Origin of the sequence: Streptomyces sp. NBC_01465, from assembly GCF_036227325.1 — a bacterium.
In the GTDB taxonomy this organism is placed as follows: domain Bacteria; phylum Actinomycetota; class Actinomycetes; order Streptomycetales; family Streptomycetaceae; genus Streptomyces.
In genome coordinates this window covers 6,796,220-7,026,905 of record NZ_CP109467.1, presented here as the reverse complement: position 1 = coordinate 7,026,905, position 230,686 = coordinate 6,796,220, and the positions used below count along the sequence as shown (strand labels likewise).

Here is a 230,686-nt window from a genome sequence, read left to right as displayed (position 1 = left end):
CGCGAAGTCGATCACATGGCTCTGGTCCTGGACGACGAACTGCCACGGTCCGCGGTAGACGTTGTCGTGCCAGCGGTTGTCCTGGTCGTGGGTGATCGCTTCGGCCACCTTCTCGCCGTGGTACGGCGACCAGTTGGGATAGGTGCCGTAGTTGGCGAGGAGCCCCATCCGGTCGCACTTCTCCGTGCACTTGAGGACGGCCTTGTCCAGCAGGAAACGGTTGTCGTGGATGTCGACCCGCTGGGTCTTCCAGCGGCAGTCGGCGTAGAGCGGTGGCTTGGCGATCGCCGGTTTCGCGCAGGTTCCGGTCTTCTTCACCAGCTTCGTGCAGTCGCCGGACGAGGTGTTGGCCGGGCTGTTGCAGAAGCGGTCTGCGTTCTCCCACAGGGTGATCCCCGACCAGTTGTCGGTCAGCGTGTTCCCATAGATCTCGATCTTGTCGGTGCGGGCCTTGACCCGTGGTTCGCCGCCGGACTCGGAGATGTAGACGGTCGCGTACGGGAAGTTGTCGCCGGCCTTGGCCTCCTTGCGGCCCTCGACCCAGTTGTTGCGCCGGATCGTGTTGTTCCTGATGACCGCGTTGTAGCTGGTCTCGTAGATCAGCGCGGCACCGTCGTTGGTCTCGATGATGTTGTTCTCGATGCGGAAGTCGTTGTTGTTGGTGTCCGCCCACAGCCCGGTGCCGCGGTTGTCGTGCACCCAGTTGCCGCGGATGTCGGCGCCGTCGACGTCCCAGAACTTGATGCCGCCCGTGCAGCCGCAGCCTTCGCGCCGCCGCTCCCAGTCGCCGGTGTTGTTGCCGGTGATCTCGTTGCGCTCGACCACCAGACCGGTGATACGGCCGTTGCCCTTGTAGGCGTTCATGCCGTACTGGCCGTTGTCGCGCAGGCAGTTGGCGCGGACCTGCTGGCGGGCGCCGGCCATCAGAGCGGCGCCGGAGTTGTTCTGGATCGTCATGTGCTCGATCACCCACCCGTCGGCCGAGTCGTGGTTGACCACGCCCTCGTCCTGCGGCGCCACGAAACCCTCCACCGTCAGGAAGCCGATGGTGACGTCGCGGGCGCTGCCGGCGAACGCGTACTGGTTCTTCTTCCGGCCGTCGAGCACCGCACCCGGCGCACCGAGGTAGCGGTCCCCGTCCTTGGGGACGACCTGTGCGAAGCGGTCCGGGTCGAGCCTGTGCGTGCCGGGCCGCAGCCAGAACGTGGTGTGCGGCGGGCTGTTCTTCGTCTTCGCCGCCAGGTCGCCGACGACCCCGGGGTCGACGGTGACCGCGCCGGCCGGGGCCTTCTCGGGACCGGCCGCCGGCTTGGCGCACATCCGGGCCTCGGGCGCGGCCGACGGCGTGGCGGTCGCCTTGGCGGCAGGCTTCTGCCCGGCGTCCGACGTACTGCCCGATGCGCCGCCCGCCGTGCTGTCACAGCCGGACGCTCCCAGCAGGACCAGCGCCAGCGGTGCCACCGCCGACGCCCAGTGCCGTCTCCTGAACCTCACGTCCGTGCCCCTAGCCTTGGAACCTGAGTACGGTGGTGAACTCCCCCGCCGCCGCGACGCCGTTGGTGTCACCGGTGCCGACCAGCGTGGTGGTGGGCTCCTTGCGCCCGAATCCGGCGGAGTACCAGCCGAGCATGGGGTATCCCCTGCTCGAAGAGCTTGGGGAAGGTTCGCTCTCGCCGCGGTGTGCCCGCCAGGCCAGTTGCTCCGGCAGGTCGAGGACCGCGGAGCGCCCCTCTCCGTCCTTGATCCAGGTGAGCTGTGCCCGGCCCCCCACCAGGTCCGCGGCGATCTCCGGGCCGAGGTGGAACGCCAGCGTCACTTCCCCGCCCGTGCCGCGCACCTCGTCGAAGATCGTCAACTCCCTGCTGGTGGCGGCCAGTTCGACCCTACGTCGGTGCACGGCGGGCCGGTAGCCGTCGTGCTCGGCGCACCAGCGGGCCACGGGTACGCCGGTCGGGTCGGCGGTCAGGACGCGGGTCCTGGCCTGCCGGGTCCACAGGAAGGGGCCGCCGGAGACGGACTGGTCGGCGCCCCCGAGGCGCAGGGTGTTGTGGCCGAGGGTCGAGCGGAAGTACTGCCGCCATGCGGGCTGCCCGTGATAGCAGTACGTCCCCGGGTCGGCCAGCACGTCGACCCCGTCGTGCCGTACCTCCACGGACAGCGCGTCGGCGTGTGCGTGCGCGGCGATGGACAGGAAGCCGTGCGGCCCGCCGTCGCAGCGGCACCAGATCTCGCCGGGGCCGCGCAGGATGGTGAGCCCCGCGTCGGCGAAGTGCGCCGGCCGGGTCGCCGGGCGGCTCGCTGCAGCCTGGGCGGGCTTGATCAGCGCGGCGAGCAGCGGAGTGCGTACGTCGGCGCCGGTCACCTCCGGCCACCAGTCGAGCCGCCCGAACACGGCGTCCCCGGTGGCGAGGAGCGAGGCCCAGCGGTCGCATCCCGCCCCGTCCAGGACCAGACCGTGACCGTCGTCCGCGTCACCCTGACGCGGCGGCCGCAGCCGGTTGTCCACGACGGCCGCGAGCGCGTCGGTCATCCGCAGCAGTACGCGGCGGACGGTCGCCGGGACCGGTACGCCCGCGGCGTCCGCCTCGGCCAGCGCCGCCAGACCGAGCTCGAGGACGAGTCCGTGGTACTCGGTGGCCAGTTCGCGGTTGAGTCCCGAGGGGAAGGTGTTGGAGCGCAGGTGCCGCTCCAGGGAGCGCAGCGCGTCGTCCCGCCAGCGTGCCGAGGAGTCGAACCAGTCGAACGCGCAGGCCGCCGCGAACTGCCCCGCCGCCTCGGCGATCACATGGTTGTTCGCCGACGAACCCCGGCTGGGGAAGGCGGCCAGCCAGCGCTGGTGGTACCAGATCTGCTGCACGGCCGTCGGGTTGTCCTCGAACAGGGTGGCCGCGCCCTGCCAGCCGTCGAGCAGCCTGCGGACCCACACCCAGGACAGCAGCCGGATGCCCAGCTCGATGCCGCTGACCCAGTGCACCCCGCGCAGCGGCGGGTTGGTCTCCCACCACGAGGACAGGTGCTCGGCGACGCGCTCGGCGTACCGCTCGTTCCCGGTGAGCGCGTAGGCGGCGGCGAGCTGGGTGAGGTGCTGGTGGCGGGAGAGCTCCCAGATCTGCTTGATGTCCCCGACCGTGTTCTCGTCCCGGTACGGCACATCGAAGGCATAGCCGTCCGCGGCCCGGCGCCCAGTCTTCGGGTCGTACCACCAGTCCGGTTCGGACAGGTCGTCGCGGAGCACGCCGAAGTACTCGGCGCGCCCGTACATCAGGCGGTCCGCCGCGGCGAGAAGGAGTTTCGCCGCGTCGGGGGACACGGCGTCGACCGCCCCTTCGGGCAGTACGGCGGTGAACCGGGCGCCGGTCACGGCCGGGCACTCGGGCGGCGCCGACCGCCACCGCCGCCGGCGCACCGTGTCGCCGACGCGGCCCGCGATCTCCTGCGGCCCCATCCGGGTCAGGCGCCGCAGGTACCAGCCCGCGCTGCCCGAGCTCGCGGTCATCGCGGCCCCGCCAGCGTCACCGGCGTACCGGCGCCCAGTGCGGTCTGTACGGCGAGCGTGGCCGCCGTGGTGGCGACCAGCGACTCCAGCGGCACCGGCATCGGGCCGCCGGTCCGAACTGCCTTGATGAAAGCGGCCAGTTCGGCGTTCTGGCCCTTGTCCCTGGCCTTGGGCAGCCGGGAGCTGACCCACTTCTTCTGGCTGTGGACGGAGGCGCGGACGAAGTCGTCGAGCCGCAGCACCTTGCCGTCCGCGACGAGGTCGAGGGTCTCCTTCGGGAAGCCGGGGGCGCCCGTGGTGACGTAACTGATGGTGGCAGTGGACCCGTCCGGGTAGCGGAGCACGACCTGGAGGTCCTCGTTGCCGGCGGTGGCGACCGCGTACACGGAGACCGGGTCGGCGCCGAGCAGCCAGCTCGCCGTGTCGATGAAGTGTCCGCCTTCTCCGGCGAACCGCGAGCCCTCGGCGGCCTGTTGGAGGTACCAGCTGCCGTGCTGCAGCCGGCCCGCGTTGATCAGGTAGCGCAGGCTCGCCGGTCCCGTACGGGCGCCGAACCGTTTGCTCGCCTCCTGCAGCAGCGGCGAGAACCGGCGGTTGAAGCCCACCTGCAGCCGGTCGTTGCCGGACTCCTCCACCGCCGCGAGCACTCCGGCCAGGTCGTCCTCGGTGAGGGCCAGGGGCTTCTCGACGAACACCGCCTTGCCGGCGAGGAGTGCCCGGCGGGTCAGTTCGGCGTGCGAGCTGTGCCGGGTGACCACGAACACCGCGTCGATGGAGTTGTCGCCGAGCACGGCGTCGAGGTCGGTGGTCGCCTCGGCGAAGCCGAACTTGCGCTGCGCGTTCGCCGCGGAGAGCGCCGTCGTGGTGACGACCGTCGACAGTTCGACGCCCTCGCGCTTGGTGAGGTGCGGCAGCAGCATCGACGTCGCATAGTTCCCGGCGCCGACGAAAGCGAGCCGCACCGGCCCCTTGGCGGCCCGGGCCGGGCCCGGCTTCACGGTCGCCCTGGGCACGGCCACGGAAGGGGACTCGGCCTCGACTGCCGTCTGTTCGGGGTACTTGAACAGCACGGCGACGGCCTTCAACTCGCCGTCCTTCAGGCGCTGGTAGGTCTCCACGGCGTCGTCGAAGTCGGCGACGTGCGAGATCAGCGGCTCCACGTCGACGCGGCCGCGGGCCACGAGGTCGAGGAAGCACGCCAGGTTGCGGCGCTCGGTCCAGCGCACATAGCCGATCGGGTAGTCCCGGCCCTCCAGCTCGTACTCCGGGTCGTAGCGCCCGGGACCGTACGAACGCGAGAAGCGGACGTCGAGCTCCTTCTCGTAGTACGCGTTCCACGGCAGATCGAGGCGGCACTTGCCGATGTCGACGACCCGGCCGCGGTCCCGGCAGAGCCGGGCGGCCAGCTCGACGGGCTGGTTGCTGCCGCCGCCCGCGGCCAGGTACACGGTGTCCACGCCGTGGCCGTCGGTGAGTTCGGCGACGACGGCCTCCACGGCGGCGGACGCGGGGTCGCCGCAGGCCGCGGCGCCCGTGCGCTCGGCGAGCTCGCAGCGCGCCGGGTCGGGGTCGACGCCGACGACGCGTACGCCCGAGGCGACGAGGAGCTGCACCACGAGCTGCCCGATGAGGCCGAGGCCGATGACGAGCGCCACGTCGCCGAGCTGCGGCTCGCCCTGGCGGATGCCCTGCAGTGCGATCGACCCGACGGTGCCGAAGGCCGCGTGGCGCGGCGCGAGGCCGTCGGGCACCGGCGCGTAGAGGTTCTTCGGCACCCAGTTCAGCTCGGCGTGCAGCGCGTGCTCGTTGCCGGCGCAGGCCACGAGGTCGCCGGCCTTCACATCGTCGATCCCGGCGCCGACCTGCTCGACGACCCCGCACAGCGAGTAGCCGAGCGGCGTGTACGAGTCCAGCTTGCCCATCACCTTGCGGTAGGTGGCGGGCACCCCGTTGGTGGCCACGCTCTGCATGACCTTGGCCACCTGGTCGGGCCTGGAACGGGCCTTCCCGAGCATGGACATGCCGGCCTCGGACACCTTCATGAGCTCGGTCCCGGTGGATATCAGCGAGTACACGGTGCGGACCAGCACCCCGCCCGGCTTGCATCCCGGAACCGGAACGTCGAGCACCGCCAGCTCTCCGCTCTTGTAGTTCTGCACTACCTGCTTCACCCGAGCTCCTCTTGTTCTTTCTATGCCGTCAGGCCGCTTCGCTCCGGCGGGAGCCGGAGGTCGCGTCGCGGTACCAGTACTCGAGCGTCAGCACGTGCCACAGGTGCTTGGAGAAGTCCCGCTGCCCCGCGGCGTCCTCGGCGACCATCCGCGCGAGCGCGTCACGGCGCAGGAACCCGGAGTTGACGAGCTCGCCGTCGTTGATCACCTCGCGCACCAGCGGCGCAAGATCCCGGCTCATCCAGGCCCGCAGCGGGGCGCTGAACAGACCCTTGGGCCGGTAGACGATCTCCCGGGGCAGGATCGAGGTGGCCGCCTCCTTGAGGACGGCCTTGCCCTGCCGGCCGACGATCTTGCGACTCCCCGGCACGGCGAACGCCGCCTTGACCACCTCGACGTCCACGTACGGCACCCGTACCTCGGTCGACGCGGCCATGCTGGAGCGGTCCGTGTAGGCGAGGTTGAGGCCCGGCAGGAACATCCGGGCGTCGGTCAGGCACATGCGGTTGACGAAGTCGTCGAGCTCGTTGTCCGCGTAGGTGTCCGCGTGTTCGGTCAGTACGTCGTCGACCGTGCCCGCCAGGTCGGGGTTGATCAGGGCGAGCAGCTCTTCCTGGTCGTACATGGTGTAGCTGCGCCGGAACGCGGTCTCCTCCGGCAGTCCGGCGAAGGAGAGGAACCGTTTCGCGAAGCGCACCGACCGGTATCCGCGGCGGGCCGACGCGACCGGCAGCCGGTCCACGGCCGCGGAGACTCCGCGCCGCAGGGGCCTGGGCACCCGCTGGTAGCGGACCGCGATCAGGTTGGCCAGGTGCTTGCGGTATCCGGCGAACAGTTCGTCGGCGCCCATCCCCGAGAGCATCACCTTGACCCCGGCCTCCCGGGCGGCCTGGCAGATCAGATACGTGTTGATCGCGGCGGGGTCGCCGATCGGCTCGTCCAGGTGGTACGTCATCTTCGGCAGCAGGTCGAGGACGTTCGGGGCGATCTCGATCTCGTGCAGATCGACCCCGAACTGTGCCGCCACCTGCCGGGCGTAGCGCAGATCGTCCGGCATCGCCTCGAACTTGGCGTCCTCGGCGCGGAATCCGATCGTGTACGCGGAGATCCCCGGCTGGTGGCGGGCCGCGAGCGCGGTCAGATAGCTGGAGTCGAGACCGCCGGAGAGGAACGTCGCGACGGGGACGTCGGAGAGCAGATGGCGCCGCGTCGAGTCCTCGACGATCGCGGCGAGGTCGATCTGCTCGCCGGCCCTGGCCCGCTCCTGGCCCTCGGCGGCGACGTCCTTCAGGTTCCAGAACTGCCCGCGCTCCACCCCGCCGTCGGGCCTGCACCGCAGCCAGCTCCCCGGCGGCAGTTTCTCCGCCCCCTGCAGCGCGCACCGGGAGTCCGGCACCCAGTAGTAGAGGAGCGAGGCGACCATCGCGGCCCGGTCCACCTCCAGCGCGCCGCCCGTCGCGGTGGCGAGCGCCTTGAGTTCGGAGGCGAACGCCAGGCCCCCGGCGCGCCGGAGCAGGAAGAGCGGCTTGATGCCCAACTGGTCGCGGGCCAGCACCAGTTCACCCGTGCGCTCGTCGAAGATCCCGAACGCGAACATGCCGCGCAGCCGGGGCAGACAGTCCGTGCCCCAGCGCCGCCAGGCCTCCAGGAGCACCTCGGTGTCGGAGGTGCCGCGGAAGCGGACACCTGCGGATTCCAGCTCGGCCCGCAGTTCGGGCGCGTTGTACAGCTCGCCGTTGTACGTCAGGGCGAGGCCGTCCGAGACCATCGGCTGCGCGCCGGTCTCGGACAGGTCGATGATGGACAGCCGGCGGTGTCCGAGCTGGACTTCGCCGTCACCGGCCCGGTGACCGTAACGGCCCGACGCGTCCGGACCGCGGTGGGCGAGGATGCCCGTGAGCCGGTCGGTCACGGCCTTCCCGTCCGGCCATCGGTACGTGCCTGCGATGCCACACATGTGTTAGCGCGCCTCCTGGTCGTTGTCCGCGCCGCGTGCGGCCCACATCGGCTGCCGCTCCGGGCGCCGCGGGCCCGCCCCGTTCTGGCGGGCGACCCCTCGCTCGATCCGGCCGCGCAACGCGGTCTGCAGTCCGTCCCACAGCGTGCCGTCGGTCCGGTCCCGCGGGTCCGGGTCGATCAGCACCACGCCGATCACCGCGATGTTCTGGTCCGCCAACTGCCGTGCCACGGTGTGCAGCCAGGCGGCGCTGCCGTGCCCGGCGCGTACGACGAGCACGGTCTGGGTGCCGAGGTACTGAAGGTCGGTCCACGCCGTGCCCGGCGCCACCGAGCCGACGCCGAGGTGACGGCCCTGGTGCGGGGCGGCCGCGGCACGCTCGCCGCTGACGACGGTGGGGTCTCCCGGCTTCGGCCGGCGGCCCGCGAGCTGCAGCCGGGGCAGCCCGTCGACGAGGACCGCGGGCCCCTCCGCCGCCAGTGCTCTGCCGACGGCCAGGGCGATCGCGCTCGTGGCGTGCGCACTGCCCAGTTCGAGCAGCGACACCGTTTCGGTGGATCCGCGTACGGTGCGCGACAGGCTCGTGGTGAGCCGTTCACGGGCCACCCGGGTCCGCCGCCGCTGCCACAACCTGCCCCGGCGGCGGGGAAGTTCCGAGATGACCGAGGCGCCCAGGTGCGCGGCGATGTCCCGGCGCAGCACGGGCCGGTCGCGCACCACCACGCCGACCGCGGCCAGCGCCACCCCGAGGACGAGCCCGAGGAGGAACCCGATCACGGCGTCGGTGACCATCGTCCTGGGCAGGGAGTGCTGCACGACACGCGGGGCGTCCACGATCTGCGTACCGGCGATGACCTTGGGCGTACCCGTCCGCGCATCCGCGGCGCGCTCGTCGAAGTCGGCGATCCGCGAGTTGAGTTCGGCCCGGCGGGCGTAGAGCGTCTCGAGGCTCGCCGACGCCTTCGGGTCGGCCTCCGGCGACTGGGTCCCGATCTCCTCGTTGACCTGGGTGAGTTCCTCGCGCATCCGGTCACGCTGCTGGAGCAGGGCGTCGGCTTCGGCCTTCGCGGTGTCCTGCATCCGCTGCACATGGTCCTTGACGAACGCATCGGCCAGCGCCTTGGCGCGGGCCACTGCCTGCGCGTCGGTGTCCCCCGTCACATCGATCTGCAGCAGGTTGTTGGTCAGGCCGGTGCCCCGGTAGTCCTTCATGAAGTCCTCTGGTTTTTCCTGGGACTTGAGGGACGTGAGGGCCAGCTCGGCGATCCGGGTGGTCGCGAGGACCTGCACATCGGTGCGCATCAGCGTCCCGGTGTCGTTCGGCTGGTCCTCGGCATGCGCGACCAGCACCTTGGTCACCGCGCTCGGCGGTGGCGGCAGCAGGACCGCGACCGCCGCGCCGGCGAGCAGGCCGAGCAGCGCCAGGACGCACCAGAGACGGCGGCGTCTGCGGACCGCCACCACCAGTGCCTGCAGGTCGAAGAGGGGTGCGGCTGCCGGCGAATCCGTAGTCGTACGTGTTGTCACGCCGGGCCTCCTGTCGCGTGGCTGCGGACCGACGACGCCGGATTCACCTGGTCCAGGGGATGTCCGGCGGACGGCGACGGGCGGGAGAGGACCGGGTCGGAGACGACGACGCCGACGACCTCGTGCCCGGCGTCCGCGCACGCCTGCGCGATGCCGTTGAGCTCCGTGGTGGTCCAGGTGCCCGCGCTGAGGACGACCAGGGCCCCGGACTCGGAGGTACGGTCCGGCACCATCGGCCGGTCCGCCGAAACCTCCACCGTCCGCAGGACCAGATCGCCCGGGGCCTCGGCGGTGAGCTGCCCGGCCGCCCGGCGGGCGATCGCGTCGCCTTCCGGTACGACGGCCAACAGCTCCTGGTGGGCGGGCAGTTGGTCCCGGAGGCGGGCACACACCCGCCGGTAGCCGATCCGCCCGGCGGCCGTGTCGACGGCCCTCTGCGGAATCGGCGCGTCCCACCGGGTGTCGACGCGGAGGAGACGGCGGAGCCGGGCCTGCGCGCTGCCGGCTTCCGGCAGGTGCGCGTGCCGGTCGTCCGGTACGTCGACGATGCCGAGCAGCGCCGATCCCAGAGCGGCGGCGATCTCCCGTTCGCTGCGCGGCCGCCTGTTCACCCGCGCGGCGGCGAGATGGCAGACCACCGCGACCAGGAAGAACACCAGCGCCCCTGCGACGACGAGCTGGATCCGCGTCGGCGGTGCCTCACCGGTCGGCCGGGCCGCGGGCCCCATGACGACCATGCCGGCCTTGACGTTCGCCGGGTCAGCCTCGGCCAGTTTCGTCATGGCCTCTTCCAGCGAGGTGGTCAGCTTCTCCAGTGACGTACGGGCCTGTACGCCCTCCACGGTCTTCCCCGGATCGGCGGACTTGGACAGTTCGCTGATCCGGCGGTTGGTGTCCTCGACCTGCTTGCGCAGCGCCGCGAGCCCCGTGGTCGCGTCGGAGCCGTTGCTGCCGCCCGCGATCCGTACGGCGAACGTGACGAATTCCTTGGCGGCCTGGTCGGCGAGCCGCTGCGCGTGCTCCGGGGTGTCGGACGTACCCGAGATCTTGATGATGTTCCCGTCGGAGGCCTTGGCGGTCACCTTGCCCCGCAGTTCGTCACCGCTGACCCGGGTCCAGCCGAGCTCGACGGCCGTACGGTCGAGCACCGTGCCACTGGTCGCGATGTCCACCTGCGTCAGCAGTTCGCGCTCCTCCCACTGCCCTGGCAGCAGGACCGATGCCGACGTGGTGTAGCTCGGCGGGAACACCGCCGCGGCTCCGAGGCCGACGAGCGCGCCCACCACGGTGAGGACGGCGAGCAGGCGCCACCTCCGGTGGAGCATCCGCCCGATCGTGGCCAGGCGGATCGTGTCTTCGTTCAACGCTCCGGCCTCTTCCTTGTTCCGGCCGTCGTACCGTCCCCGCAGGCAGCGGCGTAGGCGGCGAGCAGCGACGCTTGCGAATTGCTCCAGGCGAGCGGCCCGCTGATCCGCTCCTGGCCGATGCGGCCCATCCGGGCCCGCTCCTGCGGATCGTCGAGGAGCGTCGTGATGAGTTTGGCGAACTCGGCCTCGTCGTTGGCCGGCGCGTAGACGGCCGCCTCACCGGCGGAGACGCGTGCCTCGCGCAGGTCGAACGAGACGATCGGCCGGCCCATCGCCATGTACTCCAGGACCTTGTTCATGGTCGACACGTCGTTGAGCGGATTGCGCGGGTCCGGAGAGAGGCAGACGTCCGCGGTGGACAGATAGCGCACCAGGTCCGCGTCCGGAATGCGCCCGGTGAACTGCACCTGCTCCTCGAGCCCGAGCTGCCGGGACAGCTCCACCATCGCGTCGAACGCGTCGCCGGAGCCGACGAACACCGCATGCCAGTCGGTCCGCCCGAAGTCGTCGCGCAGCTTCGCGAGGGCCCGCAGGGCGTAGTCCACGCCGTCCTGCGGCCCCATGACACCGAGGTAGCACAGGAGATGAGCCTTGCCGCGCTTCAACTCCGGTTCGGGGTCCACCGGTTGGAACCGGTCGACCGCGGGCGCGCTGCGCACCACGAAGACGTCCTCGGGGCGGCGGCCGCCACGGCTCACCGCGACGTCCCGGTAGCTCTCGTTCGTGGCGAGCACGACGTCCGCGGCCCGGTAGGTCCGCCTCTCCAGCGCGCACACGGCGCGGTAGAGCAGGTCCTTGCCGCGGTCGAACCGCGAGAGGTACAGCTCGGGTACGAGGTCGTGCTGGTCGAAGACGAACCGTGCGCCGCGCCGCTTCAGCCACCGTGCCGCCAGGAACAGCAGGTCGGGCGGGTTGCAGGCGTGGACCACATGGACCGGGCCGACCTTGCGGGCGAGGCGGGCCGTGTGCCAGAGCGCCGAGCCGTACTCCCGCAGGTAGCCTGCCGGTCCCCCGGTCGCCGCGCGCAACGGGTAGCGGTGGATCCGCACCCCGTCGATCACCGCCTCCGGTTCCGTGTCCCGCTTCTCCCCCCGGGGGCAGATGACGTGCACCTCCCAGCCCGCGCCCTGCAGCGTCGTGCACTCCTGCCACACCCGCCGGTCGAACGGCACCGACAGGTTCTCCACCAGGACCAGCGCGCGCCGGCCCGTACTGCTCGTGTCACCAGACAAGACCCGTGTACCCCTGTTCGGTCCGGCGCGCTTCGGCGTCGGGAAGGCGGACGAGGTCGACGATCAGCGGCCCTTCGCCATGGGGCAGCGCCGCGACCACCTCCGGATCCCTGGTCCCGACCAGGCACACCTCGGCGTGCTCGAGCACTTCCTCGACGGAGTCGGCGAGCAGCTGCGCGAGGTGCGGGAGCCGGTTCTCGATGTACTCCCGGTTGGCGCCGAGCAGCCGCGAGAGGCTCACGTTGGCGTCGTAGATCCGCAGGTCGTAGCCCTTCCCGAAGAGCCGCTCCGCCAGCTCGACGAGCGGGCTCTCGCGGAGGTCGTCGGTGCCGGGCTTGAAGGAGAGGCCGAAGAGGCCGACCCGGCGCTTGCCGGTGCGCTCGACCAGGTCCACCGCACGCTGCAGATGGTCGGAGTTGGAGGCGAGGACATGGGACAGGATCGGCACCGAGACGTCGGCCCGCTGCGCCGCGAACACCAGGCTGCGCAGGTCCTTGGGCAGGCAGGATCCGCCGAAGGCGAAGCCGGGCCGCAGATAGGCGGGGCTGACGTTCAGTTTGCGGTCGGCCAGGAAGACGTCCATCACCTGGTGCGAGTCCACCCCGAGCGCGTGGCAGACCGCGCCCAGCTCATTGGCGAAGCCGATCTTGAGGCCGTGGAACGCGTTGTCCGCGTACTTGATCGCCTCGGCCGTCGGGACCGGCACCCGGAACACCTCGCCGGGCAGGCCGTCGTAGAGCGCCGTCACCGCGTCGCCGCTGGCCGGGTCGAGCTCGCCGATCACGGTCTTGGGCGGGTCGAAGAAGTCCTTCACGCTCGTGCCCTCGCGCAGGAACTCGGGGTTGACCGCGACCCCCACGTCGCCCCAGCCCGCCCCGGCCGAGCCGCCGAGGCTCTTCTCCAGGATCGGCACGAGCAGGTCCAGGCAGGTGCCGGGGAGCATGGTGCTGCGGAAGACGACGGTGTGCCGCCCGCCCCGCTCCGCGAGCGCTGCACCGATCTCCTCGGTGACCCGTTCCAAGTAGGTGGTGCACAGGCTGCCGTTGGCCTCCGACGGCGTGCCCACGCAGATCAGCGATATCTCGCTGCCGGCTATCGCCTCGCGGACGTCACGGGTGGCGCGTAAGGCTCCGCTCCCCACGACGTCGGCGATGAGCTCGCCGATCCGTTCCTCGACCACGGGCGCCTTGGCGTCGTTGACCAGGTCGACCTTCACCTGGTTCACGTCCACCCCGATGACCTCGTGCCCCATGCTCGCCAGGCACGCGGCCGACACGCAGCCCACGTAACCGAGCCCGAAAACGCTGACCCTCATGACTTGTTCCTCCCCCCAGGCAGGCCCTGACGGCCTGCTGTCCGGGCGCCGTCGGGACGGCGCCCCCCTCGCATCAGTACGCGCCCTGTCCGTGGATCACCGCACGGAAGGTCTTCCACAAGATCACCGCGTCCAGGGCGAGCGACCAGTCCTCCACATACCGCAGGTCGAGCCGGACCGCCTCGTCCCACGGCAGATCGCTGCGTCCGCTGATCTGCCACAGGCCGGTGAGCCCGGGCTTGACCAGGAGGCGTCGCCGGATGTCGGGACCGTACGCGGCGGACTCCTCCGGCAGCGGAGGCCGCGGACCGACGAGTGACATCGATCCGGTCAACACGTTGAACAGCTGCGGGACTTCGTCGATCGAGTACCGCCGCAGTACGGCTCCCACCCGGGTCACCCGGGGGTCCCCGCGGACCTTGAACAGCAGCCCCGCACCCTCGTCGCGATCGGCGAGCTGGGCCCGTGCGGCGTGGGCCCCGGCCGACATGGTGCGGAACTTGAGAATGATGAACTCGCGGCCGTTCTTGCCGACCCTGCGCTGGCGGTAGACCATCCCACCCCTGCTGTCCACCACCACGAGCAGCCCGACGAGCACCAGCAGCGGCATGAGCATCACCAGCAGGATCGCCGCGCCCACCCGGTCCATGACCCCCTTGATCACCCGGCGGGCTCCGGTGAAGGCGGGCATGCTGACCCGCAGCAGCGGGATGCCGAGCACCGCGTCGACGTGCAGCCGCGGGCCCGCCACCTCCATCAGCACGGGGGCCACGACCATCTCGGCATCGCTGCCTTCGAGGTTCCAGGCCAGTTTCTGGAGCCGGTCCGGTGACCAGTAGGGGTCCGGTGTGACCGCGACGACCCGGTAGCCGTCACGGCGCACATGGCCCGCGGCGTCGGCGAGTTGACCGACGACCGGCACTCCGTCCAGCTGGTCGCCGTCGAGTCCCCGCCCGTCCACCGTGCACACGGCCTCGACGCGCCAGCCGAGGTGCGGGAATTTGCGGGTCCGGTTGATCAGGTCGCGCACCGTGTCGGGGCTCCCGGCGGCGAGCACCGGTCGCAGACACTGTCCGACCTTGCGCTGCCGGTGCAGCCAGAGACGGAGCAGATACCGCTCGGTCATGGTCACGATCCCGATCATGGGGATCGCGACAAAGATCCAGAGTTTGATGTTGCGCGAGGTGAGAGCGATCCCACCGAGCGCCAGTACGACGACCACCGTGAAGAGCGAGCGTCCGAGCCTGCGGAATTCCTCCGCGCCCTGACCGAGCACGGCCGGCGCCCACGAGCGGCTCAGGGTGAGCGCTCCGAGCACGAGCAGCTCGGTGCCGAAGGCCAGAATCCCCCACTTCTCATGCCAGTTGGCGGCATCTCTGGCCCCGAAGAACTGGCCGATCGATGCCACCACCACGAAGGTGGCCAAGGTGTCGCTGATGATCACATTGCGCCTGTAGCGCTGTTCCCAGTCGCTCGCCGGCTGACCCATCGCCCCGTCCGTCAGACGCCCTCGCGCCGACGGAAAAGGGTCGACTAATCCCCCCTGCCGCATAGAACCCCCCGGTCCCAAGTAGTTCGGCGTGGTCACCCACAGCCGTTGCTCCCGGAAGGCGTCGCCCCCCGGTACACGACATCCCCACTACTTCAGCCCTACTTGGACAACCCACTTCGACGGCAACAGCCCCGCACACCCGGTCAGTTCATCCGGGTGTGCGCATCGCCGCCGAAGCCCCCGTGTGCCCCCTGCCCCCAACACCCCATACGGCTCCGGGAGTTGATCATCTCTGGAACCTGAACCCAAAGATCATCATTTATCGCCCGGAGTCCCACCGTGTGGGGCAAAGTCAACTTAGACCATAGGGGGCCCGCGCAGAAGTGAGTTGTGTGTAATTCGTGCTCAAAACATGAAGCAGGTACTCCAGTTGCACCTAGTTGACGCCCCGGTCCAGCCCCGACCAGTACGGCTCACGCAGCTTGAACTTCTGGATCTTGCCCGTTGCGGTACGCGGGATGGCCTCACGGAACTCGACCGAGGTCGGCGCCTTGTAGCCGGCCATCCGCTCCTTGCAATGGGCGATGATGTCGGCCTCCTGCGCGCTCGCCCCTTCGGCGAGCACGACGAGGGCCAGAATCGTCTCGCCCCACTTCTCGTGCGGTACGCCGATGACCGCGACCTCGGCGACCGCCGGATGGCTGAAAATTGTGTCCTCCACCTCGATCGACGACACGTTCTCACCGCCGGTGATGATCACGTCCTTCTTCCGGTCCGAGATCGTCAGATGACCGTCGGCCTCGTCGATCGTTCCGCCGTCACCGGTATGGAACCAGCCGTCCTCCAGCGCCGCCGCGCTCTCCTCCGGCTTCTCCCAGTACCCCTCGAGCACGGTGTTCGAGCGGGCCAGCACTTCACCGGACTCCGCGACTTTCAGCCTGACCCCGAGCGCCGGAACTCCCGCGCGCGCCAGGCGCCTTGCCCGCTCCGCGGCCGGCAGCTCGTCGTCGGCGGGCTGCGTGCGGTTGAACGTGAGGAGCGGGGAGGTCTCGGTCAGACCGTAGATCTGGGTGAACTCCCAGCCAAGTTCCTCGCCCATTCGCTGGATCGTCCGGCTCGGCGGCGGCGCTCCCGCGCACACGACCCGCACCCGGTCGCGGCCGGGGATCTCGCCGTCCCAGGTCGCCGCGGCGTCCAGGACCGCGTTCCACACCGCGGGGGCTCCGCACATCAGTGTGACCCCGTGCTCCTCGACCCGGCGCAGGATCTCCGCCCCGTCGACCTTGCGCAGCACCACCTGCTTCACCCCGAGCCCCGCCATGACGAACGGCATGCCCCAGCCGTTGCAGTGGAACATGGGGAGGGTGTGCATATAGACGTCGCGCTCCCAGGCCCGGGTGTGGAGGCCCAGGGTCAGCCCGTTGACCCAGATGTTGCGGTGCGTCAGCTGTACGCCTTTCGGACGCGCGGTGGTCCCCGACGTGTAGTTGATGGTCGCGGTGGCGTCCTCGTCCGGGTCCGCCCACGGGCGCGGCTCCACGCCGAACCGCATGAACTCCCGTTCGGTCCGGTCGCCCAGGACGAACCGGTGGCGCGCCTTGACCCCGGAGAGCGGACCGTCCAGCTCCGGGTCGACGAAGAGCACCGAGGCGCCGCTCTGGCGCACCATGTAGTCGATCTCGTCGGGCTTCAGCCGGAAGTTGATGGGCACGCAGATCCGGCCGCTCATCGGCACCGCGAACAGCAGCTCCAGCATCCGGGCGGAGTTGTGGCTGACCACCGCCACCCGCTCCCCCGGTCCGACACCCCATGCGTCGAGGCCCGCCTGCCAGGCGCGGACCCGGTCGCCGAGCTCTCCGTACGTCGAGGTGGGCACCGGCGGGGCGGGCTGGTTCGGCTCGTCGATCACACCGGGGGCCGAGGCGAAGCCCCACTCGGCGCGGTCGAGGAAATCGGTGACGGTCATCGGCGTCCGCATGGTGCGCTCGCTTCCCGGAAGTGGAGGAACTACCGCTTCTTCTGCGGTGATTAGGCACTCAACCGCATCCGGAAATCAAGAACCAGGTGGCCGCGCGGTCCCTTCACTACGATCGTGATGTGGTGGATGCAGTGGAGATGCGGGCGGCGCTGCTGAGGCTGCGCCGTACCACCGGGCTGCCGGTGGCCTTCGGCGGGCTGCTCGGCGGCGCGCACCATTTCCGTATCGCCGAGCTGAGCGGCACGTCGACCGACGCCCTGCGCGGTCTCGCCGTCTCGACGGGCAACGGCCTGGGCGGGAAGTCGATCGCGCTCTCCCGGCCCTGCGCGGTGCTCGACTACCGGTCGTCGCTGCACATCAGCCACGAGTACGACACCCCGGTCACGGCGGAGGGGCTGCGTGCGGTCCTCGCGGTGCCGGTCGTCGTACGCCGCAAGGTGCGCGGCGTGCTGTACGGGGCGCTCCGTACGCCCACGGCCTTCGGCGACCGGACCTTCGGCGCCGCGGTGGAGGCGGCGCGCGACGTGGAGCAGTCCCTGCTCGTACGGGACGAGGCGGAGCGCCTGCTGGCGGCGGCGCGCGAGCCGGTGTGCGGCGCGGACGCCCCGGAGCTGATCCGGGAGACGCGGAGCGCGTTGCGTGCGCTGGCTCCGCACATCGTGGACCCGCTGCTGCGCGACGAACTCCTCGCAGTCTGCGGCTGGTTGGCGCCCGCGCCGCCGACGCTGGCGCCGGTGCGCGAGGTGGTGCTGGCGCCGCGCGAGGTCGACGTACTGACGTGGGTGGCGGCCGGGGCGACCAACGCGGTGACCGGGGAAGCGCTGGGGCTGAAGGCGGAGACGGTGAAGGGGTATCTGCGCTCCGCGATGAGGAAGCTGGGGGCGCACAGCCGGACGGAGGCGGTGGCGGCTGCCCGCCGGGCGGGGTTGCTGCCCTGACGCACCATGGCCCGCGCCCGGCCCGGCTGCTTGGATGGGGCGTCTGAGGGGGTGTGGGACATGGTGTCCACCGACCGATTTCTCGCCTTCGCGGCGATGTCTCTGCTGATCATCTCGATCCCCGGCCCGAGCGTGCTGTTCATCATCGGCCGCGCGCTCGCCCATGGCCGCAGGACCGCGGTCGCCACCGCGCTGGGCAATGTACTCGGCTCGTATCTGCTGGTGGTGATCGTCGCGCTGGGTGTGGGGGCGGTGGTCGAGCGTTCGCTGGTGGTGTTCATGGCGCTGAAGCTGGCGGGGGCGGCGTATCTGGTGTTCCTGGGGGTGCAGGCCTTCCGCCACCGCAAGGAGATGAGGCTCTCCTCGCTCGCCCCGCGGACGGCACCGGCGGCGCGCGGCGATGTGCGGACGGTGGCGGACGGCGCGCTGGTGGGGCTGACGAACCCGAAGGGGATCGTCTTCTTCGCCGCCGTACTGCCGCAGTTCGTGGACCACGCGGCGGGTCATGTCCCGGTGCAGATGCTGCTGTTGGGGCTGGTGCCGATCTCGATCGGCCTGGTCACGGACACCCTCTGGGGTCTGACGGCCTCCGCGGCCCGCTCCTGGTTCGGCCGCTCGGAGCGCCGTCTGTCGCTGATCGGCGGGGCGGGCGGCTTCGCGATGATCGGGCTCGGGGTGACGGTGGCCGCGACGGGGCGGGCGGACTGAGGCACCGGGCGTCAGAGCCACGTCAAAGTACGGCGCCTGAGGGTCAGCGGCGCGTCAGGGACCGGCTGCACGCACTCCCGCCGGGCATAGCTTCGAGTGGACGGACCCGGAGAACGGGTCCCGCTCGCACTACGCCCGGAGGACATCATGCAGACCCTCGCCCCCGAGGACCCGGAACCCCATTCACCGCGCCCGGCAGGGCCCCTCTACGTGCCGGTCAGGCACGGCTCTGCCGGAGGGTGTCAACTGCGGTTCCTGCGGACGCCGTTGGGCGCGCGGACCGCGGTCGGATTCACCAGCCCCCAGCGGCTCGCCGCCGTACTGGGCGAGCGCCAGGCGTGGATCCGGCTGGCCGAGCCGGCCCTGCGGGTGCTGGCCGAGCCGCTCGGAGTGGTGACCGTGACGGTCGATCCGCAGCTCACGGCCTTCGCCGCGCCGGCCGTGAAGCCGTGGCCCGAACGGCATCTCTGTACACGGGTGCGGGAAGTCGCCGCTCTGCCCCACAGCAAGGAAGAGGTGTACGGATGACCACCGTCTCGCTGGTGTCGCTCCCCGAGTTGAGCGCCCCCTCGGTGTGGCCGGCCTCGGCGGTCGCAGGCCCCGGCGGCGACCTGCTGGTCGGCGGGGTGTCCCTGGCGGCGCTCGCCGGGAGTCACGGCACTCCTCTGTATGTGCTCGACGAGGCGGAGGTACGGTCCCGGGCGCGCGCCTGGCTTCGCGCCGTCCCGGGCGCCGAGGTGGTCTATGCGGCAAAGGCCTTTCTCTCCAGGGCAGTTGTGGACTGGGTACGGGAGGAGGGCCTGGGCCTGGACGTGTGCTCGGCCGGGGAACTGGAGCTGGCCGTCTCGCGCGGCTTCCCGCCCGGCCGCATCGTGATGCACGGCAACGCCAAGTCCCCCGAGGACCTGCGCGCGGCCCTGCGCCACGGCGTCGGGCGGATCGTCATCGACTCGGACTGCGAGATCGCCCGCCTCGCGGCCCAGGTCACGGGGCCCGACCCGCAGCAGGTGATGGTCCGTGTCCTGCCCGGGATCGAAGCGGGCGCACACCACAAGATCCGGACCGGGACGGAGGGCCAGAAGTTCGGGCTCTCGCTCACCGGCGGGGACGCCGAGGACGCGGTCGCCCGGGTGCTGGGCCAGCCGCGCCTCGAACTGGTCGGCCTGCACTGCCACTTGGGCTCACAGATCGCCTCCACCGAGCCGTACGCCCGCGCCGCCCACCGCATGGTCGGCTTCCTGGCACGGATCAGGGAGCGGCACGGGGTCACGCTCCCCGAACTGGACCTCGGCGGCGGTTTCGCCGTGCCGTACCTGCCGGGCGATCCGGCTCCCGCCCCGGCCGCATTCGGCCGCCGTATCCGCGACGAACTGGGCCGCGCCTGCGCCGAGTTCGACTATCCGGAGCCCCGCCTCACCCTGGAGCCGGGCCGCTCGATGATCGCGACGGCGGGCATAGCGCTCTACCGCGTCCTGTCGGTGAAGCGCTCGGGCCGCCAGGTGTTCGTGGCGGTGGACGGCGGAATGAGCGACAACCCGCGCCCGTCCCTCTACGGGGCGCGCTACACCGCCCGCACGGTGGGCCGCGCCTCGTCGGCCCCGATGCGTACGGCCACCGTCGTGGGACGCCACTGCGAGGCGGGCGACGTACTGGCGGAGTCGGTGGAGCTCCCCGAGGACATCCGTCCGGGCGACCTCCTGGCCGTACCGGCGTCCGGGGCGTACCACCTCTCGATGGCCTCGGGCTACAACATGGTCGGCAGGCCGCCGCTGGTGGCGGTGGCGGAGGGGCAGGAGCGCCTGCTCCTGCGGCGCGAGACGTTCGACGACTGCCTGCGCCGCGACGTCACTGCGTGAAGGCGCCGAAGCGCACGTCGCGTTCGGCGGCGCCGGTCATGGAGGCGAGCAGCCGCTCCCCCTCCTCGGCCAGCGCCGCCCGCTCGGCGCGCGTCGGCTTCCCGAAGGGCTCGATCTCCAGCCGAGCGGCGCCCTTCTCCTCCTTGAGCCGCCACACACCGGCAAGAAACCCATCGAGCAGGAAGACGCAGTACGCCTGATTGCCCTTCCAGGTACGGCCCTTGTACTCGGCCGGCCCCATCCGGGATCGGTCGGCGTGCGAGAGCAGCAGATTGTCGAACTCGGGGAGGAAACGGGGCGGGGCGGGGGTGTCCTCGTCGGGCCGGGGAGCATCGGGCAGATCAAAGAGCTCCACACCACTCACGTCCCGGAAGGTGACCAGCTGCGGCCGCAGCCGCTCGAAGACCTCACTCAGCCGGGTGAGCCCGGCCCAGATCTGCATGTCCTTCACGGACGCGGGCCCGAAGGCCCCGAGATACCGCAGCACGGTCGCGTCCGGCGCCGGTACGGGCTGGGTCTTGCGCCCCAGCCAGTGCTCGACGGTGGTGAGCGCGACCTGGCCGCTCCTCCCCCAGAGCCCGCGCGGGGTGACCTGGACCAGCGGCAGGGTGCACCGCGCGGCAACGGACAGGGACATCGGATCGGCGTCGGGCCACTCCTGGAGCAACGCCTCCCTGATCTCCTTCATGGTGCGGGGCCGCTCCTCGACCAGCTCCCGGGAGAGCGCGGCGAGCCGGTCGAGCCCGACCCCCACGAGCCCCTTGCGGAAGTTCTTCAGCTCGCGCTCACGGGCGCCCTGGACCAGCGGCCGCAGGGTGAGGGCGTCGTCGGCGGTGTGCAGGTGGATGGTGGAGCGCATGGTCACCATCCGGACGGCCGCCCGCTCCTCCATGAGCGTGGAGAGCTCCTCGGGCCGGAAGTCCGCGAGCCGGGACCAGAGGGCGAAGTACGGCGGCTTGACGTTCTGCGCCTGCAGCCCCAGCAGATGCGCGACGGCGTCCTCGGCGGACATCGCGGCACGGTCCAGCAGAAGCTGACGCTGCAGGGTGGCGCGGTTGAGGGCGCGGGTGCTCATCGTGTCCATGCGCGCACGGTACCGACCAACGAGGACAGCTCCTGTCCTCATCGACAAAATCCGTCCACCCTGCCCGCGCAATATGGGACGTATATCCTGACCTGAGCAAGATCAGACAGATGTACGAAGTGACGGCCCGAGCCGGGAGGAGCGACCGCCATGCGCAGACCCCCCTGGCGCCACCGCCCCCCGCCTCCCACGACGACCCCGCCCCCGCCGGCTCCCGCACCGCCGCCCGCGATGCCGCCCCCCGTACAGAACGACAACGGCAGCGTCGTCCAGGCCGCGCTCTACCGCGACGGCCGCCGCGTCTCGACCCCCGCCTCGCTCGCCGACACCTTCCGCCAGCTGCGCGAACACCCGGACGGCATGGCCTGGATCGGCCTGCACCGCCCGACCGAACCCGAACTCCTCTCCCTAGCGGCCGAGTTCGACCTCCACCCTCTGGCGGTCGAGGACGCCCTGGAAGCACACCAGCGCCCCAAACTGGAGCGCTACGGCGACACGCTCTTCGTCGTGCTGCGCGCCGCCCGCTACCTGGACGCCCCGGAGGAGGTCGACTTCGGCGAACTGCACGTCTTCGTCGGCAGGGACTTCCTCATCACGGTCCGCCACGGCGCGGCCCCCGACCTCTCCGCCGTACGCAAGAGAATGGAAGAATCCCCCGAACTCCTGGCCCTGGGCCCGGAAGCCGCGCTGTACGCGATCCTCGACGCGGTGGTCGACGGGTACGCACCGGTGGTGTCGGGCGTACAGATCGACGTCGACGAGATCGAGACCGAGGTCTTCAGCGGCGACCCCGAGGTCTCCCGCCGCATCTACGAACTCTCCCGCGAAATGGTGGAGTTCCAGCGCGCGACCCGCCCCCTGGTGGGCATGCTGCACGCCCTGATGGCGGGCTTCGCCAAGTACGGTACGGACGAGGAACTCCAGCGCTACCTGCGCGACGTGGCCGACCACGTCACACACATCAGCGAACGCGTGGACGGCTTCCGCCAGGCCCTCACCGAAATCCTCACGGTCAACGCGACGCTGGTCACGCAGCAGCAGAACGCGGAGATGCGGGCGCTGGCGGAGGCGGGCTTCCAGCAGAACGAGGAGATCAAGAAGATCTCGTCCTGGGCGGCCATTCTGTTTGCACCCACACTGGTGGGAACGATCTACGGCATGAACTTCGAGAACATGCCCGAGCTGGGATGGAGCCTCGGATACCCCTTCGCGGTCGGCTTGATGGGGGTTGTCTGTGTCAGTTTGTACGTCATTTTCAAGCGGCGGGACTGGCTCTAGGACCCGGAGATCACTCTTCGGGTCGCTTGCACAATTCGCTCTCGCACTCTTCAAAAATCGAGCCACGACAGCCTTTGGGGAGTCCCTGGGGAGAAGTGATGCGGGTGATCTCCTCTACCTGCCTCCATCACGCCTCTGACCAGCACTTTTACCCTTCTGGAGCTGCTGGGGAGAATCCGGGGAGAATCAGCCGACGGCACGGGCCCTGCGTCGGCGACTCCATCCCTATCCCGTTCCCCGCGAAGCCTGCCGCCGAGCGCCGTTGCCGCTATCTGCAACGGACACAGACAGTGACATTGACTCCTTGGTTGAAGCCGCCAGCCCCGACCCTGTGCGGCCGCCATAATGGACGCATGGCCTCCCACCCGCAGCACACCGGACCCGGGCCGAGGAACCTCTCGGGCGCAGACGCCGAGGACCTCGCGCTGTACCGGGAAAAGTTCCGGCGCCGCCTGCCGGAGTCACTGGACGAGTTGCACGGACCGGCCCACGGCATCGTGGAGCTGCCGCTGCACCTGGCATGGTCCGGGATGACCTCGTACGACCTGGACAAACCTCGCCAGCGCATGGGCCTGTACCGCACCGTCCTGCACGAAGGCCTGCACGACGACCTGCCCCGCTACCTCAACCGGGATCTGCTCCTCGGCCTATGGCCCGTATTGCGCTCCCTCGTCGGCCGCACCGTGCGCACCGTGTGGGAGGACGCTTTCCCCGAACTCGCCTCCCGCACCCGGGCAGCCGCGTGACGGACATGCCGGAGCTGCACACGCGGCTCCTGGCGGATGTGATCGCCCTCGGCTCGCCGTATCCCCTGGTCCTCACCGGCGGGTATGCGGTGAGGGCGCACCGCCTCGTGAACCGCCCCAGCCAGGATCTCGATGTCGCCACCGATAACCCGGCGCCGATGACCGACATCGCAGCGGCGCTCTGTAGCGGCCTGACAGCCCGGGGCTGGAAGGTACAGGCACTGGAGACTGCCCCGCTGTCCGCTCGCTTCACCGTGACGGACCCCGCCACCGGGCAGGAGTGCGAGGTCGACATCCTCAAGGAGATTTTCTGGCGGCCCGTCGCCCAGAGCTCGTACGGGCCTGTCCTCGCCGAGGAGGACGTGATCGGGACCAAGGTTCGTGCCCTGGCTGACCGCGGAGCGCCACGCGACCTGATCGACGTGTTCGCCGCGTCCCGCCGCTGGACGAACGCAGAGCTCGAGGAGTTCGGCCGCCGCCACGCCCGCGGCCGTTTCGACCGCGAAGACCTCCAGGCCAACCTCACCGGCGCCGAGTGGACCGACGACGAAGCCTTCTCCGCCTATGGCCTCGATGACGCCACCATCGCCAGGCTCCGCAAGTGGGCGGTGGAGTGGGCCGACGACCTCGCGCACCGTCTCCTTGATGAGTCCGACGACCCGGACATCGACTGATCACGTCGGGGCGAGACAAATGTGGAACCTGCCGACGGGGCCGACGGTGAGCGTCGGGATCCATCGGAGAACGGAAACAGGGGGCGACGGCGGGTGGGATGGCGCGAGGAGATCGCTACGGCGCTGGGCGAACTGATCGCCATCATGGGCGGTACGGGCAAGCGACCACGCTGGCAGCGCATCGGACGCGCGATCCGCACCGGGGAGGCGGGTTGGTACGCCGTCGACATCCGCAGCTCAGACATCGATCCGGACCAGCTGGACACGCTGAAGCTTGCCGGCCCGGAACCGGACAACATCGAGACGAAGGGCTTCTCTGTTGCGGAGTCCGTGCAGAACGGCTCCTTGCTCTCGCTGAAGGTCGCCGCATTCGCCGACCTGACGGATCCCCATCTGTGGATGCTCAAGCAGCCGCCGACCTTCCTGGCCGAGGCCCTGCGCGACGGTATCGCAGGCATGGGAGAAGCCCCGCTGGCGAGCGCGTTGGCCGCCGGTTGCATCGGCGGTACGTCGTCCCTCGACCCTGACCCACCGGGTTTTCATCCCGCCCAGGGTGAGGCCTACCGCGCGTGCCTCGGCCAGGGCATTCATCTGGTGTGGGGCCCGCCCGGCACCGGCAAGACCACCGTGCTCAAACGTGCGATCGGTGACCTGATCACCCGGGGCGAGCGTGTGTTGCTGGTCTCGGCCACCAACATCGCTGTCGACAACGCCCTGTTGGGAGTGGCTAAGGAGAGCCGGCACAGCCCCGGCGACATCGTCCGCGTGGGTCCTCCACAGTTGCGGGAGGTGGCCGACAACCCCGAGGTGTCACTTCCCCTCATGGTCCGCGAGCGCCTCGCCGAAACGGCCGAGCGCCAGAGCCGGATCGAGGCGGCACTGGTGAGCAGTCGGGCCCGCGCGGCGGAACTGGCTGCTCTGGATACAGCGCTCGTGCGCTTCGACCCGGCCGGATACGCTGCCGCATTGAAACTGCTGCGTACGCCTGACCAGGACCCTGTCTCCCTGCAGGGCCGAGCAGCCAAGGCCGCGGCACTCATCGAGGAAGCCGTGGCGACACGGGATGCGGCGCAGGAATCGGCGCAGGAAGCCGAGCAGCGCAGCAACGCAGCAGAGGTTTCGCGACAGGGGTGGAGCGAGGTCGACCGCCTACGCAAGGAACAGTCACGCGTCCTCAAGGCGGCAGATCGCAAGGAAGCCGATGCCCTGATGGCCGAGGACTACCTCCGCGATCTGCAAGAGGAGCTGGGCCAACTCGACGCCAGGCGATCCATGGCCCGGTGGCGCACCCGCGAGAAACGGCAGGAGCTCAGCGAACAGATAGCCGCCGCCGAGGCAGACGCAGCGCGAGAACAGGGTGTGGCACGGGTCGCGCGCACCACAGCAAACGCCCACATCACCGCACTGGAAGTACAGCTGACAGAACTGATCGCCTGCATCGCTCTCACACCTCAGCAGATCGAACCCCTGGAGCAGGCGCTCGCCTCCGCTCGGACCACCTACAAGTCGGCCCTCGACCTTGTGACCCTCCGCCGACGGCAAGCCGCCGACGTGGAGCAGGCCGTAATGCATGCGAAAGAGGCGGCGGCCCTCATCACCCTCGCCGAACAACAGGGCTGGCCAGCGAGGCACACCAACGCCGAGCGCCTACGCCCCCAAGTGAAAGCCGACGCCACTGAGCGCGCCTCACTTGAAGACCAGTTCCGGCAAGTCCAGGAGGAGTACGAACGTCTCGCCCGTAACGCTCAAGGCGAGATCATCAAGGCAGCCAAGCTGGTGGCCACCACACTCGCCCGATTCCGCACCAACAAGTCCGTGTTCGAAGGTCCGTACGACGTCGTGCTGGTCGACGAGGCAGGCGCGGCAACGCTGCCGGAAGTGATCCTCGCGACAGCGAGAGCGACCCGCACCGCCGGCGATCCTCTTCGCCCCCACCCTGGTCGGCACGATCTACGGCATGAACTTCGAGCACATGCCGGAACTGGGCTGGGAGTTCGGATACCCGTTCGCGATCGGCCTGATGGCAATGGTGTGCGTCAGCTTGTACTTCATTTTCAAGCGGCGGGATTGGCTGTAGGTACGTTCACGCGGGCTTGGATCAACCAGCCGGCGAGCAGCAGTCATCGCTCCATCGACTCCAGAATGCGGTCGAGTGTCCGGCGCCCCATGCTGCTCATCGTCGGATTACTCGCGACGTAGTACCAGACAACACCCATCGCCTGTTGGAACGCCCATGCCTTGCCCCGCTCCCACTCCAGATCGTCACAGCCCAGTGTCCGCCGGAGCACTGCCCGCGGGCCTTGCTGCAGCAGGTGCCAGGCACTGACCAGATCCAGCGCGGGGTCGGCCGGACCGAAGCCGCCGGTGTCGAGTACGCCGCTGAGCCGGTCTCCCGTGACCAGTACATTGCCGGGAATCAAGTCGCCGTGGCTCATCACGTCGGTACCTGTGCGTGGCAACTCCCGAAAGTGGCTCCACACCTGGCGCAGCCGGGGCACGTCGAGCAGCCCCTCACTCTCCTTGAAGCACTTCGCCATCCAGTCGTCGTGGTGAGCGAGAACGCCGCCACGACCCTCGCCGCGGAAAAGCCGCCCCCGCGTCCCGGCTTCCCGAAGGGCTGCGATGAAGACCGCAAGGTCCTCGGCAAAGGCGTCCGACCCGCTCGAGTCGGCGTCAAAGGCGACCGTTCCCGGCAGCCATGTCTGGACCGACCAGGGCATGGGGTAACCCGCTCCGGGCTTTCCCAGGGCGACGGGTTCCGGGGCGGGGAACCGAGACACCTGCGCCAGCTCCGCACTCGCCCGGGCTTCCTGTTCCAGAACCGCCAACGCCTCCGCAGCATCGGCCAGACGCAGTGGGAAACGCGCCGACAGGTCGTGCCCGATGCGGAAGATGGCGTTGACCGTCCCGGTCGACGGCACGCGCTGGATCGCCTTGCCGCTCCACTGAGGGAACTGTTCCCCGATCAGAGTCGCAATGATTTCGGTGGTCACGTCCACCTGGTCATCGTGCATGGTCATCTCTCGAAGGCTCTTTCACTGGTCCGGCTCGCTACTGCCAGTCTTCATACGCCAGGGTCCAGATCAACTGAGATTCTCGGCCGCCCAGGACGGCCTCCTTCGGCGAAGCCGGTGTCAGTCGTCGATGGCCTGGTAGAGCGTGGTCCAGAAGTCGTGGATGAGCCGCGCCGAATCCGGGGTGGACATCCCGGTCTGGGTGAGCAGGATTCCGGTGATCCGGTTGGCAGGGTCCGCGTAGGCCGAGGTACCGGTACCTCCGTTCCAGCCGAACTGGCCGATGGGGGCGTAGTCGCTCCGGTGAGTGCGCACCGCCATCCCGAAGCCCCAACCGCCGTGCTGGTCCTGACCGGGTGCTACATGGACCACGTCGCTGAACATGGCGCTCCGGGCGGCTTGTTGCTCGGGCAGCAGGCGGTTGGTGGTCATCAGCTCGACGGCGGTACGGGACAGGATCCGCTCTCTGTCGTGCACACCGTGGTTCAGCAGCATGCGGAAGTACGTGTGGTAGTCGTCGACCGTGGAGACAAGACCGCCGCCGGCGCCCTGGAACGCCGGTGGCCGGCTCTTCTCTCCGCCGGCCGCCTCGTCCCAGATGTGGAACTCGCCGGTCTGCGGATCGGGCCCGTACAGGGGCGGAAGGCGGTCGATCTTGTCGGCGGGCACGTGGAAGGCGGTGTCCTTCATGCCCAGCGGATCGAGAATCCGTTCACGCAGGAACGTCTCCAACGGCCTGCCCGTGACCCTGGCGACCAGGACGCCGACCACTTCGTTGCTGAGGTCGTACTGCCACCGCTCTCCGGGCTGGAACTGCAGCGGCAGCTCGCCGAGGCGGCGCATCCACTCGTCCGGCTCGGGCGCGGGGCCGGACACCACGCTGTAGTCGAGCCGCTCGAAGGTCGCAGCCCTGATCGGGGAGGCCATCAGCGTGAAGTCCACTCCGTTGCCGAAGGTGGAGGTCAGCAGATCGCGTACGGTGATCGGCCGCCGCGCCGGCACGGTGTCGTCCAGCGGGCCGTCGGGCCTCTTCAGCACCTGCCGGTCGGCGAGTTCGGGCAGCCAGGGATCGACCGGCTCGTCCAGGCGCAGCCGGCACTCGTCGAGAAGGACCATCGCCGCCGCCATCGTGACCGGCTTGGACACCGATGCCATCCGGAAGATCGTGTCCCGGCCCATCGGTGCACCGCCGTCATGACGCATCGTCCCCATCGCCTCGACCTGTGTCCGGTCGCCCCGGCCGACCAGGGCGACAAGGCCGGGGATCTTCTTGGACTCGACATGCCGTGCCAGCACCTCGCGCACCTTGCGCATGCCCGCTTCGGAAATGCCGTTGCTGGTCCCGTCCATCATCAATCTCCTTGTCCGCATCAATCGATCCCCTGAATCCCTCCGGCCGGAGGACGGGACCGAGCCCTCGTCGAGAGGGCCGATGCGAGGAGCGTGCACCATGACCTAAGGTCAACCTCAACCCCGATCAACCAGCCAAGGGAAGAGGCGAGTTGAGCGCATGAGAAGCGGACTGACGATTGGCCAGGCGGCGTCCTTCGTCGGTGTCACGATCAAGACCGTGCGGCACTACCACCGACTCGGTCTGATCGCCGAACCGGAGCGTGACACTTCCGGTTACCGCCGCTACGGGTCGGCCGACCTGCTCCGCCTGGTCCAGGTCCGGACCCTGGCCGGAGCCGGCGTACCACTGGCCGAGATCGGCGATCTGCTCGACGCCGGCCCCGAGCAGTTCGCCGCCACCCTGGACGACGTACATCATCGGCTCGACGAACAGATCGAGGACCTGACCGCACGCCGCGACACACTCCACCGGCTCACCCACGGCGACCGGGCCCTGCTGCCCGACCGGGCCTGCGCGGTCCTGGAACGGCTCGTCGGCCTCGGCTTCGACCCCACCTACGTGGCCACACAACGGGAAGCCCTTGTCCTGGCACGGGCACTGGTTCCGGAGGTCTTCGACAGCTTCCTGAACCGGCTCGAACTCGGCCTCGACGACCCCGAGTTCGTCGCATTGACCAAGAACTCCCTGGAGGCCGAATCCTGGGACCCCGACGACCCCCGCATCGAGGAGCTGGCCGCCGCGGTGGCCGACAACCTGCTGGTCGACCGCGCACGCCTGGAGATGCCGACCGCGCCCCGGAAACGGTCCGACACAGCCGCCCGATACGGACTGGTCAACCACCATCGGGAAGACCGGCCGTCCATCGCCCGCCTCAACGCACTGGTCGAGGCGAAACTGCGCGCGGCCGGCATCGACGTCCCGCACCAGTGACCACGCCCTCGCCTTCAACAAGCGCGACCGACTGCAGCGGCATGGACTCCAAAGGTGAACTCGGCTAGCTTTTCGCGGCATGGACCCCGAGCGTGCTGCACGGCTCGACAACATCCGTACGCCGCGCGGCCGTTACGCGAAGGGTGTCCGCCGCCGCAACGAGATCCTGGCCGTGGCGCTGGAGGTCTTCGCGATGCTCGGCGAGAAGGGCGCGCTGATCAAGGAGATCGCCGACCGCATGGGCATGTCCCAGGCCGGCGTCCTGCGCTACTTCGGCTCGCGCGAGGGCCTGTTGATCTGGGCGCTGGCAGAGCGCGACCGGCTCGCCAAGGAACGCATCGCCCAGGAGTCCTACGGGGACCCCATCTCGCCGATGGCCGCGACCCTTCGCCGCAGCGGTGACGTGGCCGGACTGGTGCGCCTGTACGTGAGCATGGCGGCCGCCTCCGGCTTCCCCGACCACCCGGCGCGCGACTTCTTCGAGGTCCGCAACGGCGACATCCTCATCGCCCTGCGCGAGGGCCTCGCCGCACTGCAGCGCGAGGGCCGTATGCGCGCCGACCTCTCCCCCGACGCCGTCGCCCGGCTGGCCCTTGCCGCCGCGGACGGCATCCAGCACCAGTGGCTGCTCGACCCCACCGTGGACATGGGAGGCGTCATCGACACCGTTGTCGCCCTGGTCGTGGACAAAGGAGCAGCATGCGATTAGTCCGGGCGCCCCGCTGGGGCGTCACCTGCGCGATCGTCGCCGGTCTGGCGCTGTCAGGGTGCAGCTCGGGCAACGACCACCGGGTCCCGAAGGCGCGGGCCACGGCCGCGCCGGTGCCCAAGGGTGACGCGTTCTACGATCCGCCGGAGCCGCTGCCCCCGGGCAGGCCCGGCACCGTGATCCGCCAACGCCCCTTCGCCTCACCCGAGTTGAAGCTGACGCAGCCGTCGCACACCTCACTCGTGATGTATCTGAGCACCGGGACCGACGGCAGGCCGGTGGCCGCGACCGGTCTGGTGACCGTTCCCGACGGGCCCGCGCCCGCCGGGGGACGGCCCGTTGCCGCCGTGGACCACGGGACCATGGGCATCGGCTCGAAGTGCAGCCCGTCCCGTATGCCGGCCTTCGCCGGTCTCGAGGACACCAGTGCGGTCGCCAAGCTCCTCGCGCGCGGATTCGTCGTCGTACAGCCCGACTACATCGGCCTCGGCGTGACCGGCATCAGACACCCGTATCTCAACGGCAAGTCCGCCGCGTACGCCACTCTCGACATGCTGCGCGCCGCTCACCGGATCGACCCGGCGACGAGTACCACCACCCTCGTCTACGGCGGATCGCAGGGCGGGCACGCCGCACTGTGGAGTGCCCACTACGCCCCCGCGTACGCCCCCGAGTTCAGCCTCAAGGGCGTGGTCGCCAACGCGCCCGCGGTCGGATTCGAGTGGATGCCCGCCCTGTTCTCCCAGCAGAGCGCGACGGCCACCCCGTACGCCGGAATACTGCTGACGCTCATCGACGGGGCCTCCGCGGCCGACCCGGCGGTCAAGCCCGCCGAACTCCTCACCCCCAAGGCCCTGGCCGCCGCGCACCGCATGTGGACGGAGCCCTGCATGTCCGGCGAGACCGTGATCCCTCCCGCCAAGGACATCCTCCGGCCCGGCGCCGATCTGGAACCGCTCAACGCCGCTCTCAAAGCCAGCGCCACCGACCTGGCCACCTCCAAGGTCCCGGTGCTGTTGCCGCAGGGCGGCGACGACGTGCTGAGCAACCTCAACCAGACGCTCGCCCAGGAGCTGTGCGACAAGGGCGTGAACCTGGAGTTCAAGTTCTACGCCGACCAGGGACACACCATCAGCGACGGCCCGCTGGACGAGGCGATCGCCTGGATGGAAGCACGGCGCGCCGGCACACCGGTCACCGCAAACTGCAAGTTCTGAAAGGGAGTTGAGACGATGGCACCGACCGCTGTGGTCGTACAGAACACCAGGAGCGGCGGCCCCGGCCGGGTCGGGGACTGGCTGCGCGAGGCAGGGGTCGGGCTCGATGTACTGCGTCCCTACGACGGCGAGGACCTGCCCCGGTCGCTCGGCGGCCGACCCCTCGTCGTGCTCGGCGGCGGCTTCCTCCCCGACGACGACGAGCGCGCACCCTGGCTTCCCGCGACCCGCCGCCTCGTCGCGCAGGCGCTGGACGACGGCACGCCCGTCCTCGGGATCTGCCTCGGCGGCCAGTTGCTCGCGCACGTCGCGGGCGGCAGCGTACGGGCGCGTCACGGGGAGCCCGAGTTCGGCAGCACCCGGATCCGGCTGCGCGCCGAAGCCGCCGACGATCCGCTGCTGCACGGGCTCGGCGCCACGGTTCCCGCGATCGAGCGGCATGTCGACGCGATCACCGAACTCCCGCCGGGCGCAACCTGGTTGGCGTCCAGTGCGGCCTGCCCCCACCAGGCGTTCCGGGTCGGGGCGCGGGCCTGGGGGCTGCAGTTCCACCCGGAGGCGGAGGCCGGGCGGATCGCCGGCTGGGACCGGGAGCGGCTGGCCGAGCAGGGGTTCGACAGGGACCGGCTGCACGCCGAGGCCGTGGCCGAGGAGGGTGCGGCGGTCTCGGCGTGGTCGGTGTTCACACGGAGGTTCGCCCGGGTGTGTTCGAAGCTGCCGTGACCGGCCGAGGGGCGGGGGCGGCCGCCTTGCGCCGCCGGCCCACCGATGCGACCAGGCTGGTGAGTACGCCCGCGAGCAGCCCCCAGAACGCCGACCCGATCCCGAGCAGCGTCACCCCCGAGGCCGTGGCGAGGAAGGTGACGAGGGCCGCCTCCCTCGAGGCGGGGTCCGACAGCGCACTGGCCAGCGACGCCTCGATCGTGGCGAGCAGCCCGACCCCGGCGACGGCCAGGACGAGCGCGTGGGGCATCGCGGTGAGCAGCGAGGCGACGGTCGCGCCGAGCAGGCCCATGCACAGATAGAAGACGCTCGCCCAGACCGCAGCGAGGTAGCGCCGCTGCCGGTCGGGGTGGGCCCCCTCGCCGGTGCAGATCGCGGCGGTGATCGCCGCCAGGTTGATGCCGAACGCCCCGAACGGCGCGAGCACCGCCTGCACGGCTCCCGTCCACGTCAGTACGGGCGAGACGGGCACGTCGTAACCCGACCCGCGCAGGACGGCGACCCCCGGCAGATTCTGCGAGGCCATGGTGACGACGAACAGCGGTACGCCGACGCTGATCAGCACCTTCCAGTCGAACTCCGGGGCCGTGAACACGGGCTGCGCGAGCGAGAGTTGGACCCGTTCCAGGTGCCAGCCGCCGGTGACGGCGGAGGCGACGACCCCGCCGGCGAGCGCGACGAGGACCGCGTAGCGGGGCAGCAGCCGACGGGCGAGGAGGTAGAGCACGAACACCGGGAACACGATCGCGAAACTGCCGCTCATCTGGGAGAAGAGCCCCGTCCCGAACTCGAGCAGCACCCCGCCGAGCAGCGCCGAAGCCAGCGGCACCGGGATCCGGTCCATGACCCTGGCGAACCATCCGGTCAGACCGCTCGCCATGATCAGTACGGCGCTGAACACGAACGCGCCCACGGCCTTGCCCATCGACACCCCGCTCAGGCTCGTGGCGAGGAGGGCTGCTCCCGGCGTCGACCAGGCGGTGACGACCGGTGCTTTGTACCGCAGCGACAGGCCGGCGCAGGTCACGGCTATCCCGATGCCGAGGGCCAGCATCCAGGAGGAGATCTCCCGCGCGTCCGCGCCCGCGGCCCGCGCCGCGGTGAACACGATGGCGGCCGAGCTGGTCACACCGACGGTGACCGCGACGAGCCCCGCCGCGACGGCCGAGGGCGGCGCGGCGGCACGGATGCGGGCGACGAGCAGGGGCATGGGAAGATCCCTTCCGTTCCATAAACAGAACGTTCTGTTCGTGGAACACTAAGGAAGCGGACGGCGGCACGTCAAAGGAACAGGTCGGATGAGTCTGAACGACCAGGTGGGACGCAGGCTGAAGCAGCTGCGGCAGGACAGCGGCCTGTCCCTGTCGGAGCTCGCGCGCCGCTCCGGCGTCGGCAAGGGCACGCTCTCGGAGCTCGAGACGGGCCGGCGCAATCCCACCCTGGAGACGCTCTACGCACTGACCACCGCCCTCGGCCGCCCGCTCAGCGCCGTCCTCGACGACCCCTCCCCGAGCTCTCGGGTCTCCGGCACCGCCGTCACAGCGGTCCTCCTGGAGCGGTACGAGGACGAGACCGCGGCCACCGACGTCTTCCGCGTCACCATCACCGGGGGCGCGACCCAGGAGTCGGCCGCCCATGTCCCGCACACCACGGAGAGCCTGATGGTGCTCTCCGGCACGGCGGTCGTCGGCCTGCCGGACGCGCCGCAGTCGGCCGGGCCCGGCGGCCACGCCCACTGGCCGGCCGACGCGCCGCACTTCTACAGCGCACCGGACGGCGAAGTCCAGGGCATCCTCTTCGTCCGGTACCCGAAGAGCACCCCACCACCCGGACGGCCTACGCGCCGGGCAGCCCCGCCCCGCTGACGACGGGGCACGCGTTGCGGCCGGTGCCGCTGCGGCGAACGCTGGAACCATGTCTCGTCTGCCGATGGATGCCGGATCCGCCCTGCGGGCCCGCGCGCAGGCGCGTCTGCGGCGGTTCGCCTGCAGTGCGGTGAACCGCGGATGGGCCTGGGCCCAGAGCCACGGCCACATCTCGGCCGAAAGCCCCTGCGGGCTCCGCTTCGCCCGGCTGGGCGAGGGGGCGTGCATCGCGTTCCCGGCCGGCGCGATCTTCGGCGAGCAGTGGATCTCCATCGGCGACCACACCCTGGTCGGCGCCCAGGTGAGCATCTCGGCCGGGTACGCGACCGGTCAGGATCTGGGTCCCGAGGTGGTCGTCGACATCGGTCAGCGCTGCTCGGTCGGCCGCGGCAGCCACATCGTCGGACACCGTTCCCTCCACATCGGGAACGACGTCTTCATCGCCCCGTACGTCTACATCACCGACCAGAACCACACCTATCTGGACCCCGGGCAGCCGATCGGGGGCCAGTGGCCGCAGAACGTCCCGGTGTTCATCGGGGACGGCTGCTGGATCGGCACCGGGGCCATCATCCTGCCCGGCGTACGGCTGGGCAGGAACACCGTCGTGGCCGGCGGCGCGGTCGTCCGCGGCCAGTTCCCCGACCACTGCGTACTCGCCGGTGTGCCGGCCAGGGTCGTACGGCGCTACGACCCCGAACACGGCTGGCAGTCCGTCGGCGCGACCGAGCGCCAGTGAGCGACAGAGAGAGAAGGCAGCCCATGGCCCCCGTCGACTACGACAGTCCCGAAGTCGTCCAGGTGTCCCTGATGATCGTCGGCGACTCCATCAGCCATGGCAGCAGCGGCGACTGGACCTGGCGGTACCGCTTCTGGAAACACCTCCAGCAGTGCGGGGTCGCGGTCGACTTCGTCGGTCCGTACAAGACGCTCGACAACATCCGCACCGAAGAGACCGGCGACGGCGACAACACCTACGCCGACACGGAGTTCGACCGCGATCACGCCGCCAAGTGGGGACAGCCCTACCTGGTGGCGAAGACGACGGTCCAGGAGTACGTGGAGACGTACCGGCCCGACTTCGTGCTGGTGCTGCTGGGGATCAACGACCTCGTCTGGTACGACACCGACCCCGACCAGTTCGAGGCCAACCTGCGCGAGTTCATCGCCAACGCCCGCGCCGGGCACCACGCGGTGCGCCTGGTCCTCGGCACCATCCTCGAAACGGCCCGGGCCACCGAGGACTTCGTCTTCGCCAAGCGCGTCAGCAAGTGCAACGACCGGATCCGCGCCGTCGCCGCCGAACTGCGCCTGCCTCTCTCGCCGATCGAAGTCGCCGACACCGCGGTCGAGTTCGTGGCGGCCGAGCACACCTGGGACGACACCCACCCCAACCCCAACGGCGAGGTCCGCATCGCCGCCGCGTTCGCCGACGTACTGGCCCAGCGCTTCCAGATCGGCGCGACCTACCCGCGCCCCTATCCGGTGCTGGAGAACATCCGCCCCGAGGCGAAGGCCCCCCGCCACGTCGACACCGCCGAGGACGCGGCGGCCTAGCCCACGTCTCCCCGGGGGCCGAACTCGCAGAGGAGCAGCGCTGAGTCGTCGTCGGGGCCCGTACGGGTGTGCCGTTCGACATCGGCGCGCAGCCGGGCCCCACCGGCCGCACCCACCCCTTGCTCGTACCGAACTGTTCGGACTGAAGTGTCGCAGGGGGCACTGACAGCCGGTCAGGCGTGTGCCAGGACCACGGCCGCGTTGTGGCCGCCGAAGCCGAACGAGGTGCTGACGGCAAGGGCCGAAGGCTGTCGCCGGGCGGACCCGGCGACGGCGTCGATGTCGCACGCGGGGTCCCGGTCGCGCAGCCCCGCCACCGGTGGGACGGCGTCGTCGCGCAGCGCGAGTACGGTCAGGGCGGCCTCGATCGCGCCGGCCGCTCCCAGGGTGTGTCCCAGCGCCCCCTTGGCGGAGGTGACGGGCGGCCGGTGCGGGAAGACGCGGGCCAGGAGCGTCGCCTCCATCGCGTCGCCGCGCGGGGTGGAGGTGCCGTGCGCGTTGACGTGGTCCACGTCGTCCGGCGCGGCCCCGGCCTCGGCGAGAGCGGCCCGGACGGCCCGCTCGGCCTGGTGGCCCTCGGGGTGCGGGGCGACGAGGTGGTGGGCGTCGGTGGTGGCGCCGTAGCCGACGAACCGGGCGAGGACGGGGGCCGAGCGGGCCGCCGCGTGCTCCGGCCGCTCCAGGACGAGCGCGCCCGCGCCCTCGGCGATGACGAACCCGTCGCGGGCCACGTCGAAGGGGCACGAGAGGCGGTCTGAGAGCGCGCCGAGCTGGCTGAAGCCGGCCGTGACGAGCGGGGTGACCGCCGCGTCGGCGCCGCACACGACGGCGATGTCGCACTGCCCGGTCAGGAGCAGCTGCCGGGCCGTGCCGAGGGCGGTGGCACCGGCGGCACACGCTGTGGCGACCCCGAAGACCGGTCCGGTGACGCCCAGGTGGAGGGCGAGGGTGGCGCTCACCATGTTCGGCAGGTAGCCGGTGAGGAAGTACGGGGAGACGCTGGTCGCGCCTCCGTCCGCGAACCGTGCCGCGGCGGCCTCCTGGGGCTGTACGCCGCCGACGCCGGAGCCGGTGACCACGGCGACCCGGGAGCCGTCCCAGTCGGCGGGGTCCAGCTTCGCCCGGTCGAGAGCCTCGGTCACGGCGGCCAGGCCCATCCTGGCGGCGGGGTCGAGATGGGTGACACCTCGTTGCCGCAGGGGCAGTTCGTGGGCGCCGTCGACACGGCAGCTCAGGGTCACCGGCAGCTCCGACAGCGCCGGGTCGCGGCGGGCGCTCGCCCGGCCCGCCAGGACGGCGGCCCAGGTGGTGTCCGCGTCCCGGCCGGCCGGGGTGACCATGCCGAGTCCGGTGACGGTGACCGCCGTGTCCGGGGTCACCGGGTGCGCTGGGCGTCGACGCGGTCGGCGAACTCGGCGAAGGCGAGCTCCCGGAGTTCGGTTTCGGTGACGGAGACGCCCAGCTCCTCCTTGAGCGTGACGGCCATCTCGACGACCATCAGCGAGTCGACGAGCAGTTCGGTCATCGGTGCGTCCGCCCGGACGGCGTCCGGGTCGACCTCGAACTTGTCGACGAGAAGTCCGGTGAGCAGATCTTTGGTCGCAGGTGTCGCGGAAGTACTCATGGTGTCCTCACGCAGAACGGCACCCCGCTCATATCGGGGCATAGTTAAGAAAACCATCTAAATGGCATCTATAGCCTGGAGAGCTCCCTCATTGGGCTGAAGGTGGGATGCATGAAGGAACTGACCGACGCGATGGACGGCGTGCTGGAGTGGCTGGCCTCCGACTACTTCCGCGTCGAGGTGTCCGGCCTGGAGAACATCCCGGCGACCGGTCCGGCACTCCTCGCGGCGAACCACTCGGGGGCCTGGGCGCTCGACGGTCTGGTCCTGCACAACGTTCTGCACCGGCGGCTGGCACGCCCCATTCACCTCTACGTCGCCGAACTCTTCTTCCGGGTACCGGCACTGGCGGCGTACGCCCAACGGCACGGCGCCTTCACCGACGACCCGACACTGGGCCGCGACCGGCTGGCGGAAGGGCACCTCGTCGCCGTCTTCCCGGAGGGGATCGACGGCGTCGGGAAGCCCTTCTCGGAGCGATACCGGCTGCGGCCCTTCGGCCCCGGCTTCGCGGCGACCGCCGTACTGACCGGGGTACCGGTCGTCCCGGTGTCCGTCGTGGGGGCCGAGGAGACCTATCCCAAGCTCGGTGAGATCGGGGCGCTGGCCCGGCGGTTCGGCCTGCCGTACTTCCCCGTCACCACCCTGCTGCCGCTTCCCGCGAAGTGGATCGTCTCCGTGGGCGAGCCGATCCCCGCGCCCTCCGACGCCGGGACGTTCGCCCAACGCTCCGCCGCCGCCCGGCGGTTGAGCGACGAGGTGTGGTTCACCGTGCAGGGCATGGTCGACCGCGACCGGCGCCGCCGGGCGACACCGTTCTGGTAATTCCCTTGCCCTGAGCGTCAGTTCAGCAGCCACTCGGCGGCTCGGCGGGCGTCGGTGGCCGCACGGGCGCAGCGCTCCGCGTGGGCGAGCAGACGCATACGGCACTGCTCGCCGAAGGCGTCGCGGTTCCAGCCGGGCTGCCGCGCGCACTCGGCGAGCCGGCGTGCGTGTTCCTCCAGCCGCCGGGCGCTGGCCGAGGCGAGCGCCGCGTAGTGGGCGGGACTCTGCCCTGCGGCAGGACCGGCACTCGCGTCGAACGTCTCGCGTTCGGCCGTGTCCGTGTCCGCGACCGGGACGGGTCCGGTCTGCACGAGAGCAAGGCCGAGCGACGCGGCGGGGAGCGTGGCCGGGAGGGCGGCGGGGTCGAGGCGCGGGGTGCGGACGACCGGCTCGGCGTGCCGGGTCAGCGCGCGGACGAGTTCCGTGGCGGCGAGCACGGCCAGTTCGGCCGCGGCGCAGGGCGCGGGCGCCGCGCACAGGGACACCGACGGGTCCTCGGGGCCCGGTGTCCCCTCCTCCCCCTCGTCCAGGTCGCGCAGCCAGGCGGTCGCGCACAGGATCTCGGTGCCGGCCTCGACGGCCGTACCGCGCCATGCGAAGGGAGCGGTGATCTCGTGGACGGTGGCGGCCAGCGGCGGATAGCGGCGCAGCGCCTCTGCCACGCCGAGCTCCGCACGGTCGGTCGCGGGCATCAGCGGCTGCACCGTCACCAGCGCCAGGGCCTGCGGCACTGTCTCGTCGAGGGCGCGGGTGACGACTTCGAGGGCGTGCTCGAGCGCGGCCGCCTCCACGTCTTCGGCCTCCGCGGAGGTGCCGGCCGGGACGTACGGGTCGATGCGGCGCCGCAGCGCGGCGGCCCTCTCGGAGTGTTCGGCGGAGTTCGCGGACCCGAGCGTGGCCTCCAGGATGTCGCTGACGAGGGTGTCGTCGGCGCCGCCGTCCCCGAGGACGATGCGCCGGGCGAGCCGGCGGGTGACGGCACACCACTCCGCGCGCGGAAGGGTGTCGTCCGCCTGCCGTACGGCGAGGAGTTCGGCGGCCTCCTCCGCGGCGGCGGAACGCACCCGGGTGCGCAGGGCGCTCAGTGGACGGGCCGACGCGGCATGGGCCGTCAGTGTCGTACGGCGGCCCTCGGGAGTGAGGGAGGCGACGGTGCCACGGGCGCCGGCCTCCTCCGCCTGCGCGATCAGCGCGCAGGCGTCGTCGACGGAGAGCGGCATCAGGAACGAGCCGAATGCGGTGCGCACCCGCGCGGGACGCCCGGACGTACTGCGCCGTACCTGTGCGAGGGCCTGCCGGGTCAACTGCTGCCGGGTGAAAGGCTTCAGCCCCAGCGCGCGGGCCGGCGCATCGATCCAGGAGATGCGCTGGGCGGCCAGAGCCGCGCTGACCAGGGTGTTCTCCAGAGGCCAGGCGAGAGCTGGCCGGCCGGGAGCGGTCGTGGTGTCGGTGGCGTTCATCGCCGGTCTCCAGGGTCCGTGGTCATTTGTCGAACAGCCGGTACGGCTGGTTGGCGACGATCTCGCCGTCGTAGGCGGTGATCAGCGCGTTGACGCGGGCGCGGTGCGGGAGTTCACCGCTGCCGAGGGTCCCGGCGTACGCCTGCGGGGCGTGCGAGAGCGGGTAGTCGTACGTCTCGTCCTCCCAGGCCAGTTCGATCCAGCTGTCGGGGACGTCGGAGGCGGACGCGGGCCCGCGTCCGTCGAGCCCGGGGATCACGTCGTGATTGTTGACCAGGCTGATCACCTGGACCGCGGGGTCGACGGGGCGCTTGTTGTCGATGGGCGAGCCCACGGTGATCACATGGGTGAGCCGGTACGTCGACACGATGTCGAGGTCGCAGGCGAGGTTCATGGCCGTGATGCCGCCGAGGCTGTGCCCGACGATCATGAGCTCGGAGCCCTCGGGGACCCCGGCGCGCAGCAGCAGGTTCTTCACGGCCCGGGTGTACGTCGTGTCGGTGCGCAGCACCCCGTCGAACGCACCGACGAGGTCCTGCGGGGTGCTGTTGGTCACCCGCCCGAAGCTGGTGCCCGGGAGCAGCAGTACGTGCCGCTGGACGCCGTCCGTGCAGTCGATGCGGCGCAGCAGGGCGAGTCCGTGGTTGCCGAGCGCGGAGATGACGTCGATGTAGCGGACGATGTCGTTGCCGGAGCGGTCCAGGACCCGGGTGAGCATCGCGTCGGCCTCGGCCCGCTCGGCCCGGCCGGGGCCCGGGTTCAGATACTTGATGAGGCCGGCGGGCAGGCCGAACACCGGGTCGGTGTCGGGGACGCCGCCGGTCAGGGTGACCCAGGCGAAGCTGTCGTTGGTGGGGTTCTCGTCGAGGAGCCCGTTCAGCGCGAGCAGTTCCATGAGCACGGGGGACACCGTGGTCAGGGTGCGGGTGACGCCGAAGAGGTCGACCAACTCCCGTGCGGCGCGCAGCGCTTCGAGCCTGCGTCCGGTGATCACCGCGTCGGTGAGCCGTTTGGCCAGGGGCTCCGCCAGGTTCGGGTGGTCGCGGGCCGCCGCCTCGATCCGCAGCGCGAACGCGTCGACCGCCATCACCACGGATGCGGGTCTGCGGCGGGCCACGGCCCCCAGGGAGCGGACCGCCTCGCCGACGATTCCTCCGCTCGCTGCGAGCCCGAGCCCGGCGGGGTTCGTCACCGCGTGCGCCGCGGACAGAGCGGCGCCGAACGCCCACCCCGGGTGCCTGACCGCCTGCAGACCGACCCGCCAGCTGGAGGCGGCGGCGGTCAGTTCCGCGCCTGCCTGCCGTGCCGCGAGCGCCGCGTCGGCGAGCAGGACGGACGCCGCCATGAGCAGGTCGGCGTCGGTCCCGTCCGCCGGTGCGGACTCCGGTATGACGCCCGCGTCGACTGTCTGGACTGCCATGTCGGCCACCTCGTCCTTGAAGTACTAAGACCCCTCAGCAGTAGACAGGGGGCACCGCCGCCCGGCAGGACCGTGGCGGCCGTTCGGGTGAATCACCGAGGGTGTGCGCACTCCGGCGGACCGCTCCGGCGAGGCTCATTCCGGTGAAACTCGGGACGTACGCGCGCGCCGGGGCCGCGGCCGACGCACATGAAGATCAGCATGTCGGTGTGATCATCGGACGGCGGGGCGAAGCGCGGACGCGGACGTGTTCGCCGCGACGCCTGCTGGCGGGGCTCGTGCTGATCGCCTGCTGCTGGTCGCCGTCCGGGCCCTCGGTCGCCGACGGGGCCGGTCCGCCGGGGCTCGCGCTCGACGTCACGGTGAACACGCGGCCCGGTCTCGGCGCGCTGCACCCCGGGATCCGGACGGGTGCCGGTGTCGTCAAGTCGTACCGCCTGACCAACCGCACCGGCTCCGACCTGTACGGGGTGATCGTGCGGGACCCCGGAATGCCGGGCGCCGAGATCCGCTGCCCCGGCGGGCAGGACCGGGTGGCGATGCTGAGCGGGCTGCGCTCGGTGCGCTGTACGGCGACGGGTCCCGCACGGCCCGGCGCCTGGGTCGGCGAGGTCCGGGCCACCGGGCGACGGCCGTATCTGCACGACGCGGCGCATGCGACGGCACGCTCCGGGTACGCCGGGGTGGGCGCGGCGCTCGCCCTCGTGGAGTCGGCCCGGGTGACCGGCCCGGAGCGCGCACTGGTCCGTTACACCGTGACCAACACCGGCAACCGGGCCGTCCACGGCATCCGTGTCACCGACCCGGGCATCGCTCCCGACCGGATCGACTGCGGAGGCGGGCGGCCCGGCCTGCGCCGGCTCGCTGCCGGGGCGACGGCCACGTGCACCGCCACGGTGCGGCGCTCCCCCGGTACGTACGTCGGACGGGGCCTGGCGGAGGGCAGCGATCTGCTGCGCACCCTCGGCACCCGGGGCGGTGCGGTGGCGCCGCCCCGGCTGACGGCCCGTGACACGGTGCGTTTCACGCTGCTCGCCGCGGCGCCCCCGCCCGCGAGGCCCTCGCGGACCCCGGCGGCCGTCGCTCCCGTACGGCGGCCTCCGGCCGGGCACCGGACGCGGCCCGGGGCCGAGCCGCCCGGGGCCGCACCGGTGCCGCCCGCCGGTGTGCCGCTGGGCGCCGCTCTGCTGGCGCAGGTGCCACTCGCACCCGGTGTCGTGGCCCCCCGCGTCGCTCCCGCCGTCCCGCCCACCGCGCCCCTGGCGCGCAAGCGGGTCCCGGCTGCCGTACCCGTCGTACCCGTACCCCCACCCCCGCACCAGAAGCCCCGGCCGCAGCCTCAGCAGCACTCGCTGCTCCACCGCTTCATGAAAGCGGACCGCACCCCCACGGACCTGGGGCTGATGGCGGCGCTGTTCCTCGTCCTGCTGCCCGCCGCCGTCGCAGCAGCCGTACTCGGCACCCGCCGACGATGACCACCACGCCGCCACGAGACCGGACGCCCCGATGACCCAGACCTTCGCCATCGTTCTCGGTGTCGCCCTGCTCGCCGCCGCGATCGTCCTGATCAAACACCGCTTCTGGCCGCTGGGCCCCGACGACGAACCCCGCGAGGACGTCGCCGAGTACATCTCCATGATGGTCGGCGTTCTCTACGCGCTCGTCCTGGGCCTCGCCCTCGTCTCGGTCTGGGACATGCACTCCAGCGCCGAGGACCACACCGCCGCCGAGGCCAGTGCCGCGCACCAGATCCATCTGCTCGCCGCGGGCCTGCCCGCCGGTGAGGCCGACCGGATGCGCGGTGCCATCGGCGAGTACGTCCACCACGTCACCGCCACGGAGTGGCCCGCGATGACACGCGGCGCCGCACTGGACACGACGGGCTGGCAGATCCTGGACCGGGTGCGCGCGACCGGCGCGGTCCCCGCGGACGCCACCCCCGCCCAACAGGCCACGGGGCAGGAGACGCTGGCCCAGCTGAGCGTGCTGGACGACGCGCGCCGGGGCCGGGAGTCGGACGCGGAGGACCGGCTCGCACCGGTGATCTGGTTCGGTCTGATCGTGGGCGGTGTCCTCACGATCGCCTTCATGTTCATGTTCGGAGTGCAGCGCAGCTTCACTCATGTCGTCATGGTGATGGGCCTGTCCGCGCTCATCACCTTCACGGTGCTGCTGATCCACCAGCTCGAAAGCCCTTTCAACGGCCTGCTCGCCGTCGAACCGGAGGCTTTCACCCGCTACTTCTGATCATCGGCGGAACCGGGGGTAAAGTCGGGGGTTCCTCCCGCACACACCGGTGACCCCGGCGTGCCCGATCACAGCAGGTACCTCCTCCTTGTCTGCATCCACAGCCCTGTCCCCCGCCGAGCGCCTGCGCGGCCTGAAGCCCGACTGGCTCTCCGACCCGAAGGTGTGGCGCACCGAGGTCCTGGCCGGGCTCGTCGTCGGGCTCGCCCTGATCCCCGAGGCGATCTCGTTCTCGATCATCGCCGGAGTCGACCCGGCGATCGGGCTGTTCGCCTCCTTCACCATGGCCGTGACGATCTCGGTCGTCGGCGGCCGTCGCGCGATGATCTCCGCCGCGACCGGTGCCGTCGCCCTGGTGATCGCCCCGCTGAACCGCGAGCACGGCTTCGGGTACCTCGTCGCCGCAGTCATCCTGGCCGGTGTCTTCCAGATCGTCCTGGGGGCGCTCGGCGTCGCGAAGCTGATGCGGTTCGTGCCCCGTTCGGTGATGGTCGGCTTCGTCAACGCGCTCGCGATTCTGATCTTCATGGCGCAGGTTCCCGAAATGCACGACGTGCCCTGGGCCGTCTACCCGCTGCTCGCCGGCGGGCTGCTGCTGATGGTGTTCTTCCCGAGGGTCACCAAGGTGGTTCCGGCGCCGCTGGTCTCCATCGTCGTCCTCACCGTGATCACCGTCGCGGCCGGGATCGCGGTGCCGACCGTCGGTGACAAGGGCGAGCTGCCGTCCTCGCTTCCGGTACCGGGCCTGCCCGACGTGCCGTTCACGCTCGACACACTGACCACGGTCGCCCCGTACGCGCTCGCCATGGCCCTCGTCGGGCTCATGGAGTCGCTGATGACCGCGCAGCTGGTCGACGAGATCACCGACACCCGCTCCAACAAGACCCGCGAGTCCATCGGCCAGGGCATCGCCAACATCGTCACCGGGTTCTTCGGCGGCATGGGCGGCTGCGCCATGATCGGCCAGACGATGATCAACGTACGGGTCTCCGGCGCCCGTACCCGGCTGTCGACCTTCCTGGCGGGGACCTTCCTGCTGGTGCTGTGCGTGGTCTTCGGCCCGGTCGTCTCCGACATCCCGATGGCCGCCCTCGTCGCGGTGATGGTGATGGTCTGCTTCGCGACGTTCGACTGGCACTCGATCGCGCCCGCGACCCTCAAGCGGATGCCCGCGGGCGAGATCGCCGTCATGGTCGTCACCGTCGCGATCGTGGTCGCCACCTCCAACCTCGCCATCGGAGTCGTGGTCGGGTCGGTCACCGCCATGGTGATCTTCGCCCGCCGCGTCGCCCACCTGGCGGACGTCACCTCGGTCACCGACCCCGACGGCCGTACGGTCGTCTACTCGGTCACCGGCGAACTGTTCTTCGCGTCCTCGAACGACCTGGTCACCCGGTTCGACTACGCGGCCGACCCGGACAGGGTCGTCATCGACCTGTCTGCCACCCACGTCTGGGACGCCTCGTCGGTGGCCGCCCTGGACGCCATCGAGACCAAGTACAAACAGCGCGGCAAGACGGTGGAGATCATCGGCCTCAACGATCCCAGCGCCGATCTGCACAAGAGACTCAGCGGCGAACTCACCAGCCACTGACGAGCACGGGGGGAATCCGAAGCATGCACACGTCACCATCGACCCACGAGGCGCCGGTCCGGATCGGCGCTCTCGTTCCACTGACCAGGCCGGGCTGGGCGCAGGCGGGTCAACACCTGCTGGCCGGGCTGGAGTTGGCGGTCGGCGAGGTCAATGCCGCCGGCGGGATCGCCGGGCGGCCGCTCGAGCTGGTGGTACGGGACACCGCGGCCGATCCGCAGCGAGCGGTGGCGGCCGTCGACGAACTGGCCGGTCTGGGCGTGGCCGCGCTGGCGGGCGAGTACCACAGCGTCGTCGCCCGCGCCGCTGCCACCAGGGCAGACGCCCTCGGCCTTCCGTACCTCTGCTCGTCGGCGGTGTTCGACGCCCTCACCGAGCAGCCGACGGACCATGTCGCGCGCCTCTCCCCGCCGCAGTCCCGCGGCTGGCAGCTCTACGCGGACTTCCTCCTCGCCGCGGGCCACAGCCGGATCGCCGTGGCGACCCAGCCGAGCGTCTACTGGGCGGCCGGGACCGGCATTCTGCGCGACCGTCTCGCTCCGCACGGCGGTTCCCTCGTCGAACTCGACATGCGCGAGCTCACCCCCGAGTCCCTGTGCGACGAGCTCGTCGGCCACGGTGCGACGGCCCTCCTCCTGCTGGTCGGTCACCCGGAGCCGGCCGTCCCGGTCGTCAGGGCCGTCCGCCGCGACCCGCGCCTCTCCGGACTCCTGATGGGCGCCCCGGCCGGACAGCCGGAGTTCGCCGAATGGGCGGACCTGCTGGGCGACGACGGCGCCGGGATCCCGTTCCTGCGCTACCTGCCCGAGCAGCTCGGCCCTCTCGGCACACGCGTCGAGGCGGCCCTCCGCGAGCGGCTCGGCGAAGTGCCGTCCTTCGTGGCCTTCGAGGGCTACGACACGATCACCGTCCTCGCCGACCGGGTGCGAACTGCCGCCGCCTGGAAGGACGTTGACGTCGAAGGCACCCGAGGCCGTATCCGGTTCTCCCGCGAGCCGGGCATCAGCGTCTGGCAGTGGGCTCAGCCGCCGGTCCAGATCGCCGACCGTGACCCGTCGCATCCCGGCCGCTTCCGGGTCCTTCACGCCGACCGTCTCCCGCGACGACACTGAGGGGGACGCGTACCCCCGAACGCGGCAGCCCCGGAAGGGCGGCAGCATGGAGCAGATCCAGCAGGTCCTCACCGAGGTCATGAAGATACGAGGCGCGCTGGGCGCCGTCGTTGTGGACTACGTCAGCCGGGTCACCCTGGGCGTCCAGGGCAACGGCACGGAGCTCGACCTGCACAAGGTCGGAGAAGTCGACACCGATGTGATCCGGGCCAAGCTCCACGCGCTGTCCGTCCTCGGCTATCCGCCCGGCGACCTGCAGGACATCCTCGTGACGCTCACCGGCGAGTACCACCTCATCCACCCGCTGGCGCAGCGCAAACTGCAGGGCGTCTTCATCTACCTCGTACTCGACCGCAACAGCGCCGCCCTTGCCGTGGCCCGTGCGCGCCTGGTGGAGATCGAGGAGGCCTTCGACCTCTGAGCTCCGTCAGCGCCCCTTCCGCCCCAGCAGCCACAGCAGATACGGACCACCGACCAGCGCGGTGAGCGCACCGACCGGGATCTCCAGCGGCGGCAGCAGGGTGCGGGCCGCGAGGTCGGCAGTGACCACGACGAGTGATCCGGTCAACGCCGAGCAGATCAGGGGCAGTTGTGGGGTACGGGTGAGACGCCGGGCCAGCTGCGGAGCGGTGAGGGCCACGAAGCCGATGGGGCCGGCGGCACCGGTGGCGGTCGCGGCCAGGATCACGCCGAGCACGGTCAGACCGAGCCGGGTGCGCTGCACCGGTACGCCGAGTGCCGCCGCCGTGTCGTCGTCCAGGCCGAGCGGGCGCATCGCACGGGCGGCCCAGAGCAGGCCGGGCAGGGCGAGCAGCAGGACGCAGCCGAGCGGCCGGGCCTGCTCCAGGCCGCGCCCGCTGAGACTGCCCGCGAGCCAGAGCTTCACCTGCTCGGCCGCTGCCAGGTCGGCGTCGGTGAGATAGAGCTGTACGACGGCGGAGAGCGCGACCCCGATGCCCACCCCGGTCAGTACGAAGCGGCTCGCCTGCATGCCCCGCCGCCAGGCGACCGCGTACACGAGTGCTGCAGCCGCCAGACCTCCGGCGGCGGAGACGACGGGCAGAGCGCCGGGCGAGGTGACCGTCCCGGTGGCCAGGAGCAGCACCGTCGCGGCAGCGGCTCCGTGGCCGACGCCGATGACATCGGGGCTGGCCAGGGGGTTGCGGGTGACCGTCTGCACGAGGGCGCCGGAGAGGCCGAGCGCGGCGCCCACCAGTACGCCGAGCGCGATGCGCGGGACGCGCAGTTCGGAGACGACCAGGGTGTACGGACTCGGCTCGCCCCGCAGGACGTCCCAGACCGCGCCGGGCGCGACGAAGGTCTGCCCCACGCAGGCCGAGACGGCCACCGCACCCGCCAGCACTACGAGCAGCAGACACGCGACGACGGCCGAACGCCGGTGCAGGAGAAGGGAGATGCGCCCCGGGCGGAGTACGGAGAGCCCGGCGGCCCGCGGATAGGCGGCAGCGCTCATACCGTCGCCCCCTTCTTCCGTACGAGCACGATCAGCACCGGTACCCCGACCAGCGCGGTCATCACCCCGGCCGGCACCTCCGCCGGCGCCCGCACGACCCGCCCTGCCACGTCGGCGGCGAGCAGCAGAGCGGCGCCGAGGAGGGCGGAGAGCGGCAGCAGGCTGCGGTGGTTGCCGGAGACGAGCCGGCGGGCGAGGTGCGGTACGGCCAGGCCGACGAAGGCGATGGGGCCCGAGGCGGCGACGGCGGCCGCCGTCAGCACGGTGGCGCCGAGTGCCGCGCAGCCCCGTACGAGCGCCACCCTGTGGCCCAGCGCGCGGGCGCTCTCGTCGCCCAGGGCGAGTGCGTCGAGGCCGCGCGCACAGCCGAGTACGAGGAGCGCGCCGACCAGCAGGAACGGCAGCATGCGCCCGACGGTGCCGGGGTCGCGGCCGCTCAGCGCGCCCACCTGCCAGAACCTGAACTGGTCCAGGGTGGCCGAACTCGACGTCAGCGCAACGGTGGTGGCGCCTGCGACCATCGCGGAGAGCGCCGTCCCGGCCAGCGCCAGTTTGACGGGTGAGGCGCCGCCGCGGCCGCGCGAGGCGACGGCGTACACGACGCAGGCAGCGACGACGGCACCCCCGAAGGCGTACCAGACGTAACCCCCGAAGCCGCTCGCCAGACCGGTGGCGATGGCAAGGACCACCCCTGCCGCAGCGCCCTGGCTCAGCCCGAGGATGCCCGGATCGGCGAGCGGATTGCGGGTGACGGCCTGCAGCGCGGCCCCGGCGAGGCCGAGGGCCGCGCCCGCGGTGAGCCCGACGGCGGTACGCGGCATCCGCAGCGATCGCACCACGAGCGCGTCCGGTGAACTCCCGCCGTGCAGCAGGGCGTCGAGGACGGCGGAGGGCGGGACCGCCCGGGTGCCGACGGCCAGGCTCAGCACCACGGCCGCGGCGGTGAGCACCAGAGCGACCGCCGTCCAGCCGGTCGTACGGAACCTCATGATCCGAGCGAGGCGGTGAGCTGCTCGACGACCAACCGGGCTGCGGTGGGGCCCGCGTTGAGGTACCAGGGGTCGTCGTCGACCTTGACGGCGTGCTCGCCCTTGACCGCCTTCATGGACTTCCAGAGCGGTCCGGCGAGCACACTGCCCGCATCGGTCTTCGCGGGGTCGCCCTGCACCGAGTAGAAGATCCAGTCGCCGTCGGCGAGGTCGATGCGCTCGGAGCTGATGTCCTGCGAAATCGCCTTGAAGGACTGGGACTTGGGACGCCCGACTCCCATGTCGACGGCGATGGAGCCGGTGAAGGACGAGACGCCGAACATCCTGGTCCGGTCGGGCGTGAAGCGGACCATGGACACGGCGGTGCCGCCCGCGCCGAGCGCCTTGCCCTTGGCTGCCGCGTCCTCGGCGAAGCCGTTGAGCAGCGTCTGCGCCTGGTCGCCCTTCCCTACCGCGTCGCCGACCAGCAGCAGATCGCGCTTCCAGTTGATGCCCTGCCCCTTGGTCACCACGGTCGGCGCGATCTTCGACAGCTTGGGATAGAGGTCCGCGAGCGAGGAGTTGATGAGGATCAGATCGGGCTGCGCGGCGGAGAGCGCCTCCAGATTGGGCGCGGCCCGGGTGCCGACGTCGGCCATCTTCGCCAGCTGCGCCTTCTGCTGCGGGAAGGCGTCGGCCAGATAGTCCGGTACGAGTCCGGCGTTGTCGCCGCGGGTGGCGGCCACCGGGACGGCGCCCAGCGTGAGGAGGTCGTCGAGCTGCCCGGTGCTGAGCGCGGCGACCCTCGCGGGCTTCCCGGTGATCTCGGTGCTGCCCTTGAAGTGGGTGACGGTACGCGGGAAGACCCCGTCCGCGGCCTTCGTCCCCATACCGGCGGCCAGTGCGCTGGGCGCCGCCGCGGGCCCCTGCTCGGCCCCGGCGACCTTGTTGCGCGAGCCGTCGGCCGCGCCCTCGCTCCCCGTACCGCTGCCACCACCCGACGAACATCCGGCCAGCAGACCACCGATGACGGACAGGCCGAGGACGGCCTTCACACCCCACGCACGCACAAGAAGCCCTTCGAAGCCATTAGGTAAGGCTTACCTTAATCACACTTCCTGTGGGTGGGCGCACCACCCCCGGCAACCTTCCCCGCCCCGGCGGCGACAGCAGCACGGACATGCCTTCCACCGCGCAGGAGGATTCACCGTGCAGCACCCGCAGCCGCGCCCGCACTCCCCCGGATTCCGCCGACGCCATCTGCTGACCGCCGTCCTCGCCGGCGTCCTCGCCGCCGCCGGACTGGTCGCCCTGCCCGACACCTCGTCCGCCGCGACCGCCCGCCAGGTCGAGGCGCTCGACCGGGGTGTGGTGAGTGTGCACACCGATGCAGGGAACCTGGTCAGCTGGCGCTGGCTGGGCACCGATTCCGACACCGTGGCCTTCAACGTCTACCGGGCCGGCACGAAGCTCAACTCCGCCCCGGTCACGGGCTCCACGAACTACTTCCACTCCGGGGCGCCCGCCCAGGCCGACTACACGGTGCGCGCCGTCGTGAACGGCGTGGAGCAGGGCGACTCGGTGCACGCCGTGCAGTTCCGTACGGGCTACAAGGACGTCCCGATCTCCGCCCCGGCCGGCGGCACCACCCCCGACGGGGTGGCGTACACCTACGAGGCCAATGACGCGAGCGTCGGCGATCTCGACGGGGACGGCGCACTCGACTTCGTACTGAAGTGGACGCCGACCAACGCCAAGGACAACTCCCAGTCCGGCTACACCGGGAACACCGTCCTCGACGGCATCAAGCTGGACGGCACCCGGCTCTGGCGCATCGACCTGGGCAAGAACATCCGCTCGGGGGCGCACTACACCCAGTTCCAGGTGTACGACTACGACGGCGACGGCAGGGCCGAGGTGGCCACGAAGACCGCCGACGGGTCGGTGGACGGCGCGGGCAAGGTCATCGGCTCCGCCTCCGCCGACTACCGCAATTCCAGCGGGTACGTCCTCTCGGGCCCGGAGTATCTGACCATGTTCAACGGGCAGTCGGGCGCCGCGATGGGCACCGTCGACTACGTGCCCGCGCGCGGCACCGTCTCCTCCTGGGGGGACAGTTACGGCAACCGCGTGGACCGCTTCCTGGCCGGTACGGCCTATCTCGACGGCGCCCGCCCCTCGCTCATCATGGCGCGCGGCTACTACACGCGTACGGTGATCGCCGCCTGGGACTGGCGCGGCGGCGCCTTCACCCGCCGCTGGACCTTCGACACCAGCTCCTCGACCAACAGCGGCAAGGGGTACGACAGCCAGGGCAATCACAGCCTGTCGGTCGCCGATGTGGACCAGGACGGCAAGGACGAGATCGTCTACGGCTCGATGGCCGTCGACGACAACGGATCGGCCCGGTGGACCACGAAGAACGGCCACGGCGACGCGATGCACGTCGGCGATCTGGACCCCTCGCGCCCCGGCCTGGAGGAGTTCAAGGTCGACGAGGACTCCTCGAAGCCGTCCTCGTGGTTCGCGGACGCGAAAACGGGCCAGGTGCTCTGGTCGACGCCTGCGAACGGCGACAACGGGCGCGGTGTCTCCGACGACATCTGGTCCGGCAGCCCGGGCGCCGAGTCCTGGTCGTCGGCGCAGCCCGACATCCGCAACACGGCCGGCACGGTCGTCGGCCGCAAGCCCTCCAGCACCAACTTCCTCTCCTGGTGGGACGGGGACACCACCCGCGAGCTCCTGGACTCCACCCACATCGACAAGTACGGGACCGCCTCCGACACCCGGCTGCTGACGGGCGCGGGCGTGCACTCCAACAACTCCACCAAGGCCACACCGTCGCTGTCGGGCGACATCCTCGGCGACTGGCGCGAGGAAGTGGTCTGGCCGACCACGAACAACACCGCGCTGCGGATCTACTCCACGCCGTACGAGACGAGCACCAGGATCACCACGCTCCTCCACGACACCATGTACCGCACGGCCCTGGCCTGGCAGAACACGGCGTACAACCAGCCGCCCCACCCGAGCTTCTTCATCGGCGACGGCATGGCGACCGCACCGAGGCCGGTGGTCACCGCACCCTGACGCGACAGGAGCCCGAGCGCCCTGCCCGGTGTCCCCCGGCATCAGGCAGGGCCCTTCCCGCGCAACGCGGTGTTCCCCTTCCCGTATCCGGCAATATCACGCAGCGCCACCCCAGCACCCCCTTCCGGTGACATCGTGAAGCGGTGGCCGCCCCCTCTGACCAGCGGATACGGCCGCCAAAGACCGGGGGGTCCGAGGCACCCGCCGCCTTTGCGCCGCGCCGCCCGGTCGCACGAATTGCCTGGATCCAGGAAAGTTTGGATAACGCAGGCAACCCAGATCGCCTCACAACCCTTCTTCATGTATGCGAGTCACACGTCTGGAATCGGAATCGGCACTCGCATGACTGACACGGAGTGAGAAGAGACATGGTCTACCTATCGGTCGTCGTACCGTGCTTCAACGAGGGCGAGGTCATAGACGCATTCCACGCGGCCCTGATCTCCGCACTCGAACCGACCAGGGAGACCTTCGAGATCTGCTACGTCGACGACGGAAGCAGCGACAACACCCTCGATCAGCTGCGTGCGCTCGCCGAGACCGACCCCCGGGTGCGCTACACCTCCTTCAGCCGCAACTTCGGCAAGGAGCCCGGTATGCTCGCCGGCCTGCGGATGTCCCAGGGCGACGCCGTGGTCATCATGGACGCCGACCTCCAGCACCCCCCGGAGCTCATCCCCCGCATGCTGGAGCTCCACGGGCACGGATACGACCAGGTCATCGCCCAGCGCGACCGGGCCGGCGAGGGCGCGGTGCGTTCCGCTTTCAGCAAGACGTACTACCGCCTGGTGCGCCGCGCCATGGAAGTCGAGGTCATCGACGGCGCGGGCGACTTCCGTCTCCTTTCGCGCCGCGCGGTGGACTCGGTCCTCTCGCTCCCGGAGTCCAACCGCTTTTCCAAGGGGCTCTTCTCCTGGATCGGTTTCGACACCGTCAGCTTCACGTACCAGAACGTCGAGCGGGCGGCGGGCGAATCGAAGTGGGGCGGAAAGCGCCTGCTCAATTACGGCATCGACGGGCTGATCTCCTTCAACAGCCGTCCGCTGCGCCTGGCGATCCACACCGGCCTCTGCCTCTTCGTGTCCGCCCTGCTCTACGCCCTGTGGATCGTCGTCAACAGCGTGATGAACGGCGTCGACACCCCGGGTTACGCGACCCTGCTGAGCGCGATCGTGGCCCTCGCAGGTGTCCAGCTGGCGACGCTCGGTGTCGTCGGCGAGTACGTCGGCCGGATCTACCACGAGTCCAAGCGCCGCCCTCACTACGTCGTACGCGAGACGGACGAGACCGCCGGCGGCTTCACCACGGCCTCCCGGCTCACCTCTGCCGCCGTCCAGAGCGTGCAGGGCGTCAAGGGACTCCAGGGACGGCCGCAGTCTTGAAGGAACGCACCCGCACCCTGGGTCAGTTCGTCACGTTCGCCGCGATCGGACTGGCCAACACCGCTGTCTACTACGCGGTCTACGCCCCGCTGAACCGCTGGATCCCTTATCTCGCCGCCCATGTGATCGGCTGGATCGTCAGCATCATCGGCTCGTTCCTGCTCAACTCGTACATCACCATCCGCACCAGGCCGACGTGGCGGGGCTTCCTCCGCTACCCCCTGTCGGGGATCGTCAATGTCGTCGGCAGCGGCATCCTGCTCTACCTGGCTGTGAGCCGGCTGGGAATGAACAAGGACATCGCCGCGCTCCTCGCCGGTGTCCTCATCACGCCCGCCTCGTTCCTTCTTGCCCGCTGGGCCATCACCTCAGGGGTGACGGCCCAGCCGCAGACGGGGATCGAGGGTCACGGGGACCCCGAGGTCAGGGAATCCGCTTCCCGTGTGTGAGCTTGTCGACCTTGTACCACTTGGCGGTGCCGGTGATCGGCCAGCCGCTCTTCATGGTGAACGGCTCCAGCATGTGGGAGATCCTGGTCGGCGTGTACGGCAGGACCTTCTTGCCCTCCGCCGCCTGCTCCCGTAGCCACGCGTCCTGACGGTCGAACTTCTCCGCCCGTACGTGCATCTGGTGGCCGAGGTGCGTCAGCGGGGCGACCAGGGAGACACAGACCACTCCGTACACCGCGGCGGCGGCGAGCAGCGCCACCCCCGACGTGGCCCGGTTGTCCGTACGCAGCCGCAGCGCGCGGCCGAGCAGGGCGCCGAAGGCGACGAACAGCACGATGTACAGCAGCAGCCAGTCGTTCCAGACGCGGTCCGTGGCCGTCACCCTCGCGCCGAAGATGGGCAGCGTGATCAGGGTGCAGCCGTAGCCGGAGACCAGGCAGACCAGGGCGCCGAGCCCGATCAGGACCGGGGGCCTGACCGGCTTCAGGGCGGTGGAGCGCTCCGCGCGGCCGCGCGCGAGCAGGCCGAGGATCACCCCTGCGGCGACCGCTCCCAGGTACTGCCAGGTGGGCAGCGTCTTCTCCAGGATGTGCACATAGGCGGAGAACGCCGTCTTCAGGCTGTGCGGCGAGAGCATCTCGGCGGTGGACTGGGCGCCGTACCGCTGGCGCCGGTGGATCGAGCCCGGCGAGGTCATCAGGACGACCATGCCGATGGCGATGCCGAGCATGTAGCAGCCGGCCCAGACGCGGATGTGGCCGCGTACGCGCTCGGTGAAGAAGAGGTGCGCGAAGAGCAGGAGCGTCGCCCCGACCACCAGGACGATCACCGAGGTCTCCTCGGAGAGCGTCCCGATGAACACCCCGCCGACCACCGTCAGCACCAGGGCCGCGATCCTGCCCGCCCGGCCGTGGGCCAGCAGCAGCGGGATGGCCACGGCGGCCGCCAGGACCGGCGCCATGGTGTGCGAGACGGAGGCGGCGGGCCAGTAGAACGTCTTGTAGATGTTCACGCCGGCGAAGAAGAACACCGTCGTGATCATCAGGGAGACCAGCAGCGGGGTGCCGAGCGGCACGCGCTGCCCGGCCCTGCGCAGCACCAGGACGGTGAGGAGCCACAGCGCGCCGAGCATGATCACGGCGCTGACCAGGCCGAACCACTGGTGGCCCGCGATACCGAACTTGGCGTACGCACCGACCATCAGGGCGTTGGCGACGCGGCCGTTGTCGACGTTGTAGAACTTGTCGACCAGACCGGAGATGCCGTGGTCGCGCACGAGCGGCAGGAAGACCCATTCGTCGGCGCTCGGGCGGACGTACTGCCCGTACCAGAACGCGACGGCGAGGAGCCCGAGAGGCAGCAGGGAGAGCAGGGACGTCCAGGACGTCGTACGACGTCCGAGGCCGTCTCCGCGGTCGAGCCATCCTCGCTTTCCGGGCTCCTCGCCCGGATCTCGCGGGGTGGTGACGCTTGCTGCGTCAACGGCCATTCTCACCACTGCCTCTCGGAATTTACCTCTGATCCACCGGGGTAGACGGTAATCTCCGCGAGGTCGTTCCACCCTTTGTCAGGGCGTTATGGGCGGGTTGGCCTCCCTCGTCAGCTCCAGCGCCTGGGCGGCGAACCAGTCCCCCGCCGCCGGGTCGACCACTCCGCGTTCCGGATCCTCGGGCCCCTGGGTGCCGCGCAGGCACAGGCCGTCGGATTCGCCGGGGGTCTTGATCCACAGTTTGGCGTCCTGCAGCGGGTCGCCGGTGCGCAGCGTGGGGCGGGCGCCGAGGCCGCGTCCCGGCGGGTTGCACCAGTCCTGGGCGTCCGTGTACTTGCCGGGAGGCGGGGTCCAGGGGCCCTTGCCGTTGCGGCTCGTGTCGGTGACGAAGTGCTTCATCCGGGCCGGGTCGGCGTGCACATGGGTGTCGAGCCAGCTCTGGGCGTCGGCGCGCGGCCAGTACTGGTTGGGGCACTCCGCGCTGCTTCCGCCGGTGTCGACGTAGGCGAGGCAGGAGGAGATCAGCTTGCCGTACCAGGCGTTGGCGTCGTCGGTGTTGTAGTTGGAGGCGTTGGTGTAGAAGCCGGCGGCTCGGGCGACGCCTCCTTCGACCAGACGGGGGACGATGTCGTTGACGCTGTGCCAGCCGGGGTGTCCGGTGTCGAGATAGACCTTGGTGGCGGACGAGGCGCCGAGCCGGTCGACTGCGTAGTTGACCTCGGTGTAGCGGGCGGCGGTCTTCGTCCCCTGCGCGTCGTCCTGGCCGCAGTCGGAGGGCAGCAGGGCGAGGGAGTCGGGCTCCAGGACGACCATGGAGTCATGGCTGCCGATGCCGCGGGCGACCGCGTCGATCCAGGCCTTGTACGCGGGGGTGTCGGCGGCGCCGCCGGCCGAGTAGTTGGAGCAGTCGCGGCCGGGGATGTTGTAGAGGGCGAAGACGGGGATCTCGCGCCCGGCGTCCCGCACCACGGCGCGGGCCTGCCGCTCGACCTCGGCGGGGGTCTGGTCGCCGTACCAGACGGCCTGCGGGGTGCTGACCATGGCGAGGATCCCGGCGGCATCGCGGAACTGCCCGTGCCGGACGAGGTCGAGGGTCTGGCGGTACGCGTCCGGATTGGCGGCCGGGGTGTAGAGGCGGGGTCCGCGGGCGGCGGACGTGTCGGCCGTGGCGGAGTGCGCGGGCAGCAGCGCGGCGGCCACTGCGGCGCAGGCGAGCAGGGCGGGTCTCAGGCGGTTCAAGGGTTCACTCCAGGGGTGACGGGGCACGTGCGGGAGCGCTCCCACAGAGACTCAATCAGCGCCATGCTCGCGTCAAGAGTCGTGTACGTACGGAGTCAGGCGCCCGCCGCGTACTCCGGCCGGCGATCCGGGCGGCGGGCCGCCGGGACCGTCACCGTTCCCACCGCCAGGAAGCCGATCCCCAGCAGCAGCCAGCCGGTCGTCCCGCCGTTCGTGACCAGCGCCGTCACCAGCAGCGGGCCGGCCGCCCGGGACAGGTCCGCGCTGAGGGTCCAGGCGCCCTGGTACTCGCCCTGGCGGTCCGGGTGGGCCAGGCCGTACGACAGGCCCCAGCCGCTCGCCGAGGAGAGCAGTTCGCCGGCGGTGAGCAGCGCCACCCCCACCGCGAGCACCGCCACCGCGGCGACCGGTCCGAGCTCGCGGGCCACCGCGAAGACCGCGCACGCGCCGAGCAGCGCCCACCCGGCGCGCCGCCCCGCGACCGCCGCCCCCGGCACAGTGTCCGAGCCGCGGGCCGCGCGCACCTGGAGCAGGATCGCCAGCGCGGTGTTGAGGAGCATCAGCGCCGCGATCGACCAGCGGGGCGCCTCGGTGTGTCCGGCGATCCACAGCGGCAGCCCGAGGTTGAGGACGTCCGCCTGGATGTAGAGCAGCCCGGAGAGCGCGGCGAGCAGGAGGTAGCGGCCGTCGCGCAGGGCGCCGAAGCGCGGGCGGGCAGCGGGAGTTGCGCCCTCCTCGCGTACGGTCCGCCGTCCGTCCGGCATCCGCAGCAGGATGACGGCGACGATCGCGTACGAGAGGCAGTTGCCCACCACCAGGGACGCATAGCCGGCATAGGTGTCCACCGCGAGCGCGACGCCCGCGCCCAGACTCCCCAGCGAGAAACCGATGTTGAGCATCACCCTGGTGTACGCGCTCGCCGAGACCAGCGCCTTCGCGTCGGCGATCTGCGCAAGATAGGCGCTCGCGACCGGCCTCACCGCGCTCTTGGCCAGCGAGAGTGCGCAGACCACGGCGAGGAACGCGGGGAAGCTGTCGACCACGAGGTATCCGGCGAAGCAGGCGGCCTGGACGACGACCGCCAGGAGAAATATCCGCCGGTGCCCGTAGCGGTCGCCGAGGCGCCCGGCGGGCACGGAGACGACCGGGCCGACCAGTGCCGCCACGGTCATGCCGAGCCCCACCCGGGTCCCGCTGAGCCCGACGATCCGGGTGAAGAAGAGCGCGGCGCCGGTGAGGAAGAGACCATTGCCGATCCAGTCGACGAGGGTGATGAGGGCGTATCCGCGCAGCGGACCGCGGGGCGGCAGCACGGCTGCCGCCCCTGACGTGATCGAGGGCATGCCGACAGCCAACCCGCTGTCGCCCTCGCCCGACAGAGATTTAGGCTATGGCTCAATGCTCAGTTACCAGTTCGACGTCGACGACCTGGCCGACATGCGTTTCGGCTGCTCCCCGCTCCTGGAGACGGCAACGAGCCTGTGGGCGCTGGCCGCCCCGGAGAAGTACACGCTCCATCTCCCCTGGGTGCGCCGGACGCGGGCCGCCCTCGCGGATGCCGACGGTCTCGACCTCGTACTGCTGCATCAGCTGAAGGTGCGGGGCAGCGGGTGGATTCCGGACTTCCTCACACCGCGCCCCGATTCACCGCTGCCCGATGTGCGGGACGAGCTGAGGCGGGTGCGGGCGACGCGTCCGGAGAAGGTTCTGGCGGATGTCCGGGCGGCGTACGCGTCCCGGCGGCTTCCCGCACACCTGGCTGAACTGGCCGCGGATCCAAGGGTGTTGAGGGACGCGGTGGCCGACGCCCTGGAGAGGTACTGGGAGCTGGCGATCGCCCCGCACTGGCCCCGGATGCGTGCGGTCCTGGAGGCGGACATGATCCATCGCTCCCAGCTGCTTGCCCGCGACGGCGCGGCGGCCCTGCTCACCTCGCTGGATCCGACCGCGGTGTGGGAGGCGGGAAGGCTGACGCTCTTCGTCCATCCCGAGCTGGATCTGTCCGTGGCGGTCGGCGGCCGGGGCTTCTGGCTCGCGCCCACGCTCTTCGCCCGTCAGGCGATCAGCCCGGTCGGCGCGGACGAGCCGCCGACGATCAACTACCCGGCGCGCGGGGTCGCCACGCTCTGGGAGACCCGGCCACAGCAGCCGGCGGGGGCCCTGGCCGAACTGGTGGGTGCGCCGAAGGCGGCGCTGCTCGAAACGCTCGACGGGCCCGCCTCGACCACCGAACTCGCCCGCCGTATGGGCGTTTCGGCGAGTGCGGTCTCGCACCATCTCGCCGTACTGCACCGGACGGGACTCGTCAGCAGGGCGCGGGCCGGGCGCCTCGTGCTGTACGCCCGCACCGAGCTGGGCGCCGAGCTCGCGTCAGGCGACGGACGCCATCCGGCCGGCCGGCCCGCGTGAGCCTTCGTGGTGGATGGCGGTGTGGGCGCCCGTGAGGGAGGCCCCGGTGCCGCCGCGCCGGTTGGCGACGATCTCCGCGCCGATGGACAGGGCGGTCTCCTCGGGCGTACGCGCGCCGAGGTCGAGGCCGATAGGGGAGCGCAGCCGCGCCAGCTCCAGCTCGGTGACGCCGACGTCGCGCAGGCGCGCGTTGCGGTCGAGGTGGGTGCGGCGCGAGCCCATCGCGCCGACGTAGGCGACGGGGAGTTTCAGGGCGAGTTCGAGGAGGGGCACGTCGAACTTGGCGTCGTGGGTGAGGACGGCGAGGACCGTACGGCTGTCGGTCTCGGTGGACGCCAGGTAGCGGTGCGGCCAGTCGACGACGACCTCGTCGGCGTCGGGAAAGCGGGCGGCGGTGGCGAAGACCGGGCGGGCGTCGCAGACCGTGACGCGGTAGCCGAGGAACGTACCGACGCGCGCGAGGGCGGCGGCGAAGTCGATGGCGCCGAAGACGATCATGCGGGGCGGCGGCACGCTCGACTCGACGAGGAGGGTGAGCGGCTGTCCGCAGCGCGAGCCGCCCTCCCCGAGGGTGACCGTGCCGGTGCGTCCCGCGTCCAGCAGGGCGCGGGCCTCGGCCGCTGCCGTGCGGTCGAGTTCCGGGTGGCCGCCGAGGGTGCCCGTGTGGGGGCCCTCGTCGGTACGTACGAGAAGCGCGCTGCCCATCAGCTCGGCCGGCCCCTGTGTGATGCGGGCGACGGCCGCCGCCTCCCCCCGTGCGGCGGCGGCCAGCGCCTCGACGTACACCTGCCGCGCGGGTGAGTTCGCGCGGACCGGCGTGACCAGGATGTCGATGGTTCCCCCGCAGGTCAGGCCCACCGCGAAGGCGTCGTCGTCGGAGTAGCCGAAGCGCTCCACCACCGTTTCGCCGTCGTCCAGGGCCTGCTTGCAGAGTTCGTACACCGCCCCCTCCACGCATCCTCCGGAGACCGAACCGACCGCCGTGCCCTCGGAGTCCACGGCGAGCGCGGCTCCTGGCTGGCGGGGGGCGCTGCCGCCGACGGCCACGACCGTGGCCACGGCGAAGTCACGTCCCTGCTCGACCCACCGGTTGAGCTCTTCGGCGATGTCCAGCATGCGGGTCTCCTTCAGGATGCGGGGAGGGGTGCGGGCTGCACTAGATGCCCAGCCAGCTCTCGATGGGGTGGAGTGCGAAGTAGGCGAGGAACACCGCGGCGAGCACCCACATCAGCCAGCCGATCTCACGGACCTTGCCCTGAGCGGCCTTGATGAGGACGTGGGCGATGACGCCGGCCGCGATGCCCACCGTGATGGAGTACGTGAACGGCATCAGAACGGTGGTCAGGAACACCGGGATGGAGGTGGCCTGGTCGTTCCAGTCGATGTGCTTGGCGTTGGTCAGCATCATCGATCCGATGACGACGAGCGCGGCCGCGGCGACCTGGGTCGGGATGAGCTGGGCGAGCGGGGTGAAGACCAGGCACAGGGCGAAACCGAGACCGGTGACGACGCTGGCGAGACCGGTGCGGGCACCGTCGCCGACGCCCGCGGTGGACTCGACGAAGACCGTCTGGCCCGAGGCACCCGCGAGACCGCCCACGATGCCGCCGGCACCGTCGATGGTCAGGGCCTTGTTGAGGCCCGGCATCTTCCCGTCCTTGTCGACGAGGTTGGCCTGCTGGCCGACGCCGATGATCGTGCCGATGGCGTCGAAGAAGCCGGCGAGGACCAGGGTGAAGACGATCACTCCGACGGTGAGACCGCCGACGTCGCCGATGCCGCTGAAGGACACCTTGCCGAAGAGCCCGAAGTCGGGGGCGCTGACGATGGAGCCCTTGAGCGCGGGGGCGTTGAGACCCCAGTCCTTCTGGGTGAGTCCGGCGGCCTGGTGGACGATCGCCGCGAAGACCGTACCGCCGACGATGCCGATGAGGATCGCGCCGGGGACCTTGCGGACCTGCAGCACGAAGATCAGCAGCACGGTGACGCCGAAGCAGAGCACCGGCCAGCCGGTGAGCATGTCGCTGGTGCCGAGCTGGAGCGGCTTGGCTCCGGTGACCCCGCCGGGGCCCTTCATACCGGTGACGAAGCCGGCCTGGACCAGGCCGATGAGGCAGACGAAGAGGCCGATTCCCATGGTGATGGCGTGCTTCAGTGCCAGCGGGATGGCGTTCATGATGAGTTCGCGCAGGCCGGTGATGACCAGCAGACAGATGATGGCGCCGTAGATGATGCACATGGCCATCGCGTTGCCCCAGGTCATCTCCGGGGCGACCTGGTAGGCCATGACGGCGGAGACGCCGAGTCCCGCGGCGAGGGCGAGCGGCACATTGCCGACGAAGCCCATGACGAGGGTGGTGACGGCTGCGGCGAGGGCGGTGGCCGTGGTGATCTGGCCGCCGTCGAGGTGGTGTCCCGTCGCGTCCGCGCCCGAGAGGATCACCGGGTTCAGGAGGACGATGTACGCCATCGCCATGAAGGTGGTGATGCCGCCGCGGACCTCCTGGCCGACGGTGGACCCTCTCTTGGTTATGTGGAAGTACCGGTCGAGCCAGGACCTTCCGGCGGGCTGGCGCGTTCCCGCGCCGGCGTCCTCCGCCGTGGCCTTCGGCTCAGTGGACTGCTGGGTCATGATGCCTAACTCCCAAGGTTCACAGGGGCATCCGTATGCGTGCTACGGAATTTGGGATGTGCTGTTGGCTGCACGACCCGGGGGACGGCCCGAGAGATGTGCGGTGAAGCGGTGGTGCTGTGGTGCCGTGGTGCAAGGACCGCGAGCGGTGCGGTACTTGGGACTCCGGGCGGTGCGGGGAGGCGAAGTGTGACGTTCCCGTCCCCGCGCCGCCCGGAGAGCTTGTGGTGACTCAGGTGCCGGTGAGGTGCTCCGGTCGTACCGGGGTCTTGTTGAGCTCCAGGCCCGTCGCGTCCCGGATCGCCGCGAGGACGGCCGGGGTGGACGAGAGGGTCGGGGCCTCGCCGATGCCGCGCACGCCGTACGGCGCGTTCGGGTCGGCCAGTTCGAGGTAGTCGACCGGGATGGTCGGCGTGTCGAGGATGGTGGGGAGCAGGTAGTCCGTGAAGGAGGGGTTGCGCACCTTCGCGGTCTTCGGGTCGACGATGATCTCTTCCATCACCGCGACGCCCAGTCCCTGGACGGTGCCGCCCTGGATCTGGCCGATGACGGAGAGCGGGTTGACCGCCTTGCCGACGTCCTGGGCGACCGCGAGCTCGACGACCTTGACGAGGCCGAGCTCGGTGTCCACCTCGACGACCGCGCGGTGCGCCGCGAAGGCGTACTGCACATGGCCGTTGCCCTGCCCGGTGACGAGGTCGAAGGCCTGGGTGGGGCGGTGCCGCCACTCCTCCTCGATCTCCACGACCTCGTCCTCCAGGACGTCGGTGAGGGTCGCGAGGACCTCGCCGCCGTCGGTGACGACCTTGCCGCCCTCCAGGAGGAGTTCGGCGGTCGCCCACGCCGGGTGGTACGAGCCGAACTTGCGCCGGCCGATCTCCAGGACCTGCTCGCGGACGAGTTCGCAGGAGTTCTTGATGGCGCCGCCGGTCATGTACGTCTGACGGCCGGCCGAGGTCGATCCTGCCGAGCCCACCTGGGTGTCGGCGGGGTGGATGGTGACCTGCTGGACGCCGAGCTCGGTGCGGGCGATCTGCGCGTGGATGGTGACGCCGCCCTGGCCGACCTCCGCCATGGCGGTGTGGACGGTCGCGACGGCCTCGCCGTTGATGACCTCCATGCGGATCCTGGCGGTCGAGTAGTCGTCGAAGCCCTCGGAGAAGCCGACGTTCTTGATGCCGACCGCGTAGCCGATGCCGCGTACGACGCCTTCGCCGTGCGTGGTGTTGGAGAGACCGCCGGGCAGCGCACGGACGTCGGAGCCCTCGGTGGTGGCCCACTGCTGCTCGGGCGGCAGCGGACGGGCCTTGACGCGGCGCAGCAGTTCGGCGACCGGCGCGGGCGAGTCGACGACCTGCCCGGTCGGCATGACCGCGCCCTGCGACATCGCGTTGATCTGCCGGAACTCCACCGGGTCCATGTCGAGCTTCGCGGCGAGCTTGTCCATCTGGGCCTCGTACGCGAAGCACGCCTGGACCGCGCCGAAGCCGCGCATGGCGCCGCAGGGCGGGTTGTTGGAGTAGAGGCCGACGGCCTCGATCTCGACGTCCTCGACGACGTACGGACCGACCGAGAGGGAGGCCGCGTTGCCGACGACCGAGGCCGTCGAGGAGGCGTAGGCGCCGCCGTCGAGCACGATCCTGCACTTGAGGTGCGTGAGCTTGCCGTCCTTGGTGGCGCCGTGCTCGTAGGTGAGCTTCGCCGGGTGGCGGTGGACGTGCCCGAAGAAGGACTCGTAGCGGTTGTAGACCATCTTCACCGGCTTGCCCGTACGGAGCGCGAGCAGGGAGGCGAGGATCTGCATCGAGATGTCCTCGCGGCCGCCGAAGGCACCGCCGACGCCGGACATCGTCATCCGGATCTTCTCCTCGGGCAGGCCGAGGCAGGGGGCGATCTGCTTGAGGTCCGAGTGCAGCCACTGGGTGGCCACGTACAGGTCGACGCCGCCGTCCTCGGCCGGTACCGCGAGTCCGGACTCGGGGCCGAGGAACGCCTGGTCCTGCATGCCGAAGGTGTACTCGCCCCTGACGATGAAGTCGGCCTTCTTGGCGGCCTCTTCGGCGTTGCCGCGGACGATCGGCTGGCGGTGCACGATGTTGGGGTGCGGGACGTGACCCGCGTGGTGGTCGTCGCGGTTCTCGTGGACCAGAATCGCGTCGGGGGCGGTCGCCGAGGCCTCGTCGGTGATGAGGGGCAGCTCGCGGTACTCGATGCGGATCTTGGCGGCGGCGCGGCGCGCGGTCTCCGGGTGGTCGGCGGCCACGAGGGCGACCGGCTCACCGTGGTGACGGACCTTGCCGTACGCGAGGACCGGGGTGTCCTGGAACTCCATGCCGTAGTTCTTCGCGGCGGGGAGGTCGTCGGCCGTCAGAACGGCGTGGACGCCGTCCATCGCGAGGGCCTCGGAGGTGTCGATCGACACGATCTCGGCGTGCGCGATGGTGGACCGCAGGATCTGGCCCCACAGCATCTCGTCGTGCCACATGTCCGAGGAGTAGGCGAACTCACCGGTGACCTTGAGGGTGCCGTCGGGGCGGAGCGTGGACTCGCCGATGCCGCCCTTGCTGTGCTTCTGGGTGACGTTGGTGGGTGCGCCTGTCGTGGTTCCAGCCATGGTCAGACCGTCTCTTCCTGACGGGCGGCCGCGAGGCGGACCGCGTCCAGGATCTTCTCGTAGCCGGTGCAGCGGCAGAGGTTGCCGGAGAGTGCCTCGCGGATGTCGGCGTCCGACGGCGAGGCGTTGCGCTCGAGCAGCTCGTCGGCCGCGACCAGGAGACCGGGGGTGCAGAAACCGCACTGCACGGCGCCGGCGTCGATGAACGCCTGCTGGATCGGGGAGAGTTGAGTGCCCTCGCCGGTCTGGCTGTCGGTCCCCTTGGCCTGCCACATACGGGCTTCCTGGAGGCTGGTGCCGCCGCAGACGGAACCGCAGGCGCCGCCTGGGTGACTCGCTGCCTCGTGACGGCGCTGCTTCGCGTAGTCCGCCAGGCCCTCGACGGTGACGATCTCGCTGCCTTCGGCCTGACCGGCCGCGACCAGGCAGGAGCAGACCGGGACACCGTTGAGGCGGACCGTACAAGATCCGCACTCGCCCTGCTCGCAGGCGTTCTTGGAACCGGGGAGGCCCATGCGCTCACGCAGGACGTAGAGGAGGGACTCGCCCTCCCAGACGTCGTCGGCTTCCTGCTGACGGCCGTTGACCGTGAAATTCACGCGCATGACGCCACTCCCTCGATGCTGCTGCGGCCGTTGCCGCGGTAGGACTCCCAGGTCCAGCCGAGCGTGCGGCGGGCCATGATGCCGACGGCGTGGCGGCGGTAGTTCGCCGTGCCGCGTACGTCGTCGATGGGGTTGGCCGCACCGGAGGCCAGCTCCGCGAACTGCTTGGCGACCGACGGGGTGATGGTCTTGCGGCTCTCCCAGAACCCGCCCTCTTCGAGCGCGGCGTTCAGGAACTCCTCGGCGGCCTTCGCCCGGATCGGGGTCGGGGCGGCGGAGCCGATGCCGGTGCGGACCGTGCGGGTCTCGGGGTGCAGGGCGATGCCGAAGGCGCAGACCGCGATGACCATGGCGTTGCGGGTGCCGACCTTGGAGTACTGCTGCGGCCCGTCCGCCTTCTTGATGTGGACGCGCTTGATGAGCTCGTCGGCGGCGAGCGCGTTGCGCTTCACGCCGGTGTAGAAGTCGTCGATGGGGATGAGGCGCGAGCCGCGTACGGACTCGACCTCGACCTCGCAGTCGGCGGACAGCAGCGCGGGGTGGGCGTCGCCCGCGGGCGAGGCGGTCCCGAGGTTGCCGCCGACGCCGCCGCGGTTGCGGATCTGCGGGGAGGCCACCGTGTGCGAGGCGAGCGCGAGGCCCGGCAGCTCGGCGCGGAGGTTCTCCATGATCGCGGTGTACGGGACCGAGGCGCCGAGCAGGACCTTCTCCTCGCCGACCTCCCATTCGCCGAGCTCGCCGATGCGGTTGAGGTCGAGGAGGTACTCCGGACGACGGTGGTCGAAGTTGATCTCGACCATCACATCGGTGCCACCTGCAAGGGGAACGGCCGTGGGGTGCTCTGCCTTGGCGGCGAGCGCCTCCTCCCAGCTGGCGGGGCGAAGGAAGTCCATGAGTGGCTCTCTTCTTCTCAATCGGGGGGTGTTCGCCGGTGCCCGGGACGGCCGGCCCTCGACGGGCGTTCACGTGCTGTTAACGCTTGGTGGCCCCAGTACACAAGCCGTGCCCCGCCCGGTGCAGTCACCGAAACCATGAAGGAGTTGGCTGGTGACCATGCTCGTCTTGTATGTTCGAACGAAAGACGAGGTTCAGAAACCTCTCTGATTTTCACGGGCAACATCAAGACACAGAACGGCGGCGACGAGATGCGGCTGCGCGCACTGCTGGACACCGATGCGCTGGGCCTGCGGCTGCTGGGCGGCGAGGACGAGCTCGACCGGAGCGTCCGCGGGGTGATGACGACCGATCTCCGCGATCCGAGCCGGTATCTGTCGGGCGGCGAGCTGGTCCTGACCGGGCTCGCCTGGCGGCACACCGCCGAGGACTCGGAACCGTTCGTACGCATCCTCAGCCAGGCCGGGGTCGCCGGGCTCGCGGCCGGTGAGGCCGAGCAGGGCGACATCCCCGCCGACCTGGTCGAGGCGTGCGTACGCAACCGTCTGCCGCTCTTCGCGGTCAACGAGGACGTCGCCTTCGCGACCATCACCGAGTACGTGGTGCGCCAGGTCTCCGGCGAGCGCGCCGGTGATCTCGCGGCGGTCGTCGACCGGCACCGCAGGCTGATGACGTCGGGCCCGGCCGGCGGCGGCCCGGACGTGGTCCTCGACCTGCTGACGACCGACCTCGACCTGCACGCCTGGGTGCTCTCCCCCACCGGCCGCCAGATCGCGGGCGCGGGCGCGGAGCTGGACGCGGAGACCTCGGCGCTCCTCGCCGGCGAGCATCTGGCCGCGACCCGGACGGGGCGCAGGGGGCCGCACCGGGTGACGCTCAAGGGCACGACGTACTCGCTCTTCCCCATCCGCAACAGCGGGCGCGGCACGGCGACCGCGGCGGCGCGCGACGTCCGCGAGACGGTGCTCTCCGACTGGCTGCTGGCCGTCGAGGCGGATGCGAGCGACTGGCCCGCGGCCCGGCTCGACCTGCTGCAGGGGGTGACGCAGCTGATCGCCGTCGAGCGCGACCGGCGGGATGCGGCCCGCACCGTACGGCGCAGGCTGGCCCAGGAGGTCCTGGAGCTGGTCCAGACGGGGGCCGCGCCCGCCGAGATCGCGGCCAGGCTGCGGGTGGCCGCTCCGGTGCTGCTGCCGGGGCTCGGTTCCGCGCCGCACTGGCAGGTCGTGGTGGCGAAGGTGGAGTGGTCGCAGGACGGCCAGGCCGGGGCCGCGGACCTCGACTCGGGGCCCGTCGCGCAGTCGCTGCTGGAGGAGATCCTGGTCGAGTCGGACCGGATCGCCGTGGCGCACGCCGGGGACGAGGCGATCGCCCTCGTACCGCTGCCTTCGGTGTCCCCCACCGACGACGAGGACCTCGACGCGGCCCCGGGGCTGCACGCGGACGTGCTGCTGGAGTCCGTACGCGACCCGCTCTCGGCCGGTCTGGCCGACGACGGGCGCCTCACGCTGGGCGTCTCGGCGTCGGTGCACTCCGCGGAGGGGCTGCGCGGGGCGCTGGAGGAGGCCCGGCACGCGCGGCGGGTCGCCGCGGCCAGGCCGGGGCAGGTCTGCGCGGCGGGCCACCACGAGCTGGCTTCGCACGTCCTGCTGCTGCCGTTCGTCCCCGACGACGTACGGCGCGCCTTCACGGCCCGGCTCCTGGACCCGCTGCGGGACTACGACCGGCGCCACCGGGCGGAGCTGATTCCGACCCTCGAGGCCTTCCTGGACTGCGACGGCTCGTGGACGCGGTGTGCCACCCGGTTGCATCTGCACGTCAACACCCTGCGCTACCGGGTGGGCAGGATCGAGCAATTGACGGGGCGTGACTTGTCGCGTCTCGAGGACAAGCTGGACTTCTTCCTGGCGCTCCGGATGAGCTGACCCCGGCCGCCAGTTTGTGCTGTGTCTCCCGGGGGACAACCCCCGGACCCCCGGCCGCTCACCCCAGCCGGCGCGAAGCCAGTTTGTGAATTGATTCACCCAACCCCTTGGCCGGGCACGCCAATCCATGTTGAGATGCGCGCATACTCAACAGCTCAATGGCGTGCTCGGGGAGGGCAATGTGGCGTTTACCGCCATGTCTGGTCACGGAACGACACCTGCTGATGCTCCTCCGCTCCAGACCGCGGTATGGCGGCTGCGCTCGCGCGGCTGCTGGACGGACGCGGCCGCCCTGCTGGAGCCCCACGCGAAGGCCGACGCCGACGCCGCGCTGCACCGGGCGGCGCTGCTGAGCGAGCGGTGTCTCTACACCGAGCAGGGCTGGACGGACGCCGAGGACGCGCTCCGTACCGCCGAGGCGCTCGCCAGGGACGACGACTCGCGCGGCGCGGCGGCCAGCGAACGGGGTCAACTCGCCTATGCCTCAACCCTGTTGGGCGTACGGGACCGGGCGGACGAGGCTCGCGCCGCCCTCGGCAGGGCCGCGGCCCTCATCGCCCCCGGCGCCCCGGGACGCCCCCTCCTGGACTTCCGCAGGGGCCTGATCTCCCAGAACCTGGCCGACTCACCGCAGTCCGCCCGCGCCGCCTACCGCCGCGCCCACGCGGGCGCCACCGCCCACGACCAGCCTTTACTGCTCTCCTTCACCTGGCTCCACCTCGCCTCGCTCTCCCTGGCGGAGGGCGAGCTGGCGGAGGCCCGCCACGGCTTCGCGGAGTCCCTGCGGATCCGGGAGGAACTGGGCTACCTGGTCGGCACCGCCCCCGCGCTCGTCTCCCTCGCGGAGACCGAGACGGAACCGGAGGCGACCCGGCTGCGCACGGAGGCGAAGCGGCTCTTCCGCCTGCTGGACGGCGTCCCCACCTGGCTGGCGGCGCGGCTCGGCGGGTCAGCCCACTGAGCCGGTGAAGTGTTCCCGTACGAGTGACTGGACGACGGTGAGGTCCTGAGCCATCAGGGCCTCCAGGAGCGCGGTGTGCTCGGCCGCGTCGGCCAGCAGGTCGGCGCGGCGCGGTGCGGGGGCGCTGACCAGGGGCCACTGGGAGCGGCGGTGGAGGTCGTCGGCGACGGCGACCAACTGCTGGTTTCCGGAGAGGGCGAGGACCGCGCGGTGGAAGGCGCGGTCGCACTCGGCGTACGAGGCCCGGTCGCCCACCGCCGCGGCGGCCACGGTCGCCTCGGCGAGCGGCAGCAGCTCGGACCAGCGGGCCACGGGCAGCGTACGGGCGAGCCGGAGCATCACGGGGACCTCGATGAGCGCGCGCACCTCGGCGAGCTCGGCGAGCTCGCGCGCGCTGCGCTCGGCGACGCGGAAGCCGCGGTTGGGGACGACCTCGACGGCGCCCTCCACCGCGAGCTGCTGCATCGCTTCCCGTACGGGTGTGGCCGAGACCCCGAAGCGCTCGCCGAGCACCGGCGCCGAGTACACCTCGCCGGGGACGAGGTCGCCGTCGACGAGCGCCGAGCGCAGGGCGTCGAGGATCTGTCCGCGTACGGAGTGGCGCTGGACGAGCCGGGGCGCGGGCGGCTCGCTGTGCGTGTGCTCGCCGCGTGCCTGCTCAGGCACCCGAATGGACGCATGCGGCTGCGTGGCCGCGGCCTCGCGCGCTCTGCCTTGCTCCACCGGGATTCTCCTGTCTGACATTCCGCCCCCAGAGCACGATAGGCGGACACAGCCGGAGTTGAAACATCGATTGTCTTGGGTAAGGTAAGGCTTACCTGCAATACGATCCCGATTCGGTGGTCCCCTGCATGACCGTCCCCACGCTTGTCGAAGGACCCACGACGGCCGCGTACGCGCGCCTCGCCGAGGTCTTCCCCGGGCTTGCCGTCAGCGAGCTGACGGGCTCCGAGCTGCCCCCTTCGGGCAGCGGCTGGGTGACCGCGTCCGGCCTGGCCGCCGGAGGACCCGCCCTCGACGCCTTCCTGGCCTGGGACGACGCGCAGGTGCTGCGGGACTACGGGCAGCAGGCCCGGCCCGATGTCGTCGCCAGCTTCGGCTTCCACCGCTACGCCTGGCCCGCCTGTCTGCTGATCACCGTCCCCTGGTTCCTGCACCGCCGGGTACCGCGGATCCCGGTGGAGTCCGTGGCCTTCCACCGGGCGCTGGGGCGGATGACCGTACGGGTCGAGGAATTCGCCTGCCTGCCCGGCGATCCGGCCGCATCGCTGCCCGGCGCCCGTGTCGTACGGGACGAGGACGCACTCCGGGCCGAGGTCAGGGCCTCCGTCGCCGAGCACCTGGGCACCGTCCTGGAGGGCTTCGGGCCCCGGATGCGGCGCGGCAAGCGCGCCCTGTGGGGGATGGCGACCGACGAGATCGTTGAGGGCCTCTGGTACATCGCCCATCTCCTCGGCGAGGAGGGGCGCGGCGTCGCGGAGCTGGAGCGGCTGCTGCCGGGCGCGACGGCCCCGTACGTCGGCACCGCGGCCTTCCGCGAGCTGACCGGACCGCGCGGCGAGGCGCTGCCGACCCGTGACCGGGCGAGCTGCTGTCTCTTCTACACGCTGCGCCCCGAGGACACCTGCGTCACCTGCCCGCGGACCTGTGATGCCGACCGAGTGGCACGTCTCGCCCCTGACGCCCCTCTTTCGACTGACTGAAATCGAACCCAACCCGCTTCGCGCGTACGGCAGTTCGACCCAATCGCACCTATCAGGGCCCCTTGGCGTCCTGTTGTCCCGAAACTCTTCGACGGCTGTCGGAACTGGGACAGCATGGCGGCGCAAAGGCACTGACGCGATGCAAGGGACACCGCATGCGACTGACCGACATATCTCTGGACTGGCTGCTTCCCGGCGGCGTGATGCTCGTGGGGGTCCTGGTGGCGGTGGCGGTTCTCGCGCGCGGCAAGCGCGCCGCTGACAAGTCCACCTCCTCGGACGAGAGTTGGGAACGCAGCGAGGAACGCCGCAGGCAGAAGGAAGCGGTCTACGGCACCGCCTCCTACCTCCTGCTCTTCTGCTGTGCGGCGGTCGCCGCCGCACTCTCCTTCCACGGTCTGGTCGGCTTCGGCCGGCAGAACCTGGATCTCTCCGGGGGCTGGGAGTACCTGGTTCCCTTCGGGCTCGACGGCGCCGCGATGTTCTGTTCGGTGCTCGCCGTGCGCGAGGCCTCCCACGGCGACGCGGCGCTCGGCTCGCGTCTGCTGGTGTGGACGTTCGCCGGTGCGGCCGCCTGGTTCAACTGGGTACACGCGCCGCGCGGAATGGACCACGCGGGCGCCCCGCAGTTCTTCGCGGGGATGTCGCTCTCGGCCGCGGTGCTCTTCGACCGCGCGCTGAAGCAGACCCGCAGGGCCGCGCTGCGCGAGCAGGGTCTCGTACCGCGTCCGCTGCCGCAGATCCGGATCGTACGGTGGCTGCGCGCTCCCCGGGAGACCTTCGCCGCCTGGTCGCTGATGCTCCTGGAAGGCGTACGGACGCTGGACGAGGCGGTCGACGAGGTGCGGGAGGACCGCAGGCAGGACGAGCAGAACCGTCTCCGCAGGCGGGAGCACGAGAAGCTGGAGCGGGCGCAGCTCAAGGCCATCAACCGGCAGCACAGGACGTTGGGGCGCGGCCGCGGCGGTCGCCAGGTGGAGGTGACGGCGGGCACCGCGTCCGGCGTGAACTCCGCGCAGGCCGTCGCGGAGCCTGCCATACCCGAGACAGGACAACTGCCCCTTCGCGCCAGGCCCTCCCTCCAGGCCGTCACGAACGCTGAGGCCGTCACCGTCGATCTCACGGCGGAGGACGACACCCAGACGCTGCCCCGGCTCGACTCGCTGGAGCAGAAACTGAAGGATCTCGAGCAGCAATTCGGGTGATCGCAGCACGAGTTGACGCGGCGGGCCGGTGATTCATGCCGGTCCGCCGTTCAGCTCGAACCAGACCACCTTCCCCATCCCGTGTGCATGGACGCCCCAGGCGTCGGACAGCGTCTGCACCAGGACCAGGCCCCGGCCGTGCGTGCCGTCGTCGGCGTCCGGCGCGTGCAGCCTGGGCAGCGCGGACATGAAGTCCCGTACCTCGACGCGGAGCCGGTCGCTGCCCACGGTGGCGGTGATCACCGCCCCGTCCGCCGTGTGGACCAGTGCATTGGTCACGAGTTCGCTGGTGAGCAGTTCGGCGACCTCCGCGGCTGCGGGACTCCCCCAGTGCCGCAGCAGTTCCCGCAGGGAGCGCCTCACCTCCGTGATCGCCGGCAGATCCGATGAGCCGAGTCTGCGGCGCAGCTGTATCCGGCGGCCGTCGCCGCCCGCACCAGGTCCCCGGCGACGCCCGTCGGTCACGGACCCAGCCCCTCCCTGACGCCCAGTCATAACCCCCACCCCTACGGTGACTTGCCTTCTTCCACTCGAACAGCTTCACGAGATGCATGCCCCGCAGCGGTGGGCTCACGCTTGTCGATTCATCAACAACCCGTAGGGGATGCCCGGCCCTTCGCACGGGAAGTGAAGCAGTGCACCCCTGTGCACGAGCCGATTCATGACCTCGTAGGAGCCGTGATGCATGACGACCGACAGCTGGTGGAAGGGCGTCTGGAACGGGCGCTGCACCAGTTCATCCGTCCCGCGCAGTACGCCGCCAGATCTCCGCTGACCCTCTCCGTGTGGCATGCGCCGGGCGAGCCCGTGCCCGTCGCCGAGGCGCTGAAGGGCGACTATGCGCCGTTCGCGGTCGGGACCGAGTGGGGAACCCCCTGGTCGACCAGCTGGTTCAGGCTGGAAGGGGCCGTTCCGCCGGAGTGGGCGGGCCGCCGGGTCGAGGTGGTCGTCGATCCCGGTTTCACCGGCGACGGACCGGGTTTCCAGGCCGAGGGACTGGTGTACGACGCTGCGGGTATCCCTCTGAAGGGGATCCATCCGCGCAACCGGCACATCCCCGTGGGCGCCCCCGCCGAGGGCGGCGAAGACGTACACCTGCTGCTGGAGGCGGCCGCGAATCCAGCCGTACTGCACGGCTTCGAACCGACCCTGCTGGGAGACATCTCGACCGCAGGGGATCGGCCGATCTACCGATTCTCTTCTGCGGATCTGGCCGTACTGGATGAGGACGTCTGGCATCTGGTCCTGGACATCGAGGTGCTCTCCGAGCTGATGGCGGAGCTGCCCGCCGACCGGGCGCGCCGCCACGAGATCCTCCGCGCCCTGGAGGACATGCTCGACGCACTGGACCTGCACGACGTCGCGGGTACGGCGGTCCGCGCGCGGGCGGCCCTGGCCGAAACCCTGGCCCGCCCCGCGGAGGCGAGCGCGCACCGGATCTCTGCGGCGGGGCACGCGCACATCGACTCGGCGTGGCTGTGGCCGCTGCGCGAGACGGTCCGCAAGGCCTCGCGCACGTTCGCCAATGTGACCGCGCTGGCCGCCGACTACCCGGAGCTGGTCTTCGCCTGTTCGCAGGCGCAGCAGTACGCGTGGGTGAAGGAGCACCAGCCGCACATCTGGGAGCGCATCAAAAAGGCGGTGGCAGACGGCAATTGGGCGCCGGTGGGCTCCATGTGGGTGGAGTCGGACGCGAACATGCCGGGCGGCGAGGCGCTCGCGCGCCAGATCGTGCACGGCAAGCGGTTCTTCGCGGAGGAGCTGGGGGTGGAGACGGAGGAGATCTGGCTGCCGGACTCCTTCGGCTACACGGCCGCCTTTCCGCAGTTGGCGAAGCTGGCGGGGATCCGGTGGTTCCTCACACAGAAGCTGTCGTGGAACCAGTCCAACAAGATGCCGCACCACACCTTCTGGTGGGAGGGCATCGACGGGACGCGTGTCTTCACGCACTTCCCGCCCGTGGACACCTACAACTCGCAGATCCATGCGGCCGAACTGGCCCACGCGGAGCGGAACTTCGCCGACAAGGGCCGGGCCTCGCGCTCGCTGGTGCCGTTCGGCTGGGGCGACGGCGGGGGCGGGCCGACCCGCGAGATGCTGGAGAAGGCCCGCAGGGTGCGGGACCTGGAGGGGTCGCCCCGGGTGACGGTGGAGCGGCCGTCGGCGTTCTTCACGGCCGCGGAGGAGGAGTACGGGGGTCAGGCCCCGGTCTGGTCGGGCGAGCTGTATCTGGAGCTGCACCGGGCGACGTACACGACCCAGGCGAAGACCAAGCAGGGCAACCGGCGCGGTGAACACCTGCTCAGGGAGGCCGAGTTGTGGGCGACGGCGGCCGCGCTGCGGACCGGTGCGCCGTATCCGTACGAGGATCTGGACCGGCTCTGGAAGACGGTGCTGCTGCACCAGTTCCACGACATCCTGCCCGGCTCGTCGATCGCCTGGGTGCACCGTGAGGCGCGCGAGACCTATGCGCGGGTACGGGACGAGCTGGAGGGGATCATCGCGGCGTCGGTGACGGCGCTGGGCGCGGCGACGGGACCCGCGGTCCTCAACGCATCGCCGTACGGGCGGAGCGAGGTGGTCACAACCGGGGACGGGGATCCGGTGTTCGTACGGGTTCCGCCGCTGGCCGCAGCCCCGCTGTCCACCTCCGAGGCCCCCTCGGCGGTGACCGTGGAGCGGGAGGGCGGCGCGTTCGTCCTCGACAACGGGCTGCTGCGGGTCACCGTCGACGCGGACGGTCTGCTCACCTCCGTCACCGACCTGGCCGCCGGCCGCGAGGTCCTCGCCCCCGGCACCCGCGGCAACCTCCTCCAGCTGCACCCCGACCACCCCAACCAGTGGGACGCCTGGGACATCGACCGGCACTACCGGCGCTCGCACACCGATCTCACCGAGGCGGAGTCCGTCGAGCTGACCGAGGACGGGCCGCTGCGGGCGGCGGTCCGCGTGGTGCGGGTCTTCGGGTCGTCCCGGATCACCCAGGAGCTGCGCCTCGACGTCGCGAGCCCGCGCGTCGACGTCCTGACGGAGGTGGACTGGCAGGAGTCGGAGAAGGTGCTCAAGGCCGCGTTCCCCCTCGACGTGCACGCCGAACGGTCCACCGCCGAGATCCAGTTCGGCCATGTCCACCGGCCCACGCACGCCAACACCAGCTGGGACGCGGCCCGTTTCGAGATCTGCGCGCACCGCTGGCTGAGGGTCGCCGAGCCCGGGTACGGCGTCGCGGTCCTCAACGACTCGACGTACGGCCACGACGTGACCCGCACCCCGCACGAGGGCGGGCTCGGCACGACCGTGCGTCTCACCCTGCTGCGCGCCCCGCACAGCCCGGACCCGCAGACCGACCTCGGTGTGCACCGGTTCCGCTATGCACTGCTGCCGGGTGCGGACGTGCCGCTCGCGGTGCGCGAGGGCCTCGCCCTCAATCTGCCGCTGCGGGTGGCGGCCGCTCCCGAGCAGGGTCCGCTGGTCACCGTGGACCACGAGTCGATCACCGTCGAGGCGGTGAAGCTGGCGGAGGACCGCAGCGGGGATGTGGTCGTACGGCTCTACGAGTCGGCCGGCGACCGCGCCCGGGGCACGCTCCGGGTGGGCTTCCCCGTCGTATCGGCGCAGGTGACGGACCTTCTGGAGCGGCCGCTCCATGATGCGGAGACGGGCGAGGAGGGGCTGACGGTCGGCCTGCGGCCCTTCCAGATCCTGACCCTGCGGCTGCGTCCCGCCTGAGCGCACACCGGCGCCCCCCGTCCTGCCAGCAAGCCAGGGCGGGGGGCGCCGGTGAGGGGAGACGTGCGTGCGGATCAGAGGAGGCTGATGTGCGCGTCCACGTCCGCGTCGAGCAGGGCGCCGATGCCCAGGTCCAGGTCGATGTCGGCGTTGAGGCCGAGCGCGATGGCCAGGTCGACGTCCAGGTCGACGTTGGCGTCGACACCGACACCGATGACGACATCGGCGTCGGCGAAGACGCAGGTGCCGAGGGAGGCGTCGATCAGGGCGCCGGCACTGGCGTCCAGCACGAGGCCACCGTTGATCACGATGTCGGCGTTGACCGAACCGCCGCCGGAGACCACCTGGGCGCCGTCGCCGGACAGGACACCGATCCGGACCTTCGCCTTGGCGCCGACCGACGCCCACAGGACGTTGGTCTTGACGTCGAGGACGATGTTCGACAGAACGACCTTCTTGCCGCCCTTGGACAGCTGGACGCCGCCCTTGAAGACCACGGTGCCGCCGACGAGCTTGTGGTGACGGTGGATCAGCTTGCTGCCGGCACCGACCTTCAGGTTGATGCCCGCGTCGGCCTGGACGGCACCCTTGACGCCGGCGACGACGATGCCGTGGGCGTCGAGGTCAAGGTTGGCGGCGAGGTCGAGGTTGAGGAGACCGCCCTTGATCGGGGTGTCGCCCGGCATCGGGGCGACGGAGGCGGCGGCCGGGGCCGGCGCCGGAGCGGAGGCGAGGGCGGCCGGGGCAGCCATGCCCGTGATGACGACAGCGGCGACGGCAGTGGCGGCAATACGGCCGAAGCGACGGCTGGAAGACATGTGCGTCACAGACCTTTCCTGTGGCTGGTGTTGCGTGATGGTCACGTGATGTGACAATTCCGCGACTCAGCGCATACGGAGCCACCCGGCCCACACTTCCACCCGCATGGCCCTACGGCCTTTGATCAGGGACGAGGGACATTCCGCAGGTTGGAGCGGGCCATCTGCACCATTCGACCCACTCCGCCATCCAGGACGATTTTGCTGGCCGAGAGCGCGAAACCGGTCACCATCTCGGCGCTGATCTTCGGCGGGATCGACAGTGCGTTCGGGTCGGTGACGACATCGATCAGCGCCGGGCCCTTGTGCCTGAAGGCGTCCTTCAGCGCCCCGGCGAGCTGCTTGGGCTTCTCCACGCGCACCCCGTACGCACCGGCCGCCCGCGCGATCGCCGCGAAGTCCGGGTTGTGGTTGTGGGTGCCGAACGACGGGAGGCCCGAGACCAGCATCTCCAGCTCGACCATGCCGAGCGAGGAGTTGTTGAAGAGGACGACCTTCACCGGGAGGTCGTACTGGACCAGGGTGAGGAAATCGCCCATCAGCATCGAGAAGCCGCCGTCGCCGGACATCGAGACGACCTGGCGGTTCCGGTCGGTGAACTGGGCGCCGATCGCCTGCGGGAGCGCGTTGGCCATCGAGCCGTGGCTGAACGAGCCGATGATGCGGCGCTTTCCGTTGGGCGAGAGATAGCGGGCCGCCCAGACGTTGCACATGCCTGTGTCGACCGTGAACACGGCGTCGTCGTCGGCGAGTTCGTCGAGGACCGAGGCGACGTACTCGGGGTGGATCGGGACGTGCTTCTCGACCTTGCGGGTGTACGCCTTGATGACGCCTTCGAGCGCGTCGGCGTGCTTCTTCAGCATCTTGTCGAGGAACTTGCGGTCCGTCTTGGCCTTCACCCGGGGGGTGAGGCAGCGCAGCGTCTCGCGGACGTCGCCCCAGACCGCGAGGTCCAGCTTGGAGCGGCGGCCGAGGTGTTCGGGGCGGACGTCGACCTGGGCGATCTTCACGTCGTCGGGGAGGAAGGCGTTGTACGGGAAGTCCGTGCCGAGCAGGATCAGCAGGTCGCACTCGTGGGTGGCCTCGTAGGCGGCGCCGTAGCCGAGGAGTCCGCTCATGCCGACGTCGTAGGGGTTGTCGTACTGGATCCACTCCTTGCCGCGCAGCGCGTGCCCCACCGGGGACTTGACGCGCTCGGCGAACTCCATCACCTCGGCGTGCGCGCCCGCCGTGCCGCTGCCGCAGAAGAGGGTGACCCGCTTGGCCTCGTCGATCATGCGGGCCAGCTTCTCGATCTCGGCGTCCCCGGGGCGTACGGAGGGCAGCGACGTGACCAGGGCGTGGTCGATCGCCTTGTCGGGGGCGGGCGCGGAGGCGATGTCGCCGGGGAGGGAGACGACGCTCACCCCGCTGCGGCCGATGGCGTGCTGGATCGCCGTCTGGAGGAGGCGGGGCATCTGCTTGGGGTTGGAGATCAGCTCGCTGTAGTGGCTGCACTCCTGGAAGAGGCGGTCGGGGTGGGTCTCCTGGAAGTAGCCGAGGCCGATCTCGCTGGAGGGGATGTGCGAGGCGAGGGCGAGGACGGGGGCCATGGAGCGGTGGGCGTCGTAGAGGCCGTTGATGAGGTGGAGGTTGCCGGGGCCGCAGGAGCCCGCGCAGGCCGCGAGTGAGCCGGTGACCTGGGCTTCCGCGCCGGCCGCGAAGGCGGCGGTCTCCTCGTGTCTGACCTGGATCCACTCGATCTCGGGGGTGCGGCGGATCGCGTCGACGACGGGGTTGAGGCTGTCGCCGACGACTCCGTAGAGACGCTGGACTCCGGCGCGGACGAGGATGTCCACGAACTGCTCTGCGACGTTCTGCTTGGCCATGGATCCATCAACCCATGGGCCGTCTCGTTACGCCTCCCAGACTGCTGCAGCCGTACGGTCGTCCGCGTATCCCTTCACCCGCAGCTGGGTGTCGGCCAGGAACGCGGCCAGGCCGGGCGGCTCGTCGGGGCCCCAGCGCTCGGCGAGCTCCTTGGCGAGGGCCGGCTCCCCGCGCAGGGGTTCGGCCAGGCCGCCGCTGCAGAGGAGGAGCGTGTCGCCGGGGCGGGCGACCGAGGCGCGGAAGCGGAAGGGGTCGGCGGGGGGCGGGAGCGGGCGCTCGACGTACGGCGAGGGCGGTGTCGTGATGCCCAGGTCCATGGTGAGGCGGTCGCCCTCGGGGGTCTGCTCGGGGACGTCGGAGGGGGCCGAGCCGAAGCCGACGACGGCGTCGCCTTTGAGCGCGGAGGGCTCGGGAACGAGGGGCTCTATGTCCTGCCAGGCGCCGTCGCGCAGCCGGAAGAGACCGCCGCCTCCGCCGACGCCGAAGAAGATGCGGTTGCGGCACTCGGGGTCGCCGGAGAGCAGGAGGCAGCGGAGGCTCGCCGTGTACTCGCCCGGTTCCAGGCCGAGTTCGGCGGCGCGGGCGCGGAGCTTTCCGTAACCGCGGTCGGTGAGCCGGTGCAGCCCGGACTTGAGGTCGCCGCGGCGTCCGGCGCGGATGTCCTCGGCGAGCCGGACGTGGCTGCGGCCCACCGCCCCGCCGATCCAGCGGCAGGCGTCGGCCGCGGCGAGGTGCGCGCCTTCGGAGGCGCGGGCACCGCTGGCGACGGCGACCAGGACGAGACTCGTCTCGCCGGTGCCGAAACGGGCGGTGAGCAGGGCGTCGCGGCGCGGCTCGCCGCGGAAGCGGGCGGAGTCGCCTCGAGTGGAGGCGGCGCGCAGGGTGTACGCCCCGTAGCGCGCGCCGTCCAGCACGGTGTCGGCCATCAGCTCGTCGAGCCCGTCGGGGTGCGCGCCGGGCAGCGAGGTGGGCTCGGCGTCGTAGGTGGGCGGCCCGTCACCGATGTGCCCGGATTGCGGCCGGGGCGGCGGCTCGGAGAGCGCGGGTCCTGGGGCGGCGTGGCGGGGGTGGGCGGGCAGGTCCGGGACGGTGGGTTTGTGGGCGGCGGGCGCGGGCGGCTCGTCCTCGTCGGGCGCGATCTGCTGCTCGACCCCGGAGTCGGCTTCCTGGTGGGGAGTTGGAGCGGGTGGCTCGGGTGGGGACGGGGGGATCGGTGGGGGTGCGCCGAAGCGTTGGGTGAAGCCCCAGCCCGGTTCGGCGGGGGGCGTCTCCTCCGGGGGTTCCCAGGGGGCGCGGGTGCGTTGCGGAGGGATCTCGTCGTGCGGGGGCGGGGGGTCCGGTGGTGTGGCGACGCCGCTCGCGGAGTCGAAGCGGTCGTCCAGGGTGTCGCCGCCCGCGGTGGGGGCGGCTTCGGTGCCGGTGGCGGGCTCGTTCTCGTACAGCTTGCTCCACCAGTCGTCCTCGGCGGTGGCATGCCGGTCCCCCTGCTGACTCATGCCCCTATTGTCCATCGATGGGAGGGGATTGGTACAGGGTGCGCGGAATTGACCGCCCGGCCGCACTCCCCCCACAAGGGTGCAGCCGGGCGGGGCACACGGGTCTCCCCAAATCAGTAGATAGGGGATGACTTGAACAGGCCTGTGGCAACGGTCTGTTCCATCGGTTGGATCACTCTGGCAGAACCGGTCAGCGAACAGCGATGATGTGCCGCGGCGGAAATCCGCCGTGGCACAGAACCGCCACCCATGAAACGGAACGAGGTGCATCTTGCTCGGAGCCATAGGCCTCGACGACCTCCAGGAGACGGCCTACCGCGCGCTCGTGAGTCTGGGCGCGGCCGAAGTCCCCGACCTCGCCCGTCGGCTGTCCCTGCCCGAGTCCGACACCGAACGCGCGCTGCGGCGCCTGGAGCAGCACGGGCTCGCCGCCCAGTCGTCCGCGCGTACGGGGCGCTGGGTCGCCGCCCCGCCCGGTGTGGGTCTCGGCGCGCTGCTCACCCAGCAGCGGCACGAGCTGGACCAGGCGGAGCTGGCGGCGGCGCTGCTGGCCGAGGAGTACCGGTCGGAGGCCACCGCACCCGCCGCACTCGACCTGGTGGAGGTGGTCACAGGATCCAGTGCGATCGCGCAGCGCTTCCTGCAGATGCAGCTGGGTGCGACCGAGGAGATCTGCGGGATGGTGACCGGCCCCCCGATCGCGGTCGCGTCCGAGGAGAACGACGAGGCCGAGCAGCTGGTGACCACGCGCGGGGTCTCCTACCGGCTCGTCCTCGAGCGCGAGGTGCTCGAACTCCCCAATGCGATCGGCCAGTTGGCGGAGGGTCTGGGCCGGGGCGAGCAGCTCAGGGTCGCCGACCGGGTGCCCACCAAGCTGATCGTGGCGGACCGTTCGCTGGCGATGGTGCCGATGACGGTGCACGAGGGTGTGGAGCCGACGGCGATCGTCGTCCATGCCAGCGGGCTGCTCGACTCGCTGATCGGTCTCTTCGACTCGGTGTGGCGCGACGCGCTGCCGCTGCGGCTCGGTGAGGGCGGGACGGTCACGGGCGAGGACGAGGGCGGTCCTGACGCGACCGATCTGGAGATCCTGTCGCTGCTGCTGGCCGGGATGACCGATGCGAGCGTCGCCAAGCAGCTGGACCTGGGGCTGCGGACCGTACAGCGCAGGGTCAAGGGGCTGATGGAGCTGACCGGGGTCACCACCCGGCTGCAGCTGGGCTGGCACGCGTACGAGAAGGGCTGGGTCGCCCGGAGTTGAGCGCACGCAGACATGGGTCCGCCGGGCAACCCCACCCCCCACGGGAAGGACGCCCGGCGGACCCTTGTCACGTGGCTAGCGCAACCCGTAGGCGCTGACCACGGTCTGGGAGACCGCGTTGCCGGCCGCGTCGGTCAGCTCGGTCTTCAGCGTGACGGTCTTGGTGGTGTCGGCGCCCGCGTGGTCCACGGTCGCCACCCACTTCCCGCCCTGCTGTGCGACCTTGGCCGCCGTCCAGGTCTCGCCGCCGTCGTACGAGTACGAGAGCGCGGCCTTGACCAGGGCACCCGGGGTGTAGCCCGCGTGGCCCGTGGCGCTCAGGGTGATCTTCTGGCCGTCCTTCGCCGGGAGGGTCTTCAGACCGTCGTCGGACAGCTGGTAGGCCGGGAAGAGCATGGGGATGCCCTGCGAGTAGACGTGTCCGTCGCGGTGCGAGCGGAACGACCAAGTGGTGGACGTCGCCGTGGAGCGCTGCCAAACCTTGGCCGGAGCCCCGAACCGCTGGGTGAAGAGGGTCAGTTCGTAGGCGCTGTCCTCGGCCGGGACCGTGAACACCCCGTACGGGACAGGGGTGTCGCCGATCTGCTCGCCGTTGCGCTTGAGCACCATGCCGCCGATGTCGCCGAACCCGCCGGGGAGACCGTCGTGCTCGTTGTCGCGCCAGAAGCCCGGTGCGACTCCGATCAGGTTGTCCTGACGCTCGCCGACCAGGGTCTCCTTGCCGGTGGCGTCGTGCGGGACGCCGGGGGCGAGGACTCCTCCGTACCAGCTCTCCGTGACCTTTTGGCCCGCCGAGTACGTACGGTCCGGCGACACGATGGTCTCGCCGAAGGGCAGGCTGGAGGAGACCATGTGCGACCAGGTGGTCGCGCCCGGGGTGTAGTACTCGGTGCGGGTGCCCGGAGCCGGGACCCAGGCGAAGCCGGAGACGCCCACGGGCGCTCCGTAGGAGGGGGTGGCCCCGACGTAGTCGGAGTAGTCGGCCGCCACGCCCATGGCGCGGTAGTCGGCCTCGTTCCTGCCGAGCTTCCTGTCCTCGACCCGGTAGGTGCGGTCGGAGGTGATCCGGCCGGTCTCGGGGAAGGCCAGGTTGTAGACGTACGGGCTCTTGGCGGTCGCCTTCCAGCGCAGCGTCACCGGACCGGTGGCGAGCTTGGCGATCAGCGCGTTCGCCTCCGTGGCCTCGACGGCCAGGGCGGGCAGCGGCGGAGCGCCGAAGAAGCTGGTGGCCGGCTGCCAGCGGCCTGCGGCCGCGCGGTGGGCGATGACGGCCTTGGCGCCCGCGTTCTTGGCGAGCTGGGCGACGCTCTGGACGCTGACGTTGCCGTCCGGGACCTCGACCAGGGCGATCTTGCCCTGCACACCGGCCGCGGCCAGCTCGGCGGCGGTGCCCTTGCCCGCGTTCACGAGCTCCGCGGAGCCGGTGCCGTCGAGGTTGACCGAGCCCGTGCTGCCCGTGACCGGGTGGAGCTCGGGGCCGCCGACCGCCGTGAGGGACGAGATCTGCGGGGCGTACATGCTCCAGTAGCTGCCGAGCTCGAACGAGCCGTTGCGGGCGTCCCCCTGGACGTCTGCGTAGTAGTCCTTGACGATCCCGCTGCCGCCGATGGAGCCGGCGTGCAGCCAGTTCGGGTCCCAGGTGCGGCCGAAGGAGAGGGTGATGTTGCGGGCCTCGGACGGGCGGTCGGTCTTCACCGACAACTGGTGGGCCTTGCGGGCGTCCAGGATGACGGTGGTGTCCTTCGTCAGCTTGACCTGCGGACGGCCCACGAAGGAGACCGACTTGGGCAGGTTGCCGGTGGCGTCGTCCGTGTCGGGCGAGACGATGAAGGAGGAGAGGTAGTACTCGCCGGGGCGCACCTCGTAGACCTGGTCGGCCGAGCCGTCGTTGACCCGGCGCTCACCGGTGATGGTGTCGAGGCCGATGACGTCGACCGAGGAGGCGCCGGCCGCAGGCTTGCCGGTCCGGTCGATGGCCTTGACCCGCAGGGTGACGGTCGTCGGCTGGACGTACAGGGCGAACGGCGTGGAGACGCTGACGCCCTTGGCGGTGGCCACGACGCGTCCGGTGACGTCGCCGTACTGGCCGCCGGTCAGGTGCGCGGTCGGGTCGATGCGCAGCGGGACCTTGACGGTGGCACCGGCCGGGACGGTGACGGAGCTCCTGCCCAGCGAGGCAACGGCCGAGCGCACGGTGGTGCCGTCGTTGCCGGTCACCCGCTTCACGGCGAGGTTGAGCTTGACCGGTGTGGTGCCGGTGTTGGTGTACGGGACCTCGACGGACGTCCTGTCGCTCTTGTCCTGGGGCCAGTTGAAGCTGCCGCCCTGGACGGCGGGGGCGCCGAGGATCTGCTCGTCGACGGCGGCCTTCACATCGAGGCGGCCTGCGCCGGTCTGCCGTACGTCACCGGGGATGTCGGTGTGCGCGGAGGAGACCAGGGCCGCTTTGATCTGCTGGGCGGTCCAGGCGGGGTGGCGCTGCTTGAGGACGGCGGCGGCGCCCGCGACGTGCGGGGTGGCCATCGACGTACCGGACATGGTGCGGTACGCGTACACGCCGCGTCCGCCCATGGCCGCCGCGGAGATGTCGACGCCGGGGGCGGCGATCTCGGGCTTGAGGGTGTGGGCGCTGAGGACGGGGCCGCGGCTGGAGAAGGACGCGGTGGCGTCCTCGCTGTCGACGGCGCCGACGGTCAGCACGCTGGGGGCGCAGCCGGGCGAGGAGACGGTGTTGTCGTACGGGCCCGAGTTGCCGGCCGCGATGACGAACAACGTGTCGGTGCTCTGGGCGAGTTGCTCGGTGGCGGCGCTCATCGGGTCGGTGCAGTCGAGCTCGCTCGGGTTGCCGAGGCTCATCGAGACGACGTCGGCCTTCTGGTCGACCGCCCACTGCATTCCGGCGATGATCCACGAGTCCATGCCCGAGCCGGAGTCGTTGAGGACCTTGCCGATGAGCAGGTCGGTGCCGGGCGCGACACCCTTCTCCACGCCGCCCTTGCTGGCCGCGCCCGAGCCGCCCACGGTGGAGGCGGTGTGCGTGCCGTGGCCCGCGCGGTCCTCGGTGGTGTCGGAGTCGGTGAAGTTCTTGGAGTCGGTGATGCGGCCCTTGAGGTCGGGGTGCTCGAAGTCCGCGCCGGTGTCCAGGACGGCGACCTTGGTGCCCTTGCCGGTGAAGCCGGAAGCCCACGCCTGCGGGGCGTTGACCTGCTTCGTCGACTGGTCGAGGAGCGATTCGACCTTGCCGTCGAGCCACAGCTTCTTGAGCGTGGAGACGGAGCGGGAGCGCGACGTGGTGACGTCGGCCCAGAAGTCGGCCGCCTCGGCCTTGTCGGCCTTGAGCGCGACACCGCCGATGGAGTCGAGGACGAGTCCGCGCTCGGCGCCGCGCGGGGCGACGGGGGCGCTGCGGGCGACGTCGACGGAGCTGTTGTACGTGGCGATCAGCGGGATGGACTTGGCGTGCGCGTCGTCGTAGCCCTGGGCGATCAGCCCGGTGACGTTGAAGAGCTGCTCGTCGACCTTGCCCGCGGCGATCGCGGCGGCCGCACCCTCGGGGTAGACGTACAGGTCCTTGCCGCTCTGCCGGGTCTCGACCAGCGGCTGGGTGCCGTCCTCGCGCGGCAGGGCGACAGCGCTGCTGCGGCCCGAACTGCCCTTGGTCACCAGCACCTTGTCGCCGGTGACCAGCGTGACGGTGACGGGCTTGCCCTGCTTCTCCTGAGCGGCATCGCTGCCGACCAGCGGTCTCTTCCCGGCCGTGCTGTCCTGCGGCGATGCCACGGACGGCGCGACCGCTGTGGCAGCCAGGACAGCGGCGATGGCCGCTCCCAGGGCTGTACGCGGTATGCGGCGCATCGTTCTCCCCAAGTAAGTCATTGCGGAAATGCGGGCACAAAGGCCCTGTTTCCAGGTGCTGTTGGTGCAGCGGTGGCGCCACAGTGGCAGAGGGACGGGTGATACGGAGAGGATGGTGCTGGCGGGTATGCGCCGTGTCCGGTAGCCGCCGCGACCTGCGGCCGAGCGGCGTGAAGAGGGAGGGTGTTCGAAGTGCTGGGAGTGGTGGGGCTCGACGAGCGGTGCGAATCGGCGTACCGCGCGCTGGTGGTGCTCGGCTCCGCCGAGGTACCGGATCTCGCGCGGCGGCTGACGTTCTCCGAGTCGGATACGGAGGACGCGCTGCGCAGTCTGGAGCGCCGGCGCCTCGCCGCCAGGACGTCCGCGCGCTCACGGCGGTGGGTGGCCGCGCCTCCGGAAGCGGCCCTGGGCGCACTGCTCGCCCGGCACCGGCGCGAGCTGCAGGAGGCCGAGCGCTCGGCCACGCTGCTCGCCGGGGAGTACCGGGGCGACCCGGTGGCGCCCGATGTGCACGATCTGATCGAGGTGGTGCACGGTGCGAGCGCGGTGGCGCACCGTTTCCATCAGGTGCAGCAGGGCGCGGTCCGGGAGGTCTGCGCGCTGGTGTCGGTCAATCCGGACGTGGTGACGGGGACCGAGAACGACTCGGAGGAGCCGGCCACCGTCCGCGGCGTCTCCTACCGGGTGGTCGTCGAGCGCGCACTGCTGTCCACGCCGAACGGGCGGACGGAACTGCTGGCGGCGCTGGGCCGCGAGGAACAGGTGCGGGTGGTGGACCGCGTCCCGACGAAACTGGTGATCGCGGACGGCAGCCGTGCGCTGCTGCCGCTCCTGGGGCGGCGCGCGGATCCTGCCATCCTCGTGAGCCGGGCGAGCGGGCTGCTGGAGGCGCTCATGGGGCTCTTCGAGTCGGTGTGGCGCGAGGCGCAGCCGCTGCGGATCGGTTCCGACGGGACCACCCCGCACGAGGGGACGGCCCGGCCCGACGCCACCGATCTGGACATCCTGTCCCTGCTGCTGGACGGGATGACCGACGTCAGTGTCGCCAAGCAGCTCGGCCTCGTGGAGCGGACCGTGCAGCGCAGGATCAAGGGACTGATGGAGATCATCGGCGTCACCAGCCGGCTCCAGCTGGGCTGGCACGCGTACGACAGGGGCTGGGTGGCGGACCGGCCCCGCTGAGCCCGGCGCACCGTCCGCACGCGCTGGACCTGCGAGAACGCCGGGATTCCTGCACCCTTGGCAGATGAATGCGTGGCAGCTCCTCGCGGTGGGCCTGGTGATGCTGCTCGGCCTGCTGGGCGTCCTGGTCCCGGGTGTGCCGGGCCAGGCGATCGTCTGGGCCGCCGTCGCCTGGTGGGCGCTGACCGACACCACCACCCTCGCCTGGGGCGTGCTGGCCGGGGCGACCGCCGTACTGCTGCTGAACCAGGCGCTGCGGCCGCTGCTGCCCGCCCGCCGCCCCGCCGAGTCCGGGGCGCCACGCAGGAGTCTGTACGTCGGAGGGGTGGCCGGGATCGCCGGGTTCTTCCTGGTGCCCGTGGTCGGCGGGCCCGCCGGATTCGTCGGCGGGCTCTACGGTGCCGAGCGCGCACGTCTGGGGAGCCACCGGGACGGCTGGGCCTCCACCCGCAGGGTCATGCGGGCCGTCGGGACACCGGTCCTGGTGGAGCTCTTCGCCTGCCTGCTGGTCGTGGGGGCTTGGGTGGGCGCCCTCCTCTGGGGCTGACGAGGCCGACACATCGGATCTCTCCCTAAGTATTGACGCTCATCAGCACCTTGCCTACCTTCCATCCTGGGATTGCTCGGATGTATCTCTGTGTACGAGCCGCCAGGAGGCGCAGTGGGACACGCATCAGTACCGTCCAGACGAACCGTTCTCGCCACCGGCACAGCCCTCGGCGGAGCACTGCTGGCCGGAGGTGGAGCGGCCGTCCCCGCCCAGGCGGCGCCTGTCGCTGTCGCGCCGCAGGCCGTGCGCTCCTCCGAGGACAGCTGGCGCACGGTCCTCGCGGACGCCGATCTGCGCTGGCAGAAGATGCCGAAGACCTGGTACGAGGGCCCGTACCTCGGCAACGGCTACCTGGGCTCCGGCATCTACGCCGAGCCGGGCAAGAACGCGATCCGCTTCAACGTCCAGCACTCCGAGGTCCAGGACCACCGCCCCGAGTTCGGCTCGCTCTTCGGCCTGGCACGGCTGCCCATCGGGTACTTCACCCTGGAGCCCGTCGGCACCATCACCGCGCTCGACTGGCGACTCGGCCTGCGCGACGCCGAGCTCACCGGCACGCTCACCACCGACAAGGGCACGCTCACCCTGCGGGCGCTGGTCCACAACTCGCTCTCCGTGATGGCCGTGGAGATCACCCCGAGCGAGGGCGAGAAGGACTTCCGCTGGGTCTTCCACCCGGCCGTCGCGATCAGCCCGCGCGCCGCGTCGAAGCCGCTGCCGGCCGGTTACGCGGCCAATCCCCCGGCCGTGGTCGAGGACCACGACGGGGTGAGCGCGGCGGTCCAGTCGCTGCTCTCCGGCGGCCAGCACGTCACCGCCTGGCGCGAGCGCACCCGCGAGGCCACGCGCACGCTGTACGTCACCGTCGCGCACTCCTTCCCCAAGACCACGGCGCGCGACCGCGCCGTGAACCTGGTGCGGGGCGCGGCCTCGGTCTCGTACGACCTGCATGCCATGACGCACCGCGCCTGGTGGCACGGCTACTACAGGAAGAGCTTCCTGTCGGTGCCGGACGCGCGGCTGCAGCGCTTCTACTGGATCCAGCTCTACAAGATCGCCTCGGCGGCCCGCGAGGACGCCCCCGTGATGGCGACCTCGGGCCCGTGGCTGGAGCCGACGCCCTGGCCGGGCACCTGGTGGAACCTCAACGCGCAGCTCGAGTACTGGATGATCCACGGCTCGAACCACCTCGAACTCGACGCGCTGACCCGCTCGATCAGCGAGTACCGCCAGACCCTCGTCGAGACCACCGACCCCCGTTACCGCGCCGACTCGGCGGGCATCACCCGCACCACCGACATGACGCTCAACGCCGGTGCCCCGCTGGACGGTTCGACCTTCCCGCTGGGCATCCCGGGGCAGGCGACGCCCGTCCCCGAGGTCGGCTGTCTGACCTGGGCGCTGCACAACGTCTGGCTCAGCTACCGCCACACCATGGACGAGTCGATCCTGCGCGACACGGTCTTCCCGCTCCTGCGCCGCACCGTCAACTACTACCTGCACTTCCTGCAGCCGGGCGCGGACGGCAAGCTGCACCTCCCGCTCACCTACTCCCCCGAGTACGGCACGACCCCCGACTGCAACTTCGACCTGATGCTGCTGAACTGGGGCTGCCGAACCCTGCTCGAATCCGCCGAACTCCTCTCCATCCAGGACCCGTTGACGGCGCGCTGGCAGGAAGTGCTGGCCAAGCTCACCCCGTATCCGACGGGCCCGGACGGCCTGATGATCGGCGCGGGCACCCCCCTCGCGATCTCGCACCGGCACTTCTCGCATCTGCTCGCGATCTATCCGCTGTACGAGATGACGGGCCGGAGCGCGGACGAAGTCGCCCTGATCGAGCGGTCGTTGAGCCACTGGGTCGGCTTCACCGGGGCCCTCCAGGGCTATACGTACACCGGCGCCTCGTCGATCTCCTCGCTGCTCGGCAAGGGCGAGGACGCACTGAAGTACCTGGGCGAGCTGATGACCAAGTACATCAAGCCGAACACCATGTACACGGAGTCGGGCCCGGTCATCGAGACCCCGCTCGCCGCCGCCCAGTCGCTGCACGACATGCTTTGCCAGTCCTGGGGCGGCACCGTCCGCGTCTTCCCGGCCGTCCCGGCGGCGTGGGCCGAGCTGACGCTGCACGACTTCCGTACGCAGGGCGCCTTCCTGCTCAGCGCCGTACGGGAGCAGGGCGCGACCCGCTGGGTCAGGCTGACCAGCGAGGCGGGCGCGCCGTGCGTGGTGCGGCACGGGATCGCGGGGTCGGTCGACGTACGGGACAAGCACGGCCGCAGGCTGCGTTACGAGGACCTGGGCGACGCGACCGTCCGCATCGAGCTCCGAAGGGGCGAGTCCGCGCTGATCACGGCGGCGGGCGACCGCCCCGACCTCACGATCCGCCCGGTGACGCCGAACGCGCCCGCGCCCGCGTGGGGGCTGCCGGCCTGAGCCTGAAGTCCTAGGACCGATCTCCGATGCGCGGAGAGGGGTACGCGCGCGATGCTGGCCGCATGAGCGAATTCAGCGAGGCGGAACGCGCGTACCTCACGTCCCAGCGACTGGGACGCCTGGCGACGGTCGACCCCAAGGGGCAGCCGCAGGCCAATCCGGTCGGTTTCTTCCCGCAGGACGACGGCACCGTCCTGATCGGCGGCTATGCCCTGGGGACAACTAAGAAGTGGCGCAACCTCCAGGCCAACCCGAAGGTCGCCCTGGTCGTCGACGACGTGGTGAGCCTCAAGCCGTGGACCGTGCGCGGTGTGGAGATCCGCGGCGAGGCCGAACTGCTCACCGGGCCGCACGAGTTGGGGCCGCACTTCAGCGAGGAGCTCATCCGCATCCACCCGCTCAAGATTCACAGCTGGGGTCTCGACCAAGCGTGAGATGCCGTACGGCGTACGACCGCCACGGCCGCCACGCCTCGTCGTCGCCCTCGCCCCCGAGTGCGACGTCGGGGTCGCCGAGGGCCCGCATCCGGATCAGCGCGGCGGTCTCCGCGCTCACCCCGTCCAGGGCGAGCAGCGCCGCTTCCGCCTCGTCTCGGTCGGCCCCGGGGTCCAGCCGTACGCCCCCGAGCAGACCGAGTTCGCCCGCCTCGGGGAAGAGGTGGGTGAGCCCGCCGCAGGGGCGGTCGAGGACTTTCCCGCGGCTCTCCACCAGCCGCCCGGCGGCCTCGCGCCCCAGGATCGCCCGTACGGCGAACTCTTCAGGGTCGGCGGTGCCGGGCGACCGCAGTCCGGGCCTGGCCGCGACCAGCGGGGCGAGGCGGGGGTCGACGCCGAGGCGTTCGTCGATGGCGTACGGGTCGGCGTCGAGGTCGAGGAGGCGGCGCAGGCGCTGTACGGCGGTGGTGAGATCGCGCAGATCGGTGAGGTGGAGCCGCGCCTCCAGCCAGCGCCCGCCGGACTTCTCGTCGACGGCGGCGATCCCCGAGCCGTACGGGAGCCGCAGGGTGCGCCGGTAGGTTCGGGCGCCGGGTTCCCCGACGATCTCCTCGATGCCAGCGATCACCTCGCCGGCGAGCAGGTCGAAGGTCTCGCGGCGGGCGTAGGCGCCCCGGTAGGCGAGCCGCAGCGGAACACCGGCGGCCGTCAGGACGGCCGGGGTGGCGGACTCGGCGCGCAACTCAGTGGGCGTACGGGCGTAGATCTGCCGGATCGTGTCGTTGAACTGCCTCACGCTGGCGAAACCCGCCGCAAAGACGATCTCCGTGACGGGCAGTGCGGTGGTCTGCAGCAACAGCCGTGCGGTGTGCGCCCGTTGGGCGCGGGCGAGGGCGACGGGACCGGCGCCGACCTCCGCCGTCAGCTGACGCTGCACCTGGCGGGCGCTGTAGCCGAGCCGCCCTGCGAGCCCCGGTACGCCTTCGCGGTCGACGACACCGTCGCTGATCATGCGCATGGCCCGGCCGACGGTGTCGGCCCGTACGTTCCATGCGGCCGACCCCGGTACGGCGTCGGGGCGGCAGCGGCGGCAGGCCCGGAAGCCGGAGCCCTGGGCCGCCGCCGCGGTCGGGTAGAAACAGACGTTCTTGCGCTTGGGGGTCACGGCCGGGCAACTCGGCCGGCAGTAGATCCCCGTGGTCTTCACGGCGAAGAAGAACTCCCCGTCGAAGCGCGCGTCGCGGCTGCTCACCGCTTCGTAACTGGTCTCGTCGTCCATCATCACGAGTCCAGTGTGCGACAGCGCACGCGCTCCGACTGGCGGGAATCGGACACCGCGCTCACCGCGTCACGGCTTGCGGACCTTGCCGCGCTTGGCCTCCATGGCGGCCCGCCCCTCCGCGCCCTTCGCCTTCCAGTCCTTGCGGATCTCGGCGCGCATCCGGGCGTCGGTCTTGGCGACGATGCGCTGGTTCTCGCGGAGCAGCTTGCGGTAGCTCTCCAGACGGCGCACGGGCAGCACACCGTCGTCGAGGGCAGCGAGCACCGCGCACCCCGGCTCCGCCTCGTGGGCGCAGTCGTGGAACCGGCACTCGGCGGCGAACTCCTCGATCTCGGAGAACACCTGACCGACCCCGGTCTCGGCGTCCCAGAGCCCGACGCCGCGCAGCCCGGGGGTGTCGATGAGCACGCCCCCGGAGGGCATCACCAGGAGGTTGCGGGTGGTGGTGGTGTGCCGGCCCTTGCCGTCGGCGTCACGGGTGGCCTGCACCTCCATGACCTGCTCGCCGAGCAGGGCGTTGGCGAGGGTGGACTTCCCGGCGCCGGAGACGCCGAGCAGCACGCTCGTACCGCCGCCGACGATCGCGCCGAGTACGTCGACCCCGTCCCCGGTGGCCGAACTGACGGGCAGCACCTGCACACCGGGAGCCGCGGTCTCGACGTCCTCGACGAGGTACGAGAGTCCGGTGGCGTCCGGCACCAGGTCCGCCTTGGTGAGCACGACCAGCGGCTGGGCGCCCGACTCCCAGGCCAGGGCGAGGAAGCGCTCGATGCGGCCGAGGTCGAGCTCGACGGCGAGCGAGACCGCGATGATCGCGTGGTCGACGTTGGCCGCGAGGATCTGGCCCTCGGAGCGCTTGGACGACGTGGAGCGGACGAAGGCGGTACGCCGCGGCAGCAGCGTCCTTACGTACCGGGGATCCCCGGCCCGGTCGACGGCGCACCAGTCACCGGTGCACACGACCTTCATCGGGTCGCGCGGCACCACGAATTCGGTGTCGGCCCGTACGAGCCCGTCGGGAGTGATGACGTCGCACTGGCCGCGGTCGACCCGTACGACACGGCCGGGCACCAGGCCCTGCTCGGCGTACGGGGAGAAAGCGTCGGCCCAGCCCTGGTCCCAGCCGTGCGCGGCGAGGGGGTGCTGAGCGGTGGTGGAGGAGAGAGAAGACGTGTGGAACGAAGCGTTGGACAACGCGGGAAACCCTTCAAAGGGCGGTCCCGGCGAAGAAGAGGTGTCAGCCGGAGACCACAGGGATGGAAACGATGATGAACTCCTGAACGCGGGCAACGCCCGTCACGTTGACAGTCATCACAATCCACCTCCTGCTTCTCGACGAACCGGCACGATCACTCCGGGTGCGGCACACGTGCACGCCCCGGAACGATCAGAACCATAACCCCGCCCGGTGGAACAAGGCCACCGATTTACTGGAGAACTCTGCGGACCGGACGCCTTACAGGTTGACGCCGATGCGCTTGAGGTAGGCGACCGGGTCGACGTGGGCGCCGTAGCTGTTGCTGGAGCGGGCCTCGAAGTGGAGGTGCGGTCCGGTCGAGTTTCCAGTGGTCCCGGACAGCCCGATCTTCTGACCGGCCTTGACCTTCTGACCTGCGGAAACAGAGGTCGAGGTCAGATGGGCGGAGAGGGTGTACACGCCGTCCTTGTGCTTGATGATCACAGCATTGCCGTACGAGCCCTGCCAGCCCGACGTGACGACGGTGCCGGCGTTCACGGCCTTGATCTTCGTACCCGACGAGACCGGGAAGTCGATGCCGGTGTGGTAGCCGGCGGCCCAGCCGCCCGGGGTGCGGTAGCCGGTGCCGAGGTCGGCCTCGACCGGAGCGGAGCCCTTGCTCTTGGCGGCCGGGGCCGCAGCTGCGGGGATCGCCGTGGCCACGAGGGAAGCGGAGGCCCCGGCGACAACGAAGCCGGCGAGGACACGGGTGCGGCGGGCGGGGGCGGCAAGGGCGAAGGACATGCGGGATTCCTTACGTGGGGGGTGCGGGGTGCAGTGCCGGGGTGGCTCCCGGCCTGGTGAATCCACCTTCACTTCCGGGCCCTGCCCGGGGCAGTCCTCGAAAGTGGACCGTTCCCGGAGCGAAGGAGGACCGGTCACCACCCCTGCCGGGACCTAAGTCCCTGTCCGGCACCCGCTGGCGAGGAGTGGACATGGCGGGTTCACGTCAAGCGCGGACGCGGTGATCCGTAACAACGAGCGGGGAGGGTGTCGGCGGACTGCAGGAATCCGTCAACCCTGGAGGCACTTCCATGCTCAGACGGCCGGCCGGGCCCGCCCTCGGCGTCGTCGCCCTGTTCGCTCTCGCCCTGCTGCCGATCGCGCCGGCGACCGCGGTTCCGCTCTCTCCCGCCGCGGGACACATACGGAACGCCGGAGCGGCCTCGGCCCTCAAGGACAGCTATCTCGTCGTACTCAAGGAGAACGCCGGACTCCGGGCCCTCGATGTGCCCGCGGTGGCGAAGGACCTGGCCGTCCGCCACGGCGGCACGGTCCGGCACACCTACAGGAGCGCGCTGCGCGGCTTCGCTGTGCACATGCGCGCGGCCGACGCCGAGCGACTCGCCACCGATCCGGCGGTGGCCTACGTCGAACAGGACCGGCGTGTGCGGGCCACCGACGTCCAGCCGGACCCGCCGTCCTGGGGGCTCGACCGGATCGACCAGACCGCCCGGCCGCTCACCGGCAGCTACACCACCGCGACGCAGGCGTCGAATGTCACCGCGTACATCATCGACACCGGCATCAACGCCGCGCACAGCGACTTCGGCGGGCGTGCGACGAGCGGCTACGACTTCGTTGACAACGATGCCGACAGTACGGACTGCAACGGCCACGGCACCCATGTCGCGGGAACCGTCGGCGGCACCCGGTACGGCGTGGCGAAGGGCGTGAAGCTCGTCGGCGTACGCGTGCTGGGCTGCACCGGCAGCGGATCGATCACCGGTGTCATCGCCGGGGTCGACTGGGTGACCGCCCACCACCAGGGCCCTTCGGTCGCCAATATGAGCCTGGGCGGCGGCCTCAGCACCGCGCTCGACACCGCGGTGCGCAACTCCGTCGCCTCCGGCGTCACCTACGCCCTCGCGGCGGGGAACGACGCCGCCGACGCGTGCGACAGCAGCCCCGGCCGTGTCGCCGAAGCGCTCACCGTGGGTGCGACGGACCGGTGGGACGTCCGGGCCGACTTCTCGAACTACGGCTCCTGCGTGGACCTCTTCGCGCCGGGCGTGGACATCACGTCGGCCTGGTACGACAGCGCCACCGCGTCCCGGACCATCAGCGGTACGTCGATGGCGACGCCCCACGTCGCGGCCGCGGCCGCGCTCTACCTCGCCGGGCACCCGGACGCCGCGCCGGACCAGGTGTCGGCGGGGCTGCTGGACGCCGCGACCCCCGATGTCGTGGAGGACCCCCAGGGCTCCCCGGACCGGCTGCTGTTCACCACACAGGGCGAGCGGCCAGGACCCTTCTTCGAGGCGACCGCGGACGTTCCGATCCCGGACGCCGGGGACGCCGTGGAGAGCCCCCTCGACGTCAAGAACATGGACGCGGGCGCACTGGCCGATCTGGCGGTCCAGGTGAAGATCGTCCACCCGTACCCCGGTGATCTGCGGATCGACCTGGTCGCGCCGGACGGCGCCGTCATCGCGCTGCAGGCCCCCGACCCGTGGGCGTACACGCCCGATCTCGTCAAGACCTTCCACACCGATGCGAGCGGGCACCCCGCGAACGGCACCTGGAAGCTGCGCGTCCAGGACGTCAGCGCGTACGACTCGGGCCTGATCGACCGATGGAATCTGGAGTTCTGACCGATGCGGCACCTACGGATCCTGACCGAGGCAGCGCTGGCTGCCGTCCTGCTCGCCGGTACGCTCGGCGCCCCTTCCGCGGGCGCATCGGAGACCGCGCCACCGGCTCCCGTGCCTGGCCCTGTGGCCGTGCAGACACCCCGGCTCACGCTTGTCACCGGTGACGAGTTCACTGTGGCGGACGGCCCCTTCGGCCGGAAGACGGCCACCCTGCTGCCCGCCCCGGGCGAGCCGGTCCCCGCACTGGCGATCAACACGGACCTCGCCGGGAACACGTACCAAGTCCCGGAATCCGCCGCCCCGTTGGTGGCCTCGGGCGTCCTGGACCGCGAGCTGTTCAACACCAGCAACCTTGCCGCGCATCTGTCCGGCGACGGACGCATCCCGGTGAGCATCGCGTACGCGGACGGGGCATCGCCCGCGGCGATCCCCGGCATCACCGTGTCCGGGGGGACGAGTTACGTCACCGACGCCGGCGATCTGGGCGCCGCCCTGCGCCGGGAGACCTCCTCCGGGCACACCGCGGAACTCTTCGGCTCGGTCAAGCGCATCTCCTACGCGGGCCCCGCGGCCGCCGAGGCCCCGGACACGAGCACCCCCGCCGGCGAGCCCACGTACCCCCTGCGCGTGAAGGTCGTCCGTGCGCCGGGCGCCAAGATGTTCCTCGACGTGCAGCTCTACAACGTCGACGACTTCCTGGCCGGCGGCACCGGCTCCGCCGACGTGGGCGCCGACGGCTACGCCGACTTCGGCGAGGTCCCGGCCGGGCACTATGCGGCGGTGGCCAGGGACGCGGTCTACGACGCCGACTACAAGACCACCGCGAACTACCTGGGCGACGTCGAGATCACCGTCGGCGCGGACGGTCCCGTCTCCGAGCCGGTCATGGACTTCAGCTCCGCCGTACCGGTGCAGATCAAGACCCCGCGGCCGGCGAAGCTGCAGAGCTACACGGCGTTCATGAGCCGGGGCGACCTGAAGTTCTTCGCCGTCCCGGTCTTCGCCGCCAGCGGCACCGCCCCGCTCTACGTGACCCGAACCGGCACGCCCGGCCCCGGAGTCTTCAACCTCAGTGTCACCGCGACGCTGAACGGCGACGACTACGCGTACCGCCTCAACTTCAACGACCGTGACGGCATCCCGCTCGACGCCACGACGGAGACCCTCCGGGCCCGCACCGCGGATCTCGCGACCGTCGACACCCGGTACGCGGCCGACGAGGACGCAACGGCCACGGCGACGATCGTCACCCAGACCTGGAAGGACCGCTGGTTCACCACCGCCGACAACTACGCCACCGTGACGGTGCCTTCGCGCCGCACCGAGTACTGGTCGGCGGGCGAGACCTTCGGCCGGATCACGGCCACCTCGTCGGCCGTACGCACGGCCAGATGGCGCACCTACGCACCGGGCGCCCACAGCAGCGACGACTGGGGCGGCTCCCCGATCGGCCACGGACCGCAGTGGGACTGGATCCCGTGGAACACGGCCACCTGCCTGGCCTGCCGCAACGGCAATCAGCTGACTCTGGTCCTGGACCCCGAGCACGACAACGGAGAGGGCCATCTCTACAGTGCGGGCGGCATCACCGGCGCCCATCTGAAGATCAGCGCCGATGATCTGGTGATCCACGAGAGCGACCAGACGCTCGGCGTCGTACAGCAGCCGGTGCCCAAGCCGGAGGCCACCTACCGCATCGCGTACGAGACCGAGCGCGCCGGGGCCAGGACGTCCACCCGGGCCCGCACCGAGTGGACCTTCCGCCAGGCGCGGCCGACCGAGGACACCGTCGACCGGAGCAAGGCGTACTGCTTCACGAGCGAAGCCTGCACGGCGCTGCCGCTGCTGGATCTGCGGTACGACCTCGACACCGATCTCCACAACACCGTCAACGGCCGTGTCGCCACAATGGAGTTGACCGTCTCCCAGCTGGGCATCGCGCAGCAGACGGAGGCGGCCGGGGCGAGAGTCGAGGTCTCGTACGACGGCGGCGCCACCTGGCACAGGTCCCTCGCCGTCAGGACCGGCACGAACCGGTTCCATGCGCTGTGGCTGCAGCCGTCGTCCGCCGCGGGCACCACGCCCGCGCTCCGGGTGACCGCGTCCGACAGCGCGGGGAACACGGTGACGCAGACGGTCTGGGACGCCTACCGGGCCGGCTGACACGGAGACCGCCGGGCAGGGCGCACCAGGCCCTGCCCGGCCGGTCCACCGTGATCAGGCGGGCCGTGCCGGGCCCGTCAGTCTGCGCACTCCCCAGACCGCCAGGCCCGCGGCAACGACGGGGGCCACCCGGCGGGTGAGGATTCCGTTGCCGTCGCTGCCCATGCCGTGGCCGGGCAACAGGCCGACACGCATGGTGAGTTCACGGTTGGCCAGATCCCGCAGCAGGGAACGGAGCTGGTCCACCGTGGAGTTGCCGGCCACGATGAGCTCCAGTACGCGCCGAGCCGTCTGTTCGCGGGAGAGCAGATCGCGGGCGAGTTCCACCATGACGTCGGTGAGGGCGTCCTCGAAGACCTCAAGGGCGGACAGTTCGGGGGCGATCCTGCGTACGGAGCCTTCGATGTTCGTGATGGATTTGCCGAGCATGCCGATCATCGGGCTGGTGCGGATGCCCCGCTGGGCGGCGCAGCGCAGGACGTGGGTGAGCGCGATGCCGAAGTCGAGGTCCTCCAGCGCCGCGGCGGTGATCAGGGGGACGAGCCGTGTCATGTCCTCCTGGAAGCCGAGGAGGTCGGCGAACGGGGTCGCCCGGCCCATCTCGGTCCAGGCCGAGGCGAGACCGCGGGCGTCGTTCTGGGCGAGGCTGGTGAGGACCATGACGCCCAGCGAACCCAGGTTCCGGTCGATGCGGCCCACCATGCCCCAGTCGATGAGCGTGGCGCCGTGCTCGGGGTGGACGAAGATGTTGCCCGGGTGGGGGTCGGCGTGGAACATCCGCTCGACGAAGTAGCCCCGGTACATGAAGGTCAGCAGGTCGCTGCCGATCCTCCGGCGCTGTTTGTCGGAGAACGCCGACAGGTCGGCCTGGTTGAGCGCCTCTCCCGGGGCCAGGCTCTGCAACAGGACCTGTGGTGTGGCGAGATGGACGTCGGGGACGTGAATTCCCTTGAAATCGCGGGCCATTCGCCGCCCCTGCGCCATGTGTTTGGCCTCGGCGGTGAAGTCCAGTTCCGGCTGCATGCAGTCGAAGATCACCTGGAGTGTCGCCTCGATGTCGAGGACCGCTCCGATACGCGGCACCGCGCGGCCCGCGATCCTCGCGCCGCGGCGCAGATAGGCCATGTCGGCGTAGACGCGTTCGCGGGTGCCGGGCCGCTGCACCTTCAGTACGGCGGTGCGGCCGTCGGCCAGGACCACCCGGTAGACCTGGGCGAGCGAGGCGGAGCCCAGCGGGGACGCGGTGTCGATCTCCCGGAACATCTCGCACCACCGCGGGCCCAGCTCCTGCCGCAGCACCGGTTCGAAGACATGGAACGGCTCGCAGTGCACGGAGTCCTGGAGGCCTGCCAGTTCCCGCAGTACGGCATCGGAGACGACGTCCGACCGGGTGGCGAGGATCTGGCCCACCTTGACCCAGAAGGGCCCCAGGGTCTCGATCGTCTCGCGGATACGGCGGGCCCGCCGCTGCTGACGTGCCAGTTCGGCGTGTTCGACACCGATCCGCTCCCGGGAGGAGAGCACGTCGGAGACGAGCAGGGTCATCAGGTGCGCCACCTTGCGGTTGCGTCCGGCGCTCACCTCGTTCCCCCGTCGCCCAGCAGGCCGAGCAGACCGCCCTCCTTCGGCAGACAGTCCGCGACGAGGCGCAGCACCAGGTCCATCGTGCAGTCGGCGCCCGTCGTCTCGTGCCGTACGCGCAGCCGCTCCCCCGCCTGCAGCCGTGCCCGGAACTCCTCCTGGCCGACGTCCTTTCCGCCGTCCTCCGTGTCGAGCAGACGGCCGTCCCGGGTGCGCAGCAGCACGTGGAGCGGCCGGGGATCCTCAGGTGTCACGGTGTCTCCCTCCGGTGGTGGAGCCGTGCTCAGTCGCGGCCGAAGAGCCGCATCGCAGCTTCGGCGTCCCCGCGTACGGCGAAGAACTCGCCCAGTGCGCCCAGGAATTCGTCCTTGGTGATCCGCCCGTCACCGTCGCTGTCGATTTCCCCGAACCCCCGGTCGGCGTCGGCCGGATGCATTTTCGCGCCGAAGATGCGGCGGTACTCGGCCTGGTCGAGATGGCCGTTGTGATCGCTGTCGGCCGCGTCGAACACCGCGCCCATGGCCTGCGCCAGACCGGCCTGCAGTGCCTGGGGCGTCCCGTCGGGGCCCGGCAGGGTGCCGTCCGTGAACTCGGCCCTGGAGATACGGCCGTCGCCGTTCACGTCGAGCGCGGAGAGCTCGGCCCACCACACGTCGAAGGCGTCGTAGACGCGCTGCTCCGCCCGGTCCTCGAGTTCGAGGGGCCAGCACACGCTGCGCACCATCGCCTGCAGATCCTCGCGGGTGACGAACCCGTCGCCGGTCTGGTCCAGGACGTCGTCGAAGAAGCTGCCGACCCGTTCCGCACGCGAGGCGGGGCGCTGCCTGGGCACCGGGCCGCGCTTGCGGGCCGTACGCGGCTGGACGGAACGGCCGGCGAGGGCGGCCGCGGCCGGCGGCAGGAAGCGCCGCCGCACCGGCTGGGTGGCGAGGGACCAGCGGGCCGTGCGGTGCACGAGCCACGACAGGGCGCGGTCCCGGCGCCGGGCGGTGAGGCGGAGCCTGCGGCGGTACGCATCCGGCAGATCGGCCCGCAGTACGGAACCCATCACGGCCGCGGCGACGGCGCGCAGCACCTTCCAGAGGGGCGCCGGGATCCAGGCCAGCCAGGGCGGTGCGTGGACGGAGGCGTAGACGGCGCCGAGGAGGTGGCGGACCTCCCCGTTGTCTTCCAGGGCCTCGTCGAGCATGGAGGCGTAATAGCTGTGGTACTCCGTCAGATCCTGTGGAACGGCACTGCTTTCGATGCCGAACGAGACGACGATCGGCCGCCATTCGGCATACAACTGCGCCTCGTCGGCCGCCGAAAGCGGTCTGCCGCCCAGTCGCTCCATGGACACCATGGCGTCGAAGAGGGTCATGGCGATCCAGGTACGGCTCGCATCGTCCAGGCCGTCGTACGGCCGCCCCTGGTCGTCCGTGCCGTTGATGTGCCGGTGGACCCGCCGGATACGGGCGAATTCGCGGGCCCGGGTCTCCGGGTCGCCGTAGGTGAGGCGCTGCAGGCTCTCCAGGGTGAGTTCGAGCCGGCGCAACGGCCGGGTCCGGTAGGTGGAGTGCCGGGCCAGGGCCGCTCCGCCGGCGGGCAGGGCGGCCTCCAGGACCAGCGCCCGGCCGGTCACGAGCAGCATCCGCCGCTGCCCGAGCAGCTTCCAGCACAGCGAGCCGGGTCCGGGAAGCTCATGTTCACTCACTCGATGCCTCCACAACGTCGATTTCCACCGGCAGACTCCCTGTTCCATGAACTCCACAAACATGGAAATGCCGCCCGCGTACGAGAACAATCAGATCGAGCGACGCACGACTCTGTAGATTTCCACCCCTCTGCCGCCTGGAGATTGCCGGTAATTCCCGCTGGGTAAGCAACGCCGCAGAGCAGCGAGTTCATGCCGTTGTACGATGCGAGATGGATGGACATGTTCGACACGCAAGTCATCGAAACACTCAAGAACACAAGCAGGACTTTCTTCCTGCCGATCATGCGCCTTGACGGGCAGTTGCGGGACACGGTCGCGGCCTATTACCTCGCCAACCGCGCCCTTGACCAGATCGAGGACCACCCCGGCCTTTCCGCCGAAGCGAAGGTCGGCCTGCTGCGCGGAGCGAGCCGCCTTCTGCAGCAAGAAACGTTCACTCGGCACGACACCGACCGGCTGTTCGATCCGTACCTGGCCCAACTCGAGCCCGTCACCCGCAGCTTCCACGACTGGTCCGTGCAACTCCCGCCGCGCGACGTCGCGCCACGCCTGTGGGACTCTCTGGCCGCGCTCGCCGACCGTATGGCCGACTGGGTCGAGGACGGGTTCCGTATCAACGACCAGGCTGACCTGGACCGTTACACCTTCGCCGTGGCGGGTTCCATCGGGATCACGCTCTCGGACCTGTGGACCCGGCACGCCGGCGTCGTCACGCCCCTCGACGGGGCGGTGGCCTTCGGGCGTGCCGTCCAGGCCGCGAACATCGCCTGGAACCACGCCGACGACCTCGAGCGGGGAGTGGACTTCTACCCCTCCGGATGGTCGACCGGCGACATGTGCCGCTACTCCCGCAGGCACCTCCCCGGAGCGGACGACTACAACCGTTCCCTTCCCGCGGGCCCCATCAAAGACTTCTGCTCGCTCACCCTGGACATCTGCCGGACCACGCTGGCCTCCATCGAGGACGGCACTCCCATGAACCGGGCGACCATCGCCGGACTGGCCGAGCAGTACACCCCGGCGCAATAGGCGCGCACCAGCCGTTTCCGAACCGGCCATCAGATGAACGGCCGGCTGAGTGGGGTCAAATGGTACGGGAAATCCTTCGACTCGCTCATGGACGTCAAACCGCTCATGTGCCGTGACGCCGACGGAGATCTGTACTTCAAGAAGGTCGACGGCGCCACACTCATGGGCATCATGAACGGAAAGGGCGTCCTCGACCAGGGCCGGCATTTCTACTTTGTCCTCGACCGGGCCTGACAGGGTGCGGATCAGTCGGCCCGGCACCACAAGATGCGAAAAGGGGCAGGTCACGGTTTCAATGAACGTATGACTGGACCTTGGAGCATGCCGGTGGCATCGGGGAGGGTCACCGCGAAGTACAAGCAGCCAGGGGGCTGGGCGGCCGGGTTCCACACCGGAGTCGACTTCGGCGTACCGACGGGAACCCCGGTGGCCTCGGTCGGCCCCGGGACCGTGGTGACGGCCGGTGACCAGGGCGCGTACGGCAACTGTGTCGTCGTGCAGATGGCCGACGGCCGGTTCACGCTCTACGCCCACCTCAGCAAGGTCGACGTCCGCGTCGGCCAAGGGGTCGCCGGCGGGCACCGGTTGGGCCTCTCCGGGGCGACGGGCAATGTGACGGGGCCGCATCTGCACTTCGAGGCGCGCACCGCCAACAACTACAACTCCCATACGGATCCCATGGCTTACCTCAAGGGCCACGGCGTCGGCGGGAAGGCCACGGCGAAATCCGCCACGGCCAAGAAGGCCGCGCCGAAGAAGGCCCCGGGGACGTACACGGTGCGCTCCGGCGACACTCTGGGCGCCATCGCGCAGGCCACGCTCGGCAGCGCGAGCCGCTATCCGGAGATCGCCGCCCTCAACGGCATCGCCGACCCGAACCTCATCAAGGTCGGGCAGAAGCTCAAACTCCCCGGGAAGTAGGCCCAGTTGGCTGCCCCGCTCTCCGCCGACGCCTTCCTCGCCGCGCTCACCGGCGAGGGGGTCAAGGTCGTCGAGTACGACGGCTGGCGCACGCACAACCGGAACAGCAAGGGGGCCTGGGGCCCGGTGAACGGCGTGATGGTGCACCACACCGTGACGCGCGGCACCGACGCCACGGTCAAGCTGTGCCGCGAGGGCCGCGAGGATCTCCCCGGGCCGCTCTGCCACGGCGTGATCGCCAAGGACGGCACGGTGCATCTGATCGGGTACGGCCGCGCCAACCATGCGGGGCTGGGCGACTCCGCGGTCCTGGACGCGGTGGTCGCGGAGACCGCGCTGCCGCAGGTCGGCGAGGCCGTCACCGACGGCAACCGGCACTTCTACGGCTTCGAGTGCGAGAACCTGGGCGACGGCAAGGACCCCTGGCCCGCCGCCCAGATCGAAGCGATCGTGCGCACCTCGGCCGCGCTGTGCCGGGCGCACGGCTGGGGCACGACCGGCGACACGTCGGTGATCGGCCATGCGGAGTGGCAGCGGGGCAAGATCGACCCGTTGGGGCCGGGGATCACGATGGCGGGCGTCAGGCGCGACGTGGGCGCGAGGCTCGCGGGCCGTGCCTAGGCCCGCAGGGCGTCGACCACCAGATCGAGGATCGGGCCGATCTTCTCCGGGGTGTCGATGGCCGCCGTGGACAGGAACACCCCGAGCAGCATGACGGTGACGTTCTCGGGGTCGATGTCCGCCCGCAGCGTGCCGGCGGCCGCCCCCTTCTCCAGAATCGCCGCGATGGCGGCGGTGATCCGCTCCCGGGTGGCCGGGGTCGCGATGGCCCCCGAGGCCCAGCCCGCACGGAGGGTCTCCCCCATGCCGCGCTTGGTCGCGTGGAACGCCGCGTAGCGGTCCATCCAGGCCCGCAGGGCGGCCTCGGGCGGGAGTTCGGCGAGGAGCGCGGTCGCGCTGGAGACGACGTCGTCGAGCTCGGCGGCGTAGACGGCCTCGACGAGGGCTTCGCGCGTCGGGAAGTGCCGGTAGAGCGTGCCGATGCCCACGCCGGCCTCGCGGGCGATGCCTTCGAGGGTGGCGGCGGTGCCGTCGGTCGAGGCGAAGGCGGCTCCGGCGACGGCGAGGAGTTTGGCGCGGTTGCGCTGAGCGTCGGCACGAGCAGTCAAAGCGGAGGCCCTCCGTTTAGTGTTACGGTCGAAGTAACGGAGTCCCTCCGTTTAATCCATCGTCGCACAAGACGGGTCTGCCATGACGTCCTCCGCACGATCCCCCCAGTCCACGGCCACCGGCGCTCCCCGGGCCGGAGGCCCCGGCACGCTCGCGGGCCGCACCGTCTCCCGTATCGGCTTCGGCGCGATGCAGCTGGAGCGCCTGCACGACGACCGGGACGCCGCCGTCGCGCTGGTGCGCCGCGCCGTCGAGCTGGGCATCGACCACATCGACACCGCCCAGTTCTACGGAAACGGCTTCGCCAACGAGGCGATCCGCGAGGCGCTCCGCCCGGACGACGACGTCATCGTCGTCAGCAAGGTCGGCGCCGAACCCGACCCCGACGGCCCCCTCCCGCTCCGCCTCGCACAGCGCCCCGAACAGCTGCGGGCCAGCGTCGAGGACAACCTCAAGAGCCTCGGCCTCGACCGGATCCCCCTGGTCAACCTGCGCCGCACGGACACGGGCCCCGGTCTGCGCGCCGAGGGCGACCAGGTGGTCGGCATCGACGACCAGCTCGCGGTGATGACCGCACTGCGCGACGAGGGCAAGATCGGCGCGATCGGCCTGAGCAGCGTGAGCCTTGAGGTGCTGCGCCACGCACTCCCGGCCGGGATCGCCTGCGTACAGAACGCGTACAGCCTGGTGGCCCGGGACGACGAGGACATGCTCACGCTCTGCGGCGAGGAGGGCATCGCCTGGGTGCCGTACTTCCCGCTGGGCAGCGCATTCCCCGGCATGCCCAAGGTCACGGACGAGCCGGCGGCCCTGGCGGCGGCCCATTCCCTGAACTGCACCCCGGCCCAGATCGGCCTGTCCTGGCTGCTCCACCACGCCCCGAACGTGCTGCTGATCCCGGGCACGGCGAACGCGGACCACCTGGCGGCGAACGTCGAGGCAGGCGCGCTGACCCTCGACGCCGCAACACTCGCGACGCTGGACGCGGTGAGCACGCGCCCGGGAGACATCACCTTCGAATAGGACGATCCATGTCACTCAACGCAACCGAACGCCTTCGAACGAGCGAGGAGTTGAAGACCAATCTCAGGCTCTCGGGCCTGACACCCGGGGAAGCAGCAGCGGACCTGCACTTCACACCCCGGCGACTGCGGGACGCGCTGGACGCATCGTCCGATCCGGCAGACGTATGGCAACTGCGCGACTACCTGGAACACGCGGCGAGGGACGCGGGCCAACACCCCACGCCCTACACGGTACTCACGGATCGCGCACGCCTCCTGGCCCGCGCCTGGTTCTCCCTGCGCAAGGCACCCCGCCACGACTTCACCGCGCCCTCGTAAAACCGATTGACGCAGGTTGCACAATTTTCGTCATGGGGACGGATATCAGCGGCATGATCGAATGCCGCGCATGGCATCTGCACGAGGATGAGGACGAGGAATCGGTCTGGCGGGCCGCCGTCGACCTCTTCTTCCTCAACATCAACAGGGACTACGACGCGTTCGGCTGCCTCTTCGGAATCCGCAACTACGCCAACTTCCGTCCGCTGGCCGCGGATCGCGGACTGCCGATCGATGTGTCCGAGGCTGTTCGTGCCGACTTCGCCCGATGGGAGCAGTACCAGCCGTACGGAACCACTTGGATCACCTGGGCAGAGCTCAAGGCGGTCGACTGGGACGAGCCCGCGGAAAAGACCGACAGCCGGATCCACATCTACCGACAAACCGCCGACGGGCTGACGCTGACGGGAAAGTCCAGCTGGAGTCCCTGGTTCGCCCAACATGCCGGACTCCCCGATCGGATACCGGGCGACGCCGAGGCATGGCCCGAGGGGAGCGAGTGGCTCATCGGTGACACCCTCTACAGGTTCGAGACGATCCGTCGCCGGGACGCCGTTCGGGAATCCGGCGACTGGACGCCGGTCTGGACCGTCATGGAGGCCCTCGCCTCGCAACACGGCGACGACAACGTCCGGCTGATCGTCTGGTTCGACAACTGAGGGCGCTTCAGGACCGCGTCCGGTCCGTCCTGACGAGCAGGACGGACCGGCGCGGAGGTGTACAGGGCCCGGCTACGGCGTGACGACCTTGCCGCCGAACGTCACCGCGAGGTGGCCGTCCGAGGCGAAGGACCAGGCCAGGGCGCCGGCGTACGAGGAGCACCGGGATCCGTTCGTGCCCGACCAGAACTGGTTCGAGCTGTCGGCGTCGCCGACCGTCTTGTCGTTCGAGCCGGTGACCGCGAAGCGGCACGAGGTGTTCGTCCGGAACACCGAAGTCCCGGCGTCGAACGAGTAGTTGCGCTCGGCGTTGTCGATGCTGGCGTTGTTCGAGATGGCCATCTTCCCGGGGTTGCTGTTGTACGTGAACCCGTGATGGCCGTTGCCGAACGCGATGCTGTGCTGGACGGTGTGGTTGACCGCGATGTCGTCGCCGCCGAGCTTGTAGCCGTTGCGGTCGCCGTTGGAGTTCACGGTGCCGTCGGAGAGCGTGCCGTTGTTGTACGACAGCGAGTACTCGATGGTCACCGGGCCGATCGCCCCCGTGTCCGTCTTGGTGTAGAGGTCCCAGCCGTCGTCGATGTTGTTGTGCGAGACGTCGTACCGGAAGACGTTCCCGGTCCCCGTCGTGAGCTTCGCCGCGAAGCCGTCCGCGTCCTCGCCGTCGGAGTCCGCGTTGTCGTGCGACTCGGCGCTCACGATCAGATTGTTCGACGGCCACTGCGAGCTGGGGGTGGTGGAGGCGATCCGGCCGAGTTGAAGACCCGAGTCGTGGTTGAAGCGCGTCACCGTGCGCTCCACCACGTTGTTGCTGCCGCCGACGTAGATCCCGTTGTCACCGGCGTGCTCGACGACCAGACCGTAGAGGTGCCAGTACGAGGCGTTCAGCTGGAGTCCGCGGTTGGTCGAACTCTCGCTCTGCGCCGAGAAGTTGAGGACCGGGGTCTCGCCCGGGTAGGCGGACAGGGTGGTGCGGGCGGCGGAGGTGCCGTCGCTGCCGACCGGGACGGTGACCGTCGAGGAGTAGTTGTACGTTCCGCCCCGCACGTAGATCGTCCCGCCGGGTGCGACGCGGCTGATCGCGGAGGGCAGCGTCGTCGGGGCGGCCTGCGTTCCGGCCGCGCTGTCGCTGCCGCCCGGCGCCACGTACAGCGCGGTGCCCGACGGCGGTGTGGTGCCGGTGGCCACCTCGACGTCGAGGCTGTCGACGTCGGGCAGTCCGTTCACGCTGGTGGGGTTGAACCGGATGGTGTTGCTGCCCGCCTTCACCGGCACCGTGAGCGTCTTCGCGGTCCAGGTGTCCCACGCGGCCGTGCCCTCGAACGACGCCGACGCGACCGTCGATCCGTTCACCACGACGTCCGCGGGCCGGGCGGTGGTGGTCCCGTTGCTGAAACGCACCTGAAGCGTCGCGGTGCCCGCGGCACTCGCGTTCACGGTGAACTGGGCATACGCACCAACGGCGTTGTTGCCATTGCAGAACCCGCTGCCGGAGTAGCCGGTCCAGTTGGAGTCGATGGTGCCGGTGCAGACGGCCGGCGAACTCTCGGCCTCATAACGGGTGGACGCGGCCTGCGCCGTCGTGCCGGGCAGGGCAACTAGCGCTCCGGCCAACAGGCCGGCACATGCGAGGGCGGCTTTCAGTTGCATCGTTCGCCTCCATGGCGGTTCGACTGCATGAACGAGCTGCGCGGGTGGGTATCAGCTTCAGGGCGAGAAAGCCCTTTCTTCGGACACTAAAGGGTCGCCATGGGCACGTCAATGGTTATAGATGTGAACAACGTTCCCGTACATGATTCCTGACGTGTCGTCAGAGTTCGAAGCGGTAACCCATCCCCGGAGCAGTGATGAGATGCCGTGGATGCGAGGGGTCCGCTTCGAGCTTGCGCCTCAGCTGGGCCATGTAGACGCGGAGATAGTTGCTCTGCGTCCGGTAGCCGGGACCCCAGACCTCCTCCAGGAGCTGGCGCTGGCTGACGAGGCGGCCGCGGTTGCGGGTGAGGACCTCGACCAGGTGCCACTCGGTCGGCGTGAGCCGGACGTCTTTGCCGCCGCGCCTGGCCTTCTTGGCGTGCAGGTCCAGCGTGAAGTTCTCGGTGGTGACGATGCCCGTCCCGCCGTCGGACCGCGTCGCGGGTGCGGTGCGGCGGGTGGCCACGCGCAGGCGGGCGAGGAGTTCGTCCATGCTGAACGGCTTGGTGATGTAGTCGTCGGCCCCGGCGTCCAGCGCCGCGACCTTCTCGTCGGAGGTGCTGCGCGCGGAGACCACCAGGACGGGCGCCCGGGACCAGCGGCGGAGCGTCTTCAGTACGTCGAGGCCGTCCATGTCCGGCAGTCCGAGGTCGAGGAGCACGGCATCGGGTGGGTTCTCGGCGGCCAGTATCAGTGCGGTCTCCCCGTCGGACGCGGCATCGACGACGTACTTCCGCGCCCTGAGATTGATCTCGAGCGCCCGTACGAGCTGTGGTTCGTCCTCCACCACCAGCACCCGGGTCATCGGTGTGCCGCCTTTCTGTTGTGCGGAGGGGCGGGAGCCGGCGGCCAGGGTGTGCCTGGCCTGCCGGCTCCCGCCCCTTGCTGTAACGCGGTCACTTCTGCAGCAGGTCCTTGAGCGCGATGTTGAGCTTCAGGACGTTGACCGTCGGCTCGCTCATGAAGCCCAGGAGGCGGCCGCTGGTGTTGTCGGCGACGAGCTGGTCGACCTGGTCCACCGTGAGGTGGTTGAGTGCGGCGATCCGGTGGATCTGGATCTTCGCGTACTCGGGGGAGATCGCCGGGTCGAGACCCGAGCCCGAGGAGGTCACGGCGTCGGCCGGGACGTCCCCAGGCTTCACCGTGTAGCCGTTCACCGAGTTGTCCTTGACGACGGCGGCCTTGGCGTCGGTGACCCACTTGATCAGGTCGGCGTTGTCACCGGAACGGTTCGTGGCGCCGGACAGGATCAGCTTGTACTGAGTGTTGACGCTGTTGGAGCCGAGGCCGTTGGAGGGGCGCGGCTGGAACCACTTGAGGTCCGCGGCCGGGGTCTCCTCGCCCTTCTTCAGCGGGAGGTTGTAGGTCTGCCCGATGAGGGAGGAGCCGACGACCTTGCCGTTCTCCTTGATCTCGGAGCCGTTGGCCTTGTTGCTGAACGCGGCCTGGGCGATACCGGTGACGACGAGCGGATAGATCACGCCGCACACCACGGTCAGGACGAGCAGGGCACGGAGCCCGGCCCAGAGCAGGCGGCCGGCGCCGCTCACAGAGTTGTTCATGGCAGATCAGCCGATTCCGGGGATGAGGGAGATGAGCAGGTCGATGATCTTGATACCGATGAACGGGGCGATCAGACCGCCGATTCCGTAGATCGTGAGGTTGCGCCGGAGCATCTTGTCGGCGCTGGTCGGCTTGTACTGCACGCCCTTCAGGGCCAGCGGCACCAGCGCGATGATGATCAGCGCGTTGAAGATGACGGCGGACAGGATCGCCGACTCGGGGCTGGCCAGGTGCATGATGTTCAGCTTGTCGAGGCCCGGGTAGACCACCGCGAACATCGCCGGGATGATCGCGAAGTACTTCGCGACGTCGTTGGCGATCGAGAAGGTCGTCAACGCACCACGGGTGATGAGGAGTTGCTTGCCGATCTCGACGATCTCGATGAGCTTGGTCGGGTTCGAGTCGAGGTCGACCATGTTGCCGGCCTCCTTCGCGGCCGACGTACCCGTGTTCATCGCGACGCCGACGTCCGCCTGGGCCAGCGCGGGCGCGTCGTTCGTACCGTCACCGGTCATCGCGACGAGCTTGCCACCGGCCTGCTCGCGCTTGATCAGCGCCATCTTGTCCTCGGGGGTGGCCTCGGCGAGGAAGTCGTCCACGCCCGCCTCCTCCGCGATCGCCTTGGCGGTCAGCGGGTTGTCACCCGTGATCATGACGGTCTTGATCCCCATGCGGCGCAGTTCGTCGAACCGCTCGCGCATGCCCTCCTTGACGACGTCCTTGAGGTGGATGACCCCGAGGATGCGGGCGCCCCGCTCGTCCTTGACGGCGACGAGCAGCGGGGTGCCGCCGGCCTGGGAGATGGTGTTGGAGAGGGTGTCGGCGTCCTCGGACACCTCGCCGCCCTGCTCCTTGACCCAGGCGATGACCGAACCGGTCGCGCCCTTGCGGACCTTGCGGCCGTCGACGTCGACACCCGACATACGGGTCTGTGCGGTGAACTCGATCCACTCGGCCTGCGTCAGTTCGCCCTGGTGGCGCTCGCGCAGCCCGTACTTCTCCTTCGCCAGTACGACGATGGAGCGGCCCTCGGGGGTCTCGTCGGAGAGCGACGAGAGCTGGGCTGCGTCGGCGACCTCCGCCTCGGTCGTTCCGCGTACGGGTACGAACTCCGAGGCCTGGCGGTTGCCCAGGGTGATGGTGCCGGTCTTGTCGAGCAGCAGCGTGGACACGTCACCCGCGGCTTCAACTGCCCTGCCGGACATGGCCAGTACGTTGCGCTGAACCAGCCGGTCCATGCCCGCGATGCCGATCGCGGAGAGCAGAGCCCCGATGGTCGTCGGGATCAGGCAGACCAGCAGCGCGGTCAGCACGATCATCGACTGCTCGGCGCCGGCGTACGTCGCGAAGGGCTGCAGGGTGACAACCGCGAGCAGGAAGACGATGGTGAGCGAGGCGAGCAGGATGTTCAGCGCGATCTCGTTCGGCGTCTTCTGCCGGGCCGCGCCCTCGACGAGGGCGATCATGCGGTCGATGAAGGTCTCGCCGGGCTTCGTCGTGATCTTGACGACGATCCGGTCGGACAGCACCTTCGTACCGCCCGTGACGGCACAGCGGTCGCCGCCCGACTCCCGGATGACGGGGGCCGATTCACCGGTGATGGCCGATTCGTCGACGCTCGCTACACCCTCGACGACGTCACCGTCGCCGGGGATGATGTCTCCGGCCTCGCAGACCACCAGGTCACCGATGGTGAGCGCGGTGCCGGGCACCTGCTCCTCGACGCCGTTCTTGAGGCGGCGGGCGACGGTCTCGGTCTTGGCCTTGCGCAGGGTGTCGGCCTGCGCCTTGCCACGGCCTTCGGCGACTGCCTCGGCCAGGTTGGCGAAGATCGTGGTCAGCCAGAGCCAGGCGGCGATCGCCCAGCCGAACCAGCTGCCCGGGTCCTTGATCGCGAAGACCGTGGTCAGTACGGACCCGATCTCGACCACGAACATCACGGGCGACTTGACCATGACGCGCGGGTGGAGCTTCCTGATCGCGTCCGGGAAGGACTTGATCAGCTGCTTCGGGTCGAAGAGCCCGCCGCCGACACGGCTGCCGGCTTCCGGCTTGTGGCCCGTGGGTGCGTCCTGGTGGGGCGCCCGGGCCGGAGTGAGGGTACTCATGACGCCAGCCCTTCAGCGAGCGGTCCCAGCGCGAGCGCGGGGAAGTAGGTGAGACCGGTGACGATGAGGATGGTTCCGACGAGGAGCCCGGTGAACAGCGGCTTCTCGGTACGGAGCGTTCCTGCGGTGGCGGGGACCGGCTTCTGCTCCGCGAGCGAGCCGGCCAGCGCCAGGACGAAGATCATCGGCACGAAGCGGCCGAGGAGCATCGCGAGACCGATCGTGGTGTTGAACCACTGGGTGTCGGCGTTGAGCCCTGCGAAGGCCGAACCGTTGTTGTTGGCGCCCGAGGTGTAGGCGTACAGGATCTCGGAGAAGCCGTGCGCACCCGAGTTGGTCATCGAGTGGCCGGGGGTGGGCAGCGCCATCGCCGCGGCGGTGAAGCAGAGCACCAGCGCCGGGGTGATGAGGATGTAGCAGGCCGCGAACTTGATCTGGCGGGTGCCGATCTTCTTGCCCAGGTACTCCGGGGTACGGCCGACCATCAGACCCGCGATGAACACCGCGATGATCGCCATGATCAGCATTCCGTAGAGGCCGGACCCGGTACCACCGGGTGCGATCTCGCCGAGCTGCATGCCGAGCATCGTGATGCCGCCGCCGAAGCCGGTGAAAGAGGAGTGGAAGGAGTTGACCGCACCGGTCGAGGTGAGGGTGGTCGCGACCGAGAAGATCGACGATCCGGGGATGCCGAACCGGGTCTCCTTGCCCTCCATGGCGCCGCCGGCGATGTCGAAGGCCGGGCCGCCGTGGTGGAACTCGGTCCACATCATCAGCGCGGTGAAGCCGACCCAGATCGTCACCATCGTGGCGAGGATCGCGTAACCCTGCTTGATCGAGCCGACCATGCGGCCGAAGGTGCGGGTCAGCGCGAAGGGGATCACGAGGATCAGGAAGATCTCGAAGAGGTTCGAGAAGCCGTTGGGGTTCTCGAAGGGGTGGGCCGAGTTGGCGTTGAAGTAGCCGCCGCCGTTGGTGCCCAGCTCCTTGATGGCCTCCTGGGATGCGACCGCGCCGCCGTTCCACTGCTGCGAGCCGCCCATGAACTGGCCGACCGAGTGGATGCCGGAGAAGTTCTGGATGGCGCCGCACGCGACCAGCACGACGGCGGCGATCGCCGCGATCGGGATGAGGATGCGGACGGTGCCGCGCACCAGGTCGGCCCAGAAGTTGCCGAGCTCACCGGTGCGGGAGCGGGCGAAGCCGCGGACGAGGGCCACCGCCACGGCGATGCCGACGGATGCCGAGAGGAAGTTCTGTACGGCAAGACCGCCGGTCTGTACGACGTGGCCCATGGCCTGCTCGCCGTAGTACGACTGCCAGTTGGTGTTGGAGACGAACGACGCGGCGGTGTTGAACGCCTGGTCCGGGTCGATCGAGGAGAAGCCGAGCGAGCCGGGGAGCGAGCCCTGGATGCGCTGCAGCAGGTAGAGGAAGAGGACGCTCACCAGGGAGAAGGCGAGGACACCGCGCAGATAGGCGGGCCAGCGCATCTCGGTGGAGGGGTTGGCGCCGATGGCCTTGTAGATCCACTTCTCGACCCGGAGGTGCTTCTTCGAGGAGTAGACGCCGGCCATGTAGTCGCCGAGCGGACGGTATGCCAGAGCCAGCGCGACGAAGAGCGCGAGGAACTGCAGCACACCAGCGAGGACGGGGCTCATCAGGGCTCAGAACCTCTCCGGAAAGACAAGGGCTATGACGAGGTAACCCAGCAGGGCGACGGCCACGACGAGGCCGACGATGTTCTCGGCAGTCACAGCTTGGTCACCCCTTTGGCGATGAGCGCCACCAGCGCGAAGACCGCGATCGTGGTGACGACGAAGGCCAGGTCGGCCATCGTGAGCTCCTGAAGAAGTTCGGAAGTGATCGGACTCCTTGAGGAAACCGCCTCTGACGACTTCTGCGCGTTCCGTTGACGGCCCCCTTACGGCAAGGGGTGCCGCCTTGACGCGACTCTTACGCGAAGGCCCCAGAGACGCCCCTTGGTCACCCCCCGTGACGACGTGGTCACGTCAGAGGACCGTCAAGGACGGCTGAGCTCTCTTGAGCCGGCCGTCGCGGGACGGTTGGCTGGGGACGTGAACAGCAGCCTGCGCCATGACGACCGCCCGCCGCATACGGCGGTGCGGGTGATGTCGCGCGCTGTTCCGTGCCGGCTCTCTGATCTCTGATCTCTGGGCCGAGCCCGCCCGCGCCGTACGCCGTCAGCACCGCATCCGGTCCGACGGCGTACGCGCATCTCCACACACCCCTGCACGCCCGCCCCGCTCCCGGGACGGCGTCGGCGTGCCCACACCCAGGAATGGACCATGTCTTCAGCAACCCTGTCCGGCCGCACCGCGCTGGTGACCGGAGCGACCTCCGGTATCGGCTACGAGACCGCCCGGCTGCTGGCCGAGCACGGTGCCACCGTGCTCGTGCACGGCCGCACCGCCGAGGAAGCACGCACCGCGACCGACAGTCTGATCGCCACGGCCGGCATCGACTCCGCCCAACTCTGCGCGTACGCAGCCGACTTCACCCGTCTCGAAGAGGTGGAGCAGCTCGCCCACCGGGTCTCCGAGTCGCACCCGCACCTCGACGTCCTGGTCAACAACGCGGGGACGGCGGCTCCCGAGCGGCACACCGTCACGGCCGACGGCAACGAGGTCGCCTTCCAGGTGAACTTCCTCGCCCACTACCTGCTGACGTGCCTGCTGGAACAGGCGCTCACAACCGACCCGGGCGGCCGCGTCGTCAACGTCTCCTCGTCCCTGCACCGCACCGCCTCCATCTCCTGGAGCGACCCGAACCGCGCCCGCAGCTACTCACGCCTGGCCGCCTACGCCCAGGCCCAGATGGCGCTCACGATCTTCGCGGCGGACCCGCGGGTGACCGCCGTCTCCGTCCACCCGGGCATCTGCGAGACGGCCCTGCTCCCCCTGTACGCACACCAGGGCACCAGCGCCGCCGAGGGCGCGGCCCATGTCGTACGGCTCTGCGACCCGGCCACCGAGATCGTCAACGGCGCCTACTACGACCGCGACGAACGCGTCGAGCCCGCTGCCGCCGCCACCGAGTCCCGCAGCATCAAGCGCCTCAACAAGCTGGCCGACCTGCTCGTCGGCCACACCTCTTGAAGGAGTACCCCCTCATGTCCAAGCGCGCCCGCAAGAAGAAGGACCGCCGCAAGAAGAAGTCCAACCACGGCAGCAAAGCCGCCAACTAGCCGCCTGAAGGACCAGGGGGCGGACTACGCCGCCCGGCGCCCGGTCCGCCCCCTGTCCCGTTCCCCTCACCCGGAGATGAAGACCCGCCATGATCGAACTTCCGCTGCGCCAACTCTCTTCCCGTATGCGCTGGTTCCCCTCCGGGTCCGCAGGGCCGACCGCACTCGCCGAGCACGTCTTGGCCACCGGCACAGGCCGCCTCTGGGCGGACAGAGCCGAACGGCCGCGCGCCCTCGCCGTCACCTCCGCCGGCCATGTGCTGCTGCGCGGCGACGCGAGCACCCTCGAACCGGCCGCCCTGGCACCCCTGTCCGGCCACTACGCACTGGCCCCGGCCCGCTTCCTGCCCGCCCTCGGCTCCGCCTTCGACCGGATCGTGCCCTGGGAGCGAATGGTGTACGTACGCCGCGAGCAGCCGGCCCTGCCGCGCCCGCTCCGGGGCACCACCGTGCGCCGAATCGTGCCGTCCGACACCCCGGCTCTCGCAGCGCTCGACGCCGAGTCGGCCTGGATATACGACAGTTGGGGCAGCCCCGCCGCCCTCGCCGCATCGGGCCACGCCTGGGGCGCCTTCCACCGCGACCGGCTGCTCGCCGTCGCCTGCACCTACTTCCTCGGCACCCTGTACGAGGACATCGCCGTCGTCACCGCCGCCGAGCACCGCCGCGAGCAGCTCGCCCTCACCTGTGTCGTCGCGCTCTGCGCCGATGTCGAGTCCCGCGGCCGAACCGCGAGCTGGACCTGCTCCAGCCACAACCGCCCCAGCCGTCTGCTGGCGTGGACCGCCGGTTTCCGCCTGGAGCGCGAGTACGTCCACTACGCGACCGGCACCCCCGCCGACCGCCGCGTCGCCGCCTAGCTCCTCGGCGGGTGCTGCTGCACCCCGGTCATCAGGATGTCGAGCCCGCGCCGGGTCGTCGCCAGCACGACCCGGTCCCCGGCCCGCAGCACCCGGCCGTGCGGAGGCCGCCAGTCGAAGTCCGTACGCCTCCCGAGCCCGCCGCCGAGCGTGTCCGACGCGGTGACGTACGGGGCCGGGCCGTGCGCGGATCCGACCGCGAGGACCCGCCACTCGTTCTGCTGGAACGCCTCGTGGACGGAGAACCCCTCCAGCTCCGGATGGCCGCCCACGTCCACCACGGTGAACAGCAGCGCACCGCGCTCCACCGGCATGACGCCCAGGACGTGCCGGCCCATCATGGCCGCCGCGAACGAGGGTGCGGCGAGCGCGGAGACGCTGCGGCTGCGGGTGAGGGCGTGCGGGTAGGAGGCGCGCATCGTGTGGGAGACGGTGGCCGCGAAGTCGTCGTCGTACAGCCGCAGGACGACCCGGATGTCGGGGTTCGTCTCGCGGGCCGCCATCACGATGTCGAGGTTGGCGCTGTCGTCGCTGGTCAGGATGAGCAGGGAGCGGGCCCCGGCGATCCGGGCCAGGTCCAGGACGCCCGGGGCGGTGGCATCGTCCACGAGCAGCGGCACCCCCTGCTCGCGGGCGAGGGCGACACCGCGGGCGTGCGGGTCGCGCTCGATGACGACGAGTTGGTGGCGGGTGGTACGCAGCCGGGCCAGGACCCGTGTGCCGATCTTGCCGAGGCCGACGAGGACGATGTGGTCGGCCAGGTTCTCGGTGGGCGGATGGCTCGCGGATGCCGTACGGAACGCCTCGGTCGCGTTCATCGTGGCGGCGACGACGAGCGGCAGGACAGCGAGGCCGACGAAGCCCGCGATGAGCTGGAGGACCCGCCTGGCGGGCGGTTCGCCGATGGCCGGGTCGCCCATCGTGAAGATGTCCAGCATCGGCAGGTACACCGCTTTCCACAGCGGCATCGCGTCCACCAGCAGCCAGGTGGCGAGGGCGAGCAGCACCACGACCGCGGCGAGCAGCCCGAAGACGGAGCTCACCTCGCGGGAGACGAAGACGTTCCAGGGGAGGTGGCTCAGCCGGCCGCGGAGCCAGTCGCGTGCGCCGCGCGGGTCCGCCGGGAGGTCCGGGTGGTGGTCGGGGGTGACCTCCTCCAGCATCAGCCGGCCGTGGGTGAACTGCCGGTGGTAGGAGGTGCGGGTGTCGGGGAGGAGGAGGGTGCCGTCGGCGCCCGGGGTCTCGGCGCTGTCCTGGCTGCGGGGGTCGTCGCGGTGCGTCCCCGAGAGGACGGCGAGGGTGGCGAGGTCGGAGGCGTGCGGCGGGGTCCCTGCGGGCCGCACCACGCCCCGGAACACCTTGCCGTCGACCTGGAGCGTGGGCCCCTCCCCCAGTGCGGCCGCCGCGACCAGTTCGGGGACGGCGGTGTCGGCGTCGGACAGGACGGTCGTCGAGACGTCGACGATGCCGGTCTCCGTGTGCGGGGAGCGGGCCAGGACCGCACGGTCGAGCAACTGCTCCAGGTGGCGGCCGCGTTCGCGGTTGTACATACGGATGACGAGGCGGATCCCGGGGTTGAGGCTGCGGGCAAGAAGGGCCGCCGTCACATTGGTCTGGTCGTCGCCGTAGGTGAGGGCCAGCGCGGCGGCGCGCTCAACTCCCGCCGCCCGTAAGGTCTGTTCGTCCGGCTGCGCGGAGACGAGGAGCTGTACGGGCGAGTTCGGGTCGCGGTGCAGGGCGTCGATCCGGCCGCCGTGTTCGTCGCGTCGGGACGGCAGGACGACGGTGACCGTCTCGCCGCACACGGCGTCGAGTTCGACCGCGAGGCGTTGGGCCAGACCGTCGTTGCCGCAGATCACCATGTGCTGGGAGCGGACGTCGGTGCGTCCGGGCAGAGGGAGCGTCGACGTCATCGGAACTCGGCCAGCCGGGGCCGCAGCCCGATCACCAGGAGGCCGGCCGCCAGGAGCAGGGCCCCTCCCGCCGCGGGCGCCCGGACGGAGAGCGCGTCGCGGCCCGTGGCGACGGCTTGCGCGTGGTGGCCGGCATTGATCGCGGTCACCTTGTCCAGGGCCTCCATCCAGACCCCGAAGTGGGCGTTGGAGGTGTCGGAGGCCCAGCCGATGCAGAAGACGGTGGCCTCCTTCAGCTTCCCCTCGGCCACCAGGCGCCGGAACGTGCGGTCGTCCCTCTGGTAGACGGCGTACGCCTCGACGGTCTGCTCGGCGGCCGCCCGCTCCCCGGCGAAGGTGATGTTGTCGAGCTCGCGCCGGTACTCGCCGGTGAACTGCTCGTCCCCGTGGTCGCGTTGGTAGGCGGACCAGGTCTCCGCCAGCTGCTGGTCGTACGAGCCGAGGCTCGCGCCCTTCATTCCGTACAGCTGCTGCGACTTCTCCAGGAAGGACCTCTCGTACACGGGCCGGCGCGATGCGTCCAGCAGGAAGCGGCTCTCGTCGGCGTTGGCGTCGTAGCCGATCGCCTTGGAGCGCGAGAGCGCGACCACGGAGTCGAAGGCGTCGTGCCGCGCGACCTTCAACTGGTCGGCGTCGACGGCCAGGAGACTGCTGCCGCACACGACCGCGACCACCGCGCACAGGGTCGCCGCGAGCAGCGCCGGGTTCAGGATGCGACGGAAGCGGCGGGCGAGGTGGACCTGGAGGAGGACGAGGGCCGCGATCAGGAGGACGCCGAGTACGGCTTCGGTCGTCTGCTGGGTGGCGAGGTCCGAGCGGGCGGACGTGTATTCGCGCAGGTAGACCGCGTTGTTGGCGTCGACGAGCTTCCGCGCCTGGGGCAGCAGCTTCCCGGTGAGGAGGTCGGTGGCCCGCCGGTAGTCGGCGCGGGCGGCCTCCTTGCCGCCGGAGTGCTCGTCGTTCTCCAGTGCGCGCCCGATGAGCTCCTGGTAGTGCGCGAAGTCGTCGGTCAGCGCGACGACGGTGGCCTCGGTCGCCGGGTCGCCCTCCGCTGCGGCGCCCAGGGTGCGCAGTGAGGAGCTGATGGTTTCCTGTGCGTCCCCGTAGAAGCCGGTCGCCTTGGTGTACGACTCCGGCAGCCGACCCGCGCCGGTGCCCGAATCACCGCTGGAGAGAAGGATGTTGGCGGCCTGCGCGTCCATGTCGTCGAGCGCGAGGTCCAGTTGGGTGGCGGCGACCGTACGGGGTGCGTCGCGCTTCTCGACCGCGTCCCAGGTGGTGGAGAGCCCGGTCGCCGCGACGGCGATCAGGGCGAGGAGTCCGGCCCCGAGGAGCAGGCACACCGTACGGGTGAGGCGCAGCCGCCCCGGCAGCGTGGCCCAGTGACGCCGGAGGTGTAAGCGGACGAGCCGGGCGACGGCGATGGGAGACCGTCGCCGCGGCTGTCCTTCACGCGGGTCCCCTCCGGACCGCGGCACGGGGTCTCCCCCGGTACGGGCGAATGGCGCGGGGTCCGGTTCTTCAGCTTCCGGGGCCCCCGCTCCCTGGTGCTGTTCTGTACCGACGGTGACCGCCACTGGCACTCCAACCTCGCGCCACGGGCCGCTCGTACGAACCCGTGCGCACATCAGCATGCAGGTCAGAAGTTCGAGTGATCAGCCGCGTTGACGCCCCCCTGACGCCCGACGGTCATGCATTAACGCGTGCTTGACGGCGGCGTCAGCACTCCTGCTCCCGCACCCCGCCCGCATCCGCCAGCGCGGCCCCCGCCCGCCCGGCGAGCGTCACCGCCACCTGCCGTACTCGAAGCGGCAGCCGTCGAGCGCCACCAGCCCGGTCAGTTCGTCCCGTACGTGTTCGACGACGGCATCGGCGGACGTCGTGTGCTGTGCGATGCGGTCGATGGCGCCGATGCGGTCGAGGTAGCCCTCATCGGTGACCGCGACGGCCTTCAGACGGCGGTCCCGTGCCGCGCATTGTGTGAGGGCGACGCCCGCCACGAGCGCCGCGGGCAGTGCGAACCTGGTCATGGCGACCTCCCGTGCTCCACCTCCCAGGGTGCTCCTGGAAGACGGCGGCGGCGCTGGTGTCCCTGACGTACCTCTTACGCGGGCGCCGGTACCTCGGCCACCGGCAGGGACAGCACCATGGTCAGCCCGCCTCCCGGGGTGTCCTCGGGGGTGAGCGTGCCCTCCATCGCCTCGGTGAGGCCGCGGGACAGCGCCAGGCCGAGCCCTACGCCCGTCGTGTTGTCGGTGTCGCCGAGCCGCTGGAACGGTACGAAGGCCCGCTCGCGGTCGGCGGCGGGCAGGCCGGGGCCGCGGTCGACGACCCGTACCTCGACCCGGTCGGCGAGCGTGCTGGCCGTGAGCAGTACGGACGCGCCGCGCGGGGTGTGGCGGGCGGCGTTGCTCAGGAGGTTGGCGATCACCCGCTCCAGGAGCGGCGGGTCGGCCAGGACGGCGGGGACGGCGTCGAGGTGCTGGATGTCGACCGGGGGCGCGCCGGAGGGCAGCGACTCGAGGGCCATCGGGAGCACTTCCTCCAGGGCCATGGCGCGCAGGCTGAGGTTGAGGGCCCCGGCCTGGAGGCGGCTCATGTCGAGGAGGTTGTCGATCAGCCGGCCGAGGCGGGCCATCGACTCGTCGGCGGTGGCGAGGAGTTCGTCGCGGTCGTCGTCGCTGAAGTCCACGTCGCGGCTGCGCAGCGAGGCGATCGCGGCCCAGCCCGCCGCGAGGGGCGTGCGCAGGTCGTGGCTGACGGCGGCGAGCAGCGCCGTGCGCATCCGGTCCGCGGCCCTGACGGGTTCTATCTCGGCGGCCGCCTCCGCGAGCCGCGCACGTTCGACGGCGACGGTGAGGTGGGCGGCGAACGCGGTGAGGACGCGGCGTTCGGCGGCGGGCAGCGTACGGCCGCGCAGCAGCAGGAAGGTGTCCTGGCCGACGGGGACGCGTACCACCGGGTCGTCCCGCTCGGAGGCCCCGGTCACCGCCGAGCAGGGCACGAGCTCGACCGATTCCATGGCGAAGGTCTCGCGCGTACGGGCGAGAAGGGCCGGCACCGCCTCGTCGCCGCGCACGATGGAGCCCGCGAGCGAGGAGAGCGTCTCTGCTTCGGCGGTCGCGCGGGCCGAGCGGCGCGAGAGTCGCAGCGAACGGTCGACGACGGCCGCCACCGTGCCCGCGACGACGGCGAACACCACGGTCGCCAGAACACTGTTGAGGTTGGCGGTGAAGTGTCCTGCGGGCGGGATGAACCAGTAGTTCAGGAGCAGCGATGCGGTGACCGAGGCGACCACGGCCGACACCACTCCTCCGACGCAGGCCACGCCGACGACCGCGAGCAGGAACAGCAGCGCCTCGCTCATGAGGTCGAGGCTGCCCCGTGTGTGGTGGAGGAGGAAGGTGAGGACGACAGGAAGCACGAGCCCCGAGACGGGGCCCGCGATGAGCCGGGGCGTCGACAGGGTGCGGCGCCGCGACGGCAACAGCCGTCCCCCGCCCGCCCGTTCATGGGTGACGGTGTGGACGTCGATGTCCTCGGAGAGCCCGACGACCGTCTCTCCTATCCCGCGCCCGGTCAGGAACCGTTCCAGTCTGCTGCGCCGGCTGGTGCCGAGGACGAGCTGGGTGGCGTTCTCGGCGCGGGCGAACTCCAGGAGCGCGGTGGGGATGTCGTCGCCGACGACCGAGTGGTAGGTACCGCCGAGACTCTCGACGAGGACCCGCTGGCGGGCGAGCGCGGCCGACGAGGATCCGGCGGCGAGTCCGTCGCTGCGCGCGATGTGCACGGCGAGCAGGTCGCCGCGCGCGGACCGGTCGGCGATCCTGGCCGCCCTGCGGATGATCGTCTCGCCCTCGGGTCCTCCGGTCAGGGCGACCACGACGCGTTCCCTGGTCTCCCAGACGCCGCCGATGCCGTGCTCGGTGCGGTACTTCTGCAGCGCCTCGTCCACGCTGTCGGCGACCCAGAGCAGGGCCAGTTCCCGCAGTGCGGTCAGATTCCCGACCCGGAAGTAGTTGGCGAGGGCGGCGTCGACCTTCTCGGGTGCGTAGATGTTGCCGTGTGCCATACGGCGGCGCAGCGCGTCGGCGGGCATGTCGACCAGCTCGATCTGGTGCGCGCGGCGGACGACGTCGTCGGGGACGGTCTCCTGCTGCGGCACCCTGGTGATCTTCTCGACGACGTCGTTGAGGGACTCCAGATGCTGGATGTTGACGGCGGTGACGACGTCGATGCCCGCGGCGAGCAGTTCCTCGATGTCCTGCCAGCGCTTGACGTTGCGTCCGCCGGGGACGTTGCTGTGGGCGAGCTCGTCGACGAGGGCGACCTGGGGCCGCCGTGCGAGCACCGCGTCGAGGTCCATCTCCTCGAACTGCCCGCCCCGGTAGGCGCGTCGGGTGCGCGGCAGGATCTCGAAGCCGTCGAGACGGTCCAGGGTGTGCCGCCGTTTGTGGCACTCGACGTACGCGACCACCACGTCGGTGCCGCGCTCCGCCCTGCGCCGGGCCTCGTCCAGCATCCGGTAGGTCTTGCCCACTCCGGGGGCCGCCCCGAGGAAGACCTTCAACTGCCCCGTCCTCCCGGGCGGGACGTCCGGATCCACCACCACAGCACATGCCTCCTCGCATCGTCGGGTACGTCGTCGACCCAACTCCCCGTGCCCCGCGCCCGGGCGGGTCTTGGCGCATCCCTGTCGCCGGTCAGCAGTTGATTGACGTCGCCTTGACGTCCGGCGTATCGATAGGGTGAAGGCGGTGTGCCGGGAAGTCTGGTCGGCGTTGCGGTCCGCTCGGGTCCGCATCTGTCCAGGGGGCGGCATGCGCGGCGTCGGTACGGTTCTGTTTCTGGTGGTGCTCGCCACGATGGTGGCCACGGGCGCCCGCCGCTGGCGCATCCCCGCGCCCTCGCTCCTGGTGGTCGCGGGTCTGGTGGTGGCCCTGCTGCCTGGTTCGCCCGCGATAGAGGTCACTCCGGAGATCATCGGGCTCGTGGTGCTCCCGCCGCTGCTGTACGCCAGCGCCGAGGACGTCTCCTGGCGCGAACTGCGCGCCGTGTGGAAGCCGGTGAGCGTCCTGGCCGTCGGCCTGGTCCTCGCTTCCGCGGCGGTGGTGGGTTACGTCGCGTCCGTCATCACCCCGCTCTCCTGGCAGATGGCGCTCGTGCTCGGCGCGGTGCTGGCCAGCACCGACCCGGTGGCGGTCACCGCGCTGGGCCGCAGGCTGGCGCTGCCGCCCAAGGTGCAGGCCATGGTGCAGGCCGAGAGCCTGTTCAACGACGCCACCTCGCTGGTCCTCTTCAAGGTCGCGGTGGGCGTCGCCGTCGCCGCCTCGGCCGTCTCCTGGCCGGGCGCGGGGGCCGAGTTCGCGCTGCTCGCCGGGGGCGGCACGCTGATCGGGGCGGCGGTCGCGGGGGTGGTCGTACTGATCCGGCGGCGTACGGAGGACCCGGTCCTGGAGACGGTCGTCGCCCTCGTCACTCCGTACGCCGCCTACGTACTCGCCGAGGCTGCGCACACCTCCGGCGTGACCTCGGTGGTGGTGGCCGGGGTGGTGCTCGGCGGCCGCTCGGACCGGCTGACGAGCGCCCGCATCCGGCTCCAGCTGCACGCGGTGTACGGAACGGTGGTCTTCCTCCTGGAGAGCGTCGTCTTCTCCCTGATCGGGCTCTCCCTGCCCGGACTGATCGACGAACTGGGCGACGGGGACCGCCTCTGGCCGCTGTACGCCCTCGCCCTGGCCGGGACCCTGATCGCGGTCCGGATGCTGTGGATCTTCCCGCTCTCCGCGCTGCTGCAGTGGAAGGGCGGTCAGCGCCGGACCAACTGGCGGGTCCCTGTGGTCCTTTCCTGGGCCGGCACCCGGGGCGTGATGCCGCTGGCGGCCGCGCTGTCGATTCCGGTGACGACCGCGGGCGGCGCCGTCCTCCCCGGGCGCCCGCTGGTCCTCGTCCTCACCACCTCCGTGGTCGTGGTGACGCTGGTCGTCCAGGGTTTCTCCCTCGCCGCTGTCGTACGCCGCTCCGGCATAGCCCTGGAGCCGGACCGCACCGAGCGCGAGGAGGCACGGGCTCGGCTGGGCCTGGCCGAGGCGGGGCTGCGCCGCCTGGACGAGATGTCGGAGCTGGAGGCCGTCCCCGAGGTGGTCGCCGACCGGCTGCGCAGGGCGCTTCAGGCCCGCCAGGAGCACGCGTTGGAGCGCCTAGACGACACCACCGACAGCGCCACCGAGTCCGCCGAGCACGTCTACCGGCAGCTGCGCCGCGACCTGATCGTCGAGGAGACCGCCGAACTCCAGCGGCTCTACGACGGCCACCGCATCAGCGACTCCACCCGCCGCCGCCTCCAGCGTTCGCTGGACCTGGAGGAGGCGCGCCTCTCCGGCAGTTGATCACGGAGATGTCAGGGCGGCGTATGACCCGCGACAAGAAGAGGCGCCGGTGCGTCAGCGGTCCGTCAAGGCCTCACGACAGCCGCACCGGGGACGTCTACCGTCCCGGTGCATGGGACGAAGGACCACCCGCATCGTGGCGGGGCACAGCACAGCTCCACAGGGGACAGCGCACCCGACGGTCCACGACTCCACCTGGGCCGGCGACGCCCGTGCGGCGGTCGGTTGCGCGGTACTTCTGCTGGTGCTGCTGTTCGCCATCGACACCGGAGCGGGAACACTCAGCGTGCTGCGTGCCGCCCTCTGGACCGGACTGGCCGCCCTGCTCTTCGTGGTCCTCTGGCCGGCCCGGGTCTCCGTGACCCGGGGCCGGCTCGTCTCGCGCGGGCTGCTGCGCCAAGCCGAGGTCCGTACCGACCGGCTCGTCTCGGTGCGCTGGTCGGACGGGGTCGCCCAGCGCCTCGTCCTGCGGGACTCCGACGGCGGGCGGGCCGAGATCGACCCCAAGGTGCTCGTCGCCAATCCCCCGCTGTGGCGGGTTCTCGACCAGGACGCCCGCACCAGCACCGAGCGCGGCGTGCTGCGCTGCGGTGAGACGGCGTTGCGGCAGATCTCGGCGCGCGTCGACCGTGAGACGGCCCGCACTGTGTTCAAGGTCTCCGGCCTGGAGTAGGCAATACGCCCTGTTTGATACGCATTTGCGAGAACCTTGACGCCCCCTTAACGGCCTTCCGGAGCCCAACCCCCTCCGGCCGTTCATACGCTCGCGCCGTGTTGAACGTGACTGGCGTGCTGAAACGCCTGGTGATCGGCCGCGCCATGCGCAGCGAAGAGCTCGGCGAGACCCTGCTCCCCAAGCGGCTCGCCCTGCCCATCTTCGCCTCCGACCCTCTCTCCTCCGTGGCCTACGCCACCCAGGAGATCCTGCTCGTGCTGACGCTCGGCGGTCTGGCGTATCTGCACTTCACGCCGTGGATCGGGGCGGCGGTCGTCGCGCTGATGGCGGTCGTGGTGCTCTCGTACCGGCAGGTCGTGCACGCCTATCCGAGCGGCGGCGGCTCCTACGAGGTGGTCTCGAAGAACCTCGGTCCGTCCGCCGGATTGGTGGTCGCCGCGTCCCTGCTCGTCGACTACGTGATGACGGTGGCCGTCTCCGTCGCCTCCGGCGTCGACAACATCATCTCGGCGCTGCCCGCGCTCGCCGAGTACCGGGTGCTGCTCGCGGTGGGCTTCGTCGCGCTGCTGGCCGCCGTGAACCTGCGCGGGGTGCGCGAGTCCGGGCGGGCCTTCGCGGCACCGACGTATCTCTTCATCGGCGGCGTGCTGATCATGGTCGGGACCGGCCTGGTCCGCTATCTGCTCGGCGACGCACCGGTCGCCGAGTCGGCCTCGTACGGCATCGTCCCGACGCACGGCGACCAGAACCTGACGGGCCTCGCGCTCCTCATGCTCTGCCTGCGCGCCTTCTCCAGCGGCTGTACGGCACTGACCGGCGTCGAGGCCATCTCCAACGGGGTGCCCGCCTTCCGCAAGCCCAAGTCGAAGAACGCCGCGAGCACGATGGCGTCGATGGGCATCATCGCGGTCGTCATGTTCGTCGGCGTGACCACGCTCGCGCTGATCTCCAAGGTCCACATCACCGAGGACTCCTGCCAGTTGACCGGAATCACCGGCAACTGCGAGAACTTCACCCAGAAGACCGTCATCGCCCAGATCGCCGCGGCGGTCTTCGGCGGCGACCACAGCGTCGGCTTCTTCTTCATCCAGGCGGCGACCGCACTGGTCCTGATCCTCGCCGCGAACACCGCCTTCAACGGCTTCCCGCTGCTCTCCTCGATCCTGGCCCAGCACCGCTACCTGCCGCGTCAGCTGCACAACCGCGGCGACCGCCTCGCCTTCTCCAACGGCATCGTGGCGCTGGCGGTCGTGGCGGGCGCCCTGCTGTGGATGTACAAGGCGGACGTCACGAGCCTCATCCACCTCTACATCCTGGGCGTCTTCACCTCCTTCACGCTCTCCCAACTGGGCATGGTCAGGCACTGGAACCGCGCCCTGCGCACGGTGACCGACCCGGCGGAACGCCGCCGCCACCAGTCCTCGCGCGCGGTCAACACGCTGGGCGCGGTCGTGACGGGTCTGGTCCTGGTCATCGTCCTGATCACCAAGTTCACGCAGGGCGCCTGGCTGGCGGTGCTCGCCGCGATACTGCTCTGGCTGATGATGCGGGCGATCCGCCGCCACTACGACCGCACCTCGGCGGAGCTCGCGGTCGAGGACCCGCGCGGCGAACTCGCCCCGCCGTCACGGGTGTTGGCGGTGGTCCTGGTCTCCACGCTCCACAAGCCGACGCTGCGCGCGCTGTCGTACGCCCGGGCCACCCGCCCGTACCGCCTGGAAGCGCTCACGGTCGCCGTCGACAAGGACGCGACGACGGGGCTCCAGGAGGAGTGGGAGCACCTCGACGTGGACGTGCCGTTGAAGGTCCTGGCGTCCCCGTACCGCGAGATCACCAAGCCGGTCGTCGAGTACATCCGCACGATGCGGCGCGAGAGCCCGCGCGATGTGATCGCGGTCTTCATCCCGGAGTACGTGGTCGGCCACTGGTGGGAGAACCTCCTGCACAACCAGTCCGCGCTCTGGCTCAAGAGCCGGCTGCTCTTCACCCCGGGCGTCATGGTCACGAGCGTCCCCTGGCAGCTCACCTCGGCGGCCCACGCCGACCACCCGGCAGCACGCGCCCCGGGCTCGGTGCGCCGCGGAGAGCCGAGCGCACCGAAGCGGGAGGACGCGCCCGCGGAGCGCTGAACGGGGCCGGCCACCGCGCCGGGGCGCCGCCGCGCTGCTCAACTTCCTGCCTGCGCTGTCCCTGGGGACGATTGCCGACGGTCTGGCATAGACCCCTCGCCTATTCCGGCCGTTCTGGTGTCCGGTGACCGGACACCAGAAGCCGCGCGTCGGACGCGTGAGCAGGAGGGTGCCCCTGCGTTTCACGGCTGTGTCAGTCCGAGTGGTCGGGGTGCCCGTGGCCCGCGTACGGCCCACGCGCACCGGGACCACCCGGGTCGGACGTCCGCTGACCCGCGTCCCGGCCCGGGGCAAGTTGGCCGGTAGGCACAAGGGGGAATGAGGGCTTCGGTGTTGAGGTGAGGGCTCAGCGTTCGCGTCTCCCGACGCCGCGATCCTTCCAGAGAGGAGGGACGCTCATGGCGTTCCTCAGGCACAAGTCCACAGGGTTCCGCTGCGCGGTGGCGTGCCCGACCGCCCAGGGCTGGTCCGCGATGTTCCTGCGGCCCACCAGTGCCGCGGGCATCAGCGAAACGGCCCTGCTCTTCGACGCGGCGACGCACGAGGCGTACACGGGACAGTTCGCCGACCTGGCGAAGTACGAGTACCAGAACTTCAAGCTGTACCCGGAGGCCGTGCTGCAACTGCCCGACCACACGGACGGGGCGAAGCAGTACCTGTTCATCACCGGTTCGGACAGCCTGCTCTACCGCGTGGGCACCGGGGCCGTGAAGCGCGAACAGCTGGTGATGCGCGCCTGGCTGCCCGCCGACTGGCGGGACAACGTCGATGCCCTGCTGCAGGCGCCCAACTCGCCGACGAACGAGTGGCGCACGTACGTGTTCAAGGGCAGCCGCGTCCTCACCTACAACGGGGGCGCCAACTCCCCCGCCGTCGAACGGGATGTGCTGATCACCGCAGGACCGGACGCGGACGCGCCGGGCTGGGCCAAGCTCCCGGCCGATTTCCAGGCGGACCTCGACCACGTCGTCGCGCTGCCCCCCGCGTCCGGCGTACGCCGTTCACTGCTCGTCAAGGGTGACAAGGGGATCATCCTCAACTGGGCCACCGGCGTGGAGAAGTCGGGTGCGCTCACCTCGCTGATCACGGGCCTGGGCAAGCTTCCGGCGAACTACACGTCGCCGTACCTGCCCGTGTCCGGAACCTACCGGGCCACCAGTGCCGGCCTGACCGTGGAAGCACGCATCGACGTCGACGGGGTCGGCACGCTGTCCACGATCAGCGGTGACATCTTCACGGAGTCGGGCGGGACCACCACCTACTCCAACTCCTTCCGGGCGACCGGTGCGGTGGTGGAGTGGACCGGGACCTACATGATGGTCACGGGCAAGGCGCTTACGTGGGCCACACCGCCGACCCGCCCCGCCACCATCGTCCAGCTCCTGATCCCGCTCACCGCGGCCGGCCAGCCGGCGCGTCCGGCCGACTGGCTGTACCTGGAGGACGAGACCTACTACTACGACAACTGGTACGCCGTGCCCAGGGTGTCCACGTACTTCCACACCGTCGACCTCGAGGTCGACACGGTGGTCGGCCAGACCGCGATCGTCAGCTACGACACCTCCAAGGCCACCACACCCGCCGGGTACGCCAACCGGATACTCACCGTGCCCTCGTCGTTCGCCGAGGCGGGCATCGAGATGCGCACCTCCGGCAGCAACGCCCTCTCCCTCAGCGGGGCCCAGGCGGACCTGCTGTGGTCCAAGGCCGAACTGCACGCGGCGATGGTGGCGAACTTCAGCGGGTACCGCGACGTACCGCAGTGGAAGCTGTGGACCCTGGTCGCGGGTGGTTACGCCGACGGCGACAGCAAGAAGATCGCCGGGACCATGTTCGACAGCATCGGCCTGCAACGGCAGGGCATGGCGGTGTTCATGGAGTGCAACACCCCCGGCACCAACGACGAGCTGCACACCTACATCCACGAACTCGGCCACGCCTTCAACCTGATGCACTCCTTCTCCAAGGGGACGGCGATCCCGCCTGCACCGTCGGGTCCCCTCGCCGGTTACGGCGACCTCTCGTGGATGCAGTATCCGCACCTCTACCAGGGGGACAGCAGCGCGGCCGAGGACGAGCGGTCCGCCGCGTTCTTCCGTGCTTTCCCGTTCCGGTTCACCGACGACGAGATCCGGCACCTGCGCCACGGCTTCTACCGGAACGTGGTCATGGGCGGCAACAACTTCGTGACCGGCGCGGCAAAGGAGCAGCCGTCCATGGAGCTGCTCACGCAGCCGCTGACCGACGAGTCCGGCCTCGTACTGGCACTTGAGGGGCAGGCGGCGTTCGAGTACGGCGAACCGGTCGTCGCGCAGCTCAAGTTGGCCCGCACCGGCAGCCACGGTGACATCGCCGTGCTGCCCGAACTGAACCCCGAGACGGGACACGTCGCGGTCGCGATCACCGACCCCTACAACCAGACCCGCATGTTCCAGCCCCTCACCCGCACCTGCGGCAGGCACGACACCACCACGCTCACCGCCGAGGCCCCCGCCGTCTACGCCAGCCTGTACCTCGGTTACGGCGCCGACGGGCTCTACTTCAGCGAGCCGGGCCTGTACAAGGTGACCGCCGCCTACCAGGCACCGGACGGTTCCCGTGTGGTCTCCGCCCCGCGAACGGTCCGGGTCCGTCAGCCTCTGGCCCGCGAGGACCAGCAGGTCGGCGAGCTCCTGATGGGCGACGACCAGGGCCAGTTGCTGACGTTCCTCGGCTCCGACGCGCCGCAGCTGCAGGGCGGCAACGACGCCCTGCAGGAGATCATCGAACGCCACGGCAACCACCCCCTGGCGGCACACGCCCGCCTGGCCCGCGGCGCCAACGCAGGCCGCAACTTCCAGCACATCCGCGACGGCCGCATCGTCGTCCGCGAACCCGACATCAAGGAGAGCGTGCAGCAGCTCAGCGCCGCCATCAGCGCGTCCACCGGCGACCTGGGCCTCGACAACATCACCCTCAACCAGACGATGCGCCGCCTCGCCGGAGTCCACGCCAAGGACGGAAACCTCGTCGAGGCGGACGCCGTCCTCAACAAGATGGTCGCCACGTTCCGGGACAAGGGTCTCCCCACGGCGGTCCAGAAGACGATCCAGGCGCAGGCGGAGGAAACGCGCGCGCAGATCCACGCGAAGAAGCCCAAGCCGGCGCCGCGCAAGAAGAAGTGACCGTACTGTCCAGTTGATCGACGATTGACCGAATGATCGCGCCATTGGCCTTGCGGGTCGAGTCTGATGTATAACCGGGCCGGTTTCCGGACACCGTTCTCCGGTCCATCTCCCTTGACCCGCAAAGGACTTCAACGTGCTGCCTGTCGACAACCCCCGCAGGCGCGCAGGGCGCGGACTGCTGATAACGGGGGCGGTGCTCCTCGCGGTCGGGCTCGTGCTGGCCGCGGGAGCGTTCTGGGCGGTCCGGAGCAATTTCACGTTCGCGACCGCGAGCGGTGCCATGGCGCCCACGTACCCCCGGGGCGAACGGATCCCCGTCGAGAGGATCAGCGGCTCCACCGTACGGAGGGGCGATGTGGTGCTCTACCGGATGCCGGGCCGCTACGGCGACGGGGCGGTCCTGCAGCGCGTCATCGGGCTCGGGGGCGACCATGTCGTCTTCTCCGACGGGCAGTTGACCGTGAACGGGACGCAGCTGAGGGAGCCGTACCTGAAGGCGGGCGACGCCGGGGACCCCCGGCCCTACGACGTGAAGGTGCCCGCCGGCCGCATGTTCCTCCTGGGGGACAACCGCGGGAACTCCAACGACTCGCGGTACTACCTGACCGAGGAGTCCGGCACCGTGCCGACCTCCACGGTCCGGGGCCGCGCACTGGACTCCAGCACGGCACCGATGCTGCTCGGGCTGACCGCGATCCTCGGCGTGATGCTCGCCGTGGCGGGCGCCGTCTGCGCCGTGGTCGGCCTCGTGCAGTTCCGGCGCCGTGCGGTGGAGCCGTTCGCGATGTACCGGTGAGGTTCTCGTCGCTCAGTTCGCCCCGGCAGGGAGCGCGATCTCGCCGCTGAAGGTTTCGAGACTTCCCTCCGTCACATCCTGGCTGTACGTGATGCTCCGGCCGTTGTACGGAATCAGGAAGGTGAAGCGGAAGCGGTGTGAAATGACCCTGTACGTCGTCGGGTTCAGCACCAGCGTCTCCTCCAGCCGGTCCAGCGTGAGCTGATTCTCGGCTGCTGCGACCCCCGCATTCCGCAGCTGCTCAAGGATCGGGCGCAGCTCGCGCACCGCCTTCTTCACGTACGGCCGGTCTCGCACCGCCGAGAGCTTCTGCGAGGCAACGTGCACGCGGAGCTGGACCGTGCCGGCGCTCTTGGTCAGCTGGACGGCGTGGGCGTCCTGGTCCGCGTACTGGACGAATTCGGCTGTGGCGGCCACCAGGTCTTCCACCTTGTTCTGCATCTCGGGGTCGCTCGCCGGGCCGCGCTTCCACGCGGCGCTTCCCGCGCGGACGTAGACCTCGCCCCCGATCGCGTAGATCTGCTCCGGCTTGCTGCGGCCCTTGCTGAGCGTCGCGCCGGAGGCGTGGAGCGCCAGGGGTTCCTGCGTCCGATTCACCGTCGATTTGTAGGTGGCGGCGCTCCGTTGGCCCTGCAGGATCAGGACTTCGCTTCCCCTGACCCGGAAAGTCCAGCCCTTTTCAGCCGCCATGGCTCTTTCCGCCCGGTCCAGGAAGTCGCCTGGGGTTCGCGGTGGCGGCGTGGTGTCCGGGGTGGGCGCCTGTTCATTCTTCGCTGCGGGCGACGCCACGGGCTCGGCCGCGTCCCCATGTCCTTGTGCGGAACAGCCCACCAGAAGCATGGCCAGCGGCAGGAAGAACGCGGCACCACTGGACTGCGTTCTCATCGTCGATCTCATTTCACGTCCGTGGACCCGAGGGTGCCGGTCATCCGGAGGGCGCCCCCGGTGTCGATGCCGAGGCGGGCCGCCCAGGCAAGGGCGTCGTCGAGGGAGACGTCCGCACCCGACAGCCGGGCGGCGGCGAGGGTGGGCGGCGCTCCGGCCGCCCCGTCCAGCAGGGCGGCCCACTGGGGTCCCGTAAGGGAGAGGTAGCGCAGCTCCGCCAGTTGGGCCAGGACCGTCGGATCGGGGACATCGGCGCCGGAGAGGTCGAGGCCACGGAGGTGCGGGACGGTGCGCAGCGGGGCGATGTCGACGGGGACGGTGGTGGTCAGGTCGAGGGAGGCGAGGTGGGGGTGGCCCGCGAGCGGGGTCAGATCGCCGGAGTCGAGGGCTAGGCGCAGGTCTTCGACGGGCAGTTCGCGTACCGGCGCCAGGTCGGCGGCGGTGGAGCGGTTGAGGTGCAGGCGGCGCAGACGGGGCGCGGCGGTGAGCGGGGTGAGGTCGACCGGGCCTGTGGCGTCGTTGATGTGGATGGCCTGGAGTGTGGGCGGGACCTCGTCGGGAATGTCTCCGATGATCTGCTGCGCGCCGTCCTCGCCGGCGGGCTCGCGCAGGCTGATGTAGTCCCCGTCCTTGTCGTACGCGCCCTGGTCGAGCAGTTCCAGGTAGTGCCCGAGGAGGGACGTGATCGAGTCCGCGACGTAGGCGGGCCCGGCGTCATAGTCACGGCCGGTGTAAATGATCTGGCCGGGGCGACCGCTGCGGGCGGGGTCCATGTCGATGGCAAGGTAGTTGCCGTCCGAGCGGGTCGCGAAGTTCAACCAGCCGGGGTGGGCGCCGCAGCGGCGGACAGTATCGGCGGGGGCGGCGTCGAAAACGACTGCATCCCACTCCAAGTCCCAGCCGAACCAGGGTCGTTGACCACCTTCCCACTCGTCGGACTCCGAGCGGAGACTGTCCAGCGGCAGCCAGGCGTTGCCCTCGAAGAGGTAGCGCTCCTCGTCCCCCATGCTGCCGTCGGCGATCTCGTACAGCGCCCGCAGGTCGGCGGGCAGCCGCCGCCCCAGACGGCGTTCGGCTTCGTCGATCTCGGCAGCGGTCGCCGGCGGCGGCAGTTCTTCGGGCCGACCGAGGATCTCCGCGCGCCGCTCCAGATAGGCGCGGAAGCGGGCGACGGCCACCTCGGGGTCACCGGCCGGCGCGGCGGTACCAGGCTCCTGGGCAAAACCAGGCTGAGGCAACTGGCAGTCAGGGTCCAGGACGACATCGAACCCACTGTCCAGACCGGTCACCCGGGTGACCGAAGTGTCGAAGGCCACGAGCCGGTACTCACCGGACGGCCGGCACCGGATCTCAAGGCTGGAGGATTCCCACCCGCATCGCTTGCGCAATACCTCCGCCAGAGCCATGAGTTCCGCGTACGGATTGGGCACGCTGACTCCCCAGCGGCCCATCTGCGGGGTGTACCCGCCGCTCACCGAGGTACCGCCCCGACCCGCTCGGGCGTACAGCACCGCGTGCGTCCAGCCATCGGGGGCACTCGCGACGATCGCCTCGACTACCGGCCGTACTGCCTGCTCCACCATGCGCTGCTCCCGTGCTCTCGGTGGGCGTGCACCCGGCTCTCCCGCACACCTCTCCCCTGATCCCAGCGCCCGAGCCGCCCGGAACGTCACCCCCGGTCAGGCAGGCACCCAACCCCGCATGGCAGCCCGCGCAGCCGCCGCGCCCCGGGCAGCGGTCGAACCGCTCCCAGCCGCCTCGGCCTGCCCCTGACGGCACACACCGCATCGGTCCTCGTCGGCGACCGGTTGGAAGAGGAGCGACTGCGTGTGGTCACCCGCGCACTCCACCATCTGCGCAACACGGGGCGGCAGTTGAATGTCCGCCGAAGGAACCGGCGGCACCTCACGCAGTACGTACCTGACCAGCCCACCAGGGTGCCGAACGGCCACCTCACGCCCCGGCATCCCGCGCCGGATCGCCTCCCGTACGCCTCCCTCCGTGTGCCCGCACCCGAGCCACTCCCCCGCCAGCCCGGCCAACTCGGCGAGCATCCCTCGCGGTACGCGCAGCCGCGGGTCGAGTAGCTCCAGTTCCTCGACGATCCGGCGGGCCGCCTCCGGCGCGGGAGGTTGGGGGGTGTTGTCCTGATCGGTTTGCTCTGGATAACGGCCGACGACCCGACGGGTCGGCTGACCGACGGCCGGTGGGACGTCCGTCGGCGGAACCCCGTCCCGGACCAGCACGGCCTCCTCAGCCGTGAGCGGCACATTCGACACGAGCTGCACAGTGCCCCACCGCCCACGCACCTTCTGCTCCCGCCACTCGTGCAGGAACCCCTCCGCCTTCAGCTCCTCCTTGGCGCGCTGAAAGCCCGACTTCTTGACCCCGGCCCGCCGGGCGCTCTCGGAGAGGGGCTCGTCGGCCCCGGGTGCGAGGGAGAGCTGCCAGAGGAGCAGGCGTACAGCGTCGGAGCCGAGCCTGGGGTGGCGGATGATCTCGTTCGGCACCTGGCTGAAGAAACGGGCAGGCGCGATAGCATGGCGCAGCATTTCCGGTGGACCTCGTATCCACTAGGCGATGTAGGCCCTCGTCGCTGGTTGCACCCAGCACGGGGGCCGCTCTATTTGCGTAACGCTACAGCAACCTTCGTACACACAAGGTCACTTCACGTGATCACGCCGCCTCGCCCACACCACGACAGACCGCGCTCATCGCACGGTCGTTCCGTCGTAGCGAGGCAGTGTGCCCGTGTCCACGGTCCACTCGCCGATGGTGATGAGATCGCCGAATCTGTACGGGACGTGCGCGTCGTACCGGGTCCGGCCCTCTCCCTCGACGATCTCCCAGTGGTGGCGGCACGTCCCGTCGCGGGGATCGACGATCAGGTAGTGCGGGATGCCCATGACCGGGTAGTCGCACAGCTTGGCCTCGTAGTCGTTCTCCGGGTTGTTCGGTGACACGACCTCGACGGCCAGGAGGATTTCCCTGGGGTCGAGTCCCTTGGCGTCGGTGTCGAATGCCGATTCGGGGATCACGATGACATCGGGACGGCGCAGCTTGCCCTTCTCCTCGTCCTCGACGTCGCCGAGCGTGGGTGCGATGAGCTCGACGTTGATCTGCCGGGTGAGCTGCTGGGAGATCCTGTGCACGACAAAGTCATGCCGAGGCGACGGTGACAGGGTGATCAGGATCTGACCGTCACTGATCTCTGGCCAGGTGAAATGAGGGGCGGGGGTGAGGAGGTCGCGGCGCTCGCGGAGGTGCCGGTAGATTTCCCGCTGCGATTCCATGTAGCCGAACCTATCGCCTGGGGCGACTGCCCCCGCCGAAAGCCGCAGCGGCTCTACATGCCGTTCGGCCCGCCGAGGAACGTCTCCAGGGTGGCCGCCAGTGCGACCGGGGTCTCGTACATGGGGTAGTGGCCGGAGCCCGCGAGCTCTTCGAGTTCGGCGTTGGGATAGTGCGCGAGCCAGGTCCCGCGCATCACGTCCGCGGTCAGGGCCAGGTCGAAAGCGCCGACGACGACCTTGACGGGGACCGGGCTGCCCTTGATCTTGTCCGTCAGGTCGACGGAGACCCAGCCGCGGACGTAGCCGCCGAACGCCTCACGAGTGGAGAGCTCCAACGACTGGTCGACCATGCGGTTGAGCCACACCCGGCCGGCGCGCCGCCCCGTCACCAGATCGAGGATCGTGAACCGCTTGTCGCGGTCCTCGGCGGCACCGTAGAAGAGGGCCTCTCCGTCGGCATCGAGCGGGTACGGATCCGCGGGGACAGGGGCAAGACCGACGAGCTTGCGTACGCGCTGCGGAGCCTGGGCCAGGACCTGCTGGACGGCCTTGCCGCCCATGGAGTGGCCGATCAAGGAGAAGCGTTCCCAGCCGAGTTGGTCGGCGAGGGCGAGCGCGTCGTCCGCGATCTCGGCGAGGGTGAGTTCGCCGGGGACGTCCTTGCGCACACCGTAGCCCCGGTAATCCATGAAGGCGTAGCTGAAGGCATCGCCGTCCAGATACTCCAGGAAGGGGCCCCAGCCCGCACTGGTGCCGAACCAGTCGTGGAGGACCAGGACCTTGTGGTCACCGGAACCGATGAGGCGGTGAGGGATCGTCATGATGGCATTCCTCCTGTGGCACCGGGGCAGTCGGCCGTGCGACGTGTCGCAGCGTCTCCGGCTTGCGCACCACCGTCAATACCGCCTCCGGTTCCCGTCGACCCGTGCCTGCCCGACCGTGCAGCAACAGATACATCCGCTGCACGGACTCCTCCACCCCGACGTCAAACCGCTTGGCCACCTTGCCGATCGGATTCCATACCCGCCCGTCCGGCATCCGCACGCCAACAGCCTGCCTGAAGAACTCCCGCTGCCCCGCGTCGAAATCCACCCACACCGCGCCGGCCCGCCGCACGAACACCTCGCCCACATAGGCCCCGAGCCAGAACAGCTCCTGTGCAACATTCGCCCGCTCCGGCCCGGCGGTCCGCAGGCCGTCGACGATGCGGTCCACCACACGCAAGCTCGCCACCGAGTAGTCCAGCGGCAGCCGATTCCGCACAGTGACCCGCCGCACGAACGCAGCCACGCCCACCCGCATCTCCCCAGCCGCCGGCGCCCGTCGCTTATCCTCACCCGACGCCACCACAACTCCCGCCCCTCGCTTGGTTCCTACGACGGAGCACCTATCACTCCCCCGCAAAACCAAGCGATCGCGGCCACACAAACGTCACCACCCCACGGTCCAGATGAGTGCCCTCCCCCTGCCGACCTGGGGCTGGCGCCGCTGACGGCCGTCGGCGTGTCCACGGCTAGGCTGCCCCGATGACCACAGCATTCTCCGACGCCTTCCTGCACGCCGCCGAGTACCACGCGGCCTGGGGCGTACAACAGCTGGAAGTGATCGACGAGGCCTTCCCGGCTGGCCCGTGGACGGCAGATCTGGACCAGTGCCGCTACGAGTCGGGCGGCCGAAGCCTTCGGGTGGGACTGCTGGGCAGCTACGACCTGGCCGAGCAGACCTGGCTGTGGGGCTGGGCAAACCCGGGGCTGCGCGGCAGTGAAGTCGTCGCTGCCAGCGCGCGACTGGCCGACTTCGGCCGCCGTCACGGCATCGTGGAACTGCAGCAGGAGGGCGTGTCACTAGCCCGTTTCGCCGATCCGCGCCGGGCCGCCGAGGCGCTGGCCTTCCTCGGTATGGCAGTGCTCGGCTCGCCTGGCTACATCGGTCAGGAGGGCGGCCCGGAGACCCGGGTCTACTTCGTGCCGCAAGACCCGAAACTCCAGCCCGCGCGACTGGACCCGGTCACCATGCCGCGCCATCTGCTCACCGGCGCACAGCTTTTCGCACGCTCGCCGCGGCTGGTGGTCAACGGCTGGTTCGCCCTGCACGGCGTCCCGGTGCAGGAGGCGGCCGACCAGATCACGGCGACTCTGCCCAACGGGGTTGCTGCGGTGGTCTCCTTCGACTCAGCCGGTCGTATCTCGGGCATCAACGCCGGGCCAGTGTCTGCCTAGTACTCCAGCAGTTTGTGTCAGTCCGTTTCGGGAAGCGTTCGGGGCAGTCCGAAGCGCGTCATGACGTCGGTGTTGAAGCTGGTGATGGCGGTGATGCGGTCGCCGGCTGTGGTGACGACCAGCAGGCAGTAGGCGCGGTGGACACTGGCGTGGGCGTCGGCCAGATACAGGCCGAAGGCGGGCTGGCCGTTGGCTCGGGTGGGGACCACGCGGTAGGTGTGGCCGGGGCGGAAAGTGACGGCGGCGAAGAGGCGTTGGGCCGATTCGATGCCGCGGTACTCCAGCATGGCCGGGGGCATGGAGAGCCTCACGTCGGTGACGAGCAGTGCGACCAGGGCGTCCAGGTCCGCGCGTTCCAGGGCGTCGGTGAACCGGGCGACGATCCGGTGTTCGGCGGTGCTGTTGGTGGTCACGGTGCTGTGGGAGTCGGCGAGGTGGTGGTCGACCGTGGCGCGAGCGCGCTTGAGGGCGCTGCTTATGGATTCCTGGGTGGTGTCCAGCATTTGGGCGGCTTCGGCGGCGCGGTAGCCCAGGACGTCGCGCAGGACCAGCGCGGCGCGTTGGCGTGGGGGCAGCAGTTGCAGGGCGGTGATGAAGGCCAGGGAGATGGCCTCGGTGGTCTCGTAGCGGGCCTCGGGGCCGGGGCGTTGGTCTACGAGGTGGTCGAGCAGGACGTCGGGGTACGGCTCCAACCAGGGAGGGGCGTCACCCGCGCCTGAGGGATCGGGCAGGGTGGCCTCGGGCAGCGGGGGGACGATGCGGGGGCGTCGGCTGTCGGCGCGCAGCATGCTCAGGCACCGGTTGGTCGCGATCTTGTAGAGCCAGGTCCTGAGTGAGGACCGCTCGCCGAACTCGCCGAGGTTACGCCAGGCCGACACGAGGGTCTCCTGGAGCGCGTCCTCGGCGTCCTGCAGGGATCCCAGGATGCGGTAGCAGTGCACCTGCAACTCGTGGGAGTGGCCCTGGACCAGTTCGCGGAACGCGTTGTGGTCGCCTGCCCGGGCCCGCTCGATCAGGTCCGTCGTGTCCCTCTCCATCTCCATCGGCATGCATCCTCGCCTTTCTTTCGGCTCGTCTGAAAGTACCGACGCCGGCGGCCCCGCGAACTGGGCGGTGTCCGCACGCCCAATTCCGCGGAACTGCCGGCGTCTACCCGATTGGAGGCGGTCCCGGTCCGGGACGCGCCCCGGATGCAGAAGAGGACAACTCCCCATGACCACATACGTTTTCTCCTTCCGTGTGCCCTCCGACTACGTACCCGACGCCGGGACCCCGGCCGAGTGGCGGGCCTGGTTCGGCGGGCTGGGCTCGGCTCTGGTGGACGTCGGCCACGCGGTGACCGCATACGCCTCGCTCGGCGACGTCGGCGGCAGCGGCTCCCGGATGGTCGCCTACTCGGTGGTGTCCGCCGAGGACATGGACGCAGCCCTCGCGCTGGCCAAGGACTGCCCGGTGCTGCGCGTCGGCGGCGGGGTCGAGGTCGGCCCCGTACTGGAAGCCGCCACGTCGTGAGCGGCGCCATTGCCGCACCGCCCGAGGGGTCGTTCCTGGCGACCGGGCGCGGCAGGGTCACCCTCGCCCTGCTGTGCGCGGTGACGTTCCTGGACGTCGTGGACGGCTCGATCGTGAACGTCGCGCTGCCGACCATCCGTACGCATCTGGGGTTCTCGGTGCAGAACCTGCAGTGGGTGGTCAGCGGCTATCTGATCACCTACGGCGGGTTCCTGCTGCTGGGCGGCCGGGCCGGGGACCTGCTGGGGCGGCGGCGGCTGCTGATCGCCGGGACTCTGCTGTTCGCGGCCTCCTCGCTGGCCTGCGGACTGGCCGACAGCCAGGGGCTGTTGGTCGGCGCCCGGCTCGCCCAGGGGTTCGGGGCGGCGATGATGTCCCCGGCCGCGCTGTCCATCCTGACCACCACCTTCCAGGGCTCCGACCGGCACAAGGCGCTGGGTGTGTGGGCCGGGATCAGCGGGCTGGCCGCCGCGGTCGGGGTGTTCTTCGGCGGGCTGCTCACCCAGGACCTCGGCTGGCGCTGGGTGTTCTTCGTGAACCTCCCGCTGTGCGCGCTGGTGCTGTTCGGGGCGTTCCGCATCCTGAAGGCCGACCACGGCCGCTCCGTGCCGGGCGGTTTCGACGCGGTCGGTGCGGTCCTTGTCACCTCCGGCATGCTGCTGCTGATCTTCACGCTGGTGAAGGCGCCGGACGAGGGCTGGGGTACGGGCCGCACCATCGGCGGGCTGGCCGCATCGGCGGCGCTGATGGCCGCGTTCGTGGCCAATGAGCAGCGGCACGACCGTCCGCTGGTCCCGATGTCGATCTTCCGGATCAGGGGGCTGGCCGCAGCCGATGCCACCCAGGTGATCGCCTGGGCCGGGTTCTACTCGATGTTCTTCTTCGTCACTCTGTACATGCAGAACGTCCTGGGCTACTCCCAGCTGCGGACCGGGGTCTCGTATCTGCCGGTGACCGTCGGCATCGGGTTCGGCTCGACGGTGGCGACGAGGATGTTCGTACGGACCGGGACCCGTCCGGTCATCGTCTCCGGTGCGCTCCTCGCCGCCGGTGGCATCTGGTGGCTCTCCCGCATCCCGGTGGACGGCACCTATCTCGGCAATCTGCTCGCCCCGCTCGTGCTCATGGGGGCCGGACTCGGACTGCTGTACGCCGGTGTGCAAACGGCCGCGAACGCGGGCGTGCCGGAGGATCAGGCTGGACTGGCCGCGGCCCTGATCACCACCTCTTTCCAGCTCGGTTCCGCGCTCGGCCTGGCGGTGTTCACCGGAATCGCGACCAGCCGCACCAGCCACCTGCTGGCCGCCCACACCCCGCCTCCGGAGGCACTCACCGCCGGATTCCAGCGGGCCCTGCTCATCAGCGCCCTCTGCCTCGTGGCAGCAGGAGCCATCGCGCTGCGCGCCCCCAACACCCGCGGCGAACCCGCCACCACACCAGAGACCCCACACAACCTGGAGCCCACCTACGACCCCGCCTGACGCAGCACAAAGGACGCCGGGACCCGGGCCTCGGCCCGGGTCCCGGCGTTTGCGGCTACTGCCCGGTCGCGCCCATCAGGTGGTCGCGGGTCTTGTCCCACAACTGCTCGCTGCCCCAGCGGACCGTGATCTTGCCGATCTCCTGGCCGGCCTTCACCGGGACGCCCAGCATCTGGAAGCCCTTGGCGAACTCGACGGTGCTGAACAGCCTGATGCCGGTCGGCCCCCAGGCGAACTTCCCGTCGTCGAAGTGCGGACCGAAGAGGGTGCCCTCGGTCAGCGCCTGGATGATGCTCATGTTGAGCATCTTCGCGTCCTTGCCGTACGGCTGCTTCCCGTCCAGCCACGGCGCCACATAGAACCCTGTCACCAGCGGTTCGATACGCAGGGACGCCCCATTGAACGAGAACGTGTGCTTCTTGTCCTTGCTGGAGGCGATCCAGCCGCCGGGGTAGGTGATGCGGGTGTCCCACCTCATGCCGTCCAGGCGCGAACCCACCGGCATGTACACGCCGGAGTTGGCGGCACCGCCCGGCACGCCCTTCCAGGGGGCGATGAACTTGAACGACACCCCCGCGTCGTCGAGTGCCTGCTGCACGTCCGGGTCGAAGTCGATCTTCGCCCAGCCGCCGGGGGCCGCGTACAGGTTGAAGCAGCCCGGGTCCTTCTCCATGTCACAGCCGGCCTGGGTCGGTTCCACCGGCGGGTTCGGGTGCGCGGGGGCGGCCACCGCGGGCGCGAACGAGGACAGGGTCACTGCGGCGACCGTGGCCGCGAGTATTCGGGTGAGGCGCAAGGCGATCCTCCGTGGGAGAAGCGGCTCCGCGAGGCGCGGCACCTTCGGACTTCTCGCTCAGTTACGTCAGCTCACCCTGTGTTACTTTCGCTTGCCGCCCGGGGGGTCCGAACGGGCTACCTGCGAGATGCGTCACCTTCGGGACTTAAGTCCCATTCACCCCTGCCATACGTCCTGGTTCGTGCTGTCTACTGGGGCGCATGCTTCCGCACGTCTCCGTCATTCAGCAGATAGGTCTGGCCGTCCTCCTCCTGGCGACCGTGGCCTGGGTCGTCGGGCTCGTCCGCATCATGCGGCGGGACCGCTTCGTGGTCTCCGTCTGGCGCACCGGGCAGCCCTTGCGCCACGTCCCCGCCCCGCGCGGGCACTCCGGCGAGGAGGTCGTCCTCACACCCGCCGAGGAGGCCGCCTTCGCCGGGCTTGTGCGTCGGCTCGCCGACGATCGGTCGTAACTCCCCGTACAGCAGCGGGAGTTCAGGCCGTCAGGGCCACGGCACGGCTGGTCCGCAGCGCTGTCTCGTAGCGGGCGATCACCGCGCGCGCGATCCGCGGGTGGTCGGCCAGCGGGTCCGCCACCGTCCAGGCCCCCGAGCGCGCCAGCGCGTCCGTGAAGCGGCCGGGCGCGAGCAGATGTGTGGCCACGGCGATCCGCTTGTGGCCCGCGGAACGCAGTAGCGCGACCGCCTCGACCACCGTCGGCCCGGCCGCCGAGCAGTACGCGGTCAGCAGCGGGACGGGGCCGCGCTCGGGTTCGAGGAGTGCGCGCAGCTGGTCCGTGGCGGTGCGCGCCCCGTCGTTTCCGCCGGGGCGCGTCGATCCCGCCGCGGCTACGACGATCGCGTCCGCCCGCTCACCTGCCCGGCACTCCGCCTCGCGCAGCCGCCCGTACAGCGCGAGCGCCACGTCCTGCTCGCCGCTCAGGCCCTCCGTGAGTACGCAGTCCAGGCGGTCCCGCGCCGCTTCGACGACAGCGGGGATGTCGACCGTCCGGTGGTAGCCGTCCCCCAGCAGCAGCGGTACGACCACGGCTCGCGCTTCCCCCACCCCAGCCAGCGCCGTGGCCAGCGAAGGGCTCTGGTGGTCCAGGTGTCCGACCACCGGCCGGACACCACTCAGCGCCTCGACGGTGTCGGCGAGGCTTCCGATCGTGGCGGACGCCCCGGGCGCGGCGCTGCCGTGCACGGCGAGGACGAGTGCGGGTGAGTCAGAAGTGAACACGGCTTCGACGCTACGCGGACCGTGCCCGCGCACAGCGCTCCGGACGCCCCCTCCTCCAGGGCCACTGGTCCCGTCCATACAGGTCCTTTACCGGGCCGGCCGCGCCTCCCGTACGCCTAACGTCGGAGGTCAGGACCCCTTACGACCTGCGACGGAGCGTGCACACCATGGTGCAGACCCTTGTGCTCATCGGCCACGGAATGGTGGGCCACCGCCTCCTCGAAGCCCTGGCCGAGCGCGGCGCGCTCATCGACCCTGCCGCCCCCGACGGGCCCGGCTGGGAGGTCGTCGTCCTCGCCGAGGAGGACCGTCCCGCGTACGACCGCGTGCACCTTTCCTCCGCCTTCACCGGCGCCTCGCCCGACGAACTCTCCCTCGCCGCACCGGGGTTCATGGCGCAGTACGGCATCGACCTCCGTCTCGGCGACCCCGCCGAGACCATCGACCGCGCCGACCGGACCGTCACCACCACCTCCGGCGCCACCATTGCCTACGACGCCCTGGTCGTCGCCACCGGCTCGTACCCCTTCGTGCCGCCGGTCCCCGGCGCCGACGCCCCGGGCTGCTTCACGTACCGCACGCTCTACGACGTCGAGACACTGACCGCCTACTCCGAGGACGAGACCCGCACCACCGGTGTCGTCGTCGGCGGCGGTCTCCTCGGCCTCGAAGCGGCGGGCGCGCTGCGCACGCTCGGGCTGAAGACCCACGTCGTGGAGTTCGCCCCGCGCCTCATGCCGCTGCAGGTCGACGACGGCGGCGCGGCCGCGCTCCGCGCCACCATCGAGTCGATGGGCGTCGCCGTCCACACCGGGGTCGGCGCGCAGGAGGTCGCCCTCGACGGCGACGGCACCGCCTGCGGGCTGCGGCTCAACAACGGCGAGCACATCGACGCCGACCTGGTCGTCTTCTCCGCGGGCGTACGGCCCCGCGACCGCCTCGCGCGCGAATGCGGGCTCGCTGTGGGCGACCGAGGCGGTGTGGTGGTCGACGACCACTGCCGCACCAGCGATCCGTACATCTACGCGATCGGCGAGTGCGCGCAGACCGTCGACGGGCGGGTCTACGGCCTGGTCGCGCCCGGCTATCAGATGGCCGAGACAGTCGCCGAATCCCTTGCGGGAGAAGGCCAGTTGACCTTCACCGGCGCCGACACCTCCACCAAGCTGAAGCTCATGGGCGCCGACGTGGCGTCCTTCGGCGACCCCTTCGCCGAGGCCGATCAGACCTCCGGCGCCGTCTCCGTCGTCTTCTCCGACGAGCGCGAGGGCGTCTACAAGAAGCTGCTGCTCGGCCCCGACGGCGCCCTCCTCGGCGGAATCCTGGTCGGCGACGCGGACGCGTACGGCTCGCTCAAGCCGCACGCGGGCCGCCAACTCCCCGGCCCCGCCGAGGCGTACGTCCTGCCCGCGAACGGCGCCGAGGTCCCGGGCGCGGACTCCCTCCCCGACGACGCCGTCCTCTGCAGCTGCCACAACGTCACCAAGGGCGCGGTCCGCGCGGCCGTCGCCGACAACGGCCTCACCGACCTCGGCGGCATCAAGCAGTGCACCAAGGCCGGCACCGGCTGCGGCGGCTGCGCCGGCACCCTCCAGGCGGTGCTCGACGCCGAGCTGGCGGCCGCCGGCATCGAGAAGCCCAAGGGGCTCTGCGAGCACTTCGCGCTCTCCCGCTCCGAGATCTACGCGGCCGTACGCGACGAGCACATCCGCTCCTTCACCGAACTCCTCCAGAAGTACGGCACCGGCGAAGGCTGCGCGGTCTGCAAGCCGGTCGTCGGCAACGTCCTCGGCACCCTCTCCCCCGAGCTCGGCCTGTCCCACATCCTCGACGGCGAGCAGGCCACGCTCCAGGACTCCAACGACCTCTATCTCGCCAACCTCCAGAAGGACGGCACCTATTCGGTCGTCCCGCGCATCCCAGGCGGCGAGATCTCCCCCGAGGCGCTCATCGTCATCGGCGAGGTGGCGCGCGACTACGGCCTCTACACCAAGATCACCGGCGGCCAGCGGATCGACCTCTTCGGCGCCCGCGCCGCCCAACTCCCCGACATCTGGCAGCGGTTGGTCGATGCGGGCATGGAGTCGGGGCACGCGTACGGCAAGTCCCTCCGTACGGTGAAGTCCTGCGTCGGCGCGAAGTTCTGCCGCTTCGGCCAGGGCGACTCGGTCCAGCTCGCCATCGACATCGAGCTGCGCTACCGCGGGCTGCGGTCCCCGCACAAGGTCAAGGGCGGCGTCTCGGGCTGCCTGCGCGAGTGCGCCGAGGCGCGCGGCAAGGACATCGGCGTCATCGCGACGGCCAACGGCTGGAACCTGTACGTGTGCGGCAACGGCGGCACCACGCCCCGCCACGCCGAGCTGCTCGCCGCCGACCTCGACGCGGCCGAGCTCTTCCGCCTCATGGACCGCTTCCTCATGTACTACGTGCGCACGGCCGAGCGCCTGGAGCGCACCTCGGCGTGGCTGGAGCGGCTCGACGGCGGCATGGAGCACCTGAAGTCCGTACTGATCGAGGACTCCCTCGGACTCTGCGCCGACCTCGAAGCCCAGATGGACCGCCATGTCGCCGCGTACCAGGACGAGTGGGCGGCCGTCCTCGCCGACCCGGAGAAGCTGCGCCGCTTCGCGCCGTTCACGGCCGCCCCCGACGACGGCGTCTCCTTCACCGAAGACCTAGAGCCGGGCCGCGGCCGGGCGACGGTCCTCCCCGACGGCTCGGAGGCGGCCCTCTTCAAGGACCGCGAGGGACGCGTCTACGCGGTCGGCAACCGCGACCCCTTCTCGGGCGCCGACGTCATCGCGAACGGCGTCATGGGCTCGAAGGACGGCGTCCCGGTGGTCACGTCCCCCATGCACAAGCAGGTCTTCGACCTCCGTACGGGCATCTGCCTCGACGACCCCGACGTCGCCCTCACCGTCCACCAGGTCTGATCAGGACCTAGGCCCCGCCAGGAGCCGACCAAGGCCTCTGATCTCACCCTTATGTCCGGATCCACTCTGGAGGAGCAAGGATCTCCTCCTCATCACCAGGACGAAGCCATGAGCCCAGCCGTACAGGAAGCGACCGCCGCGCCCGCGCAGTCGTACGACCTCGACCAGTACAGGCCGGGCCGAACCATCAGCGACTGGGAGCCGGAGAACGAGCTCTTCTGGCAGTCCACCGGCCGCAAGGTCGCCCTCCGCAACCTCTGGATCGCGGTCCCCGCCCTCCTCGTCGCCTTCGTCGTCTGGCAGGTGTGGTCCGTCACCGCCACCAACCTGACGGACGTCGGCTTCACCTTCTCCACCTCGCAGCTCTTCTGGCTGACGGCGATCCCCGGCCTGACCGGCGGCACGGCCCGCATCTTCTACACCTTCCTCGGCCCGAAGATCGGCCAGCGCACCTTCACCGCGCTCTCCACCGTCGTCCTGATCGTCCCGCTGATCTGGCTGGGCTTCGCGATCCAGGACACCTCCACGTCGTACGGCGTGATGGCCATGATCGCCGCCCTCTGCGGCATCGGCGGCGCCAACTTCTCCTCCTCGCTCGCCAACATCGGCTTCTTCTTCCCCAAGCGCGAGAAGGGCAACGCGACCGGCATCAACGGCGGCCTCGGCAACCTCGGCGTCTCCGTCGTCCAGCTGCTCACCCCGATCGTCATCACCAGCTCGGTGATCGCCATCGGCTCGGGCCAGCACAACGCGAAGACCGGCAACACCGTCTTCCTCCAGAACGCCGCGTTCCTCTGGGTCCCGGTCCTGATCGTCCTTGCCGCCGTCGCCTGGTTCGGCCAGAACAACCTCAAGACGGCCTCCACGTCCTTCGCCCAGCAGAAGATCATCTTCAAGCGCAAGCACAACTGGCTGATGACCTGGCTGTACGTCGGAACCTTCGGCTCCTTCATCGGCTTCGCCGCGGCCCTGCCGATGCTGATCAAGACCACCTTCCCTGACTACCCGGTCGCCACGTACGCCTGGATGGGCCCGGCGCTGGGCGCGCTCGCCCGCTGGGCCGGTGGCTGGATCGCGGACAAGTTCGGCGGCGCCCGCGTCACGATCCTCTCCTTCGTCGGCATGGCGGCCTCGATCATCGGCGTCATCAACTTCCTTCCCACCGGCGGCGGTTCGGGCAACTTCTGGGGCTTCTTCCTCTGCTTCCTCTCCGCCTTCTTCTTCTCCGGCATCGGCAACGGCTCGACGTTCCGCCAGATCCCGGTCATCTTCCGCAACCAGCACCTCAAGGGCCTGACGGAAGGCACCCCGGAGTACACGAAGGCGCTGAAGCAGACGGAGATGGAATCCGGAGCGGTCACCGGCTTCACCGCGGCCATCGCCGCGTACGGGTTCTTCTTCATCCCCGCCTTGTTCGCCAACTTCGCGGTGACCAGCGCCATGTGGGGCTTCGTGGGCTTCTATGTGAGCTGCATGGTCGTCACCTGGTGGTTCTACGCCCGCCGCGGCGCCGAATCCCCCAGCTGACCGGGACTTCTGCCCTTCCTGCGCCCGCCCGGCTCAGAGCCGGGCGGGCGCAGCCCCTATAGGCTCGCTGTGTGATGTCTGAACAGCACACGCAGGAGCAGTACGCGATCGTCGCCGTGGCGTCCTCGGCCGGGGGCATCCGCGGGCTCCAGGCGTTGCTGGGCGGCCTCGACGACGACCTGCCGATGCCGGTTCTGGTCGTCCAGCACCTCGACCGGCACCACCGGACCTTCATCGCCGAGGTCCTCACCCGCCGATCCGCGCTCCCCGTCAAGCTGGCGGAGGACCGCGAGCCGGCCGAGGCGGGCACCGTCTACATCGCGCCCCCCGACCACCATCTGCTCATCACCTCCGACGGGCTCCTGTCCCTGACGCACAGCGCCCCCGTCCACTTCGTACGCCCCTCGGCGGACCTCCTCTTCGAGTCGGTGGCCGCCTCGTACGGGCCGCGCGCCATCGCCTGCGTCCTCACCGGTACGGGCGTCGACGGCGCGAAGGGCGTCGACACGGTGAAGTCGTACGGCGGGACCGTCATCGCCCAGGATCCGCTGACAGCGGAGTTCAAGGGGATGCCGGAGGCCGCCGTGGCCACCGGAGCCGTCGACTTCGTGCTACCTCTTGAGGAAATCGCGGCAACGATCCGCGGACTTGTAGAGACCAAGAGGCAGTAATGAACGAGCCGGCCGGTACCGGGACGGAGCAGGGCCTTGAGGAGCTGCTCGCCTTCATCAGGGATGCGCGGGGCTTCGACTTCACCGGGTACAAGCGCTCCACGCTGGGCCGGCGCATCCGCAAGCGGATGAACGACGCCGGAGCGCAGGGCTTCACGGACTACCGCGACCGGCTGGAGACCGACGCGGAGGAGTTCCGTGCGCTCTTCAACACGATCCTGATCAACGTCACTTCCGTCTTCCGCGACCCCGACGCCTGGGACCTGCTGCAGCGCGAGGCGGTGCCGCACGTGATCGCGGAGGTGGCGCCCGAGGACGAGATCCGGGTGTGGAGCGCGGGCTGCTCCAGCGGCGAGGAGGCGTTCTCGCTGGCCATCATGTTCGCGGAGGCGCTGGGGACCGAGGAGTTCCTGCGCCGGGTCAAGATCTACGCCACCGATGTGGACGAGGAGGCGCTGCGCGACGCCCGCTCGGGGCTGTACTCGGCGAAGTCCCTCGAACCGCTCCCGGCGGAGCTGCGCGAGAAGTACTTCGACCAGAGCGGCGCCAAGTTCCTCTTCCGCGGCGACCTGCGCCGCAAGGTGATCTTCGGCCGGCACGACATCACCCGCGACGCCCCCATCTCCCGGCTCGACCTGCTGGTCTGCCGCAACACCCTGATGTACTTCAACGTGGAGGCGCAGACGCACATCGTCGACCGCTTCCACTTCGCCCTGCGCGAGGGCGGGTTTCTCTTCCTCGGCAAGGCGGAGATGCTGCTGAACGACGGCGAGCGGTTCGAGCCGGTCAGCATCCGCCAGCGCGTCTTCAAGCGCCGGCCCGGTACGAACGGACTGCCGCACCCCGCGTCTCCGGTGAAGGTCCGAGCCGGTGCGGGCCCGCAGGCGAAAGCCGTCACCCGCTCCCGCCAGCTGCACGATCTGCTCCTCGACGCGGCGCCCAACGCCACGATCGCCATGGACGCGGAGGGCGTCGTGGTGATGATCAACAGCCAGGCGCGGGCCCGGTTCGGCCTCACCACGGGCGACGTGGGCCGCCCCTTCCAGGACCTGGAGATCTCCTACCGGCCCACCGAGCTGCGCTCACTGATCGACCAGGCGACGCACGGGCGCCGGACCCTGCGGGTCAACGGCGTGGAGCGCCATCTGGTCGACGAGGTGCAGTACTTCGACATCCTCATCCAGCCCATCTCCCACGGCCCTGGTCTGCCCGTCGCCACCAGCGTCACCTTCACCGACGTCACGATGGCGACTCAGCTCAAGGCGGAGGTCAAACGCGTGCGGGAAGACCTGGAGACCGCGTACGAGGAACTCCAGTCGACCAATGAGGAGTTGGAGACCACCAACGAGGAACTCCAGTCCAGCATCGAGGAGCTGGAGACGACCAACGAGGAACTCCAGTCGACCAACGAAGAACTGGAGACCACCAACGAGGAACTCCAGTCCGGTCATGAGGAACTGGAGACCATGAACGACGAGATGCGGCTGCGCACCGCCGATCTCGACGAAGCCAGGGCCTTCCTGGAGGGCGTGGTGAACAGCATCGCCGCCGGTGTGGTCGTGCTGTCCGCCGAGATGAGGGTCAAGAGCTGGAACCGGGGCACGGTCGAGCTGTGGGGGCTGCGTTCCGAGGAGGTTCTCGACGAGCAGTTCTTCGCGCTGGACTTCGGGCTTCCCACCGGGGGGCTGCGGGAGATGATCCAGCAGTGCATCGCCTCCGGGAAGCGGGAGGGCCCGGTCAGCGTCCCCGCCGTGAACCGCATCGGCCGGAGCATCGACTGTGCCGTGATCTGTTCGCCGTTCGACGGCCACAACGGGGGTGTCGTCCTGCTCATGGAGGACACTTCGAACAAAACCAACGCCTGACCCGCTCGGGGCATATGCTCTCAACATGGCCGTAGCGGGCGGTACTTCGGAACCCGGCGCCGGACAGGCGGGCGCCGCATGGCTGCACGTGGTGCGTGCGATGGAACGCGCGGCGCGGGAGAAGTCGCTGGCCGAGCGGCACGAGCGCCTGGCCGCGGAAACCGGCCGGGAGATCCACACCACCATGGCGCGGACGCACCGCGGCGTGGAGGAACGCCATCGCGCCGCGGCCCGCCTCCAGGAGGCCTACGCCCGCCGGCTGACCGACTGGCTCGCGCACCGCGGTGCGCGCCCGCTGTTCATGGCCGGGGTCGCCGAAGCCTGCGGCACGCGCAGCGCCGCACTCACCCTGGTGGGGCCCGACCTCCGCCAGCTCTCGATCGCGGCGTCGGACCAATTCTCGCGTACGGCACAGGACTTGGAGTACGTACTCGGGGTGGGACCCGCCACCGATGCGACGCGCGGACGCCGCCCGGTCTCCGCATCGGGGCCCGCCGTCGACGAGCTGTGGCCCGGTTACGGGGCGGGGCTCGCCGCGCTGGGCATGGGCTCCGTCGTCGCCGTACCGCTCTCCACGGCGGCGGGGTGCATCGGGGCACTCACCGTCTTCGACCCGCAGCCCGGTCTGGCCGAGTCGGGGGTCCTCACCGGGGTCGCGGACGCCCTGGCGGACGGGGTGCTGCTGGGGCCCGACGCCGAACCGGGGCTGTACGGCGGGACGGATCTGCGGGTGGTGGTCCACCAGGCGGCCGGCATGCTCTCCGAGCAACTCCACTGCCCCGTGGACGATGCGACGGCCATTATCAGGGCACACGCCTTTGCGACCGGGGAATCACCGGAAGCCGTCGCCGGGCAGATCGTGTCCGGCGACCTCAAGCTCAACTGACCTCAACCGCACTCAACCGCACTGAGGGGACGTTCCATGTCCACGCCGGACCAACGGCTGGCCAACACGTTTGTGGCGCTGGCCGGCAGCCTGGGCCCCACGCACGATCTCGCGCACTTCCTCGCCGTCCTCACGGAACGCAGCGTCGAACTGCTCGGTATCGACGCGGCGGGCGCGGTGTTCGCCGACGGGGTGCACGGGGCCGTGCAGGCCGGTGCCTCCGATCCACGGGTGGCCGAGCTGGAGTTGGCGGCCGCAGGCTGGAAGGAGGGGCCCGCGTACGACTGCGTGCGCACCGGCGTCCTTCCCGAGACCGCGCTGGACGGGCTGCCGGCGCAGCAGCGCTGGCCGCAGTACACGCCGAGGGCCCGCGCGCTGGGCTGCGCCCGGGTCGTGGCGCTCCCGTTGCGGCTGCTCGAGGAGACCGTCGGCGCGCTCGTACTGTTCCGCAACAGCCGCAATCCGCTGGACCCGGGCGCTCTGGCCCTCGGCCAGTCGCTGGCCGATGCCGCGACCATCGCGCTGCTGCGGGAGCGCGAGCTGACCGCGAGCAAGGTCCTCAGCGCCCAGCTGGAGCAGGCGCTGAGCAGCAGGATCGTCATCGAGCAGGCCAAAGGTGTCCTGGCGACCCGGCTGACGCTCTCCGTGGACCAGGCCTTCGACGTACTGCGGGGCTACGCGCGCTCGCACCGGACCAAGCTCGCCGAAGTGGCGCTGGATGTGGTGGAGGGGCGGCTGCGGCCCGGGGAGCCCGAGAAGTCCAAGGGCTAGGCAGCGTTCCCCTCGGCCAGCGCTGCGATCTGCGCGCGCGAGGAGAAGCCCAGCTTGGCCAGGATGTGTTCGACGTGGGCGTCGGCCGTGCGTTTGGAGATGACGAGCCGTTCGGCGATCTCCCGGTTGGTCATGCCCTGCGCGATCAGGGCGGCGACCTCGCGCTCGCGGCGGGTGAGGTTGTCGGCGGACGCGGTGTCCGAGGTCTGGGGCAGGGCCGTCGTCGGGCTGTCGGCGCCGGCGAGTGCGAGCTCCACCGCGCGGTCCAGGGGGAGTTCGGCTCCCTGGGCGAGGAGGCGGGCGTACTCCTGATCGCCGAGTTCGGTCCGTACGGCCGTCTCGATTCGGGTGTGGTCGTCCAGGTACATCGCGACGCCCACCATCGGGGATCCGACGTGGCGCCAGAGCGCCCCGGCCGCGCCCAGCATCCAGGCCGCGGTGCTCGGGCGGCCCAGCTCGGCGGCGCACCAGGCCATGAGTTCGAGGCTGTTGGCGGCGCCGAAGAGTTCGCGGACCTCGCGGCTCGTGGCGAGGCCCGTGCGGGCCAGCCTGATGCACTCGGCCGGCTCGCCGCGGCTCCAGGCGGCCATGGCCTCGAAGATGAGGATCTGGCCGGTGATCAGGCATTCGCCGGTGTCCTCGCCGAGGAGCCGCCGCGCCTTCGCGGCCTCGGTGAACGCGGAGTCCGACTCGCGCAGGAGCGCGTGCAGGTACGACTTCTGGTAGTGGTGGATGATCTGGCCGCGGCGGTCGCCGAGGCGGACGAGGAGGTCGAGGGAGTCGGCCAGCATCGTCCGGCCCGTACCGGTCTCGCCGAACAGCCAGCGCACACCCCCGATGTACCCGGTGGCCAGCGCGAAGTCGCTCTCCGCACCGGCCTTCACGGCCACGCGGCAGGTCTCCTCGAAGCCCGCGAGCGCCGGATCCAGATCGCCCTGGGTGAGGGCGATGAGGCTGCTCCACAACAGCCCCGCCGAGCGTTCCTCGCAGTCCTCGCGTTCGGCGTCGAGGCCCTTGGCGAGCCAGTAGCGGCCCTCCTTGGAGAGCCCGGCGGTGACCCAGAGCGGCCAGAGGCACGAGGCCATCACCAGGGCGGGCCTGATGCCGTCGGCCTGGGAGAGGGAGTAGTCGAGCGCGCTGCGGAGGTCGGCGACGTCACGGGTCAACTGCCAGTAGAGCGGCACCTGTTCGGCGGTGAGGATCATCTCCTGGAAGTACACGGCACGGGCCAGGAAGTGGTCCCGGTGCAGCCGCCGGCAGCGCTCCTGCTCGCCGTCGATCGCCACGCACTGGTCTGATCCGTACTCCCTGATGGTGTCCAGGAGCCGGTAGTGCGAGCCGTCCTCGCTGTCACGCAGGACGACGGATTTGTCGACGAGCCCGATGAGGTGCTCGATGATCTCGTCGCGCGGCAGGCCTTCCCCGGAGCAGACCTCCTCGACGGCCGTCAGGTCGAAGGAGCCCGCGAAGACGGAGAGCCTGGCCCACAGGAGGCGTTCCTCGGCGGAGCAGAGCTCGTGGCTCCAGTCGATGGCCGTACGGAGCGTCTGGTGGCGCGGGAGGGCCGCGCTGCGGCGGCCGCCGGTCAGCACGCGGAAGCGGTGCTCCAGGCGGGCGGTCAGCTGGTCGAGGGGGATCGCCCGCAGTCGTACGGTTGCGAGCTCGATGGCGAGCGGGATGCCGTCGAGGCGGCGGCAGAGCGCCAGGACGTCGGCGCGGTTGGCGGCGTCGACGGTGAAGCCGGGGACGACGGCGGCCGCGCGCTGGGCGAACAGGGCCTCGGCGTCGGCCTGTTGGAGCGGCTGGATGCCCAGGGTGTGCTCGCCGGGGACGTCGAGCGGCTGGCGGCTGGTGGCCAGGACGGTGACGCCGGGGGCCTCGCGCAGGAGGAGGTCGGCGAGGAGGGCGCAGGCGTCGAGGAGGTGTTCGCAGGTGTCGAGGACCAAGAGCAGGCGGCGCTCCTGGAGGTGTTCGATGACGGTGTCGAGCAGCGGCCTGCCGGACTGCTCGGGCAGGCCGAGGGCGTTCGCGATGGTGTGCGGGAGCAGCTCGGGGTCGTGCAGGGCGGAGAGTTCGACGAGGACGACCCCGTCGACGTATTCACCCTTGAGGGCGAGTGCGGTGCGCAGCGCGAGGCGGCTCTTGCCGACCCCGCCGGGGCCGACGAGGGTGACGAGCCGGTGCTGGACGACCAGTTCGCGCACCTGGGCGAGTTCGGCCGAGCGGCCCACGAAACCGGTCACCTCGGCGGGAAGGTCGCCGGTGCGCCTGCTGTAGCCCAGTGCCCCAAGTGCCATGTCGCTCCCCGCGGTCCGCCGCCGTACATGTCGCGGTTACCAGCGTACGGGCTGATGCGCCGCGAAAGTTGATGGTCGCTAAAGCCAACTCAGTTCGTCGAGCGGCCAGATGACCGCTTCGGCGGGACCCACCACGTCGGAGACCGGGACCGCACCCTTGTCCGTACCCGTCTGGTGGTAGCGGGAATCCGCGGAGTCGCCGCGGTGGTCGCCCTCGACCCAGACGTCGCCCTGGGGGACGGTGACCGGGCCGAAGTCGCCGTATCCGGAGCAGGAGTTGTCGCCGGGGTACAGATACGCGGACTCGTCGAGCGCGGTGCCGTTGACCTTCATGGTCGTACCCGTGCACTGGACGGTGTCGCCGCCGGTGGCGACGACGCGCTTGACGAGATAGTCGCCCTCGCCGGAAGGGAGCCAGCCGCCGGGATCCTTGAAGACCACCACATCGCCCTGCGAGGGTTCCCAGCCGAAGAGCGGGGTCAATTTGTTGACGGCAATGCGGTCGCCTATTCCCAGGGTGTTCTCCATGGAGCCCGAAGGAACGGTGAACACCTGGAAGAGGCAGGCCCTGACCGTGAGCGAAAGCACAATCGTCATGAGGACGAGGACCGGTATCTCGACGTACCACGGCCATCTTCTGCGCGTCTTGCGCGTCTTGCGCGTTTTCGCAGGTGACTTGCGCAGCATTTCCGGACCTCCCCTGTGGATGGTGTCGTTTTCTGTCTGCCGGAGAATAAGCGGGGAGCGCATAAAGGGGCTCTAAGCGCTTATCCCCTTCCGGCAATCGGCACAGCAATCGGCGCGGCGATCACGGACAGTGAGGTCAAAACACCGCCAAGTAATGTTGTGGACTCCGGCAAGCCGCGTAACTCCTCCGGCCGCCCGGACGGTTGTGCCGGACATGAATCTCCTGCGCAAGATCCGTTCCACGGGGCGGGTGGCCGAGCCCGCCCCGCCGCGCCCGCCCGCCGGCGATTTCCCCGACTTCGCCGGGTCGGTCCAGGTGCGCTGTGTGGACGCCGGGTCCTGCAACGGGTGCGAGATCGAGATCGCGGCCGCTTTCGGTCCTGTGTACGACGCCGAGCGGTACGGGGCCCGGCTCGTCGCCTCCCCGCGGCACGCGGACGTGGCCCTGGTGACCGGCCCCGTGACGCGGAACATGGCCGTACCCCTGCGCCGCACCGTCGAGGCGATGCCCGAGCCGCGTGCTGTCATCGCGATCGGGGACTGCGCGATCGGCTGCGGGGAGTTCTCCGGGGGGTACGGCGTCGAGGGCGCGGTCGCCGATGTGGTGGACGTGGATCTCGCCGTGCCGGGGTGTCCGCCCCGGCCCGAGGAGATCGTGGCGGCGCTGCGTTCCGTGACCGGCCGGTGAGCCGCCTCGGATCCGCACTCTGCTCGACCGTCACGGCGGCCGTCGGCGCGGCGGGGCTGGTCGGCGGGGCCACGGCGCTGGGCGGGGGCGTGTGGTCGGCGGACGTCCCCTGGCTGCTGCCGCTGGGCGGGGTGCGGCTGGCGCTGGACCCGCTGGGCGGTCTCTTCATGGCCGTCTCGGGGGCGGTCGTCCTTGCGGTCGCCGTGTACGGCATCGGGTGGGCGGGGACATCCGCCGCCCTGCCCGGCTTCGCGGTCGCTCTGGTGCTGGTGCCCGCCGCCGCCTCCGTGTCGTCGTTCCTGCTGCTGTGGGAGCTGATGGCGCTGACCTCGCTGCTCCTGGTCATCACCGAGCACCGTGAGCGGCCGCGCGCGGTTCGGGAGGCCGGGGTCTGGTACGCGGTCATGACACAGCTGGGGTTTGTGCTGCTGCTCGCGGGGCTCGCGCTCTTCGCCTCGCGTGCGGGCGGCGAGAGTTTCGCGGCGCTGCGGGCCGGGGCGGGTGCGATGCCGGGGGCGGTGCGGGGCGTTGTGTTCGTGCTGGTCGCGGCCGCCTGCATGTCGAAGTCGGGGCTTGTGCCGCTGCACGGCTGGCTGCCGCGCGCGTACGGGGAGGCGCCGGGGCCCGTGTCGGCGCTGATGAGCGCGGCCATGGTGAACATGGGCGTCTACGGGCTGGTGCGCGTCGGCTTCGACCTCCTGGGCGGTGGGCCTGTGTGGTGGTGGCTGCTGGTCGTCGCGGCTGCCGGGGTGTCTGCTGTGTACGGGATTCTGCAGGCTGCCATGGCCTCGGATCTGAAGAGGCTGCTTGCGTACTCGTCGACCGAGAACATGGGGCTCGTGCTGCTGGGGGTCGGTGCGGCCGGGCTCTTCGCGGCCGCCGGGGACCGGCAGCTGGCGGGGCTCGCGCTGGCCGCTGCGCTGCTTCATGTGGTCAACCACGCTGCCTTCAAGGGGCTGTTGTTCTGCGCTGCGGGGGCTGTGGTGCGGGCTTCGGGCGGGGTGCGGGATCTGGACGCGCTGGGTGGGCTGCGGGCCCGGATGCCCGTGACCGCGGGGCTGTTCGCGCTGGCCGCGTTGGGGGCCGTCGCACTGCCGCCCGGCAACGGGTTCGTGAGTGAGTGGCTGCTGCTTCAGGCGCTGATCCATGGGTTCGCGGTGCCGGGCATCGCAGCCGCCATCGTGCTGCCGCTCGCCGTTGCCGTGATCGCGCTGTCGGCCGGGCTGGCGGCCGCCGTGTTCGTCAAGGCGCTGGGGGTCGGCTTCTTCGCCAGGGCTCGTGGGGCGGGGGCGGTGGCCGCCGTGGAGGCGCCGCCTTTTGCGCTCGCCGGGATGGGGCTCTTCGGGGCCGCTTGTGTGGGGCTCGCGCTGGCGCCTGGGGTGTTGGGGGGCGGGCTGGACCGGGCGGTGGGTGTGGCGGGGACGGCGGCCGGGGGTCCGCTGGACGGGGGCGGCGTGGACGTGCGGCTGGAGGCGATCGGGGCCCACCTCTCGCCGGTGGTCGTCGCGTTCGCCGTCGCGGCCGCGCTGGTGGTGACCGCGGGGGCCGTACGGGTGCTGGCGCGGCGTCGGCGTCGTACGAGAGCCAGAGTCTGGGACTGCGGCGGGGGCGCGCCCACACCGTCCATGGCGTACACGGCGACCTCGTTCGCCGAACCGCTGCAGCGGGTCTTCGACCAGGTGCTCGCCCCGGAACAGGACGTGGAGGAGACGGCGGTGTCGGAGTCCGCGTATCTGGTGGAGCGCATCCGCTTCCGGCGGCGGGTGCCGGACCGCATTGAACACCGGCTGTACCGGCCGGTGTTGGAGACATTGGAGCGTACGGGGCGGGCTGCCCGGCGGCTGGCCACCGGCAGTGTCCATCTGTATCTGGGCTACGGCTTCTTCGGGCTGGTCTCGCTGCTGGTGGTCCTGGCGGTGGGCTGGTGAACGCGACGGGGATCGTGGTGGTGGCCGCCCAGGTGGCCGTGGTCGTCGGGGGCGCACCGCTGCTCACCGGGCTGATGCGACAAGTGCGGGCCCGGCTGGAGGGCAGGGCCGGGCCCGGTGTCGTACAACCCTGGCGCGATCTGCGGAAGTTGCTCCGCAAGGAGCCGGTCACCGCGGTCGGCACGGGCCCCGCCTTCCGGGTGGCCCCGCTGCTGCTGGTCGCGACCACGGCCGTCGTCGCCGCGCTGGTGCCGCTCGCCTCGGCCGCGACGCCGGTCAGCGGGAGCGCCGATCTGATCCTGGTGGTGGCGCTTCTCGTGCTGGGCACGGTCGCGCTCGCGCTGGCGGGGCTCGACTCCGGTACGGCGTTCGGCGGGATGGGGGCCTCGCGCGAGATGACGATCGCGGCTCTGGTCGAGCCGACCATCCTGCTGTCGGTGTTCGCCCTGTCGATGCCCGCCGGGTCGACCAACCTCGCCACGATCGTGGCCGGCGAGGTCACCGACCCCGACCGGCTCGCCTCCCCTGCGGGGCTGCTCGCGATCGCGGCGCTGGCGGTGGCCGTGCTCGCCGAGACGGGGCGTCTGCCGGTCGACAACCCGTCAACTCATCTGGAACTGACGATGGTTCACGAGGCGATGGTCCTGGAGTACGCAGGCCCCGACCTCGGGCTGGTGGAACTCGGCGCGCAGATGCGGCTGACGGTGCTGCTGGGACTCCTGGTGACGCTGTTCGCGCCCTGGGGCGTCGCCACGACCGCCTCGGCGGCCGCGGCGGGGGTGGGGCTCCTCCTCCTGGTGGTGAAGGTCGCCGCACTCGGTGCGGCGCTCGCGGCCGCCGAGGTCTTCTGGGCCAAGGTCCGGCTCTTCCGGGTCCCCGAGCTCCTCGCCGGATCCTTCCTGCTCGCGCTGCTCGCGGTCAGCGCCTCCTACTTCCTGAGCGGAGCGTGACCGCCAACATGATCGACGAATCCCTCTATACCCGGCTGCTCGACCTGGCCTGCGGGGCGTTCCTGCTGGCCGCGGTCATGGTCCTCTGGCGGCGCCAACTGACGTCGATCGTACGGACCTTCGCCCTCCAGGGTGTCGCGCTCGCCGCGCTGGCCGCCCTGCTCGGCGTGCACGAACAGCGCTGGGACCTGCTCTCGGTCGCGGTCGGCATCGGAGCGCTGCGGGCGGGCGTCCTCCCGTATCTGATGCGGCGCGCACTGGCCGGCACGGAGGACGACGAGACCCGCCCGGTGGTCAATGTCGCGGCCTCCCTGCTGACGGCGGCGGCGCTGACGCTGCTCGCGTACGCGGTCGCCCGGCCGCTCGTAGCCCTGGACCCGACCCCGGCGACGCGCGCGCTTCCGGTCGGCCTGGCCGTGGTCCTGATCGGCTTCTTCGTCCTGGCGACGCGGCGGCACGCCCCAGCCCAGGTGATCGGCTTCCTGCTGCTCGACAACGGGATCACGGCGACGGCGTTCCTGGCCGCGTCGGGAGTGCCGTTGATCGTCGAACTGGGCGTCTCCTTCGACCTGTTGCTCGCCGTGCTGGTCCTGCACATCCTCACGACCCGGATGCGTGTCGCGTTCGGCACCACCGACATCGACGACCTGCGGGAGCTGCACGACTGATGGTCCCTGTCCCCCTTTTGCTGGCGGCACCGGTCGGTGTGCCTGTGCTGGTCTCCGGCACGTACGCACTGGCGGCCCTCCGCACCCGCACACCGGCGCCCGCCGAGATCCCCACGGCCCGCCGGGCCCCGGTGGCCGAACCGGCCGTGGTGGGCGGGTCGTTGCCGACCCGGCCGCCACTGGAACACCTCGCCCCGGCCGCTCCCCCTGCCGTGCTGCCGGTCCGCGCCAAGGGCTGGGCCGGGCTGCTCTCCCCCGCCGCGATCCTGCTCTGCGGGGCGGTGCTGGCGGGCTCGGTTCCGTACGACGGTCCGGTGCAAATCCTCGACGGTGTGCTGCGCGCCGACGCCCTGACCGTGTGGATGCTGCTCGTGGTGGGCGCGGTGGCGGCGCTCGCGGTCGCGGCAGGTCCCTCGTACCTCGCGGGCGAACGGCTCGCGGGCCGTGCGGTCGACCGCACCGCGCACCGCTATCACCTCCTCGTGCACGCCTTCCTCGCCGCGATGTGTCTGGCCGTACTGGCAGGAAATCTAGGGGTGTTGTGGGTGGCGATCGAGGCGACGACGGTCGTCACGGCCTTCCTGGTGGGCCTGCGCCGCACCCGCACCTCCATCGAGGCAGCATGGAAGTACGTGGTGATCTGCTCGGCCGGGATCGCCCTCGCCTTCCTCGGCACGGTTCTCCTCTACTACGCGGCCCGCCAGGCAGGGATCTCCGAGACCCAGGCCCTGGACTGGCCGGTCCTGGTGGCGCACGCGGATGCCCTCGACCCGGCGGTGACCCGCCTCGGGATCGCCCTCGTCGTCCTCGGCTACGGGGCGAAGGCGGGCCTCGTACCGCTGCACGCCTGGCTCCCGGACGCCCACAGCCAGGCGCCGGCGCCGGTCTCCGCGCTGATGTCGGGGGTGCTGCTCGCCGTGTCGTTCGTGGCGGTGCTGCGCTACAAGGTGATCGCGGACGGGGTGTTCGGCGCGGGTTTCGTACGGGGCCTGCTGATCGCCGTAGCCCTGCTCACGCTGGCGTTGGCGGCGGGGGTGCTGCTGGCCCAGCGCGACTACAAACGCATGCTGGCGTACTCCTCCATGGAGCACATGAGCCTGATCGCGCTGGGCGCGGCGATCGGCTCTCCACTCGCGGTGGCGGCGGTGCTGCTGCACATCGCGGGGCACGGTCTGGCGAAGACGGTGGCGTTCTGCGCGTCGGGCCAGGTGCTGCAGTTGCGGGGGACGTCGCGGATCGGGCGGGTGCGGGGCCTGCTGGCGACGGCGCCGGGTCCGGGTGCGGCGCTGGGACTGGCGGTGCTGGCACTGCTGGGCCTGCCCCCGTTCGCGCTGTTCGCCTCCGAACTGGCCCTGATCCGGGCAGGTTTCGGGTCGCCGTACGGCTGGGCGGTGGCGGTCGCGCTGCTGTTCGCCCTGACCGCGTTCGCGGCGATGGGTTTCCGTACGGCGCGGATGCTGCTGGGCCCGGCACCGGGGGATGCGCCGCCTCCGTTGCGGCTGGGCGTGGCGGCGGGGGTGCCGTTGGCCGCCGGCCTGCTGCTGTGCGCGGCGCTGGGTCTGTCCGTACAACCGCTGCAGGCGCTCCTGACGGCGGCCGCGCATGTCATCACCGGAGGTCACTGACATCATGACGCGTACGATCACGGACCTGACTCCGTCGGAACTCCCGTCCCATGCGGCCAAGTTGCTGGATGCGGGCCACCGCCTGGCCCTGGTGGCGGCGCATCACGACAGTCCGGGTGTGCGGGTGGTGTACCTCTTCACGGCGGGCCCGCCGGACACGCGCACGGAACTCCACGTCCACCTGGACCCGGACGCACCCGTCATCCCCTCCATCGCCCATCTCTCCTTCCCCGCGGGCCGGTTCGAGCGCGAGATGCGCGACCTGCACGGCATCGCCCCGCTCGACCACCCGCTCCCCCACCGCCTGGTACGCCACTTCCACTGGCCGCGCGGCTGGTACCCGATGCACCCCGACGCGGGGTCCGCACCGCCCTTCGGCGAACAGGAGGGCCCGTACCCCTTCCTGGCGGTGGAGGGCGACGGGGTCTACGAGATCCCGGTGGGCCCGGTGCACGCGGGCCTGATCGAGCCGGGCCACTTCCGCTTCTCGGTGGTGGGCGAGACGATCATCAAGCTCAAGGCGCGCCTGTGGTTCGTCCACAAGGGAATCGAGAAGCTCTTCGAGGGCCGCTCCCTGGCCCGCGGCCTTCCCCTCTCCGAACGGATCAGCGGAGACACGGCGGTGGGCCACGCCCTGGCGTACTGCCTGGCGGTGGAGGAGGCGGCAGGGATCCCCGTAACGGAAGAATCGGCGCGCGCCAGATCCCTCCTCCTGGAACTGGAACGCCTGCACAACCACGTGGCCGACCTCGGCATGCTCTGCAACGACGTGGGCCACTCGATCCTCAACTCCCAGGCACAGCGCATCAGAGAGACACTCCTGCGCCTCAACGAAACGACGACGGGCCACCGCCTGCTACGGGGCGGAGTGCACCCGGGAGGCGCAACGCTCCACACCATCCCCAACCCGGTGACCCTGGCGGCGATCGGAAAGGACATCCGCGAGATCACGACCCTCGCCCTGAACCACGCAACGGTCCGCGACCGCTTCACGGGAACGGCGACGCTGAGCGCCGAGGCGGCGAGGGACCTGGGCTGCCTCGGCTACGTGGCGAGGGCGAGCGGTATGGCGGCGGACGCCAGGATCGCGCACCCCTTCACGGACGCGGGCTGCCCGTCATCGGTACCCGTACAGACGACGGGAGACGTCCTGGCACGCTTCCTGATCCGTACGCAGGAGATCGACACGTCCCTGGCCCTGATCGCCACCCTGTCGGCGGACCTGCACCCGATGACAACACCACAACTCCCGGGCCAGCACCGCAGGGGCTCGGGCGTGGGAATCGTCGAGGGCTGGCGAGGCACGATCACCACACGGGTGGAACTGACCCCGGACGACAACCACCTTTCACGGGTGAAGGTGGTGGACCCGTCCTTCTTCAACTGGCCGGCACTACCAGTGGCGTTGGCGGACACGATCGTCCCGGACTTCCCCCTCACCAACAAGAGCTTCAACTTGTCGTACGCGGGCAACGACCTCTGAGGACCGGTTATTCGGTGTCCTGCCCGCGTGATGACCACACAAGATGGTGCGCATGACGCTGACCACCCCCACACTGCACACCGCCCGCCTACGACTGCGCCCCTTCACCGACACGGACGCGGCCCCTCTCTTCGCCCTGCACAGCAACTCCTACGTGATGCGCTACTGGGACTCCCCGCCCTGGACGGAACGGGCCCGCGCCGAACGCTTCATCACGATGTGCCGCAAGATGGAGGCCGAAGGCACCGGGGCGCGAGTGGCCATCGACCGCGCTTCGGACGGAGCCTTCGTCGGCTGGTGCGGCCTGACCGGATGGAACCCGGACTACCGCAGCGCGTCACTGGGCTACGTCCTCGATGAATCAATGTGGGGCCACGGCTACGCGACGGAGACCGCACACGCCGTGCTGCGATGGGCGTTCGACGCACTGGACCTGAACCGGGTCCAGGCCGAGACCGATACGCGCAACGTGGCATCCGCCCGGGTCCTGGAGAAGGTGGGATTCCTGCGCGAAGGGACGCTGCGGGAAGACTGCGTGGTAAACGGCGACGTATCCGACTCGTGGGTGTTCGGCCTGCTCAGGCGAGAGTGGCGGCCCGGCAAAGAGCGGCGCTAATCCGCCCCCGGAGCGGTCGGTCCCGGCGGAACCAGGCCAAGCATCCCGAGGAAGTACGCGCACGCCACGCCCTCGGACGAAAACCTCTGCAGCTCCCGGCGCACGCCCCGCTCAAAGAAGAAGACCATCCACACACGACCCTGCCGACGGATACAGCAGGTGCTGTCCCCGGGAGGATCCATGATCCGGTAGTCGGCCGGATCCATCCCGGCCCGCGCCACAACCCCGCGTAACTCCGTTACATCCATGGGGGCACCATCCCCATGGAACTCTGCACATGCAAGAGACCGCTCATCTACGCGACCACCTGTGACGAGAGTCGGGCGCCAGCCGCCGCGCACCCACGTGACGATGAACCAGCACTGCGGCGAAGTCCTCGTACGCGCTCACGTCCTCGGCGACCGATCCCGCGCCCGCTCCATCCGGAACCCCAGAAGCTGGAAGAGCACGGAGAAGACCGATGCCCCGAACGCCCCTGCCCAGAATCGGACGTCGCCGTAGCGCGCCGCCATGAAGGCGCAGGCGACGAAGGCCCCGCCGGACAACCACACGAGCCCCCTCACCAGAACCTGCGCACCCCTGCCCGACCGTCTCTCGCCCGTACCCACGAAGCGCCCCCCTCGCTGCGGGCCCCAGCAGCCCGCGCCCGATGATGCCGCGCCTCCCCGCCCACCGAAACCCTGATGCGCCCCGCACCTCCCGGCTGCGAAGATCGGACCAGTCCCCTTCCGGCCATCAGGAGTTTCCGTGTACCCCCACCTCAGCGACCTCGTCGACCTCGATCTGCTGGCGCAGTCGATCAGCGCCGGCTACGTCCGCGAGCAGGTGCACCCCTCGCTGCCTCTGCGCATCCTGAATTACACGGAAAAAGCCCAGTTCGAGCGGGTGTGGGACGACGCAACCCTCCGGTGCCGCGGCCTGATCGTCGACCCCGACGGCAAGGTCCTCGCCCGCCCGTACGCCAAGTTCTTCAACTACTCCGAGCACCCCGAGGGCTCCTTCGCCCTCGACTCCCCGGTGGTCGTCACCGACAAGCTCGACGGCAGCCTCGGCATCCTCTACCCGACGGCGGACGGTCACGCGGTCGCGACCCGTGGCTCCTTCGCCTCCGACCAGGCGCTCCACGCGACCGAGGTGTGGCTCGAGCGGTACGCGCCGGACGTCAAGCCCGCGCCCGGTGTCACGTACCTCTTCGAGATCATCTACCCGGCCAACCGGATCGTCTGCGACTACGGCGACCTGGACGACCTCGTGCTGCTCGGCGGCGTCGAGACCGCGACCGGCGCACCCGTCCCCGCCGACTCGCTGCCCTGGACCGGACCGCGCGTGACGACCTTCGACTACGCGACCCTGCGCGACGCGCTCGCCGCCGAGCCGCGCGGTGGCGCGGAGGGCTTCGTCCTCCGCTTCCCCGGGCCCGACCACGACCAGACGATGATCAAGATCAAGCAGGACGATTACGTCGCCCTGCACCGCATCGTCACCGGCCTCAACGCCCGGATCGTCTGGGAGCGGCTCGGTGCGGGTGACGAGGTGGGCGCGATCTGCGAGGACCTCCCCGACGAGTTCCACGACTGGGTACGGGGCGTGGCGGACGACCTGACCGCCCGCCGCGACGAGATCCTGGCCGAGGCCGGCGCCGAGCACCGGCGTATTCTCGGCGAGCTCCCCGACGGGTGGGGCCGCAAGGAGTACGCCGCGGTCGCGGGCCGGTCCCCGTACCGCGGCTGGCTGTTCCTGCTCCTGGACGGCCGCGACCCGTCGGCCCGGATCTGGCACACCCTGCGCCCTTCCGGCGACCACCGCCCCGTCAACACCACCGAGGACACGGCCTGATGACCACCCTGCACTTCACCCGCGGCCTGCCCGCCAGCGGCAAGACGACCTGGGCGAAAGCCTGGACCGCCGAGGACCGGGCGGGCCGTGCGCGGGTCAACCGCGACGACCTGCGCGCGATGCTCGACTCCGGCGAGCATGTGAAGGGTGTGACGGAGCAGCGCGTCATGGCCGTACGGGACGCGACGATCCTGCGTCTCCTCGGCAAGGGCTACGACGTCGTGTGCGACGACACCAACCTGCCGCAGCGCGTCGCCCGTGATCTGGCGAAGCTGGCGGCGAAGGCGGGTGCGGCGCTGGAGGTGCACGACTTCACGGACGTACCGCTGGAGGTGTGCATCGAGCGGGACGCGGCGAGGGACCGTACGGTCGGCGAGGAGACGATCCGCGCGCTGCACCTGCGGTTCCTGGCGGGGCACAGCCTGCCGCTGCCGCTCCCCGACGAGGCCCAAGTGGCTTCGCCCGTACGGAAGTACGAGGCGAAGCCCGGCACCCCCAAGGCGATCCTCGTCGACATCGACGGCACCACCGCGCTGATCACGAACCGCAGTCCCTTCGACTCGACGCGGGTGCACCAGGACCTGCCGAACCGCCCGGTGATCGAGGTGGTGCGGGCGATGCAGGCGGCGGGCCACCGTGTCGTGTTCCTGTCCGGCCGGACGGACGACTCCCGTGCTGCGACGGAGAGTTGGCTGGCGAAGCACGTGGGTGTGGCGTACGACGCGCTCTACATGCGTGCCTCTGCCGACTCCCGGAAGGACTCGATCGTCAAGATCGAGCTCTTCGACGCGCATGTGCGCGAGGAGTACGACGTGACGTGCGTCCTCGACGACCGGAACCAGGTGGTCGAGGCGTGGCGCGCGATCGGCCTGACGGTGCTTCAGGTCGCGGAGGGCGACTTCTGACCGACCGCGCCGAACATCGTCACGGACATGTGCAGCGCACCGCGCGCGGCGGCCTCGGTGAGGTCGTCGTAGAGCCGGTCGCGCTGCACTTCCGTGATCAGCTGCCGGCGCACCGCCGACTCGCCGAGCATCCGGACCAGCGGCCAGGCAACGGAGTTGTGGTCCTGCAGCAGCGCCTGCGAGCCGCGCGCGCCGACGGCAAGACCGGCCGCCGAGAGCTGCCCGACGAGCTTGCGCCCTGCGTACGGATTCGCTGCCGCTGCCAGCGCCCCCGAGGTGAGCGCCGCTACGGTGTCGGGGTCGCCGGGGTGCAGGACGGTGGTGGCCCAGTCGGAGTCGAGCAGGACGGCCCGTCCGCGGGGCTTCAGTACGCGGGCGATCTCGCCCACGGCCCGCTCGGGGTCGGCCAGATGCTGGAGGACCCGCTCGCACCACACGATGTCGACGGAGGCGTCGGGCAGGGGAAGTGCGAGGGCGTCCCCCTCCACGAACCGGCCCGTGCTGCCCGCCTCGGCGGCGCGCTGCTCGGCGAGGGCGCGCAGTCCGGGGTTCAGTTCGACGCCGAGCGCGCTGCCGTCCGCGGTGACGGCGTCGGCGAGCGCCTGTACGACCGTCCCCGTACCCGATCCGATGTCGACCGCGACCTCGCCCGGCCGCGCGGCCACCGCCTCGTAGGCCCAGTCGCGCAGTCGCCGTACGCCGTCGGCGGCGTCCTGCGCGTCGAGGGCGGCGACCAGCCGGTCGACGTTGGCGGAGGGGGCGTTGGGCGCGTGGAATTCCGATGTGGGCCGTGGGGTGCTCATGCCGTGATCCTCGCACCGGACGGCAAGGGGGCCGGGTACGCGACGCGCACCCGGCCCCCTTTCACCCGTAACTCCCGTACTGGTCAGACCAGTTCGTGGGCCTCTTCACGACCCGCGGTGGACGGCTTGACCTCGGTCCTGTCGCCGTGGCCCGGCCACCAGGCCGCGCGGCCGAACAGTGCGGTCAGGCTCGGCGTGAAGAACATCGCCATGACGAACGCGGCGACGACGATCCCGAAGGAGACGGCGAAGCCCATCTCGCTGAGGAGCGAGTTGCCCGCGAGCATCATCGTGGCGAAGGTCGCGGCCAGGATGAACCCGGCCGCGGCGACGGTCGGACCCGCGTGCCGCAGTGCCTCGCCCGCCGCGTCGCGCGGCGAGCGGCCCTCGCGGGCCTCCTCGCGCAGTCGGGCGATCATCAGGATGTTGTAGTCGGTCCCGATGGCGACGACGAAGAGGTACATGATCACCGGGAGCATGAACATCAGCCCGGAGTGCCCCTGGCCCTTCTGGAAGATCAGCACCGTGGCACCGAGGGTGGCGCCGAAGCCGAGGCCGACCGAGGCCATCAGGTACCAGGGGGCGACCACGCTGCGGAGCAGCAGCCCCAGGATCACCATGATGAGCACCGCGGCGACCGGGAAGACCGTCTTGTAGTCGTGCTGGACGGCGGAGTTGATGTCCTTGTAGATCGCGGAGGTGCCGCCGACGACGGCCTTGGTGCCGGACGGCGTGTTCGCGTGCGCGGTGTCGCGCACCTTGCCGACCGCGGTGATCGCCTCGTCCTTGGCGGCGTCGTACTTGAGGGTGACGGCGATGTTGGCCGTCTCGCCGTCCTTGCTGAACGTGGAGAGCTTGGAGTCGGCGACGCCGTCGACGTCCCCCAGCTTGGCCACGAGCGCGGGCAGCGCGGCCTTGTCGAGGGGCTTGCCTTCGGTGCTGGTGACGTAGACCTGGGTGGGGTCGGCGGCACCGGCCGAGTACGCGTTCTGCATCTGGCTCTGGACGACCATCGATTCCTTGGTCTTGGGCATGGAGCCCGAGGCGAGGTCGAAGGTGGCCTTGAAACTGACCGCGCCCGCGGCCAGCGCGACCATCAGCAGCCCGGATACGACGGCGACCATCGCGGGACGCCTGCGTACGACACCGCCGAGCGCGGCGAAGCGGGCGTTGTCCGGCTCCTTCTTCCACGACTTCGACGGCCAGAAGACCTTCGGGCCGATGAGGGAGACCACGGCCGGGATCAGTGTGAGGCCGGCGAGCAGCGTGGCGGCGACCGCGATGGCGAGCGCGGGGCCCATCTGCTTCAGGAAGCCGAGGGAGGAGAGGGTGAGGGCGAGGAACGCGATGATCACGGCGCCGGCGGCCGAGGCGATGGCCTCGCCGACCCGGGCGACGGCGTTGATCATCGCCTCCTTGGGCTCGTCACCGGCGCGCAGCCGTTCGCGGTAGCGGAAGATGAGGAAGAGGAAGTAGTCCGTACCGACACCGAACAGCACCACGATCAGCATCGCCGAGATCGAGCTGTTGGCCTCGAGTCCGAAGAGCTTGGTGGCGTACGCGATCAGTCCGTTGGCGATGGCGGAGACGAGACCGATCAGCACGAGGGGCAGTACGGCCAGGATCGGCGCCCGGAAGATGATCAGCAGCGTGACCAGGATGATGACGAACGTGCCGATCCCGACAAGGGCGTTGCCGCGCGCGGACGCGTCCTGCTGGTCGAGGGCCATGGCGGCGGAACCGCCGAGTTTCACGTCCAGTTTGGTGCCGGAGGCGAGCTTCTTGGCGCCTTCGCGCAACTCCTTCGCGGCGTCGGCCTGCTTGGGCTGGCCGGCGTTCTTGCTGTCCATCTGGACGAGCGCCAGGTCGTACTTGCCGTCCTTCGACGGGGTTCCGGGGATGACCTTCTGCACCTGGTCGATGCCCTTGGCGCCCAGCGCGCCGGTGATGCGCTGAACGTCCTTCACGTCCGCGGGAGTCAGCTTCTGGCCGTCGGAGCGGCTGTAGAGCACGAGGGCGGAGGGGGTGAAGGCGCTGGGAAATGCTTTCGCCTGGAGGTCCGCGGCCTGGATGGACTCGTAGCTGCTCGGAAGGAAGCTGCTTTCGTCACTGTTGGACGGCAGGCTCGGTGCCGTGGCGACAATCGCAATGGCAGCTATGACCCACGCCACGATCGTCCAGACCGGATGGCGGACGACTGTGCGTCCTATGCGGTGAAACATGCGGTGTTGCCTTTCGTGTCACAACGGCCGGCGACGGCTGACCGTTCACCCTAACTGGGTGCGGTCATGACAGATGGAGGCGGGCTGGCCTCCCGCTCGAGGCCGAAGTGAGCAGGAAAAGCGGGCGAGTTGATTCCGCTTCTTTGGGGCCGATGAGTTTCTCCGCACTTGCCAGTCAGAGATCATGGTTGACGCAAGATGGCAGCCGACCCGCCACCACACAAACCAAGGAACCTCACATGCGCACTCTCATCAGCACCGCTTTCGTCTCCCTCGACGGCGTGGTCGAAGCCCCGGGCGGCGAGCCCGGCTACCGGAACTCCGGATGGACCTTCAAGGACATCGAGTTCCTCCCCGAGGCATTCGAAATCAAGGGCCGGGAGCAGAAGGAATCGGCGGCGATGCTGCTGGGCCGGGTCAGCTACGAGGCGTTCAGCCCGGTGTGGCCGGGCATGGAGGACTTCGCGGATTACAAGGTGATGCCGAAGTACGTCGTCTCCACGACGCTCACGGACGACGACCTGGTGTCGAACTGGGGCGAGACCACGATCCTGCGCACGCTGGACGACGTAGCGGCGCTGAAGGAGACGGAAGGCGGCCCGATCATCGTCCACGGCAGCGCGGCCCTGAACCAGAGCCTCTCGGACGCGGGCCTGATCGACCGCTACCACCTGCTGGTCTTCCCGCTGCTGCTGGGCGCGGGCAAGCGACTGTTCAGCGCGACGGACAAGGACACGCAGAAGCTGAAGCTGGTCGAGCACGAGGCGTACGCGAACGGCCTGCAGAAGAACGTCTTCGACGTGGTCCGCTGAGCAGACACCGGCTGATCGGGCATCCGGCTCGACGACTCGCGGAAGCCGGATGCGCCTAGGGGGTGTCCGGCGGATCAGGTCGCTCTTGCTGGGCGTTGAAGCTTTCACTGCGGGTGAGCGGTGGTCTGGTGCACTGCGCTTCGCCCCGTCTCGGCTCTTTGATTCATCCTTCGGATGCCGAGCGCAGCTGCAAGGCGGAGGAGGGCGACAACGCGAATGGGGCCTCCCCTGCTCGAGCGAAGCCGAGAGCTTGGGGAAGTTGGCAACTGACGACAACGCCGCAGATGTGCGTGCCAGACCGGCGCGACCGCGGCATCATCCGCCGGACACCCCCTAGGGCGCGGGCTGGACCAACTCCCCTGCCAGCACAGTGGTGTTGAGACTCCACAGTGCGCCGATGTCGAGGAGCGGGTCCCCGTCCACGACGATCAGGTCGGCGTCGTAGCCCAGCCTGACCTGCCCCTTGGACTCGCTCAGCCCGCAGGCCGCCGCGGCGACCGACGTCGCGGTCGCCAGCGCGTCGGCCTCCGGCATCCCGCCGTACACCAGCTCCGCGATCGCGGCGGGCAGGATGCCGTGCGGTTTGCCGGGGTTGATGCCTCCGTCCGTACCGGAGGCGATGGCCACTCCCTCCCGGTACGCACCGACCACGAGCTCCCGCCGCGCCTCCTCACCCAGTCCCGCCTTGAGGAAGCGCTCCAGCAGTTGCGGCGGCGGTACGACGCCCGGGGCCTTGCCCAGCGTCGGGCAGACCACGATGCCCCTCGACGCCAGTGCGGGGAGGGCATCTTCGGGCACGTGCACGCTGTCCTCCGTGAGGAAGGTGCAGTGCTCGATCCCGTCGGCGCCGGCCGCGATCGCGTCGCGGATCGCCACCAGCGCATGCGCGTGCACCGTGACGGGCAGCCCGAACTCGTGCGCCTCCGCGACCACCACCGCGAGCTCTGCGGCGGTGAACTGGGCCTGGTCCACGGCGGATCCGGGGGTTGTCATGCCGCCGCTCGCCATGACCTTCACCAGGTCCACGCCGTGCTCGGCCCGCTCCCGTACCGCCGCCCGCAGCCCGTCGGCGCCGGACGCCTCGCCGCCCATGTACCAGCAGTGACCACCGCGGCTCGTGACAGGCGGGCCGGACGCCACGACCGTCGGCAGTCCGGCGGTGGGACGGGCGCGCCGGTCGACGACGGCCCACGCCTTGTCGCCGAGGTCGCGCACGGTGGTGACGCCGGTCGAGAGGTGGATGCGCAGGGACCGTTCGATCGTGCGGGCCATGTCGTCGGGGGCCGCCTCCGCCAGCCGCTCGAGTGCACCCGGTCCCGAGTCGCCGACGAGGTGGACGTGGGCGTCGATGAGGCCGGGCAGCAGTGTGCCGCGGGGGCGGTCGACGAGCTCGCAGTCGGAGGGGATGTCACAGCCGGGCGACTCGACGCCCACGATCCGGCCGCCGTCCACGAAGACGACCCCCGCCCCCCGTGCAAGATCACGCCCGTCGAAGATCCGCGCAACGCGCACAGCCAACATGGTGATCCCCTCACTGCCCGGCGACGCCATCGACACCACGCTGCCACGCCGGATACACGATCGACAGGTTGTGGGCGGACAACGACCTCACCGGCCGGGGCGGCGGCCCCGGCGCCGGCCACACGCCCCTGGCGTACACGACCTTCTTCGAGAGTGAGCCGCCCACGGCGCGCATCATCTACCGCGCACCCGACGGGCACGTCCACGAGCTGTCCTACAACCTCGCCCCCCCGACCGCCCCCCGTCAGCCCGCTGTCGGAGTCCAGTCGCCCAACCAGGCCGCAGTCGTCTGGGCCGCGGCCTGGGCGTCCGTCAGCTGGGGGCGGTCCGTGCTCGCCGTGCCCGCGCCGGCGCCGGTGTTCTGGTACTCGGCGAATCGGTCGTCCTTCCAGGAGAAGCCGCCCATGTCCGACCACGGGGTGGACTTGATCGCTGCGCTCAGGGTGCTGTTACGGACCGTGGTCTGCGGGTCCACCGTCGTGTCCCCGCTCGGGTGCCAGTTACGGCCGAGGTGGAAGGAGGCCGCTGACACGTCGCCGTTGATCGCGGACCTGTTGATGAGGATGCCCTTGCGGTTGGCGGGCGTGCTCGGTGCGGTGACGTAACCGGCCGAGGTGCCGTTCCAGCGCTTCTTGAGGGTGATGACGGACTTGTCGACCACGGCGGTCGCCCGGCCGAAGATGAAGTCGACGTTGCCCGTGATGTAGGAGTTGGCGATGTAGACGCGGCCCTGCGTGGCCGCGGACGCCGTTTCCAGCTCCAGGGTGTCCTGGTCGCCGTTGACTATGACCCCGTCGAGGACGATCTTGTCGGCGGACGTCAGCAGCGCCACCGCCTGGTTGGAGATGTCCTGGTGCGCGGCCTCGTCGAAGTCGTTGGTGACGGTCAGGTTGCGGAGCTGGGAGTCGTCGGATGCGACGGACAGGGTGGCACTGCCCGGAGTTCCGTACGTACCCGAACCGTCCGGCTTCGTCGTCCCCGCTGCGTTGTTGTAGACGATCACCGTGTCCTTGCGGCTGGCGCCCGAGCCCTGGATGGTGACGTGCGGCTTGGCGGCGGGCACCTTGACGATCTCGCGGTACGTGCCCGGCTTCACGGAGATGACGACCCGGGAGGCGTTGTTCGCAGGGACCGCGTCGACGGCCGCCTGCACGGTCTTGTACTGGCCCGAGCCGTCCTGCGCGACGGTCAGGGTGGTCGCCGCCGCTGCGGTCGCCGCCGCCGTCGTACCGATCGAACTCCGCGGTCCCGCACCGGACTTGACGAGCGCCGGCACATCAGCCGCCCTGTCGAGCGTGTAGCTGTAGTACGTCTTCGGATCCCAGGCCGCGCCCGTACCCCCGCTCTCGTTCTTGCCGCTCGTCCCGGAGAAGACGCTGCCGCGCTGGACCAGGGTGGCGGTCGCGTCGCGGACGACGGGGTTGTTCATGCCCTGGAAGTAGCTGTTCTCCAGGACCATGTTGGTGTTGCCGCGCGCGTAGTTGCCGTACGAGGACGTGATCGTGGTGCCCGGGTCGTCCTGCAGGTAGTTGTTGTACAGGTGCGCGTGCGCGACGTTGTCCGTGGACGGGTTGCGCTGCTCGGTTTCGTGGATCCAGTTGTGGTGGATCGTGATGTCGGCGGTGGTGTTGTCGGTCCAGCCGATCCCGAAGGCCTTGTTGTCGTTGCTCAGCCTGTTGTACGACACCGTCAGATAGGTGGTGTCCTTGCGGCTGTCGATCAGACCGTCGGCCATGTGCCGGATGTCGTTGTGGTCGATCCAGACGTGGTGCGCGCCGTCCATCTGGATGCCGTCGTAGTCGTGCTCCTTGTCGTTCCAGACGCCCTGGTAGGCGTCCCGGATCGTCAGGTTGCGGAAGATCACGTTGTGCACGCCCGCACCGAGGAAGAAGCCGCCGCCGACGATGTGGCCGGAGGTGCCGGAGCCCACGATCGTCTTGTCGGAGGCGACCTTGATCTCCTTGCCCACCGGGTCCATGGTGATCGCCGCGGCGACGACGATGACATAGGGGTCGGAGGCGGTCGCGTACTTCTCCAGGTCGGCCAGGGTCTTCACGGTGACGATCTGGCCGCCACGGCCGCCGTACGTCCCGTTCTGGCCAAGGGCGTTGACGGATGCGAAGCCGTCGGCCGCGTCGGTCGCCCAGGCCGGGGCCGTGGCTTCGGCCGCCGAGGCCTTGGGCTGCGCGTCGTCGCCGAACGCCCCGAAAGCCGTGCCGTAGGCCAGTGCTCCCGCGGCCGCCACCGCGAGCGGCACACCGGCCAGCAGAGCTGTGCGACGTCTGCGGTGCCGTGCCTTGTTCCGGTTGTCACTCATGCGTGCCATCCATCTCATACGGGGGTGGGGGCACCCGCGCCCGGAGGAGGGGCGGGCTGCAGAGCAGTCGCCGCCGTGGCGCGGAAGGTTGCCACCCCCGGGGCCCGGGAAGGCCCGCCCTCGACGCGACGATCCACCATTCGACCCGGCTGGCCGTCACCGCGTACCTCTCGACCTGCGACGAGGCCGAGTTCGGCGCCGTACGCGACGGGTGCGACATCTCCGGCTCGGTCCTGAGCAAGACCGCCTCCGCGAGGGAACCTACGGCCCCGCTGGGGCCGCTCGGCGCGGGCCGGATTTATTCGGTTGCCGCTCCCCGTGTCCGCCCCTCACCATGGGCGGGACATCGGGAGACGCCCGGTGCTCCACGAGAGGAGGCACGACCGTGACTACGACTGTCCTCGGCCTGCCCGCAGACCAGCTTTCTCTCACCTCATGGAGCACCTCCAGCGATGTCTCACGACAATCTCTCGCAGTACCCGGTAATTCCTGACCGCCACGTCCCGCCGTCGGACAACCTGGGCGACGTCGACGACCGCTTCGTCTTCGACTTCCATTCCTACGACGACCTCGAGGACGGCCAGCGCTGGTCGACCTGGCTCAGCGTCGAACCCCTCAGCCGAGGCCCCGAGCCGCTCCCGGACTGGGTGGTGACCTCGCAGGGCGCGATCGACACCGAACTCGGCGTCCTCAAGACAGGCAAAGAGGCCGACGTCCATCTCGTCGAGCGCGCCGACCCGCTGGACCTCACAGCCGGCGTGGTCATGGCGGCCAAGCGGTACCGCTCTTCCGAGCACCGGTCCTTCCACCGCGCCGCGTCCTACACCGAGGGCCGCTCGATGAAGCGCTCACGTGACGAGCGGGCCGTCAAGCGCAAGAGCACCTTCGGCCGACAGGTCGCGGCCGGCGAGTGGGCGGTGTCCGAGTGGGCTGCGCTGGTGCGGTTCTGGAACCTCGGGCTGCCGGTTCCCTACCCGGTCCAGATCGACGGCACCGAGATCCTGATGGAGTGGATCACCGTCGTCGGCGAGGACGGAACCGTCCAGACCGCACCCCGCCTCGCCCAGACCCGCCCCTCGCCCGAGTTGCTGGCGTCGTACTTCGAGCAGCTCACCGATGCGCTCGCGACGATGGTGCAGAACGGTGTCGTGCACGGCGACCTCTCGGCGTACAACATCCTGGCGGCGGGCGAGCGGCTGGTCATCATCGACCTGCCCCAGATCGTCGACCTGGTCGGCAATCTCAACGGGATGACCTTCCTCCAGCGCGACTGCGCCAACATCTGCGGCTGGTTCCGCTCGCGGGGCCTCGACGTCGACGAGCACGCGCTGTTCGGGGAGCTGATGGCACACGCCTTCTGAAGCGTCGCTGCAGTCAGCGGCACAGGGCCGTGTCCACGACCTTCCCGACATGCTTCATGGCATCCGGGTCGGTCGGCTGCATGGTCACCGCGACGTTGACCGCGCGGCCGTCCGCCGTGACCCCGCCGCGGGTCTCGTATCCCGGGAAGCTGCCGCCGTGGCCCCAGTAGACGCCGCCGCACGACAGCGGGATGCTCACGAGCCCCAGTCCGTAGCGGGCTCCCGCGCCGAAGTAGTCGGCGGGAACCGTGGTGCGCATCTGGGCCAGTTGGGCTTTCGGGAGGAGGCGGCCCGACAGGAGCGCGGTGAAGAACCGGTTGAGGTCGGAGTCGGTGGTGATCAGCTGGCCCGCTGCCCAGGCCCAGGACGGGTCCATTTCCGTGACATCGCTCAGGGGCGCGTCCGCCGACTCCCTGTCGTAGCCGTGGGGATGGGGTCCCCGGACGGTCGCGTCCCCCGGGGCGGGGAAGTAGGTGTCGTGCAGGCCTACGGGTTCGATGATGCGCCGGTCCAGTTCCTCGGCCAGGGAACGCCCTGTGACCTTCTGGATGATCAGGCCGGCCAGCACGTAATTCGTGTTGCTGTACTCCCACTTCTTCCCCGGCTCGAAGCGGGCCTGGTGCGCCAGGGCGATGTCGACGAGCTCGCGGGGCTCGTAATGCCGGAGCTGCAGGCCGTACTCCGTGTAGTTGGGGAGTCCGCTGGTGTGCTGGAGGAGTTGGCGGACGGTGATGCGGCGGCCGTCGTTCCCCTTCCCGCGGACCAGGCCCGGGAGGTACCTGTCGACCGGGGCATCGAGGCGGATCCTGCCCTCTCCCACCAGTTGCAGCATCACCACCGCGGTGAACGACTTCGTGTTGCTGCCTGCCCGCACCCGGCCGTCCGCGGGCACCTTCGCGCCGGTGGCCAGATCGCCCACCCCTGCGGTGTAGGTGCGGGTGCGGCCGTCACGGTCCTCGACGCTCGCCAGCGCGGCGGGAAATCCGTCTGTGCGCACCAGCGCGTCCAGGCCCTGCTGGACGGTGTCCGGGCGAGGGCGCGCCGAGGCCGCGGAGGGCGCCACGGCGGTTGCCGTCATGACGCCGACGGCCAGCACGGCCGCGGCCGTCACGGCTCCGCGGCGCCCGCTCCGCTGCTGCCGGGATGAACGCAGCGTCTGCCTTGCTTGCTCGTGCACGAGTCAACTCCTGTGGAATCGCTGGAAGATCGGCGGTTGGCGCAGGAACCAGCATTTCCGTATACGACTGCCGGGGACGATCCAGCTACCCGCCCAGCTCCCAGGGGGTTAGCCCCCGGAACGGCCTCTCGATTGCCTCTACCCTTGGCGCCATGACCACGACAGGCAGACCACCGTCGCCGGAGCCCGGCAGCGTGCCTGACGTCGTCCGCAGCTGGGACGCCCGCGCCGATCGCTACCTGGAACTCTTCCGGCACGAGTGGGACACCAAGCCGTTCGACCAGGCGGTCCTGGCCGAGTTCGCCAGGAGGGTCGGTGAGGGCGGCAGGGTCTGTGACGCCGGGTGCGGGCCCTGTGGGCATGTGACGGCGATGCTCGGTGAGCGCGGGCTCGATGTGCTCGGCATTGATCTCTCGCCTCGCTGCGTCGAGTTGGCGCGGCGCGAGAAGCCCGGGTGTCGGTTCGAGGTGGGGGATCAGCGGGCGATCGAAGCCGCGGAGGGTCTGCTCGACGGGCTCGTTTCGTACTACTCGCTCCACGACCAGCCCAAGCGTCAGCTGCCCGGCACGCTCACCTCGTGGGCCGCCGCGATCCGGCCCGGTGGGCAGCTTCTGGTCGTCACCAAAGAAGGTGCGAGTGACGGCGTCGTCGGCGATCCGATGGGCGGGGAACTTCGGGTCTACTGGGCCGAGTTCATGGCCAAGGAGCTGCGAATCGCCGTCGAGGCGGCCTCGTTCCGCGTCGACGACCTCACCGTCCGCGAGGCCTACGCCGACGAGATCCGTACCCGGCGGATCTACCTCTCCGCGACACGTCGCTCCGTCAGCGCCGCGTGAGCCGTGGCCAGGATCTCCTCCGAGAGCGGTGAGCCCTCGGTCGCCCGGGCCAGGACGAGTGCGCCGAGCATGGTGCACAGCCGGGTGATGCCGTCCTCGTCCTCGGTCGCGAGCCAGCCGGCGAAGTCGCGCACGCCCTCGGTGTAGACCCGGCGCGCCTCGCGGTCGCCCGGCTCGCGCGCCATGTCGACCGCGAGTCCGGCGGCCGGGCATCCGTCGGCCGCGCTGTCGCGGTGCTGAACGGACAGGTAGGTGTCGATCAGGTCCCGCTGGGCGGCTTCGTGCTGCTCCGCGTCGCGCTCGATCCCGAACTCGTGGCGTCGGGCGAGCTCGCCGAAGGCGTGGGCCGTGGCTTCGCCCACGAGCGCCTCCTTCGAGGCGAACTGCTTGTAGAAGCCGCCGTGCGTCAGGCTCGACGCCTTCATGAGGTCGGCGACGCTCACGTGCGTGCCCTGTTCCCTGAACAGCCGGGAGGCGGTCTCCACGACCCGTCGGCGGTTCTCCTCCGCCTGTGCCTGCGATACGCGGCCCATGAGCCACCTCCCATTGGATGTCGATCGGAATCTATTCTAGGGTAGAGTTTAGATTACGGTCGACATCTAACAAGAGAAGCCCTGGAGCAGACATGGAACTGAAGAACTCCGTCGCAGTCGTCACCGGCGCCAACCGCGGCCTCGGCCGGCACCTGGCCGCCCAGCTCGTCGAGCGCGGCGCCAAGGTCTACGCGGCGGCCCGCCGCCCCGAGACCATCGATCTGCCGGGCGTCGTCCCGCTGCAGCTGGACGTGACGGACGAGGAGTCGATCCGCGCCGCGGCCCGCACCGCCTCCGACGCGACGCTGCTGGTCAACAACGCGGGCATCTCCACCGGCACGCAGTTGATCACCGGCGACCTCGACGCCGTCCGCCAGGAGATGGAGACGAACTACTTCGGCCCGCTCGCCGCCACTCGCGCCTTCGCCCCCGTCATCGAGAGCAACGGCGGCGGCACCGTGCTCAACGTCCTGTCCGTCCTGTCCTGGCTGCACCCCGCCGGCCTCGGTTCGTACGCCGCCACCAAGGCCGCCGCCTGGGCGCAGACCAATGCCGTACGGGAGGAACTGGCACCCCGCGGCATCACCGTCTCCGCGCTGCACGTCGCGTACATGGACACCGACATGGCCGCGACCGTACCCGCCGACCAGAAGACCGACCCCGCCGCGGTCGCCGCGCAGGCCCTCGACGGCATCGAGACGGGCCTGCCCGAGATCCTCGCCGACGAGACGACCCGCTACGTGAAGCAGAGCCTGGCCGCCCCGGCCCGGTGACGCCGGCGGTCGCCCCCGGGATACTGGTCGCCCATGGATGAAGTCGAGGTCGTCGTCGCCCATTCCGAGCGCGCGACGTTACGCGTCGGCGACGTGTTCCTGAAGGTGGACGCCGATCAGTCGCACATCGACGTCGAGGTCGAGGCGATGGCCCTGGCGCCGGTCCCGACCCCGGAAGTCCTGTGGCGCAAACCGCCCGTGCTCGCGCTCGCCGCGCTCCCGGGGACGACGCTCGGGCGCCTCGGCGGGCCGTCGACCGGGTCGCCGGCGGCGTGGGCCGCGGCGGGCGCCGCCATCCGGAAGCTGCACGACGCGCCCGTGCCGCCCCTGCTGGGCCGGGCCGGCCGGAGTATCGCCGCGCTGACGGCGGAACTCGACACCGAGTGCGAGCTGCTCGTCACGAACGGCCTCCTGCCCGCCGACCTGGTCGCCCGCAACCGCCGGGTCGCCGAGGCCGCACTCCGGCCGTGGACTCCGGCGTTCACACACGGCGACCTGCAGATCGCGCACGTCTTCGTCGACGGCGACGAGGTCACCGGCATCATCGACTGGTCGGAGGCGGGCCAGGGCGACGCCCTGTACGACCTCGCCACCTTCACGCTCGGGCACGAGGAGCACCTCGACGACGTCATCGCCGGCTACGGCACCGACGTCGACCTCGACGTGATCCGCGCGTTGTGGTCGCTGCGAAGCCTGCAGGCGGTTCGCTGGCTGGCCGAGAACGGCTTCGACCCGTTCGCGCCGGGCTGCGAGGTCGACGTGCTGAGGTCCCGGATGTGACGTCAGGAGTCGTGAGCCACCGGCACCGCGTATCCGGGTACGGAAGGCCACCGCACGGTCAGCACCACCGACTCCACCTCCGCGAACCAGGAGTGGTCGACCCCGTGCCCCCACACGACGTAGTCGCCCTGCTCCGCCAACAGCACGCTGCGACCCGGGAGTTCGACCCGGAAGCGTCCGCTGATGAGCACGAGCAGAGCCGTCCGCTCCTCACCCCGCACCCACTCCGCGCGCTCGTCACCGGGCGGGTGGACGCCCCACTTGATCTCCACGTCCTCGCTGTGCCGGGGATCGTCGGCATCCTTGAAGTGCCCGAGGATCCACCCCCGGTCGAGTGCCGCGTCCTTGCCCGCATTGCCCACATACACACTGTCGTTCACGCCTGCGGACGCTAGCAGTCAGCGGTTCACTCAGCGGACCATCCGAAGGTCCAGCTCCCTCGACCGCTCCAGCAGGTCGGCCGGGACCGCGGGCACCTCGATGCCCGCGCGCCCCGCGAGGGCCACCGTCGTGGCGACGAAGCCCTCCGAAAGGGCGCGCAGGACGGCGTGCGACGGGTTGCCGAGTCTGTCCACCAGGACGTTGACGAAGACCCCGAAGACGGCGGGGTCGATCTGACACTCGTCGTTCTCCATGGGAGCGATGCCGGACGGCAGGTCCAACTCGTCCTCGAACAGCCGCACTTGGCGCGGGAGTCCCGCAGCTCCCCTCATGCTACGAGAGGGGAGCTGCGGGACGCGCCCCAGGTCAGGCGCCCGCCGTCGCGATCGCCTTCTCGTACTCGTGGCGCATCTGGTCCAGGCCCTTCGGCTTCCAGTCCGACCAGAACGACTTCCACTCGCTGATGTTCTTGCGGCCCGCCACGATGTCGTTCACCAGGTCGTTCGCGTCCGTCGACATCTTCGGGTAGTGCTCCGTGTACGCGTCCGAGTAGTGCCCGACCGTCGGGTTCAGCGCGATCATCGGGACGAGCTTCTGCTCCACCGCGTAGATGTCCCGGACGTCCTGGGCCTGCGCGGTGCCCGGGAAGTCGGAGGCGATGAGGGCCGCCGGGGCGACCGTGGCCGTCGCGAGGCCGCTGTAGAGGCCCTCGACCTCGGACTTGCCCGTCTTGGTGTAGGCGGGGTAGCCGTTCGCGTCGTACGTGAAGTCCTCGCCCTGGACGCCGAACTGGAGGAACTCGCGCTCCTTCGTTCCGTACGGCGCCGCAAGGTAGTTGAGGACCTCCAGGAGCATCTTGACGCGCTCCGGGCTGCCCTTCTTGATCGCCGTGTAGCCGATCGTGCCCAGGTGGCGGGCGTGCTTGGGGGCCTTGCCGCCCGCGCTGAACGGGATCAGGACCTCGCCCGCCATGTCCGGGTCATTGGTGCGGGTGTCCTTGCGGACCGCCTTGGGGTTCGGGTAGACGCACGCGCCGATCGTGCCCTGCGCCAGCTTGATGTACGCGTCCGCCATCTCCGGGTCGCCCGGGTAGAAGACGCCCGCCTTCTTCAGCTTGATGGCGAAGCTCAGCGCCTCCGCGTACTCGTCCGTCTCCATCCAGAAGGTCAGCGAACCGTCCTTGTTCTGCAGCCACCTGTTCGGCGCCCCGTAACACTGGCTCAGCACGCTCACCGCGTTGACGTAGATCGGCTCCAGCGCCCACGTCTTGCCGCCCGTGACCTCCTTGCACTTGGAGAGGAACTCCTCCGGGCTCGTCGCCGACAGGCCGCCCGCCTTCTCCCAGACCTTCGGGTTGCCGCCGTAGACCTGGCCGAAGGCCGGGTACGGGCTCGGGGCGCCCCAGATCTTGCCGTTCACCACCGCCGTCTTCCAGTGCGCCGGCTGCATGTTGGCGAGGTTCGGGTACGCCTTCACCGCGTCGCCCGACACCAGCTCCGTGATGTCCGCGCACTTGGCCTCCAGGAGCTGGGCCACGTGCTGGATGCCCTGGTTCGGCGGGATCCACATCAGGTCCGGGAGGTCGTTCGCGGCGATCGTCGCCGAGAACTTGTCCGGGTAGCCGGGGTCCGAGCCCAGGATCGCGTTGAGGTCGATGCCCAGTTCCTTGCTGACGTTGTCCCAGTACGCGTTGGAGCCCTTCGGCTTCGGCGGTGCCGTCCACATCTCCGTCAGGACCGTGACCTTCGAGCCGTCGCCCGGCTTCTTCGCCACGCTCTGGACCAGGGTCTTGGGGTACGTGAGGAAGCCCGCCGAGAGGCCCTGCGCGTTCGGCGCCAGGTCCGGCTTGACCTTGTCGAACGGGACGTACGTCGGCAGCTTGACCTTCGACGAGGCGGCCTCGGTCTTGTGGTCCGCCTTGCTGCCGCACGCGGTCAGCAGCGGGGTCGCGACCGCGCCGGCGGCCACCGCCGTCGACAGGTTCAGGAAGGAGCGTCGGGACATTCCAGGCATCGGAGAACTCCAGGGGGAAAGGAGAGGAGAAGGGGTCAGCCCTTGATGGCGCCGGTGAGCACGCCCTTGGTGAAGTACTTCTGGAGGAACGGGTACAGCGCCAGGATCGGGAGCAGCGCGAGCATGACGACGGCCATGGAGATCGACTGCTGGGGCGGCATGTGCGTGATGCCCAGCTGGTCGGCGTTGAGCTGCTTGCTCTGGACGACGTACGTACGGAGCACCAGCTGGATGGGCCACTTGCCGGTGTCGTTGAGGTAGAGCATCGCGTTGAAGAAGGCGTTCCAGTACGTGACCGCGTAGAAGAGGCCGACGACCGCGATGACACCCTTCGAGAGCGGCAGCACGATGCGCGTGAGGATGCGCCAGTCGCCCGCGCCGTCGATGCGCGCGGCCTGGTAGAGCTCCTCGGGGATGTTCATGAAGAACGCCCGCATGACGACCAGGTTGAAGGCGTTCACCAGGCCGGGGAGGATCAACGCCCAGTAGGAGTCCAGGAGTCCGAGCTCCTTGACCAGGACGTACATCGGGATCATGCCGGGTGCGAAGAGCAGGGTGAAGAGGACCAGGAGGAGTACCGGTTTGGCGCCGGGGACTCCGCGCTTGCTCAGTGCGTACGCGAGCGTGATCGTCGTCAGCAGCGAGAGCAGCGTGCCGGTGATCGTGATCGCCAGGCTGACCAGGACGGCGCGGGTGACGATGCCGCCGGAGAGGATCGTCGTGTACGCCTGGAAGGTGGGCTCCGTCGGGAAGAGGACGAAGCCGCCGGCCGCGGTGATCTCCTTCTGGGAGGCCAGCGAGGTGGAGATGACGGTGACGAAGGGGAGCAGCATCACGACGACGAGGACCGTGATGACGACCGCCTTGGCCGTCGAGCCGAGCCGGCTGGGCGGTTCTTCCCAGGCGGGGCGCTGGTCCTTGGCGGTGGCGCGGCGGCCCCGGTTGACCGCGAGGCTCGCGGTGCGGGGGCGGGTGATGAGGCTCATTTCGAGTAGACCCCCTGCTCTCCGAAGGCGTGGGCGAGGCGGTTGGCGCCCCAGATCATCAGGGCGCCGATGACGCCCTTGATCAGGCCGGCTGCGGCGCCGATGCTCCAGTCGCCGTAGACGACTCCGTGGTAGTAGACGTAGGTGTCGAGGACTTCCGCGGCCCGCGGGCCGACCGCGTCGCGCTGGAGCAGGAACTGCTCGAAGCCGACGGAGAGTACGTCGCCGAGGCGCAGCACCAGGAGCATGATCGTGACGCTGCGGACGGCGGGCAGCGTCACGTGCCACATGCGGCGCCAGCGGTTGGCCCCGTCGACGGCCGCGGCCTCGTAGAGGGACTGGTCGACGTTGGCGAGCGCCGCCAGGTAAATGATCATTCCCCAGCCGATGTCCTTCCAGATCACCTGGGCGGTGATCAGGAGGGGGAAGGCGTGCGGATTGGTCATGATGTCGAGCGGGTCCATGCCGTGGTCGCGCAGGAAGTTGTTCAGCAGGCCTGCCCCGCCCAGGACTTGCTGGAAGAGGGCGACGACCAGCACCCAGGAGATGAAGTGGGGGAGGTAGACGACGCTCTGCACGAAGCGCCGGACCTTGCTGCCGACCAGGCTGTTGACCAGCAGGGCGAGGGCGAGCGGGGCGGGGAAGTAGAGAATCAGCTGGAGGGCCGCGAAGAGCAGGGTGTTGCGGACCGCCTCCCAGAACGCCGGGTCGGCGAAGAGCTCCTGGAAGTTGGCGAGGCCGACGAGGGCGCTGTCCTTGAAGCCGATGAACGGCTGGTAGTCCTCGAACGCGACGATGTTGCCGAGCATCGGTACGTAGAAGAAGACCAGGAAGAACAGCACGCCCGGGGTCATCAGGGCGAGCATCACCCAGTTGTTGCGCAGTCTGCGGCCCAGGGGGACGCGGGCGGTGGGCACCCGGTCCCGCTTGTCCTGCTTGCGAGCCTTGGGAATTCGGGTCTTGCTCTCGCTCGCGGCGGGCGTGGTTCCCGGGCGCCGCTCGGTTTTGAGGGATATCAAGCGCTGCTCCTGGACCGTGGCACGGGAGATTAGAAAAGCAACTTCCCTAATTGGGTGGCCACATCATGGGCGCAGCGACAGAACCCGTCAACCCCCGTCTCGAATCAGCCAAGTTCAGGCGTGTGCGGTCTGTTCCAAGAACTCCAGTGCCATCCGAACCGCCCCGGTTACGGTCGATTCCTCACCGAGCGTGGAGGTACGTACCTCGGGCGGACGGCGGCAGTTGGCGTCCAGATGCGCGGAGAGCGGCTCGCGCAGCACCCCGCCCGCGCGCGACACACCGCCGCCGAGCACGACCAACTCGGGGTCCAGCGCCGCGACATGGGTGAGCAGGCAGCCGGCGAGGCCCTCGGCGAAGGCCCGCAGCGCGTAGCGCGCGCCGCCGTCGCCCGCGTCCGCGGCCGCGACCACCGCGCGCACCGCGCTGTCGCGGGTCGGCGCCTCAGCCCCCTGGTGGCCCGCCGACCAGTCGAGGAGGCGCTGGTAGGCGTCGGCCCACGGCTGGAAGGGCAGCAGTTCGCCCGCCGCCGCGTGGTGGCCGCGGTGCAGCTGGCCGCGGAGCCAGAGGCCGATTCCGGGGCGGTTGCCCACATAGAGGTAGATGCCGTCGCGCACGCCGGTCGCCGCTCCCCCGGTGAACTCGGCGAGCGTCGCCAACTGGATGTCGTTGCCCACGAGTACGGGTCCGGGCACACATCCGTCCAGCTCACGGGTGAGGTCGAGCCCGCTCCAGCCGGGCAGCGCGGTGGAGACGGTGACGCGCCCGGACGGGTCCACGATGCCCGTGGTCCCGATGCCCAGGGCGAGGGGCCGCGCGTCCGTGGCCTGCTTCACGCAGGCGGCCACCGCGTCCCGTACGACGCGCAGTCTGCGGGCGGCCGTGAGGCCTGGCGTGACCGCGACCCGGTGTGCGGCAACGGTGCGTCCGCGCAGGTCGGCGACGTGCACGAGCACCTTGTGCGCACCGATGTCGACGCCGACGACATGGCCGGCCTCGGCGTGGAAGCGGAAGCGCCGGGCGGGCCTTCCGGCGCCGATCCGGGGGCCCTCGCTGCCGGATGCGAGCTCCACCACCCGCCCCTGTCCGAGGAGTTGGAGCAGGACGTCGTGGGCGGTGGGTCTGGAGACCCCGATGAGGGTGGCGAGTTCGGGCGCGGTGAGTTCTTCGTGCTGGCGCAGCACGCCCAGCGCGGCAGCGGTGTTGAGCCTGCGCAGCAGCGACGGGTCGCCGCTCAGCGTCCGCTTCTGATCCATGTCCACCCCTTGACACTCGTCCGGGCCCACCGGAAGGTGGGCCGAGCGATTGCGAAACTTACCTAATAAATAGCGCCCCCGACGGAGCAGACAACACATGGGTGAGACCGGCTACCCCGAGCTGAACCACGGGCTCGCATCCTGGGACAACGACGTCTACGGAAACCATCGCATTCTCGTGCGGGTTCCCAGGACGGACCCCACGGCCCTCGCGGTCGCGGCCGAGCTGCCCTGGCGACGCCACGATCCGGATCCCGAGGCGGTCGACCTGGTCGTCCTCGCGCCGTCGGGCGACCGGGTGCGCAATGTCGTACGCACCGAAGTGACCGCCGACCGCGGCCGCATCGCCTTCGAACCGGTGGACGGCCCTGGGACGTACGCCGTGCACTATCTGCCGTACGCGCACACCGGCAACCCGCACTATCCGCAGTCCGAGTACCGTCGCCCCACTGCCACCGCGCACCCTGCCTGGGTGCAGCGCTGCGGCCTGCGCAGCCCCGGCACCTGGCACAAGCTCCCCCGGGCGGAGGCCTTCCGCTACGAAGCAGCGAGCGCCGTCGACTCCTTCGCCCCGCTCGGCTTCGCCGCCACGGCCGCCGAGACCGCCGCACTCACCGCTGCCCACCCGGGCGAGCCCTTCCTGGTCTTCGCAGAGAACCGCGCCCATCCCCTGGGCCGGGCCTCGTTCATCCCGGCGCGCTGGGCGGCGACCGGCCCGTTCGCGCCGTTCAAGGGGGCCGCCCGGCGCGGGGAGTTCTACGCGCTGCAGGCCGGCGTCCATGCCGTACGCCCGCTGACCGGGGTGCACGCGGAGGTCCGCGGACTGCCGTTCCCCGTCCGCGCGATCACTCAGGGCGGCACCGACGCCCGGGGCGAGACCTTCGAGAAGGACATCGCGATCGGCGAAGGGCAGTTGCTCTCGCTCTGGTTCGGGCTCGACATCCCCAAGGACGCGGTTCCCGGTGCGTACGAGGGCGAGATCGCGGTCCGCGCCGACGGGGCCCCGGAGCGGACCCTGCCGGTGATGATCGCCGTCGGCGAGGACGCTGTCGAGGAGCACGGCGCGGGTGATCCGGCGAGCCTGGCCCGGCTGCGCTGGCTGGATTCCACGCTGGGCCATGACGACGAGCTCGTGCCGCCCTTCACCCCGGTCAAGGCCGACGGGCGTCAACTCGCCATCCTGGGGCGGATGGTGGAGCTCGGCCACGACGGTCTGCCCACCCGTATCACCTCGTCCTTCACCTCCGACGTGACCCGCACGGACGGACCGCCGCGTGACCTCCTCGCCGCCCCCGTCACCTTCGACGTCGGCCGCCCGCTCGACCAGGGCCCGCTCACCGTCACCCTGCCCGGTCCCGCCCGCGCCCACTGGCACACGGAGGCCACCGGGGAGGGCCTGCGGCTGCGCACCGAGGGCGAGTTGGAGGCCGACGGCTTCCTGCGCATCCGCACCACCGTCGAGGCACTGACCGACACCACGCTCGACGTGACCCTGGACGTCCCGGTCCGCGCCGAGGCGACTCCGTTCGTGATGGGCCTCGGGCTGCGCGGCCAGAAATGCCCCGCGAGCTACGACTGGACGTGGCAGACCGCCGTCCACAACCAGGACGCGCTCTGGCTCGGCGGCCCCTCCGCCGGCGTACAGCTCTCACTGCGCGACGAGCACTACGCGCGCCCGCTCAACACCAACTACTACCGCGAGAAGCCCCTGGTCACCCCGCGCTCCTGGGCCGGTGACGGTGACGGCGGAGTACGCCTCCGCACGGCGGACGGGACCCGCACCCTCACCGCGCACAGCGACACGGCCACCCTGGCCGCCGGGGAGAGCCGCTGCTTCGAACTGCGGCTGCTGCTCACCCCGTTCAAGCCGATCATCCCGGGCCGCCACCTCGCCGAGCGGTACTTCCACGCGTACGCGGACCCGGCCGAGATCGCCGCGTACGGCGCCAACGTCGTCAACATCCACCACGCGACCCCGCCGAACCCGTACATCAACGACCCCCTCCTGGAAGCCGGAGCACTCCGCGCCTACACGGACGAGGCCCACTCCCTCGGCATCCGCGTGAAGGTCTACAACACGGTCCGCGAACTGACGCGCCAGACACCGGAGTTGCCGGTCCTGGCCTCCCTCGGCGACGAGGTCCTGGCCCCGGGCCCCGGCGGCGGTCACGCCTGGCTGCGCGAGCACCTCGGCGACGGCTACGTGCCCGGCTGGGTGGCGCCCGACATCGGCGACGTCGCCGTCGTCACCTCGGGCGACTCGCGCTGGCACAACTCCTATGTGTGCGCGGTCGACCGGCTCCGCCGCCACGTCGGGGTCGACGGGCTCTACCTCGACGACGTGGCCTTCGACCGTACGACCATGAAGCGCGTCCGCAAGGTCCTCGCCGGATCGGGCGAGACGCCGCCCCTGATCGACCTGCACTCCTGCAACCAGTACCGGGAGGCCGACGGCTTCGCCTCCAGCGCCAACCTCTACGCCGAGCTGATGCCGTACACCGACCGCCTCTGGCTGGGCGAGCTCTTCGACTACGAGGGCACGGACCCGGCGTACTGGCTCGTGGAGATCTCCGGCATCCCCTTCGGCCTGATGGGCGAGATGCTGGAGGGCGGCGGAAACCCCTGGCGCGGCCTCGTCTTCGGCATGACGGCGCGCGCCCCGATGACCGATGTGCGCCCACTGTGGCGGGCGTTCGACCAACTGGGCCTGGAACAGGCGGAGATGACGGGCTGGTGGGCGGAGGCCCCACTGGTCCGTACGGGCCGCGACGATATCCTCGCGACCAGCTGGCGGGGTCCGGGCCTTGCGGTCACTGCGATCGCCTCCTGGGCGGACGGGCCTGCGGAGGCCGTCCTGAGCGATGCCTCAGGGCCGGTGGCCGCGTACGCGCCGGAGATCACGGGGTTCCAGCCGGAGCGGCGTTTCGCCGCGGGCGAGCCGGTCCCGGTGGAGCCGGGGCGCGGCTGGCTGCTCAGGCTGGGCTGAGGGCGGGGGTCAGTGTTCGGCCTCCCCCTGGTCGAGGCGGAAGGGCGGATAGGTGTCCGTCATCAGGAAGGCGTACGCGGCGACGCGTGCCGCCCACCGGTGGACGCCGATGTTCAGGTCGTACATCCCGCGCGGGTAGCGGCCGGTGAAGAGCAGCGCGACGCCCGCGAAGAAGGTCAGGGCGGCGGCGAGGCCGCCCGAACCGGACAGCTGGGAGCCGCCCGCGAGCATCGAGACCAGGATGTACTGCGGGATCGCGAGCAGCCACCACTTGACGAGGACCAGGCCCCGGGAGAGCGGCTGCTCGGGGTAGGCGATCTCCAGGCGGGCCGGGTAGTCGGGGACGTCGGCCAGGGTGAAGGGCGGATAGCGGTCGGTGCCGAGGGTGCCGTAGGAGTAGTACGACACCCGCCAGCCCCAGCGCAGGACGCCGACGTTGAAGTCGAACAGGGCCCGCGGGTAGCGGGTGGTGAAGAGGATCGCGAAGAACGCGACCACGGTGACGAAGAAGAAGGCGATGCCCAGGAGGAGCAACACGATGTAGTGCGGAATCGCCAGGAGCCACTTCACGAGCCACAGCCAGCGGGAGAGCACGGGTTCGTAGTGGGCTTCGAGCCGGACGGGGCTGTCGGGACTGCCGGAGCCGCCGAGGCCCTCGGTCGGTGCTGATACGGACGTCATGCCGATCATCTCCTTGCCGGTTCGAAGGAACCGGCCCACCCCTCTCTCTACGGGTCATGTCCGTTTCATACAAGACCGGGCGATGACGTTCCCCTTACGTTTCAGGCATGACTCCACAACTTGACGCGATCGGCATCGTCACCTCCGACATGGCGGCCTCGCTCGCCTTCTACCGGCGGCTCGGGATCGACATCCCGGCGGACGCCGACGCACAGCCCCATGTCGAGGCCACGCTGCCGAACGGTCTGCGACTGCTCTGGGACACCGAGGAGACACTCCGCTCCTTCGACGCCGGCTGGCAGCCGCCGCAGCCGGGCGCGGGACGGCTCGGCCTCGCCTTCCTCTGTGCGAGCCCGCGCGAGGTCGACGAGGTGTACGAGGCGCTGGTCGGGGCCGGTTACGAGGGCCACCTCAAGCCGTGGGACGCGGTCTGGGGCCAGCGCTATGCGACGGTCCACGACCCGGACGGCGGCGAGGTGTCGCTGTTCGCGCCCAGCGCCGCGTAACGGCTGAGGGTCGTCCCGGCCAGGTCCCGCATCTCGCGCGCGAGATGGGCCTGGTCGGTGCAGCCCGCCGCAACGGCCACGTCGGCGTACGGCATTCCGGTGGCGGCGAGGGCCAGCGCGCGCTGGAGGCGGAGGATACGGGCGAGGGTCTTGGGCCCGTACCCGAAGGCGCGGAGGGAACGCCGGTGCAACTGGCGCGCCCCGAGCCCGACGGCCTGCGCGGTGGCGTTCACGGGTCGCCCGGCGGAGAGGTGCGCGGCCACGGTACGCATCACGGGGTCCGGGGGTTCCACCTCCTCCGCCCTGCCGAGAGCCACCGCCTCCAGGGCGGCGGCCGGATCGGAGGACGCGTCGATGCGTCCGGTGAGGCGGCGGACGTCGGCCGCGGGCCAGAGGTCCGCCAACTCGACGCGATCGTTGAGGAGTTCGTACGCCGGTACGCCGCCCAGGAAGCCCGGCCCCGTGCCGGGCGCGAAGCGCACTCCGGCGATCCGGCCCGGGATGTCGCCCGGTGCGTGCGCCCGGGTGTCCGGGCCCGCGACGAAGAGCCGGCCCTCGGTCCAGAGCAGATCCATGCAGCCGTCGGGCAGCACCGGGTACTCGGGCCCGCCCGCACCGGCCGGAGTCCGCGACCAGACGACGGCCCCGTCGAGGTAGGAGGCTCTTTCCGCATACACGTCGGCCAAGCTAGTGCACACTGGTGTCTCTCGGTACAAGTCGCTCTGCTTCGGGGGCAGTTGTGGGCGCACTGATCGAATACACAACGGACAGCGGCGCTCAGGTCGTCGTCGAGATCGACCGCCAAGCACCCGGTGCCAGACTTGTGGCACGCGGCGACAACACCTTGGCCCAGGCGGGGCAGACGCTCGACTCCGCCCTCCAGAGCATCCGGTCCGCCGCCGAGTCCGCTCTGACGGTCTTTCGTGAAGGCAAGCTCAAACCTCATGGCGTGGAACTGGAATTCGGCGTGAAGCTGACCGCCGAGGCCGGAGCCGTGATCGCCAAGAGCTCGGTCGAGGGGCATCTTCTGGTCAAGCTGACCTGGTCCCCGCCGAACGATGCAACGACGGCAGACGGCTGATGAGCTCCCCGTCCTGGCATGCGCGTGTCGAGTGCGACGGGATCGTGCGGGGCGCCGGATTCCTCGTCTCCGACCGACAGGTGGTCACCTGCGCACACGTGGTGCAGTACGACGGACCGGTCTCGGTCACCTTCCCCGGCGGTCCGGGCATCGGGAGGGTCCTGGCCACGGTGGTGCGCGGCCCATGGGCGGGCAAGCTGCTCGATCCGGGCGATGTGGCCGTCCTCGTACTGGAGCGTCCCGTTCCTGTCGAACCCGCCGCCTTCACCCTTCTGAACGAAACCGTCGCCGGCCCGTCACCCAGGATCGTCTGCTACGGATTCCCGGACGGCTACGACGAAGGGACACTGAGCGAACTGAGCCTGGTGTCCGCGCAGTTGATCTCCGACGAGTGGGCACAGGTAACGGCGTGGAAGGAGCACGGACAGGGGCTGGCCAGTGGCTTCAGCGGGGCGGCCGCGATGCTGGCGGAGGGTGGCAAGGTCATCGGGATGATCGCCTCACAGGATCCGGACGCACACAACGGTCGGATCATCCCTGCCCAGGTGATGGGACGGCACCTTCCGGAACTCGCCGATCTCATCCCTACACCGGGGTACGGGCCCGCGGAAAAGCACTGGCTGCGCGAGCTGATCCGGCGCGCGTCAGGGGCCACGTACGACTTGGATCGTCTCTTCGCCAACGCCTGCGGGGCCTTCGGCTTCCACCGGCCGGCCGACCGCTTCCGCACTCTGTGGGAGGCGGTCTGGTACCTGCTGTCGGAGTCACCGCCGCGGGCCGCGTCCCTGCCGCTGGCCGACCTGACCGAAGGGCTGGCGCGGCTCGTCGGGGACGACAGTCTCAGCACCGACCTCAGGGCCTGGTCGCGCGCTCACAGGAGGCGCTTCGATGCCGCCGCCCCGGCCTCGGTGGACAGCCACTGGGCTCCGATCCTGGTCGAGATCAGACGCAGCGGCGCCGACCGCAATTCCCTGCTGGCCGAGGTGTCCGCCTTCAGGAACGGCCATGGGCAGCTTGTCGCGGAGGACCGGTTGACCCGGGCACAGCTGCGCGACTGGGTGCTGGACAAGATCGAAGCGGCGTACGGCGAGCTCGACCTGAAGGGCAAGGAGCTGGTCGCCTTCGTACTGCCGCGCGGCTGGCTCAACGAGCCGGTCGACCAGTGGGTGCCCAGCAGAGGCAGAGAGAAACCCCTGGGGTGCAAGTCGCCCCTGGTGGTCATGGACCTCGAGCGCCGTACCAACCACCGCCTCCAGCGCGGGCTCCGGCAGATCTGGGCATCTCTCGACGCGCACCAGACGTCCGCGCTGTACCGGATCGACTGCGACAGCGCGTACCAGCCCGATGTGCTCTCGGTCGAGCTCCAGGACGTCCTCAGCCCTGTGGGGTTCGCGCGGCCGCCCCGGGCTCCTCGCGACAAGAGGTTGTACGGTGCCGCGCTTGATGCGCCGGCGCCGATCGTGCTGTGGTCGCGGACCGCTTGCAACGGCGCTGGGTGCGCGCAATCCTGCTCGGGCAGTGACTTCCTCGACCTCCTGGCGGAGCATCTGGAGGGACTGGCGCCGTCCGATGTCCCGAGCTTGATATGGACGTTGCGCAAGCAGGCGTTCACGAACCGCGAGCCGGTGCCGCACTGGGCCCAGGGGCTGTCGCTCATCTGGGAAGATCCGCGCTGGTTCCCCGGGGTTCAGCCCATCGCCGCATCGCCCGTCGGTTGAGGACGATTCACCTCTGGAGATCCCGATGCCCCTGTGGCCCGTCTACACCGGCGCGAGCGAACCCCACGACGGGATCGCACAGTTGCCACCGCCGCCGCCCTGGCGCGACTTCAACGGCGGGCCGGTGCTCCGGGCGCCCGCGGACATCGCGGGAGGTGCGGGCGCGTCCCCCGACCGCGTGCACCGGGCACAGACCTACCGAGCGACGGAGAAGAGCATCCAGCTCGTCAACGCCGCGCTCTATCTGCGCAGACCGCTGCTGGTGACGGGCCCTCCGGGGAGCGGCAAGTCGACTCTGCCGTACGCGGTCGCACGGGAGTTGAAGCTCGGTCCCGTACTGCGGTGGAACATCACCAGCCGGGCGACGCTGAACGACGGGCTCTATCAGTACGACCCGCTGTCGAGGCTGTACGCGGCCGGGCAGAGCACCGAGGACTCCGGCATCGAGGATCATCTGCGGCTGGGTCCGGTGGGCACGGCCCTGCTGCCGTATGAACTTCCGCGCGTCCTGCTCATCGACGAGATCGACAAGAGCGACCTGGACCTGCCCAACGACCTGCTCAACATCCTGGAGGAGGGACAGTACGAGATCCCCGAACTGGTCCGGGCGGCGCGCAAGTTCCCCGAAGCCAGGCTCCTGGCCTCGGATTCCGACGAGAGGGTGGCGGTGCTCCGGGGGCGGGTGCGCTGCAGGGCGTTCCCGTTCGTGGTCCTGACGAGCAACGGCGAGCGCGAGTTCCCGCCCGCGTTTCTCCGCCGATGTGTCGCCCTGCAGCTCAAACAGCCGCTGCCGGGGCACCTCGAGGACATTGTGCGGGCCCATCTCGGCGAGCTGGACGACGGCGCGCACCGGGTGGTCGACGCCTTCCTGGAGCGCGCGGGCAGCGGTGAGCTCGCCACTGATCAACTGCTCAATGCCATCTATCTGACGCGGGCCTCCGGGCTCCGCGGTGCGTCCAGCGACGAACTGGCGCAGAGCCTGATGCCGTATCTGAGCAGCCGCCCGGCCGACGCGGACTCCGGTGAGCTCGGATGACCACCCCGCTGACGGAGCTCGCGTGGATCCTGGAAGCGGCCGGAGACGGACCGCCGACCGGGCGGGAGCTGGCCGAACTGCTCTGGCTCGCACAGTACGTTCAGGTGAAGCAGGAGCCGCCGGCCGAGGCAGCAGGAAGCCTGCAGGAGACGCGGGCGGCAGCGGAAAGGACGGCTACCGCGACACTTCCTCCTTCGTCTTCCCCGGCCGGCTCCGGCTCTCCGCCCCTCCCGGCCGCTCCACCGGCCGCGGAGCGGGTACCTCTGTTCGCGCCGGCGGACGGGCGCTCCCTCCTCGACGGCGCCCAGGAGTCGGTCCTTGCCCCCGCTCCCCCGATGCTCTCCCGCCCCCTCGAAATCCAGCGGGCGCTGCGCCCCCTGCGGCGGACCGTTCCCTCCCCGTACGCGCAGGAGTTGGACGAGACCGAGACGGCACACCGCATCGCGGCCACCGGTGCGGGGCCCGAGATGTGGCTGCCGGTGCTGCGGCCTCGCCGGGAGCGGTGGCTGCAACTGCGCCTGGTCTTCGACTCGGGTCCCACGATGACGATGTGGGAACCGCTGCTGCACGGCCTGCGGACGGCTGTCGGGCAGACCGGGATGTTCCGCACGGTGGAGGTGCTGCGGCTCGGACCTGACGGGCGGGTGCCGGCCCGGGCGTGGCTGCCTGGCAGGACCCTCGTCCTGGTGATCAGCGACTGCATGGGGCCCCAGTGGTGGGCGAGCGCCGCCGGGTCGCGCTGGTACCGGACGCTGCGGCGCTGGGCGACGGCCCTGCCCGTGGCGGTCGTGCAGCCGCTGCCGGAACGGCTGTGGGACAGCACGCCCTTCCCGGCCGTGCCCGGTCTGCTGTCGGCGCCGTATCCGGGCGCTCCGGATACGGCCCTCGGTTTCGCACCGTACGAGAAGTACAGGACCGTCGGCGAGGGCAGCATCCCGGTCCCCGTGCTGGAGTTGGCGCCCGAGTGGCTGGGGCACTGGGCATCACTGGTGGCGTCGGCCGGGGCGGGCGAAGTCCCGGGCGCGGCGGCCTGGCTGAGTGAGCGGCCGCCGTCCGCATCGCAGAGTGGGGCGCCCACGCCCGAGGAGACCGGCGCGGAGGCGCTCGTGCTGCGCTTCCGGGCAACGGCCTCCCCTGCCGCGTTCTGGCTGGCCTCCCATCTGGCGGTGGGTTCCGCGCACTTGCCGGTGATGCGGCTCGTGCAGGCGGCGGTCGAGGAGCGCCCCGAGCCGCGGCATCTGGCCGAGGTCGTGCTCAGCGGGATGTTGAAGTCGCTTCCGGGCGCGTCCGGTGCGTACGACTTCAGACCGGGGGTTCGCGAGGTACTTCTCGGTACGCTGCCGCGCTCGTCCCTGTCCCGTACAGCCCGGCTCCTCGGCCGGGTGAGCTCCCAGATCGAGGCCCGCGCGGGCACGGTCCCCGGCGAGTTCCGGGCGCTGATCGCAGCGGAGGGCGGACCGGTCGGAGTGGTACCTGGGGACCCGTTCGCGCTGGTCAGCAGGGAGAGCGTACAGCTGCTGCGGGGGCCGGAGCCCGAGGTGGCGAAGCCTGCTGCGGGCTCCGGAGCGGTCTTCGCTCCTCCGGTGCTCAACGACCGTTATGAGCTGCACACGTTGTTGGGCAGTGGCGGGGAGGGCGAGGTGTGGCTGGCGCACGACCTGGCGTTGAAGCGGTCCGTCGCGGTCAAGCTCTTCCCCTTCGTCCAGTCGGCAGGGGTCGCCTCGGCACGCGAGGCGGTCACCGACGCGTTTCTCGCTTCCGCACAGGTTGTTCAACTGTTCTCGAACCCTCTGCTCGTCACGGTGTACGACGTGTTCGCAACGGACAAGGCCTGCAGTCTGGTGATGGAGATGGTGGAGGGCTCCTCCTTGCGCGAGGTGCTCGACCTTTACTCCGGAGCACTCCCGGCGGACCGCATCGTCGAGATCGGCCGGCTGGTGCTCGAGGGACTCGAAGTACTGCACCGCGGGGGCGCCGTGCACGGAGACCTGAAGCCGTCCAACATCATCTTCCGCCAGGACGGCAGCCCCGTGCTCTGCGACTACGCCATCAACTGGACCGACGCAAAGCACGGGGACACCGTGCTGGCGTCCAGCATCCGCCCTGATGCGACATGGGCAGGGAGAACTCCCTGGTACACGGCTCCCGAGGGGAGCCGTGCGCCGGAGAGCGATTTCTACGCCCTGGGCTGTGTCCTGTACGAACTGGCCACCGGCGCGCCGCCCTTCCCCAGCACGAGTTTCACCAAGGTGGTCGTGGACCATCGGACCGCCGCCCCGGAGCCTCTGCGGACCCTTCGCCCCAATCTGCCGGCACAGCTCGAAGACGCTGTTCTGGCCCTGCTCGCCAAAGAACCCGAGGCCCGGCAGCGGGGCGTGGAGATCTTGATGTCGTCGGATCCGCGCTGGCTCAGCGGGACCGCGTGCCGCTGGCAGTACGACGTGCTCGGGCCGCCCTGGATCCATCACGACATCCTCGCGACCCATGACCGCACGCATCTCGACGTGCTCTGCAGGCTGTTGTGGGCGAACGGCGCACCGCTGACGGTGGATGAACTCTGTGTCGGTGCAGCGGACAGAACGACGGAGGACATCGAGCTTTTCCTCCGCGAACTGCAGGGATTCGGGCACGATGTCGCCGCCCGCCCCGACGGCTTCCTGCTCATCGCCGGCCCGGATCAACTCGACCTCACGAGAGCCAGGAGGCTGGCCGCGCAGGCCGTGGCCGCACGCGAACTCGGCGATGCTCTGCGCAGCCGCGATCTCTTCCGGGAGTCGCTCGGCCTCTGGTACGGCGAACCGCTGGATGACGTCCCTGGCGAGTGGGCGGCAACCGAGCGCCGCAGACTGCGGGAGTGGCGTACCGAACTGGAGCGGTCTTGCGACGAGATGGACCTGGCCCTCTTCCCCAGAGGCCCCACGCACATCGGCGCGTCCCTCTTCCACCCGGTCGCCGACGACACGACCGCCGCATTGGTGAAGCGGGCGCTCCACTCGGTGCTGGGCGATGCCTCGGCGACTGAGGTTGTCCCCTTCGGCGCACCCTCGGAAACGGTCGAGGTCGACGCGGAGGCCTCCGTATCCGAAGTGATGGCGGCAGTCATCGACCACCTGCCCGACACCCTCCTGTCCACTCTGCCCCACAGGCACGAGAGTCTGGTGCTGGCAGTCACGGTCCGCATGAAACAGGGCAATCCGGTGGTCGCGCCTCCCCGTCCGCGGCAGGTTCCCCGCGTGGGGCTGCTGATGAGCGTGACGGTGCCGGACGACGTGCACAGACAATTCGACGGGAAGTTGCGACAGCACTTTCGACGACGACTGGTGGAGACGGACACGGGTGATTTCTCGGCGGTCTGGTCCCGGACCGTCAGCCGCTCACAATCGGCGGACTGGGAAGAGGTGAGCCTCCGTTCCCCCTGGTATCTCAGGCTGACCAGGCGGCTCATTGCGGGCCGCACGGTAACCGGCGGCGCCGACACCGTCTACCCGCCCGAGTCCGAATCCCCGCGTTAGGGTTTCTGTTCCTTGTCGCGACCGCCGCTCCCCCGCAGCCGCGACGTCACATCGGTCGGCGGCAGGAAGCGCGACCAGCGCTCCGGGAACTCCGACGGCATGTCCGCGCTGTCGTCGTCGCCGTCGTCCTCCTCGTCGTCGTCCTCGTCCACCCCGACCGTGGGGCGGTACGTCGGCCGTGCCGGGAGCCGCGACGTGTGCGCCGCCCGCATCCGCTCGTTCGCGGCGCGCGCCGCGGCCGTCGCGGCGGCCGGCCAGACGCGGTCGATCGCCGCGTTGACGGCCGCGCCCACCAGGACCGCGAACGCCGAGATGCCGATCCACAGCAGGACCGCGATGGGCGCCGCGAGGGAGCCGTAGATGGTCGGGCCCTCGACCTGGCTCGTGAGGTAGATGCGGAGCAGCAGGCTGCCCACGAGCCACATGCCCAGCGCCACCAGCGCGCCCGGCACGTCCTCGATCCATGGGGAGCGGACCGGGACGGACACGTGGTAGAGCGTCGTGAGGAAGACGACGGAGAGGAGGATCATCAGCGGCCAGTACAGGACCGCGATGACGTCCGTGCCCCAGGGCAGGAGTTCCACCACCCGGTCGGGGCCCACCACCGCAAGGGGCAGCACCACGGCGCCGATCAGCAGGGCGATGACGTACAGGAGGATCGACAGGAGGCGGGTCATGACGATGCCGCGGCGGCCGTCGAGGCCGTACATGACCGTGATCGTGTCGATGAAGACGTTGACCGCGCGCGAGCCCGACCAGAGCGCGAAGGCGAAGCTGATCGAGACGAGGTCGGGGCGTTTGCCGTGGGTGACGTCCTCGAGGAGCGGAGTCGCGAAGTCGTGGACGCCGCGGTCGGAGAGGACCGTGGAGGCGGCGTGCAGGATGTTCGTCTCGATGCTGGCGACGGTGTCGGTGTTGGTCCAGCCGTCCACGTAACCGAGCAGCGCGATGAGCGAGAGCAGCAGCGGTGGCAGCGAGAGCAGCGTGAAGAACGCCGCCTCCGCCGCGAGTCCGAGGATGCGGTACTCCATGCACGAGTTGACGATGTCCTTGAGAAGGAGCCAGGCCGTCTTGCGCTTGGAGACGTTGTTGTAGAGAACTCGAGCCCGGTGGAGCCGGCCGCCTGAATGCCGCCCACCTGTTTCCTTTGCTGCCTGCACCTCCTTACCGTAGCGGCATGGCAGCCACCACCCACACCGTGACCAATCAGCCTCCGCCCCTGGTGGGGTACGACGTCTTCTCTGCCGACCGGGTGCTGACGGAGGCCGTGGAGCGGCACACCGCGCCTGAACTCCTGGACGGCGTACGGGAGGAGCTGGCCTCCCTCGGGCGGACGGCGGGATCGGCGCAGGCCCGGGAGTGGGGGGTCCAGGCCAATGAAAATCCGCCGAAACTCAAAACCCACGACCGGTACGGCCACCGCGTCGACGAGGTCGAATTCCATCCGGCCTGGCACCGATTGCTCGGTAAGGCCGTTTCGTCCGGTCTGACGGATGCCTGGGGGCGGCCGGCCGGGCATGTGCGCCGGGCGGCGGGGTTCCTGGTGTGGACGCAGGCGGAGGCGGGGCACGGCTGCCCGGTGTCGATGACACACGCGGCGGTGCCGACGCTGCGGACCGATCCGGTGCTGGCCGCGGAGTGGGAGCCCCGGCTCACCTCGCATCTGTACGAACAGGAGCTGCGGCCCGCGTCGCTGAAGTCGGGCGTGCTGTTCGGGATGGGGATGACGGAGAAGCAGGGCGGGAGTGACGTCCGGGCCAATACGACGAGCGCGGTGCCGCTGGCCGCGGAGGGTGAGTATCTGCTCACCGGGCACAAGTGGTTCTGTTCGGCGCCGATGTGCGACGGGTTCCTGGTGCTCGCGCAGGCGCCCGGGGGGCTGACCTGTTTCCTGGTGGAGCGGGTGCTGCCGGACGGCACGCGGAACGTCTTCGCGATCCAGCGGCTCAAGGACAAGCTGGGCAACCGGTCCAACGCGTCGAGCGAGGTCGAGTTCGACGGGACCCTCGCCCGGCGCGTGGGCGAGGAGGGGCGCGGGGTGCGGACCATCATCGAGATGGTCGCCGCGACCCGGCTCGACTGCACGATCGGGGCCGCGTCCCTGATGCGCCAGGCCGTGGCCCAGGCCACGCACCATGCCGTGCACCGCAGCGCGTTCGGGGGTGCGCTGATCGACAAGCCGCTGATGCGCAACGTACTGGCGGATCTGGCGCTGGAGTCGGAGGCGGCGACGACGCTCGCGATGCGGCTCGCCTCGGCGTACGACAGCGACACGGACGAGGAGCGGGCCTTTCTGCGGCTGGCGGTGCCCGCGGCGAAGTACTGGACCACCAAGCGCTGTACGCCCGTTGCCGTGGAGGCGCTGGAGTGCCTGGGCGGCAACGGCTACGTCGAGGAGTCGGGGATGCCCCGGCTGCTGCGCGAGTCGCCGCTGGGCTCGATCTGGGAGGGGTCGGGGAACGTACAGGCGCTGGATGTGCTGCGGGCGCTGCAGCGCGAACCGCAGGCGTTGAACGCGTTTCTGCAGGAGGTCGGCAAGGCGCGGGGCGCCGACCACCGGCTGGACGGTGCGATCAAGAACCTGCTGACCGAACTGTCCGATCTGGACGGTATCGAGGCGCGGGCGCGGCGGCTGGTGGAGCGCATCGCGCTGGTGCTGCAGGGGTCGCTGCTGGTGCGCTGGGCGCCGCCGGAGGTCGCGGACGCGTTCTGTGCCTCGCGGCTCGGCGGGGACTGGGGCTCGGCGTTCGGGACGCTGCCGCACACTCTGGACCTGCGGTCGGTCGTGGAGCGGGCACGGGTCGACGTGGAGGCGTGAACACGTAAAACAGCCGGGGTGGGTGCTGCGCCGACACGGCACCACCCCCGGCTGGTGATGACAACTTTCGTACAACCGCACGTCTGCCCGCGAGGGTTGCAGAAGGTTGCAGCGGTTGTTCGGAGTCCCGGACACCGGGCTCCCGGGCGATGCACCATGTGAAATGTAGGTATCACAGCCTGTGCACAGCCTTGGCTTTCCCGGGGGTTCCAGTGAAGACGCGACCGCTCGACCTCGCCCGCCTGAACGCGCAGCACAGCGCGGAGACGGCGCGCGTGCTGCACGGCCTGCACGAGGCGGCCTTCTCGGGCAAGCCTTCGCGTGCCACACCACGACCGGTGATCGACGCCTCGTGGCAGCGGATGATGCGCATCGGTCTGAACCCCGACCAGTCCACCAGCAGCGTGCTGTTGGAGACGGCCGAGCTGGAGCACCGGCGCAGAGCCACGGTCCTGGGCGAGCTGATGCCTTCGCTCAGCCAGGGGCTCGTCTCGATCGCGGACGCCTCCATGCAGGTCATGGTGGTGACCGACGAGGGGGGCCGGGTGCTGTGGCGCGACGGCAACCAGGCGGTGATCCGACGGGCGAACGGGATCTGTCTGGAGGAGGGCGCCGCCTGGTCCGAGGACACCACGGGGACCAATGCGATCGGCACCGCCCTGGAGGCCGCCCGGCCCGTACAGGTGCACTCCGCCGAGCACTTCGTCCGTACGCTCCACAACTGGACGTGCGCGGCGGCCCCCGTCCACGATCCGCGCGACGGCCGGCTGCTCGGCATCATCGACATCAGCGGCCCCGAGTCCACCTTCCACCCCGCCACCCTCGCCCTGGTCGACTCGGTGGCGCAGCTGGCCGTCTCCGAACTCCGCCAGCGCCACCACGTCTCCATCGAACGGCTGCGGTCGGTGGCGGCCCCGATCCTGTGCCGGCTGGGCGGCCGCGCCCTGGCGGTCGACACGCACGGCTGGCTCGCGGCGGTGACCGGGATGCCGCCGCTGGACCGTCTCCCGATCCCCAAGTCCTTTGCCGCGGGCCGCAGATGGCTGCCCTCGCTGGGTATGTGCGCGGTGGAGCCGCTGCCCGGCGGCTGGCTGATCAGGATCGACGAGGAGACCCGGGATTCGACGAACCGGATCGTCCTCGACCTGACGGCACCGCGCCGCTCCTCGGTGACCGTCTCGGGCCCCGCGGGCAGCTGGACGCACGAACTGTCCCCGCGCCACGCCGAGTTGCTGTACGTACTGACCCTGCACCCCCAGGGCCGGACCGCCGCCGAGCTCGCCGGGGACCTCTTCGGCGACATCACGCGCACCGTGACCGTACGGGCGGAGATGTCCCGGGTGCGCCGCCACTTCGCGGAGGTGCTGGCCCACCGCCCCTACCGCTTCGTCGAGGGCGTGGAAGTGGACGTGCTGCTGCCGGACCACCCCATGGACCTGCTGCCGCACTCCATCGCGCCGGCCGTGCGAGCGAACGCCTGAGGGCGTCCAGGGGGTCAGAACTTGCCCTCCTGCACCTCCGTGCGGTGGCCGAGCTGTCGGGCGAACTCCGCCTGGAAGCCGGTGCCGAGCGGCGGCCAGCCCCAGAAGTCGAAGGCGAGCGCGCCCAGGTCGAACCCCGACCCGAACTGCCATGCGGTGACGGGGACTTGGGCGCCGCAGGCGGGACAGGCCGCACTGCCCTCCCCCGTCTCCTTCCAGCCGGCTATGGCGTCCCGGAACGGCCGCCAGGCCTCGTCGTCCGGCTCGAAGCTCTCCGGGTAGTCGATGATCACCACGCGCCCGTCGCACCGCGGGCACGTCGCGGAGTCCGCCGTGTCCTCCCCCTGGCCGCCCACGTGGTACTCCCGCCCCACGACGACGGCCACCGGCCCCGGCTCCCAGCCCGGATCCTCCACCGCACGCTGCCAGTTGGGTCCGGGGAGATATCCCTCGTCGACGGTCAGGCTGTAGACGCCGTCGCCGGACAGCTCGCGGATGATCAGCCCCTCGCCGACCATCCACTCCACCATCCGCTCCGCGAGCGCCCCGGCGTCCTCGCCGCTCACCTCGACGTCGACGATCCGCTCGAAGAAGTCACCCATCGCCCTCTGCCCCCTCCCGTTGCATGTGTCTCCACTGTGCCAGCCACCACTGACAACGCCGGTTCGGGACGCCGGACTTCAGTACGCGGCCCCCAGCCACACGGCCACCGCGGCGAGCACCAGCAGGGCGATGTTGAGCCCGATCACCCGCACCTCGCCCCGCGACAAATGCACCGCCAGCCCGCCGATCTGCACGAGGACCAGCCCGACGGCGGCCGCGACGGCGAGTCCGACGGCGATCCCCGTCAGCGGGGGCAGAACCAGTCCGAGGGCTCCCAGCACCTCCAGCGTGCCTATGAGCCTGACGAGCGGCATGGGCACGGTGTCGACCCAGCCCATCATGGGCCGCAGCTGCTCCTGGCTCCGGACGACCTTCAGCCCTCCGCCGTAGACGTAGAACAGCGCGAGAAGCGCGGCGACGATCCAGTACGCGACATGCATGGGGACCCCTTGAGGACAGTTACGAACCGTAAGTGGCCTCATCATGAGTGACTGTGGAAGGGCCTACAAAAGGCACACGGATGTGCGCAAGGCACAAGGAGCTGTCATGTCGCAGTACGAGCACACCTGCATGATCCGGGGCGACGGCGGCCGGGCGATCCGCGCCGTACTGGACCGGATCTGCGACAAGTGGACGCTGCTGATCGTCGCCACGCTCGACCAGGGCCGGCTGCGCTTCACCGAACTGCACCGGCACGTGCCCGGCATCTCGCAGCGGATGCTCACCCTGACCCTGCGCAACCTGGAACGGGACGGACTGGTCTCCCGCACCGCCTACGCGGAGGTCCCGCCGCGCGTCGAGTACGCACTCACGTCCCTGGGCAAGAGCCTCATCGCTCCCGCCCTGGCCCTCGCGGGCTGGGCCATCGAGCACAACGCGGAGATCCAGTCCAGCAGGGCCGAGTACGACACCCCGCCCGCGTAGCCACCCGCCGTGGCCGCCCCCGGCCGCGCGTGATCCGATGTCCGCATGAACAGCACCACCGTCACCGTCACCACCTGGTCCCTCGAGCAGACCTCGCCCGCCGACCTGAATCCCGCGGCCGTCCCCGAGGGCGACGACATCCGCATCGTCCGCGCCGAGGTCCCCTCGCCCGAGTTCAGCCGCTTCCTGTACGCCTCCGTCGGCGGAGACATCCAGTGGATCGACCGGCTCGCGCTCACGTACGCGCAGTGGGAGGAGATCCTCGACCGGCCCGGGGTCGAGACCTGGGTCGCGTACGACCGGGGCACGCCGGCCGGGTACGTCGAGCTGGACCCGCAGGACGACGGCACGGTGGAGATCATGTACTTCGGCCTGATCCCGGCGTTCCGGGGGCGCCGGATCGGCGGCCACCTGCTCTCGTACGGAGTGCAGCGCGCCTGGGACCTGGCCGAGCGGTGGCCGGAGCGGACGCCGACCAAGCGGGTCTGGCTGCACACGTGCAGCCTGGACGGGCCGTATGCGATGGACAACTATCTGCGCCGCGGATTCAGGCTCTTCGACACGAAGACGGCCGAGGAGCCCGACGTACCGACTCCGGGGCCCTGGGCCGGTGCGCAGGGCTGACGTACGCCCGGCCCGCGTGACGGACGACACACTGTCTCGCGATACGGGACAGTGTGGTCCGCATTCTGGATAGTGGTGGACTGGCGCGAGATCGCCGTGACACGCTTCCGTCATGTCTGGAACTGGAATTGCCTTGGTGAGTCGACGCCACGTCGACCTCGGCCGCGTATCCAGCGCCATCTGTCCGGCGCGCTGATCAGAACCAGCCACGCCGTTTTCCGATACACCCCGCCGTCCCCGTCGTAGCGGACGAGCCGAAGCACCCCTTGCACTCGAGCCACCGCGTCCTGCCGTGAACAGGCAGGTCACAGGGGTACCTTCAGCCTGACCGCCGCCCCCTTGAGCCGCCACAGAAGGACGAACCACCATGGCCGCCACCCCGGAAAAGCCCGCTCCAGCCACGCCCCGCCGCAAGCCGGGCCGCCACCGTGGCGAAGGCCAGTGGGCCGCCGGCCACTTCACCCCTCTCAACGGCAACGAGCAGTTCAAGAAGGACGACGACGGTCTCAATGTGCGGACACGCATTGAGACGATCTACTCCAAGCGCGGATTCGACTCCATCGACCCCAACGACCTGCGCGGGCGCATGCGTTGGTGGGGTCTCTACACCCAGCGCAAGCCCGGGATCGACGGCGGCAAGACCGCGATCCTGGAGCCGGAGGAGCTGGACGACGAGTACTTCATGCTCCGGGTCCGGATCGACGGCGGCCGGCTGACCACCGAGCAGCTGCGGGTCATCGGCGAGATCTCCGTGGAGTTCGCGCGCGGGACCGCCGACATCACCGACCGGCAGAACGTCCAGTACCACTGGATCCGCATCGAGGACGTCCCCGAGATCTGGCGCCGGCTGGAGGCCGTCGGGCTCTCCACCACCGAGGCCTGCGGTGACACGCCCCGCACCATCCTCGGCTCGCCCGTCGCCGGTGTCGCCGCCGACGAGATCATCGACGGTACGACCGCGATCGACGAGATCCACCGCCGGTTCATCGGCAACCCCGACTACTCCAACCTGCCGCGGAAGTTCAAGACCGCGATCTCGGGCTCCCCGCAGCTCGATGTGGCGCACGAGATCAACGACATCGCGTTCGTCGGCGTGAACCACCCCGAGCACGGCCCCGGCTTCGACCTCTGGGTCGGCGGCGGCCTCTCCACCAACCCCAAGCTGGGTCAGCGCCTCGGCGCCTGGGTGCCGCTGGACGAGGTGCCTGACGTGTACGGCGGTGTCATCGGCATCTTCCGCGACTACGGCTACCGGCGGCTGCGCACCCGCGCCCGTCTGAAGTTCCTGCTCGCCGACTGGGGCACCGAGAAGTTCCGGCAGATCCTCGAGGACGAGTACCTGGAGCGCAAGCTTCTCGACGGGCCCGCGCCCGAGCAGCCGGCAGGCACCTGGCGCGACCACCTCGGCGTGCACCGGCAGAAGGACGGGCGTTTCTACGTCGGCTTCGCGCCGCGCGTGGGGCGTGTCGACGGCCCGACTCTCGTACGGATCGCGGAAGTTGCGAGCGAACACGGCTCGGGGCGGCTGCGTACCACCACCGAGCAGAAGATGATCGTGCTCGACGTGGAGGAGGCCCAGCTCCCCTCCCTGATCGCCGGGCTCGAAGCGCTCGACCTCAAGGTCAACGCCTCCCCGTTCCGGCGCGGCACCATGGCCTGCACCGGCATCGAGTTCTGCAAGCTCGCCATCGTCGAGACGAAGGCGCGTGGCGCCTCCCTCATCGACGAACTGGAGCGCCGCATCCCGGACTTCGACGAGCCCATCACCATCAACATCAACGGCTGCCCCAACGCCTGCGCCCGTATCCAGGTCGCCGACATCGGTCTCAAGGGCCAGTTGATGCTCGACAAGGACGGCAACCAGGTCGAGGGCTTCCAGGTGCACCTCGGCGGCGCACTCGGTCTCGAGGCCGGTTTCGGCCGCAAGGTCCGTGGTCTGAAGGTCACTTCGGCCGAGCTGCCCGACTACGTCGAGCGCGTCCTGATCCGCTTCCAGAAGGAGCGCGAGGACGGCGAGCGCTTCGCGACGTGGACCGCGCGCGCCTCCGAGGAGGCCCTCTCATGAGTGAGCGAGCCGCACCGTTCTACTGCCCGTACTGCGGAGACGAGGATCTGCGCCCCAACGAAACGGGGCACGGAGCCTGGGAATGCGCGGCGTGCAATCGCGCATTCCAGTTGAAGTTCCTCGGGCTCCTGACCCGGGGTCTGCAACGCAACGACGTTGAAGGGGACGGGATATGACGAGCACTCTGGAGACCGAAGATCCGAAGGCCCTCGCCGAGCGCGCGGGCCGCGAGCTGGAGGACGCCTCTCCGCTCGAGATCCTGAAGTGGGCCGCCGACACCTTCGGCAAGCGCTTCTGCGTGACCTCCTCCATGGAGGACGCGGTCGTCGCCCATCTCGCCTCCCGCGCCATGCCCGGCGTCGACGTCGTCTTCCTCGACACCGGCTACCACTTCCCCGAGACCATCGGGACGCGTGACGCGGTGGAGGCCGTGATGGACGTCAACGTCATCACGCTGCTTCCGTGGCAGACCGTCGAGGAGCAGGACGCCGAGTACGGGCCGAAGCTGCACGACCGGGACCCCGACCTCTGCTGCTCGCTCCGCAAGGTCAAGCCCCTGGAAGACGGCCTCAAGAACTACGGCGCCTGGGCCACGGGCCTGCGCCGCGACGAGTCGCCGACCCGGGCGAACACCCCCGTCGTCGGCTGGGACGAGAAGCGGCAGAAGGTCAAGGTCTCGCCGATCGCACGGTGGACTCAAGAGGACGTGGAGGCGTACGCCGCCGAGCATGGCGTCCTCATGAACCCGCTGCTCATGGACGGTTACCCCTCCATCGGCTGCGAGCCGTGCACCCGCCGCGTCGAGGAGGGCGAGGACGCCCGCGCCGGACGCTGGGCCGGGCGCAACAAGATCGAGTGCGGGCTGCACGACTGACGATGACGAAGATTCAGGAGAACGAGATGACGACGGACCAGGGAGCCACCATCTGGCTCACCGGTCTGCCGAGCGCGGGCAAGACCACCATCGCCTACGAGCTGGCCGACCGGCTCCGCGGCGAGGGCCACCGGGTGGAGGTGCTCGACGGCGACGAGATCCGCGAGTTCCTCTCCAAGGGGCTCGGGTTCTCCCGCGAGGACCGGCTCACCAACGTCCAACGCATCGGTTTCGTCGCGGAGTTGCTCGCGTCGAACGGTGTCAAGGCGCTGGTCCCGGTCATCGCCCCGTACGCGGACAGCCGCGAGGCGGTGCGCAAGCGCCACCAGAGCGAGGGCACCGCGTATCTGGAGGTGCATGTCGCCACTCCGGTGGAGGTCTGCTCCGTACGCGATGTGAAGGGTCTGTACGCCAAGCAGGCAGCCGGCGAACTCACCGGTCTCACCGGGGTGGACGACCCCTATGAGGCCCCCGAATCGCCCGACCTGCGGATCGAGTCGCACCAGCAGACCGTGCAGGAGTCCGCTGCGGCGCTGCACGCGCTGCTCACCGAGAGGGGCCTGGCCTGATGACGACCTTCGCCACTGTCAGCGAGGGGACGGACAGTCCCTTCGCGCTCAGCCACCTGGACTCGCTGGAGTCGGAGGCGGTGCACATCTTCCGTGAGGTGGCGGGTGAGTTCGAGCGGCCGGTGATTCTCTTCTCCGGCGGCAAGGACTCGATCGTCATGCTGCACCTGGCGCTGAAGGCGTTCGCCCCGGCGGCCGTGCCCTTCTCGCTGCTGCACGTGGACACCGGGCACAACTTCCCCGAGGTCCTCGCATACCGCGACCGTACGGTGGCCGAGCACGGCCTGCGCCTGCATGTCGCCTCCGTCCAGGACTACATCGACCGCGGTGTCCTGCGCGAGCGCCCGGACGGGGTACGCAACCCGCTCCAGACGCTCCCGCTCACGGAGAAGATCCAGGCCGAGCGCTTCGACGCGGTCTTCGGCGGCGGACGGCGCGACGAGGAGAAGGCCCGCGCCAAGGAGCGCGTCTTCAGCCTCCGTGACGAGTTCTCCGCCTGGGACCCGCGCCGCCAGCGCCCCGAACTGTGGCAGCTCTACAACGGCCGCCACGCACCCGGCGAGCACGTCCGCGTCTTCCCGCTCTCCAACTGGACCGAGCTCGACGTCTGGCAGTACATCGAGCGCGAGGGCATCGAACTCCCCGAGATCTACTTCGCCCATGAGCGCGAGGTGTTCAAGCGTTCCGGGATGTGGCTGACCGCAGGTGAGTGGGGCGGCCCGAAGGAGAGCGAGAGCGTCGAGACGCGTCTCGTGCGCTACCGGACCGTCGGCGACATGTCCTGCACCGGGGCCGTCGACTCCGACGCCACCACGCTCGATGCCGTGATCACCGAGATCGCCGCCTCCCGGCTCACCGAGCGGGGCGCCACCCGCGCCGACGACAAGATGTCCGAGGCCGCGATGGAAGACCGCAAGCGCGAAGGGTACTTCTAGACATGACCACCACCGCCGAGCACCTTTCGGCCACCACCCTGCTGCGCTTCGCGACCGCGGGCTCCGTCGACGACGGCAAGTCCACCCTCGTAGGACGCCTCCTCCACGACTCCAAGTCGATCCTCACCGACCAGCTGGAGGCCGTCGAGAGCGCGTCGCGCAACCGCGGTCAGGAGACCCCCGACCTGGCGCTGCTCACCGACGGGCTGCGCGCCGAGCGCGAGCAGGGCATCACCATCGACGTCGCGTACCGCTACTTCGCGACCGCCCGGCGCCGCTTCATCCTCGCCGACACCCCCGGGCATGTGCAGTACACCCGCAACATGGTCACCGGCGCATCCACCGCCGAGCTGGCCGTGGTCCTGGTCGACGCCCGCAACGGAGTCGTCGAGCAGACCCGCCGGCACGCCGCGGTCGCCGCCCTCCTGCGCGTCCCGCACGTCGTCCTCGCCGTCAACAAGATGGACCTCGTCGAGTACGCGGAGCCCGTATTCGCCGCCATAGCCGAGGAGTTCACCGCGTACGCCGCATCGCTCGGCGTCCCGGAGATCACCGCGATCCCCATCTCCGCGCTCGCGGGCGACAACGTCGTGGAGCCCTCCGCGCACATGGACTGGTACGGCGGCCCGACCGTCCTGGAGCACCTGGAGACGGTCCCGGCCAGCCACGACCTGACCGCCTGCCACGCCCGCTTCCCGGTCCAGTACGTGATCCGCCCGCAGACCGCCGAGCACCCCGACTACCGGGGTTACGCGGGCCAGATCGCCGCCGGAGCCTTCCGCGTCGGCGAGCAGATCACCGTCCTGCCCTCCGGCCGCACCAGCACCATCGCCGGGATCGACGCGCTCGGCCAGAGCGTCGACATCGCCTGGGCCCCGCAGTCCGTGACGCTCCGCCTCACCGACGACATCGACGTCTCGCGCGGCGACCTCATCGCCCCGAGCAGCGACGCCCCCGCGCCCACCCAGGACGTCGAGGCGACCGTCTGCCACGTGGCCGACCAGCCGCTGAGCGTCGGCCAGCGCGTGCTGCTCAAGCACACCACCCGCACGGTCAAGGCGATCGTCAAGGACATCCCGTCCCGGCTCACGCTGGACGACCTGTCCCAGCACCCGAACCCGGGGAAGCTCGTCGCCAACGACATCGGCCGGGTCGTCGTACGGACCGCAGAGCCGCTCGCGCTCGACGCGTACGCGGACTCGCGCCGCACCGGATCCTTCCTGCTCATCGACCCCGCGGACGGCACCACGCTCTCCGCGGGCATGGCGGGCGACGCCTTCGCCGCCACCGCCGGGCAGGTCCACGAAGCCGTTCAGCAGGACGAGGAGGGATGGGACTTCTGATGTCCGGTTCCAGGGATTTCTACACGGATTTCGCGAAGGAGGGCGGCCGCGTCGGCAGCGGCGCCCTCGGCAGCGGACAGGGCGGGGTCGCCCGATGTGCGTGATGACGTACGCGCACTGCCTGCGCGCCCCGATGCACCTGCACTCGTACCGCCGAAGACCTGCCGACTGCCCGGACTGAACTGACCCCGGGCCAACGAGAGGAAGACCTCCCGTGCCTGCCAGCCGTATCACCCTGCGCCGCAGCCTCGCCGCTGCCGCCGCCCTCCCGATCCTCGCCGTGGCGCTGACCGCCTGCGGCTACGGATCCGACAAGAAGGACGACACGAAGGCCGCGGCCACCGTGGGCGGCAAGAAGCTCTCCGCCGACACCGTGAAGATCGGCTACTTCCCGAACCTGACGCACGCCACCGCACTGGTCGGCGTCCAGGAGGGCCTGTTCCAGAAGGAGTTGGGCGGCACCAAGCTGAAGGCGTCGACCTTCAACGCCGGCCCCTCCGAGATCGAGGCGCTCAACGCCGGGTCGATCGACATCGGCTGGATCGGCCCCTCCCCCTCCATCAACGGCTACACCAAGTCCAAGGGCCAGAGCCTGCGCATCATCGGCGGCTCCGCGTCGGGCGGTGTGAAGCTCGTCGTGAACCCGGACAAGATCAAGTCCCTGGACGACGTCAAGGGCAAGAAGATCGCGACCCCGCAGCTGGGCAACACCCAGGACGTGGCGTTCCTCAACTGGATCGCCACCAAGGGCTGGAAGGTCGACGCGAACAGCGGCAAGGGTGACGTCTCCGTCGTCCGTACGGACAACAAGGTGACCCCCGACGCCTACAAGTCCGGTTCCATCGACGGCGCCTGGGTGCCGGAGCCGACCGCGTCCAAGCTGGTCGCCGCAGGCGGCAAGGTGCTCCTCGACGAGTCGGACCTGTGGCCCGACAAGAAGTTCGTGATCACCAACATCATCGTGTCGCAGAAGTTCCTCAAGGAGCACCCGGACGTCGTCGAGGCGGTCCTGCGCGGCTCGGTGAACACCAACGCCTGGATCAAGGCCAACCCGGACAAGGCGAAGGCCTCCGCCAACGAGGCTCTGAAGACGCTCTCCGGCAAGGCGCTGCCCACCGACGTCATCGACCCGGCATGGAAGTCCATCGAGACGACGGACGACCCGCTGGCCGCGACGCTGACCTCCGAGGCGGACCACGCGGTGAAGGCCGGTCTGCTGGAGAAGCCCGACCTGGCCGGCATCTACGACCTGACGCTGCTCAACAAGGTCCTCAAGGCGGCGGGTCAGCCCGCGGTCGCCGACGCCGGTCTCGGCGTCAAGTAACCACCGCACACCCGCTCCCAGGAGGTGACGACCATGGCCACAACCCTCGCCAAGGCCGACGACCGCACCGCGGTGACGCACGCGGCACGGATCGAGCACGTCTCGAAGTCCTTCGGCGGCCCCGCCGGGCCCCAGCTCGTCCTGGACGACATCACCCTCGATGTCGCACCGGGCGAGTTCGTCACCCTCCTGGGAGCCTCCGGGTGCGGCAAGTCCACGCTGCTCAACCTGGTCGCCGGGCTCGACCTGCCGTCCTCGGGGTCCATCGAGACCCCGGGCGGCCGGCCGGCCCTGATGTTCCAGGAGCACGCCCTGTTCCCGTGGCTCACCGCGGGCAAGAACATCGAGCTGGCGCTGCGGCTGCGCGGCGTACCGAAGGACGAGCGCCGCGCGGAGGCGGAGCGGCTGCTCGGTCTCGTACGGCTCGACGGCTCGTACGGAAAGCGGGTGCACGAGCTGTCGGGCGGTATGCGACAGCGCGTGGCGCTCGCCAGGGCGCTCGCCCAGGACAGCCAACTCCTGCTGATGGACGAGCCGTTCGCGGCCCTCGACGCCATCACCCGGGACGTCCTGCACGGCGAGCTGACCCGCATCTGGCGCGAGACGAACGTCTCCGTCCTCTTCGTCACGCACAACGTGCGCGAGGCCGTGCGCCTCGCCGAGCGCGTCGTACTGCTCTCGTCGCGGCCCGGACGGGTCGCGCACGAGTGGACGGTGGACATTCCGCAGCCGCGCCGCATCGAGGACTCCGCGGTCGCGGAGCTCTCGGTCGAGATCACCGAACAACTGCGTGGGGAGATCCGCCGCCATGGCCAGCACTGAGACAAAGGCCGACGCCAGGGCCGACGATCTGGCGGGGCTCGAAGCGGGCCTGGACGCGCTGGACGCGGTGCAGTCGCACCGGGTGCCGGTGCGCGAAGTACTCGTCAAGAAGATCCTCCCGCCGGTGGTCGCGGTCGTCCTGGTCCTCGCCGTCTGGCAGATCCTGATCTGGGCGAAGGTCACCGACGACTACAAACTGCCCTCGCCCTCACAGGTCTGGGACGAGGTCACCAACGCCTGGGCGCAGGGCACCCTGCTCGAATACATCTGGACGTCCGTCTCGCGCGGTCTGCTCGGCTTCTTCTTCGCCCTGGTCATCGGCACCCCACTGGGACTGCTCGTGGCGCGGGTGAAGTTCGTACGGGCGGCGATCGGCCCGGTCCTGTCCGGGCTGCAGTCGCTGCCCTCGGTGGCCTGGGTGCCGCCGGCGGTGATCTGGCTCGGCCTCAACGACTCGATGATGTACGCGGTGATCCTGCTCGGCGCCGTCCCCTCGATCGCCAACGGCCTGGTGTCGGGCATCGACCAGATCCCGCCGCTGTATCTGCGGGCCGGCCGGACGCTCGGTGCGACGGGGGTGCGGGGCGCCTGGCACATCGTGCTCCCGGCCTCGCTGCCCGGTTATCTGGCGGGGCTGAAGCAGGGCTGGGCGTTCTCCTGGCGCTCGCTGATGGCCGCCGAGATCATCGCCTCCTCGCCCGATCTGGGCGTGGGCCTGGGGCAGTTGCTGGAGCAGGGCCGCGAGACGAGCAGCATGTCGACGGTCTTCCTCGCCATCTTCCTGATCCTGATCGTCGGCATCGCCATCGATCTGCTGGTCTTCAGCCCGCTGGAGCGGCGGGTGCTGCGCAGCCGCGGTCTGATGGTCAAGAGCTGAGTACGCCGATGCCCCGTCCCGTCCTCCTCGTCGTCGCCCACGGCAGCCGCGATCCGCGGCACGCGGCGACCGTCCACGCGCTGGTTGGGCGTGTGCGGTCGCTGCGTCCCGGGCTGCGCGTGGAGACGGGGTTCCTGGACTTCAACGTGCCGTCCGTATCAGGGGTGTTGGAGTCCCTGGCGGCGGAAGGCGTACGGGACGTGGTGGCCCTCCCGCTGCTGCTCACCCGCGCCTTCCACGCCAAGTCCGACATCCCGGCGGTCCTGAACGCGGCCCCGCCGCGGCTGCGGATCCACCAGGCGGAGGTCCTCGGCCCTTCGCCGCTGCTGAACGCGGCGCTGGAGCGCCGGCTGTACGAGGCGGGGCTCACCCCCGCCGACAAACGCTCGACGGGGCTGGTTCTGGCCTCGGCGGGCTCCACGGACCCGGAGGCGATCGCAGTGATCGCTGAAATTGCGCGGGAGCTGCGGCACACCGGTTGGTGCGCCGTGCGGCCTGCGTTCGCCTCCGCTGCTCTGCCCCGTACCGAGGACGCGGTACGGGAGATGCGGGCGTCCGGCGGCGTCGAGCGGATCGCCGTCGCCCCGTACGTCATCGCACCCGGCCGCCTCCCGGACCGTATCGCTACGGGGGCCCGGGAGGCGGGCGCGGACGTGCTGGCCCAAGTGCTCGGCCCCGCGCCGGAGTTGGCGCGGCTGCTGCTGAGCCGTTACGACGAGGCGCGTACTCCTCTGCTCGTCCCGGCGCTCAGCGCCTGACTCACCCCGCCGTGGTGGTCCCGGTCGCCGTCGCGGCCGGTCCGGCGCCGGCCGCGGTGACCGCGGCCACCGTGACCGTGTACTTCGTGCCGGGTGTCAGACCGCCGACCACCCGGAACATGCCCTTGGCGGTGGGCTGGCCGACGAGCGCGTCACGCCCGTTGACCTCGATCGTCCGTCCGTCGGAGACCGTGAGGCGGTAGCCGATGACCTTGGCGTCGCCCATGGCCGCGGGCGGCGTCCAGGCCACGGTGACCGCGTTCGCCGACGTCCGCAGTTTCGCCCCGGTGGGGGCGGCCGGCAGGGCCGTGACCGCGGTCGGGGCGAGCGGGGCGGAGGTCAGCGAAGGGGAGCTGGTGCCATGGGAGTTGGTGGCGGTCACCGTCACCGTGAAGGGGCCGCCGGTCAGCCCGTCGATCCGTACGTACGCGAGCCGCTTGTAGTCGGCCGCGCTGATCGTCGCCGCGCCCGCCTCGGTGCCGTCGGCGCGCAGTGCCGTCGCCGTGTAGCCGGTGACGGGTGAACCGCCGTCCGCGTACGACGGGTTGAAGGTGACGAGGAGGGCGTCCGCGCCGGCCGTGCTGGTGCCGATGCGGGAGGGCGCCTCGGGGGCGGAGACGGCTGCGGTCCGCGCGGAGAGGATCCCCCGGTAGGCGGGTTCGATGCCGGCGTTTGCGATCACGCCGGCAGGGGCGTCGGCGGGACTGGTGATGATGTGGTTCCCGGTCGTCACCAGGCCCTTGTTGTCGCCGTCCCCGGTGCCTTCCTCCCACCAGTTGCCCTTGACGAGCGTCGGGTCCTTGTTGCCGAGCTGGTCGCGGTAGTCGGTGTGGCTGCTGGCGACGTTGGCGTAGGAGGCGGCATAGAGGACGTTGCCCTCGACGGTCTCGTACGTGCACCCGTTGTCCGTGTAGACGCTCTTGCCCAGGCCCCACTGGTCGTGGATCACGTTGCCGGTGACCTTCTCGCCGTCGGCGAGGGAGGTGCCGGTCAGGCCCTGGGTGTAGATGCCGCCGCCGTCGTCCAGCATCTGCATGTAGTCGAAGATGAGGTTGTCGCGCACCGCGTTGTCATGGCTGGCGTTGGGCGTCGCGGGCGAGCCGATCTTGTCGGGCCAGCCGCCCCAGCCCATGGAGATGGCGCTGTAGGCGAGGTGGTCGAGCTGGTTGTGCGCGATGGTGTTGTGCTGGGTGTAGCCGTTGAGGATGCCGACCGCGCCGTGGTACTCGCGGGGCAGTCCGTAGAGGTGATTGTCCGTCACTTCCACGCCACTGGCCGGGGTTTGGCCGTCGACGCCGCCGATCTCGATGCCGTTGCCGGAGATGTCGGTGAAGACGCTGCCGCGCACCCGGGAGTCCGTGGTGCCCGTGCCGAGTTCGAGTCCGGCCGCCCCGAGGTGGGTGAACTGGCTGCTCTCGAAGGTGATGCGCTGCCCGTACGTGAACGAGACGTTGCCCGGCATCTTGGTCCAGGAGGCGAAGGGGCAGCTGCCGCCCTCGACGAACCCGCACAGTCCCTGGGTGGCCCAGCCGGTCGGACCGGTGATGGTGTAGCCGGCCTGGATCTCGGAGAAGCCCTCGGGCTGCGAGGGAGTCAGCCAGGTCGCGTAGCTGAACTGCAGCCCCTGGAAGGCGACATCGTGGACGGGGGCCGCGGCGGTTCCCCGGCCGTCGACGAGCTTCTCGGCGGCGGCTGCCTCGACGTCCGCACGGCGCAGGTCCTCGCCCTTGCGGGGCAGGTAGTAGACGCGGTGCGCCGAGCGGTCCAGGTACCACTCGCCGGGCTGGTCGAGGAGTTCGTAGGCGTTCTCGATGTACGACGCCTTTCCGCTGTTGGTGAGCTTGCCCGGGCCGACCATGGAGACGGTCCGGCCGGGGATGTCGGGGAACTCCACGCGCTTGGTGGAGTTGTCCCAGCACGGCTGGACCATGGTGAGGGTGGTTCCCTCGGCGGAGGCGATGCGGCAGCGCGGTTCGGTCCACTGGCCGAGGCCGTTGCGCTCGACGTTCCAGAGCTCTTCGCCGCTGGTGTAGACGAACTCGGCGTCGGAGGGGTGGCGCCAGTGGGCGATGGTGTCGGAGGAGGCGGTGTACCCGGTCGGGGTGACCGTCAGGTCGACGGGGACCTCGCCCCTGGCGCGCTGGGCGCGCACTCCGTCGACGTACAACTGCCGTGTGTCGGTGAGGCCTTGGGGCGCGGGCGCGGAGTAGAGGCCGGGGCGCCCGCGGACGGGGCTCCAGCCCGACACCTGCTTTCCGCCGCTGATGACGGTGGATCCGGTGCCCTGCCAGACGATGCGGTGGCCGTTCCGGCCGGAGTCGCGGGCGTCGAGGACGAGGGGCTTCGTCATCCGGTACGTGCCGGAGGCGAGGCGGACGGTGAGGTCGCCGTCGTAGTGGGCGGACCGGGCGCGGGCGAGGTCGCGGGCGCGCTCCAGTGTGCGGACGGGGTGGCGGGCAGTGCCCTGGCCGTGGTCGTCGCCGTGGGGCGAGACATAGACGTCGGCCGAGTGCGCGGGGGCGGCTCCCGCCGCGGTCAGGCCCTGTGGAACACCGAGCGTGAGTACTGCGGCAAGAGCCGCCACAAGCGCGGCTCTTCGTGGTGCGGGCATCGTCCCTCCCGTGGGATCAGCCTCGTAAGGTACGGGAAAGGTAGGATGCTTTACGTGCCACGGTCAATGATTCTGCCAATAACTCCCTAGTGGTGGTGCGGAAGTTGAGTCACTCATCGGACGACTAGCTGGCCTTCCACTGCGGGTCACGACCCGAGTGGGCGAGCGCGCGCTCGAAGGCGGTGGCGCTGTCGGGGAGTTGGACGGGGTCGGCGAAGCCGTCGTACTGGCGGTAGATCTCGGCGTACTCGTCGACGACGCCCAGCAGCATCTCCCCCGCCGCGTCGGAGATCCGGATCTCCTGGCCGGTGGCCCGGGCGACGTCCCAGCCGTGCACGGCCATCTCCTTGGTGACCATCGCGGCGATCGAGGCGGCCGGCATCGCGGACCCGCCGAGATCGACGTCGCCCTCCCAGACGGCGGGGTCGGCCCAGGCGGCGACGGCGCGGTCCAGCTGGGCGGCGTACTGCTCGGCCCAGTCGGGGTCGGCGGTGAAGTCGCGGGCGGTGAGCGCGTCGGGCAGGGGGGTGCGCAGGGCGCGGTGCTCCAGACCGTGGGAGGTGTAGAGCACCCAGTGGTTGACCAGGGCCCGGGTGTCCCAGTCACCGCAGGGGGTGGCCGGGGAGTCGAGCTGGTCGGGGGTGATGGCGCGGGCGACGCGGGCGGCTTCGGCGGCGCATTCGATCATGTACGGGTACGTGGTGTTCATGACTGCCACGCTAGGTCCGGGCGGGTGCCCCGGTCTTGAAGAAATGCGACACCGCCCGCCCTCCGTCCGTCAGCTCTCCTCGTCCACCAGCGCCTCCAGCTCGGCGACCGGCATCGAGCCCGCCTCCCTGCGCTCGCGCGCGAACGCGTTCGCCACGCGCTGCAGTACGTCGTTCACCGGGGTCGGCACCCCGTGCAGCCTGCCGAGGAGCGCGATCTCGCCGTTGAGGAAGTCCGCCTCGATCGTGCCCGTACCCCTGCTGAGCGACTGCCAGGAGGAACCCGCGCTGCGAGCCCTGCCGCCCACGACCTTGAAGCCGATCTTGTCGCCGCGTGCGCGCTCCCCCTCGGCGTCCGGGATCGGATCGATCCCTGCGGCCGTGAGCACCGCCCGGCCCTCGGACTGTGCCCGCCGATAGAGCGGGACCATCTCGTCGCGCATCACACCGCAGGCCGCCTCCATGGCGTTGCCGATGTTCCCCAGGAGCTTGGCGTACTTCCAGCGCATCACGTCGGGGACCACGGGTGCCTCGAAGGGCGCCTTCTCCAGGTCGCGGGAGATCGCGTAGGCCGTCTCGTCGACGCCCGAGGGATAGCGGCCGATGTGCAGCATCCCCGTCAGCGGGGACCCCGGCGCCCCGACGAGGCCCGGCTCCAGGAAGGTCGCCGGGAGCCAGACACACATCCCGTACACCCGGCGGAAGCGCCGGAGCGCGAGGCGCTCGCCCTCGACACCGTTCTGCGCGCAGACCACCGGGAGTCGCTCGCCCGCCGTGCCGCCGCCCGACACCGGGCGGCCGGCCCAGGCGTCGAGCGCGGCGACACTGTCCTGAGTCTTCACCGCGAGGAACAGCACGTCGTCCGGGCCGAGTTCGAGCTCCTCGGGCCCCCGGACCACGGGCAGCGGATGGGTCCGCATCCCCTCGTGGCCCTCGACCCGCAGGCCGTCCGCGCGGATCGCCTCATAGTGCGCCCCGCGCGCGACGAGCACCACGTCGGCGCCGCTCTCCGCCAGCCGGCCGCCGACGACTCCGCCGATGGCCCCCGCCCCGATGATGATGTAGCGCATCCGCACTCCAATCGTCGGCAAATGGCCAGCCTACGGAGGCAGTTCACGGCCGGGCAACGGTCACCGGGTCACGGCTTGCCCAAACGCGTTGCCGGTCACCGTGACCTGCCGACCCTGACTCGTGGTCGTCGACGCGGTGCTCAGACAGCTGCCCGACGCCGGGTCGGTGACGGTCGGCAGCGTGCCCGTGGTGCTGACTCCGGCCTCCGTGCCGACCGGCTTCCCGTACGTCACGGTGACCTGCTGGCCGCAGCCCGCCGTCACGTACGGCTCGATGAAGCCGCCGTCGGACTTCTTGAACCGGCCGGACGCGGCGGGCAGCGAGAAGCTCCCGATGTGGGCGACCACAGCGCCGGTCGACGCGTTCACGACGTCGCCCGTCATCAGCTGGGTGTCCCCGGTGACGCTCGCCCGCTTGAGGTCGAGGGTGTACATCGTGCCCTTGGTGTACGCGAACCGAACGGCGCAGCTCACGCCCGCACCCCCGTCGGCGCCGTAGCTGCAGTGGCTGTCCGTGGTGGTGGCAGCGGCGTTGAAGGAGCTGAACACCGCCTGGAGGTTGGGGTTTCCGGCCGCGTCGACCGGCTTGGGCTGGAAGCCGGCGTACGGCCGTGTGCCGCTCTCCAGCGTCGTGTAGTACGCGAAGTACATACCGGCCGCGTCGGGCGCCGACTGGAAGGCCATCGGGAGCTCCAACTCGCTCACCGGGCCTGGTGCATTCGTGGTCCAGCTGCTCGTCGGCGTGGACGCCCACGACTGTCCTGCCGTACCGAGCACGAGCAGTCCGGCCGCTCCAGCGACTGTCATGAACCTGGCAACACGAGACACGTCATTCCTCCTGGGGTGGGGCACAGCGAGGGGTTCACCCGAAGCATGTAAGCGGTTGCTGTCCGACCGCAAGAGGGGGCGGAAAGTTTCTATTCGTTACTGTCAGGCGCATGATCCAGGAAAGCTTTCTGCTCGGCGGAGACCTGCCCGTACGGCGCCTCGGCTACGGAACCGCCCAGCTCGCGGGCCCCGGCTACTGGGGCCCGCGCGGCGACCGCCAGGACGCGCTCGCCGTCCTGCGCCGGGCCGTCGAGCGCGGGGTCACCCTCATCGACACCGCCGACAACTACGGGCCGGACGTGGCCGAGGAGCTGATCGCCGACGCCCTCCATCCGTACGCGGAAGACCTGGTGATCGCGACCAAGGGCGGCGTCGTCCGTACGGGACCCGACGCCTGGCACATCGCCGGACGCCCCGAGCAGCTGCGCGCCATGTGCGAGGCGAGCCTGCGCCGCCTGCGCACCGACACCATCGACCTCTACCAGCTGCACCGCCTCGACCCGGACGTACCCCTGGCCGACCAGCTGGGCACGCTGGACGCGCTCCGGCAGGAGGGCAAGATCCGGCACATCGGTCTGGACACCCTCACCGCGGACCGGCTGGAGCAGGCACTCTCCCTGACCGGGATCGCCTCGGTGCAGAACCGCTTCAACCTCATCGACCGCGAGTCCGCGGACGTCCTGAAGGTGTGCGAGACCCACGGCCTCGCGTTTCTGCCCTGGTTCCCGCTGGCCAACGGCGCGCTGACCGGCGAGGCATCGTCGAAGCTCGCCACCATCGCCGACCACCACGGCGCGACCCGGGGCCAACTCGCCCTGGCCTGGCTGCTGCACCACTCCCCCGTCACGCTGCCGACCCCCGGAACCGGGTCGGTCGCCCACCTGGACGAGAACCTGGACGCGGCGGCCCTGCGCCTGTCCGAGGACGAGATCAAGGAGCTGAACGAGCTGTGACAGCGAGCACCACCACGGTGATCAGGGCGGACGACGTCGATGTCGTACGGGACGGAAAGCTCCTCCTGGACTCGGTCTCCCTGACCGTACGGAGCGGCGAGCACTGGGCGCTGCTCGGTGCGAACGGCGCAGGCAAGTCGACGCTGCTCGGCCTGCTGGGCGCGGTCACGCACCCGACGCGCGGCACCGTGGAGATCCTGGGCCACACGCTGGGCCGGGTCGACCTGCGCGAACTCCGTACGCAGCTGGGCCACATCAACCCCCGCCACCCCCTGCACTCGCCGCTGCGCGTGCGGGACGTCGTACTCACCGGCCTCACCAACTCCATTGAGCCCGTGCCGCGTTGGTCCCCGACGGCAGCCGATGTCGCCCGCGCCGAGCGGCTGCTGTCGATGCTGGGCATGGGCGGGGAGAAGGCGGAGTCGCGCTGGCCGACCCTCTCGCAGGGCGAGCGCGGCCGCACGCTCATCGCCCGCGCGCTGATGCCGAGCCCGCGTCTGGTCCTCCTGGACGAGCCCGCGACCGGGCTGGACCTGGCCGCGCGCGAGCAACTGCTCAGCAGCCTGGACGACTTGCGCGCCGAACACCCGGAGCTGGCGACGATCCTGGTCACCCACCATCTGGAGGAGCTCCCCGCGTCGACGACGCACGCGATGCTGCTGCGGGAGGGCCGGTGCACGGGATCGGGGCCCGCGGACGAGGTGCTGACCACGGACGGGGTCAGCAAGTGCTTCGACCATCCGGTACGGATCTCGCGGACGGACGGGCGCTGGGCGGCACGGGCCGACCGTTGACCCTGCCCCAGGGGCAGAGCACATCCTCGGTCGCAGCCGGACGACCCGAGGAGGACGTATGACCGTCAGCACGGAAGAGCTCGACTTCTACCGCACCCAGAGCGTGTTCAGCGCCCCGGACACTGCGGCACTCCCCACCGGCAGCCCGCGCGAACTCGCCGCACTCGTACGGAACGTGCTCATTCACCGCGAGGAGGGCGGCCTCTTCGGCTACGCCCTGCCCGAGGAGCGGCGGAACGAGGCCGAGACGCGGTACGCCGCCGGCATCCTCGCGATCGTCCGCTCCCGGAGCCCCGAACCGCTCGCCGCGGAACGCGCCCCCGGTGAGCGGTTCGCGGGCACCTGCCGGGACTTCGCCCTGCTGCTCTGCACCCTGCTGCGGGCCTCGGGGACACCGGCCAGGATCCGCTGCGGCTTCGCGGGCTACTTCGGCGAAGGGGGCTTCCACGACGACCACTGGGTGACGGAGTACTGGGACGCCGCGTACGGCTGGCGGCTGGCGGACGCGCAGCTGCCCGGGGTGTACGCCACGGACTTCGACCCGCTGGACGTCCCGCGTTCGGAGTTCCTCGTCGCGGGCGAGGTCTGGCAGCGCATCCGGCGCGGGGATGCCGACCCCGAGACGTTCGGGGTGCAGGTCGTGGGGATCTCGGGGACCTGGTTCGTACGGAGCAATGTCGTACGGGACCTGGCGGCGCTCTGCCGCGTCGAGGTGCTGCCCTGGGACGGCTGGGGGCTGACGGACCAGCCCGAACTGGTGCTGTCGGAGACTGAGTTGGAGGTGTTGGACGCCGTCGCGGAGGCCGGGGTCCGGGGTGGTCCGCTCGCCGGGCTGCTGAAGCTCCACGAGGGGCACGACCAGCTGCGCACCCCGGACGAGATCACCTCGTACACCACCTACGACGGCGTCCGGAAGGTCACGCTCCGCCGGTGAGCTCCACCAGCTTGAGGACGGTGTTCCAGTTGCGGGAGGTGCCGGTGATGCCCTTGTTGACCGAAGGCCTGCCCAGCACCTCCCCGAGCTTGGAGCGCCCGAGGCCGTCGGGCGCGTACAGATAGAGCGCCTGGTCACCGAGCCGGAACTCCTCGGGGAGGAAGGCCTGTTGGTCGATGCCGGCGAACCGTTCCTCGGTGACCGGCCCCGAGAAGTAGGTGACGTGCAACTGCTTGGCCTCGAGCTCGGCGGCCGGGAAGGGGCAGTCCTCGGCGACGGCCCGCAGATAGGGGCCGCCGCGCACCAGGCAGGGGACGTCGAAGCCGAAGTGCGAGGCGATGGCGCGCTCCAGGTCGTCGGCGAGGGCGTCCTGGTCGTCGCTGTCGCTGGTGAAGACGGCGTTCCCGCTGTTCAGATACGTGGCGACACCGCCATGACCCAGCCCGGAGAGCACCTTTTTGAGCTCCGCCATCGGGACCTTCTTCTTGCCGCCCACATTGATGCCGCGCAGCAGCGCCGCGTACGTCGTCGTCATGCGGACGAAGATAGACCGCCTCCGCCCGCTTTACGTGTAGGGGGCCCGAGTCCGCCCTGGTAGGGATGCACCCCCACCGCAGGGAGGAGAAGGACGGCCCCGGGTTCAGCAGGGAGTACGACGAGACGGTCTTATCGCGCCCATACCTTCGGAATGTGAGGCGGCGCAGTGCCGTCACCGCCATCAAGGGGGCAGGGCCGTCATGGCAGTTGGGGATACGAAGGTGCGCGGCCTGGCCGCCAGGGCCGGAGGCTGGAGCGCCCGGCACCGCTGGGCCGCAGTGGGCATCTGGGTGCTCTTCGTGGTGCTGGCGATGGGGATCGGCACTGCGGTGGGCCGTGCGGACGTCAACCAGAGCGACGGGCTGTCCGGCGAGACCAGCCAGGCCGCGAGCATCATCGACGACGCGGGGCTCAAGGAGCCGGCCGGCGAGACCGTACTGGTCCAGGCGAAGGGGACGGACGCACGGGCCACCGACGCCGAGTTCCACCGGGCCGTGGACTCCGTGATGAAGGCGGTCACGGACACGGGAGCGGTGGACTCGGTGAAGTCGCCGTACGCCACCAAGTCCATATCGAAGGACGGGCGTTCGGCGCTGGTCCAGTTCCATGTCAAGGGTGACGCCGACACCGCGTCGGACCGGATCGATCCGGTCCTGAACGCGGTGAAGAAGGTGCAGGGCGAGCACCAGCAGCTGCGGATCGAGGAGATCGGCAGCGCGAGCATGAACAAGACGTTCAGCGACGCGTTCGGCAAGGACTTCGAGAAGGCCGAACTCTCCGCCGTGCCGGTCGCGTTCGGGATCCTGCTGATCGCCTTCGGCGCGCTGGTGGCGGCTCTGCTGCCGGTGGCGCTGGCGGTCTCCGCGATCATCGCGACGATGGGCCTGATGGCCGTCGTCAGCCATGCGATGCCGATGAGCGACACCGCGAACTCGGTGATGCTCCTGGTGGGTCTGGCCGTCGGTGTCGACTACTGCCTGTTCTATCTGCGGCGTGAGCGCGAGGAGCGGGCGGCCGGGCGCGACGCGCAGACCGCGATGCGGATCGCGGCGGCCACCTCCGGGCGGGCGATCATCGTCTCCGGTGTGACGGTCTGTGTCGCGATGGCGGGGATGCTCTTCACCGGTATCGCCGAGTTCAAGGCGATGGGGCTTGCCTCGCTGATGGTGGTCGCGGTGGCGATGGTCGGCTCCGTGACCGTACTGCCCGCGCTGCTCTCGCTGCTCGGCGAGCGGGTCGAGAAGGGCCGCATCCCGTTCCTGAACCGGATGAAGCGCGGCAAGTCCAACGGCAACGGCGAGAGCCGGATCTGGCGTGCGGTGCTCGGCGCCGTCCTGCGCAGGCCGAAGATGGCCCTGGTCGTGGCGGCGGGCGCGCTGGCCGCGATCGCACTGCCCGCCGTGGGCATGCACACCCAGAACCTCACGCTGGACCAGGAGTTCGGCAACAAGCTCCCCATCGTCGTGACGTACCAGAGCGTGAATGCGGCCTTCCCGGGCGGCGCCGACCCGGCCAATGTGGTGATCAGCGCCAAGGACATCAACGCGCCCGAGGTGCGGCAGGCGATCACCGACTTCCGTACGCAGGCGATCAGTTCGGGTGCCTCTCAGGGCCCGGTCGAGCTGACCGTGCACAAGCAGGAGAACGTGGCGACCATCGACGTACCGCTGGTCGGCGGCTCCGACCAGAAGAAGGCGGAGAAGAGCCTGGCACTGCTGCGCGACCACGTCCGCCCCGACACCCTCGGCAAGGTCTCCGGGGTCAGCGCCCCGATCACGGGCAGTGTCGCGGGGTCGAAGGACTTCAACGACCAGATCGTCGGCTCGGTGGTCCCGGTCTTCGCCTTCGTGGTCGTCTTCGCCTTCCTGCTGATGCTGCTCTGCTTCCGGTCGCTGACGATCGCGGTCACCTCGATCATCCTCAACCTGCTGTCGGTGGGCGCCGCCTACGGCATCCTGACCGCCGTCTTCCAGCACGGCTGGGGCGCCTCCCTGGTCGGCGCGGAGGGGGTCGGCGCGATCATCTCCTGGCTGCCGCTCTTCCTCTTCGTGATCCTCTTCGGGCTCTCGATGGACTACCACGTCTTCGTGGTCTCCCGGATCCGTGAGGCACGGGTGCAGGGGCGCAACACCCGGGACGCGATCCAGCACGGTGTCGTCACGACGGCCGGTGTGGTGACGAGCGCGGCGGTCATCATGGTCGCGGTCTTCGCGATCTTCGGAACGCTCTCGATGCAGTCCATGAAGCAGATGGGCGTGGGCCTTGCGGCCGCCGTACTGATCGACGCGACGATCATCCGGGGTGTGCTGCTCCCGGCGGTCATGGCACTGCTCGACGACCGCAACTGGTACTTCCCGAAGTGGCTGCGGTGGCTGCCCGACCTCACGCACGACGAGGCGGTCGCCCTCCCGGCCGAGTCCGGCGCCGTCTCCGTACCCCTGCAGAAGGACGACGACGAACCGGACCGGCGCGTGAAGGTCTGACCCCGGTCAGCTCTGACGAGCGGGCAGTTCGGCCTCGATGAGGTCGGCTGCCCGCTTCGTGCCGCCCTCGCCCGCCATCTCGGCGCGGATCTTCGCGAGACGGCGTGCGACCTCGGGGTCGCCGGCCACGGCCAGGACCGCCTCGCGCAGCGTCTCGGCGGTGGCTTCCTCGGCGGGTACGTGACGGGCGACACCCAGCTCCTGGAGTACGGCCGCGTTGCCGAACTGGTCGACGGCCTGCGGGACGGCGACCATCGGGGTCCCGGTGGAGAGCCCCTCACTGCTGCCTCCGGCACCCGCGTGGGTGATGAAGGCGTCGGCCTGGCGGAGGATCGCGAGCTGCGGGACCCAGGAGTGGACCTCGAAGTTGCCGGGGATCGTGCCGAGTTCGGACTCCTCGACGTGTGCGCCGATCTGCAGGACGACGTGCCAGCCGGGCAGGTCGCCGAAGGCCTCGATGCACGCGCGGTAGAAGCCGGGCTGCTTGGTGAAGGCGGAGCCGAGCGAGACGAGCAGCACCTTGTCGGCTCCTGCGGGGCGCCGCCAGTCGCCCTGGCCGGCGCTTTCGGCCCCTTCCACCCCTTCGGCCCGGCAGGGGCCGACGAAGGTGTAGACGGATTCGTCGACGCGGTCGGCGTTCGGCTGGAGCGCCTTGGGGATCAGGACGACGGAGCGGCGGGGGCGGCCGACGAAGGGGTCGGGGTGCTCGTCGATGCCGTTGGACTCCAGCCAGGCGCTGAACTGCGCGTAGTAGGCGCGGCCCCGCTCGGTCGCCATGAGTCCGGCGACCATGGGCTCGGAGACCTCCTTCTCGTACCCCTCCCAGGCGACCAGGTTCGGGGAGAGCGAGACGTCGGGGACGCCCCAGCGGCGGGAGAGCACGATCGCCGGGTACGAGGAGATGTCGTGGATGACGAGGTCGGGGACGCCGACGCCGCCCTCGCCCTCGTGCGCCTCGACGAGCTGCGGCAGGACCTGCATCGCGTCGTTGAGGAATGTCTCGAAGTAGTCGATCGCCTCCGCGCCCCAGGCATCGGGGTCGTCGTCGGTGGGGAGCGTCGAGGTGTAGACGACCGGTTCGGCGCCGGTCTCGGCGACCTTGTCGGCGAAGGCGGCGGGGATGCCGTAGGTGACGCGGTGCCCCCGGGCGACGAGCTCCCGGATCACTTCGAGGCTCGGGTTGAAGTGCCCGGCGGCGGCGATGGAGAACATGGCGATATGGGCACGCGGCGTTGAAGTCATGCCACGACCATAAACGAGACGAGACGTCTCGTCCAGCTCTATTTTCAGCGCTGGTAGCGGGCGAGCACCAGGTTGCCGTCCTTCACCAGACGTTTCTCCAGCTCAGCGGTGTCGATCGCACCGCTGTAGTACTCCTGGAAAGCCGGGGTCGCGATCTTGTCCTTCCACTCGGGATAGCCCCGCACCGACTGCGCGGGGGCCGGGCGCAGATACGCGGCCAGCGCGGTGCCCGTCGCCCAGCCGTCCTTCTCCGTGTGCAGCGCCGGATCGGCGAGCGCCTCGGTGGCGGTCGGCAGCATCCAGTCGCCCTTGGCCAGGCGCACCATGTTCCGCGGCTGGAGCATGAACTCGACGAACTCCATCGCCTCCTTCTTGTGCTCGCAGTCCTCGGAGACGGAGAGCGTCTGCGGGCTCACTCCCTGCGCCAGGCCCGCGCTGCCCGCCGGGGCGGGCAGCACCATCCACTCGAAGCCCTTGGGTGCCTGCTGGACGATCTGCTGCCGGTAGGAGAAGCCGAGCGGCACCATCGCGTACTTGTTGCCGAAGAAGCCGGGCAGCGTGTCGGAGCCGCCGCTGCCGAGCGTCGTGGTGGGTGAGCTGTGGTCGGTGTTGATCTGGGCCTGGATCGTGCCGGGGACCACCTGGTCGCCGGCGGTGAACCGGACCGTCACCTTGCCGTCCTCGCCCCGGTGGAAGAGCTCGCCGCCGGCGGAGAGACCGAGGTTGAGGGTGACGGAGACGGGCTCCTTCAGCGGCCAGGCGACGCCGAACTTCCCGTCGCCGCTCAGCTCCTTGGTGACGCTGCGGAACTCCTCCCAGCTCCACGGCTTGTCGGGCGTCGGGATGCGTACGCCGGAGGACTTGAGCCACTTCGCGTTGGCGATGATGACGCGCGGCTCCTGCAGGAAGGGGACGCCGTACACCCCTTCGCCGAACGTCGTCGTCTCCCAACTCCTCGCCGGGATGTCCGACTTGAGGCGGGCGGACAGCAGCGGGGTCAGATCGGCGAGATAGCCGCCGTACGCGAAGTCCGCGAGGTCGTCGGATGCGTCGTGGATGATGTCGGGGGCCTCGCCGCCCTCGAAGGAGGTCAGCAGCTGGTCGTGGACGCTGTCCCAGCTGCCCTGGATGTACTTGACCTGGACGTCGGGGTGAGCGGCGTTCCACTCCTTGACGAGCTCCTTGTTGGCGGCGACGGACTCCTCCTGCCAGGCCAGCGACTGGAACTGGAGGGTGATCTTCCCGCCGGAGCCACTGCTGTCGTCCGAGCAGCCCGCCGCGGCGGGCAGCAGGGTGAGGAGCGCACCGGCGAGGGCCTGGCGCCGGGTGATCTCGGGTGATCGCATCAGCTCTTCACCGCCCCTGCCAGCATTCCGCCGGTGATCCGCTTCTGGATGATCGCGAAGATGACGAGCGAGGGGATCGTCGCCAGGAACGCGGCCGCGGCGAGCGGCCCGAGGTCGGCGACGCCCTCCGCGCCGAGGAAGTGCGTGAGGACGACCGGCAAGGTCTGCTTCTCCGGGGTCTTGAGCAGGACGAGCGCGAAGAAGAACTCGTTCCATGCGGTGATGAAGGCGAAGAGCGCGGTGGCGACGAGCCCGGGCGCGAGGAGAGGCGCCGTGACCGAGACGAGCGTACGGAGCTTGCTCGCCCCGTCGACGGCGGCGGCCTCCTCCAGCTCGGGCGGCACGGCGCGTACGTACCCGACGAGCATCCAGAGCGCGAAGGGCAGCGACCAGACCACGTAGACCATGATCAGCCCGGGCAGGGAGTTGATCAGGTAGAGGTTCTTCAGGATGAGGAAGAGCGGGATGATGATCAGGACGAACGGGAACGCCTGGCTCACCACGACCCATCCCGTAGCCGCGGTCGAGAGCTTGCTGCGGTGCCGCGCCATGACGTAGGCCATCGGGGTCGCGATGACGACCGCGATCAGGGCGGCGGAAACCGCGGCGATCAGGGAGTTGAGCGCGGCGTGCAGCAGGGGCTGCTGGTCGAAGGCGTCGCGGAAGTTCTGGAGGGTGGGGTCCTTGGGGATCCAGGTGGGGTGCAGCGTGGCGAGCTCGCGCGGCGGTTTGAAGGCCGTGGAGATCAGCCAGGCGAAGGGGAACGCGATGAAGATCAGGTAGCAGAGCAGCGCCACGTACTGTCCGGCGCGGGCGGGCTTGCTGGTGCGCAGGCTCACTTCTCCTCGCCTCCCCTCAGTCGGCCGACGAGATAGACGGCGAGGATCACGGAGATCACCGCGACCATCACACATCCCATGGCGGCCGCGTATCCGAACTGGCCGTAGCGGAAGGCCTCTTCGTAGGCGAAGAGCATCGGGAGACGGGTGCGTCCGCCGGGTCCGCCGTTGGTGAGGACGTACACCAGCGCGAATGAATTGAAGTTCCAGATGAAATTGAGCGCGGTGATGGAGAGCGCGATGGGTTTGAGCGCGGGCCAGGTGACGGTACGGAACCGCCGCCAGGCTCCGGCCCCGTCGATCGCCGCGGCCTCGTGGAGCTCGTCGGGGGTGTTCTGCAGTCCGGCCAGCAGTGCGACGGTGGTCTGCGGCATCCCGGCCCAGACGCCGACGAGGATCACGGCGGGGAGCGCGGTGGAGAGGCCCGAGAGCCAGTCGCGTCCGTCGCCGAGGCCCAGATTCCGGATGGTCTCGTTGAGGATTCCCGCGTCGGGGTTGTAGACGAGCCGCCACATGATGCCGACGACGACCTCGGGCATCGCCCAGGGAATGATCGCGAGCGCCCGCGCCAGCCAGCGGAAACGCAGATTCTGGTTGAGCAGGAGGGCGAGGCCGAGCGCGAGGACGAACTGCGGGACGGTCACCCCGACCGCCCACAGCAGCCCGATCCTGAAGGAGTCCCAGAACAGGGTGTCGTGCAGCAGGTCCTGGAAGTTGAGCAGTCCGACCCACTCGGTGGGCTGGGTGCGTCCCGACTGGGAGTCGGTGAACGCGAGCGCGATGCCGTACAGCAGCGGGCCGACGCTCAGCACGAGGATGGGAATCAGCGCGGGCAGCACCAGGAACCAGGCACCGTGATCGGGCTGCTTCCCCGTGCGCGTACCGGACCGCGCCGTTGCGGTCGTTAATGTCACGTTTTTGACTCCTTCGGGCGGCTCATCCTGTTCTGGCCGCCCCGGCGGCCCCCGCCATGGTCCTGACGGGCCGTCGGTTCGTCAAGGCAACCTGCACAGATGCGAAACTTGACCGGCCGACACGATCAACAGGAGACAGCAGATGGACGAGTCACGGGCACGCGACGTACTGGCGGCGGCAGGCCTGGAGCGGGACGCGGAGCTGCTCGCTCTCGGCGAGAACGCCGTCTTCGCGACCGGTGGCCTGGTCGTCAAGGTGGGCCGCGACGCGGAGCTGCTCCCCCGCGCGGAGCGCGAACTGGCCATCGCCGCCTGGCTGGCGGAGACCGGCGTCCCCGCGGTCCGCGCGGCCGAACCGAAGCCGCTGCTCGCCGACGGCCACCCCGTCACCCTCTGGCACCGCCTCCCCGATGCGGTACGCCCGGCCGAACCCGCCGATCTGGCCGCCCTCCTGCGCCTGATCCACGCACTCCCCGCCCCCTCCTTCGCCCTTCCCCGCCGCGAACTGCTCGGCGGCGTCGAGCGCTGGCTGCGCCTGGCCGGCGACGCGGTCGACCCGGCGGACGCCGCCTACCTGCGCGCCCGCCGCGACGGCTTCGCCGAGGCCGCGGCGGCCCTCACACCCCACCTCCCGCAGGGCCCGATCCACGGCGACGCGCTCCCCCGCAACGTCCACATCGCCCCGTCGGGTCCGGTCCTGGTCGACCTGGAGACGTTCTCCTCGGACTTCCGCGAGCACGACCTGGTGGTGATGGCGCTCTCCCGCGACCGCTACGGACTGCCCTCCGACTCCTACGCGGCCTTCACCTCCGCCTACGGCTGGGACGTGACCGAGTGGGACGGCTGCGCGGTCCTGCGCGGCGCCCGCGAGACGGCGAGCTGCGCCTGGGTCGCCCAGCACGCCCCGACCAACCCCAAGGCCCTCGCGGAGTTCCGCCGGAGGGTCGCCTCCCTCCGGGACAACGCCCCGGAGGTCCGCTGGCACCCGTTCTGACAGGGCGCCGGGGTCAGCGCGGGACCGAACTCGCCTCGCGCAGCGGCCAGTCGGCGGGGATCACCGCGTCCGCGTTCCCCTTGCGCCGCAGGAACGCCTGGAAGTCCGTGGCCCAGTCCGCGTACCACCCCACCTGCTGCCGGTGCAGCTCCGCGAGGTCGGTCGCGCCCACCTGGCGGTGCCGCTCGGCTATGGCGACGGCCACCCGCACCGCGGCCAGGGCGTCGGCCCCCGCCTCGTGCGCCCCGTCCAGCACCACCCCGTACTCGGCGCAGCTCGCCTCCAGGGTCCGCTTGCCCCTGCGGTACTTGTCGACGGCCCGGTCGATGGTGAGCGGGTCGAGTACGGGCGCGGCGCCGGTCAGCGGCTCCAGGCCGTGCCGCCGCAGCTCGGCGTCGAGCAGCGTCAGATCGAAGGCCGCGTTGTACGCGACGACCGGCACGCCCTGCGCCCAGTACTCCCTCAGCACCCCGGCGATCTCCGCGGCGACCTCGCGGACCGGCCGCCCCTCGGCCGCCGCCCGTGCGGTGGTGACTCCGTGGATCTCCGCGGCCTCGTCCGGAATGGGCACTCCGGGATCGGCGAGCCACTCCAGGCGCCGCACCAGCCTCCCGTCGAGCACCTCGACCACCGCGGCCGTCACGATCCGCGACTCACTCGGCTCGGTCCCGGTCGTCTCCAGATCAAAACCGACCAGCGTCTTGCGGTGCCAGCTCATCGCGGCCCTCCTTCATGGTGCGTCCCCAGTTGACAACCACCTTCGCACGCACCACTGACAACGCCCCCACGCGGGGGATCGGCGAAGATCACGGACCGACCGTCCCCGCCTGGAGGACGTCGTACCCGACGAACGTGAACATGCTCGCCCCCCGTTCGAGCGGCAGCGGCGTACCCGTGAAGCGGTGCGCTCCGACGCCGAAGCCCGCGTCGGGCTCGGACAGCCACAGGCGCTCGAAGCCCCGGGACTCCAGCCAGTCGCAGATCTGCGGGAACCGGTCGGGGGCCTTGCGGTTGCGGGTCCAGACGAGGGTGGCCCCCTGCGCGCAGAGCCGGGTGGCGTGGTCGACCGTGCGCTCGATGTCGGCGAGGGTGATGTTGCCGAAGAGCCCGCAGATCAGGACCAGGTCCGCCGGGGTCATGTCCGCGTACTGGTCGGTCAACGAGGCGTCCCCCGCGACGACTTCGACCCGGTGGAGTCCTGCCGCCTTGACGGTCTCCGCGGCCGCCGCCACGTTCTGCGGGTCCAGCTCGACCAGCCGCGCGCTGACGTCCTCGCGCCGCGGGTGCTCCGCCAGTACGGGAAGAAGGTCGCGCCCCTGCCCCGCGCAGAGGCTGACCGCGCGCAGCGGGCCCGGCGGTGCGGTGTCCAGGGCCAGCCGGATCCGGTCGCGGACCGCGGCGAGCCTGCGGTGGAGGAAGGAGTCGGGTTGATCGTAGGCGTCGTGCCAGCGCTGCCAGTCCATGGGCCCGGACCCTATGCGCGGCGGCGTACGCGGGTCCACGCGATCGCGGATCCGACGGACAGCAGTACGGTCGCCGCGCCCGAGCCCGCGAGGACGTCGCCCGCGCCGAACAGCGCCGTGAGCGGCCCGCCGACCGCCGTGCCCACCGGGGCCGCGGTGAGCAGGGCGGCACCGCGGAAGGCGAGGACGGTGGTGAGGGAGGCGGCCGGGGTGCGGTCCTGGAACAGCGTGTAGCAGAGGGCCGTGAAGGGGCCGTATACGAAACCGCCGACGGCGAAGAAGACGAGCGAGACCGCGGCCGGTGCGCCGAACCCGAAGGGCAGCAGGGTCGCGCCCCAGCCCGCGACGATGGTCAGCACGACGGGCCACAGGGGAAGCCGGCGCAGCGCGCCCGCGGTGAGGCTGCCGAGGATCGCGCCGAACCCGAAGAAGGCCCAGAAGAGACCGAGCAGGCCCGAGTCGGCGTGCAGATCCTGGGTGACGTGGAGCGGGAGGGCCACTTCCACCGGTCCGTACAGGAAGAAGAAGAGCCAGGTGAGGGCGAGGAGCGCGATCAGCTCCGGCTGTCCGCGCAGGACCCGCAGCCCGGCCGCCGATTCGGACGTGTCCGCCGGCGCCCCGGCCTTCAACTCCCGCGCCGGGCCCCGGAGCCGGCCGGTGCGCAGGGCGAGGACCGCGAAGGAGAGCGCGTCGAGGCCGATGATCCAGGCCGGGCTGATCGCCGTGGCGAGGAATCCGGCGAGCGCGGGTCCCAGGACGATGCACGCGGTGCTGCTGGTGCTCACCAGCGCGTTGCCCGACAGGCGCTGCTCCTGCGGAAGCATCTCCGCGAGCAGGGCGTACTTGCCCGCACTGCCCCAGGCGCTGAGGACCGACGACCCCGCGAGCAGGGCCACGTACAGCGCGGGCGAGAGCGCCCCGAGCGCCCAGGCCACCGGGACGAGGCCCAGGAGCGTCGCACGCAGCCAGCTGTGGACCACCAGCAGCCGCCGGGCGGGCACCCGGCGCAGCAGCCGTCCGAAGGCGAGCGCGCCGACGGCTCCCGGCAGTGCGTACGCGGCGACCGCGGCGCCCAGATAGAGGCCTGCGTGGGAGGCAGGGGCGATCGCGATCGCCAGCCAGGAAACGGCGACGATGCTCATGCCGTCCCCGAGGTCGGAGACGACGAGCGCGGGCAGGAACCGCCGGAACTCGGTGTGGCCGAAGAGCGGCCGATAGGCCCGGGGCAGCAGCCGGGCGGTCCGTACGGAGGTCATCGGCCCACCCTCAGGGCTCAAGCGGGGTTGAGGTCAAGGGGATTGAGGTGACAGGAAGGTCAGGAGACCGGACGCGAATCCGTCCAGACCGACTCGAACTCCTCGCGGTACGTCTCGAAGAGCCCGTGCTCGGTGTCGGCCCCCGCCTTCACCACACTCCGGCCGCCGCCCCGCAGCACCAGCACCGGCGCCTCCATGCCGCGCGTCCTGCGCAGATACGTCTGGACCACCGCGAGCCCGTCCGAGCCGTCCCCGTCGACCAGATAGGCGGTGAAGCGCGGCGTCTCGTCGAAGACATGGATCTCGAAGGCGCCCGGGTCGCGGAGCCGGGCGCGGACGCGGCGCATGTGGAGGATGTTCATCTCCACGGAGCGGCTCAGTTCGCCCTTCTTCAGGCCGAGTTCACGCTCTCTGCGCTTGACCGCACTGCTCGCCGGGTTGAGGAAGAGGAGCCGGACCCGGCATCCGGACTCGGCCAGCCTGACGAGGCGCCTCCCGGAGAAGTTCTGCACCAGGAGGTTCAGGCCTATCCCGATCGCGTCGACACGGCGTGCGCCGCCGAAGAGGTCCTCGGCGGGCAACTGCCGCTGGAGGCGCACCCGGTCGGGGTGGACGCCGATGACGTCCGCGTACCGGTCCCCAACGAGGTCCTCGACCGCGTCGATCGGCAGCCGGTCCACGGAGGGCGCACCCGATCCCGAGCCGAGTATGTCGAGCAGCCGGGACGAGGCGCGCTCGGCCTGGCCCAGGACGGCTTCGGAGAGGGCGCGGTTGCGGGAGACGACGTTACGGGTGACCTCGAGCTCGTCCAGGGCCAGTTCGACGTCGCGCCGGTCGTCGAAGTACGGCTCGAAGCACGGCCAGTGCGCCACCATCAGTTCGCGCAGCTGGGGCAGGGTGAGGAAGGAGAGGACGTTGTCGTCGGCGGGGTCGAGCAGATAGCCCTTGCGGCGGGACACCTCGCGGACCGCGACGGCGCGCTGGACCCACTCCTGTCCGGCCGGCCCGGCTGCCGCGATCACCCAGTCGTCGCCGTGCACCGGTTCGTAGATGGGACGGAGCACGGCGGCCACGACGGCGCGCAGCCGCTGTTCCACCAGGTTCAGCCAGATGTAGGCCCGTCCAGCCCGTTGAGCGCGCGTACGCACCTCGCTCCAGGCGTCCGCGCCCCAGTCCAGCTCCACCCCGATCTCCATCGGCCGCGCAAGGGAAACCGCACCGGGCGGACCGTCCGCCGAGCCCCCCTCGTGACCTGGGTCACCTGGGGGTAGCTCAAGCCCACCCGAGCCCACCCGCGTACCGCCTTTCCGTCCCCCTGCAAGATCAAGGAAGACTACTCCGGGAGCGGGACGCGGTGCAGCCGGATGCACAGGGTCCTTTCCCAACTTCCGTACAACGCGCGCGGGTTCCCCCAGCACAAGATCGCCCGGAGTGAGCTGATTCATAGCGGATGCGTTTCGGAGGGGCAGATGTGGAAGAGTCTTCTGTCATGCAGGTCTGGCCGGGACAGACGTATCCGCTCGGGGCCACGTACGACGGCGCCGGGACCAACTTCGCGGTCTATTCGGAGGCCGCCGACCGGGTCGAGTTGTGCTTGCTGCACGACGACGGCTCAGAGACAGCGGTCGAGCTGCGCGAGACCGACGCCTTCGTACGCCATGCCTATCTGCCCGGCATCATGCCCGGTCAGCGGTACGGCTTCCGTGTGCACGGCCCGTACGAACCGGACCAGGGGCAGCGCTGCAACTCGGCGAAGCTGCTCCTCGATCCGTACGCCAAGGCCGTGAGCGGTGAGGTCGAGTGGGGCGAGGCGGTGTACGGCTACCACTTCGGCAAGCCGGAGACGCGCAACGACCTCGACTCCGCGCCGCACACCATGGCCTCGGTGGTGGTCAACCCCTACTTCGACTGGGGCGACGACCGGCTGCCGCGCACCCCGTACCACGAGACGGTGTTCTACGAGGCGCACGTCAAGGGCCTCACGATGCTCCACCCCGGCCTCCCCGAGGAGATGCGCGGGACGTACGCGGCGCTCGCCCACCCCGCGGTCATCGAGCATCTGACGGAGCTGGGGGTGACGGCCCTGGAGCTGATGCCGGTCCACCAGTTCGTCAACGACCACCGGCTGGCGGACGCGGGGCTCGCCAACTACTGGGGCTACAACACCATCGGCTTCTTCGCCCCGCACAACACCTATGCCTCCTGGGGCGACCGCGGCGAGCAGGTCCTGGAGTTCAAGCAGGCCGTGCGCGCCCTGCACGAGGCCGGCATCGAGGTGATCCTCGACGTCGTCTACAACCACACGGCCGAGGGCAACCACCTGGGGCCGACGCTCTCCTTCCGCGGGCTGGACAACGCCCAGTACTACCGTCTGGTGGAGGACGACCCGCGCCACTACATGGACACGACGGGCACCGGCAACTCGCTCCTCATGCGCTCCCCGCACGTCCTTCAGATGATCATGGACTCGCTGCGGTACTGGGTCACCGAGATGCACGTCGACGGCTTCCGCTTCGACCTCGCGGCGACCCTGGCCCGCCAGTTCCACGAGGTGGACCGGCTCTCGTCCTTCTTCGACCTGGTGCAGCAGGACCCGGTCGTCAGCCAGGTCAAGCTGATCGCGGAGCCGTGGGACGTCGGCGAGGGCGGCTACCAGGTGGGGAACTTCCCGCCGCTGTGGACCGAGTGGAACGGCAAGTACCGCGACACCGTACGGGACATGTGGCGCGGCGAGCCGCGCACGCTCGCGGAGTTCGCGGGCCGCCTCACCGGCTCCTCCGACCTCTACCAGGACGACGGCCGCCGGCCGCTCGCCTCGATCAACTTCTTCACCTGCCACGACGGGTTCACCCTGCACGACCTGGTCGCGTACAACAGCAAGCACAACGACGCGAACGGCGAGTCCAACCAGGACGGCGAGAGCCACAACCGCTCCTGGAACTGCGGCGCGGAGGGCGAGACCACCGATCCGGGCATCCTGGAGCTGCGCGCCCGGCAGATGCGGAACTTCATCGCGACGCTGATGCTGTCGCAGGGCGTCCCGATGCTCTCGCACGGCGACGAGTTCGCCCGTACCCAGCGCGGCAACAACAACGCCTACTGCCAGGACAGCGACCTGTCCTGGGTCAACTGGCCCGAGGAGAGCGACACTTCGGACACCACTCTCCTCGACTTCACCCGCGCGATGGTCGCCCTGCGCCGCGACCACCCCGTCTTCCGCCGCCGCCGCTTCTTCCACGGGCGCCCGGTGGAGGGCACGCACGACGAGCTCTCCGACATCGCCTGGTTCACCCCCGAGGGCGAGGAGATGACCCAGCGCGACTGGCAGTCCT

Annotated in this window: 195 protein-coding genes and 3 pseudogenes (2 of these 198 cut by a window edge); 104 read left to right on the top strand and 94 right to left on the bottom strand. The window is 70.4% G+C overall.

What is annotated here, in order from left to right:
- From OG707_RS32900 to OG707_RS32855, 10 genes are all read right to left on the bottom strand, one after another.
- On the bottom strand, positions 1-1,494 hold the 5' portion of the coding sequence (locus tag OG707_RS32900; RefSeq protein WP_329124847.1) for a right-handed parallel beta-helix repeat-containing protein. It extends 66 nt beyond the left edge of the window; 1,494 of the gene's 1,560 nt are visible here — the first part of the coding sequence; its start codon is at positions 1,492-1,494; its stop codon lies off the left edge, out of view.
- 10 nt (positions 1,495-1,504) lie between these two features.
- Complete coding sequence (locus tag OG707_RS32895) at positions 1,505-3,496, bottom strand: alginate lyase family protein (RefSeq protein ID WP_329124845.1); 1,992 nt, start codon at positions 3,494-3,496, stop codon at positions 1,505-1,507.
- Positions 3,493-5,667, bottom strand: coding sequence for a bi-domain-containing oxidoreductase (locus tag OG707_RS32890; protein ID WP_329124843.1), 2,175 nt, complete (start codon positions 5,665-5,667; stop codon positions 3,493-3,495). Before OG707_RS32890 ends, OG707_RS32895 begins: the two co-directional genes overlap by 4 nt.
- A gap of 28 nt (positions 5,668-5,695) precedes the next feature.
- Positions 5,696-7,624 (bottom strand): asparagine synthase (glutamine-hydrolyzing), encoded by a 1,929-nt coding sequence (gene asnB / locus OG707_RS32885; RefSeq protein WP_329124841.1) that lies wholly within the window; start codon positions 7,622-7,624, stop codon positions 5,696-5,698.
- Positions 7,625-7,627: 3 nt separating this feature from the next.
- Positions 7,628-9,151 (bottom strand): Wzz/FepE/Etk N-terminal domain-containing protein, encoded by a 1,524-nt coding sequence (locus OG707_RS32880; RefSeq protein ID WP_329124839.1) that lies wholly within the window; start codon positions 9,149-9,151, stop codon positions 7,628-7,630.
- Entirely contained in the window at positions 9,148-10,515 is a 1,368-nt protein-coding gene (locus tag OG707_RS32875; protein ID WP_329124837.1) for a Wzz/FepE/Etk N-terminal domain-containing protein, read from the bottom strand. The genes OG707_RS32880 and OG707_RS32875 overlap by 4 nt, the downstream gene beginning before the upstream one ends.
- The gene (locus tag OG707_RS32870) at positions 10,512-11,750 is read right to left on the bottom strand and encodes a glycosyltransferase family 4 protein (RefSeq protein WP_329124835.1); all 1,239 of its coding nucleotides are present in this window, start codon (positions 11,748-11,750) and stop codon (positions 10,512-10,514) included. Before OG707_RS32870 ends, OG707_RS32875 begins: the two co-directional genes overlap by 4 nt.
- Complete coding sequence (locus OG707_RS32865; RefSeq protein WP_329124833.1) at positions 11,740-13,065, bottom strand: nucleotide sugar dehydrogenase; 1,326 nt, start codon at positions 13,063-13,065, stop codon at positions 11,740-11,742. The genes OG707_RS32870 and OG707_RS32865 overlap by 11 nt, the downstream gene beginning before the upstream one ends.
- Before the next feature lie 73 nt (positions 13,066-13,138).
- On the bottom strand, positions 13,139-14,617 hold the full coding sequence (locus OG707_RS32860) for a sugar transferase (RefSeq protein WP_329128103.1): 1,479 nt from the start codon (positions 14,615-14,617) through the stop codon (positions 13,139-13,141).
- A 376-nt stretch (positions 14,618-14,993) separates the two neighbouring features.
- The gene (locus OG707_RS32855; protein ID WP_329124831.1) at positions 14,994-16,535 is read right to left on the bottom strand and encodes an AMP-binding protein; all 1,542 of its coding nucleotides are present in this window, start codon (positions 16,533-16,535) and stop codon (positions 14,994-14,996) included.
- Between the two features lie 137 nt (positions 16,536-16,672).
- Between OG707_RS32855 and OG707_RS32850 the strand changes: the two genes are divergently transcribed.
- The 4 genes from OG707_RS32850 (at position 16,673) to lysA (ending at position 20,037) form a co-directional block, all read left to right on the top strand.
- Positions 16,673-17,473 carry a response regulator transcription factor gene (locus OG707_RS32850; protein WP_329128101.1) on the top strand — a complete coding sequence of 267 codons (801 nt, stop codon included), beginning with the start codon at positions 16,673-16,675 and terminating at the stop codon, positions 17,471-17,473.
- 60 nt (positions 17,474-17,533) lie between these two features.
- Positions 17,534-18,181 (top strand): LysE family translocator, encoded by a 648-nt coding sequence (locus OG707_RS32845; RefSeq protein WP_329124829.1) that lies wholly within the window; start codon positions 17,534-17,536, stop codon positions 18,179-18,181.
- 147 nt (positions 18,182-18,328) lie between these two features.
- A complete protein-coding gene (locus OG707_RS32840; RefSeq protein WP_329124827.1) occupies positions 18,329-18,709 on the top strand; it encodes an SAV_915 family protein in 381 nt (126 codons plus the stop codon).
- Positions 18,706-20,037 (top strand): diaminopimelate decarboxylase, encoded by a 1,332-nt coding sequence (gene lysA / locus OG707_RS32835; protein WP_329124825.1) that lies wholly within the window; start codon positions 18,706-18,708, stop codon positions 20,035-20,037. Before OG707_RS32840 ends, lysA begins: the two co-directional genes overlap by 4 nt.
- On the opposite strand, the gene OG707_RS32830 is transcribed toward lysA, so the two are convergent.
- On the bottom strand, positions 20,027-21,121 hold the full coding sequence (locus OG707_RS32830; protein WP_329124823.1) for a winged helix DNA-binding domain-containing protein: 1,095 nt from the start codon (positions 21,119-21,121) through the stop codon (positions 20,027-20,029). The genes lysA and OG707_RS32830 overlap by 11 nt on opposite strands.
- A 150-nt stretch (positions 21,122-21,271) precedes the next feature.
- Here OG707_RS32830 and OG707_RS32825 point away from each other — a divergent pair, with 150 nt between their 5' ends.
- The 5 genes and pseudogenes from OG707_RS32825 to OG707_RS32805 all read left to right on the top strand — a co-directional run.
- Positions 21,272-22,399 carry a magnesium and cobalt transport protein CorA gene (locus OG707_RS32825; protein ID WP_329124821.1) on the top strand — a complete coding sequence of 376 codons (1,128 nt, stop codon included), beginning with the start codon at positions 21,272-21,274 and terminating at the stop codon, positions 22,397-22,399.
- Positions 22,400-22,752: 353 nt separating this feature from the next.
- Positions 22,753-23,145 (top strand): hypothetical protein, encoded by a 393-nt coding sequence (locus OG707_RS32820; protein WP_329124819.1) that lies wholly within the window; start codon positions 22,753-22,755, stop codon positions 23,143-23,145.
- Positions 23,146-23,150: 5 nt separating this feature from the next.
- The gene (locus OG707_RS32815; protein WP_329124817.1) at positions 23,151-23,819 is read left to right on the top strand and encodes a nucleotidyl transferase AbiEii/AbiGii toxin family protein; all 669 of its coding nucleotides are present in this window, start codon (positions 23,151-23,153) and stop codon (positions 23,817-23,819) included.
- A gap of 144 nt (positions 23,820-23,963) precedes the next feature.
- Positions 23,964-25,709 (top strand): annotated as a pseudogene (locus OG707_RS32810) (AAA domain-containing protein); the annotation flags it as partial.
- Positions 25,710-25,734: 25 nt separating this feature from the next.
- Positions 25,735-25,896: pseudogene (locus tag OG707_RS32805) on the top strand (CorA family divalent cation transporter); the annotation flags it as partial.
- 43 nt (positions 25,897-25,939) lie between these two features.
- On the opposite strand, the gene OG707_RS32800 reads toward OG707_RS32805, so the two are convergent.
- Together OG707_RS32800 and OG707_RS32795 are read right to left on the bottom strand one after the other, a co-directional pair.
- Positions 25,940-26,839 (bottom strand): aminoglycoside phosphotransferase family protein, encoded by a 900-nt coding sequence (locus OG707_RS32800; protein WP_329124815.1) that lies wholly within the window; start codon positions 26,837-26,839, stop codon positions 25,940-25,942.
- A gap of 114 nt (positions 26,840-26,953) precedes the next feature.
- Positions 26,954-28,183: a serine hydrolase domain-containing protein gene (locus OG707_RS32795; protein ID WP_329128100.1), complete on the bottom strand. Its 1,230-nt coding sequence runs from the start codon at positions 28,181-28,183 to the stop codon at positions 26,954-26,956.
- A 160-nt stretch (positions 28,184-28,343) separates the two neighbouring features.
- On the opposite strand from OG707_RS32795, the gene OG707_RS32790 reads away from it, so the two are divergent.
- The 4 genes from OG707_RS32790 to OG707_RS32775 all read left to right on the top strand — a co-directional run bounded on the left by OG707_RS32790 (position 28,344) and on the right by OG707_RS32775 (position 31,766).
- On the top strand, positions 28,344-29,117 hold the full coding sequence (locus OG707_RS32790) for a MerR family transcriptional regulator (protein ID WP_329124814.1): 774 nt from the start codon (positions 28,344-28,346) through the stop codon (positions 29,115-29,117).
- A gap of 79 nt (positions 29,118-29,196) precedes the next feature.
- The gene (locus OG707_RS32785; RefSeq protein ID WP_329124812.1) at positions 29,197-29,826 is read left to right on the top strand and encodes a TetR/AcrR family transcriptional regulator; all 630 of its coding nucleotides are present in this window, start codon (positions 29,197-29,199) and stop codon (positions 29,824-29,826) included.
- Entirely contained in the window at positions 29,817-31,043 is a 1,227-nt protein-coding gene (locus OG707_RS32780; RefSeq protein ID WP_329124810.1) for a lipase family protein, read from the top strand. Before OG707_RS32785 ends, OG707_RS32780 begins: the two co-directional genes overlap by 10 nt.
- A gap of 15 nt (positions 31,044-31,058) precedes the next feature.
- On the top strand, positions 31,059-31,766 hold the full coding sequence (locus OG707_RS32775; RefSeq protein WP_329124808.1) for a type 1 glutamine amidotransferase: 708 nt from the start codon (positions 31,059-31,061) through the stop codon (positions 31,764-31,766).
- Here OG707_RS32775 and OG707_RS32770 read toward each other — a convergent pair.
- On the bottom strand, positions 31,726-32,976 hold the full coding sequence (locus tag OG707_RS32770) for a benzoate/H(+) symporter BenE family transporter (protein WP_329124806.1): 1,251 nt from the start codon (positions 32,974-32,976) through the stop codon (positions 31,726-31,728). The genes OG707_RS32775 and OG707_RS32770 overlap by 41 nt on opposite strands.
- An 88-nt stretch (positions 32,977-33,064) precedes the next feature.
- Between OG707_RS32770 and OG707_RS32765 the strand changes: the two genes are divergently transcribed.
- From OG707_RS32765 to OG707_RS32755, 3 genes are read left to right on the top strand one after another with little or no spacing between them, the layout of a single operon-like run.
- Complete coding sequence (locus OG707_RS32765; protein ID WP_329124804.1) at positions 33,065-33,631, top strand: helix-turn-helix domain-containing protein; 567 nt, start codon at positions 33,065-33,067, stop codon at positions 33,629-33,631.
- Between the two features lie 49 nt (positions 33,632-33,680).
- On the top strand, positions 33,681-34,370 hold the full coding sequence (locus OG707_RS32760; protein ID WP_329124802.1) for an acyltransferase: 690 nt from the start codon (positions 33,681-33,683) through the stop codon (positions 34,368-34,370).
- Between the two features lie 23 nt (positions 34,371-34,393).
- Positions 34,394-35,188 carry a GDSL-type esterase/lipase family protein gene (locus OG707_RS32755; RefSeq protein WP_329124800.1) on the top strand — a complete coding sequence of 265 codons (795 nt, stop codon included), beginning with the start codon at positions 34,394-34,396 and terminating at the stop codon, positions 35,186-35,188.
- A 173-nt stretch (positions 35,189-35,361) separates the two neighbouring features.
- Here OG707_RS32755 and OG707_RS32750 read toward each other — a convergent pair whose 3' ends face one another.
- Together OG707_RS32750 and OG707_RS32745 are read right to left on the bottom strand one after the other, a co-directional pair.
- Positions 35,362-36,567, bottom strand: a complete 1,206-nt coding sequence (locus OG707_RS32750) for a beta-ketoacyl-[acyl-carrier-protein] synthase family protein (protein ID WP_329124798.1) — start codon at positions 36,565-36,567, stop codon at positions 35,362-35,364.
- A complete protein-coding gene (locus tag OG707_RS32745; protein WP_329124796.1) occupies positions 36,564-36,812 on the bottom strand; it encodes an acyl carrier protein in 249 nt (82 codons plus the stop codon). Before OG707_RS32745 ends, OG707_RS32750 begins: the two co-directional genes overlap by 4 nt.
- Positions 36,813-36,923: 111 nt before the next feature.
- Between OG707_RS32745 and OG707_RS32740 the strand changes: the two genes are divergently transcribed.
- Entirely contained in the window at positions 36,924-37,637 is a 714-nt protein-coding gene (locus OG707_RS32740) for a 1-acyl-sn-glycerol-3-phosphate acyltransferase (RefSeq protein WP_329124795.1), read from the top strand.
- A gap of 17 nt (positions 37,638-37,654) precedes the next feature.
- Here the strand turns inward: OG707_RS32740 and OG707_RS32735 are convergent, their stop codons facing one another.
- The gene (locus OG707_RS32735) at positions 37,655-39,097 is read right to left on the bottom strand and encodes a hypothetical protein (protein WP_329124793.1); all 1,443 of its coding nucleotides are present in this window, start codon (positions 39,095-39,097) and stop codon (positions 37,655-37,657) included.
- A 22-nt stretch (positions 39,098-39,119) separates the two neighbouring features.
- Complete coding sequence (locus OG707_RS32730) at positions 39,120-40,517, bottom strand: lipase family protein (protein ID WP_329124791.1); 1,398 nt, start codon at positions 40,515-40,517, stop codon at positions 39,120-39,122.
- Positions 40,518-40,660: 143 nt separating this feature from the next.
- On the opposite strand from OG707_RS32730, the gene OG707_RS32725 reads away from it, so the two are divergent.
- The 5 genes from OG707_RS32725 (at position 40,661) to OG707_RS32705 (ending at position 45,891) form a co-directional block, all read left to right on the top strand.
- Positions 40,661-41,992, top strand: a complete 1,332-nt coding sequence (locus tag OG707_RS32725) for a hypothetical protein (RefSeq protein WP_329124789.1) — start codon at positions 40,661-40,663, stop codon at positions 41,990-41,992.
- Positions 41,993-42,023: 31 nt separating this feature from the next.
- Positions 42,024-42,764: a bestrophin-like domain gene (locus tag OG707_RS32720; RefSeq protein ID WP_329124787.1), complete on the top strand. Its 741-nt coding sequence runs from the start codon at positions 42,024-42,026 to the stop codon at positions 42,762-42,764.
- 88 nt (positions 42,765-42,852) lie between these two features.
- Positions 42,853-44,358, top strand: coding sequence for a SulP family inorganic anion transporter (locus tag OG707_RS32715; protein WP_329124785.1), 1,506 nt, complete (start codon positions 42,853-42,855; stop codon positions 44,356-44,358).
- A gap of 23 nt (positions 44,359-44,381) precedes the next feature.
- On the top strand, positions 44,382-45,470 hold the full coding sequence (locus OG707_RS32710) for an ABC transporter substrate-binding protein (protein WP_329124784.1): 1,089 nt from the start codon (positions 44,382-44,384) through the stop codon (positions 45,468-45,470).
- 46 nt (positions 45,471-45,516) lie between these two features.
- Positions 45,517-45,891 carry a hypothetical protein gene (locus OG707_RS32705; RefSeq protein ID WP_329124781.1) on the top strand — a complete coding sequence of 125 codons (375 nt, stop codon included), beginning with the start codon at positions 45,517-45,519 and terminating at the stop codon, positions 45,889-45,891.
- A gap of 6 nt (positions 45,892-45,897) precedes the next feature.
- On the opposite strand, the gene OG707_RS32700 is transcribed toward OG707_RS32705, so the two are convergent.
- From OG707_RS32700 to OG707_RS32690, 3 genes are read right to left on the bottom strand one after another with little or no spacing between them, the layout of a single operon-like run.
- On the bottom strand, positions 45,898-46,944 hold the full coding sequence (locus OG707_RS32700) for a FecCD family ABC transporter permease (RefSeq protein ID WP_329124779.1): 1,047 nt from the start codon (positions 46,942-46,944) through the stop codon (positions 45,898-45,900).
- Positions 46,941-47,933, bottom strand: a complete 993-nt coding sequence (locus OG707_RS32695; RefSeq protein WP_329124777.1) for a FecCD family ABC transporter permease — start codon at positions 47,931-47,933, stop codon at positions 46,941-46,943. Before OG707_RS32695 ends, OG707_RS32700 begins: the two co-directional genes overlap by 4 nt.
- Positions 47,930-48,982, bottom strand: coding sequence for an iron-siderophore ABC transporter substrate-binding protein (locus tag OG707_RS32690; RefSeq protein ID WP_329124775.1), 1,053 nt, complete (start codon positions 48,980-48,982; stop codon positions 47,930-47,932). Before OG707_RS32690 ends, OG707_RS32695 begins: the two co-directional genes overlap by 4 nt.
- A 139-nt stretch (positions 48,983-49,121) precedes the next feature.
- On the opposite strand from OG707_RS32690, the gene OG707_RS32685 reads away from it, so the two are divergent.
- The 3 genes from OG707_RS32685 (at position 49,122) to OG707_RS32675 (ending at position 52,833) form a co-directional block, all read left to right on the top strand.
- Positions 49,122-51,002 carry a rhamnogalacturonan lyase gene (locus OG707_RS32685; RefSeq protein WP_329124773.1) on the top strand — a complete coding sequence of 627 codons (1,881 nt, stop codon included), beginning with the start codon at positions 49,122-49,124 and terminating at the stop codon, positions 51,000-51,002.
- A gap of 368 nt (positions 51,003-51,370) precedes the next feature.
- Positions 51,371-52,384, top strand: a complete 1,014-nt coding sequence (locus OG707_RS32680; RefSeq protein ID WP_329124772.1) for a glycosyltransferase family 2 protein — start codon at positions 51,371-51,373, stop codon at positions 52,382-52,384.
- Complete coding sequence (locus tag OG707_RS32675; protein ID WP_329124770.1) at positions 52,381-52,833, top strand: GtrA family protein; 453 nt, start codon at positions 52,381-52,383, stop codon at positions 52,831-52,833. Before OG707_RS32680 ends, OG707_RS32675 begins: the two co-directional genes overlap by 4 nt.
- On the opposite strand, the gene OG707_RS32670 is transcribed toward OG707_RS32675, so the two are convergent.
- The 3 genes from OG707_RS32670 to OG707_RS32660 all read right to left on the bottom strand — a co-directional run bounded on the left by OG707_RS32670 (position 52,808) and on the right by OG707_RS32660 (position 56,904).
- Positions 52,808-54,322 carry a DUF6056 family protein gene (locus tag OG707_RS32670; protein ID WP_329124768.1) on the bottom strand — a complete coding sequence of 505 codons (1,515 nt, stop codon included), beginning with the start codon at positions 54,320-54,322 and terminating at the stop codon, positions 52,808-52,810. The two genes, OG707_RS32675 and OG707_RS32670, sit on opposite strands and share 26 nt — an antisense overlap.
- A 78-nt stretch (positions 54,323-54,400) precedes the next feature.
- Positions 54,401-55,561, bottom strand: a complete 1,161-nt coding sequence (locus OG707_RS32665) for a glycoside hydrolase family 6 protein (protein WP_329124766.1) — start codon at positions 55,559-55,561, stop codon at positions 54,401-54,403.
- Positions 55,562-55,656: 95 nt separating this feature from the next.
- Positions 55,657-56,904 carry an MFS transporter gene (locus OG707_RS32660; RefSeq protein ID WP_329124764.1) on the bottom strand — a complete coding sequence of 416 codons (1,248 nt, stop codon included), beginning with the start codon at positions 56,902-56,904 and terminating at the stop codon, positions 55,657-55,659.
- A 55-nt stretch (positions 56,905-56,959) separates the two neighbouring features.
- Here OG707_RS32660 and OG707_RS32655 point away from each other — a divergent pair, with 55 nt between their 5' ends.
- Positions 56,960-57,970 carry an ArsR/SmtB family transcription factor gene (locus tag OG707_RS32655; RefSeq protein ID WP_329124762.1) on the top strand — a complete coding sequence of 337 codons (1,011 nt, stop codon included), beginning with the start codon at positions 56,960-56,962 and terminating at the stop codon, positions 57,968-57,970.
- Here the strand turns inward: OG707_RS32655 and OG707_RS32650 are convergent.
- From OG707_RS32650 to OG707_RS32630, 5 genes are all read right to left on the bottom strand, one after another.
- Entirely contained in the window at positions 57,932-59,086 is a 1,155-nt protein-coding gene (locus OG707_RS32650; RefSeq protein ID WP_329124761.1) for an XdhC family protein, read from the bottom strand. The genes OG707_RS32655 and OG707_RS32650 overlap by 39 nt on opposite strands.
- Positions 59,087-59,126: 40 nt before the next feature.
- Complete coding sequence (locus OG707_RS32645) at positions 59,127-60,602, bottom strand: NCS2 family permease (protein ID WP_329124759.1); 1,476 nt, start codon at positions 60,600-60,602, stop codon at positions 59,127-59,129.
- 232 nt (positions 60,603-60,834) lie between these two features.
- Positions 60,835-63,216 carry a xanthine dehydrogenase family protein molybdopterin-binding subunit gene (locus tag OG707_RS32640; protein ID WP_329124757.1) on the bottom strand — a complete coding sequence of 794 codons (2,382 nt, stop codon included), beginning with the start codon at positions 63,214-63,216 and terminating at the stop codon, positions 60,835-60,837.
- A gap of 2 nt (positions 63,217-63,218) precedes the next feature.
- Positions 63,219-63,821: a (2Fe-2S)-binding protein gene (locus OG707_RS32635; RefSeq protein WP_329124755.1), complete on the bottom strand. Its 603-nt coding sequence runs from the start codon at positions 63,819-63,821 to the stop codon at positions 63,219-63,221.
- Positions 63,812-64,714 (bottom strand): FAD binding domain-containing protein, encoded by a 903-nt coding sequence (locus OG707_RS32630; RefSeq protein WP_329124753.1) that lies wholly within the window; start codon positions 64,712-64,714, stop codon positions 63,812-63,814. The genes OG707_RS32635 and OG707_RS32630 overlap by 10 nt, the downstream gene beginning before the upstream one ends.
- 252 nt (positions 64,715-64,966) lie before the next feature.
- On the opposite strand from OG707_RS32630, the gene OG707_RS32625 reads away from it, so the two are divergent.
- Both OG707_RS32625 and OG707_RS32620 read left to right on the top strand, forming a co-directional pair.
- On the top strand, positions 64,967-66,640 hold the full coding sequence (locus OG707_RS32625) for a PucR family transcriptional regulator (protein ID WP_329124751.1): 1,674 nt from the start codon (positions 64,967-64,969) through the stop codon (positions 66,638-66,640).
- A 196-nt stretch (positions 66,641-66,836) separates the two neighbouring features.
- Positions 66,837-67,601, top strand: coding sequence for a hypothetical protein (locus OG707_RS32620; RefSeq protein ID WP_329124749.1), 765 nt, complete (start codon positions 66,837-66,839; stop codon positions 67,599-67,601).
- Here OG707_RS32620 and OG707_RS32615 read toward each other — a convergent pair.
- Positions 67,590-68,324 carry a GntR family transcriptional regulator gene (locus tag OG707_RS32615; RefSeq protein WP_329124748.1) on the bottom strand — a complete coding sequence of 245 codons (735 nt, stop codon included), beginning with the start codon at positions 68,322-68,324 and terminating at the stop codon, positions 67,590-67,592. The two genes, OG707_RS32620 and OG707_RS32615, sit on opposite strands and share 12 nt — an antisense overlap.
- Positions 68,325-68,452: 128 nt before the next feature.
- Here OG707_RS32615 and OG707_RS32610 point away from each other — a divergent pair, with 128 nt between their 5' ends.
- Both OG707_RS32610 and OG707_RS32605 read left to right on the top strand, forming a co-directional pair.
- Positions 68,453-69,304, top strand: a complete 852-nt coding sequence (locus OG707_RS32610; protein ID WP_329124746.1) for a (2Fe-2S)-binding protein — start codon at positions 68,453-68,455, stop codon at positions 69,302-69,304.
- 155 nt (positions 69,305-69,459) lie between these two features.
- Positions 69,460-70,509 (top strand): DUF2637 domain-containing protein, encoded by a 1,050-nt coding sequence (locus tag OG707_RS32605; RefSeq protein WP_329124744.1) that lies wholly within the window; start codon positions 69,460-69,462, stop codon positions 70,507-70,509.
- Between the two features lie 33 nt (positions 70,510-70,542).
- On the opposite strand, the gene OG707_RS32600 is transcribed toward OG707_RS32605, so the two are convergent.
- Positions 70,543-71,004 carry an ATP-binding protein gene (locus OG707_RS32600; RefSeq protein ID WP_443071427.1) on the bottom strand — a complete coding sequence of 154 codons (462 nt, stop codon included), beginning with the start codon at positions 71,002-71,004 and terminating at the stop codon, positions 70,543-70,545.
- A 186-nt stretch (positions 71,005-71,190) separates the two neighbouring features.
- On the opposite strand from OG707_RS32600, the gene OG707_RS32595 reads away from it, so the two are divergent.
- Positions 71,191-74,238, top strand: coding sequence for an alpha-mannosidase (locus tag OG707_RS32595; RefSeq protein ID WP_329124740.1), 3,048 nt, complete (start codon positions 71,191-71,193; stop codon positions 74,236-74,238).
- Positions 74,239-74,312: 74 nt separating this feature from the next.
- On the opposite strand, the gene OG707_RS32590 is transcribed toward OG707_RS32595, so the two are convergent.
- The 3 genes from OG707_RS32590 to OG707_RS32580 all read right to left on the bottom strand — a co-directional run bounded on the left by OG707_RS32590 (position 74,313) and on the right by OG707_RS32580 (position 78,421).
- Complete coding sequence (locus OG707_RS32590; RefSeq protein ID WP_329124738.1) at positions 74,313-75,056, bottom strand: hypothetical protein; 744 nt, start codon at positions 75,054-75,056, stop codon at positions 74,313-74,315.
- 125 nt (positions 75,057-75,181) lie between these two features.
- A complete protein-coding gene (locus OG707_RS32585; protein WP_329124736.1) occupies positions 75,182-76,924 on the bottom strand; it encodes a pyruvate dehydrogenase in 1,743 nt (580 codons plus the stop codon).
- A gap of 27 nt (positions 76,925-76,951) precedes the next feature.
- Positions 76,952-78,421, bottom strand: a complete 1,470-nt coding sequence (locus OG707_RS32580; RefSeq protein WP_329124734.1) for a protein phosphatase 2C domain-containing protein — start codon at positions 78,419-78,421, stop codon at positions 76,952-76,954.
- Between the two features lie 271 nt (positions 78,422-78,692).
- On the opposite strand from OG707_RS32580, the gene OG707_RS32575 reads away from it, so the two are divergent.
- On the top strand, positions 78,693-79,682 hold the full coding sequence (locus OG707_RS32575) for a helix-turn-helix domain-containing protein (RefSeq protein ID WP_329124732.1): 990 nt from the start codon (positions 78,693-78,695) through the stop codon (positions 79,680-79,682).
- 75 nt (positions 79,683-79,757) lie between these two features.
- Here OG707_RS32575 and OG707_RS32570 read toward each other — a convergent pair whose 3' ends face one another.
- Positions 79,758-83,537 carry a S8 family peptidase gene (locus OG707_RS32570; RefSeq protein WP_329124730.1) on the bottom strand — a complete coding sequence of 1,260 codons (3,780 nt, stop codon included), beginning with the start codon at positions 83,535-83,537 and terminating at the stop codon, positions 79,758-79,760.
- Positions 83,538-83,729: 192 nt separating this feature from the next.
- Between OG707_RS32570 and OG707_RS32565 the strand changes: the two genes are divergently transcribed.
- From OG707_RS32565 to OG707_RS32550, 4 genes are all read left to right on the top strand, one after another.
- Positions 83,730-84,719 (top strand): LuxR C-terminal-related transcriptional regulator, encoded by a 990-nt coding sequence (locus OG707_RS32565; protein WP_329128098.1) that lies wholly within the window; start codon positions 83,730-83,732, stop codon positions 84,717-84,719.
- Positions 84,720-84,783: 64 nt separating this feature from the next.
- A complete protein-coding gene (locus OG707_RS32560) occupies positions 84,784-85,266 on the top strand; it encodes a DUF456 domain-containing protein (protein ID WP_329124728.1) in 483 nt (160 codons plus the stop codon).
- A 114-nt stretch (positions 85,267-85,380) separates the two neighbouring features.
- Entirely contained in the window at positions 85,381-87,708 is a 2,328-nt protein-coding gene (locus OG707_RS32555) for a glycosyl hydrolase family 95 catalytic domain-containing protein (protein ID WP_329124726.1), read from the top strand.
- A 62-nt stretch (positions 87,709-87,770) separates the two neighbouring features.
- The gene (locus OG707_RS32550; RefSeq protein WP_329124725.1) at positions 87,771-88,142 is read left to right on the top strand and encodes a PPOX class F420-dependent oxidoreductase; all 372 of its coding nucleotides are present in this window, start codon (positions 87,771-87,773) and stop codon (positions 88,140-88,142) included.
- On the opposite strand, the gene OG707_RS32545 is transcribed toward OG707_RS32550, so the two are convergent.
- The 3 genes from OG707_RS32545 to OG707_RS32535 form a co-directional block, all read right to left on the bottom strand.
- Positions 88,108-89,421, bottom strand: a complete 1,314-nt coding sequence (locus OG707_RS32545) for a DNA-3-methyladenine glycosylase 2 family protein (RefSeq protein ID WP_329128097.1) — start codon at positions 89,419-89,421, stop codon at positions 88,108-88,110. The two genes, OG707_RS32550 and OG707_RS32545, sit on opposite strands and share 35 nt — an antisense overlap.
- 69 nt (positions 89,422-89,490) lie before the next feature.
- The gene (gene rsgA, locus OG707_RS32540; RefSeq protein ID WP_329124721.1) at positions 89,491-90,618 is read right to left on the bottom strand and encodes a ribosome small subunit-dependent GTPase A; all 1,128 of its coding nucleotides are present in this window, start codon (positions 90,616-90,618) and stop codon (positions 89,491-89,493) included.
- A gap of 262 nt (positions 90,619-90,880) precedes the next feature.
- Positions 90,881-91,405, bottom strand: coding sequence for a M23 family metallopeptidase (locus tag OG707_RS32535; RefSeq protein WP_443071426.1), 525 nt, complete (start codon positions 91,403-91,405; stop codon positions 90,881-90,883).
- 290 nt (positions 91,406-91,695) lie between these two features.
- On the opposite strand from OG707_RS32535, the gene OG707_RS32530 reads away from it, so the two are divergent.
- A complete protein-coding gene (locus tag OG707_RS32530; RefSeq protein ID WP_329124718.1) occupies positions 91,696-93,255 on the top strand; it encodes a S8 family peptidase in 1,560 nt (519 codons plus the stop codon).
- Between the two features lie 3 nt (positions 93,256-93,258).
- Positions 93,259-95,418 (top strand): hypothetical protein, encoded by a 2,160-nt coding sequence (locus tag OG707_RS32525; protein ID WP_329124716.1) that lies wholly within the window; start codon positions 93,259-93,261, stop codon positions 95,416-95,418.
- 54 nt (positions 95,419-95,472) lie between these two features.
- Here the strand turns inward: OG707_RS32525 and OG707_RS32520 are convergent, their stop codons facing one another.
- The 3 genes from OG707_RS32520 to OG707_RS32510 are packed head-to-tail and all read right to left on the bottom strand — an operon-like array spanning position 95,473 to position 98,692.
- Positions 95,473-96,999 carry an ABC1 kinase family protein gene (locus OG707_RS32520; RefSeq protein ID WP_329124714.1) on the bottom strand — a complete coding sequence of 509 codons (1,527 nt, stop codon included), beginning with the start codon at positions 96,997-96,999 and terminating at the stop codon, positions 95,473-95,475.
- Entirely contained in the window at positions 96,996-97,253 is a 258-nt protein-coding gene (locus OG707_RS32515; RefSeq protein ID WP_329124713.1) for a hypothetical protein, read from the bottom strand. The genes OG707_RS32520 and OG707_RS32515 overlap by 4 nt, the downstream gene beginning before the upstream one ends.
- 29 nt (positions 97,254-97,282) lie before the next feature.
- On the bottom strand, positions 97,283-98,692 hold the full coding sequence (locus tag OG707_RS32510; protein WP_329124711.1) for an oxygenase MpaB family protein: 1,410 nt from the start codon (positions 98,690-98,692) through the stop codon (positions 97,283-97,285).
- 222 nt (positions 98,693-98,914) lie between these two features.
- Between OG707_RS32510 and OG707_RS32505 the strand changes: the two genes are divergently transcribed.
- From OG707_RS32505 to OG707_RS32485, 5 genes and pseudogenes are all read left to right on the top strand, one after another.
- Entirely contained in the window at positions 98,915-99,724 is an 810-nt protein-coding gene (locus OG707_RS32505) for a squalene/phytoene synthase family protein (RefSeq protein WP_329124709.1), read from the top strand.
- 18 nt (positions 99,725-99,742) lie between these two features.
- Positions 99,743-99,838: pseudogene (locus OG707_RS32500) on the top strand (GXWXG domain-containing protein); the annotation flags it as partial.
- Positions 99,812-99,958: a DUF4334 domain-containing protein gene (locus OG707_RS32495; protein ID WP_329124708.1), complete on the top strand. Its 147-nt coding sequence runs from the start codon at positions 99,812-99,814 to the stop codon at positions 99,956-99,958. The pseudogene OG707_RS32500 and the gene OG707_RS32495, both read left to right, overlap by 27 nt.
- Positions 99,959-100,027: 69 nt before the next feature.
- On the top strand, positions 100,028-100,645 hold the full coding sequence (locus tag OG707_RS32490) for a peptidoglycan DD-metalloendopeptidase family protein (protein ID WP_329124706.1): 618 nt from the start codon (positions 100,028-100,030) through the stop codon (positions 100,643-100,645).
- A gap of 6 nt (positions 100,646-100,651) precedes the next feature.
- On the top strand, positions 100,652-101,266 hold the full coding sequence (locus tag OG707_RS32485) for a peptidoglycan recognition protein family protein (protein ID WP_329124704.1): 615 nt from the start codon (positions 100,652-100,654) through the stop codon (positions 101,264-101,266).
- Here the strand turns inward: OG707_RS32485 and OG707_RS32480 are convergent.
- Positions 101,263-101,814 carry a TetR/AcrR family transcriptional regulator gene (locus OG707_RS32480; RefSeq protein ID WP_329124702.1) on the bottom strand — a complete coding sequence of 184 codons (552 nt, stop codon included), beginning with the start codon at positions 101,812-101,814 and terminating at the stop codon, positions 101,263-101,265. The two genes, OG707_RS32485 and OG707_RS32480, sit on opposite strands and share 4 nt — an antisense overlap.
- 82 nt (positions 101,815-101,896) lie before the next feature.
- Between OG707_RS32480 and OG707_RS32475 the strand changes: the two genes are divergently transcribed.
- The 3 genes from OG707_RS32475 to OG707_RS32465 are packed head-to-tail and all read left to right on the top strand — an operon-like array spanning position 101,897 to position 103,817.
- On the top strand, positions 101,897-102,838 hold the full coding sequence (locus tag OG707_RS32475) for an aldo/keto reductase (protein ID WP_329124700.1): 942 nt from the start codon (positions 101,897-101,899) through the stop codon (positions 102,836-102,838).
- A gap of 8 nt (positions 102,839-102,846) precedes the next feature.
- Positions 102,847-103,158, top strand: coding sequence for a DUF2316 family protein (locus OG707_RS32470; RefSeq protein ID WP_329124698.1), 312 nt, complete (start codon positions 102,847-102,849; stop codon positions 103,156-103,158).
- 32 nt (positions 103,159-103,190) lie between these two features.
- Positions 103,191-103,817 (top strand): hypothetical protein, encoded by a 627-nt coding sequence (locus tag OG707_RS32465; RefSeq protein ID WP_329124696.1) that lies wholly within the window; start codon positions 103,191-103,193, stop codon positions 103,815-103,817.
- Between the two features lie 72 nt (positions 103,818-103,889).
- Here OG707_RS32465 and OG707_RS32460 read toward each other — a convergent pair whose 3' ends face one another.
- The 6 genes from OG707_RS32460 to kdpF all read right to left on the bottom strand — a co-directional run bounded on the left by OG707_RS32460 (position 103,890) and on the right by kdpF (position 110,937).
- Positions 103,890-105,467 carry a CBM35 domain-containing protein gene (locus OG707_RS32460; protein ID WP_329124694.1) on the bottom strand — a complete coding sequence of 526 codons (1,578 nt, stop codon included), beginning with the start codon at positions 105,465-105,467 and terminating at the stop codon, positions 103,890-103,892.
- Positions 105,468-105,627: 160 nt separating this feature from the next.
- Positions 105,628-106,314 (bottom strand): response regulator, encoded by a 687-nt coding sequence (locus tag OG707_RS32455; RefSeq protein ID WP_329124692.1) that lies wholly within the window; start codon positions 106,312-106,314, stop codon positions 105,628-105,630.
- A gap of 91 nt (positions 106,315-106,405) precedes the next feature.
- Positions 106,406-107,071, bottom strand: coding sequence for a potassium-transporting ATPase subunit C (locus tag OG707_RS32450; RefSeq protein ID WP_329124690.1), 666 nt, complete (start codon positions 107,069-107,071; stop codon positions 106,406-106,408).
- A 6-nt stretch (positions 107,072-107,077) separates the two neighbouring features.
- Positions 107,078-109,180: a potassium-transporting ATPase subunit KdpB gene (gene kdpB / locus OG707_RS32445; RefSeq protein ID WP_329124688.1), complete on the bottom strand. Its 2,103-nt coding sequence runs from the start codon at positions 109,178-109,180 to the stop codon at positions 107,078-107,080.
- Complete coding sequence (kdpA, locus tag OG707_RS32440; protein ID WP_329124686.1) at positions 109,177-110,841, bottom strand: potassium-transporting ATPase subunit KdpA; 1,665 nt, start codon at positions 110,839-110,841, stop codon at positions 109,177-109,179. Before kdpA ends, kdpB begins: the two co-directional genes overlap by 4 nt.
- A 6-nt stretch (positions 110,842-110,847) precedes the next feature.
- Positions 110,848-110,937 carry a K(+)-transporting ATPase subunit F gene (gene kdpF / locus OG707_RS32435; RefSeq protein ID WP_037965490.1) on the bottom strand — a complete coding sequence of 30 codons (90 nt, stop codon included), beginning with the start codon at positions 110,935-110,937 and terminating at the stop codon, positions 110,848-110,850.
- 552 nt (positions 110,938-111,489) lie between these two features.
- Here kdpF and OG707_RS32430 point away from each other — a divergent pair.
- Together OG707_RS32430 and OG707_RS32425 are read left to right on the top strand one after the other, a co-directional pair.
- Entirely contained in the window at positions 111,490-112,299 is an 810-nt protein-coding gene (locus tag OG707_RS32430; protein WP_329124682.1) for an SDR family NAD(P)-dependent oxidoreductase, read from the top strand.
- Between the two features lie 178 nt (positions 112,300-112,477).
- Positions 112,478-113,248, top strand: a complete 771-nt coding sequence (locus tag OG707_RS32425; RefSeq protein ID WP_329124680.1) for a GNAT family N-acetyltransferase — start codon at positions 112,478-112,480, stop codon at positions 113,246-113,248.
- Here OG707_RS32425 and OG707_RS32420 read toward each other — a convergent pair.
- The 4 genes from OG707_RS32420 to OG707_RS32405 form a co-directional block, all read right to left on the bottom strand.
- Entirely contained in the window at positions 113,245-115,161 is a 1,917-nt protein-coding gene (locus tag OG707_RS32420) for an NAD-binding protein (RefSeq protein ID WP_329124678.1), read from the bottom strand. The genes OG707_RS32425 and OG707_RS32420 overlap by 4 nt on opposite strands.
- The gene (locus OG707_RS32415) at positions 115,158-116,639 is read right to left on the bottom strand and encodes a hypothetical protein (protein WP_329124676.1); all 1,482 of its coding nucleotides are present in this window, start codon (positions 116,637-116,639) and stop codon (positions 115,158-115,160) included. Before OG707_RS32415 ends, OG707_RS32420 begins: the two co-directional genes overlap by 4 nt.
- A gap of 306 nt (positions 116,640-116,945) precedes the next feature.
- Positions 116,946-117,191, bottom strand: coding sequence for a hypothetical protein (locus tag OG707_RS32410; RefSeq protein WP_329124674.1), 246 nt, complete (start codon positions 117,189-117,191; stop codon positions 116,946-116,948).
- Between the two features lie 74 nt (positions 117,192-117,265).
- On the bottom strand, positions 117,266-119,683 hold the full coding sequence (locus OG707_RS32405) for an ATP-binding protein (RefSeq protein WP_443071508.1): 2,418 nt from the start codon (positions 119,681-119,683) through the stop codon (positions 117,266-117,268).
- Between the two features lie 298 nt (positions 119,684-119,981).
- On the opposite strand from OG707_RS32405, the gene OG707_RS32400 reads away from it, so the two are divergent.
- From OG707_RS32400 to lepB (OG707_RS32380), 5 genes are all read left to right on the top strand, one after another.
- The gene (locus OG707_RS32400) at positions 119,982-121,550 is read left to right on the top strand and encodes a Na+/H+ antiporter (RefSeq protein ID WP_329124670.1); all 1,569 of its coding nucleotides are present in this window, start codon (positions 119,982-119,984) and stop codon (positions 121,548-121,550) included.
- A gap of 112 nt (positions 121,551-121,662) precedes the next feature.
- A complete protein-coding gene (locus OG707_RS32395; RefSeq protein WP_329124668.1) occupies positions 121,663-122,223 on the top strand; it encodes a hypothetical protein in 561 nt (186 codons plus the stop codon).
- A gap of 146 nt (positions 122,224-122,369) precedes the next feature.
- Positions 122,370-124,355 carry an APC family permease gene (locus OG707_RS32390; RefSeq protein ID WP_443071507.1) on the top strand — a complete coding sequence of 662 codons (1,986 nt, stop codon included), beginning with the start codon at positions 122,370-122,372 and terminating at the stop codon, positions 124,353-124,355.
- Between the two features lie 398 nt (positions 124,356-124,753).
- Positions 124,754-127,519, top strand: coding sequence for a hypothetical protein (locus OG707_RS32385; protein WP_329124664.1), 2,766 nt, complete (start codon positions 124,754-124,756; stop codon positions 127,517-127,519).
- Positions 127,520-127,655: 136 nt separating this feature from the next.
- Positions 127,656-128,318 (top strand): signal peptidase I, encoded by a 663-nt coding sequence (gene lepB / locus OG707_RS32380; protein WP_329124662.1) that lies wholly within the window; start codon positions 127,656-127,658, stop codon positions 128,316-128,318.
- A 12-nt stretch (positions 128,319-128,330) separates the two neighbouring features.
- Here the strand turns inward: lepB (OG707_RS32380) and OG707_RS32375 are convergent, their stop codons facing one another.
- From OG707_RS32375 to OG707_RS32350, 6 genes are all read right to left on the bottom strand, one after another.
- Positions 128,331-128,915 (bottom strand): hypothetical protein, encoded by a 585-nt coding sequence (locus OG707_RS32375; RefSeq protein WP_329124661.1) that lies wholly within the window; start codon positions 128,913-128,915, stop codon positions 128,331-128,333.
- A gap of 296 nt (positions 128,916-129,211) precedes the next feature.
- Positions 129,212-130,786 (bottom strand): SMI1/KNR4 family protein, encoded by a 1,575-nt coding sequence (locus OG707_RS32370; protein ID WP_329124658.1) that lies wholly within the window; start codon positions 130,784-130,786, stop codon positions 129,212-129,214.
- A gap of 96 nt (positions 130,787-130,882) precedes the next feature.
- Positions 130,883-131,755 carry a hypothetical protein gene (locus OG707_RS32365; protein WP_329124656.1) on the bottom strand — a complete coding sequence of 291 codons (873 nt, stop codon included), beginning with the start codon at positions 131,753-131,755 and terminating at the stop codon, positions 130,883-130,885.
- 159 nt (positions 131,756-131,914) lie between these two features.
- Positions 131,915-132,496: a Uma2 family endonuclease gene (locus OG707_RS32360; protein ID WP_329124654.1), complete on the bottom strand. Its 582-nt coding sequence runs from the start codon at positions 132,494-132,496 to the stop codon at positions 131,915-131,917.
- 53 nt (positions 132,497-132,549) lie between these two features.
- A complete protein-coding gene (locus OG707_RS32355; protein WP_329124652.1) occupies positions 132,550-133,317 on the bottom strand; it encodes an alpha/beta fold hydrolase in 768 nt (255 codons plus the stop codon).
- Positions 133,283-133,786, bottom strand: coding sequence for a hypothetical protein (locus OG707_RS32350; RefSeq protein ID WP_329124650.1), 504 nt, complete (start codon positions 133,784-133,786; stop codon positions 133,283-133,285). Before OG707_RS32350 ends, OG707_RS32355 begins: the two co-directional genes overlap by 35 nt.
- Positions 133,787-134,022: 236 nt before the next feature.
- Here OG707_RS32350 and OG707_RS32345 point away from each other — a divergent pair, with 236 nt between their 5' ends.
- A complete protein-coding gene (locus OG707_RS32345; protein WP_329124648.1) occupies positions 134,023-134,715 on the top strand; it encodes a DUF6882 domain-containing protein in 693 nt (230 codons plus the stop codon).
- A 17-nt stretch (positions 134,716-134,732) separates the two neighbouring features.
- On the opposite strand, the gene OG707_RS32340 is transcribed toward OG707_RS32345, so the two are convergent.
- Entirely contained in the window at positions 134,733-135,758 is a 1,026-nt protein-coding gene (locus OG707_RS32340; RefSeq protein ID WP_329124647.1) for a sigma-70 family RNA polymerase sigma factor, read from the bottom strand.
- A 169-nt stretch (positions 135,759-135,927) separates the two neighbouring features.
- Here OG707_RS32340 and OG707_RS32335 point away from each other — a divergent pair, with 169 nt between their 5' ends.
- Together OG707_RS32335 and OG707_RS32330 are read left to right on the top strand one after the other, a co-directional pair.
- Complete coding sequence (locus OG707_RS32335; protein WP_329124645.1) at positions 135,928-136,227, top strand: hypothetical protein; 300 nt, start codon at positions 135,928-135,930, stop codon at positions 136,225-136,227.
- On the top strand, positions 136,224-137,708 hold the full coding sequence (locus OG707_RS32330; protein ID WP_329124643.1) for an MFS transporter: 1,485 nt from the start codon (positions 136,224-136,226) through the stop codon (positions 137,706-137,708). Before OG707_RS32335 ends, OG707_RS32330 begins: the two co-directional genes overlap by 4 nt.
- A 55-nt stretch (positions 137,709-137,763) precedes the next feature.
- On the opposite strand, the gene OG707_RS32325 is transcribed toward OG707_RS32330, so the two are convergent.
- Positions 137,764-138,504, bottom strand: a complete 741-nt coding sequence (locus OG707_RS32325) for a hypothetical protein (protein WP_329124641.1) — start codon at positions 138,502-138,504, stop codon at positions 137,764-137,766.
- A 200-nt stretch (positions 138,505-138,704) separates the two neighbouring features.
- On the opposite strand from OG707_RS32325, the gene OG707_RS32320 reads away from it, so the two are divergent.
- Positions 138,705-138,956, top strand: a complete 252-nt coding sequence (locus OG707_RS32320) for a hypothetical protein (RefSeq protein WP_329124639.1) — start codon at positions 138,705-138,707, stop codon at positions 138,954-138,956.
- A 22-nt stretch (positions 138,957-138,978) separates the two neighbouring features.
- Here OG707_RS32320 and OG707_RS32315 read toward each other — a convergent pair whose 3' ends face one another.
- Entirely contained in the window at positions 138,979-139,722 is a 744-nt protein-coding gene (locus OG707_RS32315; protein WP_329124637.1) for a sirohydrochlorin chelatase, read from the bottom strand.
- A 167-nt stretch (positions 139,723-139,889) separates the two neighbouring features.
- Here OG707_RS32315 and nirB point away from each other — a divergent pair, with 167 nt between their 5' ends.
- The 6 genes from nirB (at position 139,890) to OG707_RS32285 (ending at position 148,375) form a co-directional block, all read left to right on the top strand.
- A complete protein-coding gene (gene nirB / locus OG707_RS32310; protein WP_329124635.1) occupies positions 139,890-142,655 on the top strand; it encodes a nitrite reductase large subunit NirB in 2,766 nt (921 codons plus the stop codon).
- Positions 142,656-142,763: 108 nt separating this feature from the next.
- Entirely contained in the window at positions 142,764-144,182 is a 1,419-nt protein-coding gene (locus tag OG707_RS32305) for an MFS transporter (protein WP_329124633.1), read from the top strand.
- A 74-nt stretch (positions 144,183-144,256) separates the two neighbouring features.
- Positions 144,257-144,853, top strand: a complete 597-nt coding sequence (locus OG707_RS32300; RefSeq protein ID WP_329124631.1) for a chemotaxis protein CheB — start codon at positions 144,257-144,259, stop codon at positions 144,851-144,853.
- Positions 144,853-146,718, top strand: a complete 1,866-nt coding sequence (locus tag OG707_RS32295) for a CheR family methyltransferase (protein ID WP_329124629.1) — start codon at positions 144,853-144,855, stop codon at positions 146,716-146,718. Before OG707_RS32300 ends, OG707_RS32295 begins: the two co-directional genes overlap by 1 nt.
- Positions 146,719-146,743: 25 nt before the next feature.
- Entirely contained in the window at positions 146,744-147,604 is an 861-nt protein-coding gene (locus OG707_RS32290; protein ID WP_329124627.1) for a GAF and ANTAR domain-containing protein, read from the top strand.
- Positions 147,605-147,640: 36 nt separating this feature from the next.
- Positions 147,641-148,375, top strand: coding sequence for a GAF and ANTAR domain-containing protein (locus OG707_RS32285; protein WP_329124626.1), 735 nt, complete (start codon positions 147,641-147,643; stop codon positions 148,373-148,375).
- Here OG707_RS32285 and OG707_RS32280 read toward each other — a convergent pair.
- Complete coding sequence (locus OG707_RS32280) at positions 148,372-150,672, bottom strand: ATP-binding protein (protein ID WP_329124624.1); 2,301 nt, start codon at positions 150,670-150,672, stop codon at positions 148,372-148,374. The genes OG707_RS32285 and OG707_RS32280 overlap by 4 nt on opposite strands.
- Before the next feature lie 78 nt (positions 150,673-150,750).
- Positions 150,751-151,269, bottom strand: coding sequence for a signal peptidase I (lepB, locus tag OG707_RS32275; RefSeq protein ID WP_443071425.1), 519 nt, complete (start codon positions 151,267-151,269; stop codon positions 150,751-150,753).
- Positions 151,270-151,573: 304 nt separating this feature from the next.
- Between lepB (OG707_RS32275) and OG707_RS32270 the strand changes: the two genes are divergently transcribed.
- The 7 genes from OG707_RS32270 to OG707_RS32240 are packed head-to-tail and all read left to right on the top strand — an operon-like array spanning position 151,574 to position 159,317.
- Positions 151,574-152,047, top strand: coding sequence for an NADH-quinone oxidoreductase subunit B family protein (locus OG707_RS32270; protein WP_329124620.1), 474 nt, complete (start codon positions 151,574-151,576; stop codon positions 152,045-152,047).
- Positions 152,044-153,975 (top strand): proton-conducting transporter transmembrane domain-containing protein, encoded by a 1,932-nt coding sequence (locus tag OG707_RS32265; RefSeq protein ID WP_329124618.1) that lies wholly within the window; start codon positions 152,044-152,046, stop codon positions 153,973-153,975. The genes OG707_RS32270 and OG707_RS32265 overlap by 4 nt, the downstream gene beginning before the upstream one ends.
- On the top strand, positions 153,972-154,925 hold the full coding sequence (locus OG707_RS32260; protein WP_329124616.1) for a respiratory chain complex I subunit 1 family protein: 954 nt from the start codon (positions 153,972-153,974) through the stop codon (positions 154,923-154,925). The genes OG707_RS32265 and OG707_RS32260 overlap by 4 nt, the downstream gene beginning before the upstream one ends.
- Positions 154,922-155,593 carry a hypothetical protein gene (locus OG707_RS32255; RefSeq protein ID WP_329124615.1) on the top strand — a complete coding sequence of 224 codons (672 nt, stop codon included), beginning with the start codon at positions 154,922-154,924 and terminating at the stop codon, positions 155,591-155,593. Before OG707_RS32260 ends, OG707_RS32255 begins: the two co-directional genes overlap by 4 nt.
- Positions 155,593-157,218 carry a proton-conducting transporter transmembrane domain-containing protein gene (locus OG707_RS32250; RefSeq protein WP_329124613.1) on the top strand — a complete coding sequence of 542 codons (1,626 nt, stop codon included), beginning with the start codon at positions 155,593-155,595 and terminating at the stop codon, positions 157,216-157,218. The genes OG707_RS32255 and OG707_RS32250 overlap by 1 nt, the downstream gene beginning before the upstream one ends.
- 4 nt (positions 157,219-157,222) lie before the next feature.
- A complete protein-coding gene (locus OG707_RS32245; protein WP_329124611.1) occupies positions 157,223-158,701 on the top strand; it encodes a hydrogenase large subunit in 1,479 nt (492 codons plus the stop codon).
- Between the two features lie 52 nt (positions 158,702-158,753).
- Entirely contained in the window at positions 158,754-159,317 is a 564-nt protein-coding gene (locus OG707_RS32240) for a GNAT family N-acetyltransferase (protein WP_329124609.1), read from the top strand.
- 386 nt (positions 159,318-159,703) lie between these two features.
- Here the strand turns inward: OG707_RS32240 and OG707_RS32235 are convergent, their stop codons facing one another.
- The gene (locus OG707_RS32235) at positions 159,704-159,880 is read right to left on the bottom strand and encodes a hypothetical protein (RefSeq protein WP_329124607.1); all 177 of its coding nucleotides are present in this window, start codon (positions 159,878-159,880) and stop codon (positions 159,704-159,706) included.
- Between the two features lie 184 nt (positions 159,881-160,064).
- On the opposite strand from OG707_RS32235, the gene OG707_RS32230 reads away from it, so the two are divergent.
- Entirely contained in the window at positions 160,065-161,153 is a 1,089-nt protein-coding gene (locus OG707_RS32230; protein WP_329124606.1) for an RNA ligase, read from the top strand.
- Positions 161,153-162,058 (top strand): phosphatase domain-containing protein, encoded by a 906-nt coding sequence (locus OG707_RS32225; protein ID WP_329124604.1) that lies wholly within the window; start codon positions 161,153-161,155, stop codon positions 162,056-162,058. Before OG707_RS32230 ends, OG707_RS32225 begins: the two co-directional genes overlap by 1 nt.
- Here OG707_RS32225 and OG707_RS32220 read toward each other — a convergent pair.
- Both OG707_RS32220 and OG707_RS32215 read right to left on the bottom strand, forming a co-directional pair.
- Positions 162,034-162,861: a methyltransferase domain-containing protein gene (locus OG707_RS32220; protein ID WP_329124602.1), complete on the bottom strand. Its 828-nt coding sequence runs from the start codon at positions 162,859-162,861 to the stop codon at positions 162,034-162,036. The genes OG707_RS32225 and OG707_RS32220 overlap by 25 nt on opposite strands.
- A gap of 83 nt (positions 162,862-162,944) precedes the next feature.
- Positions 162,945-165,083 carry an MMPL family transporter gene (locus tag OG707_RS32215; protein WP_329124600.1) on the bottom strand — a complete coding sequence of 713 codons (2,139 nt, stop codon included), beginning with the start codon at positions 165,081-165,083 and terminating at the stop codon, positions 162,945-162,947.
- A gap of 239 nt (positions 165,084-165,322) precedes the next feature.
- On the opposite strand from OG707_RS32215, the gene OG707_RS32210 reads away from it, so the two are divergent.
- Complete coding sequence (locus OG707_RS32210) at positions 165,323-165,895, top strand: dihydrofolate reductase family protein (protein ID WP_329124598.1); 573 nt, start codon at positions 165,323-165,325, stop codon at positions 165,893-165,895.
- Positions 165,896-166,228: 333 nt separating this feature from the next.
- Here OG707_RS32210 and OG707_RS32205 read toward each other — a convergent pair whose 3' ends face one another.
- Together OG707_RS32205 and OG707_RS32200 are read right to left on the bottom strand one after the other, a co-directional pair.
- Positions 166,229-167,416, bottom strand: a complete 1,188-nt coding sequence (locus tag OG707_RS32205; RefSeq protein WP_329124596.1) for an amidohydrolase family protein — start codon at positions 167,414-167,416, stop codon at positions 166,229-166,231.
- A gap of 244 nt (positions 167,417-167,660) precedes the next feature.
- A complete protein-coding gene (locus OG707_RS32200; protein ID WP_329124594.1) occupies positions 167,661-169,733 on the bottom strand; it encodes a pectinesterase family protein in 2,073 nt (690 codons plus the stop codon).
- Between the two features lie 452 nt (positions 169,734-170,185).
- Between OG707_RS32200 and OG707_RS32195 the strand changes: the two genes are divergently transcribed.
- Positions 170,186-171,094, top strand: coding sequence for a serine protein kinase RIO (locus tag OG707_RS32195; RefSeq protein ID WP_329124592.1), 909 nt, complete (start codon positions 170,186-170,188; stop codon positions 171,092-171,094).
- Positions 171,095-171,107: 13 nt separating this feature from the next.
- Here OG707_RS32195 and OG707_RS32190 read toward each other — a convergent pair whose 3' ends face one another.
- On the bottom strand, positions 171,108-172,271 hold the full coding sequence (locus OG707_RS32190) for a serine hydrolase domain-containing protein (RefSeq protein ID WP_329124589.1): 1,164 nt from the start codon (positions 172,269-172,271) through the stop codon (positions 171,108-171,110).
- A 152-nt stretch (positions 172,272-172,423) separates the two neighbouring features.
- Here OG707_RS32190 and OG707_RS32185 point away from each other — a divergent pair, with 152 nt between their 5' ends.
- Positions 172,424-173,107 (top strand): class I SAM-dependent methyltransferase, encoded by a 684-nt coding sequence (locus OG707_RS32185; RefSeq protein WP_329124587.1) that lies wholly within the window; start codon positions 172,424-172,426, stop codon positions 173,105-173,107.
- On the opposite strand, the gene OG707_RS32180 is transcribed toward OG707_RS32185, so the two are convergent.
- Complete coding sequence (locus OG707_RS32180; RefSeq protein WP_329124585.1) at positions 173,068-173,640, bottom strand: TetR/AcrR family transcriptional regulator; 573 nt, start codon at positions 173,638-173,640, stop codon at positions 173,068-173,070. The genes OG707_RS32185 and OG707_RS32180 overlap by 40 nt on opposite strands.
- A gap of 92 nt (positions 173,641-173,732) precedes the next feature.
- On the opposite strand from OG707_RS32180, the gene OG707_RS32175 reads away from it, so the two are divergent.
- The gene (locus OG707_RS32175) at positions 173,733-174,413 is read left to right on the top strand and encodes an SDR family oxidoreductase (RefSeq protein ID WP_329124583.1); all 681 of its coding nucleotides are present in this window, start codon (positions 173,733-173,735) and stop codon (positions 174,411-174,413) included.
- A 33-nt stretch (positions 174,414-174,446) separates the two neighbouring features.
- Complete coding sequence (locus OG707_RS32170; RefSeq protein WP_329124581.1) at positions 174,447-175,193, top strand: phosphotransferase; 747 nt, start codon at positions 174,447-174,449, stop codon at positions 175,191-175,193.
- 2 nt (positions 175,194-175,195) lie between these two features.
- Here OG707_RS32170 and OG707_RS32165 read toward each other — a convergent pair whose 3' ends face one another.
- From OG707_RS32165 to OG707_RS32140, 6 genes are all read right to left on the bottom strand, one after another.
- Positions 175,196-175,573, bottom strand: coding sequence for a signal peptidase I (locus tag OG707_RS32165; RefSeq protein ID WP_329124579.1), 378 nt, complete (start codon positions 175,571-175,573; stop codon positions 175,196-175,198).
- 30 nt (positions 175,574-175,603) lie between these two features.
- Positions 175,604-175,906 (bottom strand): DUF6086 family protein, encoded by a 303-nt coding sequence (locus tag OG707_RS32160; protein WP_329124577.1) that lies wholly within the window; start codon positions 175,904-175,906, stop codon positions 175,604-175,606.
- Between the two features lie 34 nt (positions 175,907-175,940).
- Positions 175,941-177,578: a hypothetical protein gene (locus tag OG707_RS32155; protein WP_329124575.1), complete on the bottom strand. Its 1,638-nt coding sequence runs from the start codon at positions 177,576-177,578 to the stop codon at positions 175,941-175,943.
- A gap of 44 nt (positions 177,579-177,622) precedes the next feature.
- On the bottom strand, positions 177,623-178,573 hold the full coding sequence (locus OG707_RS32150; protein ID WP_329124573.1) for a carbohydrate ABC transporter permease: 951 nt from the start codon (positions 178,571-178,573) through the stop codon (positions 177,623-177,625).
- Positions 178,570-179,622, bottom strand: coding sequence for an ABC transporter permease (locus OG707_RS32145; RefSeq protein ID WP_443071506.1), 1,053 nt, complete (start codon positions 179,620-179,622; stop codon positions 178,570-178,572). The genes OG707_RS32150 and OG707_RS32145 overlap by 4 nt, the downstream gene beginning before the upstream one ends.
- Positions 179,623-179,706: 84 nt before the next feature.
- Positions 179,707-180,846 (bottom strand): ROK family transcriptional regulator, encoded by a 1,140-nt coding sequence (locus OG707_RS32140; RefSeq protein ID WP_329124570.1) that lies wholly within the window; start codon positions 180,844-180,846, stop codon positions 179,707-179,709.
- 97 nt (positions 180,847-180,943) lie between these two features.
- Between OG707_RS32140 and OG707_RS32135 the strand changes: the two genes are divergently transcribed.
- A complete protein-coding gene (locus OG707_RS32135; RefSeq protein WP_329124568.1) occupies positions 180,944-183,832 on the top strand; it encodes a glycoside hydrolase domain-containing protein in 2,889 nt (962 codons plus the stop codon).
- Positions 183,833-183,841: 9 nt separating this feature from the next.
- Here OG707_RS32135 and OG707_RS32130 read toward each other — a convergent pair whose 3' ends face one another.
- Positions 183,842-184,513 (bottom strand): DUF4389 domain-containing protein, encoded by a 672-nt coding sequence (locus OG707_RS32130; protein WP_329124565.1) that lies wholly within the window; start codon positions 184,511-184,513, stop codon positions 183,842-183,844.
- Between the two features lie 107 nt (positions 184,514-184,620).
- Here OG707_RS32130 and OG707_RS32125 point away from each other — a divergent pair, with 107 nt between their 5' ends.
- The gene (locus tag OG707_RS32125) at positions 184,621-185,019 is read left to right on the top strand and encodes a VOC family protein (protein WP_329124564.1); all 399 of its coding nucleotides are present in this window, start codon (positions 184,621-184,623) and stop codon (positions 185,017-185,019) included.
- Here OG707_RS32125 and OG707_RS32120 read toward each other — a convergent pair.
- Complete coding sequence (locus tag OG707_RS32120; RefSeq protein ID WP_329124562.1) at positions 184,956-185,696, bottom strand: helix-turn-helix domain-containing protein; 741 nt, start codon at positions 185,694-185,696, stop codon at positions 184,956-184,958. The genes OG707_RS32125 and OG707_RS32120 overlap by 64 nt on opposite strands.
- 62 nt (positions 185,697-185,758) lie before the next feature.
- Here OG707_RS32120 and OG707_RS32115 point away from each other — a divergent pair, with 62 nt between their 5' ends.
- The 4 genes from OG707_RS32115 to OG707_RS32100 are packed head-to-tail and all read left to right on the top strand — an operon-like array spanning position 185,759 to position 192,366.
- Entirely contained in the window at positions 185,759-186,100 is a 342-nt protein-coding gene (locus tag OG707_RS32115; protein ID WP_329124560.1) for a CU044_2847 family protein, read from the top strand.
- Complete coding sequence (locus OG707_RS32110) at positions 186,100-187,818, top strand: VMAP-C domain-containing protein (RefSeq protein WP_329124558.1); 1,719 nt, start codon at positions 186,100-186,102, stop codon at positions 187,816-187,818. Before OG707_RS32115 ends, OG707_RS32110 begins: the two co-directional genes overlap by 1 nt.
- A gap of 25 nt (positions 187,819-187,843) precedes the next feature.
- Positions 187,844-188,854, top strand: a complete 1,011-nt coding sequence (locus OG707_RS32105) for an AAA family ATPase (RefSeq protein WP_329124555.1) — start codon at positions 187,844-187,846, stop codon at positions 188,852-188,854.
- A complete protein-coding gene (locus OG707_RS32100; protein ID WP_329124553.1) occupies positions 188,851-192,366 on the top strand; it encodes an SAV_2336 N-terminal domain-related protein in 3,516 nt (1,171 codons plus the stop codon). The genes OG707_RS32105 and OG707_RS32100 overlap by 4 nt, the downstream gene beginning before the upstream one ends.
- On the opposite strand, the gene OG707_RS32095 is transcribed toward OG707_RS32100, so the two are convergent.
- Complete coding sequence (locus tag OG707_RS32095; RefSeq protein WP_329124551.1) at positions 192,363-193,526, bottom strand: YihY/virulence factor BrkB family protein; 1,164 nt, start codon at positions 193,524-193,526, stop codon at positions 192,363-192,365. The two genes, OG707_RS32100 and OG707_RS32095, sit on opposite strands and share 4 nt — an antisense overlap.
- Before the next feature lie 17 nt (positions 193,527-193,543).
- Here OG707_RS32095 and OG707_RS32090 point away from each other — a divergent pair, with 17 nt between their 5' ends.
- Together OG707_RS32090 and OG707_RS32085 are read left to right on the top strand one after the other, a co-directional pair.
- On the top strand, positions 193,544-195,184 hold the full coding sequence (locus OG707_RS32090; protein WP_329124549.1) for an acyl-CoA dehydrogenase family protein: 1,641 nt from the start codon (positions 193,544-193,546) through the stop codon (positions 195,182-195,184).
- A gap of 212 nt (positions 195,185-195,396) precedes the next feature.
- Positions 195,397-196,665, top strand: a complete 1,269-nt coding sequence (locus OG707_RS32085) for a GAF domain-containing protein (RefSeq protein ID WP_329124546.1) — start codon at positions 195,397-195,399, stop codon at positions 196,663-196,665.
- 14 nt (positions 196,666-196,679) lie between these two features.
- On the opposite strand, the gene OG707_RS32080 is transcribed toward OG707_RS32085, so the two are convergent.
- Both OG707_RS32080 and OG707_RS32075 read right to left on the bottom strand, forming a co-directional pair.
- Entirely contained in the window at positions 196,680-197,267 is a 588-nt protein-coding gene (locus OG707_RS32080; protein ID WP_329124544.1) for a hypothetical protein, read from the bottom strand.
- 78 nt (positions 197,268-197,345) lie between these two features.
- Positions 197,346-197,708, bottom strand: a complete 363-nt coding sequence (locus tag OG707_RS32075; protein ID WP_329124542.1) for a DoxX family protein — start codon at positions 197,706-197,708, stop codon at positions 197,346-197,348.
- A gap of 106 nt (positions 197,709-197,814) precedes the next feature.
- Here OG707_RS32075 and OG707_RS32070 point away from each other — a divergent pair, with 106 nt between their 5' ends.
- From OG707_RS32070 to OG707_RS32010, 13 genes are all read left to right on the top strand, one after another.
- Entirely contained in the window at positions 197,815-198,192 is a 378-nt protein-coding gene (locus tag OG707_RS32070) for a winged helix-turn-helix transcriptional regulator (protein ID WP_329124540.1), read from the top strand.
- Between the two features lie 45 nt (positions 198,193-198,237).
- Complete coding sequence (locus tag OG707_RS32065) at positions 198,238-198,816, top strand: GNAT family N-acetyltransferase (RefSeq protein WP_329124538.1); 579 nt, start codon at positions 198,238-198,240, stop codon at positions 198,814-198,816.
- A gap of 112 nt (positions 198,817-198,928) precedes the next feature.
- Positions 198,929-199,012 (top strand): putative leader peptide, encoded by an 84-nt coding sequence (locus OG707_RS32060; protein WP_329128092.1) that lies wholly within the window; start codon positions 198,929-198,931, stop codon positions 199,010-199,012.
- A gap of 171 nt (positions 199,013-199,183) precedes the next feature.
- Positions 199,184-200,881 carry a nitrite/sulfite reductase gene (locus OG707_RS32055; protein WP_329124536.1) on the top strand — a complete coding sequence of 566 codons (1,698 nt, stop codon included), beginning with the start codon at positions 199,184-199,186 and terminating at the stop codon, positions 200,879-200,881.
- A complete protein-coding gene (locus OG707_RS32050) occupies positions 200,878-201,057 on the top strand; it encodes a hypothetical protein (RefSeq protein ID WP_329124534.1) in 180 nt (59 codons plus the stop codon). The genes OG707_RS32055 and OG707_RS32050 overlap by 4 nt, the downstream gene beginning before the upstream one ends.
- Entirely contained in the window at positions 201,054-201,755 is a 702-nt protein-coding gene (locus OG707_RS32045) for a phosphoadenylyl-sulfate reductase (protein ID WP_329124533.1), read from the top strand. Before OG707_RS32050 ends, OG707_RS32045 begins: the two co-directional genes overlap by 4 nt.
- A 2-nt stretch (positions 201,756-201,757) precedes the next feature.
- Positions 201,758-202,324 (top strand): adenylyl-sulfate kinase, encoded by a 567-nt coding sequence (gene cysC, locus OG707_RS32040; RefSeq protein ID WP_329124531.1) that lies wholly within the window; start codon positions 201,758-201,760, stop codon positions 202,322-202,324.
- Positions 202,324-203,259 carry a sulfate adenylyltransferase subunit CysD gene (gene cysD, locus OG707_RS32035; RefSeq protein WP_329124529.1) on the top strand — a complete coding sequence of 312 codons (936 nt, stop codon included), beginning with the start codon at positions 202,324-202,326 and terminating at the stop codon, positions 203,257-203,259. Before cysC ends, cysD begins: the two co-directional genes overlap by 1 nt.
- 2 nt (positions 203,260-203,261) lie before the next feature.
- A complete protein-coding gene (locus tag OG707_RS32030; RefSeq protein WP_329124527.1) occupies positions 203,262-204,602 on the top strand; it encodes a sulfate adenylyltransferase subunit 1 in 1,341 nt (446 codons plus the stop codon).
- A 214-nt stretch (positions 204,603-204,816) separates the two neighbouring features.
- Positions 204,817-205,926, top strand: coding sequence for an aliphatic sulfonate ABC transporter substrate-binding protein (locus OG707_RS32025; RefSeq protein ID WP_329124525.1), 1,110 nt, complete (start codon positions 204,817-204,819; stop codon positions 205,924-205,926).
- 33 nt (positions 205,927-205,959) lie between these two features.
- The gene (locus OG707_RS32020; protein WP_329124524.1) at positions 205,960-206,748 is read left to right on the top strand and encodes an ABC transporter ATP-binding protein; all 789 of its coding nucleotides are present in this window, start codon (positions 205,960-205,962) and stop codon (positions 206,746-206,748) included.
- Positions 206,735-207,625 (top strand): ABC transporter permease, encoded by an 891-nt coding sequence (locus OG707_RS32015; RefSeq protein WP_329124521.1) that lies wholly within the window; start codon positions 206,735-206,737, stop codon positions 207,623-207,625. Before OG707_RS32020 ends, OG707_RS32015 begins: the two co-directional genes overlap by 14 nt.
- Before the next feature lie 8 nt (positions 207,626-207,633).
- Complete coding sequence (locus OG707_RS32010) at positions 207,634-208,383, top strand: sirohydrochlorin chelatase (RefSeq protein ID WP_329124520.1); 750 nt, start codon at positions 207,634-207,636, stop codon at positions 208,381-208,383.
- 1 nt (position 208,384) lies between these two features.
- Here the strand turns inward: OG707_RS32010 and OG707_RS32005 are convergent, their stop codons facing one another.
- From OG707_RS32005 to OG707_RS31990, 4 genes are all read right to left on the bottom strand, one after another.
- The gene (locus OG707_RS32005) at positions 208,385-210,994 is read right to left on the bottom strand and encodes a right-handed parallel beta-helix repeat-containing protein (protein ID WP_329124519.1); all 2,610 of its coding nucleotides are present in this window, start codon (positions 210,992-210,994) and stop codon (positions 208,385-208,387) included.
- A gap of 124 nt (positions 210,995-211,118) precedes the next feature.
- A complete protein-coding gene (locus tag OG707_RS32000) occupies positions 211,119-211,703 on the bottom strand; it encodes a TIGR03086 family metal-binding protein (RefSeq protein WP_329124517.1) in 585 nt (194 codons plus the stop codon).
- A 69-nt stretch (positions 211,704-211,772) separates the two neighbouring features.
- Positions 211,773-212,771, bottom strand: a complete 999-nt coding sequence (locus OG707_RS31995; RefSeq protein ID WP_329128091.1) for a ketopantoate reductase family protein — start codon at positions 212,769-212,771, stop codon at positions 211,773-211,775.
- 60 nt (positions 212,772-212,831) lie between these two features.
- Positions 212,832-213,578 carry a hypothetical protein gene (locus tag OG707_RS31990; RefSeq protein WP_329124515.1) on the bottom strand — a complete coding sequence of 249 codons (747 nt, stop codon included), beginning with the start codon at positions 213,576-213,578 and terminating at the stop codon, positions 212,832-212,834.
- Positions 213,579-213,709: 131 nt separating this feature from the next.
- Here OG707_RS31990 and OG707_RS31985 point away from each other — a divergent pair, with 131 nt between their 5' ends.
- Genes OG707_RS31985 through OG707_RS31975 form a run of 3 tightly spaced genes read left to right on the top strand, consistent with a single transcriptional unit; the run spans position 213,710 to position 216,280 of the window.
- Positions 213,710-214,552 (top strand): aldo/keto reductase, encoded by an 843-nt coding sequence (locus tag OG707_RS31985; RefSeq protein WP_329124513.1) that lies wholly within the window; start codon positions 213,710-213,712, stop codon positions 214,550-214,552.
- The gene (locus tag OG707_RS31980; RefSeq protein WP_329124511.1) at positions 214,549-215,346 is read left to right on the top strand and encodes an ABC transporter ATP-binding protein; all 798 of its coding nucleotides are present in this window, start codon (positions 214,549-214,551) and stop codon (positions 215,344-215,346) included. Before OG707_RS31985 ends, OG707_RS31980 begins: the two co-directional genes overlap by 4 nt.
- 58 nt (positions 215,347-215,404) lie before the next feature.
- Positions 215,405-216,280 (top strand): transglutaminase-like domain-containing protein, encoded by an 876-nt coding sequence (locus OG707_RS31975; RefSeq protein WP_329124509.1) that lies wholly within the window; start codon positions 215,405-215,407, stop codon positions 216,278-216,280.
- Here the strand turns inward: OG707_RS31975 and OG707_RS31970 are convergent.
- Positions 216,264-216,815 (bottom strand): DUF1697 domain-containing protein, encoded by a 552-nt coding sequence (locus OG707_RS31970; RefSeq protein ID WP_329124507.1) that lies wholly within the window; start codon positions 216,813-216,815, stop codon positions 216,264-216,266. The two genes, OG707_RS31975 and OG707_RS31970, sit on opposite strands and share 17 nt — an antisense overlap.
- A 202-nt stretch (positions 216,816-217,017) precedes the next feature.
- Between OG707_RS31970 and OG707_RS31965 the strand changes: the two genes are divergently transcribed.
- Positions 217,018-219,300 (top strand): MMPL family transporter, encoded by a 2,283-nt coding sequence (locus OG707_RS31965; RefSeq protein WP_329124506.1) that lies wholly within the window; start codon positions 217,018-217,020, stop codon positions 219,298-219,300.
- Between the two features lie 6 nt (positions 219,301-219,306).
- Here the strand turns inward: OG707_RS31965 and mgt are convergent, their stop codons facing one another.
- Genes mgt through OG707_RS31945 form a run of 4 tightly spaced genes read right to left on the bottom strand, consistent with a single transcriptional unit; the run spans position 219,307 to position 223,641 of the window.
- Positions 219,307-220,542 (bottom strand): macrolide-inactivating glycosyltransferase, encoded by a 1,236-nt coding sequence (mgt, locus tag OG707_RS31960; RefSeq protein ID WP_329124504.1) that lies wholly within the window; start codon positions 220,540-220,542, stop codon positions 219,307-219,309.
- 44 nt (positions 220,543-220,586) lie between these two features.
- Positions 220,587-221,888: an ABC transporter substrate-binding protein gene (locus OG707_RS31955; RefSeq protein ID WP_329124503.1), complete on the bottom strand. Its 1,302-nt coding sequence runs from the start codon at positions 221,886-221,888 to the stop codon at positions 220,587-220,589.
- Complete coding sequence (locus tag OG707_RS31950) at positions 221,888-222,721, bottom strand: carbohydrate ABC transporter permease (RefSeq protein WP_329128090.1); 834 nt, start codon at positions 222,719-222,721, stop codon at positions 221,888-221,890. The genes OG707_RS31955 and OG707_RS31950 overlap by 1 nt, the downstream gene beginning before the upstream one ends.
- Before the next feature lie 2 nt (positions 222,722-222,723).
- Positions 222,724-223,641 (bottom strand): carbohydrate ABC transporter permease, encoded by a 918-nt coding sequence (locus OG707_RS31945; protein ID WP_443071424.1) that lies wholly within the window; start codon positions 223,639-223,641, stop codon positions 222,724-222,726.
- A 142-nt stretch (positions 223,642-223,783) separates the two neighbouring features.
- On the opposite strand from OG707_RS31945, the gene OG707_RS31940 reads away from it, so the two are divergent.
- On the top strand, positions 223,784-224,635 hold the full coding sequence (locus OG707_RS31940; RefSeq protein ID WP_329124501.1) for a phosphotransferase enzyme family protein: 852 nt from the start codon (positions 223,784-223,786) through the stop codon (positions 224,633-224,635).
- Between the two features lie 13 nt (positions 224,636-224,648).
- Here the strand turns inward: OG707_RS31940 and OG707_RS31935 are convergent, their stop codons facing one another.
- The 4 genes from OG707_RS31935 to OG707_RS31920 form a co-directional block, all read right to left on the bottom strand.
- A complete protein-coding gene (locus OG707_RS31935; RefSeq protein WP_329124499.1) occupies positions 224,649-225,353 on the bottom strand; it encodes a 3'-5' exonuclease in 705 nt (234 codons plus the stop codon).
- 88 nt (positions 225,354-225,441) lie between these two features.
- Positions 225,442-226,098, bottom strand: a complete 657-nt coding sequence (locus OG707_RS31930) for a methyltransferase (protein ID WP_329124497.1) — start codon at positions 226,096-226,098, stop codon at positions 225,442-225,444.
- 11 nt (positions 226,099-226,109) lie between these two features.
- The gene (locus tag OG707_RS31925) at positions 226,110-227,354 is read right to left on the bottom strand and encodes an MFS transporter (RefSeq protein ID WP_329124495.1); all 1,245 of its coding nucleotides are present in this window, start codon (positions 227,352-227,354) and stop codon (positions 226,110-226,112) included.
- 59 nt (positions 227,355-227,413) lie between these two features.
- A complete protein-coding gene (locus tag OG707_RS31920) occupies positions 227,414-228,646 on the bottom strand; it encodes an SAV2148 family HEPN domain-containing protein (protein WP_329124493.1) in 1,233 nt (410 codons plus the stop codon).
- A gap of 197 nt (positions 228,647-228,843) precedes the next feature.
- Between OG707_RS31920 and glgX the strand changes: the two genes are divergently transcribed.
- On the top strand, positions 228,844-230,686 hold the 5' portion of the coding sequence (glgX, locus tag OG707_RS31915; RefSeq protein WP_329124491.1) for a glycogen debranching protein GlgX. It continues 281 nt past the right edge of the window; only the first 1,843 of its 2,124 coding nucleotides appear in the window; it begins with the start codon at positions 228,844-228,846; the stop codon falls past the right edge of the window.

Excerpts from the sequence above, each read along its gene's own strand:
- OG707_RS32460 (WP_329124694.1), bottom strand. The coding sequence starts at position 105,467 with ATGCAACTGAAAGCCGCCCTCGCATGTGCCGGCCTGTTGGCCGGAGCG.
- OG707_RS32320 (WP_329124639.1), top strand. The coding sequence starts at position 138,705 with ATGCTTCCGCACGTCTCCGTCATTCAGCAGATAGGTCTGGCCGTCCTC.
- OG707_RS32505 (WP_329124709.1), top strand. The coding sequence starts at position 98,915 with ATGTTCGACACGCAAGTCATCGAAACACTCAAGAACACAAGCAGGACT.
- kdpA (WP_329124686.1), bottom strand. The coding sequence starts at position 110,841 with ATGAGCCCCGTCCTCGCTGGTGTGCTGCAGTTCCTCGCGCTCTTCGTC.
- mgt (WP_329124504.1), bottom strand. The coding sequence starts at position 220,542 with ATGACTTCAACGCCGCGTGCCCATATCGCCATGTTCTCCATCGCCGCC.
- OG707_RS32595 (WP_329124740.1), top strand. The coding sequence starts at position 71,191 with ATGCATGACGACCGACAGCTGGTGGAAGGGCGTCTGGAACGGGCGCTG.
- OG707_RS32850 (WP_329128101.1), top strand. The coding sequence starts at position 16,673 with ATGCGGGCGGCGCTGCTGAGGCTGCGCCGTACCACCGGGCTGCCGGTG.
- OG707_RS32285 (WP_329124626.1), top strand. The coding sequence starts at position 147,641 with ATGTCCACGCCGGACCAACGGCTGGCCAACACGTTTGTGGCGCTGGCC.
- OG707_RS32305 (WP_329124633.1), top strand. The coding sequence starts at position 142,764 with ATGAGCCCAGCCGTACAGGAAGCGACCGCCGCGCCCGCGCAGTCGTAC.
- OG707_RS32050 (WP_329124534.1), top strand. The coding sequence starts at position 200,878 with ATGAGTGAGCGAGCCGCACCGTTCTACTGCCCGTACTGCGGAGACGAG.
- OG707_RS32780 (WP_329124810.1), top strand. The coding sequence starts at position 29,817 with ATGCGATTAGTCCGGGCGCCCCGCTGGGGCGTCACCTGCGCGATCGTC.
- OG707_RS32740 (WP_329124795.1), top strand. The coding sequence starts at position 36,924 with ATGAAGGAACTGACCGACGCGATGGACGGCGTGCTGGAGTGGCTGGCC.
- OG707_RS32155 (WP_329124575.1), bottom strand. The coding sequence starts at position 177,578 with ATGTCCCGACGCTCCTTCCTGAACCTGTCGACGGCGGTGGCCGCCGGC.
- OG707_RS31985 (WP_329124513.1), top strand. The coding sequence starts at position 213,710 with ATGATCCAGGAAAGCTTTCTGCTCGGCGGAGACCTGCCCGTACGGCGC.
- OG707_RS32365 (WP_329124656.1), bottom strand. The coding sequence starts at position 131,755 with ATGCTGCGCCATGCTATCGCGCCTGCCCGTTTCTTCAGCCAGGTGCCG.
- OG707_RS32125 (WP_329124564.1), top strand. The coding sequence starts at position 184,621 with ATGACTCCACAACTTGACGCGATCGGCATCGTCACCTCCGACATGGCG.
- OG707_RS32205 (WP_329124596.1), bottom strand. The coding sequence starts at position 167,416 with ATGTTGGCTGTGCGCGTTGCGCGGATCTTCGACGGGCGTGATCTTGCA.
- OG707_RS32355 (WP_329124652.1), bottom strand. The coding sequence starts at position 133,317 with ATGACGATCCCTCACCGCCTCATCGGTTCCGGTGACCACAAGGTCCTG.
- OG707_RS32240 (WP_329124609.1), top strand. The coding sequence starts at position 158,754 with ATGACGCTGACCACCCCCACACTGCACACCGCCCGCCTACGACTGCGC.
- OG707_RS32185 (WP_329124587.1), top strand. The coding sequence starts at position 172,424 with ATGACCACGACAGGCAGACCACCGTCGCCGGAGCCCGGCAGCGTGCCT.
- OG707_RS32065 (WP_329124538.1), top strand. The coding sequence starts at position 198,238 with ATGAACAGCACCACCGTCACCGTCACCACCTGGTCCCTCGAGCAGACC.
- OG707_RS32170 (WP_329124581.1), top strand. The coding sequence starts at position 174,447 with ATGGATGAAGTCGAGGTCGTCGTCGCCCATTCCGAGCGCGCGACGTTA.
- OG707_RS32560 (WP_329124728.1), top strand. The coding sequence starts at position 84,784 with ATGAATGCGTGGCAGCTCCTCGCGGTGGGCCTGGTGATGCTGCTCGGC.
- OG707_RS32465 (WP_329124696.1), top strand. The coding sequence starts at position 103,191 with ATGGGGACGGATATCAGCGGCATGATCGAATGCCGCGCATGGCATCTG.
- OG707_RS32005 (WP_329124519.1), bottom strand. The coding sequence starts at position 210,994 with ATGCCCGCACCACGAAGAGCCGCGCTTGTGGCGGCTCTTGCCGCAGTA.
- OG707_RS32855 (WP_329124831.1), bottom strand. The coding sequence starts at position 16,535 with ATGCGGACGCCGATGACCGTCACCGATTTCCTCGACCGCGCCGAGTGG.
- OG707_RS32745 (WP_329124796.1), bottom strand. The coding sequence starts at position 36,812 with ATGAGTACTTCCGCGACACCTGCGACCAAAGATCTGCTCACCGGACTT.
- OG707_RS32060 (WP_329128092.1), top strand. The coding sequence starts at position 198,929 with ATGTCTGGAACTGGAATTGCCTTGGTGAGTCGACGCCACGTCGACCTC.
- OG707_RS32660 (WP_329124764.1), bottom strand. The coding sequence starts at position 56,904 with ATGCCCTCGATCACGTCAGGGGCGGCAGCCGTGCTGCCGCCCCGCGGT.
- OG707_RS31990 (WP_329124515.1), bottom strand. The coding sequence starts at position 213,578 with ATGACAGTCGCTGGAGCGGCCGGACTGCTCGTGCTCGGTACGGCAGGA.
- OG707_RS32010 (WP_329124520.1), top strand. The coding sequence starts at position 207,634 with ATGCCCCGTCCCGTCCTCCTCGTCGTCGCCCACGGCAGCCGCGATCCG.
- OG707_RS32590 (WP_329124738.1), bottom strand. The coding sequence starts at position 75,056 with ATGTCTTCCAGCCGTCGCTTCGGCCGTATTGCCGCCACTGCCGTCGCC.
- OG707_RS32760 (WP_329124802.1), top strand. The coding sequence starts at position 33,681 with ATGTCTCGTCTGCCGATGGATGCCGGATCCGCCCTGCGGGCCCGCGCG.
- OG707_RS32075 (WP_329124542.1), bottom strand. The coding sequence starts at position 197,708 with ATGCATGTCGCGTACTGGATCGTCGCCGCGCTTCTCGCGCTGTTCTAC.
- OG707_RS32765 (WP_329124804.1), top strand. The coding sequence starts at position 33,065 with ATGAGTCTGAACGACCAGGTGGGACGCAGGCTGAAGCAGCTGCGGCAG.
- OG707_RS31925 (WP_329124495.1), bottom strand. The coding sequence starts at position 227,354 with ATGACCTCCGTACGGACCGCCCGGCTGCTGCCCCGGGCCTATCGGCCG.
- OG707_RS32580 (WP_329124734.1), bottom strand. The coding sequence starts at position 78,421 with ATGAGTCAGCAGGGGGACCGGCATGCCACCGCCGAGGACGACTGGTGG.
- kdpB (WP_329124688.1), bottom strand. The coding sequence starts at position 109,180 with ATGAGTACCCTCACTCCGGCCCGGGCGCCCCACCAGGACGCACCCACG.
- OG707_RS32420 (WP_329124678.1), bottom strand. The coding sequence starts at position 115,161 with ATGACGTCGACGCTCCCTCTGCCCGGACGCACCGACGTCCGCTCCCAG.
- OG707_RS32490 (WP_329124706.1), top strand. The coding sequence starts at position 100,028 with ATGACTGGACCTTGGAGCATGCCGGTGGCATCGGGGAGGGTCACCGCG.
- OG707_RS32815 (WP_329124817.1), top strand. The coding sequence starts at position 23,151 with ATGCCGGAGCTGCACACGCGGCTCCTGGCGGATGTGATCGCCCTCGGC.
- OG707_RS32645 (WP_329124759.1), bottom strand. The coding sequence starts at position 60,602 with ATGACCCAGCAGTCCACTGAGCCGAAGGCCACGGCGGAGGACGCCGGC.
- OG707_RS32605 (WP_329124744.1), top strand. The coding sequence starts at position 69,460 with ATGCGACTGACCGACATATCTCTGGACTGGCTGCTTCCCGGCGGCGTG.
- OG707_RS32800 (WP_329124815.1), bottom strand. The coding sequence starts at position 26,839 with ATGACCATGCACGATGACCAGGTGGACGTGACCACCGAAATCATTGCG.
- OG707_RS32245 (WP_329124611.1), top strand. The coding sequence starts at position 157,223 with ATGACGCGTACGATCACGGACCTGACTCCGTCGGAACTCCCGTCCCAT.
- OG707_RS32695 (WP_329124777.1), bottom strand. The coding sequence starts at position 47,933 with ATGAGGTTCCGTACGACCGGCTGGACGGCGGTCGCTCTGGTGCTCACC.
- OG707_RS32585 (WP_329124736.1), bottom strand. The coding sequence starts at position 76,924 with ATGGCCAAGCAGAACGTCGCAGAGCAGTTCGTGGACATCCTCGTCCGC.
- OG707_RS32625 (WP_329124751.1), top strand. The coding sequence starts at position 64,967 with ATGCGGCTGCGCGCACTGCTGGACACCGATGCGCTGGGCCTGCGGCTG.
- OG707_RS32610 (WP_329124746.1), top strand. The coding sequence starts at position 68,453 with ATGACCGTCCCCACGCTTGTCGAAGGACCCACGACGGCCGCGTACGCG.
- OG707_RS32570 (WP_329124730.1), bottom strand. The coding sequence starts at position 83,537 with ATGCGCCGCATACCGCGTACAGCCCTGGGAGCGGCCATCGCCGCTGTC.
- OG707_RS32150 (WP_329124573.1), bottom strand. The coding sequence starts at position 178,573 with ATGAGCCTCATCACCCGCCCCCGCACCGCGAGCCTCGCGGTCAACCGG.
- OG707_RS32730 (WP_329124791.1), bottom strand. The coding sequence starts at position 40,517 with ATGGCAGTCCAGACAGTCGACGCGGGCGTCATACCGGAGTCCGCACCG.
- OG707_RS32845 (WP_329124829.1), top strand. The coding sequence starts at position 17,534 with ATGGTGTCCACCGACCGATTTCTCGCCTTCGCGGCGATGTCTCTGCTG.
- OG707_RS32140 (WP_329124570.1), bottom strand. The coding sequence starts at position 180,846 with ATGGATCAGAAGCGGACGCTGAGCGGCGACCCGTCGCTGCTGCGCAGG.
- OG707_RS32545 (WP_329128097.1), bottom strand. The coding sequence starts at position 89,421 with ATGGACGACGAGACCAGTTACGAAGCGGTGAGCAGCCGCGACGCGCGC.
- OG707_RS32250 (WP_329124613.1), top strand. The coding sequence starts at position 155,593 with ATGGTCCCTGTCCCCCTTTTGCTGGCGGCACCGGTCGGTGTGCCTGTG.
- nirB (WP_329124635.1), top strand. The coding sequence starts at position 139,890 with ATGGTGCAGACCCTTGTGCTCATCGGCCACGGAATGGTGGGCCACCGC.
- OG707_RS32300 (WP_329124631.1), top strand. The coding sequence starts at position 144,257 with ATGTCTGAACAGCACACGCAGGAGCAGTACGCGATCGTCGCCGTGGCG.
- OG707_RS32270 (WP_329124620.1), top strand. The coding sequence starts at position 151,574 with ATGAATCTCCTGCGCAAGATCCGTTCCACGGGGCGGGTGGCCGAGCCC.
- OG707_RS32770 (WP_329124806.1), bottom strand. The coding sequence starts at position 32,976 with ATGCCCCTGCTCGTCGCCCGCATCCGTGCCGCCGCGCCGCCCTCGGCC.
- OG707_RS32020 (WP_329124524.1), top strand. The coding sequence starts at position 205,960 with ATGGCCACAACCCTCGCCAAGGCCGACGACCGCACCGCGGTGACGCAC.
- OG707_RS32105 (WP_329124555.1), top strand. The coding sequence starts at position 187,844 with ATGCCCCTGTGGCCCGTCTACACCGGCGCGAGCGAACCCCACGACGGG.
- OG707_RS31955 (WP_329124503.1), bottom strand. The coding sequence starts at position 221,888 with ATGCGATCACCCGAGATCACCCGGCGCCAGGCCCTCGCCGGTGCGCTC.
- OG707_RS32110 (WP_329124558.1), top strand. The coding sequence starts at position 186,100 with ATGAGCTCCCCGTCCTGGCATGCGCGTGTCGAGTGCGACGGGATCGTG.
- OG707_RS32640 (WP_329124757.1), bottom strand. The coding sequence starts at position 63,216 with ATGGCTGGAACCACGACAGGCGCACCCACCAACGTCACCCAGAAGCAC.
- OG707_RS32030 (WP_329124527.1), top strand. The coding sequence starts at position 203,262 with ATGACCACCACCGCCGAGCACCTTTCGGCCACCACCCTGCTGCGCTTC.
- OG707_RS32535 (WP_443071426.1), bottom strand. The coding sequence starts at position 91,405 with ATGTCCTTCGCCCTTGCCGCCCCCGCCCGCCGCACCCGTGTCCTCGCC.
- OG707_RS32630 (WP_329124753.1), bottom strand. The coding sequence starts at position 64,714 with ATGGACTTCCTTCGCCCCGCCAGCTGGGAGGAGGCGCTCGCCGCCAAG.
- OG707_RS32055 (WP_329124536.1), top strand. The coding sequence starts at position 199,184 with ATGGCCGCCACCCCGGAAAAGCCCGCTCCAGCCACGCCCCGCCGCAAG.
- OG707_RS32370 (WP_329124658.1), bottom strand. The coding sequence starts at position 130,786 with ATGGTGGAGCAGGCAGTACGGCCGGTAGTCGAGGCGATCGTCGCGAGT.
- OG707_RS32090 (WP_329124549.1), top strand. The coding sequence starts at position 193,544 with ATGGCAGCCACCACCCACACCGTGACCAATCAGCCTCCGCCCCTGGTG.
- OG707_RS32295 (WP_329124629.1), top strand. The coding sequence starts at position 144,853 with ATGAACGAGCCGGCCGGTACCGGGACGGAGCAGGGCCTTGAGGAGCTG.
- OG707_RS32525 (WP_329124716.1), top strand. The coding sequence starts at position 93,259 with ATGCGGCACCTACGGATCCTGACCGAGGCAGCGCTGGCTGCCGTCCTG.
- OG707_RS32720 (WP_329124787.1), top strand. The coding sequence starts at position 42,024 with ATGACCCAGACCTTCGCCATCGTTCTCGGTGTCGCCCTGCTCGCCGCC.
- OG707_RS32680 (WP_329124772.1), top strand. The coding sequence starts at position 51,371 with ATGGTCTACCTATCGGTCGTCGTACCGTGCTTCAACGAGGGCGAGGTC.
- OG707_RS32775 (WP_329124808.1), top strand. The coding sequence starts at position 31,059 with ATGGCACCGACCGCTGTGGTCGTACAGAACACCAGGAGCGGCGGCCCC.
- OG707_RS32455 (WP_329124692.1), bottom strand. The coding sequence starts at position 106,314 with ATGACCCGGGTGCTGGTGGTGGAGGACGAACCACAGCTCGTACGGGCG.
- OG707_RS32825 (WP_329124821.1), top strand. The coding sequence starts at position 21,272 with ATGCGCAGACCCCCCTGGCGCCACCGCCCCCCGCCTCCCACGACGACC.
- OG707_RS32830 (WP_329124823.1), bottom strand. The coding sequence starts at position 21,121 with ATGGACACGATGAGCACCCGCGCCCTCAACCGCGCCACCCTGCAGCGT.
- lysA (WP_329124825.1), top strand. The coding sequence starts at position 18,706 with ATGACCACCGTCTCGCTGGTGTCGCTCCCCGAGTTGAGCGCCCCCTCG.
- OG707_RS32840 (WP_329124827.1), top strand. The coding sequence starts at position 18,329 with ATGCAGACCCTCGCCCCCGAGGACCCGGAACCCCATTCACCGCGCCCG.
- OG707_RS32705 (WP_329124781.1), top strand. The coding sequence starts at position 45,517 with ATGGAGCAGATCCAGCAGGTCCTCACCGAGGTCATGAAGATACGAGGC.
- OG707_RS32175 (WP_329124583.1), top strand. The coding sequence starts at position 173,733 with ATGGAACTGAAGAACTCCGTCGCAGTCGTCACCGGCGCCAACCGCGGC.
- OG707_RS32820 (WP_329124819.1), top strand. The coding sequence starts at position 22,753 with ATGGCCTCCCACCCGCAGCACACCGGACCCGGGCCGAGGAACCTCTCG.
- OG707_RS31940 (WP_329124501.1), top strand. The coding sequence starts at position 223,784 with ATGGACGAGTCACGGGCACGCGACGTACTGGCGGCGGCAGGCCTGGAG.
- OG707_RS32655 (WP_329124762.1), top strand. The coding sequence starts at position 56,960 with ATGCTCAGTTACCAGTTCGACGTCGACGACCTGGCCGACATGCGTTTC.
- OG707_RS32550 (WP_329124725.1), top strand. The coding sequence starts at position 87,771 with ATGAGCGAATTCAGCGAGGCGGAACGCGCGTACCTCACGTCCCAGCGA.
- OG707_RS32100 (WP_329124553.1), top strand. The coding sequence starts at position 188,851 with ATGACCACCCCGCTGACGGAGCTCGCGTGGATCCTGGAAGCGGCCGGA.
- OG707_RS32390 (WP_443071507.1), top strand. The coding sequence starts at position 122,370 with ATGCGCAGCGAAGAGCTCGGCGAGACCCTGCTCCCCAAGCGGCTCGCC.
- OG707_RS31930 (WP_329124497.1), bottom strand. The coding sequence starts at position 226,098 with ATGGACTGGCAGCGCTGGCACGACGCCTACGATCAACCCGACTCCTTC.
- OG707_RS32000 (WP_329124517.1), bottom strand. The coding sequence starts at position 211,703 with ATGAACACCACGTACCCGTACATGATCGAATGCGCCGCCGAAGCCGCC.
- OG707_RS32070 (WP_329124540.1), top strand. The coding sequence starts at position 197,815 with ATGTCGCAGTACGAGCACACCTGCATGATCCGGGGCGACGGCGGCCGG.
- OG707_RS32015 (WP_329124521.1), top strand. The coding sequence starts at position 206,735 with ATGGCCAGCACTGAGACAAAGGCCGACGCCAGGGCCGACGATCTGGCG.
- OG707_RS32225 (WP_329124604.1), top strand. The coding sequence starts at position 161,153 with ATGACCACCCTGCACTTCACCCGCGGCCTGCCCGCCAGCGGCAAGACG.
- OG707_RS32340 (WP_329124647.1), bottom strand. The coding sequence starts at position 135,758 with ATGGAGATGGAGAGGGACACGACGGACCTGATCGAGCGGGCCCGGGCA.
- OG707_RS32135 (WP_329124568.1), top strand. The coding sequence starts at position 180,944 with ATGGGTGAGACCGGCTACCCCGAGCTGAACCACGGGCTCGCATCCTGG.
- OG707_RS31965 (WP_329124506.1), top strand. The coding sequence starts at position 217,018 with ATGGCAGTTGGGGATACGAAGGTGCGCGGCCTGGCCGCCAGGGCCGGA.
- OG707_RS32795 (WP_329128100.1), bottom strand. The coding sequence starts at position 28,183 with ATGGACGGGACCAGCAACGGCATTTCCGAAGCGGGCATGCGCAAGGTG.
- OG707_RS32860 (WP_329128103.1), bottom strand. The coding sequence starts at position 14,617 with ATGCGGCAGGGGGGATTAGTCGACCCTTTTCCGTCGGCGCGAGGGCGT.
- OG707_RS32710 (WP_329124784.1), top strand. The coding sequence starts at position 44,382 with ATGCACACGTCACCATCGACCCACGAGGCGCCGGTCCGGATCGGCGCT.
- OG707_RS32895 (WP_329124845.1), bottom strand. The coding sequence starts at position 3,496 with ATGACCGCGAGCTCGGGCAGCGCGGGCTGGTACCTGCGGCGCCTGACC.
- OG707_RS32430 (WP_329124682.1), top strand. The coding sequence starts at position 111,490 with ATGTCTTCAGCAACCCTGTCCGGCCGCACCGCGCTGGTGACCGGAGCG.
- OG707_RS32495 (WP_329124708.1), top strand. The coding sequence starts at position 99,812 with ATGGACGTCAAACCGCTCATGTGCCGTGACGCCGACGGAGATCTGTAC.
- cysD (WP_329124529.1), top strand. The coding sequence starts at position 202,324 with ATGACGACCTTCGCCACTGTCAGCGAGGGGACGGACAGTCCCTTCGCG.
- OG707_RS31970 (WP_329124507.1), bottom strand. The coding sequence starts at position 216,815 with ATGACGACGACGTACGCGGCGCTGCTGCGCGGCATCAATGTGGGCGGC.
- OG707_RS32650 (WP_329124761.1), bottom strand. The coding sequence starts at position 59,086 with ATGCTGGACATCGCCGAAGAGCTCAACCGGTGGGTCGAGCAGGGACGT.
- OG707_RS32635 (WP_329124755.1), bottom strand. The coding sequence starts at position 63,821 with ATGCGCGTGAATTTCACGGTCAACGGCCGTCAGCAGGAAGCCGACGAC.
- OG707_RS32755 (WP_329124800.1), top strand. The coding sequence starts at position 34,394 with ATGGCCCCCGTCGACTACGACAGTCCCGAAGTCGTCCAGGTGTCCCTG.
- OG707_RS32215 (WP_329124600.1), bottom strand. The coding sequence starts at position 165,083 with ATGTTTCACCGCATAGGACGCACAGTCGTCCGCCATCCGGTCTGGACG.
- OG707_RS31975 (WP_329124509.1), top strand. The coding sequence starts at position 215,405 with ATGACCGTCAGCACGGAAGAGCTCGACTTCTACCGCACCCAGAGCGTG.
- OG707_RS32360 (WP_329124654.1), bottom strand. The coding sequence starts at position 132,496 with ATGGAATCGCAGCGGGAAATCTACCGGCACCTCCGCGAGCGCCGCGAC.
- OG707_RS32410 (WP_329124674.1), bottom strand. The coding sequence starts at position 117,191 with ATGACCAGGTTCGCACTGCCCGCGGCGCTCGTGGCGGGCGTCGCCCTC.
- OG707_RS32180 (WP_329124585.1), bottom strand. The coding sequence starts at position 173,640 with ATGGGCCGCGTATCGCAGGCACAGGCGGAGGAGAACCGCCGACGGGTC.
- OG707_RS32345 (WP_329124648.1), top strand. The coding sequence starts at position 134,023 with ATGACCACAGCATTCTCCGACGCCTTCCTGCACGCCGCCGAGTACCAC.
- OG707_RS32735 (WP_329124793.1), bottom strand. The coding sequence starts at position 39,097 with ATGAACGCCACCGACACCACGACCGCTCCCGGCCGGCCAGCTCTCGCC.
- OG707_RS32385 (WP_329124664.1), top strand. The coding sequence starts at position 124,754 with ATGGCGTTCCTCAGGCACAAGTCCACAGGGTTCCGCTGCGCGGTGGCG.
- OG707_RS32530 (WP_329124718.1), top strand. The coding sequence starts at position 91,696 with ATGCTCAGACGGCCGGCCGGGCCCGCCCTCGGCGTCGTCGCCCTGTTC.
- OG707_RS32670 (WP_329124768.1), bottom strand. The coding sequence starts at position 54,322 with ATGGCCGTTGACGCAGCAAGCGTCACCACCCCGCGAGATCCGGGCGAG.
- OG707_RS32290 (WP_329124627.1), top strand. The coding sequence starts at position 146,744 with ATGGCCGTAGCGGGCGGTACTTCGGAACCCGGCGCCGGACAGGCGGGC.
- OG707_RS31995 (WP_329128091.1), bottom strand. The coding sequence starts at position 212,771 with ATGCGCTACATCATCATCGGGGCGGGGGCCATCGGCGGAGTCGTCGGC.
- OG707_RS31935 (WP_329124499.1), bottom strand. The coding sequence starts at position 225,353 with ATGAGCTGGCACCGCAAGACGCTGGTCGGTTTTGATCTGGAGACGACC.
- OG707_RS32280 (WP_329124624.1), bottom strand. The coding sequence starts at position 150,672 with ATGGCACTTGGGGCACTGGGCTACAGCAGGCGCACCGGCGACCTTCCC.
- OG707_RS32785 (WP_329124812.1), top strand. The coding sequence starts at position 29,197 with ATGGACCCCGAGCGTGCTGCACGGCTCGACAACATCCGTACGCCGCGC.
- OG707_RS32700 (WP_329124779.1), bottom strand. The coding sequence starts at position 46,944 with ATGAGCGCTGCCGCCTATCCGCGGGCCGCCGGGCTCTCCGTACTCCGC.
- OG707_RS32600 (WP_443071427.1), bottom strand. The coding sequence starts at position 71,004 with ATGACTGGGCGTCAGGGAGGGGCTGGGTCCGTGACCGACGGGCGTCGC.
- lepB (WP_443071425.1), bottom strand. The coding sequence starts at position 151,269 with ATGACGATTGTGCTTTCGCTCACGGTCAGGGCCTGCCTCTTCCAGGTG.
- OG707_RS32405 (WP_443071508.1), bottom strand. The coding sequence starts at position 119,683 with ATGCTGGACGAGGCCCGGCGCAGGGCGGAGCGCGGCACCGACGTGGTG.
- OG707_RS32200 (WP_329124594.1), bottom strand. The coding sequence starts at position 169,733 with ATGAGTGACAACCGGAACAAGGCACGGCACCGCAGACGTCGCACAGCT.
- OG707_RS32395 (WP_329124668.1), top strand. The coding sequence starts at position 121,663 with ATGGGACGAAGGACCACCCGCATCGTGGCGGGGCACAGCACAGCTCCA.
- OG707_RS32400 (WP_329124670.1), top strand. The coding sequence starts at position 119,982 with ATGCGCGGCGTCGGTACGGTTCTGTTTCTGGTGGTGCTCGCCACGATG.
- OG707_RS32130 (WP_329124565.1), bottom strand. The coding sequence starts at position 184,513 with ATGACGTCCGTATCAGCACCGACCGAGGGCCTCGGCGGCTCCGGCAGT.
- OG707_RS32470 (WP_329124698.1), top strand. The coding sequence starts at position 102,847 with ATGTCACTCAACGCAACCGAACGCCTTCGAACGAGCGAGGAGTTGAAG.
- OG707_RS32220 (WP_329124602.1), bottom strand. The coding sequence starts at position 162,861 with ATGAGCACCCCACGGCCCACATCGGAATTCCACGCGCCCAACGCCCCC.
- OG707_RS32475 (WP_329124700.1), top strand. The coding sequence starts at position 101,897 with ATGACGTCCTCCGCACGATCCCCCCAGTCCACGGCCACCGGCGCTCCC.
- asnB (WP_329124841.1), bottom strand. The coding sequence starts at position 7,624 with ATGTGTGGCATCGCAGGCACGTACCGATGGCCGGACGGGAAGGCCGTG.
- OG707_RS32195 (WP_329124592.1), top strand. The coding sequence starts at position 170,186 with ATGTCTCACGACAATCTCTCGCAGTACCCGGTAATTCCTGACCGCCAC.
- OG707_RS32080 (WP_329124544.1), bottom strand. The coding sequence starts at position 197,267 with ATGGGTGACTTCTTCGAGCGGATCGTCGACGTCGAGGTGAGCGGCGAG.
- OG707_RS32790 (WP_329124814.1), top strand. The coding sequence starts at position 28,344 with ATGAGAAGCGGACTGACGATTGGCCAGGCGGCGTCCTTCGTCGGTGTC.
- OG707_RS32620 (WP_329124749.1), top strand. The coding sequence starts at position 66,837 with ATGTCTGGTCACGGAACGACACCTGCTGATGCTCCTCCGCTCCAGACC.
- OG707_RS32160 (WP_329124577.1), bottom strand. The coding sequence starts at position 175,906 with ATGAGGGGAGCTGCGGGACTCCCGCGCCAAGTGCGGCTGTTCGAGGAC.
- OG707_RS32335 (WP_329124645.1), top strand. The coding sequence starts at position 135,928 with ATGACCACATACGTTTTCTCCTTCCGTGTGCCCTCCGACTACGTACCC.
- OG707_RS32045 (WP_329124533.1), top strand. The coding sequence starts at position 201,054 with ATGACGAGCACTCTGGAGACCGAAGATCCGAAGGCCCTCGCCGAGCGC.
- OG707_RS32210 (WP_329124598.1), top strand. The coding sequence starts at position 165,323 with ATGCGCACTCTCATCAGCACCGCTTTCGTCTCCCTCGACGGCGTGGTC.
- OG707_RS32450 (WP_329124690.1), bottom strand. The coding sequence starts at position 107,071 with ATGAACAACTCTGTGAGCGGCGCCGGCCGCCTGCTCTGGGCCGGGCTC.
- OG707_RS32865 (WP_329124833.1), bottom strand. The coding sequence starts at position 13,065 with ATGAGGGTCAGCGTTTTCGGGCTCGGTTACGTGGGCTGCGTGTCGGCC.
- cysC (WP_329124531.1), top strand. The coding sequence starts at position 201,758 with ATGACGAAGATTCAGGAGAACGAGATGACGACGGACCAGGGAGCCACC.
- OG707_RS32425 (WP_329124680.1), top strand. The coding sequence starts at position 112,478 with ATGATCGAACTTCCGCTGCGCCAACTCTCTTCCCGTATGCGCTGGTTC.